A 226,261-nucleotide genomic window follows, 5' to 3' on the forward strand; every position below is an offset into this window, starting at 1 on the left:
CGCGGCAGGCGGCCGTAAACAACCCTTGATAGGAAAATTTCGCCGCGCCGCTAGAACAAATTAAGAACACTTTAGCAAGTGTTTGATATATCATTGTGATTCGGCGGCAACGCCGACACAATATCTATGGCCCATCCGAGTTTGCGAGGACTACATGTCCACCATCGCTTTCGATCAGTTCGCTCTCACCCGCATCGCCGATTTCGCGCGCTCCTTGTCGCGCCTGCACCAGGCCTCGCGCCGCCAGCTCGTCGACGACGACGCGATCGACCGCGAGTTCAACGCCGTCTGCATGTCGGTGTGGGGCTACACCACGGACGATTTCAGCGACGAACTGTTTTCGGTCGAGGATCACGCCTTTCTCGATTCGCTGGATGAGGCGCAGGCGCGGATTTTTGCCGCCGAGCAAGGCTACGACCTCGTCGACGATCAGGGCATGCTGACGGACTGGTGGGGCTATTGCTGGATGATTCTCGCCGAGAAGCGCGGCCTGCTGACGACGGAAAACCGCGCCGCGGCGCGCGCGGCGATCGAGGAAAAATATCTGTCGGCGCCGAACGTGATCGGCGTCATCGTCGGGCGGTGACCGACGTTGAAGCTGGATCAGTTCACGTCCGCCCGCTTCGCCGCTTTCGGCATAACCGTCTTCGGCACTGAGGCGGTCGGCAGTTCGACATCGCGGCTCGCCTCAGGAAGCAGTGCGCCGCCCGCGATCATTTCCGCGCTGACAGGTGCGACCTTCATTTCGCCGAGCCGGGCGCGGACGTCCGCCGTGAGGCCGGGATAGGAGGCGACGGGGGTGAACTCCGCCGTGTGGTCGGCGCCCAGGCGCACGCCGGTATAGGCCACCAGGCCGTCGGTGGTGGCAACGACGTCGCCCGAGCGCAGCGACGTATCGAGCGTGAGATCGACCGGCGCGAGCCCGGACGGGCTTCGGCCGTTGCAGGTGCAATCGGCACTCAGCGCCTTGCGGTAGGCGTAGGCGTTCTCGCTGTCGGTATAGCGCTCGCCGTTACTGGCGGTCGCATGATCGATGCTGCTGCCGTAAAACACCTTGGTGACGCTGGCCGGGCAGAACGCCTGGCAGGCCTGCACCGCCGAGGCGTTGCCGCGCGTGGTCAGCGGAAAATATTTGCCGTCGCAGCTTCGCACGCAAAATGCAGGTCCGGAGCCGGCCATGCGCGGGGCCGGGGCGGGCGCCGATGGCTGCTGATTGATGCCGAACGGATCGGCGAAGAAATTGGCTTGCGGTGGCGCTTGCCGCGCCTGCTGCTTCGGCGCGCCGCCGAACAGGAAATCGAACAAGCCTTCGGCGGAAACGCTGCCGGGCGTGAGCAGGAGAAAGCCCGAAAGGATCGCTGCGGCAACGAACGTCGCGCGGCGCCGCACGCGCGAAAAAGCCAACTCTGTACGCAACGCCAACTCCACCCAACGCAACAAACGCGCTGAAGCGCGACGGCTTCAGTTGGGAGTAACCTTAACGGCGGATGGTAAATGAGTGATGAGCGGGGGCGAAGGGAGGCTGGAAAGAAATGCGGACTCTTCCCCCTCTCCCGCTTGCGGGGGGAGGTAGGACAGCGTCTCACCCCTTCAAAAATTCACCCGCCTTGTACAGCGAACGAAACTCCAGCCCGGCCTCGGCAAAGGCTTCGGTCGCGCCTTCCTCGCGGTCGACCATCGTGAGCACCAGCACGATCTCGCCGCCGGCCTCGCGCACGGCTTCGACCGCCTTCAGTGCCGAACCGCCGGTGGTGGTGACGTCCTCGACGATGACGATGCGCTTGCCCTGCAGGGTCTCGCCCTTGGCCAGCCCCTCGACTGCGAGGCGGGCGCCATGTTCCTTCGGCTTCTTGCGCACGAAGAAGGCGGCGATCGGGTGGCCCTTGATCCAGGAGAGCTGCGCGATCGCGCCCGCCAGTGGGACCGCGCCCATCTCCAGACCGCCGACGAAATCAAGATTGTCGTCCTTCAGCGCCTCATAGGTCAGCTCGGCCAGAAGCGCGGCGCCTTCGGGGTCGAGCATGGTCGGCTTGAGGTTGAAATAGAAGTCGCTCTTGCGGCCCGAGGCCAACGTGATCTCGCCGCGGCCGAACGAACGCTTGCGGATGATCTCGGCGAGGCGGGCTCGGGCGGCTGATTTGGACAAGGCGGTTTCCTAAGGGGTTTCAAGCGGAGCGCAATCTATCGGCGCTTTCAGGCACATTCCAGCGCCGATCCGGCGCCGTCAACAGGGCACAATGTCCATCACGGCGAAGGCCGGCCAGCTCGTATTCCGTAGCCGCTGTTGTAACGCCCCGAAGTTCCGGGGTAGTGGATACGCGCTTTCGCGGGGATGACAAAAATGACGATCGAACTGCACACTTGGAACACGCCGAACGGCCGCAAAATCTCGGTTGCGCTGGAGGAAATGGGGCTGCCCTACAAGGTGTTCCCGGTGAACATCACCAAGGGCGAGCAGATGGCGCCCGCCTTTCTCAAGCTCAGCCCGAACAACAAGATCCCGGCGATCGTCGATCCCGACGGCCCCGGCGGCAAGCCGGTCAGCATCTTCGAGTCCGGCGCGATCCTGCTTTATCTCGGCGAGAAGACCGGCAAGTTCCTGCCCAAGCCGCTCTCCGAGCGCATTCCTGTCTATGAGTGGCTGATGTGGCAGATGGGCGGATTTGGGCCGATGCCGGGCCAGGTGCATCATTTCATCGCGCTGGAGAACGAAACCGACCGCGCCTATGGCCTGAAGCGCTTCATGGCCGAAACCCGCCGGCTCTACGGCGTCCTCGACCGTCGGCTGGAGGGCCGCGAGTTCGTCGCCGACGCCCTGTCCGTCGCAGACTTCGCCATCCTCGGCTGGGCCTGGCGCCACCCGCGCCACAAGGTGGAGCTGAAGGATTTTCCGAACGTCGAGCGCTGGTACAGCGCCCTGATGGCGCGCCCAGCGACCAAGCGCGGCATGGAAGCGAAGTTGGATTGATTTTCTTCTCCCTCTCCCGCTTGCGGGGGAGGGCCGGGGTGGGGGTGTTGCCGCATAAAGGACATCAGGATTCGGGGATAGATTTTCCCCCACCGCCGCGCTCTTCGAGCGCCTCGACCTTCCCCGCAAGCGGGGGAGGTAAGACAAATCACGCCCGTTTCGCCTCGAACGCCATCTTCACGGCAAGCCCTGCGAGCACGGTGCCCATCAGCCAGCGCTGCAGCAGCAGCCAGCTCGGCCGCGTGCCGAGAAATATCGCGATCGATCCGGCGGCGAGCACGATCATCGCATTCACGCTGACACTGATCACGATCTGGATCGCGCCGAGCGCCAGCGACTGCGTCAGCACGCTGCCAACCGTGGGATCGATGAACTGCGGCAACAGCGCCAGATACAGCATCGCGATCTTCGGATTGAGCAGATTGGTGACGAACCCCATCGCGAACAATTTGCGCGGGCCGTCCACTTGCAGCTTCTTCACCTGGAACGGCGAGCGCCCATTGGGCTTGATCGCCTGCCACGCCAGCCACAGCAAATAGGCCGCGCCGGCGAACCGCAGCGCGTCATAGGCGTAAGGCACCGCAAACAGCAGCGCCGTGATCCCAAATGCCGCGCACAGCAGGTAGAACACGAACCCGAGTGCGACGCCGCCCAGCGATACGATACCGGCCGTCGGCCCTTGCGTGATCGAGCGCGAGATCAAATAGATCATGTTCGGCCCCGGCGTCAGCACCATGCCGAGCGAGACCAGGGCAAAACCGAGCAAGGTTGCGATGTGAGGCATGGGAGACTCGCGGCGAATGTGCACGTTTCTAACGTGCGACACGCGGCTATGTCATTCCGCAAATTGCTCCGAGGACATTTCTGGCGGTGATGGAGGCCCAACTGCATACACGCCTGTCATCGCCCGGCTTGACCCGGCGACCCAGTACGCTGCGGCCCTTCCGATGAAGTGCGATGGCCAACACGGCGGCCCGAATTGCGCCCCGCAACGCGGCACTCTGGAATGCTGGATCGCCCGGTCAAGCCGGGCGATGACAGTGTTCTTGAATCAATGCGCCTCGTCCCAATTATTCGCCGCCCGCGCATCGACCTGCAGCGGCACCGACAGCGCCACCGCCGGGAACGGCGCGTCCTGCATCACGTGCTGCACCACCGGCAGCGTCGCCGCCACTTCGTCGTCGGGCACCTCGAAGATCAGCTCGTCATGCACCTGCAACAGCATCTGCGCCGACAGCTTCTTCTCCGCCAGCGCATCTTCCATCCGGATCATGGCGCGGCGGATGATGTCGGCGGCGGTGCCCTGCAGGCGCGCGTTGATCGCGGCGCGCTCGTTGAAGGAGCGGATCGAGGCGTTGGAGGCCTTGATGTCGGGGTAGTGACACTTCCGGCCGAACAGGGTCAGCACGTAGCCGTTGGTGCGGCAGAAATCCCGTGTCTCGTCCATGTAGGCGCGGATGCCCGGGAAGCGCTCGAAATATTTCTTGATGTAGGCGGAGGCTTCCTCGCGGGCGATGCCGAGCTGGTTGGCGAGCCCGAATGCGGAGATGCCGTAGATGATGCCGAAATTGATCGCCTTCGCACGCCGCCGCACTTCGCCCGGCATGTCCTTGATTGGCACGCCGAACATTTCGGATGCCGTCATCGCGTGAATGTCGAGCCCGTCCCGGAACGCCTGCTTCAGCACGGGAATGTCGGCGATCTCGGCGAGCAGCCGCAATTCGATCTGCGAGTAATCCGCCGACACCAGCTTGTGGCCGGGCGTCGCGATAAAGGCGCGGCGGATCTTGCGGCCGTCCTCGGTGCGAACCGGTATGTTCTGCAGGTTCGGCTCGTTCGACGACAAGCGCCCCGTGGTGGTCGCGGCCAGCGCGTAAGTCGTGTGCACGCGATGGGTCTGCGGATGCACGTAATTCGGCAGCGCGTCGGTATAGGTCGATTTCAGTTTCGAGACCTGCCGCCACTCCAGAATCTTCTTCGGAAATTCGTGGCCCTGTTCGGCGAGTTCGTCGAGAATCTGCGCCGAGGTCGACCACGCGCCGGTCTTGGTCTTGGTGCCGCCGGGTATGCCCATCTTGCCGAAGATGATGTCGCCGATCTGCTTGGGGCTGCCGACATTGATCGGCTCGCCGGCGATCTCCTGCAACTCGGCCTCGACGCGCGCCGCGGTCTGGGCGAAATCGCCGGATAGCCGCGACAGCACTTGCCGATCGATCGAGATGCCGCGCCGCTCCATCCGCGCCAGCACGGTGACCAGCGGCCGCTCCAGGGTCTCATAGACGGTCGTCATGTGCTCCGCGGCGAGGCGCGGCTTGAGCACGCGATGCAGCCGCAGGATCATATCGGCGCTTTCGGCTGAATAAGCAGATGCCTTGTCGATCGCGACCTGGTCGAAGGTCAGCTTGTTCTTGCCGTTGCCGATCAGCTCGCTTTCGCTCGTGACGGCATGGCCAAACCAACGTTCGGCGAGTGATCCCAGCGCATGTGAATTGCGCCCGGCGTCGAGCGCATACGACATCAATTGCGCGTCGTCGACGTTGCACAGCGTGATGCCGTGCTGCGCCAGAATCACGGCGTTGAACTTGATGTCGAAGCCGATCTTGAGAATGCCCTGTGATTCCAGCAGCGGCTGCAACCCCGCCAGCGCCTCGGCGGCCGTGATCTGGTCCGGCGCGAGGCCAGCGTCGAACAGGCCTGCGCCGCCGCCGGATTGCTTGTGCGTGAGTGGAATATAGCAGGCGTCGTTTGGCGCCAGCGCCAGCGCGATGCCGCAGATATCGGCCTGCATCGGATCGTCAGAACTCGCCTTGGCGTCGATCGCAAACGTGCCGGCGTCATAGGCCCGCGCAACCCAGGCGTTGAGCTCATCGAACGTGCGGATGGTCTGGTACTTGTTGCGGTCGACCGGCAACTTTCGCGCGGCTTCGGCGCGTGCGGTGGCGAGCGAGATCGGCGTGCCCTTGTGGCTCGCGGCCTTGTCCTGCTTGTCGCCGCCGGTCTTGCCCGGTGCAGCGCCAGCTTTGCCTGTGGGCGGGCTATCGAACAGCGTCGCGCCTTCGTAGCCTTCCGGCTTCTTGCCCGAGGGCGGCACCGCGAAAACGCTGGCGCCGCTCTTGTTGCCGGCGTCCGGCTCGATATCGGCCGGATCGATCTGTGAGTATTCGGCGACACGGCGGGTGAGGGTGGAAAACTCCATCGCCTTGAGGAAGGCGATCAGCTTGCGCGCATCCGGCTCGTGCACGGCGAGGTCGTCGAGCGGCACTTCGAGATCGACCTTGTCGTCGAGCAGCACCAGTTGCCGCGAGATCCGCGCCTTCTCGGCGTTCTCGATCAGGGCCTCGCGCCGCTTCGGCTGCTTGATCTCGCCGGCGCGCTGCAGCAGCGTTTCAAGATCGCCATATTCGACGATCAGTTGCGCCGCGGTCTTGACGCCGATACCGGGCACGCCCGGCACATTGTCGGTGGAATCGCCGGCCAAAGCCTGCACCTCGACCACCTTCTCCGGCGGCACGCCGAATTTCTCGATCACCTCGGCGACCCCGAGGCGCCGGTCCTTCATGGTGTCGTACATGGTGACGCAGTCGGTCACGAGCTGCATCAAGTCCTTGTCCGAGGACACGATGGTGGCGGTAGCACCGCGCTCGCAGGCGATCCGCACATAGGTCGCGATCAGATCGTCGGCTTCGTAGCCGACTTGCTCGAGGCAGGGCAGGTCGAACGCGCGCACCGCCTCGCGGATCAACGCGAACTGCGGGATCAGGTCGTCGGGTGCCGGCGGCCGATGCGCCTTGTAATCGGGATAAAGCTTGTTGCGGAACGTGATTTCCGACTTGTCGAACACGATCGCCAGATGCGTCGGCCGGTTATCCTCGGGCATTTCGCGGAGCAGCTTCCACAGCATGTTGCAGAAGCCGAGCACGGCGTTGACCTGCAGCCCGTCGGATTTGCGGTTCAACGGCGGCAGCGCGTGATAGGCGCGGAAAATGTAGGAGGAACCGTCGACCAGGAACACGTGGTCGCCCTTGGCGGGGGCTTTGGCGGGCGCCTTGGCAGGGGCCTTGGTGGCGGGAGCGGGTTTCGCGGCGGCTTTGGGGGCTGATTTCGGCATGGCCGAAATTTAGGGATTTTTGCGCGGAATGACAGCCTGGGGAGAGGGATTTTGAGCCCAATACACACCCGTCGTCACCCGCACCGCCGTCATCACCCGCGAAGGCGGGTGATCCAGTACGCCGCGGCGGTCGTGTTCAACTGAGCGAGCCCGGCGTACTGGGTCGCCCGGTCCTAGTGCGCAATTGCGCACAAGGCCGGGCGATGACAGGCAGGGTGTGTCAACCTACTCCGCCGGCTGCAGCGCCGGAGCGGCCTTTTTCGGCACGATCCAGAACGCGGCCGGCCGCTCGAACAGGAAGTTCGCCCGCAGCGCCAGCGCCAGGCGCCAGATCACCACCGCCCCCGCGACGCCCGCAACCGTCACGATCAGCGAGATCATCCCGATATCGGTGATCAGGCCGGTCTTCAAAAGCAGCGTTCGGGTCACCGCCATCGGCAGGAAGAAGGCGAGATAGATGACGATGGAATGCTCGCCGCAATAGCGCAGGAAGTTCAGCCACTGCATGCGCGCCAGCAGCGTGCCCGCCACGATGATGGCGCCGGCGCCCGCAAAGCCGAGTGCCAGTGAAACGAGCGGCCATTCGTCAAAGCCGGATACGACCAGCGCACCGTTGACGAGCGTCCACAACGCGACGCCCACGAGGGCGAGGGCCGGGCGCGCCCGCGCGCGGTCCGACAACGCGAACACGTAGTTGGCAAGCAGGTAGCCGGAATAGAAATAGACGAAACGCCCGCAGAATTCATCGATCACGGTCCAGCCGGTCGTGATATGCGCCATCTCGAGTGCCGCGGCAGCGAGCCAGATCGCGAGCGGCGGGACGCCACGCAACAGTTTTGTGACAACGAAGAACACCGGCAACAAGTAAATGAACCACAGCGTGCCGAACGGCTCGATGAAGGATTCCAGATACATGAATCCGACATGCCGCCAACCCGATTCGGCGGCGAAGCCAGGAGCCTTGAAGCCGAACTGAATCGTCACCCACAGCACATAAAAATAAGCGAAGTGCAGGACCTTGCGGTCGAGATAGGTACGCCAGTCACGGTCGATGACAACGGCAAGAAACAGGCCCGAAATCAGGAAGAAATCCGGCATCCGGAACGGTTTTGCGAACATCACGAACGCATGCATGAAGCCGGTCTGGCCGGCCGCCGCTTCGACCCCCAGCACCGAATGCATCATCACCACCATGACGATGCAGATGCCCTTGGCGTAGTCCACCCAGTCGATGCGGGTGGAGCGTTCCGTGACGGCGGATGTACCGTTTGAAGTCATCGGTGTCCCTTTTCGGCGCGAGGCGGCCGCATCTTCGGCCTGATCTGTTGCTTTCTCCTTTATTCATACAAATGACATGCCGGTTTCCGGGCGGTTTTTCCGGTTTCCCCTTTGCTGAAAAAAATGCTCTAAGACGCCCGCGAATTCGGGGTTGGCGTTAACCATCAAATACGGATTGTTTTCATGCGAATCGCCATGATTGGCACGGGCTATGTGGGGCTGGTCTCCGGCGCCTGCTTTGCCGATTTCGGCCACCAGGTCACCTGCGTGGACAAGGACGCCGGCAAGATCGAAGCCCTGCGCCGAGGCGAGATCCCGATTTTCGAGCCCGGGCTCGACGCGCTGGTGGCCTCCAACGTCAAGGCCAGGCGGCTGGATTTCACCACCGATCTGACGGCGCCGGTGGCGGAAGCCGACGCCGTGTTCATTGCGGTCGGAACGCCCTCGCGGCGTGGCGACGGCCATGCCGACCTCACTTACGTCTACAGCGCCGCGCGCGAGATCGCAGCCGCGCTGTCCGGCTTCACCGTGGTGGTGACCAAATCGACCGTGCCGGTCGGCACTGGCGATGAGGTCGAGCGGCTGATCCGCGAGGCCAATCCGTCGGCCGACGTCGTGGTCGCCTCCAATCCGGAATTCTTGCGCGAGGGCGCGGCGATCCGCGACTTCAAATTCCCCGACCGCATCGTGGTCGGCACCGATGATGAACGCGGGCGCAAGGTGCTCGGCGATGTTTACCGGCCGCTGTCGCTCAACCAGGCGCCGCTGATGTTCACCGCGCGGCGCACCGCTGAACTGATCAAATATGCGGCGAACGCGTTCCTCGCCACCAAGATCACCTTCATCAACGAGATCGCCGATCTCTCGGAAAAGGTCGGCGCCGACGTGCAGCAAGTCGCGCGCGGCATCGGACTCGACAACCGCATCGGCTCAAAGTTCCTGCATGCCGGTCCGGGCTTCGGCGGCTCCTGCTTTCCGAAGGATACGCGCGCGCTGGTCAAGATCGCCCAGGATCATGACGTGCAGCTTCGCATCGTCGAGGCCGTGCTCGGCGTCAACGACATCAGAAAGCGCGCGATGGCGCGCAAGGTGTCGAATGCCGCCGGCAACCTGCGCGGCAAGACCGTCGCGGTGCTCGGCCTCACCTTCAAGCCGGATACCGACGACATGCGCGAGGCGCCGTCGATTCCGCTGGTGACGGGCCTGCTCGACATGGGCGCGAAAGTGCGCGCGCACGATCCGGTTGGCATGGAGCAGGCGAAGAAGGAGCTGCCCGAGATCGAATATTGCACCGACCCCTACGAATGCGCGCGCGGCGCCGATGCGCTGGTGATCGTCACCGAGTGGGTCCAGTTCCGGGCGCTTGATCTGGCGCGCCTGAAGAATGAAATGGCGCAGCCCGTCGTGGTCGACCTGCGCAACATCTACCGCCCCGAGGACATGGCCGCGCAGGGCTTTATCTATGAGAGCGTGGGACGGGCACCTGAGCCGAAGGTGTAGCCGCAACCACAGTTGTCATACCCCGCGCAGGCGGGGTATCCAGTACGCACGGTCTTCGTAATCAGAAACGTCTGCGTTTACTGGATCACCCGCTTTCGCGGATGATGACGGATGAGAGATATTGCCTCTTCCCTTCGACACCCCTCTGCCGATCGACCCGGTGCTCGACGAGCTTGGGCGTACGCTTTCGGCCAACAACACCGCGGTGCTGGTCGCGCCTCCCGGCGCCGGCAAGACCACGCGGGTGCCGCTCGCGCTGCTCGATGCGCCCTGGCTGAGGGGCAGGAAGATCATCATGCTGGAGCCGCGGCGGATCGCAGCGCGCGCCAGCGCCGAACGGATGGCGCGGACGCTCGGCGAGCGGGCAGGGGAGACCGTCGGTTATCGCGTGCGCTTCGGCTCCAAGATATCGCGCGCGACCCGGATCGAGGTGGTCACCGAGGGGATTTTTTCGCGCCAGATTCTCGACGATCCCGAGTTGAACGGCGTCGCCGCCGTGCTGTTCGACGAATTTCATGAGCGTTCGCTCGATGCCGATCTGGGGCTCGCGCTCGCCCGCGATGCGCAGACTGGCCTGCGCGAGGATTTGCGCATCCTGGTGATGTCGGCGACACTCGACGGCGCAAGGGTCGGCAAACTGCTGGGTGACGCTCCGGTTGTTGCCAGCGAAGGCCGCGCTTTTCCGGTGGAGACGCGCTATCTCGGCCGCAAAGCCGATGCGCCGATCGAGCGGCAGATGGCCGATGCGATCGCCACCGCGCTGCGTGCCGATCCCGGCTCGGTGCTGGCCTTCCTGCCGGGCGCCGCCGAAATCCGCCGCACCCAGAATTTTCTCAGCGAACGGGTTCATGACGCGAGCGTCGAGATCGTGCCGCTGTTCGGCGCGCTGGAGGCCGCTGTGCAGGACCGCGCCATCGCACCGTCGCCGAAAGGCCAGCGCAAGGTCGTGCTGGCGACCTCGATCGCCGAGACGTCGCTCACCATCGAGGGCGTGCGCATCGTCGTCGATTCCGGCCAGGCGCGGGTGCCGCGCTACGAGCCCGATATCGGCCTGACGCGGCTGGAGACCGTGCGCGCCTCGCGCGCCGCGGTCGATCAGCGCCGCGGCCGCGCCGGCCGCACCGAGCCCGGCGTATGCTACCGGCTGTGGGACGAGCCCCAGACGGCATCGCTCGCCGCCTACACCCAGCCCGAAATTCTCTCCGCCGATCTTTCCTCGCTGGTGCTCGATCTCGCGCAATGGGGCGTCCGCGATCCCGCGACACTTGCGTTTCTCGATCCTCCGCCGGCGCCAGCATTGAAGGAAGCGGGCAGCCTGCTTCTCGAACTCGGCGCTCTCGATAGCGACGGCCGTATCACCGCAGAGGGCAAGAGCCTGCGGGCGCTGGCGCTGCCGCCGCGGCTGGCGCGGATGATCGTGGATTCGCACCGGCTGGGCGCGGGCGAGGAGGCCGCCGAAATCGCTGCCATCCTCACCGAGCGCGGCCTCGGCGGCGACAGCGTCGATCTCGACCACCGGCTCGATCAGTTCCGCCGTGATCGCTCCCCGCGCGCCAGTAGCGCGCGCAGTCTCGCGCAGCGATGGGCGCAGCAGGTGGCGGCGACAGAGGGGCCGCCCGCTGAAGATAGCTCACCCTCCACCGGAATCATGCTGGCGTTGGCTTTTCCCGACCGCATCGCCCGCAACCGTGGCAATGGCAGTTTCGTGCTCGCCAACGGCCGTGGCGCCGCCGTCGAGCAAACCTCGTCGTTGGCGCGCGCGCCCTATATTGCTGTTGCCGAGCTGACTGGCACCGCAGCCCAGGGACGCATTCTGCTGGCGGCGCCGATTGCACAAGCCGATATCGAATCGCATTTCGCCGATCAGATCGAAAGCACCGAGGAGATTTCGTTTGATCGCGGCGCGATGGCGCTGCGCGCACGCCGCAAGCGGACGCTGCATGCGATCACGCTGTCGGAAGCGCCGATGGCGCTGTCGCCCTCGGCAGAGACTGCGCGCATCTTCGCTGGCGGTCTGGTTGCCGGCGGGCTCGACAAGCTGCCGTGGTCGAAATCCCTGAAGCAATGGCGCGACCGCGTGATGTTTCTGCGCAAGGCGGAAGGTGAGAGCTGGCCCGATCTGTCGGATGCTGCGCTCGCCGCCGAAGCCGAGAACTGGCTGGTGCCTGCGCTCTACGACAAGACCTCGCTGAAGGACTTTTCTCCCGGCGACCTCTCGGATGCGCTGATGACGCTGTTGCCGTGGGAGTTGCGTGCACGGCTGGAGCGCGAGGCGCCGACGCATTTCGAGGCGCCAACCGGCACCATGCTCGCGATCGATTACGAGGCCGAGCAGGGGCCAACCATTGCCGTGCGTCTGCAGGAATTGTTCGGGCTCAACACTCACCCCTCGATCGCCAAGGGCAAGGTGCCGCTGGTGCTGGAATTGCTGTCCCCGGCGCAACGCCCGGTGCAGGTGACGCGCGACCTTCCAGGCTTTTGGCGCGGTAGCTATGCCGCCGTGCGTTCCGACCTGCGCGGCCGCTATCCCCGCCACCCCTGGCCGGAAGACCCGGCCACCGCGCTGCCGACCCGCCGCGTCAAGCCGCGCGGGACGTGAGATACGCGGGTCAAGCCCGCTCGCCCGTTAACACTTCACTCATCCTTTTCGTCAAAATGGCAAGCCCGGCCATCGCCGTTAGTCGCGGTTTCGCGGCTGGCATGGTGATATCGGCGGCCCGGCAATCGAGTGTAGCGTATGCGTAACCTGATGATCCTTGCCGCCGTCCTGGTCGGCCTCGGCACCTACATGGCGCAGATGGCAGACAAGATGTCGCCGGCCTCGGCCTCCGCCAGCGCATCACCGAAAAACGCTCCCGCCCGAACGGTCGCACAAGCTTCCAGCCGCAGCCTCGACATTCCCCGCGACGCGCGCGGCCATTTCCAGACCGATGGCCGCATCGACGGGCAGCGCATCAACTTCATGGTCGACACCGGCGCCTCGCTGGTGGCGCTGAACGAGAAGTCGGCGGCCCGCTTCGGCCTGCGCCCCTCACGCAGCGACTACAACGCCACCGTCTCCACCGCCAACGGCACCATCAAGGCCGCGCGCACGCGGCTTGCGATGATCGAACTCGGCGGTCTCGTGGTGCGCGATGTCGACGCCGTGGTGCTTCCGGACGAGGCCCTGTCGGAGAACCTGCTCGGGCTGTCGTTCCTCTCGAAGCTGAAGCGCTTCGAATATGCCAACGGCAAAATGGTGCTGGAACAGTAAGGTTACCCGGCTACCAAACCGCCGCAATTGACCGTCAAAACGCGTCGGCCCGCCTTTCGCCCGGCCTACGCTTTCGCTATGGCTGCGGTTCCCTCGCATTCACGACAAGGCCATCTCATGTTCCCGAAGCCCAAATCCGCGCTGGTTCCGAATACCTATGAGTTCGAATCCGGGCCGATGGTGAAGGCGACCGGTTTTCGCGAATACGACGCGCGTTGGCTGTTCGAGAAGGAAATCAATTTGATGGGCGTTCAGGCGCTGGGCATGGGGCTCGGCGCGCTGATCAAGGAGCTCGGAGTCAAACAGGAAATCGTCACCGGCCACGATTTCCGCGGTTATTCGGCCTCGATCAAATACGCGTTGATTTCCGGCTTGATGGCGGCGGGATGCAAGGTGCACGACATCGGGCTCGCGGTGACGCCGATGGCCTATTTCGCGCAGTTCGATCTCGATGTGCCCTGCGTCGCGATGGTGACGGCCTCGCATAACGACAATGGCTGGACCGGCGTCAAGATGGGCGCCAACCGCCCGCTCACCTTCGGCCCCGACGAGATGACGCGGCTGAAGGAAATCGTGCTCAACGCCGAGTTCGACAACAAGGCCGGCGGCTCCTATCAATTCCACGAGAATTTCCCGGCGCGCTATATCGCCGATCTCACCGAGCGCCCGAAGCTGAAGCGCAAGCTGAAGGTCGTTGCCGCCTGCGGCAACGGCACCGCGGGCGCGTTCGCGCCGCAGGTGCTGGAGGCGATCGGCTGCGAAGTGATCCCGCTCGACACCGAGCTTGACCACACCTTCCCGAAATACAATCCGAATCCCGAAGACATGGAGATGCTGCACGCGATCCGTGACGCCGTGCTCAAGCACAAGGCCGACGTCGGCCTGGGCTTCGACGGCGACGGCGACCGCTGCGGGGTGGTCGACAACACCGGCGAGGAAATCTTCGCCGACAAGGTCGGCGTGATGCTGGCGCGAGACATGTCGGCGATCCACAAGGAAGCGCAGTTCGTGGTCGACGTGAAATCGACCGGGCTGTTCGTGACCGATCCGGTGCTGCAAAAGCAGGGCGCGAAGACCGCCTACTGGAAGACCGGCCATTCCTACATGAAGCGCCGCACCAACGAGATGGGCGCGCTGGCGGGCTTCGAAAAATCCGGCCACTTCTTCTTCAACAAGCCGTTCGGCCGCGGCTATGACGACGGCCTGGTCTCCGCGATTGCGATCTGCGAGATGCTCGACCGCGCGCCCGGCAAGTCGATGGCGGACCTGAAAGACGCGATTCCGAAAACCTGGTCGTCGCCGACGATGTCGCCGCATTGCGCCGATGAGGTGAAGTACGGCGTTGCCGACGCCGTGGTGAAGCATTTCGAGACGTTGCAGAAAAAAGGCGAGATAGTCGCGGGCCAGAAGATCCGCGATCTCGTTACCGTCAACGGCGTGCGCGTCACGGTCGAGGACGGTAGCTGGGGCCTGGTGCGGGCGTCATCCAACAAGCCGGAGCTGGTGGTGGTGGTCGAGAGTCCGGTTTCCGAACAGCGCATGCGCGATATGTTCGAGGCGATGGATTCCGTGCTGCGAACGCATCCGGAAGTCGGCGCCTATAATCAGAAGATTTGAGGGGTCTCGTGTCCTGGGCACGGCGCAGTGCAAGTGAAGCGAGTAGTGCGCCGCAGAACCGGGACCTGTATCGCAGCGGTCGCCGTGGGTTCCGGCTCTGCGGTGCATCGCTGAAGCAGCGCTGCACCGCCTCCGGGATACGATAGAGGCTTACGCCGCCGGCACCGGCAGTGCGGTCACCGACTTGATCTTCTCCATCGCAAAGCGCGAGGTGACGTTCTTCAGCGGCACGGCGCTGATCAGCTTCTTGTAAAACACGTCATAGCTCGCCATGTCGGCGACCACGACGCGCAGCATGTAATCGACGTCGCCGGCCATCCGGTAAAACTCCATCACCTCAGGCATGGCGCTGACGGCGTCGGCGAATTTTCGCAGCCATGCCTCGGAATGGTCGGCGCTCTCGACCGAGACGAACACCGAGATGCCGAGCCCGATCTTGTTTTGATCGACCAGCGCCACCCGGCGCAGGATCACGCCGTCGGCCTCCAGCCGCTGGATGCGCTTCCAGCACGGCGTCGACGACAGCCCGACCCGGTCCCCGATCTCGGCAACCGATAGCGAGGCGTCCTCCTGCAGCACGGTCAGGATCTTGCGATCGATGGCATCCAGGCGGCGGCTGGCTTCCGGGAGTTGAACGGCTAGATCGGTCATGAGAAGAATGTTCCATATGAAAGGTCTGATCCTCTCATATATAGAAAATTCTTCTATAGCAAGCCCGCTAGTGGCCGGCCGAAGCCTGGTCTGCGGCTTGGCCGTGGCTCAAAAACTCTTCAACTTCAGCACGTTGGGGGGCTGCGAAGGCTCCCCCGAAGCGGGTGCATTTCAGCGCCGCCGCGGCGGAGGCGAATCGGAGCGCCTGCCGCAATTCCTGCTTTTCGGTGATCGCGAGCGCAAACGCGCCGTGGAACACATCCCCGGCGCCCAGGGTGTCTACCGTATGTACCGGGAAGGCCGGGGTTTCCTGGATGTCGCCGTGCTCGTCGAGCCAGATCGTGCCCCTCGGGCCCCGGGTGCCTGCCAGAAACGAAGGGGTCAGTTTTGCAATTTTCCTCAATGCCTGGGCATCGTCGGTAACGTCAGCAGTCTCCTGCAGCGGCTCGCTCGAAAACACCAGGTGCGTGGAGGCGTTCAACAGGCCCTCGCGCAGCGACATGGCGCGATCGACGTCGACGATCACGGGAATGCCGCGCCGGACGGCCTCGGCGCAAAGCTCGGTGCAGAATTCGGCGCAGCGGCTCTCGGTGAGAATGGCGGCACAGTCGTCCAGCAACGTGTCGAAGTCGGGCAATTTCACATGCCACAGTTTCGGATCGCGGAAGGTTACGATGGTGCGCTCGCCGGAAGGATCGATCATCACCGCCGAGATCGGCGTCACCAGCGCCGGCATGTGGATGAGATGTTTTGTCTCGATGCCCTCATGCGCCATCTGCTCGAAGATGAAGCGGCTCGATGCTTCCTTGGCATCGCCCATCGGCCCGCAGATCGAGGCGCGGCCACCGAGCCGAGCGATGCCGATCGCGCCATTGAGCGCGTTGCCGCCGCAGATTTCGTCGAATGCGGTGGCGTTCTCCTTGGAGCCGCGCCCGGGAACGCCAGGCGTATGAAAGGTGAGGTCGCGCACCGGCATGCCGATGCAGAGAATGCGCGGCGGGATTTTGGGGGCTTTGTCCTGAAAGTTCATTCGAGAATCCGTCATGCAGGTTCCGCCTTCTGCCGGAACCAAGGTCCGGAGTTAATCGACTGGTCCATGGACGGTTCCCGTTATGCGCGGGTTTCGTTTCCCCCATGCACCCACCGCCCGATCAGATGGTGCGCAATCGCGAACGGATGCGCCGCAAAAAGGCCGTCAGGATGTTCGCGCCGGTGCATCAGGACGACCTCAGCCCGGCTGAACCAGCGCGCGTCCTCAAGCTCTGCGCGGTCCACCACGATGTCCTCGTTGAGCGCGCGTGCGGAGCATCCGATCATCAGCGATGACGGATAGGGCCATGGCTGGGTCATGTAATAGCTCACCTCGGTACAACGGATACCGGATTCCTCGAAAATCTCCCGGCAGACTGCGTCCTCGATCGTCTCGGCGGCCTCAACGAAGCCGGCGAGGCACGACCACATCCCAGGCATGAATTGCTTCTGCCGGCCGAGCAGACATCGATCGCCGTGCGTAACCAGCATGATCACGACCGGATCGGTACGCGGGAAATGCTCGGCCTTGCAGCTCGGGCACTCGCGCTTCCAGCCGCCGTCCTTCATTGCCGTTCGCACGCCGCAATTGGCGCAATAGCCGTGGCGCTGATGCCAGGTCACCATCGATTTGGCCATGGCGATGGCGGAGAGCTGTTCCGGCGGCACGGTGCCCTGCATCGCCATGCCGCGCAGCTCGGTCACGGCGACGTCGTCGCGCGTCATCAGCTTCTCCACGGCCGCGGCCGAAATGCCCATGCCGAAAATTGGTGCGCCGTCGCGCAAGCCCAGAAAGATCGTGCCGGGATTGGCGCCGAGCTTCACCGCCTCCTCGACGCCGAGCAGCGCGCGCGGTCCATCCGCCTCCTGCTTCACCAGAAGCGAGTCGCGGTAGATCACATAGGCGCTAGCGTTGCGCTGGTTCTCCAGCGCGAACAGCTTTTCGTCATTGGTACGCAGATGCGCGGCGCGGTCGAGAATATGGGTAACGAAAGCCGGCTTCCCCAGCGGATACTTGTCGAATGCGGACATCTGTTCAACCCAACCAGATCTTGCGGCGAAGCGCGTTGATGAAACTCTGGACTTCCTCGGCGTCGTGCGCCAGCGGCGGCATCACGCCCCAGACCGGACGCGGCCAGGCCGCATCGCTCGTGCGTCGCGCGATGACATGGACATGCAACTGCGGCACCAGATTGCCGAGCGCTGCGACATTGAGCTTGTCGCATTTGGTGATCTCTTTGAGCGCCCGCGAAACCCGGGAGATTTCGGTCATCAACTGCGCCTGCTCGACATCGTCGAGGTCGATGATTTCCACCGCACCTGCCCTGCGCGGCACCAGGAGCAGCCACGGGTAATGCGCATCCTTGATGACCAGCACCTTGCACAGCGGCAGGTCGCCGATGTCGATGGTGTCCTTTTTGAGCTGGGAGTGCAGCGACCAGGTGGAGGCGTCAGAGGGCATTAGGGTTCTATGATCCTTGAGCTAGCCTTGCAGAGGATGGCCCCTGCAAAGAACACCCGTCATGCCCGGGCTTGTCCCGGGCATCCACACCTTTTTTGCGCTGAATTGGAAGAAGCAAGACGTGGATGGCCGGGTCAAGCCCGGCCATGACGAAACAGGCTGGTTCCTGCGCATGGCGCCTACCGCCCCGCTTGCTTTCCGGCCCTTTTAGCCCCAAATAGGGACCGGGAGATTGGCGGTGGACGAGCCACTCGCCAACCGGGTCAGGTCCGGAAGGAAGCAGCCCTAACGAGGTCCGGATCGGGTCGCTCGTCAGTCTCCTACCTGTTTTTCGAGCGAAAAGCGCATGGAAGCGGCCGGGTCCGCGCCGTGCGCCTGATCTTGCTCCTTTCCGCAAGCCGGCCCTGAGAGACAATCAATTGCGGATCGACCGATGAGTGATGCTGGCGCTCCCCCCGATCACCCCGAAGGCGCCGGACCGGCCGGCTTCGATCTCGGCGGCCAGCCCGACGCCGCCAAGCCCTACCGGGTACTGGCGCGCAAATACCGCCCCTCCAGTTTTAACGACCTGATCGGCCAGGAGGCCATGGTCCGCACCGTTTCGAATGCGTTCGAAACCGGGCGGATTCCGCAGGCCTGGATCCTGACCGGCGTGCGCGGGGTCGGCAAGACCACCACGGCGCGGATTCTCGCCCGCGCGCTGAATTACGAAAAGCCTGATGGTTCGGTGAAGGGGCCGACCATCCACATGCCGGATCTCGGCGTGCACTGCCAGGCGATCATGGAAAGCCGGCACATGGATGTGCTGGAGATGGACGCCGCCTCCCATACCGGCGTCGACGACGTCCGACAGATCAATGACAGCGTGCGTTATGCGCCGGCCAGCGCCCGCTACAAGGTCTACATCATCGACGAAGTCCACATGCTGTCGACGGCGGCCTTCAACGCCTTCCTCAAGACGCTGGAAGAGCCGCCCGAGCACGCCAAATTCGTCTTCGCCACCACCGAAATCCGCAAAGTGCCGGTCACCGTGCTGTCGCGCTGCCAGCGTTTTGACCTCCGCCGCGTCGAGGCCGACGTGCTGATGGGGCATCTGTCCAATATCGCCAAAAAGGAAGGCGTCGAGGTCGAACCCGAGGCGCTCGGCATCATTGCCCGCGCCGCGGAAGGCTCGGTGCGCGATTCGCTCTCTTTGTTTGACCAGGCGATTGCCCATGCCGCGGGCCTTGTCCGTGCTGACGCCGTGCGGCAGATGCTGGGTCTCGCCGATCGTACCCGCGTGATCGACCTGTTCGAGCATCTGGCGCGCGGCGATATCGCCAGCGCCTTTGGCGAATTCCGCTCGCAATATGACGTTGGCGCCGATCCGGTCGTGGTGCTGTCCGACCTCGCCGAATTCGTCAATTTCGTTACCCGCGTGAAGATCGTGCCTGCCACCGCCGACAATGTCGCGTTCGGCGAGACCGAGCGCGTCCGCGCACGTGAATTTGCCGCCAAACTGTCGATGCGGGTGCTGTCGCGGATGTGGCAGATGCTGCTCAAGGGCATCGCCGAGGTGCAGACCGCGACGCGGCCGGCGGCCGCCGCCGAAATGGTGCTGGTCCGCATCGCCTATGTCGCCGATTTGCCGACGCCGGATGAGGCGATCCGGATGCTCGACCAAAACGGCGGGGGCGCGCAGATCGCGTCAGGCGGCGGGGCCTCGTCACGCGCCGCTCCGGCTGCACCGTTATCTTCTATGTCTGCCGCTTCGCCGATGCGGACGCCTGTCTCGCCCCGCTCCGGCGCGGAAGCGTCCGCGCGCCCGCAAATGGCGGCGCCGTCAGTCCAAACGGAGTCAGCGCCCGTGCTGCGGATCACGACTTTTCCGCAGCTTGTCGCGCTCGCCGGCGAGAAGCGCGATCTCCTGACCAAGGCGGCGCTGGAAGCCGATATGCGCCTGGTTCGCTTCGAGGACGGGCGGCTGGAGGTAGCGCTGGAGCGCAACGCGGCGCGGGGGCTGGTCAACGACCTCTCCCGCAAGCTGGAACTGTGGACCGGGCGGCGCTGGACCGTGATCGTCTCCAACGAGGCCGGCCAGCCGACGCTGCGCTCGCAGAATGAGCAGGCGCGGAACGAGCATGCGCGCGCCGCGGAGGCCGATCCGCGCGTGCAGGAGGTGCTGGCGCGGTTTCCCGGCACCAAGGTGATCGAGGTGCGAAGGCTTGCCGCCGAGCCGCCGGAATCCAATATTATCGCTGATGACTTGAACGAGACTTCCGACGGCGACGACGACTGATCGGGCTCTCGAGAGGACGGATGAATGGCTGATTTTCTCGGCATGATGAAGCAGGCGGCGGAGCTGCAATCCAAGATGCAGGCGATGCAGGAAGAGCTCGGCAATCTCGAGGTCGAGGGCATTTCCGGCGGCGGGCTGGTGGCCGTGCGCATGACCGCCAAGATGGAAGTGAAGGGCGTGAAGATCGATCCGTCGCTGATGAAGGCCGAAGAGCGCGAAGTGCTCGAGGATCTGCTGGTGACCGCGCATAACGACGCGCGGCGCAAGGCGGAAACCGCGGCGATGGAAAAGATGCAGTCGCTGACCGGCGGCCTCGGCCTGCCCCCGGGACTTGGTCTGACCTGAGATGGCCGCCAGCGTTGCCGGCCCTGAAATCGAACGCCTGATCCAGCTCCTGGCGCGGCTGCCGGGGCTCGGCCCACGCTCGGCGCGGCGCGCGGCGCTGCACCTGATCAAGAAGCGCGAGGCGCTGATGACGCCGCTGGCCGGCGCGCTGCAGGTGGCAATCGACAGGATTCAGGTCTGCAAGACCTGCGGCAACATCGACACGCAAAATCCCTGCACGGTCTGCACCGACCCGCGGCGCGATCCCTCGACCATCGTCGTGGTCGCCGACGTCGCCGATCTCTGGGCGCTGGAGCGGGCGAATGCGACCAACGGCCGCTATCACGTGCTCGGCGCCACATTGTCGCCGCTCGACGGCGTCGGTCCGCAGGATCTCACCATCGACGCGCTGGTGGCCCGCGCGCACGAATCACAAGTGAGCGAAATCGTGCTCGCGCTGAACGCAACGGTTGATGGCCAGACCACCGCCCATTACATCACCGACCTTCTGCAGGACGCCAACGTCAAAATCACTCGGCTCGCCCATGGCGTGCCAGTCGGCGGCGAGCTTGATTATCTCGACGAAGGTACGCTATCGGCTGCCATGCGGCAGCGAACGCTGTTCTAACCATCACCAACGGAACTGATCGACATGACGAAACCACGATTCGGCAGACGCTACTGTTTTGTGGTCATCATGGCGGCGGCGCTGATCGCGCCTTCCGCATGGGCGCAGCAGGCCGAGCCGACGCCGAAGCCCGGCAAGCCGATCAAAGCCGGCGACGTGCTATCAGGCGAACTCAACGCCATGAAGGGTGGCAAGAAGCGCGCCGCGACCTACCAGATCACCAGCGAGCCGCGCCGGTTGCCACCGCCGAACGGATTGTGCAATCTCGAAACCGGCCCCGAGACGTTCCAGCTCGTCACCAGCAGCGATGCCCAGGCCGCGCAATTGAAGAATTTCATCGGCAAGGAAATTTCGGTGAAGGTCGACGAAGTCGCCTGCGCGCAGGACGCCGGGCAGATCAGCGAGGCGGTCATTACCAAGTGGAGCGTGGTGACGAAGCACTGAGTTGCGGCCGTTGTCACAGACATAGCTGTCATCGCCCGGCTTGACCGGGCGATCCAGTACGCTGCGCTCTCTCGATTCTATCGCAACTGCTCTGGAATACTGGATCACCCGCTTTCGCGGGTGATGACGATTTGCGTTTGCGGATGTCGGTGCGCAACTAAACCTTCACCGGGCCCAGCGCCTCAAAATGCCCACGTCGTTGCAGCCACGCCAGCAGGATCAGGCTGGGCACTGCGACGATAACTGAGATCACGAAGAACAGCGGCCAGCCCGTCGCCTCTGCCACATAGCCCGCGCCCGAGGACAGATAGGTGCGCCCGACGGCAGCCAGCGCGGTGAGCAGCGCGTATTGCGTCGCCGTGTGCAGCGGGTTCTGACACAGCGCCGAGAGATAGGCGACGAAGATCACGGTGCCGATCGCACCGGTGAAGTTTTCCGCCGAAATGGCGGCGGCCAGTGCCCATTGATTGGTGCCGACAAAGGCGAGCCACGCAAACACCAGGTTGGAAAGAGCCTGCAGCACGCCGCCGATCCACAAGCTCGCGGCCAGCGAATAGCGCCGCGCCACGTAGCCGCCGGCAAAGCCGCCGATCAGGGTCGCGGCGAGCCCGACGCCCTTGACGATGGCGGCGTAGTCGTTGCGGGTGAAACCGAGGTCGATCACGAACGGCGCGGTCATGGTGCCGGAAAACGCGTCGGTGAGTTTGAAGAGCACCACGAAGGCCAGCACCGTCAAGGCATGCTTGCGGACCAGAAATTCGGAGAACGCGCCGATGGCAGCATGCATGACGCGTGAGAATGCAGCCTCGTCGTGGGTCTTGGCCTCCGCGCGCACCGATTGTTCGGGCTCCGTGGCGGCCAGTGCCGTGACGGTGCCGATCAGCACCAGCGCGGCCATGGCAACATAGCCCCACATCCACGCCGAGCCGCGCCCGATGCCGGTGTCCTCGAATGCGCTTACCAGGAACAGCACGCCGGCGGTCGAGACCAGCATGCCGATCCGGTAGGCCGCCACATAGGAGGCCATGCCGGCGGCCTGTTCGCTCTCGGGCAGGCTCTCGACGCGGAATGCGTCGACCACGATGTCCTGCGTCGAGGACATGGTGGCGACCAGAAGTGCGCCGAGCGCCACGAACAGCGGCGAGCGCGCCGGGTCGGTCAGCGCCAGCAGCAGGATCGCGCCGATCAGGAGCAGTTGCGAGAACACCAGCCAGCCGCGCCTGCGGCCGAATGCGCGCGTGAAGATCGGCACATGCAGCGCATCGACCAGCGGCGCCCAGGCAAATTTCAGCGTGTAGGGTGTGCCGACCAGCGCGAACAGCCCGATGGTGCCGAGATCGACGCCGGCTTCGCGCATCCACACCAGGAGCGTCGATCCCGACAGCGCCAGTGGCAGCCCGGAGGAAAATCCGAGCAGCAGCACGATCAGCACGCGCGGCTGTAGGTACACGGCCCAAGCCTCGCGCCAGTTTGGTGCGGGGGCGGCCGATGTCGGGGAGGCGGCTTCAGGTGCGGTCATGGCAGGGTGTTAGCAGAGATTCTGGCGATCACATGAAAAACTGTCATCGCTAGCAACCAAACCAACGATTGTCATCGTCCGCGAAGGCGGACGATCCAGTACTCCGTGACATTTCGGTTCATCACTAGAGCTGCGGCGTACTGGATACCCGCCTTCGCGGGTATGACGGCGTGAAACTTTGGCAACTTCAAGCGCCAGCGATACCCGGATAGAGGTCGTCCCAATTCGGATTGAGTTCCTCGATCAGCCGGATTTTCCAAGCCCGATTCCACTTTTCAGCCGTTTCTCGCGACTGATTGCATTCTCAATGTCATCGAACTGCTCGAAATAGACCAACTTGTGGACACCATATCGCTTCGTGAATCCCTTCATCAGTTCGAGTCGATGCTCGCCTACACGCCGGATCAGGTCATTGGTCACGCCGATGTACAGTGTACCGCCGATGCGGCTGGCTAGAATGTAGACGTAGTAGCTGCGTGTTCCCAATCTACCGCCTCTGGGATACTGGGTCGCCCGGTCAAGCCGGGCGATGACAGGCTAATATGTGGCTTCGGCCGGGCAAGTCACTTACTCCCCCGCCTGCAGCTTGCGCGGCACCGGGAACAGTTCGGCCGTTCCGCCCTTGACGAAGCGCGGCGCTTCCACCGGCGCATCGGTCTTGCTGAAGTCGAGTTCCTCGATCCGCCCGGCGCGCTTTTCGATCTTGTCGGCCGAGATCAGGATCTGGCGGACGTCCTCGTTGACGTCGCCAAAATGCTTCTGCAGCTTCAGCACGCGGTCGCGCAGGCGGCCGAGGTCGTCGCCGAGATTGAGCACTTCGGTGCGGATCTGGTCGGCGGCGTCGCGCATCCGTGCGTCTTTCAAAATCTGCTGCATCACCTGGATGGCCAGCATCAACAGCGAGGGCGATACCAGCACGACGCGGGCGCGGTACGCCTTCTGGATCACATCGTCAAAGCCATCGTGGATTTCGGCATAGACCGATTCCGACGGCACGAACATCAGCGCCGTATCCTGGGTCTCGCCGGCGATCAGGTACTTCTCGGCGATATCGTTGACGTGTTTCATCACGTCGTTGCGCAGGCGCTGTGAGGCAAATTTGCGCTCATCGTCGCTGCGCGCGTCATGCAGCGCGGTCATCGCTTCCAGCGGAAATTTCGCGTCGATGCAGAGCGGGCGCTGATCGGGCAGGAACACCACGCAATCCGGCCGTTTGCCGGATGAGAGCGTGTACTGGAACTCGTACGAGCCCTGCGGCATGCCGTCCTGCACGATCGCTTCCATCCGTGCCTGGCCGAAGGCGCCGCGCGACTGCTTGTTGGCGAGCACGTCGCGCAAGGTCGTTACCTGCGAAGTCAGGTCGGTGAGATTCTTGTGCGCGTTGTCGATGATGCCGAGCCGCTCGTGCAGCACGCGCAGGCTGTCCATGGTGTGGCGCGTGGTGGCTTCCATCGACTGGCCGACGCGGTGCGTCACCGAATCCAGCCGCTCGTTCACCGCACGCGCCATCTCGGCCTGGCGCCCGGCCAGCGATTGGGCCATGGCATCGACCCGGCCGGTGGATTCGCTCTGTGCCCGCAGCATCTCGCTCAGACGCTCTTCCAGCTCGTCGGCGCGGATCGCCTGCGCCATCGCCAGTTCCGCGCCGCGGCGGCCGGAGCGGGCGATGATCATCGCAATCGCCAGCAGCAGGACCAATGCGAGCGCGCCAAAGCCCGCCAGCGCTTCGCCGACGTGAATCGGCAGGTCGCCGACGGTGAAGAGAATTTCGTTCATGTCAGCCTTGTAGCCCGATTCGCCGGCTTGTGCGAACGAAGAGGGAACGGTTATGGTAAATGCCGGGTTAATTTTCGTGGTTAACGCCGCCTTGAAAATCATGGTTAAGGGCGCCTTAACGGTCGCGGCGGCGGATTGACCCCGGCAGGTCAGCGGCTTAAATCCCGCGCCAGAGAAAAATCATGGCCATCAGAGAAATCATCATCCTGCCGGACAAGCAGTTGCGGCTCGTCTCCAAGCCTGTCGAAAAGGTGACGACGGAGATCCGTAAGCTCGCCGACGACATGTTCGAGACCATGTACGACGCGCCCGGCATCGGGCTCGCGGCGATCCAGGTCGCGCAGCCGCTGCGGCTGATCACCATGGACCTCGCCAAGAAGGACGAGAACGGCGAGACCAAGCCGAAACCGCGGGTGTTCATCAATCCGGAGATCATTTCCGCGTCCGAGGAACTGTCGGTCTACGAGGAAGGTTGTCTCTCGATCCCCGAATATTACGAGGAGGTCGAGCGCCCGGCGCGGGTGCGCATCCGCTTCACCGATCTCGACGGCAAGGTGCACGAGGAAGACGCCGACGGGCTGTTCGCCACCTGCATCCAGCACGAGATCGACCATCTTAACGGCGTGCTGTTCGTCGACTATCTGTCGAAGCTGAAGCGCGACCGCGTGATGAAGAAGTTCACGAAAGCCGCCAAGCGCGCGGCGGGTTAGACCCCACTCTATTCACCGTCATGCCCGGGCTTGTCCCGGGCATCCACGTTCTTTCTTTCCGCCGCAAACAAAAGACGTGGATGGCCGGGACAAGCCCGGCCATGACCGAATAAACTAACGCCGTCCCGGGATGTTCCGCCTCATGCCACTCCGCTTGATCTTCATGGGCACGCCCGACTTCGCGGTGCCGACGCTGCTCGAACTCGTGGCCCATGGCCACGAGGTCGTGGCCGTCTATACCCGCGCGCCAAAACCGGCCGGGCGCGGCATGAAGTTGCAGCCGACACCGGTCGAGCAGGATGCGCGCCGGCTCGGGATTCCCGTGCTGACGCCGACGACGCTGAGAACGCCGGAAGCGCTGGCCGAATTCCGCGCGCACAATGCCGACGCCGCCGTCGTCGTCGCCTACGGCATGATCCTGCCGCAACCCATTCTCGACGCGCCGCGCCACGGCTGCTTCAACCTGCACGCTTCGCTGTTGCCGCGCTGGCGCGGCGCCGCCCCGATCAACCGCGCCATCATGGAAGGCGATGCAGAGACCGGCGTGATGGTGATGAAGATGGATGTTGGCCTCGACACCGGCGACGTCGCGATGGCCGAGCGGCTCGCGATCACGGACGCCATGACGGCGGCCGACCTGCACGACGCGCTGGCGCCGCTCGGCGCGGATTTGATGGTGCGCGCGATGGGCGGGCTCGAGCGCGGCGGGCTGCAGCTCCAAAAGCAGAGCGAAGAAGGCGTGACCTACGCCGCCAAGATCGACAAGGCCGAGGCGCGAATCGACTGGAAGCGGCCGGCACGCGAGGTGCTGCGGCATGTTCACGGGCTGTCGCCCTTTCCCGGCGCCTGGTGTGAGATCGCGGGTGACGGCGAGCCGGCGCGGATCAAGATCCTGCGCTGCGAGCCGGCGAAGGGAGCCGGCGCGCCCGGCGAGGTGCTCGACGATGGTTTGACGATCGCCTGTGGCGACGGCGCGATCCGCATTCTGGAACTGCAACGCGAAGGCAAGGCACGGATGAAGGCCGCAGATTTCCTGCGCGGCACGCCGCTGAAGGCTGGTGCGGGGTTCTCTTAACGCTGTCATACCCCGCGAAGGCGGGGTATCCAGTACGCCGCGGCCTTCGAGATTGAACCGGGGAGCCGCAGCGTACTGGATCATCCGCCTACGCGGATGATGACAGCCTCACTGGATTGAGATGCCCCGCTACAAACTCATCATCGAATATGACGGCACGCCGTTCTCCGGCTGGCAGATCCAGGACAACGCGCCGACCGTCCAGGGCGCGCTAGAAGCCGCGGTGAAGGCGATCTGCGGCGAGGACGTGCGCGTGCACGGCTCGGGCCGCACCGATGCCGGGGTTCATGCGCTGGCGCAGGTCGCGCATTGCGATATCCAAAAGCCGTTTCCGCCGGGCCGGCTGCGCGACGGCTTGAACGCGCATCTGCGGCCGCATCCAATCGGCGTGTTGTCGGCCGACATCGTGGCCGACGATTTCGAAGCGCGCTTCTCCGCCAAGCGGCGGCACTACCGCTACCGCATCATCAACCACCGCGCCAATCTCGCACTCGATATCAAACGGAGCTGGCGGGTGCCGCGCCATCTCGATACGGATGCGATGGATGCCGCCGCCAAGAGGCTGCTCGGCAAGCACGATTTCACGACGTTTCGCGACACCGAATGCCAGGCGAAATCGCCGCAGAAGACGCTCGATCAGCTCGACGTGATTAGGGAAGGCGATCAGGTTTCGATCCTCACCTCCGCGCGCTCGTTCCTGCACAGCCAGGTGCGCTCGATGGTGGGCTCACTGGTCTGGGTCGGCGAAGGCCGCTGGAGCGCCGACGATCTCGCTGCCGCTTTAGCCGCCCGCAACCGCGCCGCCTGCGGCCCCGTCGCCCCGCCGGAGGGGCTGTATCTGGTGCGGGTGGAGTACTAGTGACCCCAATCCCGGGTTGTTTTCGATGTTTTTGCCTGGCCAGCAACTGGATCACACAAAATACCTGTCCAACAGGCCCCGATAGATCCGCGTTAACTTCTCCAGATCCGACACCGGCGTGCGTTCGTCGATCTGATGCATGGTCTGGCCGACCAGCCCGAACTCGATCACCGGGCAGTAGCTCGAAATGAAGCGCGCGTCCGAGGTGCCGCCGGAAGTCGAGAGCTCAGGCTTGCGTCCGGTGACTTGCTCGATCGCGCTCACCGCGAGATCGGTGAACGCGCCCGGCTTCGTCACGAAGACGTTGGAGTTGGAATATTCCCACACGATGCGGGCGCGGATGCGGTTGCCGCAGGCCTTTACCAGCCGCTCCTCGACCAGCGCGCGCAGCGTCTCCTGGGTGTGGTTGTCGTTATAGCGGATATTGAACTTTGCGCGCGCCTGGCCCGGAATCACGTTGCTGGCGGTATTGCCGACATCGACGGAAGTGAATTCGAGGTTCGACGCCTGGAATTGCGCGCTGCCATGGTCGAGCGGTTCGTCGGAGAGCGCCACGATGAGCCGTGAAATGTCCGGCACCGGGTTCGATGCACGGTGCGGATAGGCAACGTGGCCCTGCACGCCGTCGACATAGAGCGTGCCGGACTGCGAGCCGCGGCGGCCGATCTTGATGCAGTCGCCGAGCACTTCGACATTGCTGGGCTCGCCGAGTACGCAGTGATCGAATTTTTCGCCGCGCTCGGCGCACCACTTCAATAGTTTGACGGTGCCGTTGACGGAAATGTCTTCTTCGTCGCCGGTGATCAGAAACGAGATCGAACCCCGGCCGTCTTTTTGCGGCTTGCCGCCGTTATCAGCGAGATATTGCAATACGGCTGCGACGCAGCAGGCGATGCCGCCCTTCATGTCGACGGCACCGCGGCCATAGAGGAAACCGTCCTTGACCTCACCGGAGAACGCGCCGTGCGTCCACGCGGCCTCGTCGCCGGGAGGCACCACGTCGGTATGGCCGGCAAAGGTGATATGCGGCGCCTCGGTGCCGATCCGGGCATAGAGATTATCGATATCGGCGGTGCCTGGCTCGCCGAAGGTGACGCGATGCACCTCGAAGCCGGCGTCCTTCAGCAGGCGTTCGAGGACGCCGAGCGCACCGGCATCGGCAGGGGTGACGGAAGGGCAGCGGACGAGGTCGCGGGTTATAGAAACGGCGTCATTCATGCCCCGGCTTAACATGCCAAACCGGCGGCGGGCCAGCCTTGTAACTCCGGGCGGCAGCAAAGCCCGCGGCCCGGAGATTGGTCGCATCGGAGGGATTTTGGGTTAGAGCCCTAGTCCCGCAGCAGCTCGTTGATGCTGGTCTTGGCGCGGGTGCGCTCGTCGACGCGCTTGACGATCACGGCGCAGGCAGTCGATGGGCCGGGCTGGCCGTTCTTCAGGGGCTTGCCGGGCAGGGCGCCGGGAACCACGACCGAATATTCAGGAACCTCGCCGATGAACGTCTCGCCGGTCTCGCGGTCGACAATCTTGGTGGAAGCGCCGAGGAACACGCCCATCGCCAGCACCGCGCCCTTGCGCACGATCACGCCTTCGGCGACTTCCGAGCGCGCGCCGATGAAGCAATCGTCCTCGACGATCACAGGCTCGGCCTGCAACGGCTCCAGCACGCCGCCGATGCCGACGCCGCCTGAAATATGCACGCGCTTGCCGATCTGCGCGCAGGAACCGACCGTCGACCAGGTGTCGATCATGGTCGCCTCATCGACATAGGCGCCGAGATTGACGAAGGACGGCATCAGCACAACGTTGCGGGCGATGAAGGCCGAGCGGCGCACGATCGCACCGGGCACGGCGCGAAAACCCGCATCGCGAAAACGGTTCTCGCCCCAACCCTCGAACTTAGACGGCACCTTGTCCCACCACGACGCCTTGCCGGGGCCGCCGGGAATCGCGGCCATGTCGTTGAGACGGAACGACAGCAGCACCGCCTTCTTCAGCCACTGATTGACTTTCCATTTGCCCGAGGCCTCACGCTCGGCGACCCGCGCCTCGCCCTTGTCGAGCAGTTCGAGCGCGTGATCGACGGCCTCGCGAACCTCGCCCTTGGTCGCCGTCGAAATGCCGTCGCGGGCATCGAAGGCGGAGTTGACGGTGGATTCGAGCGCGGTCAGGGACATCGGGATTTCCTTAGGGATTCCGGGCGAAGTGGGGGGCTTTTTCGGGATTTGGGAGGGGAGAGTCAAGGCAGGATGTCGTCCCTGCGGTCGATCTCCATCCGTCGTCCCCGCGAAACGCGGGGATCAGCCGCTCAACCTCTCCAAGAACCCCGTCAAATCATCCGTCACATGATCGACGTAAGCCGCATCGCGGCCTTCCAGCTCCCAGTCCTCGCGCACAACTTCCTTGGCGCCATCAGGCACCACCAGCACCGTGGTCATGCCGAGCTGGTGCGGTACCACGAGATTGCGGGCGAGATCCTCGAACATCGCCGATCTCAGGGGCTCGACGCCATGGACGCGCAGGAACCTGTCATAGGTCTGCGGCGCCGGCTTCGGCTCCAGCTCGGCGGCGATGATGTCGAACACCGCCTCGAAATGCTCGCCGATGCCGAGCCGCGCCAGCACCGCGCCGGCGTGGTCGGTCGAGCCGTTGGTCAGGATCAGCTTGCGTCCGGGAAGTTTTGCGATCGCAGCTCCCATCGCAGGGTTCGGCTCCAGCGGCGAATGATCGATCTGGTGCACGTAGGCCAGATAATCGTCGGCGTGCACGCCGTGCTCGGTCATCATGCCGCGCATACTGGTGCCGTAGCGGCGGTAATAGTCCTTCTGGATGATGCGGGCTTCTTCCGCGGAGATCTTCAAGTAAGCGCTGATGAACTCGCCGATCCGCGCGTCGACCTGCTGCCATAGATTGACGTGGTGCGGGTACAGCGTGTTGTCGAGATCGAACACCCAGGTGTCGATGTGGCTGAAGGCGCGGGGTGGGTTCATTTCTGTCACTGCTCTATCTCCGCGCCGTCCCTGCGAAAGCAGGAACCCATACGCCGCGGAAGCTATTGGTGAGCACAGTGCCCATTGCTTGTGGTCGGCATCGTAGCCGAAACCCGGTCCTGTGGTTATGGGTCCCTGCGTTTGCAGGGACGACGATGGAGCGAGGCCTGCGTTTCATCACGGCATCGCAAATCGCAGCGTCTGGCCGCCGCTGCTCATATCGACCGGCGCAAAGCCGATTGCCGCAAGCCCGCGGGTGCCGCAATCGCCCTGTTCGGATATCTCGAACTTGCTCTCGCGCGTGCAGAGCTGTTTCGGGCCGCCCCAGTTCAGCGGCTTGTCCCGGTACTTGATGGCGCGGCTTTCGCCGTCGACGGCTTCGGCGAAACTGTACACCTGTTTGGGCTGGCCGATCACGTCGGGATGCAGGCACTTGCCGGGATCGATGCGGTACCAGCCGCGGCTGGTCACCGCCTTGCCGTCGTCGGTTGCGACCGCCGCCATGATCTTGTGCGGCGTGTCGTTGCACCAGGTCAGCCCGGTGGAGGAAGGCTTTTGCACGGCGTCGATCATGGTGGCGAAGAAATTTTGCGACTGCACGATGTCGGCTGCCAGCCCGCGGCTCTTCAGGAAGGCACTCAGGGCGGCCTGCGTCTTCGGCCCGTCGACGCCGTCGATCGGAGCGGCGTCGTAGCCTGCAATCACCAAAAGCCGCTGGATGCCGGCCAGCCGCGCCTGCTCGTCGTCATATTCGGAATCCTCGGCGAGATAGGCGACGAGGTTGCCGTCGTCGGTCCGCGTCGGCGTGATTTGCGTGAACGACGCCGGCGTCTGGTTGCCGCGGCACTGGCGGGCAGCAGCGATGACGAAATTGTCGGGCGCGATGCACAGCGTGTCGCTGCCGTTCTGCGGGATCGGCGAGGCGCCGTAGACGCCGAGCGCCCGCGCATTCAAAAGAATGCGGTCGGCAGTCAGCGCGCCCTGCAGCACCACGCGGCACGCGGCCGGATCGATCCGGAACCAGCCGCGCGTGGCGGTCGCCGATTTTTCGTCGATGCCGATCGCGGCCTCGACGACGTAACTCATGCGGTTGCAAAGCTTCAAGTCGGCGAACGCGGGCAGCGAGGAAGCGAACAGCGATATCGCGGCCGCCGGCAGCGACATCAGGAAGCGTGCAAACGCTGAGCGCGGCCGTCGCGATGCCCTCCGCTCGTCGGCCATGACGGCCCGTATGCGCGCCGCCGCTTTGCTCATCACTTGTGGATCAGCGTGCCCGTGCCCTGATTGGTGAACAATTCGAGCAGGACCGCGTGCCGCATCTTGCCGTCGATGATGACGACGCCCTGCACGCCCTGTTCCAGCGCGTAGATGCAGGTCTCCACCTTCGGGATCATGCCGCCGGAAATCGTGCCGTCGGCGATCAGCTTTCGCGCGTCCTTCACCGACAACTCCGGAATCAGCTTCTTCGACTTGTCGAGCACGCCGGGAACGTCGGTCAGCAGCAGCAGCCGCTTGGCCTTCAGCGCACCGGCCACCGCGCCGGCAAACGTGTCGGCGTTGATGTTGAGGGTGTGGCCGTCATGCGAGGTCGCCAGCGGCGCCAGCACCGGGATCAGCTCATGGCCGATCAACTGGTTCAACAGCGTCAGATCGACCTTGTCGGGATCGCCGACGAAGCCGAGGTCGATCGCCTTTTCGATGTTGGAATCCGGATCGACCATGGTCCGCGACGTCTTGGTCGCCTTCACCATGTTGCCGTCCTTGCCAGAGAGCCCGACTGCCTTGCCGCCGGCTTCGTTGATGTAGCCGACAAGCTGCTTGTTCACCGAGCCCGCCAGCACCATCTCGACGATTTCGATGGTGGCGGCGTCGGTGATGCGTAGTCCGGCCGCGAATTCCGACTGGATGCCGAGACGCTTCAGCATGGTCGCGATCTGCGGGCCGCCGCCATGCACCACCACCGGGTTGATCGCGGTCTGCTCCAGAAGCACGATGTCGCGCGCAAACGCCTTGGCGGTTTCTTCCGCGCCCATGGCATGGCCGCCATATTTGATGACGATGGTTTCCTCGTCATATTGCTGCATATGCGGCAGCGCTTCCGACAGGATGCGGGCCTGATCGAGGGGGCTGATATCTTGCGCTGAGGTCATGAAGCGGGTCTCGCCATTTCCGGATGTCGGGCCGGGTTCTATCCGATTGGCGGGCAGGGCGCAAAGTGGGGGAATTTGCAGAGGCTCGTGCCCCGGACGCAGCGCAGCGCGTTCGGGATCGCGCTCCGTGCGACTCGGACGGTGCGCTGCAGAGCCGGGCCTATGTCGCTGCCATGGGTCCCGGCTCTGCGGAGCAGCGTTGCCGGACGATGCTACGCATCGCCTAGGCTGCACCGCGTCCGGGACACGATATCCGGGCGTTATCTCTGCTTCGGCCAGGCCGCCGCCACGGCCAGTGCCAGCCAGCTCGCAATCAGCAGCGTGCCGCCGGTCGGTGCCGCCATCGGGAAGAGGCCATGCCCGGCATAGTGCCGCAGCGTCAAATCGCCGGCGAACAGGCTCGCTGCGAGAACAAAGCCGAAAGCGGCCGCGGTGCCGATTTTCGCGTGAACGATCCCGCGCTCGGCCAACGCGACGGCGCCTAATATTGCGCTGGCGTGAAACAGCAACATCGAGGATGCCGACGCCAGCCGCGACGCATCCGCGCCATGCGCGGAGGCGGCCGCCAGCATGACGCCGTCGGCGCCCATGATGGCAGCGAGCACGATCAGGATGCGGCCGATGCGGTTCATCAGCCGCGCTCCTGCAACAGGCGCACCATCGCGGCGCGCAATTCCGGCATGCCGGCACCGGTGCGCGAGGATGTCACCAATACATCCGGAAACGCCGCCGGATGTTTGGCGAGCGCTGCCGCGGTCTCGGTGATATTCTTCTGAAGCTCGGCGGCCTTCACCTGATCCGCTTTCGTCAGCACGACGTGATAGCTCACGGCTGATTTGTCCAGCGTCTTCAGCACGTCCTTGTCGACATCCTTGATACCGTGGCGCGCGTCGATCAGCACATAGACCCGCGCCAGCGTGGCGCGTCCCAGCAGGAATTGATGAATCAGCCTGGTCCAGGAGGCGACCTGGGTCTTCGGCGCCGAGGCATAGCCATAGCCGGGCATGTCGACCAGCCGCAGCCCGGCCTTGTCAGGCCCTTCGAAGAAGATCAGTTCCTGGGTGCGGCCCGGCGTATGCGAGGTGCGCGCCAGCGCGTTGCGCCCCGTGAGCGCGTTGATCAGACTCGATTTGCCGACATTGGAGCGGCCGGCAAACGCCACTTCCATGCCCGCCATCGGCGGCAGTGTTTCGATCGAGGGCGAGGCCCAGACGAACTTCCATTCGCCGGCGAAGAGTTTTCGGCCCTCCTCGATCAGCTCCGCATCGGTTTCGGCGGTCATGCGACGCTTTCCATTATTCGTCATGGCCGAGCTGCCTCGCGCAGACTTGTCTGCGCTCCCGGCCATCCACGTCTTTCTTTTTCATCGCCCTAAGACGTGGATGCCCGGGACAAGCCCGGGCATGACGTCTTGGATAGAGTTGCGACCACAATTGGAAGTCGTCACGTTTTCTCGGCTGCCTTCTTCGGCGTGAACGTCGCCTTGAGATTGTCGAGCAGCTCCACCTTCACGCCGTTCTTGCGCATGATGTAGCTCTGCTGGATCACCGAGAGCAGGTTGTTCCAGGCCCAGTAGATCACGAGACCCGCCGGGAAGCCGGCCAGCATGAAGGTGAAGATCAGCGGCATCCAGTCGAAGATCATCTTCTGGGTTGGATCCGGCGGCGTCGGATTCAGCTTCATCTGAATCCACATCGTGATGCCCATGATGATCGGCCAGACGCCGAGCGCGAGGTAATAACCGATCACCGGTATATGCGTCGGATCGAAAGGCAGCAGACCGAACAGGTTGAACAGATTGGTCGGGTCGGCCGCCGAGAGATCCTTGATCCAGCCATAGAACGGCGCGTGCCGCATCTCGATGGTGACGAACAGCACCTTGTAGAGCGAGAAGAACACCGGGATCTGCAGCGCGATCGGAAGACACCCGGCGATCGGGTTGATCTTCTCCTTGCGGTAGATCTCCATCATCTCCTGCTGCTGCTTTTGCCGGTCGTCGGGATACTTGTCCTTCAGCGCCTGCAGTTGCGGTTGCACCGACTTCATCTTCGCCATCGACTCGTAGGACTTGTTGGCGAGCGGGAAGAACAAAAGCTTGATCAGCAGGGTCACCAGCAGAATGGAGACGCCGAAATTGCCGAACAGATGGAAGAAGTAATCGAGCGCCAGGAACATCGGCTTGGTGATGAAGTAGAACCAGCCCCAGTCGATCAACAGGTCGAAATGGTTGAGCCCGAGCTGCTTGTTATAGCCGCCGTGGCCGGCGAGCGGGAAATTGATGCCGACGACGCCGGCTTCCTTGGCCCCCGCAAACAGCCGCGCATTGGCGCTGCCGGTGCCGCCGATCGCAATGGTCTGCGGATCCTGCAGGTAGTCGGCCTGATAACGGACCTTGGCGCCAGGTTCGGCGAGGAAGCGAGCCTTGAGGCGCGCCGACGTGTCGGGCAACAGCGCCGCGGCCCAATACTTGTCGGTGATGCCGAGCCAGCCATTCGTCACATTGAACTCGAAGCCGCGCCCGCCATTGCCCAGAACAGGCGCCTCGGCGACGGCCTTGTAGCCGTGTTCCTGCAGGCCCTTGTCGCCGAGATAGCCGATCAGGCCTTCGTGCAGGATGTAGTAGCCGGAGACTTCCGGCGTGCCGTGGCGCGAGATCAGTGCGAACGGATAGAGCGTGACCGGCGCGCTGCCGGCATTGGTGACGTCGTCCTTGATGGTGAAGAGATAGCGGTCGTCCATCGCAATGGTGCGGCGGAAGGTGAGGCCTTCGCCGTTGTCGTATTTGAGCGTCACCGGGTTGCTGGGCGTCAGGCCGCCGGAACCCTCCTGCTGCCACACCGTATCGCGATCGGGAAGCCGCGCCGTCGAGCCCGGGGCAGCGACCCAGCCGAACTCAGCGTAATAGGGGTGCGCGGTGTTCGACGGCGAAAACAGCACGATCGCGGGCGATTTCGGGTCGACGGTATCGCGGAATTTCTCCAGCGAGAGATCGTCGATGCGCGCGCCTTTCAGCGAGATGCTGCCGGAGACCCGCGGCGTCTCGATCTTGATGCGGGGCGAGGCGGAAATCGCCGCGTCGCGGCTGACGACGGGCGCGGCCGCGCCCGGCTGGCCGGCCGGTGTGGTGGCGGAGGGCGTTGAGCCCGGTTGCGGCGTAGTCGAGCCCGGCGCCGTCTGCGGCGACGACTTGCTGAGCTCGGCCTGGGTCTGGCTCTGCGCGCGCTGCCGCTCCATCTGCGGCATGTTGTAGAAATATTGCCAGGCGATCAGCACGAGGCCGGACAGAATGACGGCGAGGATAGTGTTGCGATTATCGGTCATCGTTTTGGGGTCTCGCCATTTAGGTCATTTTGCGGCTCGCGCCGCCTCGTGTCGCCGGCTGCCGGTCGAGGCGATGCAGCGCCGAGCGGAGATCGTCGAGCATGGTTGCGAAGTCGCGGGTGAGCGCGGCGCGACGGCCTACCAGCACATAATCATGGTGCGGTCGCATTGATATGACGTCCAGCCGCTTCACCAGTTCGCGAAGCCGGCGCCGGATGCGATTGCGCTCGGTAGCAGTACCGTTCTTTTTGGTAACGGTGAAGCCTACTCGGATCGGGCCGTCATCGTCGCGGGCCCGGCCCTGCACCACGAAGGCAGCGCTGTTGGCCCGCGTGCCATTGGCAACGGCGAGAAAGTCCGCCCGCTGCCTCAGCCGATCCATGAATGAAATCTCCGGAAAGGATCCGGCTCAGGCGCTCAGACGCTTGCGGCCGCGCGCACGGCGGGCGGCGAGAACTTTGCGGCCGCCGGCAGTGGCGAGACGGGCGCGGAAGCCGTGACGGCGCTTGCGCACCAGTTTGCTGGGTTGATAAGTCCGCTTCACGGGTAGTTCTCCGCTGACCGGGCAATTTGCCTGTTGGATTGAGATGCGTCCGATGATGCGGGCCGGCCCGAAAACGGGCCATTTACGGCCCAAAGCGAGCCGCCCCCGGTGAAACCGGGCCATCGCGGACAATTGGCGCGGCTTATACGGGAGCGACCTGTTTTCGTCAATGTCGGGGGTTGCCGCATCAGGCGTTCTTTGAAACGTCGCAATTGGGGCGAATATATCTGTTTTCGTGGGGTTTTCAGGGGCAAGACCGCGGCACGCCCGGGCCCTCGGAACCACAGGACATTAGCGATCGGTAATTTGACCGCTAGGTCGCCCAAACGCATCCTCGGAATCGCGATACCGACCGATTTGGGCCCGGGGGGCTTGGGTCCGGCTCCAAAAGCAGAGATATCAAGGCGGATATTCGTGTCAGCGACCGACGACCAGCCGACCCTTCAAGCACCGCGGCCCCCGGCCCAGCGGCGGCTCGGCCTGTCCGGCAAGCTGCTGCTGCTGACGATCCCGCTGGTGATGATCGCGCTCTTGATGATCTACGTGCCGTCGATCGCGAATTTCTGGACCAACCGGCTGAACGACCGCCTGGCGGCGGCCAACACTGCTGCTTTGGTGCTGGATGCGGCCCCATTGGGAATGGTCCCGGATTCGCTGGCGCGCCAGATCCTGACCAGCGTCGGCGCGCGCGCCGTTGCCATCAAGATGGGACAACAGCGCCGGCTGCTCGCCAGCGCCAACCTGCCGGCGGCGATCGATCGCGATATCGACATGCGCACCCTGACGGTGTGGTCCGCGATCGTGGAATCCTTTGAGACCATGGTGGATACCGGCAACCAGACCATCCGCGTGGTAGGACCCGCGCCCGGGGGCGCGCACTTCATCGAGGTCGTGGTCGACGAAAAGCCGTTGCGGCTGGCGATGTACCGGTTTTCCAGCAATCTGCTGCTGGTCTCGCTGGGGATCGCGATGCTCGCCGCGGGGCTGGTTTACCTCGCGCTGCATTATCTGTTCGTCCGCCCGATGCGCCGGCTAACCGCCAATCTCGTCGGCTTCCACGAGAACCCCGAAAGCGCGGCCCGCATCATCGTGCCGAGCCAGCGCGGCGACGAGATCGGCGTTGTCGAGCGCGAGCTGTCCGACATGCAGCGCGACCTCGTCTCGATGCTCTCCCAGAAGAGCCGGCTCGCCGCGCTCGGGCTTGCAGTGTCGAAGATCAACCATGATCTGCGCAATCTTCTGGCGTCCTCGCAATTGCTGTCGGACCAATTGGCCAGCGTGCCAGATCCACGGGTGCAGCGCTTTGCGCCGAAACTGATGCGCTCGCTGGAGCGCGCCATCGACTTCTGCCAGTCGACGCTGTCCTATGGCCGCGCCCAGGAAGCCGAGCCCGACCGCCGCATGATCCAGGTCGAACCCGTGGTGACCGAGGTGCGCGAATCCGCCGGGCTCGCCGCCGACGCCTCGATCACCTGGATCAACGCCATCGAGCGCGGGCTTTCGATCGACGCCGATCCCGACCAGCTCTTTCGCGTGCTGCTCAACCTGGTACGCAACGCGGTGCAGGCGCTCGACAACCGCCCCAAGGGCGACGCCGCAACTTTGCAGATCCGCATCACCGGCCGCCGCGAAGGCTCGGTCGCGATCATCGAGGTTTCCGACACCGGTCCGGGCGTGCCGGCAAAGGCGCGCGAGCACCTGTTCGAGGCGTTCCAGACCTCCGGCCGCCAGGGCGGCAGCGGGCTGGGCCTGGCGATTGCCGCCGAACTGGTCCGCGCCCATGGCGGCGACATTCATCTGGTCGAAGGCACCATCGGCGCCACCTTCCGCGTCTCGATCCCCGACCGTCCGGTGGAACTGCAGAGCGTCCGCAACGAGCGGGCACGGGCGTAAGTAATTGATATTACATGTCATTCCGGGATGATGAGAAACATCGAACCCGAACGTCCAGAAGTAATGGCATGAGATTCCCCAATGTGCAGGGCGCATCTGAGGTTCGGGCCATCGTCCGTCCCCGAATGATGGAATTCCGCCCGGAATTGGTCCCCCGATTGCACTTCTCCACCTTGCAAAGCGAAGCCGGAGCGGGTAGCTAAAGCGCTCTTTCGCGACCGTCCGAGGCCTTTGTCGGACGCATCCGGGCTCCTTAAAGCCCAAATGCCAAGCGAAAAACGCGCCCGTAGCTCAGCTGGATAGAGCACCAGACTACGAATCTGGGGGTCAGGAGTTCGAATCTCTTCGGGCGCGCCACTTCAAAACTGCGATATTGCCGCCGATCACCGCCGGTCTTGCTCCGCGGTACCTCATTCGTCGTGCTCCGCACCCAAGTGCCGGCTTTGGCTCCATCCGCTCGTGGAGCACCCTTACGATCTCCACGTGGCCCGGCCGAACGACGCGGTAGAATAGAACGTGCACAGGCTGGCTCACTCTCGTCTCGCCGTCGCCGACACGCGCATATCGAAGGTGAAGGCTCCGAACGCCACGAGACAACTCGGCGCGGTCGCGCGTCGCCGCACCGTCCGGTTGAGCCGCGGCTTTGCGCATGGCAGCCGTGAGGAGCGCCGCATAGCGGCGCCTGCCTTCGAGTCCCCATCGTTCAGCACTGACAGCGAGGATTTGCGCAAGGTCGGCTCGCGCCAACAATGAAAGGCGGAAGCGCGCCATCCGGATCAGCGCGGCGGTTTGTCCGAGGGAGCCGTCAATCCTTCGAGATAGTCGTCGAGCTCGGCGTCATCCACTTCGACAAAATCTCCCCGATCAAGCGCATCGACGCCGGCCTTGATCTGGACGCGCAGGGCCTTCAGTTTCAGCGCATCTTCGCGACGCCGCTGCTGCAGCACGCGGAGCGCGTCGCGTACCGCTTCGCTTGCATTCTGATACTCTCCTGCTTTCACAACTTTTTCAACGAAAGCGTCCTGCTCGTCGGTCAGGCTGATATTGCGAGTGGGCATTGCTGTTCTCCCGGACGTCGGGAGGCTGTAGCATCTATGGCAAAGTTTGCCAACTTCGATCAGTGTGTCGCGCGGGCGGGACTGCACAAAGTCGCAGTCCGTCGCTGCCTTTCGGTTTGGTCGCACAGCGGGCCGCAGCATCACAGCGCCACGGCGAAACAATAGTGCCCATCTTCATCGGCCGCGGCGCGCCTTCGCGCTCGGCGTCGCCCTGAACCGCGTCTTCCGCTTGTGCGGCGACCAGTGCCGGCGCGCCGCGGGATCGAATGACGTTCCGATGACGTCGACATCGACCTTGAGCAGATCGAGCTCTCGCGTCATCTCGCGCAGTTCCTGACCCTTGCGCGCGATTTCCTCGGAAACGCCGATAGCCATGTTGCGCTCGGTGACCCGGCCCGGGCTGCCGACGAACATTTTGGCTCTGAGCCACTCCAGCCGCGCCCGCTGCGTATCGCGCGCGAACTTCTTTTCGACGAACTGTCGCCGTGCATCTACATAGGCCGCCAGCAATTCGACCTCGGACATTTTGTACAGGGCGTCGGCTGAAACGCTCATGGCCGCCGGCTCAGACGACTGGGATTGGGTTCATGGCATGTAGCAGGTCAAACCTGTTCTACCTGGCACTGGGATCGTCGACTTGATGAAACCTTCCTTCAATCGGTTTCATCGAGCAAAGCATGTGCCGCCTTATTCCGCCGCACAAGCCAAGTCCGATCAAGGGCCTGCCATTTCCTGCGCCCCGCCGAGCAGCGTGACGTTGAGTCTGCCGCCAGTGAACAACATGTCGTCCAGCGCTTCGCTGATGTCGCCGGATTCGACCGTCGAACCGCCATCCCGAAAAATGCTCGCTTGCGCGATACGCCGCATCAGTTCCTTGATGAACGCGGCGCTGACGCCGTTAGTGCGGTTCACGGTCTCATCAATGATGGTCTGATCCATCGGCAGGTCCTTGCCATAGAGCTGAACAAGCTTGCTGCGGCCGATGCCGTCGGGCAGCGGCACTTCGATCGCCTGGTCGATGCGTCCGGGCCGGCCGGCCAGCGCGCCTTCAAGCTGCTCCGGCCGGTTGGTGGTGAGGACGAACAGGATGTCGGAATCTTCCTTCAGCCCGTCCATTTCGTTGAGCAGCTTGTTGAGCAGCGGCTCTTCACACGATCCCATCTCTTCGCGATCGCGGGCGATGAGGTCGACGTCTTCGATCACTACCATCGTCGGCTGCAACAGGCGCGCCAGCTTCATATAGGCGCCGAGCAACCCCACCTGCTCGGCCGTGATGATCAACGTCGTATGTCCGGGCAAATTGGTCGCGAGGTAACGGATCGTGTGCGTCTTGCCGGTGCCCGGCGGGCCGTAAAGCAGGATGCCCTTGCGGGTCGATTGGCCCAGCTTGCGAAGCGCCGCGCGATTGCCGACAAAGCCCATGACGTTGCGATCGAGCAGCTTCAGCGTCTGTTCGGGCAAGATGACTTCCTCACGCCCGACTGCCGGCAGCCGGTGCACCATGACCCCGCTCGACCGTCCGCGATAGTCGGATCCACCTTCGAGCGAAAGGATCTTGCCGCGATAGGAACGCGCGGCGTGCACCGCCTCTTCGAGCTCGGCGAACGAACGTTGCACCAATGCGTCGCCGGCGGCGCCGGCCGGCACGGCGATCTCGATGCGTATCGCAGCGTCATGCTGGTATTCGCGATGAAACGAAAGCAGCACGGCGTAGCGGAGCTCGCCGGCCCTGCACAGCCACAGGCCGTTATGCAGGCATTTCACCGGCTGCGCTTCACCGATCTCGACGTCGTGGTATTGCGGCGGCGCAAGCGCGGGTGCGTTCCGGCCATCCTTCATCAGGGCCGCAAATGCCAGCGTCTCATAGCGATATTCCTCGTGAATGCCGAAGAAGTGCAGAGGCGAGGCGAGCAACTTGTCGACCGCAACCTGGACGTCGGCGCGCATGTGGTCGGGAAACTGCCGCGCTCTCGTCACCAGTTGGTTCCGCGGGATTCCGGCAAAGTGCCAGTCAAGCGCGAGCCAGGCGTATTTGAACTCGTCTCCGGGCACGGCCTCCGACGCGCGCCTGACGTCAAGCAGGCAACTGTTGCAGAGGCACGCTGTCCTGCCGGCGAGCGGGATTTCACTGCCAGTCGCCGGTGCTCCGCAAAGATCGCATGCGCCGTTCGTGGTCGCGGTTTCGCTCGTGATCAGCAAACCATGACCGGCGGCGCTGATGCTTTGCCGTGCCGAATCCAGCAGCGCCTTGGCGACCGGGCTCGGGTAGGGGCCGCAGGCCACCTTCTCTTCGTTCTCGATCAGCGCGGTGAATGCGATCGCTTCCCGTTCCGACTTGCCGAAGACGCTGCGAAGGAGCTGCCGGACGAATTCGACGGGCGTATCGTCGTCATTATGAATGAAGAGCGTGATGGACCTGACGTCGGTGCAAATGTCATCCATGAAAGGAAAGATCTCCTACGCGCTGCCCAAGAACAAAAAGAGAACATAGGCGGCGAGCCGCGTCAAGCGGTAAGAGAACCGCCACGGTGCATCGGTCGTTCAAGAGTGGATCGCCGTCCTCTGGATTCAACGCAGAAGAAAACTTGCGTCGTGCCGGATTCGGGTGATGCTATCCGATATTTTCGGGCTGCAGCGTGTCCCAGGTGACCGCATCATAGCGCCACAGCGAAGCAAAAGTTCTAGCCGCTGGCCCGCAGTGTCAGACCAACGTTACAGCTTCCCAACGTTCTCAAAACTACGATCAGCATTCTCGACTCTTCACCGTACAGTCGAGCGTGAAGTTACTGCTAGGGACCATGGCGGGGTTTCGGCGTTCGCACCGGCCCTGAAAGGGCCTTGGGATAAGCTCGCAGGCGTTGTCTTAGGGAAGTTGCGCAGGTCTCTCTTGTGTTCGCCTGATGAACTCCATCATGAGGGAGAGTGCTGGTTCGGCGTGCGTCTCGAGCAGCTTATGGCCGGCGTCGAGAACATGGGCTTCCATCCTCGGCAGCGCCCGCATCCATGACAGGATCTCGGCGAGGTCGAAGAAGGGATCGTGGCGCGCCCAGATCATCAGAGAAGGCGGCTGCCATCGTTCGAGATATGCGGCGATTTCATCGAACCGGGCGACGTAGTTTCCGTAGTCCCTGACGAGCGCGCGCTGCGTGTCCATCCGGCCCGGCAACTGCATCACCCGCCAGTCCTCCTCCCAGCTTTCGGCCGGGACTCGCGCCAGGTCCGGCGGCATCCCGCCGAGATACCCGTTGCGAACGCCCTCGAATGTCAGATGCGCGGTCGCAGCCGCCTCGTTCTCCGGGCTTGGATGCGACCAGTAGTCCATCACCGGGGCCCATTGCGACCCGAGCCCGGTTCGATGAGCGTTGGCGTTCTGGACGATGTGGCCCAAGACTTGTTCCGGCGCCTGCATGGCGATGTGAAACCCCACCGGCGCGCCGAAATCATGAAGGTAGATGTAACGCGGCCCGACCGCGAGCCGATCCAGCAACTTCGAGATGGCCCCGCCAAAGGCGGGAAACGAGGGCGACGGCAGAACGTCCGACTTGCCGAAGCCAGGCAGATCCGGCGCGATCACGTACGCGGCCTGCGACAGCTCGGGCACGATTTCACGAAAATAGCCCGCCGAGCCCGGAAAGCCGTGCAGGAGCAGCACCGCCGGCCTGGACGCGTCACCTGCCGTGATGAAGGACAACTCCGTGCCTCCGGACAGGCGAAGTCGTTGACGGATCGGTGGGCGCATGTCCGGACTCCTCTCCTTGACCGATTGATCACTCGCAAGCGGCGCGACCGGAACGGAGCGCTACGGCTCCCGGTCGTCGCGATGATCGGCGAGCCCGCTCGTCACGCGTCGGGTGACTTCCTTCATGTCCATGTCGACGCCGCTGCCGGTCTGGCGCTCCAGCCCGTAGACCTCTTCGGGGAAGTTCATCTTGCTCAGGATGGCGTCGATCTCCTCGTGCTTGTCGGGCGGGAACATCTGAGCGGGATCACCGACTGCCACCCATTTGATCGGGACGAGCGAGTTCGGCGGCAGCACGCTGCGCACGTGGACCACGCCGTCGATGCGAACCTCGGTGCGCCGCCTGATGACCGCGCCTTGATAGATTTTGACGCCCGTCGCCAGAAAACACTCGTCCTCGACGATGCAGCCCTTGAGCGAAGACAGCGGCCCGATCAGGACATGGTCGCCGATCCTGACGGCGTTCCGGCTCGTGCTGCGGATATTGAGGTTCTCGCGCACGACGCACTGGGCGCCGATCCGAACCGGCGCGCCATGCGCCTCGATCACCGCCCCGAACGAGACGTGCGTGCGCGGACCGATCGTCACATCACCGCAGATCACCGCCGTCGGGGCCACATAGGCAGTCGGATCGATGTTCGGCCGCTTGTTCTGATGCTCGATAAGCATGGGGCGGACTCCTGTCTGGAAGAGACTAATAGGCCAGACCAGTGCGAGTTCCGCAGCGCGGAGGCCCACCTGCCGTTCGCAATCGCCGCATCGAGCCGCCGAAATTGCACGGGGAATTTGGAGCCAGATGAGCCAAGCTCCAGCGGGGAAGCCCGGCTATTCGCAAGGCCTCCGCATTTTCTCGCGAAAGGAGGGCGCGACACACTCCTCCGGTTCTGCGCTCCGTGCTACCGCGCCTGGGAAGAATGTTGTGAGCCACTACCGGCGCTTAGGCGCCCGCGTCCTTGATCGCGGCTTCGAAGGTCTTGGCGTCGAAGGCCGGCATGCTTTGGACCCGCCCCAGACCTTGCGTCGTGTACCAGACGGAGAACGCGAGCATCGCCCCCTCATTCGGGGCATCGACGATATCGACGAAATCGTAGTAGCCCTGCGTGTAGTGGATCGACTCGACCTTGATGCCCAGCTTGTCGAGTTTTGCCTTGGCCTTGCCGATCCGCTCCGATTGCTTGCTTGCCCACTCCGGGCTCAGATTACCAAGCAGCACATATTTCATGGCCACCTCCACGTGATGTCGATCAGTTGCGCGAAGGACCACGCGATTATACGCCTTCCGGCGGCCCATGCCCATGCCATTCTGCGTAGCCGGAACACTGGCTGTAGGGCTCCCCGGCCCCCTATCTGGCCGGCAAGCGCTACAGCCAGCGCCGTACCCGCGCGCAGTAGCGGCGATAGACGTCCCCGAATTTGCGTTCGAGATAGGCTTCTTCGCGGGCGATCACACCGTGGCGGATGACCAGCGCGAAAGGCGCCAGCGTCATCAACAGCCAGAAATTGTTGAAGGCAATGGCCAGGCCGATGAGCCCCAGCACCATGCCGAGATAGATGGGATTGCGCGTGAAGCGGTAGGGGCCAGTATCCACGATGGTCGTCGTTGGCAGGTTGGTGGGCACGTTCGAGCCGGCCCGGGTCATGGTAGAGATCGCCCACCCGAATAGCGCCAGCGCAAGCGCAAACACTATCGCGCCCAGCCAGCCTGCAGGCAGCGCGGCCGGCAAGAACGGCAAGGGCATGAGCCAGTTGAGCGCGAATCCGGCAAGCACCGCGAGCGCCCACGCGATCGGCGGCCGGACAATGACATTGGCGGTATCGGCCGTGTCAGCCATGGCGGGACCGGTAAACCTGCACTCCTCTTGATGGGGCCGCTGAAGACGATTTGCAAGTGTGGGCGCAAAATCAGACAGCGAGATTTGCCTGTTGGAGCGCGTGGCGAGCCACGGCAGCGCCACGGTCAAGCAATAGCGCCTCTTCGTCGGCCGTGGCGCGGCAGGTCGGTACAAGACTGGACAAGGCCGGAGGAGCCGGTCGCGCAGCGCGATGCGAGGCATCGTCCGGAGACGCACTTCGCACTCCTCACCATGAGGACGCAGTAGAATTAGCCGTTGCTGCCGTCGCTGTCTCAGAAATGATGCACCCCCAGCGCCGAGAATGCGCCGTCGTGCGGCTCGTGGCCGTCCATGGTCGGCTGGCCGAGAAAGCCGAGCTGCAGCGGGATCGGATGCAGCAGCGACGTTGGTATCGCGCCCGCGGTGTCGAGCAGCGGTATGTCGTGCTGCGCGGCGCTGGAAGAATCGGTTGTGCTCGACGTCAGGCCGGAAAGGTTCGTCGTCAGGGGCTCGAGCAGGCTGGTGGCCGGTGCGTCATGCATCAGGCCGGTCACCGTGCCGGTCAAGCCATTGAGGAGATGGCTCGCGGTGCCGGTCAGGGTCGTCGTCAGTTGCCCCACGGTGGCGCTCACGTTTGCGATCGTACCCGACACCGTTGCAAGCGCTGTGTCGACGATGCCGGTGAGGCTGTCTGCAAGATTGTGAATGGATGCGCCCAGATCGAGCGAGGGTGCCATGGGGCTGCCGGACGGCGCGTTGCTCGCGCCTGCTGATGGCGCGTGATCCAGCACTGCGCTGAAGCTGGATAGTACGGGCGTCGATGCAAAAGGCTGTGTGGCGAGCACTTCAGCCGAGGGAACGTCGGCGAGCCTCGCGCCCGCATCCGCTGGCTGGTTCGTCGCCGTGGCGTGGACCGCAGGCGTAATATCGGCCGCTGGAGATTCGATCGTGCCGGCATGCTGGTCCTCACGGCCGGGTGCGGGATCGGCCGGCACCAGCGCTGCCGGGACGGCCTCGGCTGGATGCAGAGGCGGGGCCGCCGGCTCTGCCGCGCGCGCCGGCTCGTGCTCCAGGCGGTGCAGCACGGTATCGGCGTCGTTGAGCAGGCCGAGCAGCATGGTGGCGAAAGCAACCGATTCGGTTGCCGCGAGATGACGGCTGCGCTCGGCTTCGTCGGAGCGGCGGGCGTTCTTGACAGCTTCGGCCATGGCCATCTCCTCCTCAGCGTTCGCGGAACGCGCGGGTGATCTCGTCGCGCAGCGGACCGAGCAGATATTCGAACAGCGTGCGCGGACGCGTCGGCACGATCACCTCGGCGGGCATGCCGGCCTGCAGGTCGATGCGCGCCTTCTTGACGTCGTTCGGATCGAGCGCGACCTCGACGGCGTAGTAGCCTTGTCCGGACTTGTCGTCGGTCAGGCGGTCGGCGGACACCGTGTGCACGGTGCCGTAGAGCCGGGGCCGCTCGATATAGTTGACGCCGGTGAGCTGCACCTCGGCGCGGTGGCCGACGGCGACGTCGTTGATGTCAGAGAGCTTCAGCTTGGCGGCGGCGATCAGCGGATTGTCGGTGGGCACGATGTCCATCAGCCGCGCGCCGGGCTGGATCACGCCGCCCTCGGTAAAGACGTCGAGGCCGACCACCGAGCCGGTTGCCGGTGCCGTAATCCGCGTGCGGACCAACACGTCCGTGGCAGCGTCGATCTTGGGCGCCAGTTCGGCGAGCTTGTTCTCGGTCGCGCGCAACTGGTCGGTGATCTCGCTCATGCGCGCACGTTCCACCCTGGCGATCTCGAGATCGTTCTGCGCGATCTGCTGCTGCATGCCGGCGATGCTGGCCTGCTGCGCGCCGATATCGGCCTGCAGCCGGGCGTCCTCGCGCTGCAAGGCGAGGATGCGGGTCTTCGGCGTATAGCCCTGTGCGAACAGATGCTGCGCGCCGTTCATCTCGTCGGTCAGCAGCTCCCGCTGCTTCTCGGTGCCGGCAAGCTGCGCCTGCGTGCCCGCGATCTGCGCTTCGAGTTCCTTGATCTTGCCGCGCAGCACCGCCGTCTCGGCGGCGAACTGGTGCTTTCGCGCCGCCATCATTGCGGTCTCGTTGGCCATGGCCTGGCGCACCGCGGATAGTTCCCTGCGCGCGCGGAGATGTTCGTCGAACTCCGGCGCATCATTTCGGTCGCGTTCGGCGACCAGCCGTGCGCGCGCGGCCAGCGCGGCGTCGCGATCGGCCGTGAGCACGTCGAGCTTGGCGCGCGGGTCGCTGTCGTCGAGCCGGATCAGGAGCTGACCTTTTTCGACGCGCGCGCCGTCGCGCACGGTGAGCTGGCGCACGACGCCGCCATAGGGGTGCTGCACGCTCTGCCGCCGTCCCTCGACCTGGAGGTTGCCGTTGGCGATGGCTGCGCCGGAGATCGGCGCCAGCGTTCCCCACATCGTCATAACGGCCACGAACGCTGCCACCACGCCGGCACCGAGTAGCGCCGGCCGCGAGGGGCGTGCGTAGCGCGCACGGTCGCGCATCGGGCTGAAGCCGTCGCCGATCGCCGTCATGACGCGCGCCCCGCGGCGGCCTGCTGCAGGGCGTGGTAGACCTCGCCCGGGGGACCAAGCATATCGAGCATGCCGCCCCGCAGCACCATCATGACGTCGACGATGTCGAGAATGGTGGTGCGGTGGGTGATCACGATGATGGTGGCACCCTCGCTCTTGGCCTGCAGCAGCGCCACCTTCAGCGCCTCTTCGCCGGGAGCATCGAGATTGGCATTGGGTTCGTCGAGCACGAGCAACGGCGGCCGGCCGAGCAGCGCTCGCGCCAGTGCCAGACGCTGGCGCTGTCCGCCGGACAGGCCGACGCCGCCGGGACCCAATCTCGTGTCGTATTGCTTCGGCAGGTCGAGCACCATCTCGTGAATGCCGGCGCGCTTGGCGGCGTCTATGATCTCGTCCGTCGAAGCGTCGCCGAAGCGGGCAATGTTCTCGCGCACGGTGCCGGCGAACAGGCCGACATCCTGCGGCAAATAGCCGACATGGCGGCCGAACTCGAGCGGATCCCAGTGGCTGTAGTCGAGCCCGCCGAAGCGCAACCGTCCATCGGCCGGCGCGATGGCGCCGACCAGAAGGCGAGCCAGCGTGCTCTTGCCGGAGCCGCTCGGGCCGACGATGCCGAGCGCCTGGCCGCCGCCAAGCTCGAACGTCAGGTCCTTGATGACGGGCTCCTTGCGCGCCGGCAGCAGGCAGCGCAGTTCGCGCACCTCAATGGTATTGCGCGCCCGCGGCACGATGGTGTGCGGCGGCGTCAGGTCGATCTCGCCGAGCAGTTCGCGCACTTCCGCATAGGCCTCGCGCGCGCCGATGAACTGCTTCCAGGTGCCGACCGCCTGTTCCACCGGGACCAGCGCCCGGCCCATCACGATGCTCGCGGCGAAGATGGTCGCCGGCGTGATCGCGTGGTCGATGGCGAGCCAGGCGCCGGTGCCGAGCATCAGCGATTGTAACAGCAGACGGAAGAAGCGGATCGAGGAGGTCATCACCGCGTTCTTGTCGCTGGCCTGCGCCTGCTGCACCAGCATCGACGAGCGCTGGCTCTGCCAGTTGCGCTCCACTGCCGGCTGCATGCCCATCGCCCGGATGACGTCGGCGTGGCGCAGGATGTTTTCGGTGAACACATAGGACTGGTTGCCGGCGGCCTCCGCTTCCTTCATCGGCTCGCGGGTCATCAACTCGTTGAGACCGGCGAGGCCAAGCAGCAGAACCGCGCCGATGGTCGCGACGATGCCGAGCAGCGGATGGATGAAGAACAGCAGCATCAGATAGATCGGGATCCACGGCAGGTCGAACGCGAAGTAGATGCCCGGGCCGGTCACGAAAGTGCGGAACTGATCGAGATTGCGCAATTGCTGCGCGCCGCGCGATGCGCCGCGCTGTGCCGAGCGCACCACCAGCGCCTCAAACACGCGCGCCGACAATTCCATGTCAAGGCGGATGCCGCAGCGAATCAGGATGTAGGAGCGCACCGCGTCCAGCGCCGCCATGGTGAGCAGCGCGATCGCCAGGATCAGGGTGAGGAGGACGAGCGTGGAGACGTTCTCGTTGAGCAGCACGCGGTTATAGACCTGCATCAAGTAGAGCGGCGAACTCAGATAGAGCAGGTTGATGGCGCTGGAGAACAGCCCGGCCCAGAGGAATTGCGGCCATAGCGCGACCAGCGCCTGGCGAACGTCATCGGTCCGTCGCGCCGGCGCGACGGAGTCGTCGAGGGCGGTCAGCATGCCCGTAGGCATTCGGCAATCACCTTAAGCGGGTTGATATGGCGCTGCGCGATCCACTCGTGCAGTGCAGGCATTGGAGACGTGGCGTGGGGATGCGCTCCCCACGCCGCGCGGTTTTTGAAATGTTCGAGCTCAACTGGAGTTAGGTGAGGCCGTGGAGCAGGCCGCCGACATCGAGATGGCCGACATCGGCGCTGGCGCCGATCAAGGTCGGTGCGGAAACCGAGGCGTCGACACCGTCGAGCCCTGCCGAGAGGTCGATGCTCGGGTTCGTCTCAATCACTGCGCCGAGATCGAGCACGTTCGACAGGTCCGCCGTGCCGCTGGCGCTGGCAGAAGCGCTACCGCTGGCGCTTGCGCCGCCAAGTACACCGGTGGCGGTTCCGAGCAGGCCATCGACGGTACCAAGCAGGTTTCCGAGTAGTGCAGCCATATAGTCAACTCCTATGAAGGTTGGCTGGAATGCGACGAACGTCGCGGTGCAAGAAGCCACGGGAGTCAGAAAGGTTGCGGACTCACATGCGGCGTTTTGGTGATGATTTGTTGGGAGGGGAACTTTCCCTTGTTGCCGGCCGGCACTGGGCCGACGATGATGCGAAATCTCATTTGCGAGATCTCCTTGGGAAAGTGTCTGGAGTCGATGTCGGAAAACAAAGCGGATGTCGTGGTGCTCGGCGCGGGCATCGTCGGCGTATCGGCGGCCTTTGCCGCGCGGCAGCGCGGGATGTCGGTCATGCTCGTCGACCGGCGCGAGCCGGGCAGCGAAACCTCATACGGCAATGCCGGGATCATCAGCAGCGGCTCGATCACGCCGCTCAACAATCCATCGCTGTGGAAGTCGCTGCCGAAATACCTGACCAACCGTCACGCCGCATTGCGTTGGAATCCACTTTGGGCGGTGAAGAATGCGGGCTGGGTCGCGCGCTTTCTGGCCGATTCGGCAGCCGCGCGGCTTGGTCCGCGCGCGACCGCGCTGCACGGGCTGATCGGTGCGTCGGCCAAATTGCATCGGGAATGGATCGTGCAAGCGGGAGCGGGACATCGCATTCGCGAGACCGGCTGGCTCAGGGCGTGGCGAAGCGATGCGGTTCTTGCGGCGAAGCAGGAGCAGGCCATGCTGGCCGAATACGGCATCGCCAGCGAATGGCTCGACCGCCAGGCGATCTCCGCGCTCGAGCCGGACATCGTGCCCGTCTACAAAGTTGGGCTGCTGCACACGCAGACCGCGTCGGTCGACTCGCCGCGCGAAGTGGTCAAGGCCTATGCGCGGATGTTCGCGAACGCCGGCGGCCATATCAGGCAGGCTGACGTCAAGGCGATCGAGCCCGGCGGCCATGGCTGGCGCGTGGTGCTGGCCGATGGCGAGATCTCGGCGCGACATGTGGTGGTCGCGCTTGGACCGTGGTCTGCGGATCTGTTGCGGCCGCTCGGCTATCGCGTGCCGCTGGCCTATGAGCGCGGCTATCATCGCGAATTCAAGCCGAACCCGGCGCGTTCGTTGCGGCGTCCGATCTATGACATCGACGGCGGTTTCATCATGACCCCGATGGAGCAGGGCATCCGCGTCACCTCGGGCGTCGAACTGACCGACCGCGATGCGCCGTCTTCCTTCGCCCAACTCGATCAGGTCGTTCCGCTCGCGCGCAGCGTGGCCGAATTCGGCGACGCCGTCGGCGAAGCATGGCGCGGCTCGCGGCCGACCCTGCCCGACAGCCTGCCGATGATCGGACCCGCGCCCCGGCATACCGGCCTCTGGCTCGCTTTCGGCAACCAGCACATCGGCTTCACGACGGGGCCTGCGACCGGCGCCGCCATCGCCGCCATGATCGGCGGTGCGCCCGCGCCTTACGATGCAACGCCGTTCGCACCGGGGCGCTATATTTGACGTAATCGAAGGCTGATCAGGCCGCGGCCATCGCCGCCTTTGCCTTCCGGCGGTACGCGATGAAGCCGACGGCAGCAAAGCCTGTGATCATCAAGGCCCAGGTTGCAGGTTCCGGCACGCCGCTGCTGATGGTGACGCTCGTCGGCGCGAAGTTCGCGTGTACGAACGCGCTGTACAGTCCGTTGACGGGATTGCGGTACTCTATTTCCACAATGGCAAAAATGTCGTCCCTGAAATCGACGGTGTGGCTGAAAGACCCGGTAAGGGACGCCGGATAAAGATTGTCGTTGAACCGAAATAGCCGATGGATCAGGTTCACGTATCCGCTGAGCGGTCCGTCCGAAGAGAGGTGCTTGGCCTCGTGCTGGATCAGACTGGCTGTATCGCTGATACCCCGAATGAACCCGTGTTGATTGGGTGTAAAGGTGAGGCTCACATTGTTGATCGTGAGGGTCGCGCTGAGCGCGGGTGACGGCGAGCCGAAGAAATTCCCTCCCAGCGGATAATTCGAGGTCGGCGAGTTGAAGGTTTCACCAAGGCTGGTATCGAACACATACACGGCTTGATAGGCGGCGCCGACGAAATTGTCGCCGGCGCGAAAGAAGTTGACGGGATCGCTCCCGCTCGCAACGGTGCCGCTATAGGTCACGGTGACTATTGCGGCTCCCGCAGAAGCCATGCCCGCGAGGCAAACAGTCAGCCCAGACAGAACGATCAGTGCAAATTTTCGCATGTCGATTTCCAATGACGATGTCGATCGCCGTCTGAGGTGTTCACGGGTCCGAAGGTGGCTTCGAACCGACGAAGCGTGATCAGGCAGCGACCGATGCCGGCTTTGACTTCCGGCGATAGGCGATGAAGCCGACCCCGGCGAAGCCGAGCAGCATCATGGCCCAGGTCGAGGGTTCGGGGACGGCTGCGGTCAACACGTCAGCCGTTCCCGAAATATTGTCCACGCGGAACGCCAGGTGTTCGTCGAAATCCCGTATTTGAAATGTGAGGGTGTTGGTCCCGCTTACGAACCCCGAATTGATCGCAAACGGGCTGAGGAAAAAACCGAAGGTGAAGTTCGTAATCCCCGTGTTGACGCCGTTCAGGAAGATGGTGCCGAAATTGTCGGCTCCCCACGACCCGGAAATCTGAGCCGTGGCAGCATTAAGCCCAGTCAGATCGAATGTGAGCGTGAAATCCACGGTACCAAATCCGGGTGAGCCGTTAAAGCTATTCGAAACCCAGCGCGAATTTCCATCATTGAGGGCATACGCAGGATGGGTATAGGTCACGGCAGGCGAATTGATCGGCGCGCCGATCGTGCTGTTGGTGATGAGATAATGGGGATCGGCTAGGCCGTCAGAGCCCAGCGCACTTCCGCTGGCATCAACACCGGTATTGAAAAGGCCCGTTATCGCAGCAGCCGAAACCTGAGTTGGGATCGCCGCCACGCTGCCAAGCGCGAGGATCGAAAGTGCAATTTTGTAATTTCTGAACCGATTCATGGAAACCTCCTACCTGTCGACGACAGCGCTATGGAAATTGCAGCATCAAAAATTTCGCCTGCGCCGGCTGAAGCACCGGTTCGAACTTCCGGTCGACGGCGCTTCATCGGGCGAGTCCAGCAGGCGGGCGTCAAAAGGATGTGAAAAATCGCTGGCCCCGGCTTAAGGGTAAATTTACGATCCCACCGGGAGCTGCGACCCGGCCCGCAGATCGCAGGTGGTCGGATCAAACCAAGAACGTTACGTCGCTGCAAATTCATTTCGGAAATCGCGTTTGCAATAGAATCGATTGGCAATGTCTCAGTCCGGACCCGGCAGCGGGACCAAACTCCAGATCGATCTTCTCGGTGGCTGTTCGCTCCAGTTGAATGGCCATGGTTTGCGCTCTCTGCCGACCAAAAAATCCCAGGCCCTCCTTGCCTATCTGGCCGTTCCGGCCGGGCGCTTTCATGCGCGCGAGAAGCTCACCGCAATGTTTTGGGGCGATACTTCGGAAACCCTGGCGCGGCAGAGTTTTCGCCAGGCGCTGGTCAGCATTCGCCGGCTACTCGACGGGGAGCGCCCCCTGTTGCTGACGCGGAACGGCGCGATTGCGCTCGATGCCGAGGCCGTGGTGGTCGACGTTGCCCTTCTCGAAACCGCGCTTGCCGACGGCACGACGACAGCGTTGGAGCAGGTTGCGGAATTGTGCAAAGGCGAGTTTCTGGCGGGGCTAAGCCTGAACGAGCCGGAATTTGACGAATGGCGCAGTTTTGAGCGCGGCCGCCTCAACGTCCTGGCGGTCGAGGCGCTGGCCAAGCTGGTTGACCGGCAGGCGTCCAAGACGCCCGAGGCCGCCATTCAAACGGCGCGCCGTCTGCTCGCGATCGATCCGTCGCAGGAGCGGATACAGCGGGCCCTGATGCGGCTGTTGCTGGGGCAGGGGCAACGTGCGGCGGCGCTGAAGCAATATCAACAATGCGTCGACTGGTTCGAACGCGAACTCGGTGTCGAGCCGGAGGAAGAGACCCAGCAGGTCTACCGCGATATTCTGCGCAGCGCCGGGCCTGGTTCCGACCGTCAGCGGCGATCTGCCTCGCCCGCGCCGCGAGCGGTCAATGCGCGAGCCGATGAAGTCCAGATGGTCGGCCGCGAATTCGAACTCCGCCATCTCAACGACGCCTTGACCAATATGTTCGACACTGGCGGGCGCGTGGTGCTCTTGCGCGGCGAAGCCGGTATCGGCAAGAGCCGGCTGCTGCGCGAATTCATTGGCAACGTTCCGTCAGGCGTCCGCGTCCTGATCGGGCGCTGCCACGAGACGGAACAGATCCTCCCGCTGCATGCCTGGATCGATGCCCTGCGCGAAAGCGGCACCGTGCTGGACGCCGCCGTCCGCGACCGCCTCGGCGCGGCGGCCAACGCGCAGCTCGTCCGCGTCTTTCCCGAGCTGCGCCAGCCCGAAAGCCAGCCGGTCACCGCGCCCGAACAATATTCCTTGCTGTTCGACGCGCTCGCCCAACTCCTCGTGGAGCTGGCTTCAGGGCAGCCGACCATATTCGTTCTTGAAGATCTGCACTGGTGCGACGGCCTGAGCGCGCGTTTCCTCGCATTCTTCGGCCGGCGCATCCATCACCTGCCGATCCTCGTCGTGGGCAGTATGCGGCCGGAAGAGCTCGCCGATGCGCCGGTGCTGGCACAATCGCTCAAGGAGCTTCGGGGCGACAACCGGCTCGACGAAATTCCGCTGGGCGCGCTTTCGGAAGGAGATGCTGCGACATTAATCCAGGCGCTGCTGCCGGCCGGACGCCGCGGACCGCAATCCGCAAATGCCGCCCGGGACATCTGGGCGGCGAGCGAAGGCAATCCGTTCATCATCGTCGAATCCGTGCGGTCGCTGGATTACGCGCGCCCGGCCATACGGCAAGGCGAGTCGAGCCTGATACGGGAATTCGTGACGGCCCGGCTGGAACGCCTGCCCGAACTGCCGAGGCGCCTGGTGCCGGTGGCGGCAGCCATCGGCCGGGACTTCACATTCTCGCTGTTGGCGCGCGCCGGAAAGATCGCTGAAGTGGACGCGGCGATCGCCGTCGAGCAACTGGTGCGGCGCCACATCCTGACCACCGAGGGCGAGCGGGTCGATTTCTGTCACGACTGGATCCGCCGCGTCGCCTATGAGCGGTTGATGCCCCAGCAGCGCCGGTTGCTTCACTCGGCCGTTGGCGAAGCCATCGAGGAGCTGCATCGCGGCGACAGCGAGGAGATCGCCGATCAGCTCGGCCACCACTACGTGCAGGCCGGCGATGCGCGTCGCGCCATCCCGAGCCTGATCCAGTTCGCCGATCTGGCGGGAAGGCGCTACGCCCTCGATGATGCTCTGCGGGCGTTTCAGCAGGCGGCTGATGTGGCCGAATTGCTGCCGGTATCGGAGCGTGACCACCAAAAACTCGATCTGGCCCTGCGCCAGACCTTCGTGCTCTCCATGCTCGGCCGCCAGCGCGAGATCTGGGAAATTCTACAAACCCATGCGGAGCATGTCGGGCGGGTGGTCGATCCGCTTCTGACGTCCGAATATCATTTCCGCGTCGGGCTGACCTGCTTCTATCTGGGCCGCTATGTGGAGGGAAAGGCCGCGGGCGAGCGGGCACTCAGCGAAGGCGAGCGCGCGGGAAACGCCGACGCGATCGGCAAGGCGCTGCACGCTTTGTCGCTCATCGCCTACGAAACCGGCCATCCGCAGCAGGGCATCGCCCATGCCAGAAGGGCGATTTCGCTGCTCGAAGCGACACGCGAACGGCAGTGGCTTGGGCTGGTCTATCATGACCTCGCACTCAACAGCGTGGTCGCGGGCGACCTAAAGGCCGCGCTCGACGCAGCCAGGCAGGAACAGGTCATCGGCCGCGCCATCGGCTGGCCGCGGATCGTGGCGCTGGCCGGCTCCGTCATCGCATGGGCGCTGGCCCTGCGCGGCGACCATGAGGCCGCCATCGAAGCAGCGCAACAGAGCCTCGAGCTTTCGCGCGATGCGATGGTCTCAAACCTCGTTTTGGGTTCTATGGGCCTTGCCTATGTCGATCAGGGCGACACGAAGACCGCGATTACAATCCTGAGTGAGGTTGTCGTGCAGCTCCGCAAGAGCCCGGTGCGCAGCGGTGAAATGCGTTGCCTTGCTTTCCTGAGCGAGGCCCAGCTTCTGGCCGGGGATCTCGCCCACGCCAGGGAGACGGCATCGCGGGCGCTGGAGCTCGACCAGTCCGACGGCTTCACCTTCAGTTCCGGTCTGGCGCTGCGAGCGCTCGGGCGCATCGACACCGCCCGGAACGATTTTGACGAAGCCGAGAGCCGGCTTTTGCGAGCGCTCTCGGCATTCGAACAATGCGGGGCGGCTTTCGAGGCTGCCAGAACCCGGGCTGATCTCGCTGCGCTGTTCGCGCATAAATCCGAGAGAAAGGCCGCGCGCGGCTATCTTGCCGCGGCGCTCATCGGCTTCCGAAGGGCAGGCGCGCCACGACGGATTGCCGAAGCGCGTCGCATCCATTCGATCCAATTCGAGCAGCGTTGATCCCGCTGGAATATTCGGCCCGGACGCCGGAAAATTGGGGACGACTGAAGGCCTTGCTTGAAGAGTCCCTATCTACCGGCCGGCGCAAGAAGACCTCGCTTGGCTGCTATACCCAAGTATGATGGAACGGACGTCGCTGTCGTTCATTGACCGTTCATGGAACGGATCTTCCTCGCTGTTATCGTCTCAGCCCTGATGGTGCTCATCGGCTCGGCGACGATGCTTGTCTACGGTGCGAGGGAATCGGCAGCTCTGCTGCGTCTTCCGGCACAGGAGCAAACACCGGCTAAGCCCTCACCGCTCGCGGTTTTGCCGCTCGGCGCCGCGGCGGCGCGCCATCGGTAGAGATTGCCGCGAAGTCCAGCGCTTGAGTTGCGTGGGCAGGAACTACCTCGATGTCGGTGACAAATGCCGGTCCGAAGCAGCTTCAGCCCACGACCTTTCCAAGACTTTTCCCTGGCCCCAAGGTGCGGTCGGGTGCTGCCGCACGGGATTTGGACTGGCGTGAATGCGCCAGAGCCTTATTATTCTCCACGTACGTCCTACATGGATAGCGGGACAGGAGCGAATCCCGGCCGGCAATCAGGACAGGTAAAATGGGTGACCCAGCACAGGGTTCCGCGTCTGCCTCGCAGCAGGTCAATGATCTGTTCGATGCGCTCGATATCACAGAAGCGATCAACTCCCACGAATTCAGGCTCTTCCTCGATCGCTTACCGATCGCGGTCGTGATCTCCAAAATAATCGGTGGAGACCAGCGCATCATTTTTGCGAACAAGTCCTACGAGGCGCTGACGGGACAAACCGCCTCGGAGATCCAAGGAAGAGGTTGGTCGGTCCTGGAGTCGTTCACGCTCGAAGGACAGCCTGATGTCACCTTCACCAGATCGCTACTCAACAGCGATGACTTCATCGGGACATTTCAACGCGAGCAGCCGAAGCACTTATTGGTGGATGCATTTGCTGGCGTGATCCAAAACGAGGACGGAACGGAGGACTATCGCATTGTCGCGCTGATTGACATTACCGAGCGCGCAAAATCCCAACGTGACGAGTTTGAGCGGCAATTGCGCGATAAGGATCTTCTGCTGAAGGAATTGCAGCATCGGGTAAAGAACAATCTGCAACTGATCGCCGCCCTCATTCGCCTTGATATTCGCAATCAAGACAGCGCTGACCGGGCGGCGTTGGACCGTCTGGCTGGACGCATCGAATCATTGGCCATTCTCTACCGAGAACTTTCCGGCGACGGTCTTGGTCAAACCATCGATCTCGGACAGTATCTTACGCAGATTGCGTCCGCGGTGACGCGTATTCACGGTCTTGACGGCGTTAGGCTGGACCTCAAGGCCGACCAAGCTCCGATTTCAATCAACGTGGCGATGCCCGTGGGGCTTCTCGTCAACGAACTGCTGACGAATGCATTCAAGTACGCCTTCGATGGCCGTGAATCCGGCACATTGACGGTCAGATGCCTGCAGGAGCATAACGACTACTATCGGGTGGTGGTGGCAGACGACGGGAACGGACTTGCCGATGGCGCCATGTGGCCTGTGCCCGGGAAGCTTTCAGCACTCATGCTCAGTACATTGACGGAGAACGCCAAGGCGGATTTCGATGTCGACAGCGCCCCCGGCAAGGGAATGCGCGTGAGCATCGGATTGTGCAAGGGCCCTGCACGTTAGCCACCTCCCATGCCGGCCTGGAGGCCGCTTCGCTACGCCGATTTCGTCCGGACAACTGACGCGGGAGGTGATCCGGTTGCTCAAGCAAGCGCAGCAGCAGATGAGCCATTGATAGCCCGGCGCCGATCTCCGTGTTTCTTTTGCTCCGGGAGGGTCGTCACGCCCCAAAGCCGTTGAATTCGTTTGATTTTTTGAGACGCGAGGGCGTTGCCGTGATCGGGCGTCAGAGCTCCTGCAATGGCACGCACATTGCATTCGCTTCCATGGCGTGTACGGGCGCAATGCACGTTCCTCAACGCCTCGATCGGAAAGCTGCAACAGCCGCGGCTCCGCGCGGCTCGAATCGATCTTAGGTGAGGCCAACATTGCAAGGCGTGCACACCCTGCACGAAATATCGCTGCCGCTCTTGCAAGGGACAACTGTTTGATGACACCGTTACGTTCGCTTTGTTGTATGGCGGCCGATCCGAGAATGCGCCTTCCGGCCCGGCCGTGGAGTCCTGATATATGTTGCGTCTGATTGCCCGGCGTCTTGCTCTCGGTGTGCTGGTCGCACTGACCGTCATGACGCTCGCGTTCCTGCTGACACGGCTGTCGGGCGATCTTGCGGTGTCGATCGCGGGTCCGCAGGCGACGCAGGCCGATGTCGAAATCATACGCAAGGCCTACGGCCTCGACCGCCCGCTCTATGTCCAGTTTTTCGCCTGGACCGGCCGCGCCATGGTCGGCGACTTCGGCCAGAGCTATTTCTTCAAGGACAGCGTGGCGAACCTGATCCAGAAGCGCCTGCCGATCACGCTGACGCTCGGCCTGGTCGGCCTGAGCCTCGCCTTGATTATCTCGCTTCCGCTCGGCATCCTGGCGGCGCTGCGCGAGAACACCTGGATCGACCGCGGCGTCACCCTGTTCACGATGGTCGGGCAGGCGGTGCCGAGCTTCTGGCTGGCGCTGATCCTGATGATCGTGCTCGGCCTGCAGCTCGGCATCCTGCCGATATCAGGCACCGGCACCTGGCAGCATTTCGTGATGCCCGGCATCGTACTTGCCTTCACCGCGATCCCGGCGCTGACGCGGCTGACGCGCTCCGGCATGATCGAGGCGATGGCCTCGGACTATATCCGCACCGCCCGCGCCAAGGGCCTGTCGCGGGCGCGCATCATCTTCAAGCACGCGCTGCGTAACGCCGCCATACCGGTCGTGTCGATCGCCGCGGTCCAGCTCGGCTTCATGCTGGGCGGTTCGATCGTGATCGAAACCGTGTTCGCCCTGCATGGCGTCGGCTATCTCGGTTGGGAGAGCATCGCCAAGAACGATTTCCCCGTGGTGCAGGCGGTGGTGCTGGTGCTGGCCGTGTTCTATATCGGCCTCACGCTCCTGGCCGATATCCTCAATGCGCTGCTCGATCCGAGGCTGAGGACCGGATGAGCGAACCGATTGCCATTCAGGCGCCCCAGCCTTCGGGCACGGGTAGCTCGCGCATCGGCACCGCCGGTTTCGCGATCGGAATTGCCATCGTCGCGATCGTCGTCGCGGCAGCGCTGGTCGGCAACGCGCTGGTGCCGCAGGATCCGTTCACCCAGGATCTCGGCAACCGTCTCAAGCCGCCGTTCTGGATGGAGGGCACCCAGCCGGGCCACCTGCTCGGCACCGACCAGCTCGGCCGGGATTATCTCGCGCGGCTGGTCTATGGCGCGCGCATTTCGCTCCTGATCGGCATCATGACGGTGATCACATCGGGATTGATCGGCATCACGCTCGGCGTGCTCGGCGGATTCTTCGGCGGCCGCGTCGACGATTTCGTGCTGTTCGCCATCACGACGCGATTGTCGATCCCCGTCGTGCTGGTCGCGCTTGCAGTGGTCGGGCTGATGGGATCGGGCCTCGGGCTCGTCGTTGCGACCCTCGGACTTCTGTTATGGGACCGCTTCGCAGTCGTCGCGCGCGCGACCACCATGCAGGTCCGCAACCACGACTACGTCAGCGCTGCCTGGTGCGCCGGCGCCTCGATGCAGCACATCCTGATCAAGGAGATTTTGCCGAACATCGCGAGCCATCTTGCCGTCGTGGCAACGCTGGAGATGGCGCTGGCCATCCTTCTCGAGGCCGCCCTGTCGTTCCTGGGGCTCGGTGTGCCGCCGCCGCTGCCGTCATGGGGGCTGATGATCGCCGAGGGCAAGGACTACATGTTCTTTTCGCCCTGGGTGATCATGATTCCCGGCGTCGCCTTGGCGGTTCTGGTGCTTGGCATCAACCTGGTCGGCGACGGGCTGCGCAATTTGCTCGGCGCGGAGCGGTTGCGATGAACGCGCTTTTGGACGTCGAGGAGCTTCAGGTGAGTTTCGGCGGCCGCACCGCGGCGGTGCGCGGCGCCTCGTTCCGGGTCGAGAAGGGCGAGACCCATTGCCTGGTCGGCGAATCCGGCTGCGGCAAGTCGGTTACCGCGCTGGCGGTGATGAGCCTGCTCGCGCGCGGCGGTCACCGCTCGGCGAAGCGGATGAGTTTTGCCGGCATTGACCTCACGTCGCTGTCGGACCGCGAGATGGCGCGGCTGCGCGGCAATCGCATGGCGATGATATTTCAGGAGCCGATGACCAGCCTCAATCCGGCGTTTACGATCGGTTCGCAGATGGCGGAGGTGATGACACGCCACAAGGGCGGCTCGCGCGCGGCGGCACTCGACCGCGCCGCCGAACTGATGGGCCGCGTCGGCATCACTGCGCCGGGCATGCGGCTCGGCCAGTTCCCGCACCAGCTCTCCGGCGGCCTGCGCCAGCGCGTCATGATCGCGATGGCGCTGATGTGCGATCCAGAGCTGTTGATCGCCGACGAGCCGACCACCGCGCTCGACGTCACCGTGCAGGCGCAGATCCTGCGGCTGCTCGCCGGCCTCAAGCGCGAGCTCGGCCTCTCGATCCTGCTGATCACCCATGACCTCGGCATCGTCGCGCGCGTCGCCGACCACGTGTCGGTGATGTATGCCGGCGAGGTGGTCGAGCGCGCGCCGACCGCCGAACTGTTCCGCGCGCCGCAGCATCCCTACACCCGCGGTCTTCTGTCCTGCGTGCCGGTGCCCGGCCGCGTGCAGCGCGACCGGCCGCTCGGCTCGATCCCCGGCGTCGTGCCGGCGATCGGGCCCGGCTTTGCCGGCTGCGCCTTTCGCTCGCGCTGCGCCCACGCCGACGAAACGTGCACGCGCGCGATACCGCGGCGTCAGGCAGGCGATGCGCACGATTATCTTTGCCGGCTGGAGCCGGACTGGGCGGAGCTGCAACCCGCATGACCGCCGCGATCGAAGTCGAGAACCTGCGGTGCGAATTCCGCGTCCACACCGGGCTGATGTCGGCGGAAAAGCGCGTGGTCGCGGTCGACGATGTCACTTTCAGCGTGCCGGCCGGCAGCGTGCTCGGCATCGTCGGCGAGTCCGGATGCGGCAAATCCACGCTCGCGCGCCTGATCCTCGGGCTGCTCAAGCCGACGGGGGGAAGCGTGCTGGTCGATGGCAAACGCCTGTTCGACCTCGATCGCAAGGCGCGCGCCCGGCTGATCCAGCCGGTGTTCCAGGATCCGTTCGCCTCGCTCAACCCGCGCCGCCGCATCAAGGATATCGTCGCGCTGCCGCTTACGGCCCAGGGCACATTCTCGCGCGCGGAGGTCGAGCGCCGGGTCGGCGGCATTCTCGAACGCGTCGGGCTGTCGGCCGCGATGGGCGAGCGCATGCCGGCGCAACTCTCCGGCGGGCAACGCCAGCGCGCGGCGATTGCCCGTGCATTGGTGCTCGAGCCGCGGATCGTGATCTGCGACGAGCCGACCAGCGCGCTCGACGTCTCGGTGCAGGCGCAAATCCTCAATCTGCTGGCCGAGCTGCGCCGCGATCTCGGGCTGACCTATCTCTTCATCAGCCACAATCTTGCCGTCGTCGAACATGTCGCCAGCGAGGTCGCGGTGATGTATCTCGGCCGGTTCGTCGAGCGCAACGAAACCGACGCGCTGTTTCGCAGTCCCCGCCACCCCTACACCAAGGCGCTGCTGGAAAGCGTGCTGACGCCGGAGCCGGGCAAGGGCGTGCCGGATATCGGTCTCGGTGACGCCATGCCGGATCCGTCCAATATTCCGCCGGGCTGCCGGTTCAACCCGCGCTGCCGCATTGCGGTCGAGCGCTGCCGCCATGAGCCGCCAAAGCCCATGGTCCGCGCACCCCAGGGAATGGTAGAGTGTCATCTGGCATAGGGCGTGCTTCACGCCGTCTGTAAACGCGAATGATGGAGGGCAATATGCGTATGCAAAACAAGCTCGGCGCGGCCATTCTGGCCGTGGTTCTATCGGGAGCCGGTGCGTTGCCCGCTTCCGCGCAGAAATCCGCCGACACGCTGCGGATCGTGATGCGCGACGCGCTGCCCAACATCGATCCCTTCTACAACAATTTGCGCACCGGCGTGGTGATGCATCACCAGGGCTGGGACGCGCTGGTCTACCGCAATCCGGACACCTTCAAGCTGGAGCCGCTGCTGGCCACCGAATGGAAGCTGCCGGATCCGACCACCATCGAGTTCACGCTGCGGCCCGGCGTCAAATTCCACGACGGCAGCGCGTTCACGGCCGATGACGTGGTCTACACCGTCAACCTCGTCGCCGATCCCGCGAGCCGCGTTTCGACGCCGTCGAACTACAACTGGATCGACAAGGCCGAGAAGACCGGCGATCTGTCGGTGCGCGTCAAGCTGAAGCGGCCGAATCCCGCGGCGCTGGAATATTTCGCGCTGGTGCTGCCGATCTATCCCAAGGCCTATCGCGAGAAGGTCGGCGCGGAGGGCTACGCCAAGGCCCCGGTCGGCGCGGGCCCCTACAAGATCACCAAAGTCGAGCCCGGCGTCTCCATCGACTTCGAGCGGTTCGAAGATTATTGGGCCGGCAGCCCGAAGGGCAAGCCGGCGATCAAGAAGATGAGCGTGCGCTTCGTTCCGGATGCCGGCACCGAGATGACCGAGTTGCTCGCCGGCCGCGCCGACTGGATCTGGAACATGAACCCCGACCAGCTCGAGCCCGTGAACCGGATGCCGCATCTGCAGGCGGTGCGGAAAGAGTCGATGCGGGTCGGCTTTCTCTCGATGGATGCCGCCGGCCGCACCGGCGCCGACAACCCCCTGACCAAGCATAAGGTGCGTCAGGCGATCTGGCACGCGATCGACCGCAAGGCGATCGCCGACAAGCTCGTCACCGGCGGCAGCCGCGTTCCGGCTGCGCCATGCTTCCCCTCGCAGTTCGGCTGCGATGCCGAAGCCGCGGTGGCTTATGACTACAATCCGGCAAAAGCCAAGCAGCTTCTCGCCGAGGCCGGCTATCCCGACGGGTTCGATGTGGAGCTCGCCAGCTATGTGCTGCCGCAGTGGGGATCATCCGTCCAGAACTACCTGCATGCGGTCGGCATCCGCGCCAAGCTCAATCAGCTCCAGGTGGCGGCCCTGATCCAGCGCGCCAAGGCCGGCGAGTTGCGGATGTATCTCGGAAGCTGGGGCAGCTATTCGATCAACGACGTCTCGGCCATTCTGCCGAACTATTTCGACGGCGGCGCCGACGACTACTCCCGTGATTCCGAGGTGCAGAAATGGCTGGTGAAGGGCGGCTCATCCATCAACCCGGAAGTGCGCAAGGAGGCCTATTCGGCGGCGATCAAGAAGATCACCGAGCAGGCCTACTGGGCGCCGCTGCATACCTATGTGACGACCTACGGCCACTCCAAGCAGCTCGACTTCACGCCGTACCCGGACGAACTGCCGCGCTTCTATCTGGCGAAGTGGAAATAAGGCGCCAAAGCTGAACTCCAATCCGGCCGCGTTCACCCGCGCGGCCGGGTTCACCCCTCCGGCAAACCGGCCGCTGCCATCAACTGCATGATCCGTTCGGCCGCCTCGATATAGACCGGGCTGGAATTCTTCCTGGGCGGCGGGACGTTGCGGTAGGTCGAGCCGGGCCGCAATTCCATTCCCTTTTGCATCGCAGCTTTGGCTTCCTCGGCCTTGCCCAACTGCTGGTAGGCGGCCGCCAGCAGCATATGCGTGCGTCCGCTGGCGGATGTGATCGCGATCGACTTCTGCAGCCACGGCACGGCGTCTTCGGCGCGGCCCATCAGGAGATTGGCCCAGCCCGCACCGATCATCCAGGTCCAGCGCGAGACCTGCGGGGTGTCGAAGCGATCCGCCTGCTTGAACGTCGCCAGCGCATCCTCGAAGCGTCCGGTTTGTATTTGTGCAAGGCCGATATGGTACAGTGCGATTCCGTTCCAGGGATCGAAGCTCAGCGCCCGCGCGCACGCGACCAGGTTTGAGCGGAACTGGTTGGTGGCGTTGAGGAAGCGGCAATACGCTTCATTCGCCGGGATATGATTGGGCTTTGCGCGCAGCGTATGCTGCAACATCGCCTCAACCTTGGTCTCCGCGGCCTCGCGCTCGGCTCCGCTCACCCACACCATCTGCACACCGCGCATCAGCAGTGCGGCGAGCGCGATCTGAACGTCTGTACTGTCGGGGTCCTCGGTGAGCGCATGTTCCAGCATCGCCTGCGCGGCCTTGAAACGCTCCGGCGAGGTCTGATTGATGTGGGCGGTGGCCTGTTCGATCACGACCCTGCTCTTCGCCGCCGATCGCGGGTCGGCGTTGAGGAGTTCGTTGAGGCGCAGCGCCAGTGCGTGACCTATGCCCGCTGCGAGCCGGGACTGCTGGAGCTGCACGTCGATATCTTCTGTAATGCCGACGGAATGCGAGGCGGTCCACTTGACCTCGCCGGTATCGGTAGCGGTCATGCGCGCCCGTATCGTCCAGGCGTGCTCGCTCCTCTGCAGTTCGCCCCTCACGACGAAGTCGGCTTTCGATGCGGCCGCGTCCGGAGCCAGCACGCGGATGTTTTCGATCTTCGCCAGCCCGTCTGTCAGACGGCCGCCGACGTTCGCCGCCATCTGGGCAACCAGCGGATCGTTGCTCGCATCCGCGATTTGCGTCACGGCGATCGTCGCGGGCCCGCGCGCAAAGATGAGACCCGGGCGCAACAGCCACACGGCGATCGCGGTGCACAGAATGGCAAGCCCAGCGATGGACGCGAAGGCCGCGCCGCGACGCCGGCTGAGGTCGAGAAAGCGGTTCGTCGTTTCGCCGTTCGCCTTGGTCGCCGCGTTCGCGTCTGGTGCGGTCGGCGTGGGCTCGCTGGCGGCGGCCGTCTCGGGGGTGGCCATCCCGGTCTCGTCGGCCCCGGTAACTTCGGCCTCGAACAGGTAGCCGCGGCCGGAGATCACCCGGACCATCTGGCGCTTCTCGTCGCCGAGCGCGGCTCGGACGTCGCGGATGCACTGAAACAGGCTGTCCTCGCCGACATGGACGTTCGGCCAGACCGCCTCCATCAATTGCTGCTTGCTCAGCACGCGCCCTGCATTGGTGGCGAACAGCCGCAGCATCTCCAGGGCTTTGGGCCGGAGCTTGATCGTGCCGCCATCGGGGCGGCGCAGCTCGGCGCGCTCGGAATCGAGCTCGAAACCAGAAAAGCGCAGCACTATCCCCTCCGACCCGCCACGGTCCCCATTTAATGCCGGATCGCCCCGGAAAATGTGGTTTGGAGCACCAAACGCCGAATATCAGAAAAATTTCAGAATGTCTCAACAGCAGTTTCAGGACGTTCACCGGCCGAAATGACAAGGATGGGCGAGGTTGATTTGGGGAGTCGTGCCGAATGGGGACCGCGATGCCCCGGGCAGGCGCGCGGACGTCGGTGGGCGAGCGGACAATGGTCGGTGCACGTTATTGTCATGTTGGATTGCGCGGCGTCGGCTGCAGGTTGAGCGGAAGCGCCGCGTTGGCGCATGACTTCAACCCCGGTTGCCGAATTGAATGGCGCAACGCTTTTGCGGTTGGCGCTGCCTTCGAAGGCCAGTTCTCCAATGTTACCCGCAGTTACGTCGGCAAAGGCGTCGTGCGCCATGTGTGGTGAGCTTCACAAACGGACCAGCATCTTCATGCTGAAATCAGTTGGCTCCGCCCACGACAAGGCCTTTGAAGAAGCCGATCAGCCCGCAGCGCAAGGATCGAACGGCATGGACGACGTCCTGAACCTCGCCCAGGTCAAGGCCGAACTGTCCCATCTGAATCGTCTGGAGGAAAGACGTGCGGCCAATGTGGCGAACCTGAAGCGCCTGAAGGAAGCCTGCGACGCTCTCCTGGGTAAGGGAAGCGAAGTCGCGGGGATCTCGACCTCACGAAGACTCTAGCTAGTGCAGCCGAAATGTCGCGCCAGCGGGCGACGCGCCTCCCGTCTCAACTGGGCGACGCCCAATTCCGCCCACATCCAGTCGAAGCTGTAGCCCGCCATCGCAGGATTGGATTCGCCGGCCTTGGCGGTGCGGTTTTCCATCATCTTGAGCCAGTCGACGACTTTGGCCCGTCCGCTTTTGGTCTTGACCGCCGCGCGCGGCGACTTGTTGCCGAGCGCCGGGACGGGCTCATCGAGCGTCTCGCGATAGTGCCGGTCCATGGTCTCGTGGATGATGGCGCGGTGCTCCTCCTCCGAGATACCGAGTTCTTGAAGTTCATCGTCATCTTCATCGTCATCCGATACGAGCATTTGGTCGATGGTTGCCGTCTCGACGGTAAGAGGTTTGGACGATCGCGCCCGGGCGGCCGACGACCTGGCGCGCTTTTTCCCGCCAATCCAATTCCATTGCGTCGCATTGATCGGCCGCAGGTCGGCACACGAATCCAGCACCCTGCGGACGTCGTCTTCCATCGTGCCCTCGGCGAGCGGATAGCGAACCGTGCACATCAGAAGTTCATCACCATCGAAATTCCGCAACTCGGGAAGGTTCCGCGCAGCCCGATCGATCGTGTCAAGGAGCCAGACGGTCGTGAAGGTCGGGCTGACCGCACGCAGCTTTTCGGTTTCGGAAAGGCTGGCGATCGCGGCGGCGTCGAATTCCTCTCCGATCGTCCTGGCAAGCGCCTGCTTATCCTTTTTGGTGAGCTTCGCCAGTCTGCGAAAGCCGTCGAGGAGGTCTTCCGACGCCTGATGCTCGTACGGCAGCACGGCTCCGCTGATCTGCGTCTGTTGCCGCACCTGCAAGACACGCCCGGCGAAGCGGTCCCATTGTTTGAGGAAACGGGTTGCCAACCGCTCGCTGATCAGGACCGGCTCACCGCCGCGCACGAGGTCGCGCGCACGGAACGATTTGTCGAGGACGACGTCGCTCACTTCATAGAGGCTCATCGCCGAACCTCGCAATGCGGTGATATAGGCGCGAACGGATGCGGTTTCCTTCCAGCCCCGGCGCTTCAGATAGTCTTCGACGATGTTGCTGCCGTCGTCGAACTCCCGCGTCAGCATGTCCTCAAACGCGCAGGCCCAGACTGTGTGCATGAAATAATCTTCGCCGAGGATCGAGACGATCTCGTCCGGCTCGAGGCCTCTTTTCCCATGCTGACGAACTCGACCGTATGTTGCAGCTCATTCCAGTCGATCAGCATCGATGCTCTCCTGCTTGCTCCGGCGAAACGCTTCCCCCTCGCGCGCTCAATCAGATCGCATCTAAAATTTTCATTGCTTGATTGATGCTGTCAATCCTTCGTCACATGAACTCCGGGCCTTTGCCCGGCGTTCCACTTGCCCTCGATCGCGCGCTCGATCTGCGCCGCCAGTTGCAACAATAAGCCGTCATTGGCCTGCTTGGCGATGGCCTGGATGCCGAGCGGCAGGCCGTGCTCATGGGTGGCTAGCGGCAGCGAGATCGCGGGGATGCCGCAGAGATTGGCGAGCGGGGTGAAGGCAAAATTGCGCCAGAGATTGCCGAACCAGTCGAGCACGTCTGGATTGTCGCTGGTCGTCAGATACTCCGTGGTGCCGACCTTCGGCGTCGGCAACACCGTGATCGGCGTGAGGATGATGTCCCAGTCTTCGAAGAACGCGCCAAAGCCGCGCGATGTGGTGTTGAACACCGCCTGCATTCGTGCCCGGTCGGCATAGCTCGTGTTGCGGCCATGCTCCCAGATCCGGATGTTGATCGGCTCGATCAGATCTTCCGGTGGTTTCTCCAGCCCGCGCGCTGCGAGCATGTTACCGATCACGACGGCAAAATTGCTGATGTAGCAGGTGGTCTGCGCCGCGAAGGCTTCGCCATAGTCCAGATCGGGCAGGGCGTAGTCGACGTGATGGCCGAGACCTTCGAGGAGGCGCCCGGCCTTCTGCAACTCGGCCGCGATATGCGGCGTCGCACGATAATCACCCCACTGGTACGATAGCGCGATTTTCAGCCGCGCAGGATCGCGCGCGATCATCCGCGTGTAAGGCTCCGGCGGGCTCCAGAACGGCATGAATTCGCCCGGCGCCGGACCGCGGCAGGCATCGACGAAGGCGGCGGTGTCGCGCACCGAGCGCGACTGGCAGCCTTGGATCGAGACCAGCCCGCTCAAATCAGAGAGGTGCGGCGACAGCGAGAACACGCCGCGCGAGACTTTCAGCCCGATATTGCCGTTGACGCCGGCGGGAATCCGGATCGATCCGCCGCCGTCGGTCGCATGCGCGATCGGCACCGCGCCGGCGGCGACCATCGCGGCGCTGCCGGCCGACGATCCGCAGGTGGTGTAGTCGGTATTCCAGGGATTGCGCGTGACGTAGACGGCGGGATTGTCGGCAGAGCTGCAAACGCCGAATTCCGGCGTGGTCGTACGTCCGATCAAATTGAGCCCGGCCCCGCGCATCTTCCTGGTAAGGAACGTGTCGGCGGTGGCGCGATTGCCGCGCATGAACAGCGAGCCCATCTCCTGCAGCCGGCCCTTGAGCGTCGGACCGAGGTCCTTCATCAGGAAGGGAAGTCCGGCAAACGGGCCGTCGAGATTGGTCCCATCGGTGGCGGGATCGGCGACCGCATCCTCGAACACTTCGACGACGGCCGAAAGCGGGGGGTCGACCTTGGCGATGGCGGCGGCGGCCTGCGTCGCGAGTTCGGCGGCCGTCAGCTCGCCCTTCGCGACACGCGCGGCCAGCGCGACGCCGTCGTGTGCGGCCCATTCGTCCCAGCTCATCGGCAATGTCATTCGACTATCCTCTTGGCACAGCTTTGACCCCGGCGCACGGGACGCTGTCGTTCATTCGTTGTCGCCCCGTCAAACCTTGATCAGACGCACTTTTGTCCCCCAAGGGTCGGCGGTCTCAACGCCGTTCGCGATCGCCGCCGCCGGTGCGCCCGCCTGCCGCAGGCGCTGCTCCTGAGCCTGCAGGATCTCCTCCGACGCGACCTCGAGCGAAAACCATGCAAGTCCCGTGGCCGCATCATCCCGCCGGCCGGCGCCGGCGCTCTGCCAGACATTGATGCCGAGGTGATGATGATAGCGCCCAGAGGACAGGAACGCGGCGCCGGTCCGCTTGCGGGTCGGATCGAAGCCGATGGCGCCGCCATAGAATCGGCCGGCCTGTTCGAGGTCGCCGACGCGCAGGTGCATGTGGCCGATGCGGAGGCCGTCGGGCGCCCCGGCAAAGTTGGAGATGCGCGGATTCGTCAGCGTCAGCAGGCCGTCGATATCGAGCGGGTCGGTCGCCATTGCGACCGTGCCGCCATCCCATTTCCAGCTTTCGGGTGCGCGGTCGGCGTAGACCTCGATACCGTTGCCTTCGGGATCGTCGAGATAGACGGATTCGCTGACGAGGTGATCGGCAAATCCGGAGAGCGGCACCTTGTTCGTCGCGGCGTGCACCAGCCAGCGCGCGAGATCCTTGCGGGTCGGCATCAGGAAGGCGGTGTGATAGAGGCCCGCGGCATTCCGCGTCTCGGTGGCAGCGCCCGCGCGCAGGCTGAGATCGAGCAGCGGCACGCCGCCCGCGCCGAGACGGGCGCCTGTAGCCGTGCGCTGCATGACGGTGAGCCCGATCGCATCGCGATAGTAGTCGGTGACGAGATCGAGGTTACGCACGCGCAACGTCACCATGCCGATCTGCATCGGCGTCCGGCTGGCGAAGGTCGGCTCGGCAGCGGCCGTTCCTTCCGCCAGCGCTGCCGCCGTGGCCGCCGCGCTCAACGATGAGGCGCCGGCGAGGTGAAGGAGAGTGCGGCGGGTCAGGTCGATGCTCATGACAGCTCCGTTTTCGATCGGCTCAGCGAAGCAAATCCCGCGCCGGTTCTATGCCAGGCAACGCTGTAACAGGGCCGGCCGGACCATCGTTGCAGCAGAACGTTTTGCTCCGAGCAAGCTATTTTTCAGCGTAGGGTCGGGCAAAGGAGCGGGCGGGAAGTTCAGGGCAAACCTCGGGCGCAATGCGTCGCGAGAATGCTTCGTTACATTCAGGTGTCATCGTCCGCCAACGGGTCGCGCGAATGCGCGCCCGATGACAGGCTCCAGCGGACGATCCAGTATCCCAGAGACAGCAGTGATAGAACCGAGAAGCCGCAGCGTACTGGATCCCCGCCTTCGCGGGGATGACAGCTTCGTAAGTGGCACGCTGTGTGAGACGACGCTCGGTCGGCTATGCCTCCGCCGGCCCTGATCGAGGAAGCCGGTGACGCTGCGGATGCGGCCGTCGCTGAGGACTGCGAAATCCGTGCCCTTGATCGGGCTGTCGCCGCCGTCGGGGCCGAGACCCCAGGAGAAGCGGATGTGGTTACCGAAACCATTGGGTTCGCCGATCAGCCTGAACCTGAAATCCGGAAAGCGCTGCTGCACGCCGGCGATCAGCGCGTCCACGCCGTCACGGCCGTCGCCCGACATCAGCGGGTCGATATATCGGGCGTCGCTGGTCCAGTTCTGGCTGAGAATTTCGCGACGGCGGCTCGGCGTCCGCTCGTTCCACAGATCGATGTAGCTGCGGGCGATCTTGTTGATGTCGGTCATCGTGCTCTCCTTCGTTTCGGCCGAATGGGCCGGCTGACCGACTACCGAAAAATTCCGCGCGCCAATCGATTACCTCGGAGGTCAAGGATTTCGATTTCTGCGGAACCATGCGCCCTTCGCCCGAACGCGGGCGGCATCGAGTGAACGGCGCAGCAGCACCGCGTCGTGTGGCCGCGGCAGCATCTCGATCGATTGGGCTGTGGCCGGCGCCGGATTTGGCGTAAAAGCATGATCTCGACCTCGTTGGGTCCTTGATCAGAGTCAAAGCTTGGCCCTTACCGTCCCATCATAGTGGGGCGATCGATGGTGAACGGGTGTGGCAGAGAAAGCCAGGACGCCAAAACAGGATGCGGGGGCCGACTGGGCGCAGCAGGTGTGGCTGTGGCCGCTGGAAGCTGCGCGATTGGCGCTCGACAACTACGCGCAATGGTTCGCCGATCAGAAACCTGCGCCTTCCCCCGCGCCGGAGCAGGCACCGCTCGCCTGGACCACGCCAAACGTGGTGGCGCTGCAACTTCCGTCGATGCGGCTGCGCGCGTTTTCGCGCGGGGATGCGGGGCAGCCGGTGCTCGTCTGCGCGCCCTATGCGCTGCACGGCGCGCTGGTTGCGGACTTCGCACCGGGCCACAGTCTGGTCGGGGCGTTGCAACGAGACGGCATGACCCGCATCTATCTCACGGACTGGCGCTCGGCGACGCCGGAAATGCGCCATCTGTCGATCGACAATTATCTGGCCGAGCTCAATGTGGCGATCGACGAAATCGGCGCGCCGGTCGATCTTGTCGGCCTGTGCCAGGGCGGATGGCTATCGCTGGCCTATGCCGCTCGCTTTCCGGGCAAGGTGCGGCGGCTGGTGCTTGCCGGCGCCCCAGTCGACGTTTCCACGCCGTCAGAACTCTCGAAGATGGTGGCTGCGCTGCCGCAGCCGGCGTTCGAGCAGATGGTGCAGCAGGGCGAGGGAATCGTGAACGGCGAGCACATGCTGCGGTTCTGGAACATTCCGTTCAGTCAGCATGACGTGGAAGCCGTGCTGCAAAGGAATCTTCGCGATGGATCGGACGAGGCCCGCATGCTGCTGGACCGTTTCAAGCGCTGGGATCGCGCGCCGCTCGATCTGCCGGGGGCCTATTATCTCGAGGTCACCGAACGGGTCTTTCGCGAGAACCAGATCGCTAGAGGGCGCTTCGTCGCACTCGGCCGCAGGATCGATCTCGCCGAGGTGCGCATGCCGGTCTTCCTGCTGGCGGGAGAGAACGACATCGTCGTCCCGCGCGATCAGGCGTTCGCCACGGCACGGCTATTGGGAACGCAGCCCGCGTGGCTGGAGCGGGCCTCTGAATCATGCGATCACCTCAGCCTTTTCATGGGGCGCAGGGTCTTGACCCATTCCTGGCGCCGGATCGCGCGATGGCTTCAGGCTGATATCGGCGATCTCACAGGCGGACGGATCAGCGCGTGAGATGCGGACGAAAATGCCCCGGATTGCGCCTGCAATCCGGGGCAGCAAGACTGTTCGCGGCTGGCTGGCGTTACTTCGCCGCGACCACCATGATCTCGACATTGTACTGCGGCGCGGCAAGCTTGGCCTCGACGGTGGCGCGCGCCGGCGTGTTGCCGGCCGATACCCAGCCGTCCCACACCGCGTTCATTTCGGGAAACGTCTTCATGTCGGTGATGTAGATCGTGGCCGACAAGAGCTTCGACTTGTCGGTGCCGGCCTTGGCGAGATGGCCGTCGATGATCGCAAGAATGTCCTGCGTCTGCTCGGTCACGCTCTTGCCAGCCGCTCTGCCGGCGACGACGCCGGCGAGATAGACGGTGTTGCCGTGGACGACGACCTGGCTCATGCGAGGTCCGGTTTCGAAGCGCTGGATGGTCATATCGTTCTCCTGATAGGGGGCGGCGGTTACTTAGCGCGCTCGTGCCTTGCGCGCCACTGCGTTATTTGCATTGAGATCAGAGTCGCTATGCCGGCAGATGCCGCCATGACGAGGAGAGATCAAGACGCCGCCTTCGCCGCCGCGCGCCCCGCATTCCTGCCCGAGAACAGGCAGCCGCCGAGGAAGGTGCCTTCCAGCGAGCGGTAGCCGTGCATGCCGCCGCCGCCGAAGCCGGCGGCTTCGCCGGCTGCGTAGAGTCCCCCGATGATCTCGCCATGGGTGCCGAACACGCGCGAGTCGAGATCGGTTTCAAAACCGCCCAGCGTCTTGCGCGTCAATATATTGAGCTTCACCGCGATCAGCGGCCCGTGTTCGGGGTCGAGAATTTTGTGCGGCTTGGCGGTGCGGATCAATTTGTCGCCGATATAGCGGCGCGCATTGTGCAGATTCATCACCTGCGCGTCCTTGACGTAGGGGTTCGCGATCTCGCGGTCGCGCGCCTCGATCTGCGCCTTGATGTGATCGTGCTCGAGCAGGTCGTTGCCGGCGAGCGCGTTCATCGCGCTGACGAGGTCGCCGAGATTGTCGCGCACGATGAAGTCGGCGCCGTTCTGCTTGAACGCTTCCACCGGCGCAGGCGCCCCCTTGTTGGTGGCGCGCTTGATCGTCATGCGCCAGCTCTTGCCCGTGAGGTCGGGATTCTGTTCGGAGCCGGAGAGCGCGAACTCCTTCTTGATGATGCTCTGGGTCAGGATGAACCAGGAGTAATCGTAGCCCGTCGACATGATGTATTGCAGTTGGCCGAGCGTGTCGGAGCCGGGGAAGAGCGGCACCGGCAACCGCTTGCCCGTGGCGTCGAACCACATCGAGGACGGGCCGGGCAGGATGCGGATGCCGTGGCGCGGCCAGATCGGGTTCCAGTTCCGGATGCCCTCGACGTAGTGCCACATGCGGTCGCGGTTGATCAGCCGAGCCCCGGCGGCCTCGGTGATGCCGATCATGCGGCCGTCGACATGTTCGGGCACGCCGGAGATCATGAATTTCGGCGGCTCGCCCAGGCGTTTCGGCCAGTTCTGCCTGACCATGTCATGATTGCCGCCAATACCGCCGGAAGCGACGATCACCGCCTGTGCCCGCAGCGTGAAATCGCCGATCACCTTGCGCGAGGAGCTCTTGCCGCGCTCGACGCTATCGGGTTCGAGCACCGAGCCACTGATGCCCTCGACCGCGCCGTTCGTCATCATGAGTGTGTCGACGCGGTGGCGAAACTTGAACGTCAACCGGCCATTTTTTTGCGCTTCGCGCGCCCGGAGCTCGAAAGGCGCGACGATGCCGGGGCCGGTGCCCCAGGTGACGTGAAAGCGCGGCACCGAATTGCCGTGGCCCATTGCGTCATAGCCGCCGCGCTCGGCCCAGCCGACCACCGGAAAAATACGGTGGCCCATTGCGCGCAGCCAGTCACGCTTCTCGCCGGCGGCGAACGCGACATAGGCTTCCGCCCATCGCTTGGGCCAATGGTCGTCGTCGCGGTCGAAGCCCGCGGTGCCCATCCAATCCTGCAGAGCGAGATCAAACGAATCCTTAATGCCGAGCCGCCGCTGTTCGGGAGAGTCCACCAGAAACAATCCGCCGAACGACCAAAAGGCTTGTCCGCCAAGGCTTTGTTCGCCTTCCTGGTCGACGACGATGACGCGTTTGCCGGCCTCGGCGATCTCCGTCGCTGCGACCAGGCCCGCCAGTCCGCCGCCGACCACGATTACGTCTGTGACCTCAGTCATCGTTTCCTCCCCCATGCCGTTGTTGATTCAAGCCTGCGTCCTCGCACGCGGTCAACGGCAAACGGGCTCTTGCTTGTGACCGCATTGGCGCCTCGCCATGAGTTGCATGTTCCAGTTCGGGACCTTTCACCCGGAAGGTGCAGCGGCGCAGCAACACTTAATTTGAATTTGATTTGCGCTACCTTCGCCGCCTAGACAAAATCACGATCTCAAACGACGCTACGTCCTGTCTTGCATCACGAAGACGATCAGATTCGGTTTCGACATTTTTCGACTGGGGCTGGGATATGAAGCTGGTGACGGGGTTGCTTGCCGCAGTGCTGCTGTTGGCGGGAGTAGGGGTGAGCCAGGCGGTGGTGCGGATAGCCGACGATCGCGGCGGCCGGATCGGCACCTATGTCGACAAGTATCAGGGCCTGCGGACTTCAGGCGAAACCGTAATCATCGACGGCCTGTGCGCCTCGGCCTGCACTATCGTGCTCGGCGCGGTTCCCCATGACCGGATCTGCGTTACCTCGCACGCCAATCTCGGCTTCCATGCCGCTTGGGATTTCGGCGCCAACGGCCGTGCCATCACCAACCCTGAAGCGACCCAGATGCTGTATTCGATGTATCCGCCGCCAGTACGGAGGTGGATCGCGGCGCGCGGCGGCCTGACCCACCGCATGCTCTTTCTGCGCGGCAAGCAGCTTCAGGCGATGTACAGGCCCTGCTATCTCGACGCCCAGGCCTCCTCAAACAAGCCGGCGTCGCGCTGATCCAGCGCTACCATTCCGCCGAAAAGTGACGCGATGGCCGGACCTGTTCCGGCCATTTGCTTTGTGCACCTGCCGGCTGGCTTGCCCCTCCGCATGACGTGATCTCCTGTGCAGCCATTCCGCTTGCCTGCCTGGGGAACTCGCCCTATCTCAACCGCATGGCTCGGCCGATTTCCACTGAACAGGACATGCTGGCGGCTGCCCGTCCGCAGGGCAGGGTGGCGTCCATGATCGTTTGGAGCGCTGCCGGCCTCGGCGCGCTGGCCGTGCTCGGCGCGGCTGCATTGTGGTTCCATTACGGCACCACGGTGTTTTTCGAGATGATCGCCGCCGGCATCTCGGCCTGCTTCTGACACGGCGAAAAGGAAATCGACGATGGACCGGACGATCCGCCCGCTGGTGATTATCGCTGCCTTCGCCGCGAGCCTCGCGATCGGGCTGACGATCATGCTGTGGGTAACGGGCGGCCTGCGAACGGTCACGGCGCCGGCTGCGATCGGCGGGCCGTTTCAACTGACCGATCAGGCCGGCCAGACCGTCACCGAGAAGAATTTGAAGGGCAGGCCGACACTGATCTTCTTCGGCTTCACCCATTGCCCCGACGTCTGCCCCACGGCGCTGTTCGAGATTTCCGAAGTGCTGAAAGCGATGGGCAGTGACGCCGACCGCGTCAACGCCTGGTTTGTCTCCGTCGATCCCGAGCGTGATACGGCGGCTGCGATGAAGGACTACCTCTCCAGCTTCGATCCGCATCTGAAGGGGCTGACCGGCACGCCGGACGCTGTGGCGAAAGTGCTTTCGGCCTACCGGGTCTATGCCCGGAAAGTCCCGCTCAAGGACGGTGATTACACCATGGATCACACCGCGCTGATCTATCTGATGGATCGCGACGGCAATTTCGTAGCGCCCTTCAATCTGAAACGGACGCCGGAGGAAGCCGCTAAGGATTTGAAGCGCTATCTCTGAGCGGCAAGCTGGCCCAGAAAGGGCGAAAACGGCCTCGCATCGCGGGCCGGATGGTCTATAAGGCCGTGAAATTCCGCAAAGCCATTGCCGAAGATGCCATATCTTAACGTCCCGCTAACCAGTGCAAGGCTGCATCGAACCATCAGCGCGTGGCTGGTCGGGGTGTCGATCGTATCAGCGTTGACGGCTGTCGGCGGCAATGCGGCGCAGGCTCAAACCCAACCCCGCCCGGCGGTGGAGGCAGCCCCACAGGCGGTGCCCGGCTTCTGGGACCCGCGGCGTCGTCCGGACCGGCCGGACATGTCGCGCCTGACGGTAATCCGGTTCCTGACCGAGACGGACTATCCGCCGTTCAACTTCACCGGTCCTGACGGCAATCCCGCCGGCTTCAATGTCGATCTGGCGCGCGCGCTGTGCGACGAGATCAAGATCTCCTGCACCGTCCAGATGCGCCGGTTCGAGACGCTGGTCGACGCCATCACCAGCAACCGCGGCGACGCCATCATCGCCTCCATGGCGGTGACGCCGGCCCTGCGCGCCCGGCTCGACTTCACCGATCCCTATTACCGCGCGCCGGCGCGCTTCGTGTCACGGCGCGAAGCCGTGATGCCGGAAGTCCGCCCCGAATACCTCGAAGGCAAAAAGGTCGGCGTCATCGCGGGCACATCGCACGAGGCCTATCTGAAGGCGATGTTTACTGACGCCGAGATCAAATCCTATCCGAACGACGACGCGCTGCGGCTGGCCCTCAGGCGCAGCGAGGTCGACTTCATCTTCGGCGATGCGATCTCGCTGGCGTTCTGGATCAACGGCACCGATTCCGCCGAATGCTGCGCGTTCTCGGGCGGGCCCTTTGTCGAGAGCCGCTATTTCGGCGAGGGCATCGGCATCGCCGTCCGCAAGGGCAACGATTTGCTGCGGACGTCGCTGAACTGGGCGCTGTTCCGGATCTGGGAAAAAGGCCGCTTCACCGATCTATGGCTGCGGTATTTTTCGATCAGTCCGTTTTGAGGCCGTCATTTTGCATTTTGCCGCGGAGGCGCTAGTTTCCGCGGCTTCCGGAGAGAGCCTTTAAAGATGTCCGTCATCGATCTTGCCGCCAGCCCGAGCGATTTGCGCGTGCTCGCCGAACAATCCAACGCCTGGCCGTTCGAGCAGGCCAAGGCCATTGTCGCGCGGCTGAAGAAGAACCCGAAGGACGAGGTGCTGTTCTCGACCGGGTACGGCCCGTCGGGACTGCCGCATATCGGTACCTTCGGCGAGGTCGCGCGCACCACCATGGTGCGCCATGCCTTCCGCGTGCTCACCGAGGACAAGATCAAGACGCGGCTGTTGGCGTTTTCCGACGACATGGACGGCCTGCGCAAGGTGCCTGACAACGTCCCGAACAGGGAGCTTCTGGAACAGCATCTCGGCCGGCCGCTGACAAAGGTGCCCGATCCGTTTGGCACCCATGACAGTTTCGGCGCGCACAACAATGCGCGGCTGCGCGCGTTCCTCGATACGTTCGGCTTCGACTACGAATTCGCCTCTTCGACCGACTACTACACGTCGGGCAGGTTCGATGCCGCGCTGTTGCGCATGCTGGAGCGGCTCGACGCCGTCATGAAGATCATGCTGCCCAGCTTGCGCGAGGAACGCGCCGCGACCTACTCGCCGTTCCTCCCGATCTGCCCGCGCACCGGCATGGTGCTGTATGTGCCGATCGTGGAGCATGATGTGAAGGCCGGCACGGTCTCCTATGACGATCCCGAGACCAGGGAGCGGGTCACCGTTCCCGTCACCGGCGGGCATTGCAAGCTGCAATGGAAGCCGGACTGGGCGATGCGCTGGTTTGCGCTTGGCGTCGACTACGAAATGGCCGGCAAGGACCTGATCGACTCCGTGAAGCTGTCGGGCAAGATCTGTGCAGCGCTCGGCGGCACGCCGCCCGAAGGATTCAATTACGAGCTCTTCCTCGACGAAAAGGGCCAGAAGATTTCCAAGTCGAAGGGCAACGGGCTCACCATCGACGAATGGCTGCGCTATGCCTCGCCGGAATCGTTGTCGCTGTTCATGTATCGCGAGCCGAAGGCGGCGAAGCGGCTGTACTTCGACGTCATCCCGCGCAATGTTGATGACTACCAGCAGTTCCTCGACGGCTTCACGCGGCAGGATGCCAAGCAGCAGCTCGCCAATCCGGTCTGGCACATCCATTCCGGCAAGCCGCCCAAGGCCGACATGCCCGTCACGTTCCAGTTGTTGCTGACGCTGGTGTCGTCGTCGAACGCGGAAAACGCCGAGACGCTCTGGGGCTTCATCGGCCGCTATCGCCCGGGCGTGACGCCGCAGGCGCATCCGAAGCTCGACGCGATGGTCGGCTACGCCATCAACTACTACCGCGACTTCGTGGCGCCGACGAAGCAATTCCGCGAGCCGACCGACAGCGAGCGCGCCGCGCTGCAGGATCTGCGCGACGCGCTGTCGCAATTGCCGGCGGGCTCGAGCGCTGAGGATATCCAGAGCGTGGTCTACGAGATCGGCCGCCGCGAGCCGTTCCTCGATTCTGTCAAGAAGGGCAAGGACGGCCGGCCCGGCGTCTCGCTCGACTGGTTCAACATGCTCTACCAGGTGCTGCTCGGCCAGGAGAAGGGCCCGCGCTTCGGCTCGTTCGTCGCGGTGTACGGCGTGACGAATGCCGTGAACATGATCGATGGCGCGCTCGCAAGGAGTGCGTAGCTCTCTCCGTCGTCCCTAGCGAACGCAGGGACCCATAAGCCACCGGCCTGTGTCATCGGCTTCGCTGTGGCTCCAGCTTGAAGCAAGCAACGAACACCTGTGGTTGGTCCCGGCTCAAGGCCGGGACGACACCGGAGGGTTTGGCTGCTGCCGCGGCCCCGCAAACCGGGATGGCAGGTCCGCCGCAATTTCAGCCGCGGCCTGCGCCGGATTGCGCTAGACTGCTGCGCATAACAGCCGTCAAAGCCTCCGCCGAGGGGCAGGCAACAAGCGGATCAGGGAGAAAGCTCATGCAGTTCAGGGTTTCGCCACAGACGCTCAGCGAGTATAGCGCCGAGGAATGGCAGGCGCGGGTCGATCTTGCCGCCGCGCACCGGCTGGCCTTCATCCAGGGCTTTTCCGAAGGCATCTTCAACCATCTGACCTTCGTGGTGCCGGGCAAGAGCGACCGCTACTACCAGATTCCGTTCGGGACGCACTGGTCCGAGGTCACCGCGTCCTGCTTCATGGAAGTCGGGATCGACGACGGCGAGGTCAAACGCGGCGAGGGCGAGGTGGAGCGCTCCTGCTATTGCATCCACGCGCCGATCCACAAGGCGCTGCTGCAGGCGAAGGCGGTGTTTCACACCCACATGCCGCATGCCAGCGCGCTCACGCGGCTCGAAGATCCCCGCATCAAGGAGATCGGTCAGACCGAGGTCGGGCTGTCGGGCGCCATCGCCTATGACGACGAGTACGCTGGACCCGCGCTCGATCCCGCCGAAGGCGCGCGCCTTGCCAAAGTGATCGGCGACAAGACCGTGCTGTTCATGGCCAATCACGGCATCTCCACCGTCGGCGCCACCGTCGCCGAAGCCTATGACAAGCTCTATTATGTCGAGCGCGCGGCGCAGGTGCAGATCTATGCGATGTGGACCGGCCAGAAGCTGAAGCAGTTGCCCGCGCCCGTGGTCGAAAAGACGCGGCGCGATTACATGGATGATCATCTCTACAAGGGTCCGACGCCGGCGCAGCGACATTTCGATGCCTTGAAGCGGATGTTGGACAGGAAAGAGCCTGATTACGCGACGTAAGTTCGCGTCGTAGTCTTCCCGTCGTCCCTGCGAAAGCAATGCGAAAGCAGGGACGACGATAATTGTTACGGCGCATCCACCGGCAGCACAGTAATCTCCGGCCACAGCGCCTTCCATCGCTTCGCTTTGGCCGCATAATTCGCCGCGGAAAAATTCGCGCCCGGATTCGGACGTACGATCATGCCGGCGACGTCGCCGTAGCCGTTCGGCGCATAGACCTCATACCCTTCGCGCGTGCGCCGGATTCCGATCTGCGTATTCCTGGTCAGGAATCGGTCGATGCCCTCGGTCGAGCAACCCAACGGCGGGTAGGGCAGGCCATGTTTCTCCGGGTACCAGAGATGCACGCGCGCCTGGTTGCGTGCCTCGACCGCGACGCCGGTTCTTGCAAACCGCTCCGCCAGCGCGCGGATGACGGCATCCTCGGCTTCCCACGATGTATCGGCATCGAAATAGAACACGTCGTAATCGTTGATGCCGTAATCGACGGCGCGCCTGGTCAGGACGTTCCACACGGTCTGCACCAGGCAGCCGGAGACCAGCCACGCGTCGGGGAGCGAGAGTCGAAACAGTTCCTCGGTGATGATTTGGTTGGCGGGGTTGCGCAAGGCGGCGGTGAGGAATTGGTCTCTATCCATAGCCACGCCGCCGTAACCCATCAATCCTCATGGTGAGGAGGCGCGAAAGCGCCGTCTCGAACCATGTGGCCCCGCTGGTGCCATTCATCGTCGAGACGCACGCTGACGCGCTCCTCGGGATGAGGTCTGACGATGGCCATGGTGGGCACGGCGCAAAGGCGCCTTTGCCTACCCTGCTTCCCGCTCAATGCACCGAGGTAAAAAACCGCGCCAGCCGGAAACCCGAGGGCCAGGTCCACACCGGCTGGCTGCGCATGCCGAGATCCCACGAGCCGACAACGGCATCGGCGCGGCCGATCAGATTGTCGATCGGCAGCAAGCCCACGCCACCGTCGCGCACGGCGACGCGGCTGTCGGCGGAATTGTCCCTGTTGTCGCCGAGCACGAACAGTTGGCCCGGCGGCACCGTCACCTCGGGCGTGTTGTCGAGCCTTCCATTGTCGCGCATTTTGAAAATGGCATGGCTGACGCCGTTTGGCAGCGTCTCGACGAAGCGATAGGCCCGTTCGGTGTTGCCGCGATCGTCTTCGGCCCGGCCTACGCCGTCCGGCTTCAGCGTCGCCGCATGGTCGTTGATGAAGAGCTGGCCCTGCCGCATCTGGATGCGGTCGCCCGGCAATCCCACCACGCGCTTGACCCAGGCCTGCGAGCGATCGCCCGGCCAGCGGAACACGACGACGTCGCCGCGCTTGGGCGTATCGCCGAACAGGCGGCCGGTTTCGGGCAGCGTGATCTGGATCGGCAACGACGCTGCGCCGTAGCCATAGGGAAATTTCGACGCGAGCAGCGCGTCGCCGATCAGAAGCGTCGGCTCCATCGAGCCGGACGGCACGTAAAACGGCTCAGCCAGCGCACCCTTGGCGACGAACACGACGGCAACGATCGCCGCCAGTTGCACCGCCTGGGCGCGCCAGCTCGCTACCTTGCCGAGAGCAGCGTTCTTTTGATCGCCTGCCAGTTTCTCGTCGCTCACTAGCCTGTTCCTCCGACCGTGATCTTTTCCATCCGCAGCGTCGGCTGACCGACGCCGACCGGCACGCCTTGGCCGTTCTTGCCGCAGGTGCCGATGCCGGTATCGAGCGCCAGATCGTTGCCGACCATGGTGATTCTATGCAGGTCGGTCGGCCCGTTGCCGATCAGCATCGCGCCCTTCAAGGGCGCGCCGAGCTTGCCGTTCTCGATTTTGTAGGCTTCGGTGCACTGGAACACATATTTGCCCGAGGTGATGTCGACTTGGCCGCCGCCGAAATTGGCGGCATAAACGCCGTTCTTAACGGAAGCGATGATTTCCGCCGGATCGCGCTCGCCGGCCAGCATATAGGTGTTGGTCATGCGCGGCATCGGTACATGGGCATAGCTCTGGCGGCGGCCGTTGCCGGTCGGCTTCATGTTCATCAGCCGCGCATTCTGCCGGTCCTGCATGTAGCCGACCAAAATGCCGTCCTCGATCAGCACGGTGCGGTTGGTCGGCGTGCCCTCGTCGTCAATTGAAAGCGAACCACGCCGCGAGGCGATGGTGCCATCGTCGACGACGGTGACTCCCTTGGCTGCGACCTGCTTGCCCATCAATCCTGCGAAAGCGGACGTCTGCTTGCGGTTGAAGTCGCCTTCGAGGCCGTGACCGACCGCTTCATGCAGCATCACGCCGGGCCAGCCGGCGCCCAGCACCACGTCCATCTCGCCGGCAGGAGCGGGCACCGATTCCAGATTGACCAGCGCCTCGCGGATCGCGCCGTCGGCAGCCTCGCGCCACGCCTTGGTCTCGATGAAGCGTGCATACCCCTCACGGCCGCCATAACCCTTGCTGCCGCTTTCCTGCCGGTCGCCTTGCCCGGCAACCACGGAAATATTCACGCGCACCAGCGGGCGGATGTCGCGATAGCTTTCGCCGTCGGGCCGCAAAATCTCCACCACCTGCCAGGTGGCGCCCAGGCTGATGGACGCCTGCCGCACCCGCGGGTCCTTGTCACGGACATAGGCATCGATCTCGGCCAGCAGTTTTACCTTCGCCTCGAAGCCCGGGGCGTCCAGCGGATTCTCGTCGCCATAGAGCCGCACATTGGTATGCAGCGGCGCCGCGGCAAAATTGCCGCTGTATCCGCCGCGCACGGCGGCCACGGCATCGGCCGCACGGATCAGCGCCGGCAGCGACACGTCGGAGGAATGCGCATAACCAACCGCATCGTCCTTCACCGCGCGCAGGCCAAAACCCTGCGAGGTGTCGTAGGTCGCCTGCTTCAGCCGGCCGTTGTCGAAGCCGAGCGCTTCAGTCTGGCCGTATTCCAGAAACAATTCGCCGTCGTCGGCGCCCGCCAGCCCCCGCGTGATCTCGCGTCTGACGGCATCGCGGTCGAGATTGGCGCGGTCGAGCAGGGAGGTTGTGGCGGGATTGGTCATTGGCGCTCCAGTACGATCAAATTTCTTCGTCGTCCCTGCGTTCGCGGGGACGACGATGGCTTGAAGATAGTCATGGCCGCAACGAAAGGGGAGGCCCCTCACGGCATCTTGTCGTATCCCTTCACACCGCCCGTTAAGGCCGGACGGGGCTTAAAGGGTGCACACTCCGCCGTTCCCTCTTGAAGTTCATGCTCTCTCGTTTGGAGGTCATGGCGCCGAGCGCGAGGGGTGGTCGGGCGCACCGGTGCGTCGGCCTTCGGCGCCGTCATCCGCAACAGACGGATTGGACTCCAGCCTGCCATGCGCATTGGCCCAGCGGGACAGCTCGTCGAACACGGGTTTCAGGTCCTTCGCCGCAGGCGTCATCTCGTATTCGACACGCGGCGGCACTTCGGGAAACACGGTGCGCTTCACCAGGCCTTCGTTTTCGAGATCGCGCAATTGGGTGGTCAGCATGTGCTGCGTCACGTCGGGAATGGCGCGCCGCAACTCGCCGAACCGTCGCTTGCCACCGACCAACTGCCAGAGGATTTCGCCCTTCCACTTGCCGGAGAGCACGCGAAGGGCACGCTGAAGCTGCGGTGCTGCGGGGCATTCGGACGGTGCCGGCTCATTAGTCTGCTTTTTCATACTACACCAGAAAAATCATCCTACTTGTCAATTTCATCTTAGTACCGAATTTTGGTTTTGAAAGCCTCGGTCGCCTTGAGCCTTTGACACACTAAGGCCTGGCGCCTTCGCGGCCGGGGGCCGTTTCTCAAACTTTCGGGAGTTTTCGATGTCGGACGTTGCTGTGCCCGCCGAGCGCCGTTGGACCCATGTTGGCGTATGGATTGTCAGGGGACTGCTGGCGCTGGCCTTTCTGGGGGCCGGAGGCATAAAGCTCTATGGCGCGCCGATGATGGTGGACGAGTTTCACCACATTGGGCTCGGCCAATGGTTTCGCTATTTGACCGGTAGCCTCGAGGTCATCGGGGCAATCCTGCTGCTGCTTCCACGAAAGGCCGGCTTCGGTGCGCTGCTGCTCATCTGCATCATGATCGGCGCGGTGATCACACACTTGTTCGTCATCGGGGGATCGCCGATACCGGCAATGGTCCTGCTCGCGCTCAACGCGCTCGTCGCCTATTCTGAGCGGGGGGAGATTGCGTCCCTCGCCAGGGCTTTGTGAAGCCACGGCGATGCGCCTGTCTCTCCGCCAGGTAGCCAATTGGGTCGGGCTGGCGCTGACCTTCATAGTGCCGCTGGTCGTGACCCTGATGCTGACCGATCCAGGTTCCGCCGTATCGAAACCGGTGGCGAAGCCTGCTCCGCCGGCGCTGCATCGGCTGGTGCTGCCGATCAATACCGACGATCCCGCCACGATGCGGGCTTTGATCTCGACTTCGCTCAACCTCCCCAAATATTATCAGGAGCGCAACGAACCGTTCATGATCGAGGTCGTCGCCTACAACGCCGGCGTTCACATGTTCCGTGCCGACACGTCGCCGGTGAAGGATATGCTGCAGGTGGTACGGGCGGTAAACCCGAACATTCGCTTCGTGGTCTGCGACGCGACGAAGCAGGGCATGCAGCGCAGCGAGGGCCGTCCGATCACCTTGATTGACAACGTCGATCTGGTGCCGAGCGGGCCCGGACGCATCATCGAATTGCAGGAAGCCGGTTGGTCCTACATCCGGTCATGACAAGCGGACACACACTATGACGCCACATCGCGGGCTAACACGCCGCACGGTCGTTGCAGGGCTGCTCGGGGCCGGCGCCGCGCTGTCGGCTGCATCCAATCGCGCCCGGGCCGAAGGTCCGCCGCCATTCGCCACCGTCCGGCATCAGTTCATCCAGCTCCGTGGCGCGAGGCCTGTCCCGTCCGTGCCGATTCCGCGTCTCTCCGGAGGCACGATCGATTTGACCTCCTTGAGAGGGAAGGTGGTGCTCGTCAATTTCTGGGCAACCTGGTGTCCGGCTTGCCGGATCGAACTGCCGATGCTGGACAGGCTGACGGCGAGCGGCGTCAGGGATCTCGTGGTGATTGCAGTCGCAACGGATCGCGACCGTTCGGTCGTTGCCCCTTTCGTGAAAGCGCTGAAGCTCCGGCGTCTCGCGATCGGGCTTGATCCGGAAGGACTTCTGGCAAAAGCTGGTGCAAGCAGCCAGGCCGACACGCCGTTCGCGCTCTATGGCATGCCCATTACCTTCTTGATCGGCATCTCCGGGCAAGTCGAAGGCTATATCAGCGGTGAGGCAGACTGGCTTTCCATCGAGGCGCGCCGGCTGCTCGATTACTACGCCAGTGCCGGTTAAGTTGATCGGCCGGATCTTGCGCAGCTATCGGCCCGCCATCACGGCAGCTTGTCATAACCCTCGCCGAGCCCGTTCAGGCTGAGCGGGAAGCCGATGCCTTCTTCGGGCGTCTCAAAAATAATAAACGTCGCCGTCTTGGCGCCCCGGAGCTGACCGAGCAGCTTCTCGTCCATCACCACCTCGGCGACACAGCCGTTCGGCAGGCATCGCACGAATCCGGCGCGGCCGACGTCCTGGTTGTCGAGCTTGAGCCCGAGGCCGGAGGGCAGCAGCACGCCGAGAGGGGCGACCACCCGCATCAGCTTGCTCTTCTGGTCGGCGGTTTTCAGCACGATCACGGTGAGGCCGGCGTTGGAGCGGTCTTCCGCCACCACGCTCTGGATCAGGGCGCATTGCTCGCCTTGGGCGCCCGGCGGGGTGTCGCAGCGGATCTGCCAGTCGCCATGGACCGATCGCACCGCGCCTTGCGCGCTCGCCGCTTGGGTCAGGCCGAGCAGGAAGGCCACGGCGAGCAGGCCGCCGAGCCAGCGGGCCGGTTCCAGGCGATATCCTGCCTGATGTCCTCCCGTCTGATGTTTCGAACGCCCCATCCGGGTCGATCCTCTCACGATTTCCGGCAGCGCCGGCAGCATAGATTGTAACTGGACTTACCCGGACTGATACGCAATGACGGCGCCTTGAAGGCGGTCAGAGAGCCAATCGCGCCATCGAGGACCTCCGGGCCCAAGCGAATCAGATCGCTCGGGAGCGCCGTGACTGTGCCTACATCCGGCAATCGGGCTGTCAAGCGGCGCGAGCCTGCCAAACGGCAGGTTTTGCCTGATTTGTCGGGAAAATCCGGCGTCCGCCGAATAGCAGGTGACGCATGGCTTTGCGCCCCACTACTGCATTGCGAGAGCCTTAGAATTATGGTTTGAGAGGCTGGATTTCGACGCGTTCTAACGATCTGGCCCGGGGTACGGCAGCAACATTGTTGCAGGTACTTTCGAAGGTGTACTTCCAAAAGTACCTCCGGTAGGCCGTTTGTGAGGGCGGATCGTGCGGCATTTCCGGCCATCCGGCGGAAGTGCTTTGGGGATTTTTTCTAAAGGAGCGCGAGCGGCATGAAGATGTCGAAGGGCCTGATGGGCCGGCGGTTGCTGGGGTTGGCGGTAGCGGGCATGGCGCTCGTCTCCGGCGGGACGGCTTTTGGGCAGCAGCCAAAGCCGTGGGAAATCACGCTGCAGGAGGCCGCCACCCCGGTGATGGAAAACATCATCAGCTTCCATAATTTGCTGCTGGTGATCATCACGCTGATCACCCTGTTCGTGCTGGCGCTGCTCGTTATCGTGGTGGTGAAGTTCAACGCCAGGGCCAATCCGGTCCCCTCGCGGACCACCCACCACACGCTGATCGAGGTGGCCTGGACGCTGATCCCGGTGCTGATCCTGGTCGGCATCGCGGTGCCGTCGTTCCGCCTCCTGTTCCAGCAGCTCGACGTTCCCAAGGCCGACCTGACCGTCAAGGTCACCGGCAAGCAGTGGTATTGGAGCTATGCCTATCCGGATAACGGCAAGTTCGAGTTCGACTCGCTGATGGCGCAGGACAAGCAGCCGCGCCTGCTCGGCGTCGACAACGAGATGGTGGTGCCGGTCAACAAGGTGATCCGGGTCCAGACCACCGGCGCCGACGTGATCCACGCGTTCGCGGTGCCGTCGTTCGGCATCAAGATCGACTCCATCCCCGGCCGTCTCAATGAGACCTGGTTCAAGGCGACCAAAACCGGCATGTATTACGGTCAGTGCTCGGAATTGTGCGGCAAGGACCACGCCTTCATGCCGATCGCGGTCAAGGTGGTGAGCGATCAGGAATTCGCGGAGTGGGTTGAGGCGGCGAAGAAGAAATATGCGACCAACCCGGCGAACACCTACGCCTCGGCTGGCGGCCAGGCCGCGCAGTAAGGCGCGGGCCAAGGGACAAGCAAGGGACAAGGGCGACGGGACCTGAAAAGGTCCGCAAAGGGACTGCAAGGCAGGATTACAAAATGGCAACGACCGCAGCGACACACCACGATCACGCCCATGATGACCATGCGCATGCCAATCCGACCGGATGGCGGCGCTGGCTCTATTCGACGAATCATAAGGACATCGGCACGATGTACCTTATCTTCGCGATCTTCGCGGGCATCATCGGGGCTGCGATGTCGATCGCGATCCGCATCGAGCTGATGTATCCCGGCGTCCAGTTCTTCCACGAGTCCCACACCTACAATGTGTTCGTGACCTCGCACGGCCTGATCATGATCTTCTTCATGGTGATGCCGGCGATGATCGGCGGCTTCGGCAACTGGTTCGTGCCGCTGATGATCGGCGCGCCCGATATGGCGTTCCCGCGCATGAACAACATCTCGTTCTGGCTGCTGCCGGCGTCCTTTGCGCTGCTGCTGATGTCCACCTTCGTCGAGGGTGAACCGGGCGCCAACGGCGTCGGTGCGGGCTGGACCATCTACGCGCCGCTGTCGACCTCGGGCCATCCGGGACCGGCGGTCGACTTCGCGATCCTGTCGCTGCACATTGCCGGCGCCTCGTCGATCCTCGGCGCCATCAACTTCATCACCACGATCTTCAACATGCGCGCGCCGGGCATGACCCTGCACAAGATGCCGCTGTTCGTCTGGTCGATCCTGGTGACGGTGTTCCTGCTCTTGCTGTCGCTGCCGGTGCTCGCCGGCGCCATCACCATGCTGCTCACCGACCGCAATTTCGGCACCACCTTCTTCTCCGCCGACGGTGGTGGCGATCCGGTACTGTTCCAGCATCTGTTCTGGTTCTTCGGCCACCCCGAAGTGTACATCCTGATCCTGCCCGGCTTCGGCATGATCAGCCAGATCGTCTCGACCTTCTCGCGCAAGCCCGTGTTCGGCTATCTCGGCATGGCCTACGCCATGGTCGCGATCGGCGGCATCGGCTTCGTGGTGTGGGCGCACCACATGTACACGGTCGGCATGTCGTCGGCGACGCAGGCCTATTTCGTCGCCGCCACCATGGTGATCGCGGTGCCGACCGGCGTGAAGATCTTCTCCTGGATCGCCACGATGTGGGGCGGCTCGATCGAATTCCGCACGCCGATGCTGTGGGCGATCGGCTTCATCTTCCTGTTCACGGTCGGCGGCGTCACCGGCGTCGTGCTGGCGAATGCCGGCGTCGACCGCGTGCTGCAGGATACCTATTACGTGGTCGCGCACTTCCACTACGTGCTGTCGCTGGGCGCGGTGTTCGCGATCTTCGCGGGCTGGTACTACTGGTTCCCGAAAATGTCCGGCTACATGTATTCGGAAACCATCGGCAAGCTGCACTTCTGGGTCACCTTCATCGGCGTCAACCTGGTGTTCTTCCCGCAGCACTTCCTCGGCCTGTCGGGCATGCCGCGCCGCTACATCGACTATCCGGACGCGTTCGCCGGCTGGAACCTGGTGTCCTCGGTCGGCTCGTACATTTCGGGCTTCGGTGTGCTGATCTTCATCTACGGCGTCGTCGACGCCTTCATGAAGAAGCAGGCGGCTGCCAACAATCCGTGGGGCGCCGGCGCCACCACGCTGGAATGGACGCTGACGTCGCCACCGCCCTTCCACCAGTTCGAAGTGCTGCCGCGCGTGCAGTGATTGTTATTCGCGGCGCGCGACCATTGCGCGCCGCGGCTTTCGTGAAGCGAGATGAATCTTGTCGGTAGTCGACCATAACGCCATCGATGTTCATCCTCGGATTTCCGAGGCTGATGTCGGTGACTACATCGCGCTGTTGAAGCCGCGGGTGATGTCGCTCGTGATCTTCACCGCGCTGGTCGGCTTCGTCATTGCGCCGGGCCATGTCCATCCGGTCATCGCCTTCACCTCGATCCTCTGCATTGCGGTCGGGGCCGGCGCCTCGGGCGCGATGAACATGGCCCTGGAAGGCGATATCGACGCTCTGATGACGCGCACCGCCAACCGGCCGATCCCGCGCGGACGCATCACGAGCGCGGAAGCGATGGCGTTCGGCCTGACGCTGGCCTTCTTCTCGGTGATCACGCTCGGCGTCCTCGTCAACTGGCTCGCCGGCGGGCTGCTGGCGTTCACGATCTTCTTTTATGTCGTGATCTACACCATGTGGCTGAAGCGCTCGACCGCGCAGAACATTGTGATCGGCGGCGCCGCCGGCGCGCTGCCGCCGGTGGTGGCGTGGGCCGCGGCCACCGGCTCGCTGTCGATGGAGCCGGTGCTCCTGTTCCTCATCATCTTCTTCTGGACCCCGCCGCATTTCTGGGCGCTGGCGCTGTTCCGCAGCGACGACTATGCCCGCGCCGGCATTCCGATGATGCCGGTGGTCGCCGGGCCCGATGCGACGCGGCTGCAAATCCTGCTCTACACGGTCGTGCTGGTCGCGATCGCGGCGGCGCCCTGGCCGCTCGGCTATTTCGACGCGGTCTACGGCATAACCTCGCTCGCGCTCGGCGCCGGCATGATGTGGCTTGCTATCGAGGTCTACCGCCACCGCGAGGGCAAGCGGGCGGGCCGCGCCACCCGCCGGCTGTTTGCCTTCTCGATCCTCTATCTGTTCGCGCTGTTTGCGACGCTCCTGCTCGAGGTCGTGATCCGCGCCATCGCACCTCTGGTCGGGTAGGGGGCGCATGGAACGCATATGGACGACAAGCGCAAGCCAGATGGAATCGTGCTCACCGAGGCGCAGAAGCGAAGCCGCCGTCATCGCTCGATCGCCATTGCGCTCGCGCTCGGCGTCCTGGTCGTGCTGTTCTTCGCGGTCACCATGGTCAAGGGGCCGGGCGTCCTCGTCCGTCCGTTGTGATTGAGATGCAGAACGAGCCGCAGATCAGCGAGGGCAGGGCGGAAGGCGAGAAGGTCGCTTCGCGCCGTACGCTGACGCGCGATGCGGCGGTGGCCTCGATCTGCGGCCTCGTCGTGGTGCTGATGGTCGGCGCGTCCTATGCCGCCGTGCCGTTCTACAACTGGTTCTGCCGCGCCACCGGTTTCAACGGCACCACCCAGGTTGCGACTTCGGCGCCGTCTGACGCGCCGCTGGAGCGCAAGATCTCGGTGCGGTTCGATGCCAATGTCGGTCCCGGACTGCCCTGGAAATTCGAGCCCGAGCAGAACGAGGTCGAGGTTCGCATCGGCGAGGTCGTTACCGTCTTCTATACCGTGACCAACCAGGCCGCGCGCGCCACGGCCGGCGTTGCCGCCTACAACGTCGCGCCGCTCACCGTCGGCGCCTATTTCCAGAAGATCAACTGCTTCTGCTTCACCGAACAGACCATGGGCCCCGGCGAGAAGCGCGAGATGCCCGTGGTGTTCTACGTGGATCCGGCGCTGGCGAAAGACAGCGAGAACGACGCACTGAAGACGATTACGCTGTCCTACACCTTCTATCCCGTGCGCGAACCGGCGCCGAAGCCGCTCGCAGCCGGCGAAGGCGACAAGCGCAAGGGAAACCTGTGACGATAAACCCATGACCGCCGGATCGCGTATCTGACGAGATTTCGGATTTGAAATTTGAGACGAATACGTGCCGACGGGAACGGCACACCTAACGGAGAGACCGCAATGGCTACGGCGCACGCGAAGCACCACGACTACCACCTCGTCGATCCGAGCCCGTGGCCGGTCGTCGGCTCGATCTCGGCCTTCATCATGGCGGTGGGTGCGATCGCCTGGATGCATCACATGTTCGCCGCCGCCCCGATCGTCTTCGGCGTCGGCACCATCGGCGTGCTCTACACCATGGCGAGCTGGTGGGGCGACGTGATCCGCGAAGCCCAGTACAAGGGCGACCACACCCGCGTGGTGCAGATCAGCCACCGCTACGGCATGATCCTGTTCATCGCCTCCGAAGTGATGTTCTTCGTCGCCTGGTTCTGGGCGTTCTTCAATTCCGCACTGTTCCCTGCCGATGCCGTCCACGCCACCCGCGACGCGGTGTTCGGCTGCGGTCCGGGCACGGCTGCCGGCGCCTGCAACGTGCCCGGCACCTGGCCGCCGAAGGGCATCGAGACCTTCGACCCCTGGCACCTGCCGCTCCTCAACACGCTGATTCTGCTGACCTCGGGCACGACAGTGACCTGGGCGCACCATGCGCTGCTCGAAAACGACCGCCAGGGCCTGAAGTACGGCCTGATCCTGACCGTGCTGCTCGGCGCCGCCTTCACGTGCGTGCAGGCCTATGAATACGCCCACGCCTCCTTCAGCTTCTCCGGCAACATCTACGGCGCGACCTTCTTCATGGCGACCGGCTTCCACGGCTTCCACGTGCTGGTCGGCACCGTGTTCCTGCTGGTTTGCCTGTTCCGCGCCTATGCCGGCCACTTCACGCCGAAGCAGCATCTCGGCTTCGAATTCGCCGCCTGGTACTGGCACTTCGTCGACGTGGTGTGGTTGTTCCTGTTCATCTGCATCTATGTCTGGTTCCGCGGCGCGGGGCCCGTGGCCGGCCACTGATGCAGGCTTGACGTGCTAAAAGGGGGCGGTCGGAAGGACCGCCCCCTTTTTCTTTCTTCCAGGCTCCGGATGCTGCGCAGCCCGCCGCGTTGCGGCGTGCCGCGCTGCCGATCCGGGGCCCATCGATGGAATAGATGATGGACCAGACGCAACCCACACTAACCCAGAGCGCGCTCCGCGGCCTCGCCTGCCGCTGCCCGCGTTGCGGCAAGGGCAAGCTCTACGCGGGCTTCCTCGACCTGCGCCCGAATTGCGAAGCGTGCGGGCTCGACTACGCCTTCATCGATTCTGGCGACGGCCCTGCGATCTTCATCATCATGCTGGCTGGCGCCATCGTGGTCACCGCTGCCCTGATCGTCGAAGTCAGATATCAGCCGCCGTTCTGGCTGCATGCGGCGCTCTGGCTGCCGCTGATCGCCGCGACCACGCTTCTGCCGCTGCGCTCGATGAAGGCGCTTCTGATCGCGCTGCAATTCCATCACAAGGCGGCGCCCGGCCGGTTGATCGACCGCGAGCCGAAATGACCGGCCTTTCGTCGCGGCGGCCGGCGGTCGCCGGCTTTGCCATCTTCACGCTGTTGATGGTGGCGGTCTTCGCGGGCCTCGGAATCTGGCAATTGCAGCGCCGGGTCGAGAAGCACGCGCTGATCGCGATGCTGAACGAGCGGCTCGCCGCCGCGCCCGAGGCGCTGCCGGCGCAGGCGCAATGGAATACGCTGACGCCGGCCAAAGACGAATTCCGCCGCGTCAGCTTCACCGCGACCTACGCGCCGTTGCCGGATGCTATGGTCTACAGCGCGGGCTCCGCGGTGCGCGAGGACGTCTCCGGTCCCGGCACCTGGGCCTTCCTGCCGGCCCGTCTCGCCGATGGCAACACCATTGTGGTCAACACCGGCTTTGTGCAGAACACGATGCAGGACCGCGCCCAGCAGGATCGCGCCGTGAGACGGCTCATCACCGGTGACCCGGTGCAGCTCACCGGCTACATGCGTTTTCCCGAAAGCGCGGGCACGCTGACGCCGCCTGAGAACATGGCAAAGCGGCTCTGGTTCAACCGCGATCATCTTGCGATGGCGCGCGCGCTCGGCTGGGACGAGGTCGGCAAGGCCGTCGCGCCGTTCTATGTCGACCTGGAAACGCCTGCACCCGAAAACGGCATTCCGAAGCCCGGGCCGCTTTCCGTGCATCTCAAGGACGATCACCTGCAATACGCCATCACCTGGTTCACGCTGGCCTTTGCAGTCGTCATCGCGTTCGGCGTGTGGTGGCGCGCGCAGCGCCATGCCTGAAGTTCCATCCCCGTAGTCGTCCGGACTAGTTGCCGGAACCTTTGTTCCGCAGAATCGTTTCGGTTCCACGGTGAGTTCCGGATCATAGGCCGTTCAGTGTCCATTCACGACGATCGCCATAATCCGTCAGCCCCGTCAGCACTCGGGACGAGGTGTGGCAACATGGATGCGATCACGGAATTGGCGGATGATTTCGATCAAGTCGCATTAGTGATCGATTGGTTGGACGCGTGCCGCAATCGCGACCTCGCGACATTGCTCGACCTCTATGCGGATGACGCGAAGGCCGAATGCCGGTGCGGCGAGGTCAAGCTCAGTGACGGCCGCGCCGGGCTCGAAGCCTATTGGCGGCCGCGTCTCGATGCGATCGCACCCACCGCATTCGGGCTCGAGGAAATCACGCCGACCGCCGAGGGCGTCGTGCTTGATTACCTGAGCCACGAAGGCGAGCCCGTCCGCATCGCATTCACTTTTTCGCGTGACGGCAAGATCCAGCGGACCATCTGTGCCCCTTCGGGCCGGGCCTTGTGCCGGGAAGCTGCCGACGTTGAGGGCGGCTGACGTTAGTCCCGTCCGGCGTGTTGCGGATGTAAGGCAGAATCGCCCGCCGGAAGCCGGCAGCGAACGCAGGTGCGCCCCGCCTCGCGCAACAACTCGAGCGTCCCGCTCAGCGCCCGAACGCGCTCGAGCATTCCGGTCAATCCCCGGCCAAACATCCGATCTGCCGGAAAGCCGATGCCATCGTCGGAGACTTCCACGATCACTTCGCCATTGTTGATCCCTGCCGTGACATGCATCGCGTTCGCCTTGGCATGGCGGAGCACGTTGGTCACCGCCTCCTGGATCACGCGATAGATGGTCTGCGACAGCAGGCCATCGACCTCGTTCAGATCAGCATCGATCCGTGATGTCACCTTGAGGCCACGCGACTGCGCCTTCGCATTCTGCAGCAGCGTCTGGATGCTCTTCTCCAGGCCGAGCTCCTGAATGTAGAGCGGCCGCAGGCGGTCCAGGATGCGGCGGTTGGCCTGCTGCAATGTTTCGACCGACTGCAGAATGCCCTCGGCCGCCTTCCTCAACTCGGCGTTGCCGGATGGGATGGATCCCAGCAGCGCCACCGTGTTGGCGCGAATCCCGAACAAAAGCGGCCCGAGCTCATCATGCAGCTCGCGCGCCATGTCCTGCCGCTCGTTGTCTTGCAGCGACACGATCCGGCGCAGCAGGCTGCGATTGTCCTGGCTGAGGCGCTTGAGGGTGCGGGCGAGTTCGTTGGCTTCCTGCGCGCTCCTGCGGATTTCGGGCGGACCGGCAGGGGAAATCAGCTGTTCGTAGTCGCCTGTTCGCATGCGGGTCAGGCCGTCGCCCAGGTTTTGCAGCGGCTGCAATGCGGAACGCGCGGTGAAGTGGGCAATGACCCCCGTCAGCAGCATCAGGGTAATTCCGGAGCAGGCGATCGCCAGAAATTCGACCCACTTTTCGTGGATATCGGCGGACATGTCCGGCGCAAATACGATGTCGCCGACCTGCTTCCCCTCGACCATCACGGGGAAGGCTGTCCCAAATTCGGGGATGGCGAGGAGGCGGACGAACCAGTCGGGTACCGTTCCCAAGGGGGTTTGCACCTCGGGAGGGGGAACGTCGAGATCGGTCCCGAGGCGCCGAAACCGGACTGCTTCGGACGTTCCCAGCGATTGCACGAACGCATCGAGGGTTGCGTGGGGATTGGTCGAGGTCCGGAGCGCGCCGTTGAGCGCCGCCGCGACCGCTCTGGCCGAGCGAGTCCCTGGCTCGGTTTCCTCCACAAGTTGCGCGGAGGCAAAGATCTGGAGCGAAGCGGCTCCGGCCAGCAGGGCGGCCACGAACATGAAGCCGAGCGGCAGCAACAACCGCGTTCGAAGAGAAAGCCCTTGCCACATTTTCACTATTCTAGTTCCCGCAACCCAAGATTTCTCTTTTCAAATGCTGGCAACCGCTTATTTATCCCCAAAGGGGATGGATGATGCAGAATTCCGCCAGATCGGCAACGAAGGTCTTGATCGTCGACGACCATCCGGTTGTGCTGTCGGGTTGCCGGTCGCTGTTCGCCACGGACAATTCCGTGAAGATCGAGGAGGCCTCCGACGCCAAGTCCGGCCACCGCGCCTACGTTACCAGGAAGCCCGACGTCACGGTCATCGACATCAAGCTTCCTGACGTTTCCGGTTTCGAGCTGATGCGGCGCATCCGCAAGGACGATCCGGACGCCAGGATCATCATGTTCAGCATGAATGACGATCCGGCTTTCGTCGTTCGCGCCATCGAGATGGGCGCGCAGGGCTACGTTTCGAAGGGTGACGATCCCCGGATGCTGGTGCGCGCCGTCCGCAAGGTGGCCGCGGGCGAGAATTTCATATCGCCGCAACTGGCCGAGGCGGTGACGTTTTCAGGCGCATCGATCAAGGCCAATCCGGCATCGCAGATGACGGCGCGCGAGCTGGAAATCCTGCGGTTGTTGGGCCGTGGCGACAAGATCGTCGAGGTCGCCGACGCGCTGGAGATTTCCTACAAGACGGTGGCCAACACCACCTCGCTGCTCAAGCAGAAGCTTGGCGCCAAGAACCATTCGGATTTGATCCGGATCGCGGTCGAGATGGGGCTCGGCTGAGCGCCATTGGCATGGTCCGCAGGCTCCCACGACCATGGTGGCCGTGACCGCGCTGGGCTGGATCACCGCGCCGTCACGCGCGTCTCTCCTGAAACCATCGGCCAAGGTAAATCGGTCATCCGCTCCCACGCAAAGTCGCGACGGTTGACGGGAAGAATCGGCAAAGTAACCTTGCAGAGCATTTGCAAGGAGAGCTGGATGGACAGCCCGGATATCGTAGAAGCCGCCCTTGCGCGGGCCTGGAGCGTCTACCTGTTGATCCACAGCGGTATCGACGAAAATGACGCCCGCCGTGCCAGACTCCAGCGCTTTATCCGGCAGCGCTGCATGGCCGGCGAGACCGACACGGAGCTACTGGCGGTCGAGGGGCTCAAATATCTCAAAAGCCTGGAAGGGCTCCCGGATGAATAGTTTTACCGCTACCCGTGTCCCACGGCTCGTCCCTATGTGTCGGGAAAAATAGGAACAATCGGTTTCCTCGCGCATTGCCGGTTGCATCATTTGGAAACCTGGAGGAGGACACCTTGAGGAAGTTTCTGATGATTGGAACACTGGCCATTGGCGCATCGGCGTTCGCCGGACCGGCGCTTGCCGCCGAATTCTATGTGGTTCGCGACACCTCCACCAAGAAGTGCACGGTGGTGGATACCAAGCCGACCACCACGACGACAACGATCGTCGACAACGGCGTGTTCAAGACCAAGACCGAGGCCGAAACCAGCATGAAAACCATGAAGGTCTGCACAAGCAACTAACGACAGACCCTTCCAGGAGAGAGGGCCGCAGGTTCGCTTGCGGCCCTTCTTATTTCCCGGGCAATGAACATCAGCGCCGGTAGCGCAGCGCCTCGACCAGCACGGCAAAGGCGGGCGTCACCTGGCGGCGGCTGGGGTAGTAGAGGTGGTAGCCTGAAAACGGCGGACACCAGTCCGCGAGCACGCGGATCAGGCGACCGTCGGCGAGACGAGATATGGCTGCACCTGGTCTTCCGGCAGATAGGCGAGGCCGAGCCCGGCCAGCACCGCGTTCATCCGCAGCACCACGTTGTTGAACACCAGTTGGCCGTCGACCCGGACCCTCAGTCCGCGCCCGCGCTTCTCGAATTCCCACGCATAGATCCCGCCATAGGTCGGCAACCGGATGTTGATGCAGCTATGGGCGGTCAGATCCTGAGGCTTGGCAGGCTTGGGGTGTCCAGCGAAATAGGAGGGCGCTCCGACCACTGCCATGCTGAAGTCCGGTCCGATGCGCACCGCGATCATGTCCTTTGCCACCTGCTCGCCGAGGCGAACGCCGGCGTCGTAGCGCTCGGCGACGATGTCGGTCAGGCCGTAGTCGATGACGAGCTCCACCTTGATGTCGGGATAGCGCGGCAGCAGCTTTGGCAGCGCCGGCCAGAGGATTGCGCTCGCCGAGTGTTCGGCCGCGGTAATCCGGATCGTGCCGGCAGGCTTGTCGCGCAGCTCCGTCAGGGCGGAAAGCTCGGCGTCGATCTCTTCCAGCCGCGGCCCGACCGTTCGCAGCAGCCGCTCACCGGCCTCCGTCGGCGCGACGCTGCGCGTGGTGCGTGTCAATAGCCGCAAGCCGAGCCGTTCCTCCAATCCGCGCAGCGTGTGACTGAGCGCAGACTGTGAAACACCGAGTTGAGCTGCCGCCCGGGTGAAGCTCCTTTCGCGCGCCACCGCGAGGAACGCGGTGAGATCGCTGATGTTTTGTCGCGCCATTCATGAATCCAGTTCATAGGAATAAGTCAATTCTGCCATCTAATGGGACGAGGTTGCAGCCGCTAGATGTCGGGCTCGGCGCCGTTCGCACCGGTCCTTCGCGCTCTTTCAAACGTGAACGCCGGCCAGGAACAGCCGAAACGTGGCGCAGTTACAGGAGCGCGACCGGATGTTTCACGCGGGCGTCGGTAAAGACCGTGCGAGCGCGATCCGGGCGAAAAGCACAAACGGGAACACGACATGAAAAGTCCGAGCGACTTCGAATTATCGCGGCGCAAGCTGTTGGCGGGAAGCGCCGCATCGGTGGTGCTGACGGCAGCGCCTTCCATCGTCAATGCCCAGTCCCCTGAAGTACCGGGTGAGGTTGCCGTCGCGGAAATCTCTGCCCTGTCGAAAGTCTCCTTCACCGTGAACGGAACGGCGCGTGGTATCACGCTCGACCCGCGGACCACGTTGCTCGACGCGCTGCGCGAGCACCTGCATCTCACCGGCACCAAGAAGGGCTGCGATCACGGCCAATGCGGCGCCTGCACGGTCATTGTAGCCGGGCGGCGGATCAATTCCTGTCTGACGCTCGCCGTGATGCACGAAGGCGACAGCATCACGACCATCGAGGGGCTCGGCACGCCCGAGAACATGCACCCGATGCAGGCCGCGTTCGTCAAGCATGACGGCTACCAATGCGGCTATTGCACGCCAGGACTAATTTGCTCGGCGGTGGCGGTGCTCGACGAGATCAAGGCCGGCATCCCGAGCCATGTCAGCGCCGACCTCAACGCACAGCCGCAACTCAGCAATGCCGAACTCCGCGAGCGCATGAGCGGCAACATCTGCCGCTGCGGCGCCTATTCCAACATCGCCGAGGCGATATCGGAAGTTGCCGGGAGGCCCGCATGAGATCCTTTACATATGAACGCGCACGCACCCCGGCCGAAGCCGCCGCGAGCGCCATCCGCAGGCCAGATGCCAAATTCATCGCCGGCGGCACCAACCTGCTCGACCTGATGAAACTCGAGATCGAGACACCTTCGCACCTGATCGATGTCAATCGCCTGGCGCTCGATAGAATCGAAGCGACCGCAGAAGGCGGCTTGCGGGTCGGCGCAATGGTCCGCAACACCGACCTTGCCGCCGATCCGCGCGTGCGGCGCGATTATGCCGTGCTCTCGCGTGCGCTCGTCGCCGGTGCGTCGGGCCAGTTGCGCAACAGGGCGACGACCGCGGGCAATCTCTTGCAGCGGACGCGCTGCCCATACTTCTATGACACCAACCAGCCCTGCAACAAGCGGAAGCCCGGCAGCGGCTGTGCCGCGATCGGCGGCTTCAGCCGCCAGCACGCGGTGGTTGGTGCCAGCGAAGCCTGTATCGCGACCCATCCGAGCGACATGGCGGTGGCGATGCGCGCGCTCGATGCGGGAATCGAAACCGTGCGGCCCGACGGCGCGACGCGAACGATCCCGATTGCCGAATTTTACCGTCTGCCGGGCGATACGCCGCATATCGAGACGACGTTGATGCCGGGCGAATTGATCACGGCGGTGACGCTGCCAAAACCCGTTGGCGGCAAGCAGATCTATCGCAAGGTGCGTGACCGCGCCTCCTACGCCTTCGCACTGGTGTCGGTGGCTGCGATCGTGCAGCGCGACGGAACGGGGCGCGTTGCGCTCGGCGGCGTCGCGCACAAGCCGTGGCGTGTCGAGGCGGCGGAGGCCCAGATGCCGCGCGGCGCCAAGGCGGTCGCCGCACTGTTGCTCGCCGACGCCAGGCCGACGCGCGAGAACGCATTCAAGCTGGCGCTGGCCGAGCGCACGTTGGGCGCCGTACTGGCAGAAGCGAAAGGCTGATCCGAAAGGTTGATCCATGAGATTCGAAACCCCCGCCACGACCAATCCGATCGACCAGCTCAAGGTGATCGGCAAGCCCGCCGATCGCATCGACGGTCCTCTCAAGACCGCGGGCACCGCCCGTTATGCCTACGAGCACCATGAGGGCGTCTCAAATCCGGCTTACGGCTACGTGATCGGCTCGGCCATCGCCAAGGGCCGGATCGCCGGGATCGATCTCACTGCCGCCAAGTCGGCACCCGGCGTGCGCGCCATCGTCACGGCCGATAATGCCGGCAAGCTCGGCAAGGGTGACCGCAACACCGCGAAGCTGCTCGGCGGTCCCGACATCGAGCACTATCACCAGGCGATCGCGCTCGTGGTTGCCGATACCTTCGAGCAGGCCCGCGCCGCCGCGGAACTCGTCCGCGTCGACTATGTCCGAACTGATGGCGCTTTCGATCTCGCGGCGGTCAAGGACATTGCCAAGCCCCGGCCCGTGTTCGGCGGTCCGGCCGATACCGCGGTCGGTAATTTTGCCGACGCATTCGCCGCAGCGCCGGTTCAACTCGACGCCACTTATACCACGCCCGATCAGGCGCATGCGATGATGGAGCCACATGCCTCGATCGCCGCCTGGAACGGCGACAAGCTCACGCTCTGGACCTCGAACCAGATGATCGCCTGGGGAGTGGGGGAGGTGGCGAAGACGCTGGACATTCCGAAGGAGAACGTCCGCCTGATCTCGCCCTTCATCGGCGGCGGCTTCGGCTCGAAGCTGTTCGTTCGTTCGGATGCATTGCTCGCGGCACTCGGCGCGCGCGCAACCGGGCGGCCCGTGAAGGTGGCGCTGCCGCGGCCCTTTGTCTTCAACAACACCACACATCGCCCCGCAACGATCCAGCGCATCCGCATCGGTGCGGCCCGAGATGGCAAAATCTCGGCCATCGGTCATGAAGAGTGGTCCGGCAATCTGCCCGGCGGCAGGTCCGAGGGCGCGGTCGCCCAGACACGGCTGCTTTATGCCGGCGCCAACCGCATGACCGCCACGCGGCTCGCCGAGCTAAACTTGCCCGAAGGCAACGCCATGCGCGCGCCGGGCGAGGCATCGGGCATGATGGCGCTTGAAATCGCGGTCGACGAAATAGCCGAGAGGCTCGGAATCGATCCGATCGAGTTCCGTATCATCAACGATACCCAGGTCGATCCGGAAAAGTCCGAGCGGCCGTTCTCGCAGCGCCGCCTCACCGAGTGCCTGCGGATAGGCGCGGAGCGCTTCGGCTGGAACAAACGCAATCCGCAGCCGGGTAGGGTTCGTGACGGACGCTGGATGGTCGGTATCGGCACCGCCGCTGCGTTCCGCAACAATTTGCTGACCAAGTCGGCCGCTCGCGTGCGGCTGGACAGCAACGGCACGGTGACAGTCGAGACCGACATGACCGACATCGGCACCGGCAGCTACACCATCATTGGGCAGACCGCGGCCGAGATGATGGGCGTGCCGCTGGAAAAGGTCGTGGTGCGTCTGGGCGACTCGACCTTTCCCGTGTCATCAGGCTCCGGCGGGCAATGGGGCGCCAACAATTCGACGGCCGGCGTTTATGCCGCCTGCGTCAAGCTGCGCGAAGCGGTTGCGCAGAAACTCGGCTTCAATTCGGCGGAGGCCGAGTTCGCCGATGGCGAGGTGCGTGCAGGCAATCGCGCTGTGCCGCTGGCGCAGGCTGCGGGCGAGGGCGGTCTCACGGCCGAAGACGGAATCGAGTATGGCGATCTCGACAAGAAGCAGCAGCAATCGACCTTCGGCGCGCATTTCGACGAAGTCGGCGTCGATGTCGCAACCGCCGAGATCCGCGTGCGCCGCATGCTGGCGGTGTGCGCCGCCGGCCGCATCCTCAATCCGAAGACGGCGCGGAGCCAGGTGATCGGCGCCATGACGATGGGCGTCGGCGCGGCGCTGATGGAGGAACTCGTGGTCGACAAGCGCGCCGGCTTCTTCGTCAACCATGACCTTGCAGGCTACGAGGTGCCGGTTCACGCCGACATTCCCCATCAGGACATGATCTTCCTCGACGAGACCGACCCGATGTCGTCCCCGATGAAGGCCAAGGGCGTCGCCGAGCTCGGCATCTGCGGCGTGGCGGCGGCGGTCGCCAACGCAATCTACAATGCCACAGGCGTACGCGTGCGCGATTATCCGATCACGCTGGACAAGCTTCTGGAGCGGCTGCCCGACGTGGGGTGAGCCGCAACTCCGTATCCCGAAGCTCAACGCAAGCATGAAGGGGAAGGCGTCATGATTACGCGACGTCGCCTGCTCGCCATCACCCGGGCGACGTCGTCTGGTTTCCACCGGGCGAAAAGCACTGGCATGGCGCGACGCCGACCACGGCGATGACGCACATCGCCATCCAGGAGCGACTCGACGGCAAGGCGGTCGCCTGGATGGAGAAGGTCAGCGACGAACAATACCGGGCGTGATGGCCTGCGTAGCTACGTGCCCGACGCGACCGGGCAAGAACGGCGGCCAACTGAGACGGGTCATGTCAAATCACTTCTGATTTTCAGAAATCTTGTCAAGGCCCTCTCGTGTTAAGCGGAATATTTTTGATTCCCGGGGGGACGACAGCTTATACGCGGCGTTCACCATGTCCCCGGTCTGAACAGCCGCAAGCGGGAGAGGGGGAACGCACCTGAATGACTGAATGACATTTCCCCTTCGCCGCAAAACCCATTATGGTGCCCCTTCGCTTCGCCCTTGGCGAAACTTAATTTATGATTGATATCAAAGGCTTGGCATAAGGCTTGCGCCTTTGGAGGGTGGTTTGACGCGCTATATTTCGACGCGGGGGGAGGCCCCCGTCCTGGGTTTCTGCGATGTGATGCTGACAGGGCTCGCCCGCGACGGCGGCCTCTACGTGCCTGAGGTCTGGCCGCAGCTATCGAGCGAGACCATCGCCTCCTTCTTCGGCCGGCCCTATTGGGAAGTCGCCGTTGACGTCATCAAGCCGTTTGCGGCGGGTGAAATTTCCGATTCCGATCTCGGCCGCATGGCGAACGAGGCCTACGCCACGTTCCGCCATCCCGCGGTGGTGCCGCTCAACCAGGTCAGTCCCCATCAATTCGTGCTGGAGCTGTTCCACGGCCCGACGCTGGCGTTCAAGGACGTCGCGATGCAGTTGATATCGCGGCTGATGGATCACGTGCTGGCCACGCGCAACCAGCGCACCACCATCGTGGTCGCAACCTCGGGCGATACCGGCGGCGCCGCGGTCGATGCCTTCGCCAATCTCGACAATGTCGATCTGGTGGTGCTGTTTCCGAACGGGCGTATCTCCGACGTGCAGCGGCGGATGATGACGACCACCGGCGCATCGAATGTGCATGCGCTGGCGATCGAAGGTACCTTCGACGATTGCCAGGCGATCCTGAAAGCGATGTTCAACCATCACGGTTTTCGCGATGCGGTCTCGCTGTCCGGCGTCAATTCGATCAACTGGGCGCGGATCGTCGCCCAGGTGGTGTATTACTTCACGTCTGCCGTGGCGCTCGGTGCGCCTGCGCGCACGGTGGATTTCACCGTGCCGACGGGGAATTTCGGCGACATCTTCGCGGGCTACGTTGCCAAGAAGATGGGCCTGCCGGTGCGTTGGCTGCGCATCGCCTCCAACGTCAATGACATCCTGCCGCGCACGCTCAAGACCGGCATCTATGAAGTCCGCGAAGTTCACGCCTCCGCTTCGCCCTCGATGGACATCCAGGTCTCCTCGAATTTCGAGCGCCTGTTGTTCGAGGCCAGCCGCCGCGACGCCGACACCGTACGCCGGCTGATGGCCTCGCTGAAACAGTCCGGACGTTTCGTGCTGCCGGATGCCATGCTGGCGGCGATCCGCGAGGAGTTCGATGCCGGCCGTGCCGACGAGACCGAGACGTCGGCCGCGATCCGCGCCGCCTGGCGCGAGATCGGCGACCTCGTCGATCCCCATACCGCGGTGGCGCTGGCGGTGGCGGATCGCGACACGTCGGATTCGAAGATTCCCAACATCGTGCTGTCGACCGCGCACCCGGCCAAGTTCCCCGATGCGGTGGAAGCCGCGTGCGGCGTGCGGCCGCAACTGCCGGCCTGGCTCGACGGTCTCATGACCAAATCCGAACACATCACGGTGATGAAAAACGATTCTGCCGAAGTGGAGCGATTCGTGCGCTCGGTCAGCCGCGCCGCGAAGCAGGGAGTTGCCGGATGAGCGTTGACGTCACCAAGCTGCCGTCCGGCCTGACCGTCGTCACCGACACCATGCCGCATCTGGAAACCGCCGCGCTCGGCGTCTGGGCCGGCGTCGGCGGCCGTGACGAGGAGCCGAACGAGCACGGCATCTCGCACCTCCTCGAACACATGGCGTTCAAGGGCACGACGCGACGTTCCTCGCGCGAGATCGTGGAAGAAATCGAGGCGGTCGGCGGCGACCTCAATGCCGGGACCTCGACCGAGACCACGGCCTACTACGCGCGGGTGATGAAGGCCGACGTGCCGCTAGCGCTCGACGTGCTCTCCGACATCCTCACCAATCCGTCCTTCGTGCCGGACGAACTCGAGCGCGAGAAGAGCGTCATCGTGCAGGAGATCGGCGCGGCACAGGATACGCCCGACGACGTCGTGTTCGAGCACCTCAACGAGCTCTGCTTTCCGGACCAGCCGATGGGCCGGTCGCTGCTCGGCACCGCGAAGACGCTGAAGAATTTCGATCGCGACATGCTGCGCGGCTATCTGGCGACGCATTATCGCGGACCCGACATGGTGGTGGCGGCCGCCGGCGCGGTCGACCACAAGCGCGTGGTGGAGGAAGCGGCGCAGAAATTTGCCGGCTTCGACGCCACGCCGGCGCCGAAGCCGCAAGCCGCGATGTTCGGCAAGGGCGGTTCGCGCGTGGTGCATCGCGACCTCGAGCAGGCACATTTGACGCTGGCGCTCGAAGGCGTGCCGCAGACCGACCTGTCGCTGTTCTCGCTGCAGGTCTTCACCAACACTCTGGGCGGGGGGATGTCGTCGCGGCTGTTCCAGGAAGTGCGCGAGAAGCGCGGCCTGTGCTACTCGATCTACACCTTCCATGCGCCTTATACCGACACCGGCTTTTTCGGCCTGTACACCGGCACCGATCCCGGCGACGCGCCGGAGATGATGGAAGTGATCGTGGACGTCATCAACGATGCCGTCGAAACCCTGACCGAAGCCGAGATCGCACGGGCGAAAGCGCAGATGAAGGCGGGGCTGTTGATGGCGTTGGAAAGCTGCTCGTCCCGGGCCGAACAGCTTGCGCGGCACGTGCTGGCCTATGGACGTCCGCTGACGGTGGAGGAACTGGTCACCAGAATCGATGCGGTCTCAGTCGAATCGACCCGCAACGCGGCGCATGCGCTGTTGTCCCGCAGCCGGCCGGCGGTTGTCGCGCTTGGCAGCGGAAGGGGTCTGGACACGGCGGTGTCTTTTGCGGAAGGATTGACGAAGCCGAAGGCGAAAACGCTCCTACATTGAGGTAGGGCGGGAGAGAGTGGGCATGGCCCTGTTTCGTTTGCCAACCAGCGGACCGGCTGCGCTCGTACCGCGCGGCCATGGCCTCCTGCTGCGCGCCCCCCAGATGGCGGACTTCCCGCAATGGGCGCAATTGCGCGAACAAAGCCGGACCTATCTGACGCCATGGGAACCGATCTGGCCATCGGACGATCTCACCCGCGCCGGGTTCCGTCGCCGGCTGCGCCGCTATGCCGAGGATATTGCCGCCGACCGCTCCTATCCCTTCATCATCTTCCGTGAGCGTGACGGCGCCATGATCGGGGGCATTACGCTGGCCAATGTCCGTCGCGGCATCGTGCAGGCCGGCACCATCGGATATTGGGTCGGCGAGCCTCACGCCCACCGCGGCTACATGACGGCGGCGCTGCGGGTGCTGCTGCCGACGCTGTTCGGGGAGCTCAATCTGCACCGCATCGAGGCGGCCTGCATTCCCTCCAATACGCCGTCGATCCGGGTGCTGGAGAAATGCGGCTTCACGCGCGAGGGTCTGGCGCGGCGCTATCTCTGCATCAACGGCATCTGGCAGGACCACCTGCTGTTCGGCCTGCTGCACGAGGATTTCCGCGGTTGAGCCGTTGATTTCTAAGCCTTTTGGGTGCCTTGGGTTCGCCGCCATTGGGCTGCTATAACGCCGCCGCGAACAAATTCACGTGGGACGATGGGATTTCGGGGACGTCGCATGGGTGACAATCGTTTGGCCAGGGTGATGGCCGTGGCGGCGGTCGCGGGCGGTCTGGCCTGCCTGATGGCGGCGCCGGCATCGGCGCAATCGCTGACCGACCGCTTCAAGAGCCTGTTCGGCGGCAAGTCGGACGAAGAGCCGGCCGCCGCTGCGCCGGCAGTTCCGCAGGATACCGGCGATCTGACCTGTCCGCCGGTCACGGTCCGGTCAGGCGCTTCCACCTACGCGGTCGGGGCGCCGGGCAAGCAGCCGGTCGGCAACGACCTGCGCTTCCAGGCAACGATCAGCAAGATGGCCCGCGAATGCAGCCTCAATGGCGGCGTGATCACCGCCCGGATCGGCATTCAGGGACGCGTCATCGCCGGCCCCGCCGGCGCGCCGCCCTCGGTCCAGGTTCCGATTCGCGTGGCGGTCGTGCAGGGCGGCGTGTCCGAGAAGACCATCGCCACCAAAGCCTATCAGACCACGGTCAACATGACCGAAACCGGCAGCGAACCGTTCACGCTGGTGGCCGAAGATCTCACCTATCCGGCGCCCCCCGGCGCCATCGGCGACAGCTACATCTTCTATATCGGGTTCGACCCGCAGGCCCTGAAGCCCGAGCGCCCGGCGCCGAAAAGGAAGAAGCAATAAAAAAAGCCGGCGCGATCGTCTCGCGCCGGCTTTGATTGATGGTGGAAAGCGCTCAGTTCAGCTTGGCGCGAACTTCGGCAATGCCCTTGGCGAGGAGGTCGTCGGCGACCGAGCCCTTGACCGACTGCGACAGGATGGTCGAGGCGGCCTCGACCGCAGCGTTGGCGGCGGCGGCGCGGACATCGGCGAGCGCCTGGGCCTCGGCAAGCGCAATCTTGCTCTCGGCGGTCTTGGTGCGGCGGGCGACAAAGTCTTCCATCTTGGCCTTGGCTTCGGTCGCGATGCGCTCGGCTTCGGCCTTGGCGTTGGCGATAATCTCCTCGGCCTCGCGCTCGGCGCTGGCGCGGCGGGTCTGGTATTCGCCGAGCAGCTTGGCGGCCTCATCTTTCAAACGGCGGGCGTCGTCAAGTTCGGCCTTGATGCGTTCGCCGCGATGATCGAGCGCCGTCAGCACCGTTTTGTGGATGCCGAGATAGGCAAACAGCACCAGCAGGATGACGAAGGCGATCGCGACCCAGGTTTCCGGTTCGGTGAACATTGGTCTATCCCTTCAACGAAGCATCGACGGCGCTAGACACCGTCTTGCTGTCGGGCAGCACGCCGGTGAGTCGCTGGACGATGGCGCCGGCCGCATCCGCTGCGATGCCGCGAACATTGCTCATCGCGGCCTCTCGCGTCGAAGCGATCTGCTTCTCGGCGGCGGCCAGCTTGGCGCTGAGCTGGTCTTCCAGCGTCTTGCGCTCGGCTTCCGCGGCCGCATTCAGCTTTTCGCGGGTCTCGTTGCCGATGGCCTGGGCGCGGGTGCGGGCAGACGCGAGTTCGGTCTCGTACGCTTTCAGCGCCGCGTCCGACTCGTCCTTGAATTTCTGCGCCGCTGCCAGATCGCCCTCGATCGCGTTCTGACGTGCGTCGATCACGCTTTCGACGCGTGGCAGCGCAAAGCGGGACACGATCACATAGAGCGCGACGAACGCGATGGCGAGCGACACCAGTTGCGAAGCAAACGTGCTCGACTCGAACGGAGGAAATCCTCCGCCGTGTCCGCCGTCGGCTTCGGTGTGGGCGCCGGTGCCCTTGGCCGGGGTACCAGGACTTTTTTCAGCCACGGGGGTCTCCTGTTGCTGTCAGCGCGCCGCCCGGAGGCGGCGCGAGTGGGTGCAGCTCAGAGCGGAACGAACAGCAAGAGCAGCGCGATCAGCAGCGAGAAAATGCCGAGCGCTTCGGTCACGGCGAAGCCGAAGATCAGGTTGCCGAACTGGCCCTGGGCTGCAGAAGGATTGCGCACGGCAGCGGCAAGGTAGTTGCCGAAGATGATGCCCACGCCGACGCCCGCGCCGCCCATGCCGATGCATGCGATGCCCGCGCCGATAAGTTTAGCTGCTGCCGGTTCCATTTCTATAGCTCCTTGAGGGGGTAAGACAGAGGTGTGGGTGGAAATTCCCCGGACCGCTTAGTGTCCCGGATGAATGGCGTCGTTGAGATAGATGCAGGTCAGGATCGCGAACACATAGGCCTGCAGGAACGCGACCAGGAGCTCGAGCGCGGTCAGCGCCACCGTGAGCGCCAGCGGCAGCATGCCACCGACCCAGCCGAGCGCGCCGAGCGACACGCCGAGCATCGCGACGAAGCCCGCGAACACCTTCAGCGCGATGTGGCCGGCCAGCATGTTGGCGAACAGACGTACGCTATGGGAGACCGGCCGCAGGAAGAACGACAGGATTTCGATGAACATGACCAGCGGCAGGATGTAGATCGGCACGCCGGAGGGCACGAAAATCTTGAAGAACTTTAAGCCGTTCTTGTAGAGCCCGTAGATCAGGACGGTGAAGAAAACCAGGAAGGCCAACGCCGCGGTAACGATGATGTGGCTCGAAACCGTGAAGGTGTAGGGGATGATGCCGATCAGGTTCGAGATGCAGATGAACATGAACAGCGAGAAGATCAGCGGGAAGAACTTCATGCCTTCCGCGCCGGCGGTAGAGCGGATCGTCGAGGCGACGAACTCGTAGGAGATTTCCGCGATCGACTGCAGCCGCCCGGGAACCAGTTGCCGTCCCGCCATGCCGCCGATCATCAATAGCGAGATCACCGCTACCGAGAGGAACATGTAGAGCGAGGAGTTGGTAAAGGCGATCGTTTGGTTGCCGATATGGCCGATCGTGAAGAGGGGTTCGATATTGAACTGGTGGATCGGGTCGATTTTCATCCGCGCGGCTCTTTATCCACCGGCCTGGCCGGCAATCGAATTTCAAATGTCGTGACTTCCCGTCGATACTCAGCGTCTGCGGGAAGCTACGCCTGCAGATCTCACCACGTTGACCACACCGGCGACGAAGCCGAGCAGCAGAAACACGATGAAACCGAACGGCGATGTCGACAACAAACGGTCGAACCCCCACCCCAACGCCGCCCCGACGACAACGCCCGCAACCAACTCCGAGGAAAGCCGGAAACCCAGCGCCATGGCAGATGCTCTGGCAGCCCTGTCTCCGCTTTCAGTTCCGGGTTGATCAGTCCTGAGTTTCCGGCTGTCGCGAATTTCGGACAACCGTTGATCGAGACTTCCGAGCCTTGCGGAAAGCGCAGCTTCGTCGGAGGACGGCTGATCGCGATTTCCACTTGCGTTGTCGTTCTTGTCTTCGGCCATGCCCAAGACTCTAAACGATGCCAACGGTTGATGGAAATTACGCCCGTCACCCTTGAAAGCCGCGCGGACCATACTTACCGCGTCTAATCAAGTCAAGATTAGGCCGTAACCAGTTAGTGCTTTGATTTTTCTGGATTTATTCGAATGTCGTCAGCGGCCCTGTGGACCCGTGATCGCAGTGCAGCAGTATTGCCACATGGATCGATCTTGCGCGGATTTGGGCGGTCTGTTGGGATGTCCCGAGCGAAGCGAAAATCCATGTCCCCGGAGGGCGCATGCCGCGTCAGGTCGATTACTATTTCTCGTTGCAATCGCCGTGGGCCTATATCGGCCATAGGTCCTTTCGAGATCTCGTAAGTACTTACGATCTCAAGGTAAATCACAAGCCGGTGGTGCTGGTCGATCTGTTCTCGGAGACCGGAGGCTTGCCCTTGATGAGGCGCCATCCGGTGCGGCAGCGTTACCGGATGGTCGAACTGCAGCGCTGGCGCGACAAGCGTGGACTGAAATTCCACCTGCAGCCGGCGAACTGGCCATTCAACGCGCGTCTGGCCGATGGCGTCGTGATCGCGGCGTTGGAGGCCGGCCTCGACCCCGACCGATATCTGCGACGAGCCTTTGCCGGCGTCTGGGAGGAACAACTCAACCTTGCCGATCCCGCAACGATTGCAAAACTCGCCGACGAATCGGGGCTGCCGGGCAAGCAATTGGTGGAGCGCTCGCTCTCGGAAGAAATCACGGCAGCCTATGAGCAGAACCGGCAGGATGCGCTGGCGGCCGACGTGTTCGGCTCGCCGGTTTACGTGCTGGATGGTGAAGTGTTCTGGGGCCAGGACCGTATCGAACTGCTGGAAGATGCGTTGAAGTCCGGCCGCGCGCCCTATACCTCAAGGGTGTAGGAGCGCGCCTTGAAAGCGCCCCGCCGGTCGAGGAAACCGGTACTGTCCTGAGGCGGGAGCAAGCCCATGCGCAGAGCGAAATCGTCCTCGAAATTCCCCGGCGTCGTTGTGCTGGCCGTTTGTCTCGCCGGCGCCGGTCAGGCGCTTGCGGGCCCGATGCCGGAGACCGAGAACGGCCGCTACGCGCTGTCGCCGGCAGGCGATGGCGTGCTCCGCCTCGACACTCGTACCGGCGCAGTCTCGACCTGCAACAATTCGGGTGCGGGTTGGGCCTGCTATGCCGTACCTGACGAGCGCGCGGCGATGGACGCGGAAATCGGCCGTCAGCAAGCCGACATCGTCCGGCTGCAGGCCGAAAATGAGCGGCTCAAGGCGGACCTCGCCTCGCGAGAGCCCACCGTGGGCGGCAAGATCGAGGAGCCGCTGCCGAAATCGGACTCGCTGAAGAAGAGCGAGCCGAAGGTTGCCGAGGGCGAACGCAAGATCGAAATCCCGCTGCCGAGCGACCGCGACATGGATCGCATGATGTCGTTCCTGGAGCGCGCCTGGCGGCGATTGATCGAGATGGCCAACCGGGTGCAGAGGGACGTCAGCGGCAAGATTTAACGGGTGGTCTCGGCCGTCGTCCCTGCGCACGCCGCGGCCTTTCGATTTAGGACGGTCGAAGTCGATATCGCTCGTAGCAATGAACACCTGTGGTTATGGGTCCATGCGTTCGCAGGGACGACGGGTTGAAAGATCGAGTCTATGACAGCACCCAAATCCCTATCCCACACTGCCCCGTCCACCGTCAGCGCCACCACCATCGTATCCTCGCTGCTGACCGTGGAAACGCGAGGCGTCGGCTTTACCGACCTCACCGCCGAAGTCGCGAAATTCGTCCGTGATGCGCATGCACGCGAAGGGGCGGTGACGCTGTTCATCCGTCACACCTCGGCGTCGCTGACCATCCAGGAGAATGCCGATCCAACCGTGCTGGTCGATCTGACCACCGCATTGAACCGGCTCGCGCCCGAAAATGCCGGATGGCGTCATGACACCGAGGGGCCGGATGACATGCCGGCACACATCAAGACCATGCTGACCGCGACCTCGCTGCACGTGCCGGTCCTGCAGGGCGCGCTCGCGCTGGGCACCTGGCAGGCGATCTATCTGGTCGAGCACCGCGCCCGGCCGCACCGGCGCGAGATCGTGCTGCAGTTCGCCGGCAGCGTGGATTGAGAACGGAAACAGCCACCGCAGAGAGCGCAGGCGACGATCGGCGGGGTCCCGCGCCGGTGGCGGCGTAGCCTGAAAGCTAAAGTCCAACAATTGAAAACAGTAGCGCTGCGGTCCACATCAAAATGGAGATGAGGGCGGTCCATCGCGCGCACAACAGGTACGTCTCGCGCATCATCGTTGAAACCAGCTTCTGCGCGATCGCCGGGGGCGGGCGACTTTCCTTGGGCACGTAGAGCCACATCTCGGTCCGGCGGTGATCCTTTGTCCGGGCTTCACGGGCTTTCAAGACGAGGACAAGCGTCATCGCCATGGTCAAGAGACCACCGGCCTGAAAAGCCGACCGCGGGATGAAGGACATGGCGATCATGACGCAGAAGATCGCAAGCGACGCGAAGCCGCATGCGCGCAGCACCGTTTGATAGGCAAGACGGCGCATCTCTTCCATGCCCCGTATTACTCCGTCGTTCCGCGATAATCTCAGCGTAGCGGCAAGGCCTTCCGCTCTCAACCCTCGGAAGCGGCCCGCTAAAGGCCGATCTGGAGAAAATTTCCAACGGCGGGCAGTGCCAGGAGCGCGGTTCCGGCAAGCCAGATCCATAGCGACACGTTGTTCGATTCCGAAGCGCCGGTAGCCCGCTCATAGATGGCCGCTGGAATTCCGCCGACGATGACGGTGGCGGTCGAAACCATCAGCGATGCGAACATCAAGGTCAGCGACACGCTTCCGAACAGCAGCGGGCCGGCCAGCGGCTTGACGTACAGCAGCGCGAAGATCAACCAAAGCTGGTTGAAAATGCCGTTGATCATTCCGAAGAATGCGATGCCGATGAAATAGAAATTTCGGTTCATGACGCCGCTCCGCCGACCCGCGGGGCAAGATTGAACAGCAGCAATGTGTAGTGAAACCCGACGCGCAGCCAGAACAACCAGACGAAGCCGAACAGCCATAGCAAGACCGGGGCAGTGATCTTCGGCGTGACCAGCGCGACGACGGCAACTACGGGATCGGTGACCCTGCAGAAAAACCGCCAGATGTAATTCGGCGAATCCGCATCGACCATCAGGCCGAGCAGGACACGGCCCAGCATGGTGTACATCAGCGCTGCCAGGACGAAATTCGGCAGGTGGAAGTACCAGTAGGCGGCCAGCGAACTTGAAGTACCCAAAGTCGGACTCTCCTGGTCTGCTTGCGCCATCGACGAACGGACATGTGATCGCGACGGCGGTCAACAATGGCAAGCGACGGCTCCGCCTGCAAGCCGGGTTACTCACGCTCCTCTACCAAAACAAAACGGGGCCTCGTGAGGCCCCGTTTGCCGAAACGTGTAGCAGGTCTGCTAGGTCGTCTTTTCCTCGAGCACCGTCCTGCCTCGCGGCTTCCGGATGTCGTCGACATAGGCTTGCATTTCCGCCGAAGGCTCCCTGCCGAGCTTGCTGACGATGTAGATCACAGCGAAGCCGAGCGGAGCGCCCAACAAGCCGCAGGCGATGTTGGTCAGGTTGAACCAGCCGACCTTGTTGGCCAGCGGGTGCGCGAGCGTCGGGAAGCTTTCCATGGCGTTGGGCAACGCCATGGCCTTGGCGATGTCGACCAGCGGCGCTCCCGTTGCCGCGTTCAATAGCGACGTCATGCCGAAGTACTTCACGCCCGCGCCCGGGAAGTACCGGGTCGTGACGAGATAGAACAGGCACAGTCCGAAGCCGGCAATGATGCCGCAGATCGCTCCCGTCGCCGTCGCACGCTTCCACCAGACCCCCATCACGAGTGCCGGGAAGTTGCCGGCCATCGCCAGAGAGAATGCCCAGCCGACCATGGCCAGGATATCCCCGGGCTTGGTCGCGGCTGTTGCTGCTGCAACCACCGCGACGATCAGCAGCAGGACGCGGGCGACGATCAGCCGGCGCGCGGTCGGCGCGTTCGGGTCGACCATCTTGTAGTAGACGTCGTGCGACAGTGCGTTGGCGATGGCGAGCAGCAGCCCGTCAGCGGTCGACAGTGCGGCGGCGAGACCGCCCGCGGCCACCAGGCCCGAGATCACATAGGGAAGTCCCGCGATTTCCGGCGTGGAAAGCACGATCACGTCGGTATTGATGACGAAGTCCTGCAGCCTGACCACGCCGGGATGATCCGCAATGGCCTTGCACGCAGCGATAACCGCGTCGATGCTAGCTGCGTTCTTGCCGCAGATCTGGATCAGCCCGAGTTCGCCCCAGCTGAACAACCACGGGCGAATCGCCGACAGATCCCGTCCGATGATGTTGGTGTAGACCTCCAGCTTCGAGAACGCCGCGTAGGCCGGCGCCGAGAAGTACAGCAGGAAGATGAACAGCAGCGACCAGGCGACCGACTGGCGCGCTTCACGCACCGACGGGGTGGTGAAGTAGCGCATCAGGATGTGCGGCAAGGAAGCCGTGCCGACCATCATGCACATGATGATCGCGAAGAAGTTGAGTGGGGTGTAGTTGAAGAAGGGCTGAATGTGCGGCTTCAGCGTGGCGGCCGTCGTCAGACCGGTCGCCAGCATCTCCTGCTCGCGCGCCGTGATGTCGGCGATCGCCTGTCCGTAGGTCAGTTCCGGAATCGGAAAGCCGTAGTTCTTGGTGGACAGGATCACGATCGGCGTCAGGTAGGCGATGATCAGCACGATGTACTGGGCCACCTGGGTCCAGGTCACCGCCCGCATGCCTCCCAGCATCGAGCACACCAGGATGCCGACGAGCCCGGCGAACACCGCAAGTTCGAACTGCATGCCGAGGAAGCGCGAGGCAATCAGGCCGGTGCCGTAGATCTGCGCCGTCACGTAGGTGAAGGAGCAGGCAACCAGCACGATCACGCCGAGACCGCGGGCGAAGTTGCCGCCATAGCGGAACGCCAGGAAGTCAGGCACCGTATAGGCGCCGAACTTGCGCAGGTACGGTCCGATCAGGATCGACACCAGCACGAAGCCGCCGGTCCATCCCAGCACCCACGCCAGGCCATCATAGCCGAGCAGGAACAATGTGCCGGCCATACCAACGAATGAAGCCGCGGACATCCAGTCGGCGCCGGTCGCCATGCCGTTATAGAATGCGGGCACGCTGCGGCCGGCGACGTAGTACTCGGACACTTGCGCTGTGCGCGATAGAATGCCGATGATGGCGTAAACCGCGAGTGTAAAGAACACGAAGAGATAGCCGAGGATCTTGTTGGGAACTCCAACCTGCTCGAGCACTGCAAGCAGAATCACGAAGGCGAGAAAGCCTCCCGTGTAGAAGCCGTAGATCTTTCCGAGATTGCTGAGGAAGTCGGTGCCGCCTGAAGTTCTTGTAGCCATATCCGCTTCCCCCTCAATCTTCCTCGGCAAAGCCGAATTCGCGGTCAATCTTGTCCTGCTGCTTCGCGAACACGAACAGCATGACCACAAAGATGATCAGCGAGCCCTGTGCGGCCATGTAGAAGCCGAGCGGGAAGCCCAGAACAGGAATGATGATGTTGTTGAGCGGCTTCACGAACATGTGGATGACGAAGCCGAAGAAGAACCAGACGCCGAGATGCGTGAACATCAGACGCGATGTCTTCGCCCAGTGCGCCTCTTCTCTCTGTTTCAGGTTTGCAGAATCAGCCATCGGTTGCGTATCCTCCTCAAGGCACCGGTCACACCGGGATTGAATGATCGAGGGGATTGCAATCCCGTAGTACGGCGTCCCCCCTTGCCGCTGTCCCAACCGATCTTTTGGCGGTTTGGGAATGGGAACTTCTAACATCCCGAATGGCCAGCCTTAATAATACTTTCGGGGGGTAGAGCCTGCTAATAACAATGCTGCATTGGAATCATTGGACTTTGCAGGTACCGGATTTGCGTACAAGCTGAGCTCAAGCTGGCTGCGGGACTGGAATGCAATGAAGCTGTTCGAAAAACTGTTTCGTCCCCGTCCGCCGATTCGCGACCGCAAGGCGCTTGCGGACTTCGTCGATGCGCAGTCGGCGTTCATAGTGCAGAAGGGCATCTACGAATATTCCCGCGCCCGCGCAGGCCATTACGCCAAGGTGCTGTTTGCCGAGGAGGGATTTGCCAAATCGGTCGAACACGCACGCTGGCAGGCCTTTCCGCTCGGGCTGGCGATGGTCGGCGAGACGGTAGATGTCGTGTTGCGCCCGCACGCCGGCGAAGAGCGCCGGGCGGTGCTCGACCAGATCATCGCGGTCGTCCTTTCGGTCTTCGACCGCTATCCGGTGCCGCCCTCGATCGGCGAGGCCGCCTGGCAGGAGGCGCGGCGCGAAATGGCGCATCGGCTCGATCTCGTCGGGGGTCATGCTCCCAAGCGGGTGATGGACATTCCCGAACCGCTGGCCGAGAGCTACTTTGCCATGATGCCGATCCACGAAAAGCTGCGCGGGCGGGATTTCGCCACCACGCGCAATTACCTGCGCGTCTGCCTGTGCAACATCCATGACGAATTGGTCGACCGCATCGACGCGCCTGCCGTGACCCGCGCGCTGCTTGAATAGGCGCTCAGCGCGCGCTAATGCCAAGCTCGTCGGGCGGCACCGGCGGTGCGTCGGTGAGGGAGGAGGGCGATGGACAGGACGGCTGGCGGTGCCCCGCTTTTGTCGCTCGACGCCGTTGTCATCGATGTCGAAACCACCGGGCTCGATCCACGCAAGGCGCGGGTGATCGAGCTTGCCGGTGTACGGCTCACCGCCGGAAAGCCGGATGCTGACGGTTCGTTTCGTCAGCTGCTCCGGCCGGTCGGCGAATCGATCCCTGTCGAGACGACGCGTATCCACGGTATCGACGATGCCATGGTTGCCGGCTCGCCCCGCTTCGCGGAGGTCTGGCCGCGATTCGACGCGTTTCTCGGTCGGGCCGTTGTCGTCGGGCACATGATCGGATTCGATCTCGCGATGCTGAAGCGCGAATGCGAACTGGCCGGGTTGCCATGGTCGCGCCCCCGGACGCTCGATACCAGGCTACTTGCGGAGATCGCCGCGCCGGACCTGGCCGGCTACGAGCTGGAGAAGCTCGCGGCCTGGCTGGGCATCGACATGGTTGACCGGCATTCTGCGCTGGGCGATGCGCTCACGACCGCGCGGATATTCCCGGCGCTGGTGCCGAAGCTGCGCGAACACGGCATCCGCACCGTTGCCGAAGCCGAACGCGCCTGCCGCGCGTTCACCGCCGTGCTCGACGATCAGGTGCGGAGCGGGTGGATCGAGGCGGTCGACGGCACGGCCCGTATCGATGCCGAGCGAACGCTGAAGCGCTTCGACAGCTATGTGTTTCGCCACCGCGTCGGCGACATCATGCGGGCGCCGGCGATCTTCGTCCCGTCGGCCGCCACGGTCGGTGAAGCGCTGGCGCGAATGACGGACGAGAAGATATCGGCTGTCTACGTGCACGGGCTGCAGCCGGGCATGGACGTCAGGGCTGTCGATGCGGGCATTGTCACGGAGCGCGACGTGCTGCGCGCCGTCGCCCGGTTCGGTGCCCCGGCGCTGCAGCGGCCCGTTGCCGAGATCATGAGCACGCCACTGGCGGCGGTCCCGGCGGATGCGTTTGTCTATCGCGCGATCGCCCGGATGAACCGTCTCAAGACCCGCCATCTCGGTGTCGTCGATGAGGCCGGCCACGTGGCCGGTGCACTGTCAACGCGTGATCTGCTGCGCCTGCGCGCAGGCGACGCCATCTCGCTCGGCGAGGCGATAGATGATGCAGGCGATGCGCATGCGCTATCGGCGGCGTGGGCGCAGTTGCCGCGGGTCGCGCAAATGCTTTTGGCGGAAGGATTGTCCGGCCGCGATATCGCCGAGATCATTTCCCGGGAATTGGGAGCTCTCTCCCTGCAGGCCGCCGTGATCGCCGAGCGGATCATGCGGGTGAGTGGCCGCGGCGAGCCGCCGTGCCCCTATGCCTTGCTGGTTCTCGGATCGGCCGGACGCGGCGAAAGCCTGCTGGCGATGGATCAGGACAACGCCTTGATCTTTACGCAGGGCGATCCTGATGGCGAGGAGGATCGCTGGTTTGCGGAATTCGGGACGCATGTCGCCGATATCCTGCACGAGGCCGGGGTGCCGTATTGCAAGGGCGGCGTGATGGCGAAGAACGCGCTCTGGCGGGGCTCGGTAGCAACATGGCGGGAGCGGATCGACCAATGGATCATGCGTTCCAAGCCAGCCGATCTATTGTCGGTCGATATCTTCTTCGACCTGCGGGCGGTTCACGGCGACGGCAGCCTTGCTGTCTCGGTGCGTCAGGCGGCCTTCGCGGCGGCCGAAGGCCAGGTCGCGTTTATCAAACTGCTGGTCGAGAACGTCAGCGTTCCGGCAAGCCTGAAATTTTTCGGCGGGATCCGCACGGTCGCCGGCCGTATCGACCTCAAGGCGGCCGGACTGTTTGGGCTCGTTGCATGGGTGCGCGCGGTGGCAATCCGCTATCACGTTATGGAACGGTCGACGTCGGCGCGACTCGCCGGCGTGAAGGCGAGGGTTCAGGCCAGCGAGAGCGATCTCGATGCGCTTGGCGAAGCCCAGGGCACCTTTCTCGATCTCATCCTGTCGCAGCAGGTTGAGGACATCGCCTCCGGCATCCCGCCTTCCAACGCGGTTGCCGTAAAGCGATTGTCGAGCCGTGACCTCGATCGGCTGCGTACGGCACTTGCTGCGGTTTCCACCATCGATGAGCTCGGCCGCGACCTCCTGTTCAGGGATTGACGCGGCGTCCTTTCGAAAGCGAAGCATTTTTCTCTGAGTTCCCTGTGGGCTCGGCCGGCGCGGCCCAAATCCCAGTTATTCATTCTTTTGCGCTGCACCATCGACGGAAATTGGTGCCGATTAACTGCTTTTGCGCAACGCGGGAAAGGTTGCCTTGCAAGTCGCCTGCTGACGGTGGACAATCAAATTGCTGACGATCAGCAACGACTTGCATGCTTTCCCGACCTCTTGTCGGCGCCTGGAACAGATGATTGCTGCTGCCAATACCCATCTCGTCATCGCCGATGACCATCCGCTCTTCCGCGACGCTCTGCGCCAGGCGGTGGCCAGTGTCGTGGCTTCGGCCGCCGTCAGCGAGGCCGGCACGTTCGACGAACTCACCGCGCTGCTCGAGCGCGATTCCGACGTCGACCTGATCCTGCTCGATCTCACGATGCCGGGGATTTCGGGCTTCTCGGGGCTGATCTATCTGCGCGCGCAATACCCGGCGATCCCGGTGGTGGTCGTGTCGGCTAGCGACGATGCGGCCACGATCCGGCGGTCGCTCGATTTCGGTGCCTCCGGCTTCATTCCCAAACGCTTCGGCGTCGAGACGCTGCGCGACGCCATCATGAAAGTGATGGAGGGCGACGTCTGGGTGCCGCCGGACACCGATCTCTCCTCGGCCAGCGACCCCGACATGACGAGGCTGCGCGACCGCCTGGTGACGCTCACCCCGCAGCAGGTGCGGGTGCTGATGATGCTGTCGGAGGGGCTGCTCAACAAGCAGATCGCCTACGAGCTCGGCGTGTCGGAAGCGACCATCAAGGCCCACGTCTCGGCGATCCTGCAGAAGCTCGGCGTCGAAAGCCGCACGCAGGCGGTGATTGCGGCGGCAAAGATCTCCGGCGGCCAGTGGCGCCAGGGCACGCCGACGACTTAGACCGTAGGATGGGTGGAGCGCAGCGATACCCATCACCTCGCCATCCGCGAACACGCCCATGACCGGTTACCGCCGTAACTTTATTGCTGGAGGCAGCTTCTTTTTCACGGTCAATCTGGCGGATCGCCGGCTGCGGCTGTTGACCGAGAACATCGACGCATTGCGGACAGCCTTCCGCGAGACACAACGGCATCATCCATTCGCGATCGATGCGATCGTCGTCTTGCCCGATCATCTCCACACGGTCTGGACGCTACCGGAAGGAGATGCAGATTTCTCCACGCGATGGCGGCTTATCAAGACTTCGTTTTCTCGAAAGCTTGTTGTTGGCGAGCCGATTTCGAGTAGTCGGGCTAAGAGAGGAGAACGCGGCATCTGGCAGCGGCGGTATTGGGAGCACACGATCCGCGACGAAACCGACTTTGCGCGCCACATCGACTATGTTCACATCAACCCGGTCAAACATGGGCTGGTGACACAGGTCAGAGATTGGCCCTATTCGTCATTCCGCCGTTTGGTTAGAGACGGTGTCTACCCTGAGGATTGGGCAGGTGATGTTTCCAAGCTCGATGGGGAGTTTGGTGAGCGGCGTTGAATGTGCGCCGAAATGATGGGTATCGCTTCGCTCCACCCATCCTACGGTCTACGCCCTATCTCTTCTACTCCGCCGCCACCATTTGTTGCGCGCGCCACTGGCCGAGCAGGGCGCGGAGCGAGGCCGGCTTGACCGGCTTGTTGAGGATGGCGATGTTTTCCTCGCGCGCGGCGGCGCGTACGTTCGGGCTGCGATCGGCCGTGATCAGGATGGCGGGAATGTTTTCGCCGAAGCGGCGGCGGATCTCGCGGATCGCGGCGACGCCGTTGCCGCGGTCGAGATGATAGTCGACAAGAAGGCCGGTCACGCTGTGGCCGGACGATTCGATAGCAGCGATCGCAGCTTCCGGATCCGCCACCGCGATCACCTCGGCGTTCCAGGCTGTCAGCAGCGTCTTCATGCCGTCGAGGATCGCCGGATCGTTCTCGATACAGACGATCAAGGCGCCACTCATAGGCATCTTGGAAAGCGGCGTGGCGCTGGTGACGGCGTGGGTGTAGTTGACCGCCTTGGCGACCGGCACGGTCACCGAGAACACCGAACCGCCGCTGGCGTTGGCGTCGATCGCGATGCCGTGGTTGAGCACGCGCGCCAGCCGCTCGACGATCGATAGGCCGAGACCGAGGCCGCGGGCGATCCGCGCGCCCTGCTCGAGGCGGTGGAATTCCTTGAAAATCTCGCCGCGCTTCATCACGGGAATGCCGACGCCGGTATCGTAGACGGCGATCTGCAGGGATTGCCCGTGGCGGCGGCAGCCGACCAGCACGCGCCCGCGCGGGGTGTACTTGATCGCGTTGGAAATGAAGTTCTGCAGCAGCCGGCGCAGCAGCGAGCGGTCCGATTGCACCGGCAGCGAGCAGGGCACGAAGGTCAGCTCCAGCCCCTTGGCGCGGGCGATCGGCGCAAACTCGATCTCCAGCGAACGCATCAAGTCGGCCATCTTGAAGCTCGAGATCGAGGTCGTCATTGCCCCCGCATCGAGCCGCGAGATGTCCAGCAGCGCGCCGAGGATCTCCTCGATCGCCTCCAGCGAGTCGTCGATGTTCTCGACCAGGCGGGAATCCTCACCGCCGTTCTGACGCTCGACCAGGCTCGTCACATACAGCCGCGCCGCATTGAGCGGCTGCAGGATGTCGTGGCTGGCGGCTGCGAGGAACCGGGTCTTCGAGATGTTGGCGTCCTCGGCGGTGCTCTTGGCCTGCGCCAGCTCGGAGTTCAGCCGCGTCAGTTCCTCGGTGCGGTCGCGCACGCGCTTTTCCAGCGTCGCGTTGGCGCGCTCCAGCGCCTCGGCGGCCTCGAAACTCGGGGTGACGTCGGAGAAGGTGATGACGAGGCCGCCGCCCGGCATCCGGTTGGAACGGACCTCGATCACCATGTGGCGGTCGGGCAGTCGTTCCAGATAGGGCTCGCCTTCGGTGGTGTAGGCCTCCAGCCGCCGCTGCAGCAGCGTATCGGGATCGTCGGCGCCGGACGCGCTGACCGCGCCCATGAATTCGAGGATTTCCTGCAAGGGGATGCCGAGCTGCACGAGGTGCGGCGGCAGCGCGAGGACTTCGCCGAATTGAGCGTTCGAGCAGATCAGTTGCAGATCGGCGTCGAACACCGCGATGCCCTGGCGCACATGGTTGAGCGCGGTCTGCAGGATCTCGCGGTTGAAATGCAGTGCGGCGTGGGAATCGTCGAGCAGCTTCAACGCGGCTTTCGCGGAGACGGTGCGCTTGCGCAACAGGAGCGACATCACGAGACGCGAGGACGCCGCGCCGATCGAGGAGGCGATCAGGCGCTCGGCATATTGCAGCAACTCGAAATCGGCAGGTGCCGCCGGATCGAGGTTGCCGGAATGACCGGCAGCAAAGGTCTCGAAGGCCTGGGCTGCGCGCTCCGGGCCGAGATATTGCGCCACCGTGCTCTGGATGTCCTGCACGGTGACTGTCGTGCGCCAGCGCCGGAAGTTCGGGGCGATCGGCGCCAGCGTGTTCGGCACGAACAGGTCCGCCTGCAGCCGTTCGATCGAGGACGGCTGGCGCGCGAGCGACATCAGCACATAGGTCAGGATGTTGAGCGCGAGCGACCAGAACACGCCATGCATCAGCGGCGGCAGGTCGGTGCCGAGCAGCGCTTGCGGACGTAGTGCTGTGATGCCGAACGGGCCTTGCTGCAACAGTAGAAGACCGGTGGGATTGCCTTCCAGGAAGCTCGGCAGGAATAGTGTGTAGAGCCACACGGCGACGCCGACCAGCATGCCGCCCATCGCTCCGCGTGCGGTTCCCTGGCGCCACAACAGGCCGCCGAAAAAGGCCGGCGCCAGTTGCGCCAGCGCCGCGAACGACAGCAGCCCGATCGCTGCCAACTGGGTGTTGCCGAGTGCGCGGTAGTAGAAATACGCCATCACCATGATGGCGAAGATCGCGAAGCGCCTTATCTTGAGCAGGAAGTCGCCGAAATCCTTGCTGCCGTCGCGCGCCCCGGGACTTCCCTGCAGCACCATCGGCAGCACGATGTCGTTGGAGACCATGATGGAGAGCGCGACGCATTCCACGATCACCATCGCGGTCGCGGCCGACAGGCCGCCGACGAACACAGCGATGCTGAGCAGCGCCGAATTTGCCTCGATCGGCAGCGCCAGCACATACATATCGCTGTCGACGGCGCCGAACGGGAAGGTGACGAGACCGGCGAGCGCGATCGGAATCACGAACAGGTTGATGGCGACCAGATAGAGCGGAAACAGCCAGCGGGCACGATTGACCTCCTCGAGGCTGGAATTCTCGACCACGCTGACGTGGAACTGCCGCGGCAGCAGCATGATCGCGCAAAACGACAACAGCGTCATGGTCAGGAAATTGCCGATCGACGGCACGTAGTTGATCGCGCGCACCGCCTCCGGGGTCTTCATGGCGCGTTCGATCAGTTCGACCGGCGTGAACATCCAGAAGGTGACGAAGGCGCCGGCGGCGATAAAGGCGACCAGCTTGACGATGGACTCGGTGGCGATCGCCAGCATCAGGCCATGCTGGTGCTCGGTGGCGTCGGTCTGGCGGGTGCCGAACAGCACCGCGAATGCCGCCATCGCCAAGGTGACGACCAGTGCGATGTCGCCGATGATCGGGATCGAGGAGAAGAACACCTTGTCCTCGCTCAGGATCGTCTCCAGCGAGGAGGCCACCGCCTTGAGCTGCAGCGCGATGTAGGGCACAGAGCCGACGATCGCGATGACAGCCACGGTCGCGGCGACCGCCTGGCTCTTGCCGTAGCGCGCCGCGATGAAGTCGGCGATCGAGGTGATGTTCTGCGACTTGGCGAGCTGGATCACGCGCCGCAACAGCGGCGTGCAAAGCCCGATCATCAGGATCGGCCCGACATAGATGGCGAGGAAGTCGACGCTGGTGCGGGTGGCGAAGCCGACCGAACCGAAGAAGGTCCAGGAGGTGCAATAGATCGCCAGCGACAGCGGATAGATCAGCATGCTGGCGCGGCCGCGCTGGCTCGGCGACAGGCGGTCGCCGTAGCTAGCGACGACGAACAGCAGTCCGATATACGCGAACGCGGTGGCGATTACGCCCCAGTCGTGCAGCATCGCTGCTTCTCTCCCTATCCGTCCTGGCTCGCTCGGAAACGCGATCGGGCCGGAACCTCAGTATAAACGCATTGGGCCGGCAGCGCACCGCGCCACCGGCCCAATTCGCAAGGATAAGGAAGGGTAGGGTTACTCGGCCGCCAGCGGTTTCTGTCTTACGGGCAGCCCGAGGCGTTCCCAGACCTGCAGCAGCGCTTCGGCGAGCCGGTCGATCAGGCCGTCATCGTGATAGGGCGAGGGCGTGATCCGCAGCCGCTCGGTGCCCTTGGCGACGGTGGGATAGTTGATCGGCTGGATGTAGATGCCGTGCTCTTCCAGGAGGATGTCGGAGGCCTGCTTGCACTTCTCGGGATCGCCGACGAACAGCGGCACGATGTGGGTGTCGCTCGACATCACCGGCAGGCCGGCGGCGTTGAGGATCGCCTTGACGCGGGCGGCGCGGTCCTGGTGGCGCTCGCGCTCCCAGTTCGAGGTCTTCAAATGCCGGATCGCAGCCGTTGCGGCCGAGCAGATTGCCGGCGGCAACGCGGTGGTGAAGATGAAGCCCGGCGCATAGGAGCGGACGGCATCGATGATCTCCGCATTGCCTGCGATGTAGCCGCCGAGGCAGCCAAAGGCCTTGGCGAGCGTGCCTTCCAGCACGTCGATGCGATGCATCACGCCGTCGCGCTCGGCGATGCCGCCGCCGCGCGGGCCGTACATGCCGACCGCATGGACCTCGTCGACATAGGTCATGGCACCGTATCTTTCGGCCAGATCGCAGATCTTGGCGAGCGGGGCGACGTCGCCATCCATCGAATAGAGGCTCTCGCAGGCGATCAGCTTGGGCCGCTCCGGACCCGCTGCGATCAGCAGTTCCTCGAGATGTGCGAGATCGTTATGGCGGAAGATCTGCCGCTCGCAGCCGGCCTGGCGGACGCCTTCGATCATCGAATTGTGGTTCAGCGCGTCGGACAGAATGAGGCAGTTCGGAATGAGTTTGGCGATCGTCGAGATGCCGGTCTGGTTCGAGACGTAGCCCGAGGTGAACAACAGCGAGGCCTGCTTGCCATGCAGGTCGGCCAGCTCCTGTTCGAGCTGCACCAGCGGATGATGGGTGCCAGCGATGTTGCGGGTGCCGCCGGCGCCGGTTCCGACGCGGGTCGCGGTTTCGACCATGGCGCCGACCACTTTCGGGTGCTGGCCCATGCCGAGATAGTCGTTGGAGCACCAGATCACGACATCGCGCTTGCCCTTCGGCGAGTGCCAGACCGCATGCGGGAACCGGCCCGCGATCCGCTCGAGGTCGGCGAAAACGCGGTAGCGCCGCTCGTCATGCAAGCGGTTGAGGGCGGCGTGGAAGAATTTGCTGTAATCCATCACAAGACCTGGAAAGGAACCGGCCGTATCGGCGTCGGGCCTTTTTAGAGCCTTTCCAGCTTTGATGTCTACGCGGATTCCCACATTTCGGCGCGCCTCCGGGATGCTACTTAGGCAGCGCAAATGTTGATCGGGATCAAGGCGCTAGCCGCGATTTGAAATCCCGGCATCTTGGCAAACGGCCGTTGCGGCCTCAGGTGGTCCTAAACCGCAGCACGCCGTCGCTCACCTCGGAGGTCAGCCGTCCCTCCACCAGCATGTAATTGACGTGCGCGACCAGTTCGCCGGCGGCAAAGCCCATCTGGTGCTCGTCCAGCACGTGCTTGTGGAACACGACCGGCACCAGTTCCTTCGAGGTCTGCGGCACTTCCCGGCAGGCTTCCGCGATCAGCCGGCAGCGGTCCTCATGATGGTCGGCGAGCTGCTTGATGCGGGTCTTCAGCCCGTAAAACGGCACGCCGTGGCCGGGCAGCACCATGACGTCGTAAGGTAGCGTCGTGGTGAGGCTCGCCAGCGAAGCCAGATATTCGCCGAGGGAGTTCTGGTCGGGCTCGACCGCCCAGACGCTGACATTGGGCGAAATCTTGCTCAGCACCTGGTCGGCCGACAGGAACAGCTTGTCGGCGGCGCAGTACAGCATCACCTGGTCGAGCGCGTGGCCGCCGCCGGTGATCACCTTGAAGCGCCGGGTGCCGATTACAACCTCGTCGCCATGCGAGATGCGGCGATAGGACGGCGGCAGCACCGAGACCCGTTTCAAATAGTCCTGGCCGCGGCCGAGCAATCTGTCGGTCAGGCTCTCGTCCATGCCGTGGCGGCGGAAGAACAGCCGCTGCGCGTTGCGCCGCTCCTCGGTGCCGCGATTCTGGTGATAGACCGATTGCAGGTACTCGACCTGCGACATCTGCAGCGGGCAGTCGAAGCGCTCGACGATCCACCCGGCGAGGCCGACGTGGTCGGGATGCGAATGGGTAACGATCAGCCGCGTGATCTTCACATGCCGCAGCGGGCCCTCGAACAGGGTGGTCCAGGCCGCGATGGATTCCTCATTGCCGAAGCCGGAATCGACCATCGCCCAGCCATCGCCATCGGCCAGCAGGTAGATATTCACGTGATTGAGTCGGAACGGCAGCTTGAGCCGGACCCAGAGCACGCCGGGCACCACCTCGACGACCTGATCGTGGCCCGGGTGGCTTTCGAAGGGGTACCGCAGTGCCTCGGCCGAGGACTGCACCGTGTCGGTTTTCGAATGCATGCTACCGGCTTAGCGGTAGAGGCGGCGCCGCGCTAGCCGAAAAAAGCGGGGCAATGCTGTCATTCCGGGGCGTCCGAAGGACGAGCCCGGAATCTCGAGATTTCGGGTTCGCATCTTCGATGCGCCCCGGAATGACGGTCCATGTGGCTTGACGACTACGCTGCCCTGATATTCGACAGGAACGCGTCGATCTCCTCGCGCAGCACGTCGGCCTCGCGGCGCAGCGCGTCGGAGGCGGTCAGCACCTGGCCGGCGGCGGTTCCGGCCTGCGCCGAGGCGCTGGAGACGCCGACGATATTGCTGGAAACCTCGCTGGTGCCGCCGGCGGCATGCTGGATGTTGCGCGCAATCTCGCGCGTCGCCGCACCCTGTTCCTCGACCGCGGCCGCAATCGCGGTGGTCACCTCGTTGATCTCGCTGATCGTGGTGCTGATGTTGCGGATCGCGGAGACCGCGGTCTCCGTCACCGTCTGCATGCTGACGATCTGCTGGCGGATCTCGTCGGTGGCCTTCGCGGTCTGGTTGGCGAGGCTCTTCACTTCGGAGGCGACCACGGCGAAGCCGCGCCCGGCATCGCCGGCGCGTGCCGCTTCGATGGTGGCGTTCAGCGCCAACAGGTTGGTCTGCGAGGCGATGGTCTGGATCAGGTCGACCACCACGCTGATCCGCGCCGCGTTATCTGCAAGCCCCTGCATGGTGGCGTCGGTTGCGCCGGCATCGTCGACCGCCTTGCGGGCGATCTCCGCCGAGGTGATGACCTGACGGCCGATCTCCTCGATCGAGGAGGACAATTCCTCGGTGCCCGACGACACCGTCTGTACGTTGGCCGAAGTCTGCTCGGCGGCGGTCGCAACCGCGGTCACCAGTGCGCTGGACTGATCGGCGGTCGCCGACATGCTTTGCGCGGTCGATTGCATCGAGCCCGCTGCGGTCTGCAGGCTGTCGAGCGCGGTGCGAACGGTGCTTTCGAACTCGACGATGCGGGCTTCCATGCGCGAGGCGCGCTCGGTCTTGGCGATGCGGTCCTTGTCCTGCTCGGCGGAGAGTGCGCGGCTCTGGATCATGCTCTCGCGGAACACGTGCAGCGAGTCCGCCATGGCGCCGATCTCGTCCTGCTGGTGGCTCTGATAGACCTCCGTTTCGAGATCGCCGCTGGACAGCAACTGCATCGAGCGCTGCAGATTGCCGATCCGCAGCAGGATGTTGCGGCCGACATAGAGCCAGACGAACAGGATCGAACCGACCAGCGTCGCCACGCCGAGGGCGAGCATGACCATGGTCCCGAACGAAATCTCCTGACGCGCCTGCCAGGCCGCAGCGTCGGTTTCCTTCTGCACGCCGTCGACCAATTGCTGCACGCTGATGCCGAGGCCGACGTTGAGCTTGCGGGTTTCCTCCAGAATGGTCTGGCCGAAATCGTCGGCGTCAAGCTCCTGCTGGCGGACCTTGAAGACGCCGGTCTTGCCGTCGGCAAGTGCCAGCAAGTCCAGGGTCGCTTTGCGGACGACATTCATCGCCGTGGTCTTGGGCAGCTTCTCGACATTCGACTTCACGCGCGCCTGCGCGGTGCGGAATTCCTTCCCGATGGCCTCCAGCGTATCGCCGCTGGTGGCCGACAACGCGGCGATCATGTCGAAGGCCATGAGATTGCCACTGGCGGCGATGTCGGCGAGCTGGTCGGCCGTCCTGTGGGCCTTGATGGCGTCGGCCTGCGAGAAGTTAGGGGCGGCGTAGATGCTGTAGAGTTCGGTCTGGGCGTCGATCGCGGCGGGGCCGGCGGCTGAAATGAAGCGCCGTTGAGCCTTGCGCACCGCTTCGTATAATTTTTCGTGCTGGGCGGCCAGTTCGAGCCGCTCGCGCGCGGCCGCGCCGAGGCTCTTGATCACGTCATCGATGTTCTTCATGTTCTCGGTGAGCGCGGCAACCACCGCCTTGTCGGCGCCGAGTTCGACGATCACGCCGAGCTTCTGCAGCGCGACCGTCTGGGTCTCCTTCATTTTCATGGTACGATCGTTCAGCGCCTCTTCGCTGCGCGCAGCCAGCAGCGCCGGCCCCTGGCTGGCGAGACTCGCGCTCTGCGCCGAGAGTTGCAGGCTGGCGGCGAGGCGGGGAATATCCCGTCCGCTCAAGTCGACCATGGTCGCGCCAAGCCGCCCGAGCATCAGGCCGGCACCGGCAGAGATGACGATCGCCATGCCGGCGATGACGGCGAAAGCGGCAAACAGACTGCCCCTGACGCCGAAGCGAAAACCCTTGAGCCGTGATTTGAATAACGCCATCTGCCGCTGCCCCGTCTACGCTACCTAGAGATGTTTCCTCGCGCGGCAGTATCGCGATACCCGGTTAACAAGTTTGGAAAAACCGAACTGTTTTAGCCATAATTTTAGCGGCAGGCGCTTGCCGGATTGGATTTTTCCGCGATCCGGAAAACGCAAGCGTGAACAAAAACAAAGAAGACCGGCTTGAGAGCCGGCCTTCTGCAATTCTCAGTTGAAGGCGTTTAGTAGCGTTTTCCAGCGAAGTGGTGGACAACGGTTTGCGTCAAGAAAACGCGTCAAAACGAGAATCTAGAGCCCGGTTCTGATTCAATCAGAATCGAAAGGCTCTAGTAGCGTGCCACCACCGGGCTTGCGAAGTTGAAGCGATAGTTGACGCCGAGCTTCAGCGTGTGGTCGTCATTGTGGAAGCTGCCGAACGGCACCAGCGCGGCAGGGCTGATGAAGCGGGTGCTGCCGAAGTCGTAATACATGTACTCGCCTTTGACGGCCCAGTTCGGGGCGAACATGTACTCGACACCGGCGCCGACGGTGTAGCCGTGGGTGTGGCTGCCATCGAGCAGGAAGGGAATCGGCGCGCCGGCGAGCGTCAGCCGCTCGCTGTTGTCGGAATAAGCGTAACCGCCTTTGACGTAGAGCAGGCCCGGACCCCAGGTGTAGCCGATGCGGGCGGTGACCGAGCCGAGGCCGCGCTGATCGTTGGTGTAGACGTAGCCTCCGGGGAAGGTCGCGGTGAGGTTATTCTTGCCGAGCCAGGAATACTGGCCCTCGGTACCGAGCACCCAGTTCGTCGCGAATTGCCAATCGAGGCCGGCCTGAACGCCGCCGAGCAGTCGGGCGCTGGAGTCGCTCAGCACCGCGCCGTTGAAATCGTGGCTGCCGGTGAAGGCGCCGCCGAGATGGCCGCCGATATAGAATCCGGTCCAGTTATAGACGATGGCCGGCGCATAGACGGGCGGCTGTTTGTAGTAGGGGCGCGCGCCGAGATCGGCGCCAAGGGCGGGCGCGGCGGCGGTGAGAGCGGCGAAGGCCACGAGGGCGGCGAGGATCTTTTTCATGGTGCTGGTCTCCGAAAACCGTTCGGCGACACCCTCGTGCGGGGCGCCATCCATCGCCACGCACATAGACAGCTTTTATCTAAAATGCTGTCACTCCGGGGTGACAGCGGGTGGTAACCCAACCCATTGGCAGGCAAACGTTTTTTGTACTTAACGAAGGCCTAATCAAAGGTAAAGAAAGGCCTAATATTCGGTAGCCCCGAAGCTCCCGGTAAGCCTTGCTTAACCAATGCGGCGGCGCACGTCGCTGCGCATCTGCTCGCGGAAGGCTTGCCGGCGCGCCGGGCGATGTTTCACCGGCACGTCGTGGCGGTCGAACACGTTGAACATTTCGAGGATCGGGTAGTGATCGCTGGCCATTGCCAGGATGCGCAACAGCTCCGCCACCGGCCCGGTCGGACCGGTGACCTCCCATTTACGGATGGTGTCGGCGCCGTCTGCGGCCGGCAACCCGCAGAGCTTGGCCATGTCGGCCACCGACAGCGGCTGGCCGATGGCCTCACCGAGATGCTCGCGAAGTTTCTTCAGTTCGGCTCCGGTCACGGGTTCCCCATTACAAATCGACATCTGTGAAGTGCGTCACACACCGTATCGGACGCGGGGGCTATACGCAGCCCATTAGGTTTCCTGATGAGGAGGTAACCAATGCGCCGATTGCTTGAAAGCCTAACCCCCCAGGCCCGCCAGATTTATTGGAAATGGGTCGGCGGCATGTTCGCCCTTTATGTCGTGTTGATGCTCACGGCTGCAGGCGTCTTCGTCAGTCACGAATCATCGCGAAAACTGGCGCACGAACCCGCCACGACTGTGGCAATCGACGACAAGCCGCGCTCCGTCACCGAGACCCCGGCCTCGCTGCGCCAAGCCGCGCGGTATTGAAGGCTTCAGACGCCGATCGCGTTCCGCGCCACCACGTCGCGATAGAAGGCGACGCTCAGCTTCGGCGTCCGGCGCTGCGTCTCGAAATCGACGTGGTAGAGCCCGAAGCGCTTCTCGTAGCCGTAGATCCATTCGAAATTATCCATCAGGCTCCAGAGGAAATAGCCGCGGATAGGTACGCCCTCCGACGTCGCGCGCTGCAATTGCCGCAAGTAATTGCGCAGATACATGATGCGATCGAGGTCGTAGACCTGGCCGTCGGCGCGAAGCTTGTCTTCCGACGAGGTGCCGTTCTCGCTGATATAGATCGTCTCGATGTTCCAGACTTTTGCCGCCAACCGCGGCGCCCAGTAGATCGTCTCCGGCCCCACGCGCAGCCATTCCGAGTTCATGTGCGGGAAGGAAGCGGGAAACGGCAGCACGCTCCAGCCCGGCGGCTTGTCGGAAGCGGCGATGTAGAACTGCGGCGCGTAGATGTTGAGGCCGACGAAATCGTTCGGCTGCGAAATGATCTTCAATTCCTCATCGGTGAACTTCGGTGCGTTCTTGCCGGCGAACTGCAGAAAGCCGTCAGTGTATTTGCCTTCCAGGATGACGCCGAGAAAGCCCGAGTTCAATTCGCGCGTCGCTACTTCGGCGGCACGAACGTTTTCCGGTGTGTCGAACGCCGGCACGCAGGCTGCGATGTTTTCGGCCGGCCCCACTCTGGTGCCCGCACGTCCGCGCGCGCGGATCGCCTGCACGGCGAGGCCGTGCGCCAACGCCACATGGTGGCGGACCTGGTTGACGTCTGCGTCCGGCAGTTTGAGCCCGGGGGCGTCGATGCCCCAGCCATAGCCGAAATTCACGAACCTTCCGGCTTCGTTGATCGTGAAGATCGACCGGACACGATCCGTGATCCGCGCCGCCACATGGCCGGCATAGTCGCCGAAGGCCTTTGACGTTTCGCTGGATCGCCAGCCGCCGACCTTGTCCTCGAGCGCCTGCGGCAGGTCCCAGTGATAGAGCGTCCCGTATGGTTCGATGCCGTTCTTGAGCAGTTCGTCGACGAGCCGGTCGTAGAAGTCGAGGCCCTTCGGGTTCGGCTTGCCCGTTCCTTCCGGAAACACCCGCGGCCAGGCGATCGAAAACCGGTAGGCTCTCGCGCCCAATTCCCTGATAAGGCCGATGTCCTCCTTGTAGCGGTGATAGTGTTCGTTGGCGCGGTCGCCGCTGGTGCCGTCCTCGATCTTGCCGGGCGTGTGCGAGAAGGTGTCCCAGATCGAGCGACCGCGGCCGTCTTCGTTTACGGCGCCCTCGATCTGATAGGCCGACGTCGCGGTGCCCCACACAAAATCTTTCGGAAAGCTCGCCGGTGAGGGACGCTCGGCCGCCGGTTGCGCGGCGGCATCGGCAGGACGCGCCGCCATGCCGAGCGCGGACAAGCCTGCAAGCTTGGCAAAATGCCGGCGCGAGAATTTTCCGAACATCATTGTCTCCGGTCAGCGTTCGTCGATTTGGTAGGCGGATATCCTGTCGATCTCGAATGCGACAATATTGGGAGATTCGCCATCGACGAATCCCACGCCCTCGAGAGTCTTCGAGCCCATCGCAAGGTTCACGATCATGTACATGGGTTCGTGGAAGCCGACCGGGACCTTGATCTCGGAGACCGGCTGTCGGTCGATGAAATAGGTTATGCGATCCGGCTGCCACAGCACGCCGTAGTCGTGGAACGCGGTCGGGGCGTCCGGCACAATGAAGTCAAACCCACAGCGCTCCACGCGCTGCGTCTCCGGTATCCGCCAATGTGTCGTCATCACGATGTCGCCCGGCCGTTGCCCGCGGCCCTCCATGATGTCGACTTCCGGCGGCCAGCCGCCGTCATCGGCCAGCATCCAGAATGCCGGCCACACGCCGGTGCCGACCGGCACCTTGGCGCGGATTTCGAAATATCCGTATTTCTGGGCAAACCGGCTCTGGGTCGTCAGGATGCCCGAAATATATTCATTATTGAACAGCACGGTCTTCAGCGCTGGCGGGGTCCGGCTGGCGACGATCGAGAGAACGCCGTCTTTGACCTTGAACGGATCGAGGCCGAGCGGCGTTGTTTCGCGCCCGCCATAACGCGGATCGACATAGATCTGCTGTTCGCCATTGTAGCTGGTCTTGCGCCTGAAGTCGGAGCCCTCGCCACCCCAGTAACGCGCTTCCGGCCAGGCAGCGCCGCCGGCGTAATGCGGCGCCCATCTACCATCCAGCAGCGGATGCGCGTCGAAATCATCGTGAAAGGTCCGGTGCAGCGATACCGATGCGAACGATGCGGGGTTCGGCGCCTCGACGCGGCGGCAGCGCTCGCCAAGCATGGCGGTCGCAACCTGCAGCGTGAGTTTGGCTGTCGCGGCGGCGAGATCGGCCTGCGCCAGCGCCGGGCCGGCGAACAGGCCGCCGATCGCGACCAAAGCGCACGGCGTCAGTCTCTTGCTTGCCGGTTCGCGTCGCGACGACAGCGGATCACTCACGGACGATGCCCTCGATCTGATGGTCCTTCGGCGGCGACCGGCGTGCATACCTCATTCGAGGTACGTAGTTATACGAGGTGGACGCTTAACGGCAAGGTAGTCCTGATGTCCAAGAATGAGGTGCGTCAGAGCGCTTGATGCCGATGGCGCCGAGTGCGGGTTCGGCCTTTCAAACCATCGATCGTTCAATTTGTTTTCAGTTCTTCAACGTTGAGAGACGGTTTCTTCAATATTGGTGCGTACGGACTCTTCCTGAGATGCTCGTCTATTTTGTCACAGACGAACCGACGAAGTTGCCTGCGGTGCGTGCGATGTTCGAGCCGCAGCACGCCGTAGTACCCTGGCTGCTGGGCGGCGACGGCACCCGGATCAGGTCGCATGGCGTGCTGATGGTCGACGTCGACCTGCGGCAGATGCCGCGCGTCGATCAACTCAGGTTCATATTGCGGGACCTTGCCGGCATTTCCGAGAAACTGTTCGTCGTTCACAATCTCTCCCGTTCGATGGTTGCGCAGGCCTATGCGCTCGGCGCGACCGCGGTCGTTTCACGCGCCAAGGAAGCAATTGCCAAGGTTGCGCAGATCGAAGCGACGGAAGCGGCCGCCGGGGACAAAGCCGCAATTTCGGGGTCGGAGATGGACGAAGGCGTGGCCGCCTTCGCCTCGATGTTTTCGAATGTGCGCCTGGGCAAGCCGGTGAAAGTTGCCGATGCGAAGCGTGCGACGTCGAAGATCATTAACCGCGTCGGGCAGGATGGCCTTTCGGCATGGCTCGACGAGGTGCGCCGCTACCACGAGGGCACGTTTCAGCATTGCCTGCTCGTCACCGGCGTTGCAGTCGGCTTCGCGCTCGATATCGGGTTCTCCGGCGCGGATGTATCGCGGCTCGGACTGGCGGCGACGCTTCACGACATCGGCAAGGCGCGCATCCCGCTGTCGATTTTGGACAAGCCGGGACGCCTCGACCCCGACGAGGAGGAGATCATCAAGCGCCACCCCGTGATCGGATATGATCTCTTGAAGGGCGTAACCGGCATCAGTCAGGAGATTCTGGACGGCGTGAGGCACCATCATGAATATCTTGATGGCTCCGGTTATCCGGATGGACTGAAGGCCTCGCAGATTTCCGATCTGGTCCGATTGCTGACGATCTCGGACATCTTCGCCGCGCTCATCGAGTCGAGAACCTACCGGCCGCCGATGCCGCGGCCCGCCGCCTACCAGATCCTGTGCGGCATGGAGGGCAAGCTGGAAGGATCCCTCGTCAGGGCGTTCCGCAGCGTCGCGCTCGGGTCGTGAGCGGGCCTGCCGATAATCCACGCGGAATGATCCCGCTCCCGGGCTGATTTCCCGATCGAGGTCGGTCGTCTGGGAGAGATGGTGCTGCCAGACAGGAATGAACTGTCGCAAGAAACACCCCGCCAACTGGATTTGTTGAGCTTTTTGGCCGCGCGAGCGGTCCCGAGGGCTGGTGTCGAAGCGGTTCCGCCCGATTACCGAAGGGGCGCCGTACCTTTACCGGCGCGGCGCCGTAGGGTACTCAGCAAGTATCGTATCGGCCATGATACACGATGGAAGTGGAGCTAGTGTCGGCGCAGCGCAGAAGACATTCCTGCCAAAGACATTCCAGGAGGGCTGCGTGTTCTTCTGAGGGAAGAAGTCTCTCGTGATGGGCCGTCCGGCTAGCGCCGGTAATCGTCTTCTCGCCGCGTTGCCGCCGGCAGACCTCGCGCTGCTCGCGCCCCATCTCCAACAGGTGTTGCTCGAACAGGACACCGTGGTGATACGAGCGGGAGATCGACGCCACCATGTTTACTTTCCTCATAGCGGGGCCATCACCTTCATGGTTGGCCTTCCGAACGGAGAAACGATCGCAACCGCGGTAATCGGGCGCGAGGGAGCGATCGGGGCATTATCGGTGCTGGGACCCTCTTTCTTGTCGTCCGTGACCGCGGTCGTGCGGGTGGGCGGCACCGCCTCGCAAATCTCCGTGTCGCGGTTTCATGCAGCCTACATGGAGAGCGCCGCCATCAGACATGTGGTCGAGGCGCACACGAGGTCGATACTCATGCAGTTCCAGCACGTCTCAGCGTGCAACGGACTGCACTCGGTCGAGGCCCGCATGGCCCGGTGGCTGCTTCACCTGCACGATCGAACTGAGGACAACAACATCCTGTCACTAACGCAGGAGGCGCTTTCGCAGTTGCTCGGGGTGCGACGAACGACCGTGACGCAGGTGATTGCCAAACTTCGCGCCTTAGGTGCCATCAGATCCGCTCGGCGGGGCTTGGTCGAAATCGACAGGCCGCGGCTCGAGGAAGCTGCCTGTGAATGCTACGACATCATACGTAGTGCAACGGATCGGATCGTCCCGCATGAAGCCGTGGGGTCGCACCAGCATTTTGCGTCGGCCGACAAACTCCACGGTGTATGATCGTTTCAAGCTTGCATAACCGCCTACAGACGGCCACGACGACGCGCAAGAAATCGCAATGTTTTCGAGGAAGCGAATGACCGCGCACACCCGACGCGCGCCTTGTGGCTGATGTTTCAGGGAAGACTGGTGCTGCCAGACAGGATTGAACTGTCGACCTCTCCATTACCAATGGAGTGCTCTACCACTGAGCTACGGCAGCATGCCCGGTATCAGGGAATCGGCCCTAAAGGCCCCTACAGGCGGCCGGTTCTTGCCACAAGGGCCCTTCTGGTGCAAGCGCGCGGGCAGGCTTGGAAAGCACCAAAATGGGGTAAAATCGACGCCGACCATCGGGACTTGAGGCGATCGGGCAACTTCCGGGCCTTGCACCGGTTCCCGACCTTGTCCTGAGCCGCCGAATCCCAGCTTCCGCTGCTTGCAGTCAGGTGCGGGGCGGCGCCTGACGGCCCGGGTGCGGCATGGCTGACCGAAACCGATTATCTTCGAGCCACGGTGTCGCTGACGCCGTTTCGACCAAAGGCATAAGCAAGGCATATTGGCGGACTGACGATGACGGGTGATCAAGGCAAGGGCGCGGGGAAGACGGCTGCGGATGTGAAGGATTCACGACGCGACCGGCTGAAGCTCGCGCTGCGCGAAAATCTGAAGCGGCGGAAGTCGCAGGCGCGCGGGCGCAGTGATTCCGGCGCATCTTCCGAAAGCCCCAATGCCTCCCTAGATGACGCCAGCGGAGAAAAGCCGGGCCAGTAGCATCGAGGAGAATCCCCGATCGCTCGCCGGGCGGCCTGACAGCTCTTTGCGCAGTTGTTGTTTCCTTGGGTGGCGATCATGAGTGCAGACATCACGGCCGGTCCGGCGACCGGCGCGGCTTCCATCGCGTTTCCTCGGTACGAACAGACATTCCCGGCGCTCACCGACCACGAAATCATGCGCATGCGCCGGTTCGGGGAGCTTCGGACCTACAAGGATGGCGAAACCCTGTTCGAGACCGGCAAGGTCGGTCCCGGCATGTTCGTGGTGCTGTCGGGAACGGTCGCGATCACCCAGCGCGACGGCCTCGGCCATGTCACGCCCGTCATCGATCAGGGACCGGGACAATTCCTGGCCGAGATCGGACAACTCTCCGGCCGCGTCGCGCTCGTCGACGGCCATGCCGAGGGCGATGTCGAAACGCTGTTGATCCCGCCGGACCAGTTGCGCGCGCTGCTGGTTGCGGAAGCCGAACTCGGCGAGCGCATCATGCGCGCGCTGATCCTGCGCCGGGTCAGCCTGATCCAGGGCGGCGTGGGCGGGCCGGTGCTGATCGGCTCGCCGTCGCTCGGCGACACGGCGCGGTTGCAGAATTTTCTGGCGCGCAACGGCCAGCCGCACCACGTGCTCGATCCCGCGACCGATAAGGACGCGGCCGATCTCGTCGCGCGCTATTCGGCCTCGCGGGCCGATCTGCCGCTGGTGGTGTGCCCTGACGGTAGCGTGCTGCGCAACCCGTCGGAGACGTCGCTGGCTTTGGCGGTTGGCATGATCACCAACCATGCGCATGAGAGGCTCTACGATGTGGCGGTGGTCGGCGGCGGTCCCGCTGGTCTCGCCACAGCGGTCTATGCCGCCTCGGAAGGGTTGTCGGTGGCGGTATTCGATGCGCGGGCGTTCGGCGGCCAGGCCGGCGCCAGCGCGCGCATCGAAAACTATCTGGGCTTTCCTACCGGCATCTCGGGGCAGGCGCTCGCGGGCCGTGCCTACAACCAGGCGCAGAAGTTCGGCGCCGAAATGCTGATTCCGGTTTCGGTGAGGTCGCTGGATTGCTCGCAGCGCGACGGCGTGTTCGCGCTGGCCACCGAATGCGGGCAGTCGCTGCGCGCCAAGTCCATCGTGGTGGCGAGCGGGGCGCGTTACCGGCGGCCGGAGATCGAAAATCTCGACGCGTTCGAAGGCCGCGGCGTCTGGTACTGGGCCTCGCCGATCGAGGCCAAGCTGTGCGTCGGCCAGGATGTCGTGCTGGTCGGCGGCGGCAATTCCGCAGGCCAGGCCGCGGTGTTTCTGTCCGGCCATGCGCGCAAGGTCTACATGATCATCCGCGGCGGAGGGCTCGGCGCCAGCATGTCGCGCTATCTGATCGAACGGATCGAGGCGGCACCCAACATCGAACTGGTCTTCAACGCCGAGGTGATTGCGGTCGAGGGCGGCGGGGATGGATCGCTCGAACGCGTGCGCTGGAGGAGCCGGCTGGCGCCCGAACAGCACGGTTTTGACGTCCGTAACCTTTTTCTGTTCGTCGGCGCCGACCCGGCGACCCATTGGCTGGACGGCTGCGGCGTCACGCTCGACCGCGCGGGCTTTGTGGTGACGGGTGCGCAGTCCGAGCAGAATCAGGGACGTCCGGTGCCGCCCCTGGAAACTTCGGTGCCCGGCGTGTTCGCGGTCGGCGACGTGCGCTCCGGCTCGGTCAAGCGCGTCGGCGGCGCGATCGGGGAGGGCGCGCAGGTGGTGGCCGCGCTGCATGGCTATCTCGCCGATGCCGCGAAGCCGTCGCCATAGCGTCGCCGCTGCTGTCATTTGTGACAGCAGTGCAAATATTTCGTGCATCATACAATTTTCGTTGATGTGTCTGCATCCGCGCACATGCCTGCCTTGCCGCCGCCGCACGCGATGCGTGTGGAAATTCTTCGCGCCACGTCGTAACGTTTAGAAGATTTCCAACGAAGGGGGCGCATCATGATTTTGGGTATGAGTTTGGCGACATTTGTTCTCGTGCATGTCATCATCAGCCTGATTGCCATCGTTGCGGGCCTGGTCGTGATGTTCGGAATGCTCGGTTCGAAACGGATGCCGGGTCTGACCGCGATCTTCCTGTCATTCACGATCCTGACCAGCGCGTCGGGATTTGTGATTCCGCCTCTTTTGTCCGAGAAGCTGTTGCCGTCGCATATTTTCGGCATTCTCTCGCTGGTGCTGCTGGCGATCGCCTGCTTTGCGCTCTACGGCATGAAGCTCGCCGGCGCCTGGCGCTGGATCTACGCGCTGACCGCGCTGGTCTCGCTCTATCTCAACGTGTTCGTGCTGGTGATCCAGTCCTTCCTCAAAGTGCCGGTGCTGCATGCGCTGGCGCCGAGCGTGCCGCCGGCCGAGCCGCCGTTCGCCATCGCGCAAGGTATCGTGCTGATCTTCTTCGTCGTCGTGATCATCGGCGTGCTCAGGCGATACAGGCCGGCGTGAAGCTTTATCGTCGCCAGCGCAAACTATGGGGCGCTCTTGCGCGCCAGAGAATCTCGTTCCACCACATCCAGATTCCGGGTCCAGGCGAAGACGCGTGTCACGGAATGACGACCTGACAAGAGGAGAATTCGTAATGCCCACCATCACCACCAAAGACGGCGTCGAGATCTTCTACAAGGATTGGGGCAAGGGTCAGCCCATCGTGTTCAGCCACGGCTGGCCGCTGTCGGCGGACGACTGGGATGCGCAGATGCTGTTCTTCCTCAACAACGGCTTTCGGGTCATCGCCCACGACCGCCGCGGCCATGGCCGCTCCAGCCAGGTGGCCGACGGCCACGACATGGATCATTACGCCGACGACCTCGCGGCGCTGACGGCGCATCTCGATCTCAAGGACGCCGTTCACGTCGGCCATTCCACCGGCGGCGGTGAGGTGGTGCATTACATCGCCCGCCACGGCGAGAGCCGGGTGGCGAAGGCCGCGATCCTCAGCGCCGTGCCGCCGCTGATGGTGCAGACTCCGGCCAACCCCGGCGGCTTGCCCAAAGACGTGTTTGACGGCTTTCAGGCCCAGCTCGCGGCCGGCCGCTCGCAATTCTATCGCGAAATCGCGGCCGGTCCGTTCTACGGCTACAACCGGCCGGGCGCCAAGCCGTCCGAAGCGGTGATCGAGAACTGGTGGCGCCAGGGCATGATGGGCGGTGCCAAAGCGCATTACGACGGCATCGTCGCCTTCTCGCAGACCGACTTCACCGAGGACCTCAAGAAGATCACCGTGCCCGTATTGGTGATGCACGGCGATGACGATCAGATCGTGCCTTACGAGGACTCCGCGCCGTTGTCGGCGAAGCTTCTGAAGAACGGTACGCTGAAGACCTACAAGGGCTTTCCGCACGGCATGCCGACCACGGAAGCCGCCACCATCAACGCCGATTTGCTCGCGTTCATCCGGTCGTAAGCGTCAGAGCATGAACGTCATTCCGGGGCGCCCCTTAGTTCGATGCTAGCGTATCGCCCCGGAATGACGGCTGCTGGTTAGGCGTCCCCATCAAATCGCCGCAAATATCGCCGCTCCTGCTACGGACACGCGCGCTCATAATGCGTGATGCGTGCATAGCAAGAGGGGATGGCATGGATCGCATTCGTATCGTCGGCGGCAGCAAGCTCAACGGCACCATCGCCATTTCGGGCGCGAAGAATGCCGCGCTGCCGCTGATGATCGCGGCGCTCCTGACCGAGGAAACCCTCATCCTCGACAACGTGCCGCGGCTGGCCGACGTCGCGCAGTTGCAGCGCATCCTCGGCAACCACGGCGTCGACATCATGTCCGCGGGCAAGCGGCCGGGCGACGGCCAGTATCAGGGCCAGACCCTGCATATCTCGGCGGCCAACATCATCGACACCACGGCGCCGTATGAACTCGTATCGAAGATGCGCGCCAGCTTCTGGGTGATCGCGCCGCTGCTGGCGCGCATGCACGAGGCAAAGGTCTCGCTGCCGGGCGGCTGCGCGATCGGCACGCGGCCTGTCGATCTCCTGATCATGGCGCTGGAAAAGCTCGGCGCCGAGCTTGCCATCGACGGCGGCTATGTGGTGGCGAAGGCGCCTGGCGGCCTGCGCGGGGCTGCGATCGATTTCCCCAAGGTGACGGTGAGCGGCACTCATGTCGCGTTGATGGCGGCGACGCTCGCGAAAGGCACGACATCCATCACCAACGCCGCCTGCGAGCCGGAGATAACAGACGTCGCCGATTGCCTGAACAAGATGGGCGCGCGCATCACCGGCGCCGGCACGCCGCGCATCATCATCGAGGGCGTCGAGAAGCTGCACGGCGCACGCCACACCGTGCTGCCCGACCGGATCGAGGCCGGCACCTATGCGATGGCGGTCGCCATGACCGGCGGCGATGTGCAGCTTTCCGGCGCCCGTCCAGAACTCTTGCAGTCGGCGCTCGACGTGCTGGCGCAAGCCGGCGCCGTCATCTCCGTCAACAAAGACGGCATTCGCATCGCCAGAAACGGCGCCCGGATAAAACCGGTGACGGTATCGACCGCGCCGTTCCCGGGCTTTCCGACCGACCTGCAGGCGCAGTTGATGGCGCTGATGGCCTGCGCCGGCGGTTCCTCGCAGATCACCGAGACCATCTTCGAGAACCGCTTCATGCACGTGCAGGAACTGGCGCGGTTTGGCGCGCGTATATCGCTGGACGGCGAGACCGCGACCATCGACGGCACCGCCAAACTGCGCGGCGCGCCGGTCATGGCGACCGATTTGCGGGCTTCGGTTTCGCTGGTCATCGCCGGCCTTGCCGCCGAGGGCGAAACCATGGTCAACCGCGTTTATCATTTGGATCGCGGATTCGAGCGGCTGGAGGAAAAACTTTCGGGCTGCGGTGCGTTGATCCAGCGCATCAGCGATTAGGAGGCTATTGAGGACCTCATGCCGGCGGATCCGCTCAAATTGATTGCGCTCGACGCCGACGATCTCGCCGTCATATCGGCTCATGTGCAGGACGCCCGCGTGCTGGCCTCCGATATCGTCTGGCGGCAGGGCGAAAAGCGGCTGGTGGTCGGCATGAGCCGGCTGGATTGGGAGCAGACGCTGTCGGGCGGAACCGAACCGCGCCGCCTGATCGCCGCGCTGCGTTTCGACCGGGTGCTGGCCTGCAAATCGCGCAACATCGACCTGCAGCGGCGTGAAGCGATGCTGGAACTGGTCGGGATCGAATTCCACCCGGGCGAGGCCCCCGGCGGCAGCGCGCTTCTCCTCTTCAGCCATGGCGAGGCGCTGCGGCTGGACCTCGAGTGCCTGGAATGCGAGCTGACCGACCTCGGCACCAGCGACCTGGCGGTAGCGCCCCTGGGGCCGGAGGGGTAGGGGGTATCCCCGTCCGTCGTCCCCGCGAACCGCGGGGACCCAACTACAAATGCGTGTTGTGGAAGAGGTTTGTCGCCTCAGCGTGCCCAAGCCGGACATTGGTGGTTATGGGTCCCTGCGCCCGTGCGCAATTGCGCACTAGGCAGGGACGACGTGGAGGGTTGACGGCCCTTGACCGCCGCGCCATTGAGCAGGGGCCTTCGATCTCTCCCAGAAAGCCGCCATGCCCGTCCGCCTGGATACCAGCAGCGCCGATTTCGGTTCACGATTCAAGCAATTCCTCGCCGCCAAGCGCGAGGTTTCGGCCGATGTCGAGCGTGCCACCCGCGCAATCGTCGATGACGTGGCCGCGCGCGGCGACGCCGCCCTGATCGAGGCGACCAGGAAATTCGACCGGCTCGAACTCGACCCGGCGGGCCTCCGTGTAACCGCGGCCGAGATCGACGCGGCCGTGGAGGCCTGCGATGCCGCCACCATCGACGCGCTGAAATTCGCCCGCGACCGGATCGAGACGTTCCACCAGAGGCAGTTGCCGAAGGACGAGCGTTTTACCGATGCGCTCGGCGTCGAGCTCGGCTGGCGCTGGAGCGCGGTCGATGCGGTCGGGCTCTATGTGCCCGGCGGCACGGCGGCCTATCCCTCTTCGGTCCTGATGAACGCGGTGCCGGCCAAGGTCGCGGGCGTGCCGCGGGTCGTCATGGTGGTGCCGTCGCCGGATGGCAAGCTCACCCCGCTGGTGCTGGCGGCCGCCCATCTCGGCGGCGTCTCCGAGATCTATCGCGTCGGCGGCGCGCAGGCGGTGGCGGCGCTGGCCTATGGCACAGCGACGATCGCGCCGGTCGCCAAAATCGTCGGCCCCGGCAATGCCTATGTCGCCGCCGCCAAGCGGCAGGTGTTCGGCAAGGTCGGCATCGACATGATCGCAGGTCCCTCGGAAGTGCTCGTCATCGCCGACGCGACCTCCAATGCCGGCTGGATCGCCGCCGATCTGCTGGCGCAGGCCGAGCATGATGCGAGCGCGCAGTCGATCCTGATCACCGACAGCGCAGACCTGGCCACTGAGGTCGAGCGCGCGGTGGAGTCACAGCTTGCGACGCTGCCCCGCGCCGAGATCGCGCGGGCCTCGTGGAACGATTTCGGCGCCATCATCATGGTGAAAAAGCTCGACGAGGCGGTGGAGCTTGCGAACGCGATCGCCGCCGAACATCTGGAGATCATGACCGCGGATGCGGAAGCGTTGTCGGCAAAGGTCCGCAACGCCGGCGCGATCTTCCTTGGCTCCCATACGCCGGAAGCGATCGGCGACTATGTCGGCGGCTCCAACCACGTGCTGCCGACCGCGCGCTCGGCGCGGTTTTCGTCGGGGCTCGGCGTGCTAGACTTCATGAAGCGCACTTCGATTCTCAAATGCGGGCCGGACCAGTTGCGCGCGCTGGGGCCTGCCGCGATGACCTTGGGCAAGGCCGAGGGTTTGGATGCCCATTCACGCTCCGTCGGATTGCGCCTCAATTTGCCATGAACAAGCCGCCACCAGACGATGACCAGCACAACCGCATCGTCGCGGTGACGCTCGACGAGGAGTCGATCGGCCGCTCCGGTCCCGATATCGAGCACGAGCGGGCGATTGCGATCTACGACCTGATCGAGCAGAACCTGTTCGCGCCGGAAGGGGCCGTGCAGGGGCCGTTCACGCTGCACATCGCGATCACCGGCAACCGGCTGATGTTCGACATCCGCCACGAGGACGGCACGCCCGTGGTGGCGCATCTGCTGTCGCTGACGCCGTTCCGGCGGATCGTGAAGGACTATTTCATGATCTGCGACAGCTACTACCAGGCGATCCGCACCGCGACGCCCGACAAGATCGAGGCGATCGACATGGGCCGCCGCGGCATCCACGACGAAGGCTCGCGCACGCTGCAGGATCGGCTGAAGGGCAAGGTCCGCGTCGATTTCGAGACCGCGCGCCGCCTGTTTACGCTGATCTGCGTGCTGCACTGGAAGGGGCAGGACGCATGACGCCGAAAAGTGCGAAGCGGTTTTCGGACAAGGTCATGCGTAAAAGAGAAAGCATGACGCCGAGCTCCGCGCGCAGCGAAGTCGCGCTCCGGAAGAGAGAAGCCTGACCGCATGGAGGCGCCGCCCCGCGCGCGCAATCCGCAGGCCGTGCTGTTCGCATGCGGGCTGAACAGCGTGCGCTCGCCGATGGCGGCGAGCCTGTTGCAGCAGATGTTTCCGCAAGGGCTCTACGTGAAATCCGCCGGCGTCAAGAAGGGCGAGCTCGATCCGTTCGCGGTCGCCGTGATGGCCGAACTCGGCCAGGATATTTCCAGCCACAAGCCGATCACGTTCGAGGAGCTCGAGGATTGGGAAGGGCTCAATTTCGACCTCATCATCACGCTGTCGCCGGAAGCCCACCACAAGGCGCTGGAGCTGACGCGCACGCATGCCGCCGATGTCGAATACTGGCCGACGCCGGACCCGACCGACGCGGAAGGCAACCGAGAGCAAAAGCTCGCCGCCTACCGCGACGTCTGCGACGGCCTCCTGATGCGCATCCGCCGCCGCTTCGCCAAGGCGGGCGCCGCGAGCGGGTAGACAAAGCCTCGATGTCGTCCCTGCGAAACGCTGGGACCCATACACCGCGGCCCAGCGATTTGAGGAAGTGCCAATCGCTCGCCGTCATTCCCGTGACAACCGCCTGTGGTTATGGGTCCCTGCGTTTCGCAGGGACGACGGAAGAATCAAAGTCCTTACAATCACTTGTTCCCTGGTTGTGGAATGGAGTGCCTTCCGATAGGTTCCGCGCGCGCCTCCATCCGAATCCCAAATCCCCGACATATCCAGCATGCTTGGCCGTCCCAAACTCGTTCTTGCTTCCGGTTCGCCGCGGCGGCTCAGCCTGCTCAACCAGGCCGGCATCGAGCCCGACGCGCTGCGGCCGGCCGATGTCGACGAAACCCCGAAGCGGGGCGAGCTGCCGCGCGCCTGCGCCAACCGCCTGGCGCGGGCCAAGGCCGACGCGGCGCTGAAATCCGTCCACCTCGACGACGAGCTGCGCGGCGCCTTCATCCTCGCCGCCGACACCGTTGTCGCGGTCGGCCGTCGCATTCTGCCCAAGGCCAATCTGGTGGATGAGGCCGCGCAGTGCCTGCGGCTGCTCTCGGGGCGCAATCACCGCGTCTACACCGCGATCTGCCTGGTGACGCCGAAGGAGGCGTTCCGCCAGCGCCTGATCGAGACCCGCGTCCGCTTCAAGCGCCTCAGCGAGGACGACATCCAGGCCTATATCGGCTCCGGCGAATGGCGCGGCAAAGCCGGCGGCTACGCCGTGCAGGGCATCGCCGGCTCCTTCGTGGTCAAGATGGTCGGCTCCTACAGCAACGTCGTCGGCCTGCCGCTCTACGAATCGGTCACGCTATTGGGCGGGGAGGGCTTCCCGATCCGATTCGGCTGGCTCAATGCCAGTTGAGCCGCCCAAGGACGGCGGGAAGGATGCCGGCGGGACCAAGCCGCCGCAAAAACCCTGCCCGGTCTGCGGCAAGCCGGCCGACCCGGCCACGCTTCCCTTCTGTTCCAAACGCTGCCGCGACGTCGATCTGAACCGCTGGCTCTCCGGCCGCTACGTCATCCCCGGCCGCCCCACCGACCCCGAAGACGCCGAATAGTCAAGTTTTGCCAATTAGTTGGGGACGAGTCCGGCGGCGGGCCGAGCCCAGCGAAGCCAACGGCGAAGCTGGGTGGACACAGCCGCCCGACCTCTCTATAAACCGCCCGCTCGGTGCGGCCTTTGGGCCTTCGAGTATGCCCAGGTAGCTCAGTTGGTAGAGCATGCGACTGAAAATCGCAGTGTCGGTGGTTCGATCCCGCCCCTGGGCACCATCAGGCCATTCCACGGTGCAACATTGTTCGCCATGGTGACCTAAAAATCCAGCAATCGCAGCCGTTTAACCCACCATGGTGCATCGCTGTCACCTGTGACAGCCCACAAAATTCTGGGTAGGATGCTGGGTAGCAACTCTTCGACGCCGAGGAGCCTACCCATGCTTACGCAAGTTGCGGTCCAGGCGGCAAAACCGAAGGACAAGCCCTACAAGCTTTCGGACGGAAATGGTCTTCACCTCTTGATCGAAACGAGCGGAAGCAAATTGTGGCGCTTCCGCTATCAGTTCGATCGAAAGGAAAAGATGCTCTCGCTTGGGTCATACCCAGACATCAGCATCGCGCAGGCTCGGACAAAGCGCGACGAAGCGCGGGCCGTGCTTGCGACCGGCGTGGACCCTGCCCGGAAACGCGAGCAGGACAAGGTTACTGCCTCAATCGCGGCGGCAAACACCTTCGGGGTTGTCGCGGCCGAGTACATCGCCCGCCTCGGAACCGAGGGCGCATCCGAATCAACGATCTCAAAAAACAAATGGCTACTGCAAGACCTTGCTGCTTCGCTGACAAGGCGACCGATCGCTGAGGTAACGTCAGCGGAGATATTGTTGCTCTTGCAGCGGATCGAGCAAAGCGGACGCCGAGACACTGCACATCGCCTACGGGGCACCCTTGGTAGTGTTTTCCGTTACGCCGTCCGAACGCTCCGGGCGCCGCTCGACCCCACGACCGCGCTTAAAGGCGCTCTCCTGAAGGTTGAGGTAACGCATCGCCCCGCGATCACTGATGAGCGCCAGCTTGGCGCACTCATGCTCTCAATCGACGAGTACGACGGATGGCCGACGCTCCGAGCCGCGCTTCTCTTCCTCGCACTCACCATGGTCAGGCCGGGCGAAGTGCGTCAAATGTGCAAATCAGAAATCATCTTTCCAAAGGCGCTATGGAGAATACCGGCCGAACGCATGAAAATGCGCAAGCCATTCGACGTACCACTCTCGCGTCAAGCGCTGGCTGTTATTCGGGAAATGTGGGACCTGACGCCGGGAAATGGCCTCTTGTTTCCATCCATTCGATCAAGCGTGAAACCGCTTTCCGAAAACGCAATGAACTCCGCCTTGCGTCGAATGGGCTACGACAAAGAAGAAGTCACAGCCCACGGCTTTCGGACCTCCGCCTCCACAATACTCAACGAGCGACGGGTTGCTGATCCTGATGTTATAGAAGTGGCACTCGCACACCAGGATGAGGATGACGTGCGACGCGCCTATAATCGCGCTCAGTACCTCGATGAGCGAACCATACTCATGCAGCAATGGGCCGATCTGCTCGACCGCTTCAGAGATGCTGCCCGATGCCGAGCCGCATGACAGACCTCTTGCGAACGGTATTTCCTTAGATCAAGTCCAAAAATTTCTATTCCCACTCAAAAACTTCTGTCCCCGGTATGCTAGATGAAGTGTCGCGCCGGAAAGGAGGCGCGTCACATGAGAGCCGTCATCAACTTCAAAGGAATCAAGGAACTTGGAATACCGTATAGTCGCACTCAGATTTGGCGCATGATGAAGAGCGGGAGATTTCCCCGCTGCTTCAAATTAGATGAATACAGAAACAGTCCACCTGTGTGGTGGCGAGATGAAATCATTGAGTGGCTTGAGAACAGAGCCAAACGCGCTTCGATCAAAAGCGCTGCTTAATAGGAATGCGCTACGTCTCAGACAGGTGTTTGGTTTGCGGCAGTCCCGACAAAACTAATACCACCTGCGCAATTTCTGATTTTTGGTTCTGCTCCTCAGAGCATTATTCGCAAGCAGTCGAAACTTACGTACCTAAAGAATATAAGAAAGGTACGAGCCAATTTGATGATCCTCGGATACGAGAACTTTGGGATGAAGCCGGACAAAACGCCGACGACAATTATGAAGAATACATTCGGTTGTACAACCTCGATTGGACACTTGAACAATATGTCTATCACTGCCTAGACCATACCCCATACAATCAGCTCGTCACCCAGCGGAAAAACTCACGAGATGCAGCATGGGAAGCCGCTCGCCAAAAACTCACATCGCGCCTTGAATCTGAGGCTCGTGTCCAAAGGGACGAAAAGAGAGAAAAGGAGCGCATGGTTCGCGAAAAAGAGGAGGAGAAGGAACGTATAGTGCGGGAGAAAGAGGAGGACCGCCAGCGCAAGCTTCAGCAAGAGGAAGATGAAAGAGAAGCCGAGGAAGAGCGGTGGCGGCCGAAGCCATTTGAGTTATGAGTATTGATTTAGACACACGCTGCAGCGGTCAGTGGGTTGTTGCCCAACAGGGGTCCGGTAAAACGAACCTGCTGACCCATATGGTCGGCCAGGACCTCCAACGAGATTGCTCGGTCGTTATCCTGGATTCAAAAGGTGAATTGACCGGCGCTATCCGCAATCTCGCACTCGGTGATCGCCTCATTGTTGTTGATCCAGCAGAGCCCGTAGCAATCAACCCCTTCGATGTTCCGAAAGGCGATCATGTCATTTCCCAGCTCGCGTACATGCTCAGTGGATTACTGGAAACCAACATCACTCCAAAGCAACGGGTTTTCTTTGAAACACTCGCCGGTGCAATCCTCGAATTTCCCAACCCAAGCCTAAACTTGCTATGGGAGATCGTCAGCAAAGGCCCACGTCCGTATCTGAGTGTCATCGAAAAGCTTCCTGACGACGTGTCCAGTTTCTTTCTACACGAATGGGATAATTACAGGGACACTGCTTCGGAGCTTCAATGGAGACTTCGGGGAATTATCAAAAAGCCACTCATCGGCGCAATGCTTAGCGCTCCAAAGACGCGTTTCCACATCGGAAAGGAAATGGATGCTGGCAAGGTCATCGTTATAGATAACTCGCAGGCCAAGTGCGGGGCTGAAGGGTGCGGGTTTCTCGGCAGGCTCTTCGTCGCTCAGATATGGGCTGCTGGGACGGCCCGAGCCCTTATTCCAGAACACAGGAAAAAGCCGACCTTCGTCTACATCGACGAAGCCCACTTGGTTATTAAGAAGGATCAAAAAATCGGTATCCCTCCGCCAAAGGCCGTCTTGTTTGAGGGACGCGAGGGCTGCAGGTCCTAGGGGTAATCCTAGGAGAAGCGCTATGACGATTTCGCGGGCAGAGGTTATCACATCGGTCGAGCGGCGGCGCCGGTGGTCGCAGGATGAGAAGGAACGGCTTGTTGGAGCATCGCTCGAGCCCGGAGCCAGTGTTTCCGAGGTGGCTCGCATGGCCGGCCTTCATGTGAGCCAGCTGTTCAGGTGGCGCAAAGAGCTTTGCAAGCATGGTGAAGCGAGTACAGCGCCGTTCGTGCCGGTCGAGATTGGGCCGTCTGCGCCGCCGCGGGAGGTGGCCGAAGTGCCATTGACGACGACGGCGGCGCGTCGACGGAAGAGCCAGGGCATCATCGAGATTGATCTTGGTAGCGGGCACCGCATCCGGGTCGATGGCGACGTTGATGGCGACGCGCTACGTCGCGTTCTCGATGCTTTGGTACGCCGATGATCCCGGTTCCGACGGGCGCGCGAGTGTGGCTGGCGACAGGCTACACGGACATGCGCCGAGGCTTTCCGTCGTTGGCACTCCAGGTGCAGGAGGTGCTGCGCAAGGACCCGCTCAGCGGTCATCTGTTCGTGTTCCGCGGTCGCCGAAGCGATCTTGTGAAGGTGATCTGGCACGATGGCCAGGGGGCATGCCTGTTCACCAAAAGACTCGAGAGAGGAAGGTTCATCTGGCCATCGGTTGCGGGCGAAGCAGTGACGATCTCACCGGCGCAGATGAGCTATCTGTTGTCCGGAATCGATTGGCGCAACCCTCAAGAAGCGCTGCGACCAACGCGGGTCGGATAGCCGTTTTACTGTTTGAATCTGCAACGTGATCTGATTCAATGGCTTCATGATATCGAAGCCGGACGACCTTCCATCGGACCTCGTGAGTGCCCTGGCTGCGCTGCAGGCCGAGCGTGAGGCGCGGCTGCAAGCCGAGGCGGTAGCTGCCAGTGCGCGGGCGGAGCTGTCGGCCAACGAGGCGCTGATCGCGCACCTCGAGCTGCGGATCGAGAAGCTCAAGCGCGAACTGTACGGGCAGCGCTCCGAGCGCACGGCGCGGCTGATCGAGCAATTGGAATTGGAGCTCGAAGAACTCGTCACCACGGCGAGCGAGGATGAGCTTGCCGCACGTACCGCCGCGGCGAAAACCCAGGCGGTGCGCGCCTTCACACGCAAGCGGCCGGTGCGCAAGCCGTGGCCGGACGACATCGAACGCGAGCGCGTCGTCATCGAGGCCCCGACGAGCTGTGCATGCTGCGGCGGATCGCGCCTGGCGAAGCTGGGCGAGGATGTGACCGAGACGCTGGAGGAGATCCCGCGCCGGTTCAAGCTGATCGAGACGGTGCGGGAAAAGTTCACCTGCCGCGATTGCGAGAAGATCAGCCAGCCGCCGGCACCGTTCCATGCCACGCCGCGCGGCTTCATCGGTCCGCAATTGCTGGCGACGATCCTGTTCGACAAGTTCGGCATGCATATCCCGCTCAACCGCCAGAGCGTGCGCTTTAAGGCTGAGATGATCGATTTGCCGCTATCGACGCTGGCCGACCAGGTCGGCCACGGGACCTTCGCCGTCATGCCGCTGTTCCAACTGATCGAGCGGCATGTGCTGTCGGCCGAGCGCCTTCATGGCGACGACACCACCATCCGCATCCTGGCCAAGGGCAAGTGCACGACCGGGCGAATCTGGACCTATGTGCGGGATGACCGGCCCTACGGTGGGCCTGCGCCGGCGGCGGCGGTCTATTACGCCTCGAGCGACCGACGAGGTGAGCATCCGCAGAAGCATCTGGCCGCCTTCACCGGCATCCTGCAAGCCGACTGCTACAATGGCTTCGAGCCGCTGTTCGACCCGCAGAAGAAGGTGTTGCCGATCACGCCGGCATTCTGCTTCGCCCATGCGCGGCGGGGCTTCTTCGAGCTGGCCGATATCGAGAAAACCGCCCGGGACGGACAGAAAGGCAAACCGGTCTCCCCGATCGCGCTGGAGGCGGTCAGGCGTCTGGACGCCCTGTTCGAGATCGAGCGCGCCATCAATGGCCGCAGTGCCGACGAGCGGCGTGCCGTGCGCCAGGAGAGAAGCAAGCCGCTGCTCGACGACATGCACGCCTGGCTGCTCCGCGAGCGAGAAACCCTATCGCGCTCCTCCGAGGTCCTGAAGCCTATGAATTACATGCTCAGGCGCTGGGACGACTTCGCCCGCTTCCTCGACGATGGCAGGATCTGCCTCAGCAACAACGCCGCCGAAAGAGCGTTGCGCGGCATCGCCTTGGGAAGGCGCAACTGGACCTTCGCCGGCAGTCTGCGTGGCGCTGACCGCGCCGCCATCATGCTGACGATGATCACGACCTGTCGCCTGAACGACGTCGATCCCAAAGCCTGGCTCGCCGACATCCTCGCCCGTATCGCCGATCTTCCCGCATCGCGTCTGCACGAGCTGCTGCCCTGGGAATGGAAGCTCCTGCGCCAAGCCGACAACCCCACCGATCAGCAAGCCGCCTGACCTTCACGCATCGCCATCATAGAACTCGCCGTGCCCGCGCGCATGCGTCAATCAGGCGGTCTTCTTCGTATGCGTACAAAAATCGCGGCCATCATCGACGAGCTGCGCAGTCAAAAGATCGGCCTCGTTCTCGCTCACCAAAAACTCCGAGGGCAGATAGAAGACACCAACGTCATTAGCTCGCTTGAGAACTGTGCGATTAAAATGGTCAACGTAGGAATGGGAGAGGTGGATTACTTCAGCAAGCTTCTCGACATTCCGGTGGATCGGATGAAAAACCTACCACGAGGGCACTTCGCCACCGACATTCGGTGGGAAGGCACCTCTATAATGTCAGTACCCAAAGCAAAGCTTCCATTTCGGATGATGACTGCCGATGAGGAGCGTGCTCTGCAGTTACGAATGAAGAAACTTTACGGAGTTGAAACGCGGAAAGCCGATCAGAAGGAGGAGGTGCCATCCCCGCGCTTGCTCCCCGATAAGACGGACAAAGCTCCCGAAGAGGGTTTACGCCGCGTTTCTCTTTATACGCTTCCTGTAAACACTGATCGGCCCGTTATCTCACAGCCTGAAGAACCCGAAACCGACCCGAGTAAGCCCAGCAAGTGGAAGCGATAAATTTTTTTTTCAACGCCGCCGCTGCTCCACCGTGCCACATAGCGTCACATAGCTGCTCTAGCTCCGTTATAGCTGCCGCCTAGCATTGTCGCTAGGTGCCTCTAGCTATCGCGGATGAACTCTCGATGGACCAATCATCCAATTAAACGTGACGGCCAGGTCGTATCCATACGGCCGCATGTCGCTGGCGATCTCGAAATCCTCAAGTGTCTAGGACGCTATCCCGTTCTCACGCCCCAGGACATCTCTGCGCTCACCCAGCGCTCATATGGCGCGGTAATCGCCCGCACTAATCTCCTCAAGCGCAAACCTAACGAACTGATCCAGGTCCATCGGTCGCAGCTTGAGCGCCCGCGCATGTATCAGTGTTCTCCGCAAGCGCTTCACCTCACAAATAGAGGCATAGCCAAACTAAAAGAGATCGGCTTCGAGATTGCCCGCCGCGAGCCGTCGATCCACTTTCTTCACCAATTGACCGAAAGCCAGACTGCTGCCTCATTTGAGATTGGCGCGCGCGAGCGACTGATCCCCTTCAGTGAGATCGTGAACAGCCCGAGCGCTCCCAAGACCTTTTCGGAGAGCGAGGATCACTCTATCCCGGTAGCGTTCTCTTACAAGGGCAAGGATTACAACTTCAAACTCTCGCCCGATGGGCGGCCGTTCGGCGTTGCGTATCCAGATGACACCTATCGATTCTGTGTCTTTGAAACGGACTGTGCTTCAGAACCACTGGTATCGAGCAATCGGGACCGCCAAGCCATTGAAACGAAGCTGGCAGCTTACCTGGCAGTTCTGGAGAACAGGCTATATGAGGCGCACCTTGGTCTGCCGAACCTGACCATTTTATTCACATCAACGACCAAGACGCGCGTCGAGAACATGATCGCGCTCTTGGCATCGATGTCCACGCGTTACCTCAATTCCTTCGCGTTTCAAACCTTTCCAACAATCGTAGGCGACGCCCCGCAGCCTACTGATCGCGGCTGGGCCATCACCAAGCCGTGGCTTCAAAGCGGTGGCAAAACCTTGCACCTAGGAGAAGTGAATGGAAAGGCTTGAGCAGCTAAGGCAACTCCTCAAACAGAAGGAGGATGTCGACCGGCAATTGGCGGCCATCCGGCAGCAGATCAGAGAGGAAAGCGGCCTGCTTAAGAAGCCTCGCAAATCGAGGAAACCCGGCAATGGCTGAATACTGGTGTTCAAACTGCAAACAATCATCGGTCCACTACACATTCTTCTTCACTCCAAAATGCGAGAACTGCGCAGAGGAACTAGAGGAAGAACGATCCCCCGAACCGTATATCGTCGATTTCAAAGAGATCGACATTGGTCCAGTCGAGGGCGAGTGCGATGAGGAAGACAACCATGAGGAGGGGCAAAGTGAGGACGCTGAAGGAGAAGGAGGAGAGGAATGAACAACCTGAGCCGGGAGCGATCCCGGCTCTACTTTTTGCAGCGGACATTTCGCGCCCTGAAAGTCTCCACGACGCTAGACGAGAAGAGCAAAGGACGCAGGAAAACTCCGGCTCTTGCTTTTTGCCCTGCCGGAGTGAGGAGCATTGAGGAAGTCCGCGGGAAGTCGAGGTTTTCAACATCGTCAGCGCCGCGCTTGACAAGAGGATTTATACACACCACTCGCACAATAAGGTCTCTTGGACCTGCTACCATAAGGCTCATGCTGCAGAACACGGACGACCGAAATCGAACCAGCTGGCGACGCATCTTGGCACTCTGTTGGATAATCCTTTCGATTCCGTCTGTATTGATCAGTATTCTTGGCGTCGGCATGATCCAATCATTTTCAATCGATACGATCATCTTTTTGGCTCTTCCTCTATTCTTCGTAATTGGAGCGGTAGCCGGACTTAAGAGGCCGTTCTCGTCCTGGCTCGTACTGCTGCCTGTTCTCGGCGTGCTCCTCCTGCCTTTGTTTTCGCATTTTTGAAAGCAATTGAGTTGGGACTTATTTCTGCTTAGATGCCAAAGATAGAGCCCCCCGAGTTACTATCAAAGTGCAAGCGTTCCACACCATACAATATGGCGAAAGGATCATCGCTTCCGCGAAGATAAAGAGCAGTCTCCTCGCCGTTAACTATCCAGCTCCAGGCTCCTTGTGACCCAGACGAGTCAAGCGCATGGGTGCCCGAGCGCCCACGTAAGTGAAGCGTGTCAGTACCTAGGCCCCCATCAATTATGAAAGCTTCAGCACCAGTGCCAGTGTGGCCGATGCTTGCGAATTGGAAATTGTCATCGCCCGGCCCCGCGAAGACAAATTGATCGGTCCGAACAAGTCGTACAAAGTCGTTGGACTCTGTGCCCGGAGCAACCTGAAAATCTGTTATCTGATCGCTCCCAAAATCGCCGGTTTGGATCGCGTTTCCTTCGGGCGTGCCGCCAAAGACATCGCTATCGACTGCACGGTGCACCAAGTCGATCGTATGATCCACATAGCGCGACATCGAGTGGGCAGAAAGATCCGTCCGTGGAGAATGAGTGAAGATGTCGTTTGGAGAATGAACGAAAATATCAGTGCCGCTTCGCGGACCGATGAAGCCGTGGCCGTCGTTCTCATTTGCAAAGGGATCGCCAATATCCACGAAATTGACCTGTCGCGCGTCAGTTGGCTGAGAGAGATTGGAACCAATACTGCCCCACGTATAGCCCCTCAGCATATCCGTGGTTATGCCCGCCATGGGAAAACCCAGTGCGATTTGCACCATCGATCCCCCAAGACTATGTCCGCTGAACAGTATTTGCTCTATCCCATTCTCGTTCGCGTAGTCGGCAATGGCCGATAAAAGGGGATTGAAGGAGCCAAAGTAGGCATCTTCCGCGTGCCCAATGTCGTGCAGGAGATCTGCAACAGTGTCAGTACCCCTAAAAGCAATAACGAGCGTGCTCGTTCCGTTTATATTTCCCGAGAGAACCAAGGCACTTGCGTCCCCTGCGAGCAACGACAGCCCGAGAAGCGATGCGGTGTAAACACCGTCGTTCAGCGAATACTCGGCAGTGTTCGTAAGATCCAGTTCTTCAGCTGTAAGACCATGCCAATTTCGATCTTCAAAATGCGCCGCGCTCGGATCATAAACATCAAGCGCCAGTTGTGCCATCTCAGCGACGAGATTCTCAGCCGTCAGGTTTACAACCGGCAGCTGGTTCTCAATGACAGCGAACACCTGCGCCTTGACGGCAGCGCCATTCGTATCCCCCGTGGCGCCGCCGAGGCCGTGGCTGAAATCCATCCATGTCACCACGAAGCCGCCGTTCGACAGGGTCGTGATCTGCGGACCTCCCTGATCATTGGCCGTCGCCGTGTTGACCAGGATCTCAGTCCCGAGCGGGTTGCCGTCAGCCGTGAATACCTGCGCTCTGATGGCCGCGCCGCTGGCATCGCCTGTGGCACCGCCCAGGCCCGTAAAATCCTCCCAGGTCACCACGAAGCCGCCGTTCGAGAGACTCGTGATCCGCTGATGGATCTGATCGGGCGAGATCGCCGTGTTGACCAGGATCTCGCTGCCGACGGGGGCCCCGGTGGCCGTGAACACCTGCACCTTGACGGCAGTGCTGCTCGGATTGCCCGTGGAGCCGCCGACCCACGTCACCACGAAGCCGCCGTTCGACAGGCTCGTGACCACATTAGAGGAGCTTCCAGTCGCTACCAGGATCTCACTCCCTATCGGGGTGCCGTCAGCCGTGAACACCTGCGCTTTGCCGGCAACGCCGCTCGCATCCCCCGTGTCTGTCCACGTCACCACGAAGCCGCCGCTCGACAGACTCGTGATCTCCGAATCGGACTGAAGACCGGCCGTGGCCGTGTTAACCAGGATCTCGCTGCCGACGGGGCCCCCGGTGGCCGTGAACACCTGCGCCTTGACCGCAGTTTCGCTCCCATCGAAGCCGCCCCAGGTCACCACGAAGCCGCCGTTCGACAACGGCGTGATCCGCGGTTGGTCCTGGTGACCTAACGTCTCACTGTTCACCAGGATTTCAGTGCCGAGCGGGTTGCCGTCGGCCGTGAATATCTGCGCCTTGATGGCACCACCACTCGCATCGCCTGTGGCACCGCCCTGGCCCATGCTAAAATCCCCCCACGTCACCACGAAGCCGCCGTTCGACAGACTCGTGATCTGCTGATGGTTCTGTTCGTGGAGGGTGGCCGTGTTGACCAGTATCTCGCTGCCGACGGGGACCCCAGTGGCCGTGAACACCTGCGCCTTGACGGCTATGCTGCTCGTATCACCCGTGGCGCCGCCGATGCCCTGACTAAAGTCCTCCCACGTCACCACGAAGCCGCCGTTCGAGAGCGCCGTGATGCGCGGATTTTGCTGATCGTTCACCGTCGCACTGTTCACTAGGATTTCAGTGCCGAGCGGGCTACCGTCAGCCGCGAACACCTGCGCCTTGATGGCACCACCGCTTGCATCACCTGTGGCACCGCCCACGCCCCAGCTGAAATCCATCCATGTCACCACGAAGCCGCCGTTCGACAGGGTCGTGATCTGCGGACCTCCCTGATCATTGGCCGTCGCCGTGTTGACCAGGATCTCAGTGCCGACGAATTGGATCGACATGACAATCTCCTATGAGCCCAAAGTCTGGATAAGGAGGACACGTGAACATACGGGGTCGTCCAGTATGCGGCCGACTACTATCCCGTGGGACCATTCTGAATCACTTGAAGATCAGTGACGTTGCTAATAATGATTGGAGTCGTGGTCATACGTTCGCCCTAACGTGATGTGTCGTGCCCCGGGCTCCTTGCCAAGGTTCATACATCGAGGTGTGCTCGCTTCTTCGGCTTGGCCGCTCTCAAATCAATCGCAACGCGCAACGACAATCATTGTGACGCGTACGATCTCACCGCCCTTAGGAGCAGCTAGGCTAACGAATATCCAACTTTGAATTTGAGCCGCCGAGCTCGCGCCTAAAGGCGCCGTCTCTGCGGTGCCTGCCGATGGCATCGACGCTGCCAGTTGTAGAAGCGGCGAGTTCGGTATGTCGCCGCTTTGTGAGCAGCTGTCAGGCGCCCAACTGGCACCCTGTCCCATTCTGACGTTCTTTCCTTCCCGGATGCAAGAAAGAGCGCCATCCGTAATTCTACGGGCGAGCGTCGATTGACCGAAAGAACATCCAGGCTAAAGCAGCTGCATCAAAAATGCCCATGCGCGCATCCTCGCTCATCCAGGGCTTCCGCGCAGGCGGCAGGTAAAGGCTCAAAGCCGGAATGTGCTTTGCAATCGTTTCGGCGATGGCGTGTTTGGTCATGGTGTGAACTCCTCGAAGCACTCAATGATCTGTGCACGCGAATAGGTGCGGACGAGCATGCCACGCTGACTAGCGAGCTCAGCTGCGTCACGGTTAAGCTCTCGGATGCGAGTTGCGCGATGAGTGCCGGTCGCCGACATGTCTTGGAGAACCAGCACGTCAGGCGTGTGCAACGCCAAAAGCGATTCAATGCGATCCAAGCAACGAGCATTTTTGTCTGCACCGCGCGCATCGTAAACTCCCCAATCGACCGGAGAGAGCCAGCTCTCAAAGAGCACGAATGCGAAACCGCGCGATTGGAAATGAATAGCGAAGACGCGGTCGCGCCGTTTTCGGTAGATCATGAGCGATTCGTGTGCTTCCTTTGTTCTGCGCGCGCAATTGCGGCCTCGAACAGTTCGATTTTCTTCCTGGTCTTCCTCGATGGATCGCCTTGTATCTTTTCGTACATCTCCCAGAGGCGCGTCATCACATCGGCCTCAATGCTGGCCGAAATATCAGGGAACAGCTCCGCTGCGGGAGCGCCAAATAAAACGAAGCAGGCGATCACCAACCTGAGTGTCGGTGGACGTTGCTTTTGTTCGATCCGTGAGACGACTTCGGCACGCTTCCATCCGAGCAGGTGCGCGAGCTCCCCTTGTGAGAGACCCCACCGCAGGCGGTATGAACGTAAATAGTTTAAGGGTTTTCTTGTCTTCATGGTCTGTGTTTGCCAACCGCCAAATGTTGGAAAACACGCGCCATGATGCGCGAGGTGCGTCGAGGTCGGGAGGGGTGGAGATTTGCCAAATTGGCAAAGAGGTGGATTGCCCCAGACCAGCCAGCCGCGGGAGCGTGCGAAGCTGTGCCGGGCTCAAAGATGGGGATGAGGGGACGTGGGGAGGTCCCCCCTCGGGTCAGGGCTGCCTGCAGTAAGAGGTAGTGGTTTGCTTGTGATGTGTATGGGTGTGGGCAAGGGCTGTTCGGCGACAGTCCCCACATCCCCACGTCCCCATTATACCTCCGGCGGCGCGCTCGCTATTGCGTTCACTCCGTAGCGTGTGCACAGCAGCTCGATCTTCGATCGATCGCCGATGGGTACGACATACACCCCATGGCTCTTATATGTTCTAACATTGAGGCGCTTTCGCAAAATGCTGCCAATCCAGCGGTTGGTGATGGGCCTTTCATACTCGAAGCCGTATCGTTCGATAAATATCGCCACGATGTCGGACACCGGAACGACTGGCCTGTCTGCACCAGTGATGAGTTCAGCGAGGATCTCCAGCACCTGGGCCTCCACCAGCAAGCCCCGGTCAGCAACCAGACTGAGCTGTGCCTCCAGCGCCATGGATCGTAACTCGGTGCGTAGATGTTGATCGGAAACGACGCTGAGGAGCGGTAACAAGATCTGGTTGAGCCTCGGTTCGAGCTGTGGATCGACCAGGGTTTCATCGAGCTTCACTTCCATCCTTCGGTGAAATCGATACAGCAGTAGCTTATTGCGAAGCTCGCGGGCTTCGTCTTTGAATCTTTCCGGGAGATTTATGGGGATGTCGGGGCGCAGCTGTCGTGAGCCCATCTCTTCGGTTATGAACCGGCTTTCCAACCCTTTATCGTCGTAGCTGCCGCGTGTAGCTACTATCTTGGGGCCAAATACGTGAAAGGCCTGCGGATTGAACTCGCGCTGGTTATTCATCAGTGTGCGTAGCACTGGTAGGCCTCGGACGTTGCCGTTGTTCAAAATTTTCACAATTTCGGCTTTCTCGTCGCTGAAGCGGAAATCTGCTTCATCGAAGACAAGCGTGCCACCAAAGGCGTTCAGTGTGTGGAAGATCGGTGATACCGTTGAAGCTCCACTCGCGAAAAAGCCCCTGTAGCAGAGCGAGCCGATTGTCAGAAGCGCGCGGGTCTTGCCGCTTCCATAATCGCCCCGCAAGCGCAGATACGGCAATTCATTGAAGGCATCATAGAGCCACGTCAGTAGGACATAGTACGTGGCCACTTTCTCGAACGATGGAGTGAAGTCGACGTAGCGGTGAATGAACTGCTGAATATCAGCGACGAGTTTTTCCTCGCTTCCATAAATTGATGGTTCGGATGGAAGCATTACAACTTCATTCTTGATGAGGTTGTTATTTGGAGAGAATGGCACGAGTCGCGCATCGGAGCCGAGGTCGATGCCATCCTGCAGCGTCCAGCGTCCAGCGCTATAAATCGCGAAGACAGTTCGCCGATCCTTAGGACGAAATGCCATCTCCACAATCGTGCCGTCTTCAAGGACTGCGGATGCGGTTGGTATAATCTGCCTCTTTTTCTGCTCGGTGTCGGTTTCCACGAGACAAATCTATCTGGCCTCAGGACATTCTGCAGAAGGGCGATAGCGCCTATACCGGCATGCACCCGCCAGAGCCGCAAGCAGCGCGATGGCCGGAGCATAGCCGAAGTGCTAAAAGGACAGTCGCTAAAGCACGCAGGAGAACCAATCATGGGATCGATCACGGCGATTGCCAACGCTTTCTTTGCCGCTTGCGAGACTGGAAAGGGCTGGGAAGGCTGTAAGACTTACTGTGCTCCAAATGCCACTTTTGCCGCTCAGGCCGAACCGCTTGCCGATATCAAGGCTCTCTCGGAATACGCGGATTGGATGAAGGGGCTAATGACTATTATGCCGGACGGCCGCTACGAGGTGAAATCCTTCGCCACCGATACTGAACGAAACAATGTCGCGGCCTATGCTGTTTTTTCGGGTACTCATACTGGTCCCGGCGGTCCGTGTGAGCCGACCGGTAAGAAGACGACTTCGGACTACGTCTACGTGATGCAATTCACTGGCGACAAGATCAGTCACATGACCAAGATATGGAATTCTGGTGTGGCACTAAAGCAGCTGGGATGGATTTGAGCGGCAACGAGCGTTCCTGTGGCCGCTTGCTGCGAGTATCAGTAGTAGATTACTTAGCGCCTCGGCCCAATTGCGACGCCGGGCCGATCACAGTTGATCCGACGGCCCAGACGCGAGGACTCGGGCGGTTGATGCAAGCTGTGCTCGACCGGCGCAGTTCACGGCAAATTTTACGCCACAGGAGGGCGACGGTGCCGAGGACGATCACTTTCATGCTCTCTGGGCTCGTTGCTGCGTTGGCGGCGTCGGATGCGGGAGCCGAATGGTACGGACCGGATTACCGGCAATGCGCGGAGATGCCGACCGCTCAGCTTGTCGCCTGCGTAAAAAAGCGTGCCGGCCACTGGGATCGGGAGCTGAACCGGGGTCTATCAGCAACTGATGGCTGGCCTGGCCCCGCAGCAGCGGGAACGTCTTCGGGCCGCCCAGCGGCTGTGGATTCAGTATCGCGATGCGAACTGCGGATTCTCCGCTGCAGGCGAAGGCTCCATCGCGGGCGTCGAGGCCGCCGAATGCCTCAGGGTCATGACGCAGCTCCGCTATAACGAGCTGGACAGTACGGCGAATCCGGAAAAGCCGCGGAACTGAGAGGGCGTGCTTTGCGCGCGAGAAGTGCCCTGCCGCATCGTTGCTTGTGCCCGCGGGTGCGGCCAAGGTGGACAATGACTGCAGCCTCGCCGGTATTCTGAACCGGCGGCAAGGAGGCACGCCTCCCGACTATTTCCCTTTGCGCAATGAAGACGGGCCGCTGCTGATGGCCGGCCGCACGTGCTGATCCTCAGCGGAAGCGATGCAGCATCTAAGTCCCCAACCCGCGCACCACAATTTATGGTCGGCAATCGTGTTTCAGGTGACCTCCCGGGCAGGAGCCACTTCTGAAGGCTAGACCTCACCACGTTACCTCCAGCACGAGCACCAGGAACGGTGACGTGCTCAGCAAAGCTGCTGTATCATTGTGTCGTGCAGCTGCTGACGCGCACCTGGAGAGGGAGTGCCGCGCGATGCCACGACTGCGCTGTGTGGTGCTGCTGACGCTATTCTGGCTTCTGGGTGCAGCATCGACCGCTGCCGCGCAGAACACGCGCGTTGATGCGCCGAAGACCCGCGCTGACTTCGAGAAACTTGTGCTCGAACGGGCGCATCCGGATAGCCTCGCCACCGACTTCGCCGGCGCTTTCGGTAACATCTACCAGTATCTGGTACCGGCTCGGTTCCTCGACGGCCGCCTCTACGAGCAGGCCCTGCAGCAAATGGCTGTGACCGACGGCCTTGGTTGCGGCCCACCAATGGCGCCGCGGGCGCGGCTGGCCTGCATGGCCAATCACGCCGCTACAGCCCTGACGTCGTTGACGCTCTTTTCCGAAGCTATACTGCTTCGCACGGACGCCGTGAACTTCGCCGAGGGTATGGCTGATGCCGACCCGGCGCCGTTGACCGATTCCCTTCTTGCGCTCGCGGGCGACGAATGGACTCACGGCTCGATGATGAAGGCGGAGGCCGTTGTGCGCCGGGCTTCTGCGCTGATGGCTGGCCGGCCAGATGCTGTGACGGCCAGACAGCGCATGCTGCTGGCTGTGCTCCAAGCGCAGCTTGCCGACGCCCGTCTCGATGACGGCGCGGCCGTCGCAGCCCTGTCCGAGGCCGTGAATGCACAACTGGCCAAGGGGACACATCGGGAACCTGCCGATGGTTACCTGTCCGATCTAGTCATGCAGCACCTGCGCGGGCGTTTCTGTCCGAAGTGCGGTCATCCCGTCGCTGAACCCGTACAGCGCTGGCTGACGGCGATGCTTCAAGCAGATCTTGGCTCCGATTTCCGTGCCTACGACGAGAAAACGCCCGATCGCATGGGGCTGCTGCTCAAGATGCTCATTGCGCCGCAAGGCACCGTTCCGACTGCCACACTGCAGAGTTACGCGCGGCGGTATCTGGCCGCACAGCCACCAAGACAAGTTACCGGCATTCGCAAGTTCTTACCGCCGGGTACCGGCGACGTCGCGACCGCCCAGATGCTGACGCTATCCTATTTTCTCGAAGGAGGATCGCCGATCGTTACCGATCAGCCGCGGCTCAGGATCCTGCGCGAAGCGGTGCCGCGGCGGCAGGCGATCTTGATGAAAGAGTTTCTCGAGTACGTCGTAGGCGATCATTTCTCGCAATTTGGTGCCGACATCCTCGTCCCCGCCGCATTAGAGGAGGCATCCTGGCACTATGAGCGAGCCGGCCTTCGCAACGCGGCGCGCCTGACGCTGGAATTCCTGATGGATTGGCAGCGCAAGCGCGACATGTCGGGCACGGGCGAGCAGACCCTCGTCAAGGAAACCACGATCCGGCAGGCACGCGTGTTCGTACTGGCGCTGGCCCGTCTCGCTGCGTTGCAGCTTGCCGCGGGCGATCGCGCGGCTGCGACGAAGAGCCTCGGTGATGCCAGCGCCATCGCACAGGCAAAGCTTCGCGCGGAATGGCGACACGGGGGCGAGCGCACCATACTGACGATGCGCGATCTATCAGAAGCGCTGCGGCTGATCGCGCAGACGCGTCATGAGCTGCTGGCGCCCACGCGGTTTGCAGAGAACCCTCCTGGCGCGGATGCGCTGTTCCGCGCGATGCAGGCGGCGATCACGGGCGAGACCGGACTGACCCTCGAAGTTGCGCGACAGCGGCGCATCCTGAGCACGCCGCGACTTGCCGAGCTACGCCGTGAACACCTGCATGCCACGGCAGAAGCCGCGCGCATCGCCGAGATTGAGCAAAGATATGAGCCATTCAACTATGAAGGGGCCATGACACGCGCACGGCGCGAAGCCGAAACCCGCCGCGACGAGCTTGCGGCCGAACTGGACAGGCTGGCGGCGCCGCAACCGGCGGCCGGGGACATCGAGCCCGTGACGCTTGAGGAGGCGAAGGCTAGCCTCAGGTCTGGGGAGGCGCTCGTCCTGCTGCGCGTCGGCAGCCACAGTCTCGATGGCTTCCTGCTCGATCACGACGGCAGCACGTCGATCTGGCGCACATCCATTCACAAGGACGAGCTGGAAGCTCTGGTCAAATCACTTCGGGCGGGCGTCGATATGGCAACGTCCAGGGTGCCGGAGTTCAAAGTTGAGGAAGCGGCGCGACTTCACGATGTGATCTTCGGTTCTGCCAAAGTGCGTCTATCGAACTATCGCAAGCTCATCGTGCTTGGGGACGGTTCGTTGCAGTCGCTGCCTTATGGGATCCTGCTCACACGCAAGCCTGCTCAGGCTCCGAAAACGGCCGACGGGTTCCGTGCGGCCGCGCTACCCTGGCTGGTCCGCACCCACGCGATCGCCCTTGTGCCGTCGGTGCGCAGTCTCGTCGCGCAGCGCTCCAGCGCAGCTGTAAGTACCGCGCCGCGGCCGTTCCTTGGCGTCGGCAATCCGCAACTGGCTTCGAGCGGCGCCGGTCAGCGCAGCATCGATGTGACCTCCGTATTCGGGAGCGCCGGGAGCGGTCTTGCTGATGTGGGGGTGCTGCGCACGTTGGCGAGCCTGCCGGAGACCGAGGACGAGTTGCGGCAGATCGCCGATGTCCTGCGGGCCGGGCCGGAAGACATTGTTGTCGGCGCCAAAGCAAATGAGGCGGCCCTGAAAGCGATGCCGCTGGAGCAATACCGCACGATCGCGTTCGCAACCCACGGCGCGCTTGCCGGCGAATTGGCAGGCACGAGCGAGCCCGGTCTGGTGCTCACGCCACCTATCCAGGCGACGGTTGAAGATGACGGCTACCTGAGCCTTTCAGAAATTCTCGGCCTCAGGCTCGACGCCGATCTCGTGATCCTTTCGGCCTGCAACACCGGCACCTCCGACGGCAGACCGCGTGCGGAGAGCCTCTCAGGGCTGGCACGCGGCTTCTTCAACGCAGGCGCCCGCAGCCTGCTCGTGACGCACTGGACGATTCCGTCGGAGTCGGCGGTCAAGACGACGACCGGCCTCGTGGCAGCGCGGGGGCGGGATCAAGCGATGGATTGGGCCGATGCGCTTCGTGAGGCAACGCTCGCCATCATCGACAAGGAAGGGCCGGCAGAGTGGGCGCATCCCACCTTCTGGGGCGGCTATGTGGCGATCGGCGTGCTGCCGACGCAATGACCGCCTCACGTCCCTACCGAAACGCACCTCCGTTCCACCGCATCGCGCGCGGTGATCCGCCGTGCCCACGCCAGCGAACGGTCGGGATTCGGCCGGCGTCGACCGTAACCATCATGCCGAGCAGATCGCCTACTGCGAGCTTAAGGAGCGGGCCCTCGCGCACATAGATCATCACCGAGCAGACCTGCATTCCGCACGCGCTGCTCCGCCCGCCGCCTGTGCACGTTATTCCCTCATGGCTGATGATCAGATCGGCTTTTCCGTCGCCGGTCAGGTCCCGTTCGATCACCGCCGCCGGATCGATCCTGCCGCCTCTCCTCTCGCACGCATCGCTAATCTGCTCCCTGATGAGATAGTCCGCCGCCTTGGAACGGGCGGCGGGCTGGGACGCGCCGGCCTCGGTGCCGTCTCCTTGCCTTAAGTCGACGAACCGCAAGCCGGCAGCGGAGATGAGGAGCCTGAACGTCGCCTTGGCTGTCGGGCAGCAACGCGGCTCACCCGGACCGAGCACGGTGCCCGTATAGCTGATGGCGCCGCTCTCGAATCGCACATCGCGCGGTTCGGTCCCGATAGTTTCGGTCTGTCCGAACGGTGCGAAAGCGCCTTCGGGTCCGGCCTTAAGCACGATGGCAATCTGATACACGGCATTGCCGCCGACCGCCGACTCATGGGTCACGAAAGCGACCGCGTAATCTGCCGGATCGTCTGGCATTTTTCCGTAGAAGAGTGTCGCTCCGCCGACGAAGTCGGTTAGGGGACATGTCTTCGCACCCTTGCCAGACATGTCGCAGTCGATGCGGCTGGTCTCGATGTACCGCTCGACCGCGGGCGCTGCCGGCCCCTTGATATTTGACTTGTAATTCTGCGCGGCAGCGCTCGCCGCGTTACCGCCAACGGTTTTCGATTGCGGCGCCAGAGGAGCAGTCTCTCCCTTTCCGTCGATCGACACCCGTCGGGGCTCGCGCGTTGGCATATAGATTGCGAGGCAATCCTCGTTTTCATTTGTCAGAACCCAAGGATGGGTGAGATAGGTCTGCTGATGGTAACTTTGATGCGGCCGCACTGCCGCATAGAAGTGCCGTCTGCCCTCGTAGTTGATCCAGTAAATTCTTAAAGTGATCGGCATCAAGTTCGTGAAAGTAATGGACGTGGAAACCGCTCCCTCGGTGGACCGCAGTCCGGTTTCTTCCGGGCAATGAGCACCTGCGGCGAGAGCGAGGCTTGGGCAGACTGCTAGTATCAAAGTAAACATCAACCGCGTGCGGTTCATGGCTTGCTCCGAAGTTGACGCAGTCGCATGTGTTCGCCTTAAAACAAGCGGCCGATACAGCGGTCTGGTCTGCTTCACCAGCAGGTTATGGCACGCAAGCTTACAACGGATCTGTACGCACTAAAAGCTCCAGCCGACATGCGCTTGGGCTCGATGTGGTTGGCGACGCGGCCCATTACCGGCGTCGGGCCAAACACAGTTGATCCGACGTCACAGAACATCGAGCAGAGCTCGATGCCAATTGAGCGAAGTGTTTCCACTTTGCCGGATTGGATTGTATCCGCACCAATTAGCTTCTTAGACCAAGAGCATACGCTGCAGACGGCCAAGGCCCGAAATCTCGCCCTACCTGGCAAATTATCGCGTCTGGAATCGAGAGGTGCGAAGGCCTTATCATACAAGCCCATGGTCACAATCAACGTCAATTGGGAGTACTTTCTTGCCGTGATCGGCACACTGGTCGTGCTCGCTTACTACGCCAATGGGCGGTTTACCAAGCTGGAGACATCCGTCGAGTGGATGAAAAGCGCGATTGAGAGCCTCACTCAGCACAACGAAGCCGCCGCTATACGCACACACCAGGTCCATCAGCGTACGCTTCGAGACTAAACGAATGCGCGCGCACGCTCTCGCCATCCCGCTACGCCGCACGGCGATAATGGGAAGATCGGCGAAGGAAAGCGAGGCCGTCGATTTTCTGCATGCTCGACTTCACCCGCGGATAGGTTGCCTCAATAGTTCGGAAAAGAGGTAAACCGGGGAGCCCGACATCCTGTTTGTTGCCATATGGACCCATAACGGGAACAGCAACGACCGGTTCGCTAGGCAATATGCGGCTCAACAGCGCCCCAAATCCATCTCGTGCTTCGTAAGCTGTAACTTGGCGGTTTACGAATTGCAGTTCGGAAAAGATCATTGTCGCTATTTCCCGCCTCTCATTGTCGAGTGCATGTCGGAAGTACATCCCGGCATTCTTCACCAACTCCGAGAAGGTAAGGATGCATTTCAACATTTCCGGAACGCTTTCTGCGTAAATCGCAATTTCTGCACTTATCCCAGCCAGCTTCGCCTCCAATCGATCCTTCTCAGTTTCGATGGCGTTGGCATTCATCGCACCGGTCCGCAGCAGTGTAATTTTGTTTTGGGCAATATAGTCAAGGTCCGCAATGACGGAGCGCTGCTTGCCTTGGAGATCGCTGAGTGTCCGGTTCCTTTCGTCGGAAAGTTTTTTCAACTCCGTCTTTGAGCCGCTCTCGATTTCCGCGAGCTCCTGATCAGAGAGATATATTTTGTCCATGATTATTTGTATCGCGGCCGAAATTTCAGGTTCGCTCAGGTTTGGGTCGCGATTGGCACATCCTTCTTTACAGCGGCTTCTATAGTAGATGATGCCCTTTTGAATATATGGCGAATACAGCCGCCCGCATCCGCACCGCACAAGTCCTCTATACGTATAGAATGGTTCGTGCACATAATGCACGGACACACGCTTCTTCCTTAGCATCGCCTGCACTTGGTGGAACGTTGCCGTGTCGATGAGGGCTTGATGGGCGGCACTGTCGACATAGGCATCACCAACCTTCACCTTCCCGATGTAAAAGGGATTCGGAAGCATATACTCAATTGTCTTATGGTCGACGGGACGAGCAATCTTCGGTAGCGATCCAATATCGATGTTGTCTGCTATCTCCGCACCAGTTCGTTTTCGGCGAGTCGGCTTTTTTCTAAGACCCTGCTCTTGCGCCCACTTCGCGAGCTGGCGAATGCTCCAATCGCCTGTAGCATACAGCTCAAAAATTCTTCTCACGGTCGGAGCGCGCTCGGGATCAATCGGCTTACTATCCGACCCTCTATCCAAATAGCCGATAGGGGCAGCGTACATGCAGCGCCGCTCGGCGCGCAACTTTCTCTGCGCGTTCCGAACCTTCTCGCTTATACTCCGAGAGAAGTGTGTCGCAAACACACCATCGATATCTCTGTGCAATTCGCCGGAGCTTGTGCTGTCGTAGGTTGCCTCGGCAAAGCGGATGTCAGAGCCAATGCGCGTCAGCTTCTTAAGTATCAGATCGTCGTGCGGATTTCGGCTGGCTCTGTCCCAACATAGGAATATGACACCCTTCACCTTTCCGGCCTTTAGAACTTCGGCCAGCTTCAAGAATTTCGGGCGTAGCACCCGATATTGAACGGAGCCGTCGGGGAGAATGTCGAACTCGTTGTCCTCCTTAAATCCGGAATGGCTCTCATCGATTACCCCGCCACTGCAAAATCCAGGAATGGTGAGGTCCTTTGCAACCGGTAGATTCTGCCGCTCGGCGAATTCAAGGTTCCGCTGCCGTTGATACACGAGCGAGTTGCGCTGGTTCTCCGCATCGTCAGTGCTCTTGCGGTTATAGATGAGGTAAAGGTGTTTGAAGGTATCATTGATCTCCATAGGCAGTTGGATCAATTCTAGCATGTGTCGGAGCTTCGGCGTGCCCATCGTCGATGACGTAGCCTTCCGCAAGCAAGCGCGCGTGCACCCGCCGAAAGAGCTCAAGCAGCGCAACAAGTCTCTCGGTTTCGCTGCCAGATAGACAACGCCTAGATGAATCAGTCATGCCACAAGCTATCGCGAGCAGCGGATGTAAGGCAGAGGTGATACTTGGCCGTTATGGCAATAGGGCCGTAATTCGCCGCGCGGGGCATTTGTCGTAGGCCCAAACGCATGCTACGCAACGCAAGCCTGCGGTCTAAGTAGCGCATTCAATGCGTCGCCGACTCCAAGGTTGCTTGGGCCGTCCAAACTAAATTCGGCTTTGATATGCGGCGCGCATCAACTCCAAAAGCAAGCCTCGATTTTTTAATAGATCATCGGCAACGACGGACAATCGGTAGGATTTGTACGTCTCGTCATAGTCGAGCACCTCAATTCCCGACTGCTCTATCTTTGCATCTACTTCTTCAGTACGCGGCAGTCGAATTTCGACCCTGATGACTCTCTTCTTTGGCCTGAAAATCACAAAATTGAAGGGTTGGCCTGCTTTCGACAGCCCAATGTAGAACTTGTTGTATTTCAATTCGATCGACGGATCGATTTCTTGAACGATCGCCAACAACTGGTCAGCAAGTTGCACCGTCGCCTTTGTCCCCTGCTTTTCCCAATAAGCTCTATCGGTCGGAGTCGCTTCCGCATCCTCGTCCTCGTCCACAAAGCCTCTGGACATCTCGTCCATCACTTTCGTGAAGACCAGGGTCGTGTGCTCACCAACCTTTAGCGCCTGCATCTGCAGCGCGATCAGCGGAATGACCCCGTTGAAGAGCGACACAACATTTAAGAACCGGCTGGTAATATCCTCCGCAACGAGCACCGCGCAGTGCTCATACTGAGGGTAGCGCTTTCGCTCTATGTCCCAATACTCAATAGAACGGACGATGTGTGCTTCGTCCGTCGAACCCAGTTGGACTTCGACCTCATAACGGCGCTTCGTCTCTGGGTGCTGAAGAAGTAAATCCAGCCTACCGGCTCGGGGCTGTATCCGTTCCTTGTCGCGCAATACGAGAGCCCCCAGCCCGAGAATTTTTGGGTCGGACGCGATCAGGCCCTGCACCCACCTTTCGTTAAGCTCGGGATGGAGTTTGAGAGAAACGCGCTCAGCTTTCATAAAGCTCATATCGTTGCGCCCCACGGCAAATCAGCCCGCTATGTGAGCGTCCGGTGGTTAAACAAGGCTGAACGAAGGCCAGGGTAAGACGTATCGTCTCCCTTTTGCCTAACGAGAAGAAAATCCCGGTTCGATTCGTGCTGTTTGCCGTAAGCGGCAGCAAGGACGTTTGCCGTTTTTCCGCATGCATAAGCCCGATTGAGGATATCCTCAGGGGCTCGTCATCGCGAACCACTAGTTTTACCTGATGTGCAATTCCCGTTATGGAAGTCCTTTCCTGGCACGAAGCCGTGCCTGCCTTTTCAACCGCCAAGGCGCGATCCATGAGTCGCGAACTTGCACCGGTTCGTCCAGTAACCCAGAGAGGAGTGTCGGGAGCTCCTGTTACCGAGCCACATCGGCGTATAGGTATCTCTGAAAACCGATGAACGTATCCCGGATCTTTGGTATGCCGCCAAGTTCGCGAGCGGCGTCACTAACAGCCCGGTACTTCAACTCAAGAAGCGGCGTCAGCTTGGATTGATCCAATTCTCCTACACCCTCCTTTATGTACTCGGCTAAGACGAAATCAAGGAACTCACGCAGCTTATGATCGCCATACTGTGCAAAGATAGTGCCTTTTCGAGTCTGCACGCGCTCCTCACGAGTGATCGGAGCAAGCGCGAACGCTATGTAGGCGAGTACGTCATATAGGTCGCTCTTCTCGGCGTCGATTAAGCGTCGAATCTCCGCAAGCTGCGCGTCTCCGAAGCCCTTCTCTGCTAACCCATCTAGCAGTGCTTTCCTCGTGCCAGGCTCGCTCCAGAGGGCTCTCAACTCATCCTCGTTTTTGAAGAGCGCGGGAAGCTCACCGAATAGACGCTCGATAAATTGCGCCGCAGACATGGGTTTGCCGTCAGCGCTCCAGAAACTGGTAGCCATCATGTGCTGGATCGTGCGTTCCTTGCCGTCAGCGAGTTTGATCTTCAGCTTCTGCTGACGGTTCGGCTCCTCGTCGCCGCCATCGTCGTCACGTGGCGCGGGCTCTTCTTCATCGCCTCTCGGTGGACGCGGTCGGGTTTCCTGCGGTTCTACCGGTTCTCCATCCCACTCCGGATCGTTGAAATGCTGGTAAGCCTTCACGAAGTCGTAAATCGTGAAATAGTCCTTCCCTTCATACAGACGCGTCCCGCGGCCGATGATCTGCTTGAACTCGATCATCGAATTGACTGGTCGCATCAGAACGATATTGCGTATGTTGCGGGCATCGACGCCGGTTGAAAGCTTTTGAGACGTCGTCAGAATGGTCGGGATCGTCTTGTCGTTGTCTTGGAAATCCCGTAGGTGCTGATCGCCAAGCGCCCCATCTTCGGCAGTGACCCGCACGCAATAATTCGGGTCCTTGCTCTTCTTCATCTGGTTGATGAGATCACGCACCATCAGGGCATGCGCCTGTGTCGCGCAAAAGACGAGCGTCTTTTGACTTTGATCAATCTGATCCAGGAATAGCTTCACGCGATACTTTTCGCGCTCGGGTATGACGATCACTTTGTTGAAGTCGCTCTCAACATACCGCTTGCCCAGGACCACCTCACCCTCGACGATTGCATCGTCCGGGGTGTATGTATAGTCGTCCATCGTTGTGGCGATCTGCTTGACTTTAAACGGGGTCAAGAATCCGTCATTGATCCCTTCACGCAGCGAATAGGTATAGATCGGTTCTCCGAAGTACTTGTACGTATCGGCATTCGCTTTGCGCTTAGGCGTCGCGGTCAGCCCGAGCTGCACAGCAGGCTTGAAATACGTAAGAATTTCTCTCCACGTGCTTTCGTCGTTCGCACCGCCACGATGGCACTCATCGATGATGATGAAGTCGAAGAAGTCCGGCGGATAGTCGCCAAAGTTAGGGGCCGGATTCCCATCAGAATCCGTGCCTGACATGAACGTTTGAAAAATCGTGAAGAAAACACTGCCGTTCTTTGGAACTCGCCCGTGCTTCCGAATAATCTCCGGATCGATACGGACTAGCGCCTTGTCTTCGAACGCAGCGAACGAGTTGAAATCGTTGAAGGCCTGATTGGCCAGCCCATTTCGATCAGCCAGGAACAGAATACGCGGGCGCCGTGTCGGTTCGCCCGTTAGATTCCAACGGGCTTCAAACAATTTCCACGCGATCTGGAATGCAATCGACGTCTTCCCCGTCCCGGTAGCCAGCGTCAAGAGCATCCGCTGCGATCCGGTGGCGATTCGCTCCAAGACCCGCTCTACAGCGATTTGCTGGTAATACCGGATTTCCCAGCTTCCGCCCTTGTCCGGGTACGGCACCCCGGCGAACCGGTCTCGCCAACCGTTTTGCTGCTCGTACGTCCGATTCCACAGCTCATCCGGACTTGGGAACGCAGGCACCTCGCCTTCGCCTCCCTCCCGCATATCAATTGCATAGATAGCCTTGCCGTTTGACGAGTACGCAAACCGGATCGACAGCTTGCCTGCATAATCCTTTGCTTGGCCGACTCCCTCGGTCAACTCCTCGTCCCACGCCTTTGCTTCTACGACGGCGAGCCTATGACTGCGGTACTCCAAGACATAATCGGCCTTCAGCGCCTTGCCACGCTTGCCATGCCCCTCTATTCGGCCCGGCGTGATGAAGAACTCTCGCCGGATGCGGCTTCCTGCAATCACGCCCCAACCCGCAGTCTTCAACGCTGGATCAATATGTTCAGCTCTAGTTTCGGCTTCGTTCATAAGATTGTTCTACAGGTTTCCAGCGAACGCTTGGTGCAGCAATGACTTCTTCAGCGCCTCCAGAGCGGCCAGCTTTTGCTCGTAAATGTCTTCGAGATGTTGGGTCTCTTCGCTGAGTGCGTCCAATTTCGCAACGATTAGCTTCTGCTCACTCACTGAAGGGAATGGAAATCGCTCGTGCTCAAACGTACCCATATTGATGTTGGCCTGGGCACTTCCCTTCCCCAAGGCCTGGAGACGCGCTTTGAATGCCTGCAAAACGTATTCCACATAACCGACTTCCGCCTCTCTCGGATTTGGTACGACACCGATTACACTGTCAGGGAAACACGCATCGAAACTGAGTATCGCTGTCTCAGCGATGTTAGCAGCAATCGTTATGCAAATTGTTCCCTTTGGCCATAGCTTGCTTTGCGCAAGGCCAGCCTCGCTGTAGGTTTGGGTATACTCGGTGATGTAATGTTCGGCATTTCGAATATCGCCGGTTTGAATAAATGGGTATTTGCCGCCATAAAGATGTGGTGCATTTCGCGGGCGGTGCTTTGATTTACCGCGGCCGAAGGTTGTCGCGACCTCCTCCAACGTCTTCTCTTTCCATCCGTCGCCACGCTGAGTGAAAATGGATTGAAGCTGGCTATTGAAGATAGCCCGGGCATTTTGAAGGTTCTTCTCAGCGTTAGCTGCGGCAGTAGCAAGCCCTGCAAATGCCTCATCTAGTGAGCCGATTATCCGCTTCTGCTCATCCAGCGGCGGCATGACGAGTTCGAAGTTCGCAAGGGTCGAACCGGACACATTCGGAAACGTTGCGCCTGTACCCTTGCCATGAATTTCGTCTCGCCTCGAACTGACGAAGTAGTTCACCCACGGCTGATATTCGTGCGCCCGGATCGCGGCAACACCTCGCCCGACGCAAGCATCAAATCCCGCAATGTTCATTCTCCCCGTGGTCGATCCCCGAACACACAAGATCAGGTCGCCCTTCTTACAAAGCTTCGTTGGTTGCGTGGTGAACTTCGACCGAATCGTCTCACCGAAAGATTCATCGCTGAACTCGACCGGACCATTTATAAGCGGCACTCCTGCCCCTGTTGTGTTGTAACTATCACCATCGGGGCTCTGACCCATGATGATCTCACAGACGTCCCCAAGGCGTTTAATTGGCCATCCTTTCGTCATAGCAGCGCCTTGACGCTCTCAAGCACCTCCGCGCTCTCGGCGTCCAGCGCGGCGATTTCTTCCAGTATTTCCGTCGGGCTCCGGTGCGTCATTTCCTCGCCGCCATTCGGGTTCTTCACTGAGAGATCAAAGGTAGTCTGGTCAATTATCCTAGCGTCGACGCTCCAGCTCTTGGGTGAGTCGGTAAAGGCTGTTTGCAGCTCAACAAATTCGGCGAGATCCGCGTCGTTGAGCGGGTTGGTCTTTCCGAGATTTCGGCCGGGGTCGAGCCGGTAAAACCAGACCTTGCGGGTGGGCGCGCCTTTCTCAAAGAAGAGCACCACAGTCTTCACGCCAGCGCCCTGGAACGTGCCGCCGGGGCAGTCGAGCACGGTGTGCAGGTTGCAGCTTTCCAGAAGGAGCTTGCGCAGGCTGACGGAGGCGTTGTCGGTATTGCTGAGGAAGGTGTTCTTGATAACGATGCCGCCCCGTCCCCCGGCTTTTAACATCTTGATGAAGTGCTGGAGAAAGAGGAACGCGGTTTCACCGGTACGGATAGGAAAGTTCTGCTGGACTTCCTTGCGCTCTTTCCCGCCGAACGGGGGATTGGCTAGGACGACGTCGTAACGATCTTTATCTTGAACGTCGGCAAGGTTTTCCGAAAGCGTATTCGTGTGAATGATATTCGGTGCCTCGATCCCGTGCAGGATCATGTTCATGATGGCGATAACGTAGGCGAGCGACTTCTTTTCTTTGCCGTAAAAGGTTTTCGTTTGCAGGGTGTTCAGTTGGCTGGTGCTCAGCTTCCCCTTAATCAGATAGTCGTGTGCTTCACACAAAAAGCCTGCCGAACCAACCGCACCGTCATAGATACGCTCTCCGATCCTTGGCTTTACGACTTGGATAATGGCGCGAATGAGGGGCCGGGGAGTGTAATACTCGCCGCCGTTGCGGCCAGCATTCCCCATCCTTTTGATCTTCTCTTCGTAAAGATGGGATAGCTCGTGTTTTTCTTGCTGTGATTGAAAGTGAAGTTCATCAACCAGTTCGAGCGCGTCTCGTAAGCTGTAACCGCTCTGGAACTTATTTTTTATCTCTCCAAAGATTTCCCCGATCTTATATTCGATCGTATCCGGGCCTTCAGCGCGCTGTTTGAAGCCGTGGAGGTACGGGAAAAGCTTGCCGTTGACGTATTCTATTAGATCGTCGCCCGTTAGCGCCTTGTCATGATCAAGAGATGCATCAGCCTTCTTGGGCGCAGCCCAAACGGACCACTGATGCTCCTTATCAATGATGAACTTGTACGGCTTTCCTTCAAGCTCGGCCTTGAGCGCACGTTCCTGCTCAAGATCATCGAGATACTTGAGAAACAGCATCCATGAGGACTGTTCTGTGTAGTCCAGCTCGGTTGTGCAACCCGCCTCCTTCCAGAGCACATCATCGAGATTCTTGAATGTCTGCTCGAAGCGAGAACCGCCCCACGAGCGCGTGATTTCCAGCATCCGCTTCTCCCCCCGACCAACCTGAGTCATAATGATTCAGATTAGCATACGATAGTTATTTGTTCGTCCAGTGTGCAACTTTTGCCGGACTCCGTTACCATCCCAGCTTCTGCGATACCTTTGCCTTCTTGCGCGTCGCTCGCGCGTCCGTAGCCGTCCTGCGCGCTATCCTTAGGGCCGCTTCGAGTACGTCGAACTCCTTTCGAAGAGCCTTAAGATCGTCGAGATCTGGCGGGTCCTCTCGCCTTTGATCGCTGCGATTGTGAGCGAGGATAACCTCAGACAGTCGGCCATGTAGTTCAACAATTTGCAACGCAAGTGACTGATCAAAAATCACCTCCTCAAGGTTCATGACCTTGATGTGGTCGTCATACCTTTGAATCGTTCCCGCGAAAAGAATTTCCTCAATCATGGCTTCAGTCGCACTCCGCAGATAGTCGAAGGCTGCTCCGAGCGCCCGTTCTTGCTCCTTAGCGCCGAGTGAGGAGAAATCTCTCACGGCTTCCTGAGCGTCGTTCTTTAGTTTCGTTAATGAGGCGAGGCGCGGGCTCGTATCGTCTTCGACTTTCCCAGGGACGCCATCGATCTTGCGCATCCAGTGTGCGATAGCCGGAATGGAATTGCGCTCCGCGTGCTTCACGAGCTGGCTCATAAAAACGATGTCGTGCGTGAACACAACGACTTGACGTTCACCTGCTTCTACAGCTAACCGCCTTGCTATTTTATCCTTCCGTTCATGGTCGAGCGAAGTGACGGGATCGTCGAAGATGATTCCGCAGTTGTTCTTATCGAGTTGGATCTCGGTCAGAAAGTCAGCCAACGAGCAGGCATTCTGCTCACCCTCGCTGAGGATTTCACTGGGGTTGTATTCTTCCGCAAAATCGAGCCGAAATTCCTTTACGGTGTTGCCTTGCTCTCCGCTTGTGCGCATGACGAGATTGAAGTTGCAATCTAGCCGACCAAGCTCTTGATTGAAAATGCCCTTATAGTTCCGAGCCACTCCAACCAAGAAGGACTCGGTGCGCTTCTTGGTAGTGGCCATCTTGATTCCTGCGAAACCAGCCTTGTTTGCTTTGGCCGACCACTGCAAGTAGGATAGGTATTCAAGAGCAGCCCCTTTTACCGACGCCACCTTCTTCTTGTCTTTAAGCCCATTAAGTTGGGCCGTCAGCCGTTCAATCTCTGCCGTAGGATCGACTAAGTGTTCTCCTTCGGCCGCCTTGCACTCAATGCGAAGCTCGATCTTCGACAAGTCGACCTTGGGAACGCCCTTCATGTCGACCTTCCGTAGTGTGTCGATCTTTGCTTCCCAATCGATGGTAACGGCTGCAAGCGCTTGGAACTGAACCTTCAGCCGCGCAAGGTAGGCCGCATCCTCTTCGATGAGGACCTTTACGCCCGCGTCCGTATCAAGGAACTTTGGATGCAGCGCCTTCGATGATCGAAGATCCTGCAGTAGGACCGTTTGGCGACGCTCCAGAAGGGCTAGTTCACTCTCTGCTTTGCTCTCCAGGAACTGCCAGTACTTCACAAAAAGGGCTTGCGCTTCAAGCGTCAGTTTCTGATGGCACAAAGGACAATGTGCGAGGTCCTTGCCATTGTCGGCCGCTACTTCAGCGGCACGAAGCTCCTTTGCAGCGACGATCAGAGCCCTCCATTCCGGGCTGCCAATTGTCTGGAGGAGCCCGTCGTCGAAACTGCTTACACTTAGGCTTTCTACAAGTCTTCTCTTCTCAGTGATATCAGTTAGGAGCTGATTGACTTCTCGCTCCTTGGCGATGGTGAAACGGTCGACCACAGCCTGCAGTGTCGCCTTGAGCGCTGAAAGATTCTGGCGGTCGTTCAAAAGTTGTTTCTTCTTTTTGGGGACGTCGAGTTTTCGCTTTTCGTCAATTTGCTTCTGCAAATCTGCCATCGTGCGCACGTCGAGCTCGGGATCGAAGCTCGCATGCGCAAGTAAATCGGCTTCGTTTGTCGCGGCCGACATACCTTTGCAAAAGATCGCCGTCGTTGACGTGTCGTTGTCGAAGAACGTCCAACTGAAAGGATTGTCCTTCCTTTTCTCATGACGCTCGTTCGTAAGCCGCTCCTCCAGCTTCGCAATGGTATCCGCGACCTTGTCAAAGATTTTTATTTGCGCCGGAGTAAAGTTGACATGATTAGATTGATCTAAGTGGATAAGCACGCTCTCGGCATCGAAAACGGCGAAGCGCTTGAGTTCGTCAATATCGTCGCCGAGCGAGTACTTGATTTCCGCCGGTGACGCGTCTTCGGCCTGAATTACAAAAGTCGCCCCAGCTTGCCCGGCCTCATCCAGGCGCACGTTCGGGAGAACGTCGCGCTCACCGCGAGAGAAGCATGCGTTGCAGAGCAGGCGGCCAATGCCGCTCTTTCCGCTTCCATTAGCGCCGTAGATTAGGGTGAGGTTTGGGCCGACCTTGATGGAGCATTCTTGCGAAATTGCGTTTACATCCACGAAATCTCTTATCTCGATCAACTTGATTTTATCGGCACCAATAGAGGGCTCACCGATTGAGCCGATTTCATTCTTGAAAGAAATCGATGGCCGTTGGTCAGAATCCGAAAGGGGGGCAATAATCCCGAGATGTTCTGAAAGGTAGGCGTAGCACTGGTCAACATCTTCCTTGCTCAAAACCTCCTTCTCGAGATTGAGCTTCCAAACGTACTGTTCCCAAAAGGGCTTTGCGTTCAGCCATGCTTCCAAACTCTCAATAGATGCGTTGCTCTCAATCATTAAACTTTCGCCCCGAATCCCCATACAACCGAAAGTATAGACGTTTCGACACGGTGCCGCTACTCAAGGTTTTCGCGGGGGAGCGTCAAGGGTAGCCCCGCAAAGAAGGTGTGCACGTCTGATTCCCTTTTCTTTGGTCGGCCAAATGAATTTCCAGAGTGCTCCTCTCAAGAAAAACCCTCGCTTTGAAGCGAGGGTGTGGACAAAAAGAACGTCCGAGGTACATCCGCTCTGTTCGGGCGCATGACAGCGTCACGCTGTCCGTCAGGCCTTCCGAAGCTCCCCACAACAGTGCTTCTCCTGCTGAAGCATCGATCTGTCGCGCCTAGGCGGGAGGCGGTCTCTTCTTAGTATTCTTCGGCAAGCATGATCGTGAGGACACGCGTAGTCTTTTCGGGATCGGCTGGGTCTTCAGACCCGAACTCACAGAGCACGTCGTAGTAGTCGATCTTCCAAAAGAACTTCGCACCCGCGACTTCAAAGCTACCAAAGTCGTGCTCATCATGCGGATCATTGTCCGCATTGAAATCCGCAAAGCTCTGAACCTGGATCATCGCGCGAGCTTTCACGTCTAATGGCAGACTTGCCACGCCTGAGGTTATGACAACTTTGCCGCCCAGAAAGGTCGCGCGAAAGAAGTCGTTGAGTACTCGAATGCGACGCAACGTGACGGCGGTGGCGATATTATTCATCGTCGCCCTCCGAGGCATCCTCGCTCTTGTATGGCGACATGTGACGCGCACCGCAGTGCGGACAATCGTCGTCGCACTGTGCGGACCAAACGTCCGTCCACTCGCGACCGCATTCTGCGCAATGGTAGAAGTTTCGGACTTGCATGGCCGGTCTCTTAGATCAGACCGGCCAGCACAAATACGGATACAACGGTGTTGCCCCCACACGCCTCGCAGACCCCCTGGTCTTGGTCTGGCTCTACCTTGGCGGTGTGGTTACATCCCTCAGTCACGCAGATGGCGGGACACACAGTGTCCGCGATCGCTATCAGCAGCAGATCGTCAAGACTCTCGACGCCCTGAAGGTCGCAAAGCTTCATTAGCTTTGCCGCCTTGTGGGAAAGAGCAATGGTGGACATGTTCTTCTCCTTATCACCGTCAGCCCGAACCATTCGGGTGCCGGATAGCAAGGCGGAGCTGCTTGCGGACTTACCAGCGCAGCTGCTCCGCCTCGCTACCGACCCCGAACGGGAGCCGCCGAAAGAACATGTCCGAGCGGAATACTGCCTGTAAGCGGTCAGTGAGGGCAGACGTGAGGTTAAGCCAAGTTGGCAAATACTATTGGGTGCGCGGAGGCAAGCTAGCAGGGTCAAGTATGACGGCGCTGAATGGCTTTGACGGCGTCCCGTCAATCATAAGCTTGAGATAGATGCGATAATTCGGCAGCTGCAAAAGATCAATCTCCTCGAACCTCTCGTGGAATTCGCGGACAAGATATGGGGCATCTTCGACGCCGACTTGAAATGAGAAGATCGAACCGGCATTGCCCAGGACCGCATGGCGATGATTGGCGCTCTTGAAATAACGCGCGTGCTGGGCGGCTTGGATGTGGCCGCTTAGGCGGCCAAACCGAGTGTTTCATCGAATCGCGCAAAAGTCCTTTCCGCCAAGCGTTTCGAGGTATCCTGCCCACGCATTCTGTGGAAGTCCCATCTGACACGTTAAAAGCAAGTCGGATCGTGATTTATAATTGCTAGTGCTCTGGCCTTCGGGTGCCACGCTTCCCCCTTGTCTTGAGGTCCAATGACGAACGCAGCATTGCAGGTTTTGCTCAAAGGTGACCCGCGTTTCAGGACGGCGAGGTGAGGAAGGTCGTGGAACCGGTAGAGTAAGTGTCGATGTTGCTTTGTTCTTATCGGCCTCGACGTTCTCGTCCGTCGTATTACACGTGGCCCAGTACACGCGTTCGCCTAGCCGATCGCCCCACTTCATTTCGCAGCCATCACCAAGCGCGACACTCGATACAGCAGGGATACGGTCGGCTGTCGCTGCGCAGTACTTCAGTACAAGATACTCAGCATTTCGCTTCAGAAGCTCTTCAGAGATAAGGCCAGATTTCTGTTTCTCGACGAGTTCTTTGATTGTGAGAGGAATGGGATGAATGCAGATGAGATCGGCCTTGCTGGCGCCAGAGCACAATGCGCCACCAAGATAGATTCCGGCGCTTACTATCATCTGAACACTTCGCATAGCCATTTCTCCGCGAACGGCGTTCGATGAAAGTCAGCCTGTGGTCGGAATGCCAATCATTCATTTGCATTCAACGGAAATAATACTCTAGCATGAGATTGATCACGACGGCCTTCGAAATACTCTATGGCTCTCACCTCTTTGCCTCGTCCGCTGTCAAAAACGCCGATTTCGACAGCGTCCTTCATCCACGAACAAAGGATGGCTGACGATTCGCCTGGCAGGAGATCGTTTGACGTTTCGCCTATCGTTCGACATGTGCCGACAAACTCACCGACGTAATAACCTGTCGTCGGGGTTTGGAGAGCGACGGACGTGAGAGGCGCCTGGTCGGCTGCTCTAGCGCCTACGGACTGGATGTCCCACTGAATTGTTGACAACATTGTGGGCTGTCCCCGATGCGCTACCAACAAAACGATAGCAATAATTCCCACAGCAAGTACAAGTAGCCAACGCAACAGCATTAGCTACATTATATCACGTCTCATTTGGCAACCGGCGCGATCCAAAGATTAGGCCGCTATTGCGGTTTTGGTGTCCAGATCTCACAATACTCAAAATCACCCCTTCTCAGCGTGCGATGCCCAGCGCCACACGGGTTCGTGGGAACTACGGTTGGCTGCTCATTCTGCTTGGCGGAAGACGCAGGCTGCGTTGTTGGTTGTTGCGCCCCGGTCTGCACGGCGGGCGGCGCAGGCTTAGCCGTTGGCTGTTGCTGCCCACTCTGCTCGGCGGGTGCCGCAGGCTTAACTGTTGACTGCCACGGAGATTGTTTAGCCATAGGATGGGTGCCGAACACGTCAACCGAAGGCTTCGGTAGCTCTGACGCTGGCACCGGTTTGCCAACATAAGGATCGTTGAATAATTTCTCTATGCCATATGATGTTGGCAGCGTTTGAACGTTTCGTTGCTGAACCGCTGAACTTAGGGATTGATCGCCAGTTATTTTTGGAGCGTACGAGGAAAGATAGCCTCCCCCTCCAACAAAAAACTTCATAAGCAAGCTGCTGTTCGACGACGGTTGTTCTGGGACGCATTGATTTTTGACGCAGCTCAAGCCTGCAGTGCAGTAACCTGATCCGCAGGGAGCTGCCCCTATGGGTAGGCAACCATTTCGGGTGCACTTATTTCCAGAAGGGCAAGCGAATCTTCCGCAGTCGACGGCATCACTCATTATGCACGTGCCGTTTCGGGCGCACTTTGTCCCCGCCTGACAATATCCAGCACCACATCGTGTGCTACCAGGTGGAATTTGTGTTTGTTGTCGGTTTTGTTGCTGGCACCCAGAATTTAGGCCAGCAAATGAGCCATCCGGGCACTGGCACATCGTACCCCCGCCGCCGGCCACCGGGGTGCTGCCAGCAGGACACTGAAACTGAGCCAAGCTCCAATCTATCCCTGCAAATACAAGGAGAGCAGCGATCGGCAAGACACGCAGAAAGAAACGACGCGTCAGTCGCATCACTAGCCTCGTACCCTTGGCCGCGACGGTAGCATTTGTAGCACGTGATAAGCTAACCCGAAAGGGTCAGCGCGCTCCTTGATACTGTGTCCATGGGCTTGACCTAAGGGTGCCGAACGGATTCCTCAACCATGAGCGCAGACGTGAGGTTACGCCAAATTGGCAAATACTATTGGGTGCGCGGAGGCGAGCTAGCAGGGTCAAGTGTGACGGCGCTGAATGGCTTTGACGGCGTTCCATCGATCATAAGCTTCAGGTAGACGCGGTAATTCGGCAGCTGCAGAAGATCCACCTCCTCGAACTTCCCGTGAAATTCACGAGCGAGGTACGGAGCGTCCTCGACGCCAAGTCGGAATGAGATGATGGACCCCGCGTTGCCCAAAACTGCATGGCGCACGTCAGGTTCAAGCTGGTTTAGATATTGGTGGGCTACCGTGAAGCCAACGCGGTACTTGCGGAGCTCTGAGAGCATGTTCGCCAAAGCCAGAGTGGTAAAGCTCTGGAACTCGTCGATGTAGACGAAGAAGTCCCGACGCTCAGCTGCGGGGCTGTCTGCTCGACTGAACGCGGCAAGCCCGATTGTCGTGACGAGCAGTCCACCGAGCAAAGAGGAGCTATCTTCGCCGATGTGTCCCTTGGCCAGGTTCACGAGGAGAACTTGGCCTTGGTCCATGATCCGGCGGATGTGCAAGTCTCTTGCTGGTGCCGTTAGTATCCGGTCGAGCAGTGGGTCCGCCAGAAAGGCTCCGACCTTGTTTTGGATCGGTGCGGTGCCGTCGGCACGATAGCCGAACGAGAACCGCTCAAATTCCTTGAGTAGGAACGTCCGGACAGTCTCGTTGCGGAGCGAATGCGCTATTCTCTTGCGATACCCGTTGTCGGAGAAGACACGCAATACGTCGTGGAGCGTCGCGTCGGGCTGCTCCAAGAGGGCCATAAGGACGTTGCGCAGAATATGCTCCATGCGCACGCCCCATGCGTCCGGCCACATTTTCTTAAATACATCCATCATGCCGGAAGCGGCGAGGGCGATCCGATCTTCGCTGACGTGACGCAGAGGGTTGTACCCATACGGCTGGGTTGGGTCAGTCGCGTCCAGATAGATCAACCTATCCCTATGCGACGCCGGGACGTGTGCAGCAACCCGACTGACAAGATCTCCGTGCGGATCAATAAGCGCAAAGCCATTCCCGCGTTCCAAATCCTGAAGCGCCATAGTTTCAATCAGGGTGGATTTGCCAGTGCCGGTCTTCCCAATGACGTAGATATGCAAAAAGCGATCTTCGTCCTTGATGCCAAAGACGCGATCATCGCTGCGGAAGTCGACACTGGCAAAACGTAAGACGTGACCTGAGTCCATATCAGGTGAGCACTATCTCTTTGATCGGTCACACACACGAGGATTGGAGTTTTGCCGTAAGGACGGCATCCGCACCCGATTATGCCGGATGGCCCCCGCTTCTATTGTGTGTTGGATGAAGTCGTCGCTGTGCCTGTAGAAGTAGTTGTCGGCGAATTGGTCTCGGCGGGATCGGACGTTGTTGTGATTGTCGAAGAGTTGTCGGGCGGAGTGCCTGACGCAGAAGTGGACTCGCCGGACACTGCAGGCGTTGAGGTCGAACTGACGAATGGAGGTCGTTTCTCAATATACGAACCATTCGGTTGCATCGCATATTGGCCTTCTTCAAGATCGCCGCTGGAAGTATCATACAAATAACTGCCGGTCGAATGCACCCACGTGAGACCCTCATGCGTCGGAATTGGCGCATTCGGTTCGGCTATATGAGCGTGGATCTCGGGATCTCCGGGATACGATGTAACGGTCGCACCGTCCGTAAAGTAATCTGTGTACTTCGTGCCGATGATGTGGACTTCCGTCAGGCCTTCAGGCGGAGGCTCCACGAGCGTTTCCGAAGCCGCCTCTGGAGATGATGCTGGCGTTGCAATTATGTCTGCATCGTCAGACGGAAGTTCTTCGGTGGCATCGGGCGCGGTGCCAGCGACCGTTTCTGCAGGAGCTTCCTCCGCAGTTGCTGGCTCAGAGGTGATCGCGACAGTTTCAGTGGATGTTGCGTCAACCTGCGCCAAGGCAGGTTTGACGACTATAAGTCCGACTGTAAGCACGCTGACAATGAGAATGCTGAATCCTGCAAATGCGATTACGCTCAGTTTCATGCATTCAGTGTACTACCCAATTTCCAATTCGTTGATGGACATGGGGATAGCGTGAGCGTTCGCCCACCGACGTGCGTCCCTCCTTTTGGTTCAGCGGTATAGAATCATCAACTGCACCGGATCCAAGACCGCCCGGTGCCGTCGCCATTGCGACATATCACTCGCGGATTAGGGCAGCGCATCTGTCTTGAAATGTGCAACCATCGGGCTAGGCTCGAAACGTTGCCGGAAAATTGGTCACAACCCATCATTATTTAGCGCCCTATCAGCATAGGGGAAAATTGCCATGCGCAAGCCATTGCTTCTCTCTATCGCGGCGTTTGCCTGGGCCAGCCACTCGATCGCCCAAGAGAACTGTGTCGAACTGGCCAAGACCATAGGCATCAATTACTCCAAATCTCTCGACGTCGATCAACAGCGAACGGTCGCGAAGGCTGATCTTTGCTCTGAGAGCTATTCCAAAGCTTCAAGCTCCAAACAGGCACAGCTTCAGGCGTCTTACAAATTATTTTCTGGAAGCGGTTCAGCGGCAGCCGCTGAAGTCCAGGAAGCACAAAGTAGACACTGCGAGAATCGTTATGGTGAATATTGGCGGAACCAAATAAGCAGCGGCGAGGCACGCACCGTCTCCAACGAAGGAGCCGCGGTCATAAGTACCTGCCTGTCAATGGCGGCAGATTCGCTCCATCCCACGCTCGACATTGCTAACGAGGGGCGCGAAGTCACGATGGCGATACAGTACAAGCCAACGATACAATCGGAGATCCAAATAACGTTGTTCGGACCCATGGACCTGGAAGAGAATAAGTGCTCCGTCACAAAGCAGAAGGGCGTAATCAAGCTATCTCAACCGGCCGATGTTTCTCAGGTGCTCAAACCAACAGAAAGTATCACTATTTCATGCACTAGACCGTCTCACCCCTCCCAACAAAATGGTGTGTCTTACAATTGCACAAAAGAGACGATCTTTAACATCGCAACGTCTGGGCCGGTTAAAGCCATCAAAGTCCCGCGTGTATGTTCAGAAACAATACAAGAAAGCCGAGCCGACAAAATCGAGAATAGAGTACAGGTGTTGGGCGCTCAGATGGCAACGTTGCAGGCGAGCCTGAAGGCACTTGCAGGAGTGACGGCGATCCAAAATGAGTGCGGTCGAAACGCTGACAATCAAATAAATTGCAATGCCAAATGCTCGGACAACGAGAGAGTGGTATCTGGCATGTGCACCGTCTTGCAGGGCGGCGGGAACATTCAGAATTTTGGTCTGAGTCCGTCAACCAACGAATGGCACTGTTTGTGGAGCGGTAATACTACTCGCGGGCGGACAGTCGCATTTTGTGCCCCGCGATGAATTTGTTGTGTCTCCGCAGAAATGACGCCGGTTGCTGCAGAAGCTCGTCGCGCCCTCTGACGTACGCAGCGAACGCCGATGCACAGTGACGCGCGAAATGTTTTTGAGAAATTGTTGCCGTTGGCCTCGATCCAAAAGTTGCGAAAGATGAAGGCTCGAAGCGGACATCCAAGCCGAGAGTTCTTGCTCAGATAGCGCGAATGAGTTCGGTACGCTGCTCGCGCGTCACGGCTTGCCCCTGACACGCTCAAGCATGCCGCCGTGCTCGCGGCCGTCAAGGACGCTGCGCGCCGCTCTCGCGGTGGCTGCCACAGGCGGCTCATCCTTGACGGCCGCTGTGCGCGACAGCAAGCACCGCGTGCAGGTCGGGACGGAAGGATGGTTCCAGTCGAACAAAAGGATATCACACGAAAGGAAACAGGTGCTCGACAGCAAGAGGTGGGCTGATTTTTTGCCCGCTGGGGAGCGTTCAATGCGCGCCTCGATGCTTTTTGTGCCGTTCGTACAGCGCTCGTCCGATAACTTTGTTCACTGGTTTCGGTCTATCCACGTCAGGAACGTAACCGATGCAGCGGCAGACTTGATGTAAGCTGCGCCCGCGCAATCGCGTTATCTTCCACTCATGATGTGAGCCGGAGTGCGCGCAGTTTTTGCACAGGGGCATATTCATGCGCTAAACGTTTTACGCTTCTAATTCTTCCGCTGAAACTTCGTCTTGCGGCTCGTCATCAATCTCATGCTCGTTGCCGCAACCTGCGCAAATGCATTTTTCCATGATTGAGTTGATTAGTTGATAATTCGTGATGAGTACGGGAGAGGCGGCGGTGCGGAATCCGCAACTGGCGACGCGTCTTCGACCATGCTTTCCAAAATTAAGCTACGCCTCTCACGTGCTTACCACGTTCCATCTGTATTCATTGTCTCACAAACATGCTTGCTTGCAAGTAAGCTATTAGGCGCGACGATATTCAGCGTGTTCCGTCAAGTCTACGCCTTCCGAGTTCGGCTTCTGCCGCCCTTTCGTCCTGCGAGCGATGCAATTTGTTTGCGGCGTTCGGGAGACAGTTTGGCAGCACGCGCTTTTCCTGCTGCCGATGCGATCTGCTTGCGGCGTTCTGCGGACAGGCTGAGAGAGCGCGTATTTCCGCCCATTCTTGCAAATTCTGTAATCGTAAGTCGCTTCTTCACGCCGCAATCATATCATGACCGGCGTTTTCCCCTTTCTTCTTATAGGAATAGCCGTAGGAAACACGCACCAAGGAACACAATGAGCTAGCTCGCTAGTAACGCGGTGCGTCCCTTACACTGGAGACAGCGAATAAGCGTAAGTAACAACGGAAGCTGAGGTAAGAAGTAACGAGTGTGTGGAACAACCGGGAACGCGGAAGGCCGTTTTTCGCGCGATCGACTCGCAGCAAGTCCAAGGTGGCCGAAACAGTACGTAAATGAGCCACCTTTCATAGCGGGCCGCGTCAGCGCGAGAAGGTTTGAGTGTTGTCCCGTATACTCGGCCAGGCGCTCTGAGATTCGCGTACGGCAGAACTCGGAAGGCGGAACGCATAACGCGACGCCCGAGAGTGGGCTATCGGACGCGAGCGAAGCGAGTGTACGACTAGCACACCTCAGGGTGTTCGTTATGCGGGTGGACAGACGCACGTGGGACTATCGGACAGCTGTGCTGTACGATAGGACCGCGGGCGACCGCTGAATGGCAGAACATGATCAACGAACTCGGCACCGCGCGTCAGCGTACGGCAGAAGAAACAAGCAAACTACGGAACACGAATCCAACTACCAAGAACAACCCGTTCCTCGGGTCCGCCACCTCGGGGGTCCGACGATCGCAGATTGAAGACAAAAAGAAAAACAAACAACAAACCACAACGTCGTGCTGGAAATGGTGGTGAGAGCGGAGCGGGCAAGTCGCTGATGCGTGTGGCTATTCCGCTTCTCCACCCCTAGAGTGTCGGCCTAGACACAGTATGAAGGGGTGTGCCTAGGGATGTCTCTAGGGGGAGCTGCGGCGTTACAGATGCCGCCTAATCATTGGCACCAGGATCATTCCACTCCGGTACTCGTCGCGCCGTGCCGGGTTGGATCAGCGCTTAGGAATTTGGCCGCGCTTGCAAGCGTCATTCAAATAGTCGGGCTTCTTGGCAAATGATGACTCCTGTTGTCCCAACGGCACTTTCGCGATTACAGCCACAGTTAAGTAACCACATACGTGTATGCTTGCCTCTTGTGCTCCTAGACTTTGTTGGCCATTCAGGCATGCCTTCTGCGGAGTATACATGCCTGGAGAGAAGACTTGCTTGCCGCCCCAGACATTGTGCTGGATGTCCTCCCAAATCATCGATCCAGGGACAATCACCGCATCATCCCTATTATCCAATTCAACGCACACCGGCTTCGGATCGTAACAGTTCAGGCAGTTGCCTGATTTGGAGTACGTGACCTCTCTGGAGAATCGCAGCTCTTGTCTAAATTTCACTGGCGACCTTGCTGGTATATTGATCTCTGCAGCGCCTTTCGCGCCGACATGTGCGATGAAGGTGAAAGGATCATCTAAGCTTCGCTTTATCGGAAAGATCTTTGCTCCTCCAGGCTCCATGTCAAACTTTGAAGGCGGTGATGCGAATGTGGCACCCTGAATCTCGACCGATGCTGGTATTTTCTCTGAGGTAACAAACGACCTTAGCTCCAAACGCATTGTCACGTTTTCCGAAGTCATAATGTTATCGGATGGAATCAAGAAAACGTGCTGGTCCGAACTCCGTAAGCAATCGGAATAGGCTTGAACGGCATTCTTAGAGAGAACTCCGGAAGCGAACCATCTCTTATCGCTTGCTTTCAGATCAAGATTGAATTTCTCGATAAGAGCGCTGTTGAAGGCCGCCTTTTGCGTTTCGGACACATTAAATACATCTGGCACGATAAAGCTGCCGGACGAACTTCGAGACGAAGCCGCTCGACTCTCTTTCGATTGAGATTGCTGAACTGCGAGCGATTGGTTCACGGCTGCTAATGCAGTGTCTTGAACTAGGATCTTGGCCGGGTCGCATTCGACCGCGGCGGCGGATGTAACTGAGAAGAGTGTCGCGCAGACAATTGATGCATGCGGAAGAAATAGCTGCCCCATTTCGAATCTGCCTTTTGAGTACTGAATAATGCCAGCAGGATGCATTCTAGTTCCTGCTTATGCAAGCGGTTCGTCACCTGCTGCTCAACAGAGTGCGTGGTCAACACTTTCGTCTCCCTCCGGTGACGGCCGCCTTGTCGAGTTAAGTCGAGTGCTGTGTAACAGTCCTTATGGACAGCAATAAGTGCAGTGCTCAGATTGAACGGTTCGAGATTGTTGAGACTGGTCGGCGTCGTCGCTGGACCGATGATGAGAAGCTCAAGATCGTTTTGGAGAGTTTGCAGACACCGCGCGCCGTCTCATCGACAGCTCGGCGATATGGAATCTCGCGCTCGCTGCTGTTGACTTGGCGGCGATCGTTTGGGACCCGGGCGAGCGGTAATGAACAGCCTCAGCCCGGCTTTGTGCCGGCGATGGTGATGCCGGACCCACCTCCAGCGCGGTCGACCGTTTTGGCGACGCCGGCGAGCGGACGCATGGAGATTGTCGTCGGCAAGGCTTGTCGAGTGATCGTGGACGCGGCGTTGATATGACCGCGTTGTCTCGAGTGTTGGACCTTCTGGAGCAGCGATGATCCCGATCGCAGCAGGCGCGAGAATCTGGATCGCGACTGGTCACACTGACATGCGCAAAGGCATGCAGGGCCTGGCGTTGCTGGTGCAGGAGGGCCTTGGGCGAGATCCTTTTGCCGGCGACATCTTTGTGTTCCGTGGTCGCGCCGGCACGCTGATCAAGGCGCTTTGGCACGACGGGGTTGGACTGTCGCTCTACGCCAAGCGGCTGGACCGTGGCCGCTTCATCTGGCCGGCGACGGTGGACGGCGTGGTGTCGCTGACCGCAGCTCAGATGGGCTATTTGCTGGAGGCGATCGACTGGCGCAACCCTCAACACAGCTGGCGGCCGCAGAGCGCGGGATAGGTTGCGCAAAAATCCCGTGAGATTGCAAAAAACCCGCGCCAAATCGCAGCTTTTGTGATTCCATCAGGGCATGGGTGACAGTCCCGAGAAGCTGCCGGAAGATATTGAGGCGCTGCATGCGGCGCTGCTTGCGACGCGCGCCGAACTCGCCAGCGTTCGCGCCCAACAATCCGACGACCAGGCGCTGATCGCTCACCTGAAGCTGCAGATCGAAAAGCTGAACCGTGATCGTTATGGCCCGCGCTCGGAGCGTACCGCAAGGCTGCTGGACCAACTTGAACTGACGCTGGAGGAGCTCGAGGCCTCAGCGACCGAAGATGAACTGGCCGCCGAAATGGCCGCGGCCAGGATCACGAACACCACCACCGTAGCGTCGTTCACCCGCCAGCGGCCATCTCGCAAACCATTCCCGGATCATCTGCCCCGCGAGCGCGTGATCGTATCAGGGCCGACGTCGTGCGCCTGCTGCGGTGGCTTGCGGTTGTCCAAGCTCGGCGAGGACATCACCGAGACGTTGGAGGTGATCCCGAAATCCTGGAAGGTGATCCAGCACGTCCGGGAGAAGTTCAGCTGCCGGGACTGCGAGAAGATCAGCCAGGCGCCGGCGCCGTTCCACGTCATCGCTCGCGGTTGGGCCGGTCCCAGCCTTTTGGCGATGGTGCTGTTCGAGAAGTTCGGCCAGCATCAGCCCCTGAACCGGCAGGCCGAACGCTATGCCAAGGAAGGCGTGCCGATCAGCCTGTCGACCCTGGCCGACCAGGTCGGCAGCTGTACGGTCGCGCTGACGCCGTTGTTCCAGCGCCTCGAGGCCCATGTGCTGAGCGCCGAGCGGCTGCACGGCGACGACACCACGGTGCCGGTTCTGGCCAAGGGCAAGACCAGCACCGGCCGGATCTGGGTCTATGTCCGCGACGACAAGCCGTTCGGCGGGCCAGAACCGCCGGGGGCGGTGTTTTACTACTCACGCGATCGTGCCGGCGAACATCCTCAGACGCATCTGGCCAGCTACAGCGGAATCTTCCAGGCCGATGCCTATGGCGGCTATGGCAGGCTTTACGAACCGGGCCGCAACGCAGGTCCGATCCTGGAAGCCGCGTGCTGGGTCCACGCCCGACGGCCGTTCTTCGTGATGGCTGATCTGGCGGAGAATGCGCGCCGCAAGGTGCAGGGCAAAAAGCCCGCGGTGATCTCGCCCCTGGCGCTGGAAGCAGTCCGCCGGATCGACGCCTTGTTCGAGATTGAGCGAGGCATCAACGGCCAGAGTGCCGAACGGCGCCGGGCCGTCCGCCAGGAGCTGAGCGCGCCGCTGGTCGCCGATTTGGAAACCTGGATGCGTGAGCAACGCGCCAAGCTCTCACGTCGCAACGACGTCGCCAAGGCGATGGACTATATGCTCAAGCGCTGGAGCGCGTTCACCCGCTTCCTCGACGACGGCCGCATCTGCCTGTCGAACAACGCCGCCGAACGCGCCGTGCGCGGCATCGCTCTGGGCCGGAAGTCGTGGCTGTTCTGTGGCTCCGATCGCGGCGGCGACCGTGCCGCGGTGATGTACAGCCTTATCGTCACCGCCAAAATGAATGACGTGGATCCGCAAGCCTGGCTCGCCGACGTCCTGGCGCGCATCGCTGCGCATCCAGTCCAAAGGCTCGACGAACTGCTTCCGTGGAATTGGCGCGACCAAAACAAGCGAGTCGAAAAGGCAGCCTGAGTGGACCGCTACGCGGTCTTCACCGGATGCTTACACACTTTCTCAATCGGGCACGTAAAGTGATGATGCGGCAGAGCTGAAAGTCGGCCCAACAAAGGCTGTGAATGCAAATACGAGGAGGACAATCCCGAGAGTGATCACAAATCCCGTGTATAAGAATTTGTAGAAAGGTGTGCTTGGATTACCCCACCCCAGAACGTGAATCGATGTTGTGCTGATCCCCGTTCGCTATCTGCGTCACTGCGTGCGGGTTAGAAGTGTTGATCCCTGCATATGGGTACCGCCTCATCTCTGCATACATGGACGACCACATTAAGGGAATTGTACCCGAGCGAGATCGTACTTCACGCTGAACTGTGGGGATTTGAACAAACTGAACAAACGGTAGCGAGGCTCCCCGTACCACACTAATGGTTACACACTCACGCCCTGGTATAAAAATGGAAAAGTCGATTCTGGATTGCCCCATCTAACATTCTTCGAACATTGAATTCCTTTACTTCGTTGTCAAAGCTGTCCGTGTATAGAAGTTTTTGTGGCACGGCGAGGGTGCCCTCAAACTGGAATGGGATTTGATCGTTAACGAAAACGGCTTTTGCAATCGGAATACGAAATCCCTCGTCTAGTTTTGGTGCGCCAACTTCGACGACTACGACTTTATACTTTCTATCCTCTTCATTCGCGTCGTTTGGACGAGCGGCTCGCTTTTCCCAATCATCGAAATAAGGACCTGCGCTGTTTTCGAAAACATGAAACACCACCTTCACGTTCCGAACATCGCGCCCACGTGTTCTGGAGAAGTACAAAAACCAGGCCGCAGCGGCTTTGTCGCTTGCTTGCAGCTGCGCCACATCCACGAAATGGAACTTACCATCCTTATTAAGGACTGTTTGCGCGGTCAAAAGCGGATTGTTTGTATTGGGCGCTTCAAAGAAAGGATTTGACGTACTTATTAAGTAATACTGCACAAAGAAGGTTGGCTCTGTCTTTTGTATTTCCAGCCTGAGCGCCGTCACGTCTAAGCTGCTCTTTTGAAAACCAAAATACAAGAGCGCCAGGTTTGCAAAAGAGAGCAGAATTCCTAACCCGAGAGAGATTAAGCCAAGTCTGGCGGAAACTCGTGAGACATTCATGGCAATGGCTCCGATGATCGTCGCGTTCGGGCAATCTGGCGAATGTCAATCTCGTTGCAGCACTTTCCGATGCTAAAAGGAGAATATACAACCACAAAGGGGCGGGGCGCAACGTCACGGAGTGCCGCCATGCCGCAGCTGGCGATTGCTGTGGCTAGGCCTCCGCCTCCCTCAGGTGCCATGCGGATGTGGATTTACATTCGGCGTGCGTTGCGCACTGCGCGTCCCTCAAACATCGGTGCGCATCGATCAGGCTCGATGCGCGCCTATCTCCTGCCTGCCGCCGATCGCGAGCCATCACTTCACGGAAGTCGCCGCCCGTTGCAAATTGCTGTGGGCATGCCTCTTCCGCAATACATCCTAGAGCGGTCGGCGAACTCGACACCGTCACCGCCAGCGTTCCGCAACTTCACTCGCCGCTGATCTTGTCGAAGCCCCACCGTTCGTCGTATCGGTCGATCTCTGGCAGCTGAGCACTCAATTGGTAATGAAATTGGGGGATCAACCAGCGACAGATGTCCTCCTTGTCGGCCCTTTGAGGGCGGGAACCCATTGCAAGCGATTTCGGAACATTAAAGTAGTGCCCCACGTTTGGGATATACTTCCCACCTACTACCCGCAGCCTCGCATTCACGATCTCTTTGGAGGATGAGCCGTTGAGAAGACGCTTCAGGTGCGCTTCACGGTCAGGGCATTGATAAGGTTTCCAGGCATCAGGAACTTCAATCGAAGCCTCGCGAAGGCCAAGCCAACTGGATAAACGAGCTAACTCAAAGTGAACTTCGAAATTGGCGAGGATAAGATAGTTTCTAATGGCCAATCTGCGGTAATGATCTTCAAAATGGACAACTCGTGCAACGAGACTTGGGAGAAGCGTCTCCGCCCACTCTCTTCGCTTTGGTAATCTCTCTAGAGCCATTCCGGCATTAGTCTTGAAATGGTCGGCACCGAGCACCGAAACGTCAGCATGGTCGAATAGCATTTGGCCCTTCTTGATGGCTGCTTGCAACTCCGAGCAAGACGGAGGCCACTCGATAACTGTCTTAGGCCACTTGTACCCGTAGCGCTCGACCATCGCGGAGACACTCTCCTCTTCGACAATCTCAGGACTGATCAGACGAACGACCGGTGGTGTGAGTGGAGGTTTCGGCGGGCGCTCGCCGTCAGTTGGATTGGAGAACATGGGGACCATCAGCAACGCTGCAATCACTGAAACGGCCGCGCCACCGACAACCACAAACCAATTAGTGGGACGCAATTGAGCGCTAGCATCGATGATGATCCACGGGAAATCCTGTTGCAACGAGACCGGTGCACCGAAACCTGAAGCCATAAGCACGAGCCCACTGCCAAGCATGGCCAGAGCGCCCCACTTTGGAATTTCAAAGTGTGCCTTAAGCCATTCGGCGGCCGAAACACGCACCGGGGTTCGATGCTGGGTCATTCTGCGGTCATTCAGCCATAACCATCCTGAACCATTGTCCGAGGAGGAAGCAGCGAGCGACGGCGTGAGCCTATCAAGGAGGCTGGTACGGTGGTCCTATCCTATGATGTGAGAACCACCACCGTCTTCCCTCCACACCTCGCTCGGGTCTATTTTTCCCAAGGTAGGTCTGATATTCTACGCCTTTGTGAGATCAAAAAACACTGGCGCGGCACAGTTGGCGCGCCTGCGTGACTGCGCGCACGGCCGAGCGGGCCGATTTGTGGCCCCCAGCCGTCCTAAAGCGCGGTAATGGCGTCCCCGGTGGCATGGCATCGGCTGGCGGGGGGCCTGTTGCAACACCACTCGCCAATTGCTGATCGACAGTTGCGACCAGGCTGTCACCATTCCAGACATATTCCGTGGTCGTTGAATATTGCGCATTTGCGCCGGTGGCCTACCGGCTCAAGGTGAGCAACGCCGCCCATCTATTTCAACATCGATCGGGACATTTCCGGCGCGGCTTCCTCTCCAGGCGAACACTATCCTCAGTAATCTCAACGCCGCCGTTGACCCCCAGGGCCTGAATGACCTTGTCCACCGTCTCGCCTGCGGCGCCCACGGGATGACTGCCCCGGGCTATCATCTCTTTGATGATCGACGGGTCGACCTGTGAAAAGCTCGCAAGTTGCTCGACTGTTATTCCTGCGATCGTCAGTCCGCCGAGCAATTCGTTTCCCGTCATCGTCGCGGACGCTTTGCAGTAATCATGGGGTTCCGATCCCTTCGAATACACTGTCTTATCTTTGCACACGCTAGCGCAATCCCCGGTGAGGTCTCCCCCACCACTCGCACATCCCTTGCAAGTACAAGTCACGCCCGGAAAGCTCTGCCCCTGGGCCGCCAGAGCAGCGGGCGCGAAAAACCCTGCGAGGCCGGCGGTTAATGCGGCGCGGGCGAAAAAGCTGGCGAAGGCTTTCATGTCGCTCCTCCTCCTTGACCAACATCCCCGATGAAACGGCGCGAGAATGCCGTACTTTTTAGCGGCCATAGGTGAGCTAATTCACACTCCGCAAAACAAAGCCACGAATTGCAAATCCAACAAGTGCGGCGATCACATCAGTTGCGTTCATCGCTTTCAGCTTCGTCCCGATGCAAGATGACGGCCGAGACATTCCTTCCTTCCCATCGGTGATGGAAACGATGGGCAACCCAATATCCTTCTTGACCTCGTGAATGACATCTCGCGGTAGTCCTACGCTGTCGATTGGTAAGGAGTAGTCCCACGGCGTCGATGATCAGGGCTTTCATGTCCCCTTCGCCTATTTTGCCCGCCGCGTGCACGTCTTCCAACTTCTTGGTACTGCGAAAGCAATCGTGCGCCATCCTCTTGGCTAGTCGCTTTCGGAGGATCGCATCGGTCTTGAGTTCAGCGAGTTGTTCGGGGTCATACAAAGCGGCGAGACATTACGACAGCACGCGTCTTGCGTGGGTAATTGCCTCCTTGCCGTACATGGCTTCACCAATGCTATAGGCTTTGCTGCGTCCTCTGATCAAAGCGCGGAAGCTGATACCCTTTCCAGCACCAAGCCCACCGTGGAAGAGATTTCTATAAACAATCACCTGAATATCCGACCGGTAGATCTTCGGCATGGTACTGAAACCAAAAAGGTAGGTGGCGACATGATTGTCGCCGACCTCCAGGCGCGCACCGAATGGCACCACTACTATCGCAACCGTGATGACCAGGAATATCCCGAGCCCTATTAACCGATTTTCCAGAGGAACTTCCGCGTTCAGAACGGGAATTACCAAGAGTGCGGGAATAAGCAGAGCCGGCAGCCCGACAAGTTTATTTGCCTTGTAGATCGTAACGCCGTTCCGCTTTCGGAGGGTCGCATTGTCCTTGAGTTCGGCCAGTTGGTCGGGGGTCATAACTCGGAGCCAGTTTCTTAGGATGTACCGGCGGTAGCCGAGGACTAGCCACGCCAAAAAAGCGACCGTAATCAGAACTCGCCGCGACCAAATTAGGAAGGTCACGTTTTCCGGCGTTATGGTGATGACATGCTTCGTTACAAAGAAATATATGACGGTCAGTATTGTTAGGACGCCTGCATAAATCCAATATCTGTCCTCAGGATCGTGGTACTTCTTCCACCGTGGGTAATGTTGGACTATCACACCAATGGCCCCGAGGAGCATCAGCGCGCTAGTGATGAATTCGATCATAACGATGTCTGATTACTAATAATGCTCATAACTTGAGTTATTACATGCACAGCTTGCCGCATGCGGTGTGAGTGCTACCCCAACCTCCGTTATTAGAGGAGGTCTGAGTAGGCGATCCACCGCCGCCGCCGGATGAACTGTTCTTTGTACCTCCCTGAGGCTGAATAGGCTGCGGCGTAGTGCTGAGTAGTCCGCTCGAATTTCTGTAATATGTTGTTCCGCTTTGGATAACCATTGGAGGTAGCGAGACAACGGGGCCCGCCCCTGTAAAGAATGGTGGATTGCTGCCGTTAGGCCAGTGCAGTGGCTGGAGCCCGTTGTTTGGTTGGAGGAGGGGTCCGACATACTCATTGAACGCTCCTATCCCGGTTGCTGTGATCGCACTTGTCCACGCAAGGAAGCCCCACGGCCCTCCTGGAGGTTTTGGGGGGAGTTTCGGATCAGTGTTGTAACCTTGACCGTTCACTAACTGCATAGTTTGCCAGTTTGGTTCGCCGAGACTGTGAAGCAGATAAGCGGCATAAAGTGCCGTCGTAAGTCCGAGCGCTGCCCATCCTACTGGCCCAGACAGCAACTCAATTCCCACCATGGGGGCGAGCGCTGGGGCGAATTGCAGTCCTTTGGGGTCTTTGTTTGTGATCGGATTATTTCTCGCGTAGCTGTACGAGTGCGCTGCCTGCGGATCGGCAAGGAACGTTTGTTGGTCGAGACCAGTCAGTTCGTTAAGTTTTTTCGCGTCACCGATGGCGAGAAAGACCGGATCCTGCGAAATGAACTGCGCTACATTAGCGTTGTAGTAGCGGGCATTTGCATAAATTAGGTCAGAGCTGTCTTTGAAAAGGCCAATATATTTTCTCGCACTCGCATCAATGCCGGTGCTTACTCGTGTCAAACCGTAAGGGAAATAGTCCAACGTTTCGATCACGGCTCCGCCTTCATCTGTAACGATATTCGTAGAACCGAGGTGGTCAGGGTGGATGTAGCGAGTAGCGGGGCTGGTGGTTGCTACACCGCTGCCAGCTGCGACCTCTCCGCTATCACCCACTTGCGTGGACGTGCCATAGTTGAGCACCAGGAGGCCACATTCGGGGTCAGGTGGGGATTCTGCCGGATTTTCAGCGTCGGTAGAGGTTGCGATCTGCGTCGTGCAGATAGCGGCAACATTTAGATAAATCGGCAGCACGCCCCAAATCTGGCCGCCTTCGGAGACAAAAAAGTATATCAACGCCGTCGGGGTGGTTTCAGGTGAGCTGCTCGCCACTTCGGCGCTAGTCGTGCCCTCACTTGCTTCTTGCGCGAAAGCCAACGGAGAAAAACACAATACTGAAATGAGGCCGCTAGAAAGTATGATCGTCGCCGCTGTTAAGGTCGTGCCTGTTTGGCGTCTCACTAGCCAAGTATACGATTCCACGACTCGCCAATGTCTGGCGTTTCTTCGCGCTGGGGATAGCCAGATCAAGCCTCTGTCGAGCCACCCATCTTTGCGTTTTTGAGACGTTTCTTTTTACGCGGCGGGCTCGTCCGAGGGCTCCTCGGCGTGGGTGCCCGGCACCCATGAAGTTGACCGTTCGTCCCTCCAAAGCCTTCGCAACGACTTTGATCGGATTGTAGCTCTGTCGATCTCCCCCTCGATCCGAAAATGAAGTTCCGTCTCCTTCGTCGCCACGCTCCCTAGTGGCACAGACCCGACAAGCGCGATCTTGCCGTGATTGAACATTATCCTGTCGATGTGATCGCGTAGGAACCGTCTTTTCGCGTCGAAGTCAGCGCACTCCTCGAACCGCACCCGCGCCGTTGCGCAGAAATGGCGAATACTTGCGCCCAGAACGTCTCGCGCAGCCGCTTCGCGTAAAGTGCTGGCAGCGTCGGCCTTCTCGCGTTTGAGGCGATCCAGTACTTCATCAAGCGCGATATTGACGTTGAGATACTCTGTCGCCGTCCTCTGTTCCGTCGCATACAACTCGATGTTCTGACGGCGCTCCTCGTCCAAGCGCTTCGTCTCTCCGGCGATCCGCGCAAGCTCCCGTGCGGCGCTCCCATCATCAGCGCGGTCGGTGCCCTCGATGCAGCACCCGAGCTTCCCCGCGTCGAACATCACGTCTCGGATTATGTCCACAACCGTGTTTTCCAGGATGTGGGTTGCGATCACTGAATTGCGACAGGGCTTAACCCGCGCCGGATCATGTGTATTGTCGTTTAAGTGCCGATTACAGCGGTACACAGCTCGATGATAAACCGAGACCTTTCCTGAGGGGTGCTCTCGCGGTACGTAAAAGCGGCTCGATGAATACATTCGCCCGCACTCGACGCATCGAACAAGGCCGCCCAAAAGATGCGGCACGGCGGGCTGGCGGTAACGCTCGCGGACAATCCGCAGCCGCTCTTGCACTTTGTCAAAAAGCTCTTGCGAGACTATGGCCGGAACTTTGACCGCAATCCAATCTTCGCGATCTCGCAAAACGCGCTTGTTACCCTTTGGTCGCTTGCCGTCTCCCGATACGTCGTTCACGCTGGCTAATCTGTTGAAGTACCGCGTGCCGACGTACGTTGGATTTTGCAGCATGAACCTGACGTTCTGTGCGTACCACAGCCCTTTCCCTTTGTAGGTCGGAGCGCCGCTCTTTTCCAGAAAGCGCGTGATGGCGTTGAGCCCGTATCGACCACTTGCGAACATCTCGAAAATAGATCGGACGACCGCCGCTTGATCTTCATTGATGACGAGCGCGCACGGCTGGGTCGGCGTTTTTCTCACGTACGTGTATCCATAGGTTTTTTGGCCGTGGCTGGTTAGCTGCCCTGACCGCAGTCGGTGCAACGCGCCGCGTCGCGTGCGTTCAAGTATCTTCGCCCTCTCGAATTTTGCGACAGCCCCGAGCACATCCAGCGTAAACCTATTCTCGGGATTTTCTTCGTAATCTTTCCCACTGATGATTATCCGCTTCTTGTGCTTCAGCAGTTCGCCGACAATTATGTTCTGATGGATCGGTTCACGTGCGATGCGATCCACCGCGTGGAAATAGACGACATCGAAGGTGTCCGCTTTGAGGGCGGTGCGGAGTTCGTCTAGCGCGGGTCGGTCGAGATATTTGCCGCTGTACCCATCGTCGGTGTACTCCTTGACGAGCATGTGACCGGCCGCGACGATCTGCTTCTTGAGTTCAAACAGTTGGCTCTCGATCGTTCTCTCTTTTTGTTGCGTCTCCGTACTCACGCGCGCATAGAGCGCGGCTCTTTTCATACTCTTCGACGTTACAATTGACTCGCGGTTCGCTGCAAGAACTCGGGAATGATCCGCGTTGGACTCGCTACCAGTGTCAAGCGCCATATATCTTGAATCGATTCCAGAAAGTGCCCCGACTGTCGAATCGGAAGTGGGGACAACTAAACTTGGTTCAGTGTCGTCGGGCAATTTCAATTGCGTCCTCCGGTTTTGGGGACACACCACCTAGACCACAACCTCTGCGTTGAATACGGTCACCATGTGCAGGCTAGGAGAGACAGTGAGCGGGGCGGAGCACAGCGCGCACCTAAAGATATTTTCGTGATTGTGGACGGACAGATGCCGGAACTCGAAAACAAAAAATGGCCGCGCGAAGTCCAAAAACAAGAATTGCTAAAATTCTGCGCCGGTCTCAACTCGTCTGCGGTGCGACAAGTAGAGCGATGTGCAGCGCGCTCGTTGCGTCACTGTTTTCGGGAGCAGCAACGTTTCGCTCCGTTTGCCCAAGCCAGTAACGATCAACTCTCGCATCGTTGCCGTCCTTCCCCCTCCCACAGCTCGGGGAAACCTATTAGCGGCCAAAGCGTCGTTACATATTAGTGAAAAACGCGGGGGAAGGGTGTAGGGCCTTCCAGTGTGGGGATTTGCACCCACCCCTGCCTGGCGGCCGGCTCTGCCGGACGACGGGCAGGGGGTTCCCTGGGTTCGCCAGAACCAATCCAACTACTAAGAACAACCCGTTCATCGGGTCCGGCCCACTGGGTCACCGATCGTAGATCGAAGAAAAAAGAAACAACAAGCAAAACCAAACAACGTCGTGGTGGAAATGATGTTGAGCGCGAAGCAGTCAATCGCTTGAGATGGTTGGCTATTCCGTTCGCCATCCCCTACAGCATTGATATGGACACGGTGTGAAGGGGTGTCTCTAGGGATTGTCTAGGGGTGTATACAGGGGTAAGCCGCGGCGCGCGGTGGCTAAATGCGCAGCCGAGGCGTCAACAGGACGAGGAGCCGCCAGTCGTTCCTGAGGCTGCCTGACGAAGCGAGGGCAACTCTCTGAGGATCACTGGCTCGGGCTCGTTCCATGCGGGCAGCTCGTCGCAGTGCTTGATTTTTTCAATGATCTCTCGTCCGTCCGGACTGCACAGTTCCATGAGGAAGTCGTAACAGTGATCTACGACATCCATCATTAGGGCCTTCATCTCTGCGTCGCTGAGCCGGGAAAGCCTGTTCCACTGGATTTCTCCGTACGGCGTGACCACCTTCACGTCAGAATAATCGCCTGTTTGCGAACTGGGCACTTTCCCAGCGTGAAAATCTTCCAACATCGTGTTGCGAAAGCAGTCCCGCGCCATCAGTTTGGCCAGTCTCGCTCGGAGGATCGCATCGGTCTTGAGTTCAGCTAGTTGTTCGGGGGTCATACGTGCTTCGATGGCTTACTCGATTAGCTGTGCCTTCAACACAAAGTCGCTATTTGGCAGTAGCGTAAAGGAGTACGTGCCGCCCGTTTGCAGAATTTGATCCGGGTACCAGTAGGACAAATCTTGGTTGTCGTCGGTGTGTATCCCCATTCGAATGTAGAACGCACCTGGCATTGCAGCTGAATTGACATGGGCTATCTTGTGAATTTCGACCTTTGCAGATGAAGGATCAAATGCGTATGAAATTACTGATGGTATTATCTCGACCAGAACGACAAAAACGACAATCGCAATAATGAACGGAACTCCTCTGAAGATTGCTTCAGCGATTTTTCTACTCTGATCCGTCTTGAGAGTTTTTGCGATTGGCAAGTTGGCGACAATTGGGCCCCTCCTCAATCCCAAATACAAGCAGAGGACAAACACTGCTGCTATAAGAACAAGATACGCAACAACTCGAATGGCTCCTCCCGGTTGTGTGCGAACTAGAATTGGCGGGACGATCAATAGACCGATTGCCGCGACCCACCAAAGATAATTTCTAACTGTTTCATTCATACCTACTTTTTATTCGACGAGGCTGATAAAGACCGCGCAAACGACTGCAAAGCAGAGACAAGATTTGAAAGACCCGTGATTAGCGATTGTGTATTAGCAGGAACAGACATGTATGCCTGAGCGGCATTCTGCGGAGCATTTTGGACTTGATTGCCAACAAAGACTTTCCCTGCGGTAGACATACTTATGGAATTGATAGACCCATTGTCGTATCGCGTGAAAACATTCTTTCCAATTGCTTCAAAGTTATTCCGACCCGCAGTAATTCCAGGAACCCTGAGACCAGGTATTAGACCGAACGGCGCTTGAGATAGTCCGGAACCAACAACCTCACCGAACGAAAAGTTATTTCTTGACCCGTTTGTAATACTTCCAGTCTGCGATACCGCCGACTGAACACCACCGCCTACTAATCCGCCCACTGGTCCATACCAGTAACCGCCAGACGCTATTACAGCGCCATTCGCAGCGCCGCCTAACCCGGCAGCAATATATTCAGTAACGCTGCTTGAGCGTCCCGTCGATACGTCGTTATAAAGTTGCGATGCTACGCCGACGAAATCACCGATAATTGCGCCAGCAACAATGTTGATGAACTTGCCTTCAGGATCTTTATTCCTGATCGGATTGCCTCTCGCATAGCTCGTTGAGTTCGCGAGCTGCGGATCGGAAAGGAATGTTTGTTGGTCTAGGCCAGTCAGCTGCTTCAGCTTGTTCGCGTCACCGATGGCCAGAAAGACGGGGTCGTGTGAAATGAATTGCCCTATGTTCGCGTCATAGTAGCGAGCATTGAAATAATTCAAATTTGTGTTCTGATCATAAAATTGACCGATGTATTTGCGGGCGCTCGCACCGATCCCTGTGCTTACTCGCGTCGAACCGTAAGGGAAATAATCCAACGTTTCGATCACGGCTCCGTCTTCGTCTGTCACCACATTCGTGGAACCGAGGTGGTCAGGGTGGATGTAGCGGGTAGCGGGGGTTCCGGTCGCTACGCCGCCCGCAAGTTGCTGATCGGTTGTCGAGACAAGTGTATCGCCAGAGAACACGTACTCGGTCGTCGTGGCGTATGCTGCGCCGCTGCCAGTAGATGAAGCGACCGAATAAAACTTGCTCGGATAAATCCAAACTGTCGAGGTGCCTGTCTGGAGAACACGTTCACCGAAGGCCGAATACGCGTACGTTGTGGTTCCTTGGCCGGCCACACCGAGAGCCGTCAGCCGATTTGCGTAATCGTAAATATATGATGTGGTTATTCCGTCGCTCGTTTTCTGCGTCAAATTGCCGTTATTGTCGTATGCGAAAGTTGAACTGCTGACCCCGTTTGCTATCTGCGTCACAGCGTGTGGGTTGGAATCGCCAGCATAGGTGAACACATTGCTGGTCGTCGTCCCGGTGCCCGCAGCTGCCGGCGTCACGGCAACGAGTTGCATATCCAGATTCTGATTCAAAGAGCCGGTGTAGCTCTCCGTCATTCCCTGGAGCGTGTTGGTCGTGGACGAGCCGACGACATAGCTTCCATAGACTATGTACGAAGGTCCGGAGGAGTTGTTGATAAATTCCGTCTGCCCCGCTCCATGCGACGATGGCCCGCCGCCGCCAGTGCTCATGTTGGACCAGCTGAGAAGGAGGGTGTTGGAGCTTGTCGCGGTGACTGATGCGGAAATCGTGTGATTGGTGGAGAGTATACCCCGACAGGTAGCTGCGTCGATGATGGGATATGCCTGAGCTGCTGAATCTACGGTAAATACTGCGTATGCAGCAGAGCCAGCTACACTCCAGTTGATGGAGAATGTCCCCGACGTAGGAGCTGCGAGCCAGGCGAAGTACTCTCCTGCCGAGTGTGTGCCGTCGCAATTCGAACCGTTGAAATTACTTGCAATCTGGTTTGCGGGTATGGACACGCCGTTTTGTGACATCGAAGGTTTGTCTCCGCCTTTGGAGACGAAGACGAGTAGGACTTTATTGGAACCGGAGGGGACGGTGTATGAGAAGGAATCGGATGTCGCGCCCGTCACTTGATGAAGCGTGATCGGGAGGGTGTCGAGAATAGAGGGAGCACTGCCAGGAGCGGAAGACAATGCCGTACTGAGAGAGAGCATGTTGCCAAGCGCATCGTATGAGTAATATTGCGAATACGGAGACGAGGTCGCAGAGAGCATGACTGCGGAAACAAGACGATTCAGGGCGTCATATGAATAGGTGCTCGTCGCGGCAGCTATCGAACTTGTCGCTGTGTTGGCGATTTGAGTAATGTTGCCGGCGGCATCGTATATGTATGCAAACTGTTGGAGATCTGTGCCGTTACTCTTCGTTTGCAGACCAGTGAGGCGATAGATCGCGCTCGGGTCATAGGAATATGTCGTCGACGCATTATTGCCGAAGAATACATTCTGGACTTGCCCATGCGGAGCGTAGTCGTAATTACTGATGATGTCGCTAAATGATCCACCTGATGGCTTGCGTTCAATGCGATTCGTGAGACCGGCCGTGTTGTACGCGTATTGAGTCCGGCTACCATTGGGATATGTCGCCGTCGTCATATTTCCCTGCCGATCGTAGGCATATGACATCGCATAGCTGACATTCTGGATCGTCGTCGTAGCGACAGAGATGCGGCCAAGAATGTCGTATGAATTTGTCGTGCGGGCAGAGGTCGAAGAAGCGACGCACAGATAGCCGATTCCGTTGGTACAGCTATCGTATGTGAGCGTGACTTCGGTACCGGTGCCGCCAGTGTAGTCTTCCGTGAGCATGCGATTGAGTGCATCGTACGTACGGTTGACCACCTGACTCTTCGGGTCGATCTGCGATATAAGATTTCCTTGATGATCGTATGAGTACGACCAGATACCAAAAGTGCTGTCGCTCGTTGCGTGCAAATCCTGCGCGCTTACGCGCCTGCCGAGACCGTCGTAGACGAAACCACGCACGTTACCCGAAGCGTCGGTAGTCGTCGCGAGATTGTTGAGCGAGTCATACGCATACGTTGTTGAAGCGGCGCTTGAGTTGTACTCGACGACGGTTACGAGATTACCGAAGGCGTCGACGATCAGGTCTTTGAGATGACTATTGGGATCGACAGTTGATGTCTTCCACTGGTAGTACGTATTCGTCGTGTCGCCGACCGCATTTGATATTCGCGTGACACGCTGAAGCGGATCATACGTATAGTTCGTATAAAGAGCAGAGTTTGTCGACGGGCTCGTCGAGGCGCTTCCTGAGGAGAAATATGGAAGCGATGTGGATGCCAATCGTCCCATCACGTCGTACACGCGGTCAGTGACCGAATAGATGCCAGCAGTCGGGGAAGATTTACGAGTCTGGATGAGACGGCCGAGACCGTCGTAATATTCATGAGCCTCCGTGGTCGTAGCAGAATTCAAATAGTCAGTGCGATGTACCGCGAGGCCATTCGTGTAGGTAAATGCGCTGGTTGTCGCATACGAAGTCGGGCTCGACGTATCGGATTGTGCGACTTCCGTGACACGGCCAAGACCGTCGTAAAGACTCTGTGAAAGGCGGTTGTTGGGATCGATCGATCGCTTCACTTTTCCGTTGGAATAATTGAAATACGCGTGCGTTTTCTGCAGCAACGCATTGGTCGTCGTTGCGGTGAAAAGATTGTACGCGTCGTACACGTACGAAGTGGCATTGCCATTGCGGTCGGTCGAAGTGGCAACAAGGCCGTACGAATTGTACGTCTTCGTCGAGCTCGCGTACGTGGTACCACTGATCCAATCTTCTTGTTTCGTCAGATTGCCGAGACTTACCTCTCCGAACGCAAGCGAGTCGTAATAGAACCTCTGATCGGAACTCGTGGCCGAATTGTTGTTAAGGACTGTCTTCTGTATCGGCAAACTCATATTGACCGAACTGCTCGCGACGTATGAGATATTGGTCGTTCGCGTATCGCCTGTGATATCGGTAAATGCCGTATCAGTGCCGCTCGTTACCTCGCCATACTCAATCGTTTTAAGCAGATCGTTGGTGGTCGAGGAGTACTGATAGTCGGTCGCTTTATCTCTGTGAGACCCGTCACTCCCGAAATCCTGTACCACTTGCCGCCCAAGACCTACGAATGTGCTGTCCCCGTGCGCTACCGTGTCCCAGCGATACAACGTGCGCTGCTTGAGATTGCCTGAGAGATCGGATACCTCTTTGCGAAATGGGCGCCCCATTTTCGCTATAGCATCCTGTACAAAATGCGTTGTGGTGATTGAGTCAGGATTTGTAACTGTCACCGGTGAAAAACCGGCGAACCGTCGATCGCGAGTGCTTGTCGAATACCATACGCCGCCTGTATACGCGTACGAGGTCGTGGCGTAGTTGCCCCTGCCGTCATCGGTACCGATCTTGCTTGCCACGAGCACGCTTACCGCCGCGCCCGGATTGTCGGTAACTGATGCGGATGGTTTATACACCACCGATGTCACGCCGCCCCTAGGATTTCTTACCGTCGATAGTATATCCTGCTGCAACTGTCCGTTGCCGTTGAAATTCGCGTATTCATTGAACACCATTGCGCCCGCACTGCAGCTCGCAATGTATGCAGGCAGCGTATACGCGGTGCTCGTCGCCCACCCGCTTCCCGTATTGAGATAGACGGCTTTTACGTCGGCGGCTTCGCCCGAGCAGCCCGTCGTGTTTTTGTACGCGCGCACCAGATCCGGCAATCCATCGCCATTCAAATCCATGAAGCGGATACCGCGATCGTAGTAGGTCGTGGGAGACGTAGTGCCGAGATACAAAGTCGACGTTGCGAAGGTCCAGCGGGGATCAGGAGTTGTTGTCCAACCGGTTCCGTTATTGAGAAGCACGTACATGTTGGTGCTGCTCGAGTAGACCCAGTCGTCGAGCCCGTCGCCGTTGATGTCGACGAGCTGCGATGCCGTCTCGGTAGGTACTGTCGTCGGGAAACTTTTTGCCGCAGCAAATACGGTCGTCGTGGCGTCAAACGCGCTTCCATTGCCGAGGTAAGTCGTGGTCGCAAACGTACCGGGGAGAGAGGTTACGTAATCCGGCAGTCCGTCGCCGTTGACATCACCGAAGAGACCGCCCGTGAGAATGAGTCCTGCGCTCGTCCGTTTTGCGAACGTAGGAATTGAGCCGGTGTAATTCGTTGATGTGGCTGTCCAGCTATAGGAATTGGTCGACGTCGCGTACTGGTTGGTATAGATTGCGAAATCAGAATTGCCAGCCTGGTCGTCGACCCACCCGCGAATCGCGTCCGCTTTTCCGTCGCCATTGATATCGATATAGCGGACGCCGCGCTCAAGAGGAGAGTATACGGTTACTATGTCTGCCCAATATTCAGGAGGAGGTAGGCTCGCGCTCGGAACGCTTATGGCATTGATACCGCCGCCAAGAAAGAGGTTGCCGTTACCTGCTCCTCCCGAAAAGACATTTATGTCATTGATTGCATCGCCGTTCGTGTCGGCAACCGCATACGCAGAGCTTTCGATCGTTCTAACGCCCGGTGCGTAGTATTGCGTCGTCGAACTCACGTAGCCGAACGTCGTTGCCGGTAATGTCGTGAGATTATTATTTTCATCGTAGCCTTTTTGCTGAACCGCGCTCAGAAGCGAGCGATATCCGTTGTGTCCGGTGCTGTACGTCAGATCGTACTGACGGACCGTCGCACCGTTCACGGCTGCAGTAATCTGAGAAATGACTTTTGTCGTGGTCGCTGCAAATCCGGAAGCATAGCTGACGCGCATGTCCGCGCGCGTACTTGTCGCGAACGTGACTGTAGATGTACCGTCGGTCGAACCGTTGCCGGTATACGTAATTTTGAACGGATAGAGGACGTTGTTGTCTCTGTTGTATGTGTACGTAATGTAATTGCCGTTGGTGTCGCGGACTTCCTGAAGCATCCAGCGGTACGTCGGCGTGGATGTGCCGGTGCTCGTGTCGTACATGCGGCCAGAATCGCTGGAGCCGTACGTATATTTTGTTCCCTTCTTGTCGTACACCGTCCATGTATTCGTTGTGGAAGCAAACGAATAGGAATTGAAGGACCCATCATCGACCTTCGCAAGATATTGCGACGTATGTGACGTAGCTTGTGCAGATTTGACCGCGAGTAAGGCCCAATCAAACCAGCCGCTTCCACTCGCGTTACCTGTCGTCGATTCCGACCCTGACGAAGAAGCGGCCGTTTTCCATGAGCCGCCAATATAGTCGCCGAAATTCGTGACGCCATAATTGGTAATCTGTGTCTCGTTCGTCCCATACGATGTGAACGCACCACCTACGTGCGCTCCCATTGATATAAGGAGATCATTCCCCTGCGTAGTCGTTGTCGATGTGGTTTTGGTGGACACTCCGGAGGTCGTCGTGACAGCAGACGTATCGATCGGCGATGTCTGTGCCGCATCTTGTAGTGTCATAACGACAAGATCGTATACGCGCGTACCCGTGAAGGTGATCTGGAACGTGCCTGATGTTGGCGTCGCAAGATAGGAGTAAAACCATCCACCCTGGCCCGACGTGCCATTAAATTGCGTGAATGTAGCGAGACTCACGCCATTTTGCGTAGCAGTCGGGAGGTCGTAGTCGTTCTGTCGCACGATAACGAGGAGAAGCTTATTGGAGCCACCGGAAGGCACTGTGTATGTGAACGAATCGGACGATGCCGTGCCTGAATGCTGCGTGAGATTCAAGGAATCCATGACGGTTGGCGAAATAACGGGCGATGTTGTCGCAGACGCAAGCTCCCCGTCAGTTGATGACATAAAATAAGGGCTATTGCCGTAGAGATTCTGACTACCAGTTTTATTCAAACGCTGAATGTAAGGTACTGAAAGTGACCAGCCGTAGCCTACAATCCCATCCTCAGTGCGTTGACTGCTGTAATCGAGCGATACATCGGGCTGCAGACCATTGCGACCCGGTGGAATGTCGAGCGATATTCGTTGCGTAAACGCACCTGTCGATCCGTCGATTTTCGGGATCTCGGTCTGATCGGAATACACATTGGAATTCGGGACTGTTGGCGAACCACTGCCAAACGCAGCGAACGCTTGATGCGTCGGCGCGAGAAGCAGCGACGCAAAAACAAAAAGCGAAATTGCTTTCGATTGAACTGACCCGATGTTCCAGCGAAAATTCTTCACAAAGAGAGAGTTATTCAACAACTCCTGCACAATAGCATGTGTGCAACTTGCCTGGTTGCTTGCTCGGGAGCTTACTGTGGATAGTCAGCGACCGTGGCGTGGCAACCTAGACCAGATGATCTAGTTCCAACTCGGAGCCTCACCAGGCAACCACGTAATGTATGACTGCCAATCATCGGGCAAAGATCCGGCAAAGCTGCTTTGCTTTGGATATGGTCCATACACAGCCTGCAGTTCGTTACAGCTGCAGAATTTATCGACTATCGCCTCCTTCTCGTCGTGCGGCGTCTTTCTCTCGCCAACCTTATCGTGAATGAGAAGCTCAATCGTCTCGTGCACAATCGTCTGATTGAAGGTCCAGTGTGACCTGGCGATCTTCGGGTCTTTAATTGATATGAACCGTCCCGGATGTCCGGGAAGGCCGGTGGGATGATACGAGCCGCCCGGACCATACTTTGTGACGTGTACTTTGAGAAAGTACGTGGGATGGCGTTTCATGCGAGCGAAGAAAGCCTCGAACAGCTCTTGCGCCTGCGAAGCCCACTCGCTGCGTAGTTCGTCCATCGAGCTGCCCGGCTCGGCGTCGCTTACAACTGCATTTCTTAGTTCATCCTCAGTGAAGAACCTCCCTGTCTCCACCTGGTCCACCAACGAAGGCGGGATGCGACAATTGTAGATCCCGCGCAACTCGCTAAATCGACGTATCTGATAACGCAAATACGCGATCTCATCCTCGACAGTCCGGTCGATTCTGTAAGAAGTCGGCCTGGTATGCACTACTCTCTCCAATCGGTCCGCCATTGCTCGTTGCGTGGGCAGCCATGAGGCGTCGTCACACAATCTGCACAGGCTCTGCTACTTCCGCACCTTTATTCCGGACATTCCCAACCTTCTATCAACTGGCCACACTCTTCGGTGCTGGCCAGAAAGCCGAGCTTCTCAAAACATCCCGGTGGCTTATTTTGCTTTAGTCGAAAGATTCCGAGTCCTTTATGTTGGCTCGTCCTCATCTTCTGTCTTTCTGCGGCGCCGCCTGCGTTCGACCGGAATCCCCTCCCGCGTTCTTTGTGTCGCCGTCTCCGGACCCTGAATGGAGATGGGTGCATCCGATTGTGGTAATACGAGCAACCCGGTCTTTTGTAAGTCCGCAAGTTTTCGCGCTTCGTTGGCTGCCGCGACCAGAAATTTTAAGGCCGAGATCGGGTTGCCTACGACGTTTATGAGCTTCACACACGAAGCGTTATCGAAGCCAAGCATCTTGCCGACCTCAAACACGAGTTCCCTGGCGTCGTCGGAGTGATCGGCAAGCTCGTCACTCATCTCAAACTTTTTCTTAGGCCTTTGAAGCTGCTTACGCTTCTTGAAGAAGTCATCGACCTTCTTCCAAAGGTCGATTCCGGCACTCCCCGTGGCGATCCAAGATCGAGCTACGCGCGACAACAGCAGCAGGAGCATGAGCACGCCGCTTAGTTCCATCAACCCGGGGGAGGCATAGCGGAAGGATTTGAGTTTCAAGGAATCTTCTTCTGGTATGGCCTTGTAGAGACGCCGTCCGAAGTGACGGCTTTCGATGTCGCCTGACCAAAAGTGTTTACGGACGAGATCCTGCAGACGTTCGCGGGTATCCTCGTCGGCTGCCACGAGTGGGTAAAAAAGCCCGTAGGTTTCGGAGAGACTCTCGGACAGGTCGCGCAGGTCCTCAATATCCCATGCTCCGTCCACAGGGATTTTGATTACGCCAAGTGGTGAGTTCGCCATGATTCCCCTCTGCGAGCCTAGCGGCAGAGAAACTCGCACGCCACAATTGACTCCTGAATAGCATGTTCGCTATTTGTTCTCATGGCCCGTCGCTTCCCGCCGCCTTGGACCGTGGACCGGCCTCACCCCGATTGCTTCGTGGTGAAGGACGCCAATGGACTTGTGGTGGCGACCGTCCATTGCCGGGACGACCTCCAGAAATGGACGTTTGGGCACGGCAAGCTGACCTCCGACGAGGCAAGAAGGATAGCCAAAGCCATCTCGCGTATTCCCGAGTTCATGATGCAGCGGCGCGGCTTCTACGCGCGAGGACCGGGCAACTATCGTTGGAGTATGGCACGGCCGTTTCACGTCGCTTTCGAGGACAGCTACGTCCGATCCAACTGGGACGAGATCAACGCGCTCTGCCGGTTCAACGGCATCCCTTTCGACGCAACCGGCGAGAAAATCCGCAGGGATGGCCTGTGGTGCGTCTACCAGTTCGGGCAGCAGCTTGATGCCATGATGGCGTGGGATCGATTCCAAGGGCGCTGGTTGCTCGGCGAGGAGTTCTCATATCCCGAGCGACCGGCGAACATGCCGACGATGAAAAAGATCAGCCGGCCGCAAGCGTGGAACGAGAAGCCGCCAGATCTCAGACGATAGGAGCCGGGGCCCTGTCCATGGTTCGCCATGGCCAACGTCGATTGGGTAGAAGTCTGGGTAGGCGGTTGTCGACTGATTCGAAAAGGCACGTTATTTCAAGTGGTTACGAAATCTGTTATGGTCCGCCCCTGGGCACCATTACTACTCTCGAAGCGATCAATAAAAGAACCGCTCCTCGACGATCTTGCCGTCCTTGACCGTGTAGAGGCCGATTTCGTCCATCTGCGTGCGCTGGCCGGTCGCCTTCGGCGTCACGTTGATTTTGAAGTGGAGGGCGAAACAATCGCCGTTCAGATAGGGCCCCTCGGCTTCGAAGCTGTGCACGTCATGATTGGCGGTCCACCATTCGCCCTTGCTGTGCACCGCCGTGCGGCCGCGGACCTCGCGCATGGGCCCGTCCTGGGCCTCGTAGCTCACGACGTCGTCCGACCAGTAGCGCTCCGCCTCGTCGAACTTGCCAGCTTTGAGTGCGGCGGTGAACTGCTTGGCGACCTCGGCGGTGCTCATGACAACCCTCCACTCGTGCTCTCGCTACATATCTTGAGATCTTGTCAATGATGTGTACTGCACGACCCTGCGAGGCACCAGCGTGGCCTCGATGAGCCAAGCGACATTTGAGCTGTGGTTGGCGCCGATTCCCGCATATCGCTTCGCTCATGCGGGGTTACTTGCTGAATCACTGGATTAAGTGCACCGTCACCGAGGCGCGTTTTCACTTCTGCTCCTGCGCCTTCATCTCTTCCGCGAACGGCCGCAGGGCTTGGTTCATGTCGTCGAGTCGCTTTTGCCATTCTGCGCCTGGCATGAACGCGAGAACCGGGGCGTCGCCGGGCGAGCTCTTGATGTATTCGGGATCGCGCAGGCCCTCCGCAATGGCGGCTTCGAGCTTTTTGGCGATCTCGTCCGAAACGGCCTTTGGTACGGCGAAGCCGCGTTCCGCGGTCATCGTGATCGGGATGCCTGCTTCCTCTGCCGTCGGAACGTCGGGGAGTGACGGCGAGCGCTGCTTCGACAGAATTGCAATCGCGCGGAGTGGTCCCTTGTTGGTGCCGTGAAGCTCGGGGAGTTCGCTGAGGCTGACCATTCCAACCTGCAAATGGCCGCCCAGAAGATCGGTCCTTTGCGCGGCCGTTCCGCGATAGGAAATCTCGTTGGGCTCGACCTTGGCAGCATTCGCCAGCATGCGGATCGCCAGATGTCCGTTCGTGCCCGCACCATTATGGCCGATTGTTACCGAACCCGGCTTGCTGCGCAGCGCAGCCAGAACCTCCGCAAGGCTTGTAAGCTTACTCTCCGCAGGCACCACGATCACGCTGGGATCGTCGACCACGCGCGCGACCAGCCGGATTTCATCCGTGCTGTACTGGGTCTTTCGCGTCATCGGGATGAAATTATAGCCGGGCACATTGACCACGCCGATCGAGTAAGCATCCGGCGCGCCACGGGCAATCGCGGCAAACGCGATCTCTCCACCGGCGCCAGGCTTGTTCAGCACAACGAATTTGGCCTTTCCGCCCAATCTCTGCTCGACGAACGGCAGGAGCTTGCGCGCCATGACGTCGGTCCCGCCACCGGGAGCAAAACCAATGACCACTTCGATCGGCTTGTCGTCTGGCCATCCCGCCCAAGCTGGTCCGCAAGCCACGATTCCGACTGCTGCTGCAACCAGTGCGACGACCTTACCACGCATGACATTCCACCCTTTTTCTTATTGTTGGGCGGTCGCCCGCCACCTCGGCAGCGCGACCGACGATTTACGCGCATCGCTTGTATCTGTTCGGCTTGGCGAAGAACAGCGAACAGCAAGCATAGCCGCATGAGCCAAACGGAGTGCGCGTTCGCGCGACCCGTTGGCTGATGCGGCTACTTGCTGAGCTCTATCGTCGCCGACGCGGTCTATGTTTCGGAGGGTCTGTTCCGGTAATTGCCCGATACCACGCGGCGTCTGATTGCGCGAGCGCTCTGGCCGCGGCAAGGTTCGATTGCGCACGATAGAACTGACTTAGGCCGAGGTAGCAATCTGTGCGTGCCGGTCCATGAGGTATCGCCGCGCAGTTCACCTGCCCGCTCGCAACGGCAGGAAAGGTCACCAGCAAGACTGCGACGAGGCTTGCGGTCCAAGGTGTCATACCGCCTCCAAGCAAGCGTCGTCCGGACGAGCGAAGCGACGCCCGGCTTTTGGCGTGCCGATCCCGAATATAGTCTTATTCATGCAGGCTACTTGCTGAGCTATCGATTACAAGTTACCCGCGCCTGCGCGATTTGGATCGCACGCTTCGCTTTTGAAAGCGACATTGTGATTGCGGGACAAAGATGCAGGCTTGGAACTGATGGTTCCAAGGATATGCGCGCTTGCGGTGTTGCACCGAATTTTGGAACCAAACACAGCGTCGGCAACCGAACATTGCAATCACAATGTGTCGATCGGAATAAACTATCACAATAGCGCCCGGTCGATGGCCTACAGCGGCGAACCTTAGTTGGCGCGATCCAGCGATCCCTTGTTCTCGGCCGAAATACCGCGAGAAGGACAACGCGCCGATTCCGCGATAGCGGAGCGACGCGGCGCCTAGTCCATGCCGGCGCGAGCCGGGTGTAACATCTGTCACATGTGCAGGCCGGCGTCGCTGGCCGCCGACCTGCTGCGCAATGAGCACAGGAGGCTCTCATGTCCACAGCGTTCCGCGTGGTTCTCGAAGGCACTCAGGAAGTCCCTCCGAACGACTCGACTGCAAGCGGTCTCGGCACTGTCGTCTTTGACAGCACGGAAATTGCCGCGAGCTATACGTTTCGGATCGAAGGCGTCGATTACGGCCCGATTACGGGCGGTTCGGCCCAGACGCCGTCGACCCTGGACGACGTCATCTCCACGCATTTTCACAACCAAGTGCGAGGAATGAACGGGCCCGTTGTCTTCGGGCAGATCAATCCGGCACAGGACGAGGATGATCTCAACATCGCGCTGAATGCGGATGGCTCCTGGATGGTAAGCGGTCGATGGGAGACGACGGACCCCGCCAGCGTTCCAATCACCGACTTCGCCGACGAACTCGGCTCAGCTCCGGTGGGATCGGAGATCCCGATCTATTTCAACGTCCATACAGAGCAATTTCAAGGGGGTGAGATACGGGGTCAGTTGATCGCAATCGCCGATGACAACGACAACGTTGTCGTCGGAACGCCGGGCGACGATTTTCTTCCCGGGCTCGGCGGCAATGACATCATCCGTGGCCTGGCCGGGAACGACAGACTTGAAGGCGGCGACGGCGACGACATTATCGACGGCGGCGAGGGCGACGACGACATCAACACAGGTGCCGGCAATGACCTGGTTTTCGGCGGTCAAGGCAACGATACCGTCGGCGGCATGGCCGGAAGCGATACAGTCTTCGGCGGCGCCGGCGATGACTTCATTGCCTGGAATGATCCTACGGGCGATGTCGTATTTGGGGATGCCGGGAATGACACGCTGCGAGGCGGCGACGTTGCCGCCGACACGATCTTTGGCGGTGAGGGTGACGACCTGATCCGGGCGGTCGCCAACCAGCAGTTGGCGGATCACGCGCCCGACCGGCTGTTCGGAGATGACGGCAATGACACCATCATCGGCGGCAATGCGGATGATACGATCGAAGGCGGCGCCGGCGACGACAACCTCGCCGGATTCGGCGGGGCCGATCAGTTCGTCTTTCGCGAGTCTGAACCGGGCAATGATCTCATCGTCGACTTCGATGTAACGCAGGACGTTGTGGTGTTGGAGGGCTTTGGAGCCGACTTCGATCCGCTGGACAATCTGAGCGCTGCACCTTCGGGCGCCACCCTTGACCTTGGCGAGGGCAGTCAGGTGGTGTTCCTGGGTCTACTTGCGACCGAATTTGGAGCCTCGAATTTCCTCGTGACCGCCTGAGGTCGCTCTGGCGGGCCCGGATCTATGGCCCGCTTCGATACGCCTGTTGGCACCGTCTGTCGTCGCGCTCGATCACCGCGGATGGTCTCTCGCCGCGAGAATGTTGCGCACCCGAATTGGCGGGGACACCGAGAAATCCGCAGAACCCGCATGTCGCGTCGCTCATGCGGGCTGCTGCTCCTTGCTGAAAAGCAAAAGGCCCCCGGTGCGAAACACCGTGGGCCTTCACCTCAATGAGGGATACATCCTCCCTCATCGATACCACTGGGAAGCGCAGCGATGCGCTATGAATTCGTTGCTTCGCGAGCGAGGCGTTCGGCTTTCAGGCGCTCGAAGTTGGCGCGGAAAGCGTCGTCAGCCGCTTTGCGTTCGCGGATCGCCTGCTCGGCATCCAAGCGGCGCTGCTCCGCCTTCGCTGCACGCTCCTCGGCTGAGGTAGGAGGCTTCTCTCGATGTTCGAACGGATACATGCACATCAACGCACCAGGTGAACCGAAGTTCCCTGATGCGCTGCCGCTGATTTGCCTGAAAGCGCAAGCACGGATTGCCGCGAGAACGTGGACGCACACCCTCACGCTGTTTGACAGTTGAATCCGAAACCAAGAGCAGCGGGTCTAAATCTCGAACACGCTGAAGATCGCGCCGAAAATCGCCGCGATGACGGCCAGCACGCCGAAGATAACGGCGGCCACCGCATCGAGCAACATTTCGACCAGATCCGACGCGGAGCTTGCTGCAACGATCACGACGCAGCAACCGGCTCCGATCAGCATCGATGTGACCATGCTGAACACCATGATCCACAGCACGGTAAAGACCAGCCCGCCGAGAATCACCGCGGCAACGATGCGGCGGAAAGGGCTGCCGTTCGATGCAGGCCGTGCGGCTGGCTCTGGCGAATTCATGACCCGACAATCCTCTATGATCCGGATTGTCGTCGCTGGGCCGGAGAAGGTTCAACCGAACCTGAATTTCGCGTGCTCAGCGAAGGCTGTCAGCGGCGTCACATCCACGGACGCTGCTCCTCGCGCCGGCGCGTCGTGCGCCAGCAGCGCCTTGGTCACGCCGCCAGAGCATCCGGGTTGACCTCACCCTTGGCGATGTCGGTAAGCAGCGCATCGATCTCTTTCTCTTCCATCAGGCTCTCGTGCAGCGTCGCCTGGTCGTTGCGCAATTCCAACTGCCCGGCCAGCGCGGCGGCCGAGCCGTAGGCGGCGATTTCATAGTGCTCGAGCTTCTGGGCGGATGCGATCAGGCCGGCATCGCGCAGATCGTCGCCCTCCAGCATGCCGAGCATCTTCCGGGTCTCACGGATGAGCGCCTCCATGGCCTGGTCGACATGCGCTGACGGGTCGGCGCCATGCTGGCGAAGGATGGCCACGAGGCGCTCCTTCTGCGTGACCGTCTCGGCGTGATGGTCCACCAGCGCGTCCTTGAGCGCCGGGTGGGATGCGGCCGCCGCCATACGCAGCAAGGCTTCCGCAAGTTGCTCCTCGACGCTCACCAGTTCCTGCAGTTCGGCAAGGTACATGTCCTTGAAATTCCTGATCTCCATGGCGAAATCCCTCTCTCAGGATGCGTATGAGGCTTCCGGCAGCAGCGCCGCATCGTCGGCGGAAGTAGCCGGCACGGACCAAGCGGCCTGTTTCGCGTTCGAGGCCTGCGATATCGTTCCAACGAGGCCACGACGCATCTGGTTCCGGTCCGAGACCTGATCTCCAAGACCTGATCGAAGACCCAGGGGGTATTGCGATGACGGAATGGTACTTTGTCTGGGTGGAAGGCCTGCGCGGACCTGCACCGCAGAAATGGTCGTCGGATGGGCTTTGGGGGCAGGTCGGCCGTCAGGATGTCATCGTCCGTTTCGCGCTGAGCGACGAAGAAGCGCATCTGCCGCTCGACGAACTGGCAAGGCGGCATCCGATTCCCGACGGGAAATAGCTGATTGTGGCCTCGCCATGTCGCCGATCAGCGGAACAATGCGTTTAAAGATGCCCTTCTGCGGAACATTGCGAATTTAATTTTGTTGCCGGCTTGAAGCGGCGCCAAGAGGCACCACTGTCCCGACTTCAATTCGGCTTGTTTTGCGGAATTGAAGCGAAGCTGCGAGCCGGCGCGCGGCGCTGGTGGGGATGAGCGATCAGGATCCGACACGCTTGACGTCATTTCCTCCGCAGAAGAGCCGCGCGCGGTCAAGGCCGTCACGCGGTGCTCACCAACCAGAAGCCAAGTAAGGAGATCGTGCATGAAATTGAACTCGGCACAGGTGGAACGCGCTCTGACGCAATTCGAAGCCCAGGCGCTTCCCGAAGATCATCCGGTGGTTCCGCAGCTAGCCAGCATGTTTGGGGATCATACGTTCTTCCTCGACAGCGGCGGGCTCAACGTCCTGGAGCCGACAGAGGCTTCCGAGCGGGAAACCACAATCGGCATGATCGTGAACCTTGCTTATTGGAGCGATGAGACGCTGACCAAATTGTCGCCACACGAGCCCGAGCCGACAGGCGTGATCGTCAGTCTCGAATCCAGGCACTGACTCTTCGAGTCCGGGAACTCGGCGTGTGTTTCAGGCGGTTTGTCGTGCGCGGTCGCGTGCCGCGCGCGATGGCGGTTGCGCCGGTCAGGTTTCGAAATGAACCCCGATCCGCGTCCCCTTTCGCCAGACGACGCGGCACGGCACTTGGATGTGGTCGGCTTCGATCACCAGCGTGAAGCGTTCGGGAATGCCGACCGGGGAGATCACCTCGAGCGCGGCGCCGGTTTCGGAAAGATTGCGCACCGTGCAATCGATGGCAGCGCCGCCACCGAACGAAATCTTGCCTGCCTTCAACAGCCGGCGCCGTGGTGCTATTCTGTTCTCGTCCACCACTTGGATCTCCGCATGAACGGGGAGTTTTCGACGATTTGGGTTACTATACTGTTACCGTATACGTCGCCGTTCGTGCAACGCAAGGTAGTGGGCCTCAAGGGCGGTTCCAGCCGCTTATTGGGCAGTGCCGTCCGTCCTCGCCCGCCGCCCCTCGATCGGATAGGCCGGGTCGTTGAACCCCGGCGTCGAGGGATGGCCGCTCGTCACCAGCCGGTCGATCAGCGCCTCGTCCTCTGCCGTGAAGCGATAGTCGAGCGCCTTGATGTAATCGTCCCACTGCTCTTCGGTGCGGGGGCCCGCGATCACCCCGCTTACGAATGACGAATTCAGCACCCAGGAAACCGCGAATTGCCCGGCGGTGATGCCGCGCGCTTCGGCATGCTGCTTGATCTCCTGGGCGAGCTGTAGCGATTCCGGACGCCATTCGGTCTGCATCATGCGCTTGTCGGCGCGCCCCGCACGCGTGTCCTGGTCGGGCGCCGCATCCGGCTTGTACTTGCCGGTCAGCACCCCGCGCGCCAAGGGGCTATAGGGCACGATGCCGAGGCCGTAATAGCCGCACGCCGGGAAGTGCTCGACTTCGGGCATCCGGTTCATGGCGTTGTAATAGGGCTGGCTGACGATCGGGCGGTCGATGCCGTTGTTGTCGCAGATGTTGCAGATCTTGGCGACGCGCCAGGCACGGTAGTTGGAGACGCCGAAATAGCGGATCTTGCCCTGGCGCATCAAATCGCCGATCGCGCGCACCGTCTCCTCCAGCGGCGTCGCATGATCCTCCTTGTGCAGGTAGTAGATGTCGATGAAATCGGTGCCGAGCCGCTGCAGGCTTTCGTCCGCCGCCTGCATCACCCAGCGCCGCGACAGCCCGCCGCGGTTGGGATCGTCGCCGATCTGGTTGGCGAGTTTTGTCGCCAGAATCCAGTTCGCGCGATTGTTCGAAATGGCGCGGCCGACCACCTGCTCGGACTGGCCGCCATTATAGGCATCTGCGGTGTCGATGAAGTTGATGCCCGCCTCGCGCGCTTTCGCAATGATGCGCGACGACGTCGCCTCGTCGGTAGGGCCGCCGAACATCATGGTGCCGAGACAAATCGGTGAAATCTTCAGGCCGCTGCGGCCGAGTTGGCGGTACTGCATGGGGTAGGTCCTTGAGTAGGTCCAGGCAGGATAGCGGTTGTCAACCGTCATTGCGAGCGTCAGCGAAGCAATCCATAGCGCCGCAAGCTAAGGTATGGATTGCTTCGTCGCTTCGCTCCTCGCAATGACGCGGAGAGGGCAGTACCTCAACCCTCGCTCTTCAATATCTTGAACACACCGCTCGCCATCGCGATACAGCGTTTGTCGACCGTCACTTCCGTCGTGATGAAAATGAGACTGCGGGTCGAGCGCACCACGTGCGGCTTTGACACCAGGATCTCTCCGATCTTGCCGGCTTCGACAAAGTGCGTATCGAGCTGCACGGTCGCCAGCGTCGGCTTGCCGGAGACGAAGCGGGCGGTCATGCCGCAGGTACGGTCGGCGAAGGTCATGATCACGCCGCCCTGCACCAGGCCGCGGCGGTTATGGTGCTTGTCTTCGGTGGCAAGCGCGTATTCGTGCACGCCGTCGACGACGCGTTGCCACAGCGGGCCGATCAGGTGCAGGAAGCCGGAGGTTTCGACGATCTTCCAGCCGTCGGATTTGAGCTTGTCCGCGGCCTTGGCCGTCATGTCGTGCTTTCCGCTTCCTGCATACTGTCATGCTGTCATGCTGTCATGCTGTCCGGGTCATTTCATCTGATGCGCCGGTGTTGTAGTCAAGCGGGATGGTCAGGCCATTTGACGATACCACACGGCGGAATATTGCAGAGCTTTGCGGGGCATTCACGCGGGCGCCCTCGGAGGGCATGGGGCCTGAGCTGAAGCGCGCCGCGGTCGCCATCGCGCTGACGGAAGCCGAGGGCGGCGCGGGCACCACATTTCTGTTGACCCGCCGCGCCGCAAGCCTGCGCGCCCACGCCGCGCAATGGGCGCTGCCGGGCGGACGCTGCGATCACGGCGAGACGCCGGCGCAGTCCGCGCTGCGCGAGCTTCACGAAGAACTCGGTGTCGGTCTCGGCGAGGGCGATGTGCTGGGCCTGCTCGACGATTACCCGACGCGCTCAGGCTATCTGATCACGCCGGTCGTGGTCTGGGTCGGCACCAGCGCCAATATCGTACCCAATCCGGCGGAGGTCGCCTCGGTGCATCGCGTCGCGCTCGGCGATATCGAGCGCGAAGACGTCTTCAGCTTCACCACCATTCCCGAAAGCACGCGGCGCGTGATCCGCTTCCGCCATGCCGGCCAGCACATCCACGCACCGACGGCGGCGCTGATCTATCAGTTTGCCGAAGTGCTGGCGGGACGGGACACGCGGGTAGCGGATCTGGAGCAACCGGTGTTCGCCTGGCGGTAAGGGCGGCAACGCGCCGAACTCGCTGGTGGTGCATCCGTCGTTTTCGCCCAGGAGTGTTGCCAGCCACTTGTACCCGATCCGCCGGCTCATCGGTTTGAACCTATGTCGCCGGTTGCTCAGAAAGAGCGCCACTTAATGTCGCTCCCTTTCGGGGCTGACATCGTGGGCGCGCTTGCTACAACGATACGATGCGCCTGCCATTGATTCGCATGGGTTCCGGATTAGCTGCGCTCGCGCTGCTCGCGAGTGCGCCGCCTGCCGTGGCGACGGAGCCGCTCCCTCCCTCGACCGCCGATGCCATGGCGCAAGCCGCCTCGCCGCAGGCGATGGCCGAATACCGTCGCAAGCTGAGAGAATATCAGGAAGCGCGGGCCGCGTTCGAAGAGGAGGCGGGCGCCTATTGGGCCTCGATCTCCGAGAAGCGCAAGGGCCGTAACGCCAAGCGCCGGGAGCGCCAGGCCATCACGCTCAATGACTACATGCTGACGCAGCCGCCGGTCTACACCGGCCCGAAGCGCCCGATCAGCCCGGAGCCGGAAGAAGAAAGGCCGCCGCGCGAGCGGAAGCGGCTGCCGGTGGTCGCCGACTTTCTAAAGGCCGCCGCGGAGCATTTCCAGTTCACGCCACAACGGCCGACAGCCGAGGTAGAGTTCAAGCGCGCCTATGCCCGCTACGCTCTGGCGGCGGGACTGACGCGCGAGCAGACGGTGCGGGTGTACTCGTTCGAGACCGGTGGCAACGGCAATTACGACATGCAGTCGGGGCTGAATCCCTCCAAGCCGGGCTCGCGCGCGATCTCGACCGCGATCGGCTACAATCAGTTGCTCACTACCAACAGTGTCGAGCTGTTGGCCGAACAGGGCCACGAAATCATCAAGGAACTGACGGCGAGGGCCGCGACGCTGTCGGGCGCACCGCGCAAGGCGATGGACCACAAGCTTGCCGTCCTGAAAAGGATGGTGGCGTTTGCGCGCACCGTGCCGGATACCTGGTCCGAGCATGAGAAGCTCGCCAATACCCCGCAGGGCTGGGCCGTGCACGCCATGGTGCTCGATGTCGACGTCGGACCGATGCTGCAGACCCACAAGCTCCTCACCTCGGTGCACTTCGCGCGGGCCAAGGGCTACAATCGCCCGCTGACGGCCGCAGAACTCGAAATGATGAACCTGACCGGCGACGGCACCGGCCTCGACATGGTCACGATGCCGCAGGCGATGCGCGAGCAGGTGCCGACCTCGAATTTCTTCCAGCGCGGCGGCTACGAGCGCAACCCGGTCGCGATCCGCCACAACACGGTGGCGAAACTGTTGGCGGTCACCGACGAGCGGATGGATTTCAACTCTGGCAAGCCCGGCGCGAAGGAGCTGGCGACGGCGTTTTAGGTTAAGCGCGGCTCAATCCGATCCGAACATGAACTTGCCGTCGCCTTCCAGATAGGGGCCTGAACGCATATAGAGCTGCCCGTTCTGGCCGATAAAGAACAATGTGCCCTTCGGCACCTTCTTGGCCCCCTTGAGCAGCAGGCCCGCATTGTTCGTGCCCATCTTGTATGCGAGCGTCTTGCCGTCCCTGCCATAGGCATAGCCCATGTCCTGCCTCAGCTCCCAAGGCGTCGGCGCGGCGCCTTGCGCCAATGCGCACGTCGAAAACCCCACCAGGACCGCCACCGTCAAAACCGTCTTCGTTGAAATGCACGTCATCATCCATCCTCCCCGGCCATTCGGCTTCCTTGTCCCATGCTTGAACAAATCACGAACGGTGTTGCGCCGTCAATTGCCACCTTCGACGCATCACACCGCCCTTGAGACTTTGTGATTTCCCGCGTTCGACTTCGCGACTATGTTCGCGTTTCCGGCTACAGCATGCATTGCGAAAAACGTCATAGGGATGGTCAGGATGAACCACGTCATGAAGATCGGTCTTGGTTTTGCGCTATCGTTCATGACGCCCGCTCAGGCGGCAGAGGCTGACAATTTCAAGCTGTCCAACAACCAGCGGATCGCCTGCAGTCGGGGATTGAGCGCGGGCAAGCTCAACACCTCGACCTGCAAATCCTATACCTACGTGTTCAACACCAAGACGTCAGAGTATTTCCGTTGTCAGGTCTCGATGGCGCTGACGCGGGACAACAAGGAGGTCATCAACGTGCAGGCCGATGGCGGCTGCACCAAGAAGCCCCGCATCTTCGATGCCGATTCAAACTATTCGTTCGACGCCACCGAAACCGAAGGGCCGAATACCAATTCGTTCTTCGGTCCCGGCGGCTATGCGGTGTGGGCCAGCGACAGCAATAATCTGAAGGTGCGCGGCTGCATCATCATCTCGTCCGGTCTCGGCTCCGACATCTCGAAATGCATCGACATGAAGTTCGAGTGAGGCTCGCTCAAAGAGCCTTCTCGGAGCCGGCTGCAAGCTGAGCGCGCGACCGCGCGAATTTGCGCACCGCCACCGGCTTGCCGAACAGATGGCCCTGGACCAGGTCGAACCCCATCTCGTGGGCGGCGAGATAATCGGCGCGGGTTTCGATGCCCTGGGCGACGGCGCGAGCGCCGTTGTCCCGGGCCAGTTCGACGATGCGTCGGCATACCGTCTGCTTCAGCCGGTCGTCCGCGCAACCCTTGACGTATTGCTGGTCGACCTTCAGTTCGATGAACGGGAAGCTCCGAAGCTCGAGGAGCGACGGCCATTCGGCGCCGACATTGTCGATGGCGATCGCGATATTGTGCAGGCGCAGCCGTCTTGCGGCATCCACTGCGACATCCGGATGGTCGACCACATCACTGCTGTTGATTTCAATCAGAAGTCCAGCGAATGCGGGATGGGCGGGCATGGCGCGGCAGAGATCGCGCACCGCCGCCGCGTTGCCGAAGAACGATATCGGCAGGTTGATCGAGAGGTCGACCGGACCCTGGCTCTCCAGCAGATAGCGCCAGTCCTCGATCGCGCGGCCGACGACGAATTCGGAGAGCTTGCGAAAATGCGGGTCCTTCTCATCGGGAATGAAGTAGGCCGGCGGGACCACGCCCCAGGCCGGATGCCGCATCCGAACCAGCGCCTCCGCGCCGCTCGGGACCAGCGTGCGGGTGTCGATCTTCTGCTGATACCATAATTCCAGCCAGCCGGCCTTCAACGCCTCGGCGACGTCGACGGCGGGGCTTGGCGCCGGCTCGGCAGGCAGCAGCGTCGCGAGGCTGGCGCGCAGGCTCGCCGCGCCGAACGGCGTCGGCAGCGAGGGCAGCATGGCAATGCCGTATTCTTCGCCAATTTGCCTGACGGCCTTAACCATGATCGCTTCGGGTTGACCGATCACCAGAACCTTGCCGCCGAAATTTTTCCGGACGATTGCCTCGAGAATTTCGCCGACATTGATCCCGTCGGCGCACACGCTGAGCACGATCAGGTCGGGCTGCTCCGCCTGCAGTACGCCCGCCAGATCGCCGGCCTGACCGCATTCGCAGGTCACGAAACCGAGATCCTCGAGAGCGTCGGAAAGGAATAATCGAAGGTGCCTTTTGCTGTCGACGACGCACGCTCTGGGCGTCAGCTTCCGATGTCCAAAGTGCGCTGCGCGAGAATACTCGCTGAAGTTGATTTGCTCCATGCCGCCCTCCCGACAGATACCCCACTGTCAGTGGTACATCGGCGTTGAGGTCGCAATAATGGAAATTTGCGGAAGGTCACATGATTACTTCAGTAGGGTTAAAGCCGCCGACAAGAATAAAACTTTAGGGAAATTGCCGACCGCAGTGCAGCCAACCGGTGCCAAAGCTGGTCTATCCGCTGATTTCATGGGCTTCAGTGCGCTGATGCCCGGTTTGGGCAAATATCCGATCAGCCTTGCACGTTAACGCCTGTGGTCGCGCGCCGGCGCGGCGATGTTCGTGGCTTGCGAACATCGCCGCGGAGCAGCAATGCCGCGATGCAACGTCTCTTTATCCGGCAAAAAATGACCGCGGCCCTGGCAGACCGCGGTCACTACATCTTTCTTCCAGCTTCCGCTCTGCGGGCGGCGGACATCGAAGCTTAGCCGCCGATGCCTTTCTCCTTGAAGTACTTCAACGCGCCGGGGTGGAACGGGATCGGCGAGCGCTCCTGCACCTGGTTGTCGAGCGTAAAACTCTCGGCTTCCTTGTGCACGGCGACGATGTCGGCCTTCTTCTCCACCAGCGTCTTGACGATGGTGTAGGCGTCCTCGTTGCTCATCTTGTCGCCGGTGACGATCAGATTCCAGACTTCGGCAATGGAGTTGTCCTTGTCGTAGCCAGGATAGGAGCCCGCCTTGATCTTTCCGGGAGAATAGAGCTTGCCGTATTTGGCATTCATCTTCTCCGCCAGATCGCCATGGTCGATCAGCTTCATCTTCAGGCCGGGCGTGGCCGCGAGATCGGTGACCGCAGCGGTCGGAATGCCGCCGACCCAGAAGAAGGCGTCGATCTTGCGGTCCTTGACCGCGTTGACGGATTCGGCAACGCCGAGCCGCTCGCGCTTCATATCCTTGTCCTTGTCGAGGCCGGCCGCCTCGATGACGCGGAATGCCATCACTTCGGTGGCGCTGCCGGGCGATCCCGTCGAAACGCGCTTGCCCTTGAGGTCTGCCATGGTCTGGATGCCGGTGCCTTCTACCGTCACCACATGCATGCGGTTCGGATAGACCACGAGCAGCGCCTGCAGCGGCACCTTGCCGCTCTTGAACTTGTCCTGCCCTTGCAAAGCATCGAGCGCGGCATCGGCCATGGTGAAGGCAAGCTCGCTCTTGCCGGCGCCGATCAGCTTCAGATTGTCGACCGAGCCGCCGGTGACTTCGGCTGTGGCCTGCACGTTGGGCAGGTTCTTCGAGAGCACGTTGGCGACGGCGCCGCCGAGCGGATAGTAGACGCCGCCGGTGCCGCCGGTGCCGATCGACATGGTCTTCTGTTGCGCATGGGCTGCGCCGGCAAAGGCTAGCCCCAAAGCCATCGCCAGTATCGCTGTGGTTTTTCTCATTTTTGTCTCCTCAATCGCTTCTTCTCTATGTTGTGAGCGCGGGTCGCTCTGGCGACCGCGTTCTGGCCTGCCACAGCAATACGCCGAGGCCGATGATCAGGCCGGGCACATAAGTGTAGCTGATATCGCGGCCAGTGATCCATTCGACGATTGCCTCAATCAGGCTTGGGAACACCAGCAGCAACCCGGATAGCAGAAGCAGGCCGCGCTCGACCGCTGTATTTTGTCGCAGCGCCCAGTTCTGGGCAAATGCAGCCAGCGCCAGCAGCCCCAGGCTTGTCTTGATCGTGATTTCGAGAATATCGACCCACGATCCGCCTTTGGGAATGGACATCAGCAGGCCGCCGCCCTGCGGATCGAGCACGAAGACGAACGGCACCAGGAACGCCGGCAGCGTATATTTCCAGGATTGCAGCGTGGTCTTGTAGGGATCGCCGCCGGTGATGGCGGCCGCCGCGAACGGAGAGAGTGCCGTCGGCGGCGAGACCTCCGACAGGACGGCATAGTAGAAGATGAACATGTGCGCGGCGTAATCGGGCACGCCGAGCTTGACCAGCGCGGGCGCCGCGATGACCGCGCAGATGATGTAGGACGCCGTCACCGGCACGGCGAGGCCGATAACCCAGACGATCAGCGCGGTGTAGATCGCGGTCAGCAAGAGACTGCCGCCGGCATAGGCGATGACGATCGACGAGAATTTGAGACCGAGACCGGTCAGCGTCACGATGCCCACCACGATGCCGGCGCAGGCGCAGGTGGTTGCGGCATTGAGCGCGCCGATCGAGCCGTCGGCCAGTGCCTTCACCAGTTTGCTCGGCACCAGCGCGGTCTCCCGGCGCAGGAAGCTCAGCGCAAAGGTAACGACAATGGCGTAGAACACCGATAGCGACGGCGAGTAGCCGATGACCATGAAAAACACGACGGCGAGCAGCGAGATGAAGTGGAAGCCGTACCGCATGGTCATTTGGCCGAGCGACATCTCGGGCGTGAAGGTCACGTTCTTGGCATGGAATTTCTTGGCGTCCAACTCGACCATGAACAAGAGCGACATGTAGTAGAGACAGGTCGGGATGGTCGCCATCCAGATCACGTCGAGGTAGCTGATCTTGAGAAACTCGGCGATCAGGAACGCGGCGGCGCCGAGCACAGGCGGTGACAGGATCGCGCCCAGTCCGCCGGCAGCCAGCAATCCGCCCGCGGCGTTCCTCTCGAAGCCCGCCTTGGCCATCATCGGATAGGCCACGGTGCCGATCATCACGGTCGTGGCGACGCCCGACCCGGAGGGGCCGCCGAGCAGGAACGACGACAGCACCACGGTGCGGCCGGCGCTGTTCGGCTTGCCGCCCATCAAGGCCAGCGAGAAATCGATGAAGAACTTGCCGGCGCCGGAATGCTGCAGGAATGCGCCATAGATCGTGAACAGGATGATCAGCGTCGCCGACACATCGACTGCGACGCCGAAGATGCCTTCCAGCGTAATGAAGAGGTGACCGACCAGGCGGTCCAGGTCGTAGCCGCGATGGGTCCAGGGCGCCGGCAGATACGGACCGAGCATTGCATAGGCAATGAACAGTAGCGACACCACCGGCATGATCGGGCCCGTGGTCCGCCGCGTCGCTTCCAGCAGCATCACGATGAAGACGATGCCCACGATCACGTCCCAGCGGTCGGGCGTGGTAGCGCGATCGGTAAAATCCTCACCGCCCCACAGCGCGTAGACGACGGTTGCCACCGCGACGATCCCGGGAACGATGTCCCACCAGCGCACGCGGTTGCGAAACCGCGTCGCCAGCGGAAACAGCAGGAAACTCAAGATCAAGGTGAAGGCGACGTGGGTGTAGCGAAGCTCCTGGGTCGGAACGATGGCATAGGCCGCATAGAGGTGAAACAGGCTCATGACCACGGCAATCGTGGTCGAAATTCTTCCCGCCCATCCCATCAGCCGGTTGGCTGCGCCTTCCTCCGCCTCGATGTAGGCCTCCGCCTTGTGCAAGGCTTCGTCCGAAACGGCGACGACCTCGTCATTGGGCGGCGTTGTCTTGTCTGCTGCCATGCTTTCCCCGGGACCCGTTAAACTCCAAGACCCGGCTTCGGCGGGCCTTTCGCGGGCGCATTCAGTCCGGTTTGGATGGCGGTGGCAAGTGGCTTTTCGGTTTATGTCGAGGTGATTGCTCCTGCTTTTTGGACAGGTTGACCGACGGTCGCAGTCCGTTCTATTCCCGGCCCTGTATATCTCCTGATGCGCGCATGCATGCGCGCCGCAACAAAACGAGAAACCATCCGGGGAGAAGAAGTCGATGGAACGGCTCAAGGGCAAGGTGGCGATGGTGGTGGGCGCGGGGTCGATCGGTCCCGGCTGGGGTAATGGCAAGGCGACCGCCGTGACGTTTGCGCGCGAGGGCGCGCAGGTGTTCTGCGTCGACCGCAACGCAGCGGCGGCGCAGGAAACCGTCGACATCATCACGGGCGAGGGCGGCAAGGCTGCAGCTTTCACCGCCGACGTTTCGCGCGAGGCCGAGGTCGAGGCGATGGTGGCGGCCTGCCTGAAGGCCTACGGCCGCATCGACGTGCTCGACAACAATGTCGGCATCGCCGAAATGGGCAGCGTCGTCGAGGTGAACGAAGCGAGTTGGGATCACGTTTTCGCGGTCAATCTCAAGAGCGCCTACTTTGCCATGAAGCACGTCATTCCCGTGATGCAGAAGCAGGGCGGCGGTTCGGTCATCAATATCTCGTCGATCGCATCGATCCGCCATCTCGGCATATCCTACGTCACCTATGGCGCCTCGAAGGCGGCGATGAACCAGATGACGCGCACGACTGCCGTGCAATTCGCGAAAGATCATGTTCGCGTGAACTGCATCTTGCCGGGCCTGATGAAGACGCCGATGGTCGAGCACTCAGCCGGCCTTGCTGCAAGCTATTCGGCCGGCGACATCGAAGCGATGTGGCGGGCGCGCGACGCGCAGGTGCCGATGGGGCACATGGGCGATGCCTGGGACGTTGCCAATGCGGCGCTGTTTCTCGCCTCCGACGAATCCCGCTACGTCACCGGAATCGAACTCGTGGTCGACGGCGGGATAACGGTGAAGTCGAGTTAGTTTCGGGCGCAAACGCGAACTCCGATGTGCATCCGCACATCGGAGAATCTCGATGAGAGAAACCTCTGGATTCCGGGTTCGTGCTTCTCGCGCCCCGGAATGACGACCCGTCCAGCTACTGCGCCATCGCCAGGATGCCGCCTGCGAAGGAATGCCAGAGCGGGGTGACACTGATCGGCCAATTCAGGAGTTTTACCGCGATCAGCGCAATGCCGCCGTAGACATAGACCGGATGCGGCCGGCCGCGCGTGCGCCAGTCGAAAACGACGGCGGCCAGCAGCAGGAGATAGGCGACCAAGGCCGGTGGGATGGTCACGGGGACCGGCGGCGGGCCGAGCGGGCCGGGAGGCGCCAGGAAGGTGAGAAACCAGCGGGCGACCGCGGCGTCCAATAGCGAGATTCCGGCCAGCAGCATCAGGCGCTTGTGCGTTTCCGGGCTGCGGATGGCGGCAATCGCCAGCGCGAATACCACGGCAAAGAACAGGATTCCGCTGAGCGGAACGATCGCGAAGGCGATTCCTTCATCGGTCAATCCCGCCGCAGCGGAGCGCTTCATTGCGTTGACCGCGACGAGGAAGCCGAAGATCGTCATTGCGGTTGCCAGCGAGACGCCGATCATGCCGATGGTACGGTGCCGGGCGACTTTGCCCGACGCGGCGAGCCAGCTCTG

210 protein-coding genes, 3 tRNA genes, 1 other RNA gene and 4 pseudogenes (1 of these 218 running past the window's edge) are annotated in these 226,261 nt (G+C 61.3%); 105 read left to right on the forward strand and 113 right to left on the reverse strand.

The features are described from left to right. Positions 1-154: 154 nt before the first annotated feature. Complete coding sequence (locus LMTR13_RS02425) at positions 155-586, forward strand: hypothetical protein (protein WP_065726519.1); 432 nt, start codon at positions 155-157, stop codon at positions 584-586. 17 nt (positions 587-603) lie between these two features. Here LMTR13_RS02425 and LMTR13_RS02430 read toward each other — a convergent pair whose 3' ends face one another. Both LMTR13_RS02430 and pyrE read right to left on the reverse strand, forming a co-directional pair. Continuing rightward, positions 604-1,416 (reverse strand): DUF2865 domain-containing protein, encoded by an 813-nt coding sequence (locus LMTR13_RS02430; RefSeq protein WP_065732362.1) that lies wholly within the window; start codon positions 1,414-1,416, stop codon positions 604-606. Between the two features lie 166 nt (positions 1,417-1,582). Continuing rightward, positions 1,583-2,146, reverse strand: coding sequence for an orotate phosphoribosyltransferase (gene pyrE, locus LMTR13_RS02435; protein WP_065726520.1), 564 nt, complete (start codon positions 2,144-2,146; stop codon positions 1,583-1,585). A 195-nt stretch (positions 2,147-2,341) separates the two neighbouring features. On the opposite strand from pyrE, the gene LMTR13_RS02440 reads away from it, so the two are divergent. Further along, positions 2,342-2,968 (forward strand): glutathione S-transferase family protein, encoded by a 627-nt coding sequence (locus LMTR13_RS02440; protein ID WP_065726521.1) that lies wholly within the window; start codon positions 2,342-2,344, stop codon positions 2,966-2,968. Positions 2,969-3,116: 148 nt separating this feature from the next. Here LMTR13_RS02440 and LMTR13_RS02445 read toward each other — a convergent pair whose 3' ends face one another. The 3 genes from LMTR13_RS02445 to LMTR13_RS02455 all read right to left on the reverse strand — a co-directional run bounded on the left by LMTR13_RS02445 (position 3,117) and on the right by LMTR13_RS02455 (position 8,354). Next, entirely contained in the window at positions 3,117-3,752 is a 636-nt protein-coding gene (locus LMTR13_RS02445) for a LysE family translocator (RefSeq protein ID WP_065726522.1), read from the reverse strand. Positions 3,753-4,019: 267 nt separating this feature from the next. Continuing rightward, positions 4,020-7,076, reverse strand: a complete 3,057-nt coding sequence (gene polA / locus LMTR13_RS02450) for a DNA polymerase I (RefSeq protein WP_065726523.1) — start codon at positions 7,074-7,076, stop codon at positions 4,020-4,022. Positions 7,077-7,301: 225 nt separating this feature from the next. Then, positions 7,302-8,354: an acyltransferase family protein gene (locus LMTR13_RS02455; RefSeq protein WP_065726524.1), complete on the reverse strand. Its 1,053-nt coding sequence runs from the start codon at positions 8,352-8,354 to the stop codon at positions 7,302-7,304. Positions 8,355-8,537: 183 nt separating this feature from the next. Here LMTR13_RS02455 and LMTR13_RS02460 point away from each other — a divergent pair, with 183 nt between their 5' ends. The 4 genes from LMTR13_RS02460 (at position 8,538) to LMTR13_RS02475 (ending at position 14,724) form a co-directional block, all read left to right on the forward strand. Further along, the gene (locus LMTR13_RS02460) at positions 8,538-9,854 is read left to right on the forward strand and encodes a UDP-glucose dehydrogenase family protein (protein WP_065726525.1); all 1,317 of its coding nucleotides are present in this window, start codon (positions 8,538-8,540) and stop codon (positions 9,852-9,854) included. Between the two features lie 121 nt (positions 9,855-9,975). Continuing rightward, positions 9,976-12,453, forward strand: coding sequence for an ATP-dependent helicase HrpB (hrpB, locus tag LMTR13_RS02465; protein ID WP_065726526.1), 2,478 nt, complete (start codon positions 9,976-9,978; stop codon positions 12,451-12,453). A 150-nt stretch (positions 12,454-12,603) separates the two neighbouring features. Then, on the forward strand, positions 12,604-13,107 hold the full coding sequence (locus LMTR13_RS02470) for a TIGR02281 family clan AA aspartic protease (RefSeq protein WP_065732363.1): 504 nt from the start codon (positions 12,604-12,606) through the stop codon (positions 13,105-13,107). Positions 13,108-13,224: 117 nt separating this feature from the next. Continuing rightward, entirely contained in the window at positions 13,225-14,724 is a 1,500-nt protein-coding gene (locus LMTR13_RS02475; protein WP_065726527.1) for a phosphomannomutase/phosphoglucomutase, read from the forward strand. Between the two features lie 150 nt (positions 14,725-14,874). Here LMTR13_RS02475 and LMTR13_RS02480 read toward each other — a convergent pair whose 3' ends face one another. The 4 genes from LMTR13_RS02480 to LMTR13_RS02495 all read right to left on the reverse strand — a co-directional run bounded on the left by LMTR13_RS02480 (position 14,875) and on the right by LMTR13_RS02495 (position 17,866). Then, a complete protein-coding gene (locus LMTR13_RS02480; RefSeq protein ID WP_028351627.1) occupies positions 14,875-15,375 on the reverse strand; it encodes an Lrp/AsnC family transcriptional regulator in 501 nt (166 codons plus the stop codon). 67 nt (positions 15,376-15,442) lie between these two features. Further along, the gene (locus LMTR13_RS02485) at positions 15,443-16,405 is read right to left on the reverse strand and encodes a sugar kinase (protein WP_065726528.1); all 963 of its coding nucleotides are present in this window, start codon (positions 16,403-16,405) and stop codon (positions 15,443-15,445) included. 80 nt (positions 16,406-16,485) lie between these two features. After that, complete coding sequence (nudC, locus tag LMTR13_RS02490; RefSeq protein ID WP_065726529.1) at positions 16,486-17,436, reverse strand: NAD(+) diphosphatase; 951 nt, start codon at positions 17,434-17,436, stop codon at positions 16,486-16,488. 4 nt (positions 17,437-17,440) lie between these two features. After that, positions 17,441-17,866: an HIT domain-containing protein gene (locus LMTR13_RS02495; protein WP_065726530.1), complete on the reverse strand. Its 426-nt coding sequence runs from the start codon at positions 17,864-17,866 to the stop codon at positions 17,441-17,443. A 227-nt stretch (positions 17,867-18,093) separates the two neighbouring features. Between LMTR13_RS02495 and ffs the strand changes: the two genes are divergently transcribed. From ffs to LMTR13_RS02520, 5 genes are all read left to right on the forward strand, one after another. Next, positions 18,094-18,190: signal recognition particle sRNA small type (ffs, locus tag LMTR13_RS02500), an RNA gene on the forward strand. A 109-nt stretch (positions 18,191-18,299) separates the two neighbouring features. Then, positions 18,300-20,144: a DNA polymerase III subunit gamma/tau gene (locus tag LMTR13_RS02505; protein WP_065726531.1), complete on the forward strand. Its 1,845-nt coding sequence runs from the start codon at positions 18,300-18,302 to the stop codon at positions 20,142-20,144. Positions 20,145-20,168: 24 nt separating this feature from the next. Further along, the gene (locus tag LMTR13_RS02510) at positions 20,169-20,489 is read left to right on the forward strand and encodes a YbaB/EbfC family nucleoid-associated protein (protein WP_065726532.1); all 321 of its coding nucleotides are present in this window, start codon (positions 20,169-20,171) and stop codon (positions 20,487-20,489) included. 1 nt (position 20,490) lies between these two features. Beyond that, entirely contained in the window at positions 20,491-21,096 is a 606-nt protein-coding gene (recR, locus tag LMTR13_RS02515; protein ID WP_065726533.1) for a recombination mediator RecR, read from the forward strand. A 24-nt stretch (positions 21,097-21,120) separates the two neighbouring features. Next, on the forward strand, positions 21,121-21,540 hold the full coding sequence (locus LMTR13_RS02520; RefSeq protein ID WP_065726534.1) for a hypothetical protein: 420 nt from the start codon (positions 21,121-21,123) through the stop codon (positions 21,538-21,540). 157 nt (positions 21,541-21,697) lie between these two features. Here LMTR13_RS02520 and LMTR13_RS02525 read toward each other — a convergent pair whose 3' ends face one another. The 3 genes and pseudogenes from LMTR13_RS02525 to LMTR13_RS02535 all read right to left on the reverse strand — a co-directional run bounded on the left by LMTR13_RS02525 (position 21,698) and on the right by LMTR13_RS02535 (position 24,835). After that, positions 21,698-23,059, reverse strand: coding sequence for an AmpG family muropeptide MFS transporter (locus tag LMTR13_RS02525; RefSeq protein WP_065726535.1), 1,362 nt, complete (start codon positions 23,057-23,059; stop codon positions 21,698-21,700). A gap of 187 nt (positions 23,060-23,246) precedes the next feature. Beyond that, positions 23,247-23,545 (reverse strand): annotated as a pseudogene (locus tag LMTR13_RS02530) (GIY-YIG nuclease family protein). Between the two features lie 81 nt (positions 23,546-23,626). Then, positions 23,627-24,835, reverse strand: a complete 1,209-nt coding sequence (locus LMTR13_RS02535) for a DNA recombination protein RmuC (protein WP_065732364.1) — start codon at positions 24,833-24,835, stop codon at positions 23,627-23,629. A gap of 182 nt (positions 24,836-25,017) precedes the next feature. Here LMTR13_RS02535 and def point away from each other — a divergent pair, with 182 nt between their 5' ends. The 3 genes from def to truA all read left to right on the forward strand — a co-directional run bounded on the left by def (position 25,018) and on the right by truA (position 27,479). Beyond that, positions 25,018-25,545 (forward strand): peptide deformylase, encoded by a 528-nt coding sequence (gene def / locus LMTR13_RS02540; protein ID WP_065726536.1) that lies wholly within the window; start codon positions 25,018-25,020, stop codon positions 25,543-25,545. A 142-nt stretch (positions 25,546-25,687) separates the two neighbouring features. Then, positions 25,688-26,620, forward strand: coding sequence for a methionyl-tRNA formyltransferase (gene fmt, locus LMTR13_RS02545; protein WP_065732365.1), 933 nt, complete (start codon positions 25,688-25,690; stop codon positions 26,618-26,620). Positions 26,621-26,741: 121 nt separating this feature from the next. After that, positions 26,742-27,479: a tRNA pseudouridine(38-40) synthase TruA gene (gene truA, locus LMTR13_RS02550; protein ID WP_065726537.1), complete on the forward strand. Its 738-nt coding sequence runs from the start codon at positions 26,742-26,744 to the stop codon at positions 27,477-27,479. A 51-nt stretch (positions 27,480-27,530) separates the two neighbouring features. On the opposite strand, the gene dapE is transcribed toward truA, so the two are convergent. The 10 genes from dapE to rpmH all read right to left on the reverse strand — a co-directional run bounded on the left by dapE (position 27,531) and on the right by rpmH (position 36,481). Continuing rightward, complete coding sequence (dapE, locus tag LMTR13_RS02555) at positions 27,531-28,697, reverse strand: succinyl-diaminopimelate desuccinylase (RefSeq protein ID WP_065726538.1); 1,167 nt, start codon at positions 28,695-28,697, stop codon at positions 27,531-27,533. A 110-nt stretch (positions 28,698-28,807) separates the two neighbouring features. Continuing rightward, entirely contained in the window at positions 28,808-29,653 is an 846-nt protein-coding gene (dapD, locus tag LMTR13_RS02560; RefSeq protein ID WP_065726539.1) for a 2,3,4,5-tetrahydropyridine-2,6-dicarboxylate N-succinyltransferase, read from the reverse strand. 123 nt (positions 29,654-29,776) lie between these two features. Continuing rightward, positions 29,777-30,466: a pyrimidine 5'-nucleotidase gene (locus LMTR13_RS02565; protein ID WP_065726540.1), complete on the reverse strand. Its 690-nt coding sequence runs from the start codon at positions 30,464-30,466 to the stop codon at positions 29,777-29,779. A 177-nt stretch (positions 30,467-30,643) separates the two neighbouring features. Then, positions 30,644-31,630, reverse strand: coding sequence for a DUF1036 domain-containing protein (locus LMTR13_RS02570; protein ID WP_065732366.1), 987 nt, complete (start codon positions 31,628-31,630; stop codon positions 30,644-30,646). An 89-nt stretch (positions 31,631-31,719) separates the two neighbouring features. Further along, positions 31,720-32,616, reverse strand: coding sequence for an acetylglutamate kinase (argB, locus tag LMTR13_RS02575; RefSeq protein WP_065726541.1), 897 nt, complete (start codon positions 32,614-32,616; stop codon positions 31,720-31,722). Between the two features lie 260 nt (positions 32,617-32,876). Then, positions 32,877-33,248, reverse strand: a complete 372-nt coding sequence (locus LMTR13_RS02580) for a DUF423 domain-containing protein (protein ID WP_065726542.1) — start codon at positions 33,246-33,248, stop codon at positions 32,877-32,879. Further along, a complete protein-coding gene (gene yihA, locus LMTR13_RS02585; RefSeq protein WP_065732367.1) occupies positions 33,248-33,898 on the reverse strand; it encodes a ribosome biogenesis GTP-binding protein YihA/YsxC in 651 nt (216 codons plus the stop codon). The genes LMTR13_RS02580 and yihA overlap by 1 nt, the downstream gene beginning before the upstream one ends. 161 nt (positions 33,899-34,059) lie before the next feature. After that, entirely contained in the window at positions 34,060-35,937 is a 1,878-nt protein-coding gene (gene yidC, locus LMTR13_RS02590) for a membrane protein insertase YidC (protein ID WP_065726543.1), read from the reverse strand. Between the two features lie 19 nt (positions 35,938-35,956). Beyond that, the gene (gene rnpA, locus LMTR13_RS02595; RefSeq protein ID WP_065726544.1) at positions 35,957-36,319 is read right to left on the reverse strand and encodes a ribonuclease P protein component; all 363 of its coding nucleotides are present in this window, start codon (positions 36,317-36,319) and stop codon (positions 35,957-35,959) included. 27 nt (positions 36,320-36,346) lie between these two features. Next, positions 36,347-36,481 carry a 50S ribosomal protein L34 gene (gene rpmH, locus LMTR13_RS02600; protein WP_008542748.1) on the reverse strand — a complete coding sequence of 45 codons (135 nt, stop codon included), beginning with the start codon at positions 36,479-36,481 and terminating at the stop codon, positions 36,347-36,349. A gap of 414 nt (positions 36,482-36,895) precedes the next feature. Between rpmH and LMTR13_RS02605 the strand changes: the two genes are divergently transcribed. Together LMTR13_RS02605 and LMTR13_RS02610 are read left to right on the forward strand one after the other, a co-directional pair. Beyond that, positions 36,896-38,374: an ATP-binding protein gene (locus LMTR13_RS02605; protein WP_065726545.1), complete on the forward strand. Its 1,479-nt coding sequence runs from the start codon at positions 36,896-36,898 to the stop codon at positions 38,372-38,374. A 280-nt stretch (positions 38,375-38,654) separates the two neighbouring features. Continuing rightward, positions 38,655-38,731 (forward strand) — tRNA-Arg (locus LMTR13_RS02610). Here LMTR13_RS02610 and LMTR13_RS43490 read toward each other — a convergent pair. The 12 genes from LMTR13_RS43490 to LMTR13_RS02665 form a co-directional block, all read right to left on the reverse strand. Continuing rightward, positions 38,702-39,145: a type II toxin-antitoxin system RelE/ParE family toxin gene (locus LMTR13_RS43490; RefSeq protein WP_083218627.1), complete on the reverse strand. Its 444-nt coding sequence runs from the start codon at positions 39,143-39,145 to the stop codon at positions 38,702-38,704. The two genes, LMTR13_RS02610 and LMTR13_RS43490, sit on opposite strands and share 30 nt — an antisense overlap. Positions 39,146-39,150: 5 nt before the next feature. After that, positions 39,151-39,432: a type II toxin-antitoxin system ParD family antitoxin gene (locus LMTR13_RS02615; protein ID WP_065726546.1), complete on the reverse strand. Its 282-nt coding sequence runs from the start codon at positions 39,430-39,432 to the stop codon at positions 39,151-39,153. Positions 39,433-39,606: 174 nt separating this feature from the next. Then, entirely contained in the window at positions 39,607-39,987 is a 381-nt protein-coding gene (locus LMTR13_RS02620) for a hypothetical protein (protein WP_065726547.1), read from the reverse strand. Positions 39,988-40,146: 159 nt separating this feature from the next. After that, positions 40,147-41,874 carry an ATP-dependent Clp protease adaptor ClpS gene (locus LMTR13_RS02625; RefSeq protein ID WP_065726548.1) on the reverse strand — a complete coding sequence of 576 codons (1,728 nt, stop codon included), beginning with the start codon at positions 41,872-41,874 and terminating at the stop codon, positions 40,147-40,149. Between the two features lie 421 nt (positions 41,875-42,295). Next, complete coding sequence (locus tag LMTR13_RS02630) at positions 42,296-43,171, reverse strand: alpha/beta fold hydrolase (RefSeq protein WP_065726549.1); 876 nt, start codon at positions 43,169-43,171, stop codon at positions 42,296-42,298. Between the two features lie 60 nt (positions 43,172-43,231). Next, positions 43,232-43,840, reverse strand: a complete 609-nt coding sequence (locus tag LMTR13_RS02635; protein WP_065726550.1) for a gamma carbonic anhydrase family protein — start codon at positions 43,838-43,840, stop codon at positions 43,232-43,234. Positions 43,841-44,108: 268 nt separating this feature from the next. Next, complete coding sequence (locus LMTR13_RS02640; protein ID WP_065732368.1) at positions 44,109-44,393, reverse strand: GYD domain-containing protein; 285 nt, start codon at positions 44,391-44,393, stop codon at positions 44,109-44,111. Positions 44,394-44,532: 139 nt separating this feature from the next. Further along, a complete protein-coding gene (locus tag LMTR13_RS02645; protein ID WP_335622095.1) occupies positions 44,533-45,126 on the reverse strand; it encodes a methyltransferase family protein in 594 nt (197 codons plus the stop codon). 170 nt (positions 45,127-45,296) lie between these two features. Beyond that, positions 45,297-46,211: a hypothetical protein gene (locus LMTR13_RS02650; protein ID WP_156795396.1), complete on the reverse strand. Its 915-nt coding sequence runs from the start codon at positions 46,209-46,211 to the stop codon at positions 45,297-45,299. 13 nt (positions 46,212-46,224) lie between these two features. Next, positions 46,225-47,553, reverse strand: coding sequence for an HlyD family type I secretion periplasmic adaptor subunit (locus LMTR13_RS02655; protein ID WP_065726553.1), 1,329 nt, complete (start codon positions 47,551-47,553; stop codon positions 46,225-46,227). Next, positions 47,550-49,283 carry a type I secretion system permease/ATPase gene (locus LMTR13_RS02660; protein ID WP_236843264.1) on the reverse strand — a complete coding sequence of 578 codons (1,734 nt, stop codon included), beginning with the start codon at positions 49,281-49,283 and terminating at the stop codon, positions 47,550-47,552. Before LMTR13_RS02660 ends, LMTR13_RS02655 begins: the two co-directional genes overlap by 4 nt. Before the next feature lie 130 nt (positions 49,284-49,413). After that, on the reverse strand, positions 49,414-49,704 hold the full coding sequence (locus tag LMTR13_RS02665) for a hypothetical protein (RefSeq protein ID WP_065726555.1): 291 nt from the start codon (positions 49,702-49,704) through the stop codon (positions 49,414-49,416). Between the two features lie 207 nt (positions 49,705-49,911). Between LMTR13_RS02665 and LMTR13_RS02670 the strand changes: the two genes are divergently transcribed. Further along, on the forward strand, positions 49,912-51,156 hold the full coding sequence (locus LMTR13_RS02670; RefSeq protein WP_236843265.1) for an NAD(P)/FAD-dependent oxidoreductase: 1,245 nt from the start codon (positions 49,912-49,914) through the stop codon (positions 51,154-51,156). A 16-nt stretch (positions 51,157-51,172) separates the two neighbouring features. Here the strand turns inward: LMTR13_RS02670 and LMTR13_RS02675 are convergent, their stop codons facing one another. Beyond that, positions 51,173-51,889, reverse strand: a complete 717-nt coding sequence (locus tag LMTR13_RS02675; RefSeq protein WP_156795397.1) for a PEPxxWA-CTERM sorting domain-containing protein — start codon at positions 51,887-51,889, stop codon at positions 51,173-51,175. 79 nt (positions 51,890-51,968) lie between these two features. After that, positions 51,969-52,652: a PEPxxWA-CTERM sorting domain-containing protein gene (locus tag LMTR13_RS02680; protein WP_065726557.1), complete on the reverse strand. Its 684-nt coding sequence runs from the start codon at positions 52,650-52,652 to the stop codon at positions 51,969-51,971. Positions 52,653-52,947: 295 nt separating this feature from the next. Here LMTR13_RS02680 and LMTR13_RS02685 point away from each other — a divergent pair, with 295 nt between their 5' ends. The 8 genes from LMTR13_RS02685 to LMTR13_RS02720 all read left to right on the forward strand — a co-directional run bounded on the left by LMTR13_RS02685 (position 52,948) and on the right by LMTR13_RS02720 (position 63,679). After that, positions 52,948-56,193 (forward strand): ATP-binding protein, encoded by a 3,246-nt coding sequence (locus LMTR13_RS02685; RefSeq protein ID WP_065726558.1) that lies wholly within the window; start codon positions 52,948-52,950, stop codon positions 56,191-56,193. 156 nt (positions 56,194-56,349) lie between these two features. Next, entirely contained in the window at positions 56,350-56,538 is a 189-nt protein-coding gene (locus tag LMTR13_RS02690; protein ID WP_065726559.1) for a hypothetical protein, read from the forward strand. Between the two features lie 251 nt (positions 56,539-56,789). Beyond that, entirely contained in the window at positions 56,790-57,878 is a 1,089-nt protein-coding gene (locus tag LMTR13_RS02695; RefSeq protein ID WP_065726560.1) for a sensor histidine kinase, read from the forward strand. A gap of 507 nt (positions 57,879-58,385) precedes the next feature. After that, positions 58,386-59,303 (forward strand): ABC transporter permease, encoded by a 918-nt coding sequence (locus LMTR13_RS02700; protein ID WP_065726561.1) that lies wholly within the window; start codon positions 58,386-58,388, stop codon positions 59,301-59,303. Next, on the forward strand, positions 59,300-60,181 hold the full coding sequence (locus LMTR13_RS02705) for an ABC transporter permease (RefSeq protein ID WP_065726562.1): 882 nt from the start codon (positions 59,300-59,302) through the stop codon (positions 60,179-60,181). The genes LMTR13_RS02700 and LMTR13_RS02705 overlap by 4 nt, the downstream gene beginning before the upstream one ends. Beyond that, the gene (locus LMTR13_RS02710; RefSeq protein ID WP_065726563.1) at positions 60,178-61,158 is read left to right on the forward strand and encodes an ABC transporter ATP-binding protein; all 981 of its coding nucleotides are present in this window, start codon (positions 60,178-60,180) and stop codon (positions 61,156-61,158) included. The genes LMTR13_RS02705 and LMTR13_RS02710 overlap by 4 nt, the downstream gene beginning before the upstream one ends. Next, a complete protein-coding gene (locus LMTR13_RS02715; protein ID WP_065726564.1) occupies positions 61,155-62,105 on the forward strand; it encodes an ABC transporter ATP-binding protein in 951 nt (316 codons plus the stop codon). The genes LMTR13_RS02710 and LMTR13_RS02715 overlap by 4 nt, the downstream gene beginning before the upstream one ends. A 44-nt stretch (positions 62,106-62,149) precedes the next feature. Then, the gene (locus tag LMTR13_RS02720; protein ID WP_197520985.1) at positions 62,150-63,679 is read left to right on the forward strand and encodes an ABC transporter substrate-binding protein; all 1,530 of its coding nucleotides are present in this window, start codon (positions 62,150-62,152) and stop codon (positions 63,677-63,679) included. 50 nt (positions 63,680-63,729) lie between these two features. Here LMTR13_RS02720 and LMTR13_RS02725 read toward each other — a convergent pair whose 3' ends face one another. Continuing rightward, positions 63,730-65,415: a winged helix-turn-helix domain-containing protein gene (locus LMTR13_RS02725; protein ID WP_083218643.1), complete on the reverse strand. Its 1,686-nt coding sequence runs from the start codon at positions 65,413-65,415 to the stop codon at positions 63,730-63,732. 306 nt (positions 65,416-65,721) lie between these two features. Here LMTR13_RS02725 and LMTR13_RS40210 point away from each other — a divergent pair, with 306 nt between their 5' ends. Then, a complete protein-coding gene (locus LMTR13_RS40210) occupies positions 65,722-66,126 on the forward strand; it encodes a hypothetical protein (RefSeq protein WP_156795399.1) in 405 nt (134 codons plus the stop codon). Here the strand turns inward: LMTR13_RS40210 and LMTR13_RS02740 are convergent. The 4 genes and pseudogenes from LMTR13_RS02740 to LMTR13_RS02755 all read right to left on the reverse strand — a co-directional run. Further along, positions 66,123-67,268, reverse strand: a complete 1,146-nt coding sequence (locus LMTR13_RS02740) for a DUF7986 domain-containing protein (RefSeq protein WP_065726568.1) — start codon at positions 67,266-67,268, stop codon at positions 66,123-66,125. The two genes, LMTR13_RS40210 and LMTR13_RS02740, sit on opposite strands and share 4 nt — an antisense overlap. Before the next feature lie 197 nt (positions 67,269-67,465). Next, positions 67,466-68,941 (reverse strand): amidase, encoded by a 1,476-nt coding sequence (locus LMTR13_RS02745; protein ID WP_065726569.1) that lies wholly within the window; start codon positions 68,939-68,941, stop codon positions 67,466-67,468. Between the two features lie 69 nt (positions 68,942-69,010). Further along, positions 69,011-69,973: a VOC family protein gene (locus tag LMTR13_RS02750; RefSeq protein WP_065726570.1), complete on the reverse strand. Its 963-nt coding sequence runs from the start codon at positions 69,971-69,973 to the stop codon at positions 69,011-69,013. Between the two features lie 408 nt (positions 69,974-70,381). Next, positions 70,382-70,729 (reverse strand): annotated as a pseudogene (locus tag LMTR13_RS02755) (nuclear transport factor 2 family protein); the annotation flags it as partial. A gap of 316 nt (positions 70,730-71,045) precedes the next feature. On the opposite strand from LMTR13_RS02755, the gene LMTR13_RS02760 reads away from it, so the two are divergent. Beyond that, the gene (locus LMTR13_RS02760; RefSeq protein WP_236843266.1) at positions 71,046-72,188 is read left to right on the forward strand and encodes an alpha/beta fold hydrolase; all 1,143 of its coding nucleotides are present in this window, start codon (positions 71,046-71,048) and stop codon (positions 72,186-72,188) included. A 70-nt stretch (positions 72,189-72,258) separates the two neighbouring features. On the opposite strand, the gene LMTR13_RS02765 is transcribed toward LMTR13_RS02760, so the two are convergent. Together LMTR13_RS02765 and LMTR13_RS02770 are read right to left on the reverse strand one after the other, a co-directional pair. Beyond that, positions 72,259-72,609, reverse strand: a complete 351-nt coding sequence (locus LMTR13_RS02765; protein WP_065726571.1) for a RidA family protein — start codon at positions 72,607-72,609, stop codon at positions 72,259-72,261. 119 nt (positions 72,610-72,728) lie between these two features. Then, the gene (locus tag LMTR13_RS02770) at positions 72,729-74,387 is read right to left on the reverse strand and encodes an FAD-binding dehydrogenase (protein ID WP_065732372.1); all 1,659 of its coding nucleotides are present in this window, start codon (positions 74,385-74,387) and stop codon (positions 72,729-72,731) included. 287 nt (positions 74,388-74,674) lie between these two features. Here LMTR13_RS02770 and LMTR13_RS02775 point away from each other — a divergent pair, with 287 nt between their 5' ends. From LMTR13_RS02775 to LMTR13_RS02800, 6 genes are all read left to right on the forward strand, one after another. Continuing rightward, entirely contained in the window at positions 74,675-75,145 is a 471-nt protein-coding gene (locus LMTR13_RS02775) for a hypothetical protein (protein WP_065726572.1), read from the forward strand. Between the two features lie 227 nt (positions 75,146-75,372). Continuing rightward, on the forward strand, positions 75,373-75,498 hold the full coding sequence (locus LMTR13_RS43115) for a hypothetical protein (protein ID WP_257784724.1): 126 nt from the start codon (positions 75,373-75,375) through the stop codon (positions 75,496-75,498). A 22-nt stretch (positions 75,499-75,520) separates the two neighbouring features. Next, on the forward strand, positions 75,521-76,111 hold the full coding sequence (locus tag LMTR13_RS02785; RefSeq protein ID WP_065726573.1) for an SCO family protein: 591 nt from the start codon (positions 75,521-75,523) through the stop codon (positions 76,109-76,111). A gap of 93 nt (positions 76,112-76,204) precedes the next feature. Next, positions 76,205-77,122, forward strand: coding sequence for a transporter substrate-binding domain-containing protein (locus LMTR13_RS02790; RefSeq protein ID WP_065726574.1), 918 nt, complete (start codon positions 76,205-76,207; stop codon positions 77,120-77,122). 66 nt (positions 77,123-77,188) lie between these two features. Next, positions 77,189-78,829, forward strand: coding sequence for a lysine--tRNA ligase (locus LMTR13_RS02795; RefSeq protein ID WP_065726575.1), 1,641 nt, complete (start codon positions 77,189-77,191; stop codon positions 78,827-78,829). 290 nt (positions 78,830-79,119) lie between these two features. Continuing rightward, on the forward strand, positions 79,120-79,902 hold the full coding sequence (locus LMTR13_RS02800; RefSeq protein WP_065726576.1) for a class II aldolase/adducin family protein: 783 nt from the start codon (positions 79,120-79,122) through the stop codon (positions 79,900-79,902). A 65-nt stretch (positions 79,903-79,967) separates the two neighbouring features. Here the strand turns inward: LMTR13_RS02800 and LMTR13_RS02805 are convergent, their stop codons facing one another. The 4 genes from LMTR13_RS02805 to LMTR13_RS02820 all read right to left on the reverse strand — a co-directional run bounded on the left by LMTR13_RS02805 (position 79,968) and on the right by LMTR13_RS02820 (position 83,567). Then, positions 79,968-80,540, reverse strand: coding sequence for a nucleotidyltransferase family protein (locus LMTR13_RS02805; protein ID WP_065726577.1), 573 nt, complete (start codon positions 80,538-80,540; stop codon positions 79,968-79,970). Between the two features lie 184 nt (positions 80,541-80,724). After that, entirely contained in the window at positions 80,725-81,513 is a 789-nt protein-coding gene (gene lepB, locus LMTR13_RS02810) for a signal peptidase I (protein WP_418219751.1), read from the reverse strand. After that, positions 81,513-82,937, reverse strand: a complete 1,425-nt coding sequence (gene tldD / locus LMTR13_RS02815; protein WP_065726578.1) for a metalloprotease TldD — start codon at positions 82,935-82,937, stop codon at positions 81,513-81,515. The genes lepB and tldD overlap by 1 nt, the downstream gene beginning before the upstream one ends. Positions 82,938-83,144: 207 nt before the next feature. Beyond that, positions 83,145-83,567 carry a winged helix-turn-helix transcriptional regulator gene (locus LMTR13_RS02820; RefSeq protein ID WP_065726579.1) on the reverse strand — a complete coding sequence of 141 codons (423 nt, stop codon included), beginning with the start codon at positions 83,565-83,567 and terminating at the stop codon, positions 83,145-83,147. Positions 83,568-83,715: 148 nt separating this feature from the next. Between LMTR13_RS02820 and LMTR13_RS02825 the strand changes: the two genes are divergently transcribed. Genes LMTR13_RS02825 through LMTR13_RS02835 form a run of 3 tightly spaced genes read left to right on the forward strand, consistent with a single transcriptional unit; the run spans position 83,716 to position 85,238 of the window. Then, positions 83,716-84,108: a DoxX family protein gene (locus LMTR13_RS02825; RefSeq protein WP_065726580.1), complete on the forward strand. Its 393-nt coding sequence runs from the start codon at positions 83,716-83,718 to the stop codon at positions 84,106-84,108. Between the two features lie 10 nt (positions 84,109-84,118). Further along, positions 84,119-84,622: a DsrE family protein gene (locus LMTR13_RS02830; protein ID WP_065726581.1), complete on the forward strand. Its 504-nt coding sequence runs from the start codon at positions 84,119-84,121 to the stop codon at positions 84,620-84,622. 16 nt (positions 84,623-84,638) lie between these two features. Beyond that, positions 84,639-85,238 carry a TlpA family protein disulfide reductase gene (locus LMTR13_RS02835; protein WP_065726582.1) on the forward strand — a complete coding sequence of 200 codons (600 nt, stop codon included), beginning with the start codon at positions 84,639-84,641 and terminating at the stop codon, positions 85,236-85,238. Positions 85,239-85,276: 38 nt separating this feature from the next. Here the strand turns inward: LMTR13_RS02835 and LMTR13_RS02840 are convergent, their stop codons facing one another. Next, the gene (locus LMTR13_RS02840) at positions 85,277-85,828 is read right to left on the reverse strand and encodes an invasion associated locus B family protein (RefSeq protein ID WP_418219783.1); all 552 of its coding nucleotides are present in this window, start codon (positions 85,826-85,828) and stop codon (positions 85,277-85,279) included. Positions 85,829-86,341: 513 nt separating this feature from the next. Between LMTR13_RS02840 and coxB the strand changes: the two genes are divergently transcribed. The 9 genes from coxB to LMTR13_RS02885 all read left to right on the forward strand — a co-directional run bounded on the left by coxB (position 86,342) and on the right by LMTR13_RS02885 (position 93,556). Next, positions 86,342-87,178, forward strand: a complete 837-nt coding sequence (gene coxB, locus LMTR13_RS02845; protein WP_065726583.1) for a cytochrome c oxidase subunit II — start codon at positions 86,342-86,344, stop codon at positions 87,176-87,178. An 83-nt stretch (positions 87,179-87,261) separates the two neighbouring features. Continuing rightward, on the forward strand, positions 87,262-88,881 hold the full coding sequence (gene ctaD / locus LMTR13_RS02850) for a cytochrome c oxidase subunit I (protein WP_065726584.1): 1,620 nt from the start codon (positions 87,262-87,264) through the stop codon (positions 88,879-88,881). 58 nt (positions 88,882-88,939) lie between these two features. After that, the gene (locus LMTR13_RS02855; RefSeq protein ID WP_065726585.1) at positions 88,940-89,878 is read left to right on the forward strand and encodes a heme o synthase; all 939 of its coding nucleotides are present in this window, start codon (positions 88,940-88,942) and stop codon (positions 89,876-89,878) included. Positions 89,879-89,896: 18 nt separating this feature from the next. Continuing rightward, a complete protein-coding gene (locus tag LMTR13_RS02860; RefSeq protein WP_065726586.1) occupies positions 89,897-90,061 on the forward strand; it encodes a CoxF protein in 165 nt (54 codons plus the stop codon). A gap of 5 nt (positions 90,062-90,066) precedes the next feature. Then, complete coding sequence (locus LMTR13_RS02865) at positions 90,067-90,711, forward strand: cytochrome c oxidase assembly protein (RefSeq protein WP_065726587.1); 645 nt, start codon at positions 90,067-90,069, stop codon at positions 90,709-90,711. 105 nt (positions 90,712-90,816) lie between these two features. After that, entirely contained in the window at positions 90,817-91,707 is an 891-nt protein-coding gene (locus LMTR13_RS02870; protein WP_065726588.1) for a cytochrome c oxidase subunit 3, read from the forward strand. A 137-nt stretch (positions 91,708-91,844) separates the two neighbouring features. Next, the gene (locus LMTR13_RS02875) at positions 91,845-92,231 is read left to right on the forward strand and encodes a DUF983 domain-containing protein (RefSeq protein ID WP_236843268.1); all 387 of its coding nucleotides are present in this window, start codon (positions 91,845-91,847) and stop codon (positions 92,229-92,231) included. Continuing rightward, positions 92,228-92,995, forward strand: a complete 768-nt coding sequence (locus LMTR13_RS02880; RefSeq protein WP_065726590.1) for an SURF1 family protein — start codon at positions 92,228-92,230, stop codon at positions 92,993-92,995. Before LMTR13_RS02875 ends, LMTR13_RS02880 begins: the two co-directional genes overlap by 4 nt. Before the next feature lie 162 nt (positions 92,996-93,157). Next, positions 93,158-93,556 carry a nuclear transport factor 2 family protein gene (locus LMTR13_RS02885; protein WP_065726591.1) on the forward strand — a complete coding sequence of 133 codons (399 nt, stop codon included), beginning with the start codon at positions 93,158-93,160 and terminating at the stop codon, positions 93,554-93,556. Positions 93,557-93,558: 2 nt separating this feature from the next. Here the strand turns inward: LMTR13_RS02885 and LMTR13_RS02890 are convergent, their stop codons facing one another. Further along, the gene (locus LMTR13_RS02890; RefSeq protein ID WP_065726592.1) at positions 93,559-94,911 is read right to left on the reverse strand and encodes a histidine kinase; all 1,353 of its coding nucleotides are present in this window, start codon (positions 94,909-94,911) and stop codon (positions 93,559-93,561) included. An 83-nt stretch (positions 94,912-94,994) separates the two neighbouring features. On the opposite strand from LMTR13_RS02890, the gene LMTR13_RS02895 reads away from it, so the two are divergent. From LMTR13_RS02895 to LMTR13_RS02905, 3 genes are all read left to right on the forward strand, one after another. Continuing rightward, on the forward strand, positions 94,995-95,639 hold the full coding sequence (locus tag LMTR13_RS02895) for a response regulator transcription factor (protein WP_065732376.1): 645 nt from the start codon (positions 94,995-94,997) through the stop codon (positions 95,637-95,639). A gap of 198 nt (positions 95,640-95,837) precedes the next feature. Beyond that, the gene (locus LMTR13_RS02900; RefSeq protein WP_065726593.1) at positions 95,838-96,050 is read left to right on the forward strand and encodes a hypothetical protein; all 213 of its coding nucleotides are present in this window, start codon (positions 95,838-95,840) and stop codon (positions 96,048-96,050) included. Between the two features lie 128 nt (positions 96,051-96,178). After that, positions 96,179-96,394 (forward strand): hypothetical protein, encoded by a 216-nt coding sequence (locus LMTR13_RS02905; RefSeq protein WP_236843269.1) that lies wholly within the window; start codon positions 96,179-96,181, stop codon positions 96,392-96,394. Between the two features lie 70 nt (positions 96,395-96,464). Here the strand turns inward: LMTR13_RS02905 and LMTR13_RS02910 are convergent. Then, positions 96,465-97,363, reverse strand: a pseudogene (locus tag LMTR13_RS02910) (LysR family transcriptional regulator). Positions 97,364-97,603: 240 nt separating this feature from the next. Between LMTR13_RS02910 and paoA the strand changes: the two are divergent. The 8 genes and pseudogenes from paoA to LMTR13_RS02950 all read left to right on the forward strand — a co-directional run bounded on the left by paoA (position 97,604) and on the right by LMTR13_RS02950 (position 106,067). Further along, a complete protein-coding gene (gene paoA / locus LMTR13_RS02915) occupies positions 97,604-98,260 on the forward strand; it encodes an aldehyde dehydrogenase iron-sulfur subunit PaoA (protein WP_065726594.1) in 657 nt (218 codons plus the stop codon). Further along, positions 98,257-99,207 carry an FAD binding domain-containing protein gene (locus LMTR13_RS02920; RefSeq protein ID WP_065726595.1) on the forward strand — a complete coding sequence of 317 codons (951 nt, stop codon included), beginning with the start codon at positions 98,257-98,259 and terminating at the stop codon, positions 99,205-99,207. The genes paoA and LMTR13_RS02920 overlap by 4 nt, the downstream gene beginning before the upstream one ends. Positions 99,208-99,223: 16 nt before the next feature. Continuing rightward, the gene (gene paoC / locus LMTR13_RS02925) at positions 99,224-101,428 is read left to right on the forward strand and encodes an aldehyde oxidoreductase molybdenum-binding subunit PaoC (RefSeq protein ID WP_065726596.1); all 2,205 of its coding nucleotides are present in this window, start codon (positions 99,224-99,226) and stop codon (positions 101,426-101,428) included. An 83-nt stretch (positions 101,429-101,511) separates the two neighbouring features. Beyond that, positions 101,512-101,664, forward strand: a pseudogene (locus LMTR13_RS42110) (cupin domain-containing protein); the annotation flags it as partial. Between the two features lie 344 nt (positions 101,665-102,008). After that, positions 102,009-103,427, forward strand: a complete 1,419-nt coding sequence (gene thrC, locus LMTR13_RS02935; RefSeq protein ID WP_065732378.1) for a threonine synthase — start codon at positions 102,009-102,011, stop codon at positions 103,425-103,427. Beyond that, entirely contained in the window at positions 103,424-104,713 is a 1,290-nt protein-coding gene (locus tag LMTR13_RS02940) for a M16 family metallopeptidase (protein ID WP_065726597.1), read from the forward strand. Before thrC ends, LMTR13_RS02940 begins: the two co-directional genes overlap by 4 nt. 22 nt (positions 104,714-104,735) lie before the next feature. Next, the gene (locus LMTR13_RS02945; protein WP_065726598.1) at positions 104,736-105,323 is read left to right on the forward strand and encodes a GNAT family N-acetyltransferase; all 588 of its coding nucleotides are present in this window, start codon (positions 104,736-104,738) and stop codon (positions 105,321-105,323) included. Positions 105,324-105,458: 135 nt separating this feature from the next. Beyond that, on the forward strand, positions 105,459-106,067 hold the full coding sequence (locus LMTR13_RS02950) for a hypothetical protein (RefSeq protein WP_065732379.1): 609 nt from the start codon (positions 105,459-105,461) through the stop codon (positions 106,065-106,067). Positions 106,068-106,119: 52 nt separating this feature from the next. Here LMTR13_RS02950 and LMTR13_RS02955 read toward each other — a convergent pair whose 3' ends face one another. The 5 genes from LMTR13_RS02955 to LMTR13_RS02975 form a co-directional block, all read right to left on the reverse strand. Then, a complete protein-coding gene (locus LMTR13_RS02955) occupies positions 106,120-106,605 on the reverse strand; it encodes a F0F1 ATP synthase subunit B family protein (RefSeq protein ID WP_065726599.1) in 486 nt (161 codons plus the stop codon). Positions 106,606-106,609: 4 nt separating this feature from the next. Beyond that, a complete protein-coding gene (locus tag LMTR13_RS02960; protein WP_065726600.1) occupies positions 106,610-107,173 on the reverse strand; it encodes a F0F1 ATP synthase subunit B family protein in 564 nt (187 codons plus the stop codon). 56 nt (positions 107,174-107,229) lie between these two features. Continuing rightward, the gene (locus tag LMTR13_RS02965; RefSeq protein ID WP_016847054.1) at positions 107,230-107,460 is read right to left on the reverse strand and encodes a F0F1 ATP synthase subunit C; all 231 of its coding nucleotides are present in this window, start codon (positions 107,458-107,460) and stop codon (positions 107,230-107,232) included. A 57-nt stretch (positions 107,461-107,517) separates the two neighbouring features. Then, complete coding sequence (locus tag LMTR13_RS02970; RefSeq protein WP_065726601.1) at positions 107,518-108,273, reverse strand: F0F1 ATP synthase subunit A; 756 nt, start codon at positions 108,271-108,273, stop codon at positions 107,518-107,520. 69 nt (positions 108,274-108,342) lie between these two features. After that, on the reverse strand, positions 108,343-108,714 hold the full coding sequence (locus LMTR13_RS02975) for an AtpZ/AtpI family protein (protein WP_065732380.1): 372 nt from the start codon (positions 108,712-108,714) through the stop codon (positions 108,343-108,345). Between the two features lie 275 nt (positions 108,715-108,989). Between LMTR13_RS02975 and LMTR13_RS02980 the strand changes: the two genes are divergently transcribed. From LMTR13_RS02980 to LMTR13_RS02990, 3 genes are all read left to right on the forward strand, one after another. Further along, complete coding sequence (locus LMTR13_RS02980) at positions 108,990-109,613, forward strand: 2-hydroxychromene-2-carboxylate isomerase (protein WP_065726602.1); 624 nt, start codon at positions 108,990-108,992, stop codon at positions 109,611-109,613. Between the two features lie 66 nt (positions 109,614-109,679). Beyond that, complete coding sequence (locus LMTR13_RS02985; protein ID WP_065726603.1) at positions 109,680-110,219, forward strand: hypothetical protein; 540 nt, start codon at positions 109,680-109,682, stop codon at positions 110,217-110,219. A gap of 141 nt (positions 110,220-110,360) precedes the next feature. Continuing rightward, positions 110,361-110,834: a secondary thiamine-phosphate synthase enzyme YjbQ gene (locus LMTR13_RS02990; RefSeq protein ID WP_065726604.1), complete on the forward strand. Its 474-nt coding sequence runs from the start codon at positions 110,361-110,363 to the stop codon at positions 110,832-110,834. A gap of 76 nt (positions 110,835-110,910) precedes the next feature. Here LMTR13_RS02990 and LMTR13_RS02995 read toward each other — a convergent pair whose 3' ends face one another. From LMTR13_RS02995 to LMTR13_RS03015, 5 genes are all read right to left on the reverse strand, one after another. Then, a complete protein-coding gene (locus LMTR13_RS02995; RefSeq protein WP_065726605.1) occupies positions 110,911-111,279 on the reverse strand; it encodes a hypothetical protein in 369 nt (122 codons plus the stop codon). Positions 111,280-111,359: 80 nt separating this feature from the next. Further along, entirely contained in the window at positions 111,360-111,683 is a 324-nt protein-coding gene (locus LMTR13_RS03000; RefSeq protein ID WP_065726606.1) for a hypothetical protein, read from the reverse strand. Next, positions 111,680-112,000 carry a hypothetical protein gene (locus LMTR13_RS03005; RefSeq protein WP_197520986.1) on the reverse strand — a complete coding sequence of 107 codons (321 nt, stop codon included), beginning with the start codon at positions 111,998-112,000 and terminating at the stop codon, positions 111,680-111,682. Before LMTR13_RS03005 ends, LMTR13_RS03000 begins: the two co-directional genes overlap by 4 nt. Positions 112,001-112,171: 171 nt before the next feature. Further along, the gene (locus LMTR13_RS03010) at positions 112,172-114,148 is read right to left on the reverse strand and encodes a sodium:solute symporter family protein (RefSeq protein ID WP_065726608.1); all 1,977 of its coding nucleotides are present in this window, start codon (positions 114,146-114,148) and stop codon (positions 112,172-112,174) included. A gap of 13 nt (positions 114,149-114,161) precedes the next feature. Continuing rightward, complete coding sequence (locus tag LMTR13_RS03015) at positions 114,162-114,440, reverse strand: DUF4212 domain-containing protein (RefSeq protein ID WP_065726609.1); 279 nt, start codon at positions 114,438-114,440, stop codon at positions 114,162-114,164. Positions 114,441-114,714: 274 nt separating this feature from the next. Between LMTR13_RS03015 and LMTR13_RS03020 the strand changes: the two genes are divergently transcribed. Together LMTR13_RS03020 and LMTR13_RS03025 are read left to right on the forward strand one after the other, a co-directional pair. Next, a complete protein-coding gene (locus tag LMTR13_RS03020; RefSeq protein WP_065726610.1) occupies positions 114,715-115,323 on the forward strand; it encodes a hypothetical protein in 609 nt (202 codons plus the stop codon). A gap of 69 nt (positions 115,324-115,392) precedes the next feature. Beyond that, positions 115,393-117,525, forward strand: coding sequence for a DUF294 nucleotidyltransferase-like domain-containing protein (locus LMTR13_RS03025; protein WP_065726611.1), 2,133 nt, complete (start codon positions 115,393-115,395; stop codon positions 117,523-117,525). A 79-nt stretch (positions 117,526-117,604) separates the two neighbouring features. Here LMTR13_RS03025 and LMTR13_RS41495 read toward each other — a convergent pair whose 3' ends face one another. After that, positions 117,605-117,817: a hypothetical protein gene (locus LMTR13_RS41495; protein WP_197521201.1), complete on the reverse strand. Its 213-nt coding sequence runs from the start codon at positions 117,815-117,817 to the stop codon at positions 117,605-117,607. Between LMTR13_RS41495 and LMTR13_RS03030 the strand changes: the two genes are divergently transcribed. Together LMTR13_RS03030 and LMTR13_RS03035 are read left to right on the forward strand one after the other, a co-directional pair. After that, the gene (locus LMTR13_RS03030) at positions 117,776-118,447 is read left to right on the forward strand and encodes a response regulator (protein WP_065732381.1); all 672 of its coding nucleotides are present in this window, start codon (positions 117,776-117,778) and stop codon (positions 118,445-118,447) included. The two genes, LMTR13_RS41495 and LMTR13_RS03030, sit on opposite strands and share 42 nt — an antisense overlap. Positions 118,448-118,505: 58 nt before the next feature. Beyond that, positions 118,506-119,042, forward strand: coding sequence for an REP-associated tyrosine transposase (locus LMTR13_RS03035; RefSeq protein ID WP_065726612.1), 537 nt, complete (start codon positions 118,506-118,508; stop codon positions 119,040-119,042). A gap of 64 nt (positions 119,043-119,106) precedes the next feature. Here LMTR13_RS03035 and LMTR13_RS03040 read toward each other — a convergent pair whose 3' ends face one another. From LMTR13_RS03040 to LMTR13_RS03065, 6 genes are all read right to left on the reverse strand, one after another. Continuing rightward, entirely contained in the window at positions 119,107-122,619 is a 3,513-nt protein-coding gene (locus LMTR13_RS03040) for a hybrid sensor histidine kinase/response regulator (protein WP_065726613.1), read from the reverse strand. 129 nt (positions 122,620-122,748) lie between these two features. After that, positions 122,749-123,978, reverse strand: a complete 1,230-nt coding sequence (gene hemA / locus LMTR13_RS03045; protein WP_065726614.1) for a 5-aminolevulinate synthase — start codon at positions 123,976-123,978, stop codon at positions 122,749-122,751. Positions 123,979-124,171: 193 nt separating this feature from the next. Continuing rightward, complete coding sequence (locus LMTR13_RS03050) at positions 124,172-125,233, reverse strand: MBL fold metallo-hydrolase (RefSeq protein ID WP_065726615.1); 1,062 nt, start codon at positions 125,231-125,233, stop codon at positions 124,172-124,174. 155 nt (positions 125,234-125,388) lie between these two features. Continuing rightward, the gene (locus LMTR13_RS03055; protein ID WP_065726616.1) at positions 125,389-127,512 is read right to left on the reverse strand and encodes a methyl-accepting chemotaxis protein; all 2,124 of its coding nucleotides are present in this window, start codon (positions 127,510-127,512) and stop codon (positions 125,389-125,391) included. A 326-nt stretch (positions 127,513-127,838) separates the two neighbouring features. Continuing rightward, positions 127,839-128,567, reverse strand: coding sequence for an outer membrane protein (locus tag LMTR13_RS03060; protein ID WP_065732382.1), 729 nt, complete (start codon positions 128,565-128,567; stop codon positions 127,839-127,841). A 222-nt stretch (positions 128,568-128,789) separates the two neighbouring features. Further along, positions 128,790-129,110: a helix-turn-helix domain-containing protein gene (locus LMTR13_RS03065; RefSeq protein WP_065726617.1), complete on the reverse strand. Its 321-nt coding sequence runs from the start codon at positions 129,108-129,110 to the stop codon at positions 128,790-128,792. A gap of 102 nt (positions 129,111-129,212) precedes the next feature. Here LMTR13_RS03065 and LMTR13_RS40215 point away from each other — a divergent pair, with 102 nt between their 5' ends. Beyond that, positions 129,213-129,446: a hypothetical protein gene (locus tag LMTR13_RS40215; RefSeq protein WP_156795401.1), complete on the forward strand. Its 234-nt coding sequence runs from the start codon at positions 129,213-129,215 to the stop codon at positions 129,444-129,446. Positions 129,447-129,451: 5 nt separating this feature from the next. Here LMTR13_RS40215 and LMTR13_RS03070 read toward each other — a convergent pair whose 3' ends face one another. After that, positions 129,452-130,915, reverse strand: coding sequence for a GH1 family beta-glucosidase (locus LMTR13_RS03070; protein WP_065732383.1), 1,464 nt, complete (start codon positions 130,913-130,915; stop codon positions 129,452-129,454). A 12-nt stretch (positions 130,916-130,927) separates the two neighbouring features. Then, positions 130,928-131,947, reverse strand: coding sequence for a glycoside hydrolase family 16 protein (locus LMTR13_RS03075; RefSeq protein WP_236843270.1), 1,020 nt, complete (start codon positions 131,945-131,947; stop codon positions 130,928-130,930). 257 nt (positions 131,948-132,204) lie between these two features. On the opposite strand from LMTR13_RS03075, the gene LMTR13_RS03080 reads away from it, so the two are divergent. Together LMTR13_RS03080 and LMTR13_RS03085 are read left to right on the forward strand one after the other, a co-directional pair. After that, positions 132,205-133,245, forward strand: coding sequence for an HD-GYP domain-containing protein (locus tag LMTR13_RS03080; RefSeq protein WP_065726618.1), 1,041 nt, complete (start codon positions 132,205-132,207; stop codon positions 133,243-133,245). Between the two features lie 370 nt (positions 133,246-133,615). After that, positions 133,616-134,380 (forward strand): Crp/Fnr family transcriptional regulator, encoded by a 765-nt coding sequence (locus LMTR13_RS03085; RefSeq protein ID WP_065726619.1) that lies wholly within the window; start codon positions 133,616-133,618, stop codon positions 134,378-134,380. Between the two features lie 127 nt (positions 134,381-134,507). On the opposite strand, the gene LMTR13_RS03090 is transcribed toward LMTR13_RS03085, so the two are convergent. Then, positions 134,508-134,582: transfer RNA gene (locus LMTR13_RS03090), tRNA-Thr, on the reverse strand. Between the two features lie 350 nt (positions 134,583-134,932). Between LMTR13_RS03090 and LMTR13_RS03095 the strand changes: the two genes are divergently transcribed. The 22 genes from LMTR13_RS03095 (at position 134,933) to LMTR13_RS40235 (ending at position 151,951) form a co-directional block, all read left to right on the forward strand. After that, positions 134,933-135,133, forward strand: a complete 201-nt coding sequence (locus tag LMTR13_RS03095; protein ID WP_065726620.1) for a hypothetical protein — start codon at positions 134,933-134,935, stop codon at positions 135,131-135,133. Between the two features lie 78 nt (positions 135,134-135,211). Beyond that, positions 135,212-136,918: an FAD-dependent oxidoreductase gene (locus LMTR13_RS03100; protein ID WP_065732385.1), complete on the forward strand. Its 1,707-nt coding sequence runs from the start codon at positions 135,212-135,214 to the stop codon at positions 136,916-136,918. Positions 136,919-137,095: 177 nt separating this feature from the next. Further along, complete coding sequence (locus tag LMTR13_RS03105; protein WP_065726621.1) at positions 137,096-137,596, forward strand: hypothetical protein; 501 nt, start codon at positions 137,096-137,098, stop codon at positions 137,594-137,596. Positions 137,597-137,729: 133 nt separating this feature from the next. Then, positions 137,730-138,554: an alpha/beta fold hydrolase gene (locus LMTR13_RS03110; protein ID WP_065726622.1), complete on the forward strand. Its 825-nt coding sequence runs from the start codon at positions 137,730-137,732 to the stop codon at positions 138,552-138,554. A gap of 173 nt (positions 138,555-138,727) precedes the next feature. Further along, a complete protein-coding gene (gene murA, locus LMTR13_RS03115; protein WP_065726623.1) occupies positions 138,728-140,017 on the forward strand; it encodes a UDP-N-acetylglucosamine 1-carboxyvinyltransferase in 1,290 nt (429 codons plus the stop codon). Positions 140,018-140,035: 18 nt separating this feature from the next. Beyond that, a complete protein-coding gene (locus LMTR13_RS03120; RefSeq protein ID WP_065726624.1) occupies positions 140,036-140,473 on the forward strand; it encodes a DUF2948 family protein in 438 nt (145 codons plus the stop codon). Positions 140,474-140,696: 223 nt separating this feature from the next. Beyond that, a complete protein-coding gene (gene hisD / locus LMTR13_RS03125) occupies positions 140,697-141,992 on the forward strand; it encodes a histidinol dehydrogenase (protein WP_065726625.1) in 1,296 nt (431 codons plus the stop codon). Beyond that, positions 141,989-142,492: a UPF0262 family protein gene (locus tag LMTR13_RS03130; RefSeq protein WP_065726626.1), complete on the forward strand. Its 504-nt coding sequence runs from the start codon at positions 141,989-141,991 to the stop codon at positions 142,490-142,492. The genes hisD and LMTR13_RS03130 overlap by 4 nt, the downstream gene beginning before the upstream one ends. Before the next feature lie 111 nt (positions 142,493-142,603). Further along, positions 142,604-143,071, forward strand: a complete 468-nt coding sequence (locus tag LMTR13_RS03135; RefSeq protein ID WP_065726627.1) for an arsenate-mycothiol transferase ArsC — start codon at positions 142,604-142,606, stop codon at positions 143,069-143,071. Positions 143,072-143,321: 250 nt separating this feature from the next. Beyond that, complete coding sequence (locus LMTR13_RS03140; protein WP_057845441.1) at positions 143,322-143,945, forward strand: Maf-like protein; 624 nt, start codon at positions 143,322-143,324, stop codon at positions 143,943-143,945. After that, entirely contained in the window at positions 143,935-144,141 is a 207-nt protein-coding gene (gene yacG / locus LMTR13_RS03145) for a DNA gyrase inhibitor YacG (RefSeq protein ID WP_065726628.1), read from the forward strand. The genes LMTR13_RS03140 and yacG overlap by 11 nt, the downstream gene beginning before the upstream one ends. Before the next feature lie 138 nt (positions 144,142-144,279). Continuing rightward, positions 144,280-144,355, forward strand: a tRNA-Phe gene (locus LMTR13_RS03150). Between the two features lie 161 nt (positions 144,356-144,516). Further along, complete coding sequence (locus LMTR13_RS03155; protein ID WP_065726629.1) at positions 144,517-145,719, forward strand: tyrosine-type recombinase/integrase; 1,203 nt, start codon at positions 144,517-144,519, stop codon at positions 145,717-145,719. A 332-nt stretch (positions 145,720-146,051) separates the two neighbouring features. Further along, on the forward strand, positions 146,052-146,612 hold the full coding sequence (locus tag LMTR13_RS40225) for a hypothetical protein (RefSeq protein WP_156795403.1): 561 nt from the start codon (positions 146,052-146,054) through the stop codon (positions 146,610-146,612). Beyond that, positions 146,609-147,451: a type IV secretory system conjugative DNA transfer family protein gene (locus LMTR13_RS03165; RefSeq protein ID WP_065726631.1), complete on the forward strand. Its 843-nt coding sequence runs from the start codon at positions 146,609-146,611 to the stop codon at positions 147,449-147,451. Before LMTR13_RS40225 ends, LMTR13_RS03165 begins: the two co-directional genes overlap by 4 nt. Positions 147,452-147,473: 22 nt before the next feature. After that, a complete protein-coding gene (gene tnpA / locus LMTR13_RS03170; RefSeq protein ID WP_065726632.1) occupies positions 147,474-147,875 on the forward strand; it encodes an IS66-like element accessory protein TnpA in 402 nt (133 codons plus the stop codon). After that, a complete protein-coding gene (gene tnpB / locus LMTR13_RS03175; protein WP_065726633.1) occupies positions 147,872-148,219 on the forward strand; it encodes an IS66 family insertion sequence element accessory protein TnpB in 348 nt (115 codons plus the stop codon). The genes tnpA (LMTR13_RS03170) and tnpB (LMTR13_RS03175) overlap by 4 nt, the downstream gene beginning before the upstream one ends. 46 nt (positions 148,220-148,265) lie before the next feature. Further along, on the forward strand, positions 148,266-149,918 hold the full coding sequence (gene tnpC / locus LMTR13_RS03180) for an IS66 family transposase (protein WP_065726634.1): 1,653 nt from the start codon (positions 148,266-148,268) through the stop codon (positions 149,916-149,918). A 69-nt stretch (positions 149,919-149,987) separates the two neighbouring features. Then, complete coding sequence (locus LMTR13_RS03185) at positions 149,988-150,536, forward strand: hypothetical protein (RefSeq protein WP_065726635.1); 549 nt, start codon at positions 149,988-149,990, stop codon at positions 150,534-150,536. A gap of 114 nt (positions 150,537-150,650) precedes the next feature. Next, a complete protein-coding gene (locus LMTR13_RS03190; RefSeq protein WP_065726636.1) occupies positions 150,651-151,595 on the forward strand; it encodes a hypothetical protein in 945 nt (314 codons plus the stop codon). Beyond that, positions 151,582-151,725, forward strand: a complete 144-nt coding sequence (locus LMTR13_RS40230; RefSeq protein ID WP_156795404.1) for a hypothetical protein — start codon at positions 151,582-151,584, stop codon at positions 151,723-151,725. The genes LMTR13_RS03190 and LMTR13_RS40230 overlap by 14 nt, the downstream gene beginning before the upstream one ends. Beyond that, positions 151,718-151,951 (forward strand): hypothetical protein, encoded by a 234-nt coding sequence (locus LMTR13_RS40235; RefSeq protein WP_156795405.1) that lies wholly within the window; start codon positions 151,718-151,720, stop codon positions 151,949-151,951. The genes LMTR13_RS40230 and LMTR13_RS40235 overlap by 8 nt, the downstream gene beginning before the upstream one ends. Before the next feature lie 558 nt (positions 151,952-152,509). Here LMTR13_RS40235 and LMTR13_RS03200 read toward each other — a convergent pair. From LMTR13_RS03200 to LMTR13_RS03215, 5 genes are all read right to left on the reverse strand, one after another. After that, complete coding sequence (locus tag LMTR13_RS03200; protein WP_065726638.1) at positions 152,510-155,107, reverse strand: alpha/beta hydrolase family protein; 2,598 nt, start codon at positions 155,105-155,107, stop codon at positions 152,510-152,512. Positions 155,108-155,633: 526 nt separating this feature from the next. Beyond that, on the reverse strand, positions 155,634-155,801 hold the full coding sequence (locus tag LMTR13_RS40240) for a hypothetical protein (protein ID WP_156795406.1): 168 nt from the start codon (positions 155,799-155,801) through the stop codon (positions 155,634-155,636). Next, the gene (locus LMTR13_RS03205; protein WP_065726639.1) at positions 155,798-156,145 is read right to left on the reverse strand and encodes a hypothetical protein; all 348 of its coding nucleotides are present in this window, start codon (positions 156,143-156,145) and stop codon (positions 155,798-155,800) included. Before LMTR13_RS03205 ends, LMTR13_RS40240 begins: the two co-directional genes overlap by 4 nt. Further along, positions 156,142-156,501 (reverse strand): helix-turn-helix transcriptional regulator, encoded by a 360-nt coding sequence (locus LMTR13_RS03210; protein WP_065726640.1) that lies wholly within the window; start codon positions 156,499-156,501, stop codon positions 156,142-156,144. Before LMTR13_RS03210 ends, LMTR13_RS03205 begins: the two co-directional genes overlap by 4 nt. Before the next feature lie 294 nt (positions 156,502-156,795). Then, positions 156,796-158,118 (reverse strand): hypothetical protein, encoded by a 1,323-nt coding sequence (locus tag LMTR13_RS03215; protein ID WP_065726641.1) that lies wholly within the window; start codon positions 158,116-158,118, stop codon positions 156,796-156,798. A gap of 150 nt (positions 158,119-158,268) precedes the next feature. Here LMTR13_RS03215 and LMTR13_RS03220 point away from each other — a divergent pair, with 150 nt between their 5' ends. The 3 genes from LMTR13_RS03220 (at position 158,269) to LMTR13_RS03230 (ending at position 162,791) form a co-directional block, all read left to right on the forward strand. After that, positions 158,269-158,685, forward strand: coding sequence for an ester cyclase (locus tag LMTR13_RS03220; RefSeq protein ID WP_065726642.1), 417 nt, complete (start codon positions 158,269-158,271; stop codon positions 158,683-158,685). A 381-nt stretch (positions 158,686-159,066) separates the two neighbouring features. Then, entirely contained in the window at positions 159,067-159,273 is a 207-nt protein-coding gene (locus LMTR13_RS03225) for a lysozyme inhibitor LprI family protein (protein ID WP_065726643.1), read from the forward strand. A gap of 413 nt (positions 159,274-159,686) precedes the next feature. Beyond that, complete coding sequence (locus LMTR13_RS03230) at positions 159,687-162,791, forward strand: CHAT domain-containing protein (protein WP_083218647.1); 3,105 nt, start codon at positions 159,687-159,689, stop codon at positions 162,789-162,791. 13 nt (positions 162,792-162,804) lie between these two features. Here the strand turns inward: LMTR13_RS03230 and LMTR13_RS03235 are convergent, their stop codons facing one another. Next, complete coding sequence (locus LMTR13_RS03235) at positions 162,805-164,061, reverse strand: VHL beta domain-containing protein (RefSeq protein ID WP_083218649.1); 1,257 nt, start codon at positions 164,059-164,061, stop codon at positions 162,805-162,807. 87 nt (positions 164,062-164,148) lie between these two features. On the opposite strand from LMTR13_RS03235, the gene LMTR13_RS03240 reads away from it, so the two are divergent. After that, entirely contained in the window at positions 164,149-164,670 is a 522-nt protein-coding gene (locus LMTR13_RS03240) for a hypothetical protein (RefSeq protein WP_156795407.1), read from the forward strand. Between the two features lie 31 nt (positions 164,671-164,701). On the opposite strand, the gene LMTR13_RS03245 is transcribed toward LMTR13_RS03240, so the two are convergent. From LMTR13_RS03245 to LMTR13_RS40250, 11 genes are all read right to left on the reverse strand, one after another. After that, entirely contained in the window at positions 164,702-166,516 is a 1,815-nt protein-coding gene (locus LMTR13_RS03245; RefSeq protein ID WP_065726647.1) for a recombinase family protein, read from the reverse strand. Between the two features lie 328 nt (positions 166,517-166,844). After that, on the reverse strand, positions 166,845-167,711 hold the full coding sequence (locus tag LMTR13_RS03250; protein ID WP_065726648.1) for a DUF5655 domain-containing protein: 867 nt from the start codon (positions 167,709-167,711) through the stop codon (positions 166,845-166,847). A 375-nt stretch (positions 167,712-168,086) separates the two neighbouring features. Next, on the reverse strand, positions 168,087-170,426 hold the full coding sequence (hsdR, locus tag LMTR13_RS03255) for an EcoAI/FtnUII family type I restriction enzme subunit R (RefSeq protein WP_065726649.1): 2,340 nt from the start codon (positions 170,424-170,426) through the stop codon (positions 168,087-168,089). 9 nt (positions 170,427-170,435) lie between these two features. Next, positions 170,436-171,551 carry a restriction endonuclease subunit S gene (locus tag LMTR13_RS03260; protein ID WP_236843271.1) on the reverse strand — a complete coding sequence of 372 codons (1,116 nt, stop codon included), beginning with the start codon at positions 171,549-171,551 and terminating at the stop codon, positions 170,436-170,438. A gap of 47 nt (positions 171,552-171,598) precedes the next feature. Then, complete coding sequence (locus LMTR13_RS03265) at positions 171,599-173,083, reverse strand: class I SAM-dependent DNA methyltransferase (protein ID WP_065732386.1); 1,485 nt, start codon at positions 173,081-173,083, stop codon at positions 171,599-171,601. Positions 173,084-173,177: 94 nt separating this feature from the next. Next, on the reverse strand, positions 173,178-175,838 hold the full coding sequence (locus LMTR13_RS03270) for an AAA family ATPase (RefSeq protein ID WP_065726651.1): 2,661 nt from the start codon (positions 175,836-175,838) through the stop codon (positions 173,178-173,180). Between the two features lie 347 nt (positions 175,839-176,185). After that, a complete protein-coding gene (locus LMTR13_RS03275; protein WP_156795408.1) occupies positions 176,186-176,530 on the reverse strand; it encodes a DUF3768 domain-containing protein in 345 nt (114 codons plus the stop codon). A 155-nt stretch (positions 176,531-176,685) separates the two neighbouring features. Continuing rightward, positions 176,686-176,928, reverse strand: coding sequence for a hypothetical protein (locus LMTR13_RS03280; protein WP_156795409.1), 243 nt, complete (start codon positions 176,926-176,928; stop codon positions 176,686-176,688). Positions 176,929-177,427: 499 nt separating this feature from the next. Beyond that, complete coding sequence (locus LMTR13_RS40245; protein ID WP_156795410.1) at positions 177,428-178,039, reverse strand: hypothetical protein; 612 nt, start codon at positions 178,037-178,039, stop codon at positions 177,428-177,430. Between the two features lie 1,631 nt (positions 178,040-179,670). Continuing rightward, positions 179,671-180,861, reverse strand: coding sequence for a type IV secretory system conjugative DNA transfer family protein (locus LMTR13_RS03285; RefSeq protein WP_065726654.1), 1,191 nt, complete (start codon positions 180,859-180,861; stop codon positions 179,671-179,673). 101 nt (positions 180,862-180,962) lie between these two features. Then, positions 180,963-181,676: a hypothetical protein gene (locus tag LMTR13_RS40250; RefSeq protein WP_156795411.1), complete on the reverse strand. Its 714-nt coding sequence runs from the start codon at positions 181,674-181,676 to the stop codon at positions 180,963-180,965. A gap of 286 nt (positions 181,677-181,962) precedes the next feature. Here LMTR13_RS40250 and LMTR13_RS03290 point away from each other — a divergent pair, with 286 nt between their 5' ends. Further along, on the forward strand, positions 181,963-183,027 hold the full coding sequence (locus tag LMTR13_RS03290; RefSeq protein WP_065726655.1) for a hypothetical protein: 1,065 nt from the start codon (positions 181,963-181,965) through the stop codon (positions 183,025-183,027). Between the two features lie 1,718 nt (positions 183,028-184,745). Then, the gene (locus LMTR13_RS41500; RefSeq protein WP_197520988.1) at positions 184,746-184,934 is read left to right on the forward strand and encodes a hypothetical protein; all 189 of its coding nucleotides are present in this window, start codon (positions 184,746-184,748) and stop codon (positions 184,932-184,934) included. A 191-nt stretch (positions 184,935-185,125) separates the two neighbouring features. Here LMTR13_RS41500 and LMTR13_RS03300 read toward each other — a convergent pair whose 3' ends face one another. Beyond that, positions 185,126-186,211 carry a hypothetical protein gene (locus LMTR13_RS03300; protein WP_156795412.1) on the reverse strand — a complete coding sequence of 362 codons (1,086 nt, stop codon included), beginning with the start codon at positions 186,209-186,211 and terminating at the stop codon, positions 185,126-185,128. A 125-nt stretch (positions 186,212-186,336) separates the two neighbouring features. On the opposite strand from LMTR13_RS03300, the gene tnpA (LMTR13_RS38620) reads away from it, so the two are divergent. The 3 genes from tnpA (LMTR13_RS38620) (at position 186,337) to tnpC (LMTR13_RS03310) (ending at position 188,792) form a co-directional block, all read left to right on the forward strand. After that, on the forward strand, positions 186,337-186,699 hold the full coding sequence (gene tnpA / locus LMTR13_RS38620; RefSeq protein ID WP_236843272.1) for an IS66-like element accessory protein TnpA: 363 nt from the start codon (positions 186,337-186,339) through the stop codon (positions 186,697-186,699). 37 nt (positions 186,700-186,736) lie between these two features. After that, positions 186,737-187,084, forward strand: coding sequence for an IS66 family insertion sequence element accessory protein TnpB (tnpB, locus tag LMTR13_RS03305; protein ID WP_065726658.1), 348 nt, complete (start codon positions 186,737-186,739; stop codon positions 187,082-187,084). A 70-nt stretch (positions 187,085-187,154) separates the two neighbouring features. Further along, positions 187,155-188,792 (forward strand): IS66 family transposase, encoded by a 1,638-nt coding sequence (gene tnpC / locus LMTR13_RS03310; protein ID WP_065726659.1) that lies wholly within the window; start codon positions 187,155-187,157, stop codon positions 188,790-188,792. 422 nt (positions 188,793-189,214) lie between these two features. Here the strand turns inward: tnpC (LMTR13_RS03310) and LMTR13_RS03315 are convergent, their stop codons facing one another. From LMTR13_RS03315 to LMTR13_RS03360, 11 genes are all read right to left on the reverse strand, one after another. Continuing rightward, positions 189,215-189,925 carry a hypothetical protein gene (locus LMTR13_RS03315; RefSeq protein WP_065726660.1) on the reverse strand — a complete coding sequence of 237 codons (711 nt, stop codon included), beginning with the start codon at positions 189,923-189,925 and terminating at the stop codon, positions 189,215-189,217. A 409-nt stretch (positions 189,926-190,334) separates the two neighbouring features. After that, positions 190,335-191,369 carry a hypothetical protein gene (locus LMTR13_RS03320; RefSeq protein WP_065726661.1) on the reverse strand — a complete coding sequence of 345 codons (1,035 nt, stop codon included), beginning with the start codon at positions 191,367-191,369 and terminating at the stop codon, positions 190,335-190,337. Positions 191,370-191,841: 472 nt separating this feature from the next. Continuing rightward, positions 191,842-192,330 carry a hypothetical protein gene (locus LMTR13_RS03325; protein WP_156795413.1) on the reverse strand — a complete coding sequence of 163 codons (489 nt, stop codon included), beginning with the start codon at positions 192,328-192,330 and terminating at the stop codon, positions 191,842-191,844. A gap of 485 nt (positions 192,331-192,815) precedes the next feature. Further along, positions 192,816-193,577: a hypothetical protein gene (locus LMTR13_RS03330; RefSeq protein WP_065726663.1), complete on the reverse strand. Its 762-nt coding sequence runs from the start codon at positions 193,575-193,577 to the stop codon at positions 192,816-192,818. 40 nt (positions 193,578-193,617) lie between these two features. Further along, positions 193,618-194,967: an RHS repeat-associated core domain-containing protein gene (locus LMTR13_RS38625; protein ID WP_197520989.1), complete on the reverse strand. Its 1,350-nt coding sequence runs from the start codon at positions 194,965-194,967 to the stop codon at positions 193,618-193,620. Positions 194,968-195,081: 114 nt separating this feature from the next. Continuing rightward, complete coding sequence (locus tag LMTR13_RS03335; RefSeq protein ID WP_156795414.1) at positions 195,082-196,992, reverse strand: recombinase family protein; 1,911 nt, start codon at positions 196,990-196,992, stop codon at positions 195,082-195,084. Positions 196,993-197,792: 800 nt separating this feature from the next. After that, positions 197,793-198,218 carry a hypothetical protein gene (locus LMTR13_RS03340; RefSeq protein WP_065726665.1) on the reverse strand — a complete coding sequence of 142 codons (426 nt, stop codon included), beginning with the start codon at positions 198,216-198,218 and terminating at the stop codon, positions 197,793-197,795. A gap of 15 nt (positions 198,219-198,233) precedes the next feature. Next, a complete protein-coding gene (locus LMTR13_RS03345; RefSeq protein WP_156795415.1) occupies positions 198,234-198,776 on the reverse strand; it encodes a hypothetical protein in 543 nt (180 codons plus the stop codon). A gap of 2 nt (positions 198,777-198,778) precedes the next feature. Then, on the reverse strand, positions 198,779-205,912 hold the full coding sequence (locus tag LMTR13_RS03350) for a SpvB/TcaC N-terminal domain-containing protein (protein WP_156795416.1): 7,134 nt from the start codon (positions 205,910-205,912) through the stop codon (positions 198,779-198,781). Positions 205,913-206,014: 102 nt separating this feature from the next. Continuing rightward, positions 206,015-206,671: a hypothetical protein gene (locus LMTR13_RS03355; RefSeq protein ID WP_156795417.1), complete on the reverse strand. Its 657-nt coding sequence runs from the start codon at positions 206,669-206,671 to the stop codon at positions 206,015-206,017. A 213-nt stretch (positions 206,672-206,884) separates the two neighbouring features. Further along, complete coding sequence (locus LMTR13_RS03360) at positions 206,885-207,652, reverse strand: hypothetical protein (RefSeq protein ID WP_065726669.1); 768 nt, start codon at positions 207,650-207,652, stop codon at positions 206,885-206,887. Between the two features lie 81 nt (positions 207,653-207,733). On the opposite strand from LMTR13_RS03360, the gene LMTR13_RS03365 reads away from it, so the two are divergent. Next, entirely contained in the window at positions 207,734-208,297 is a 564-nt protein-coding gene (locus LMTR13_RS03365; protein WP_065726670.1) for a hypothetical protein, read from the forward strand. A gap of 156 nt (positions 208,298-208,453) precedes the next feature. Here LMTR13_RS03365 and LMTR13_RS03370 read toward each other — a convergent pair whose 3' ends face one another. Both LMTR13_RS03370 and LMTR13_RS03375 read right to left on the reverse strand, forming a co-directional pair. Beyond that, the gene (locus LMTR13_RS03370; protein ID WP_065726671.1) at positions 208,454-208,804 is read right to left on the reverse strand and encodes a nuclear transport factor 2 family protein; all 351 of its coding nucleotides are present in this window, start codon (positions 208,802-208,804) and stop codon (positions 208,454-208,456) included. A 205-nt stretch (positions 208,805-209,009) separates the two neighbouring features. After that, positions 209,010-209,987, reverse strand: coding sequence for a tripartite tricarboxylate transporter substrate binding protein (locus LMTR13_RS03375; RefSeq protein WP_065726672.1), 978 nt, complete (start codon positions 209,985-209,987; stop codon positions 209,010-209,012). A 978-nt stretch (positions 209,988-210,965) separates the two neighbouring features. Here LMTR13_RS03375 and LMTR13_RS03380 point away from each other — a divergent pair. Next, on the forward strand, positions 210,966-212,204 hold the full coding sequence (locus LMTR13_RS03380) for a CHRD domain-containing protein (RefSeq protein ID WP_065726673.1): 1,239 nt from the start codon (positions 210,966-210,968) through the stop codon (positions 212,202-212,204). Positions 212,205-212,488: 284 nt separating this feature from the next. Here the strand turns inward: LMTR13_RS03380 and LMTR13_RS03385 are convergent, their stop codons facing one another. From LMTR13_RS03385 to LMTR13_RS03395, 3 genes are all read right to left on the reverse strand, one after another. Continuing rightward, a complete protein-coding gene (locus tag LMTR13_RS03385) occupies positions 212,489-212,674 on the reverse strand; it encodes a hypothetical protein (protein WP_065726674.1) in 186 nt (61 codons plus the stop codon). 144 nt (positions 212,675-212,818) lie between these two features. Further along, positions 212,819-213,109 carry a hypothetical protein gene (locus tag LMTR13_RS03390; protein ID WP_065726675.1) on the reverse strand — a complete coding sequence of 97 codons (291 nt, stop codon included), beginning with the start codon at positions 213,107-213,109 and terminating at the stop codon, positions 212,819-212,821. 155 nt (positions 213,110-213,264) lie between these two features. Further along, positions 213,265-213,759 (reverse strand): YciE/YciF ferroxidase family protein, encoded by a 495-nt coding sequence (locus LMTR13_RS03395; protein WP_065726676.1) that lies wholly within the window; start codon positions 213,757-213,759, stop codon positions 213,265-213,267. Between the two features lie 197 nt (positions 213,760-213,956). Between LMTR13_RS03395 and LMTR13_RS03400 the strand changes: the two genes are divergently transcribed. Then, positions 213,957-214,145: a hypothetical protein gene (locus LMTR13_RS03400; RefSeq protein WP_028348083.1), complete on the forward strand. Its 189-nt coding sequence runs from the start codon at positions 213,957-213,959 to the stop codon at positions 214,143-214,145. Positions 214,146-214,172: 27 nt separating this feature from the next. Here the strand turns inward: LMTR13_RS03400 and LMTR13_RS40255 are convergent, their stop codons facing one another. Then, positions 214,173-214,451 carry a hypothetical protein gene (locus tag LMTR13_RS40255; RefSeq protein WP_156795418.1) on the reverse strand — a complete coding sequence of 93 codons (279 nt, stop codon included), beginning with the start codon at positions 214,449-214,451 and terminating at the stop codon, positions 214,173-214,175. On the opposite strand from LMTR13_RS40255, the gene LMTR13_RS03405 reads away from it, so the two are divergent. Next, the gene (locus LMTR13_RS03405; RefSeq protein WP_065726677.1) at positions 214,450-214,740 is read left to right on the forward strand and encodes a hypothetical protein; all 291 of its coding nucleotides are present in this window, start codon (positions 214,450-214,452) and stop codon (positions 214,738-214,740) included. The genes LMTR13_RS40255 and LMTR13_RS03405 overlap by 2 nt on opposite strands. 84 nt (positions 214,741-214,824) lie before the next feature. On the opposite strand, the gene LMTR13_RS03410 is transcribed toward LMTR13_RS03405, so the two are convergent. The 3 genes from LMTR13_RS03410 to LMTR13_RS03420 form a co-directional block, all read right to left on the reverse strand. Next, positions 214,825-215,070 carry a PilZ domain-containing protein gene (locus LMTR13_RS03410; RefSeq protein WP_065732387.1) on the reverse strand — a complete coding sequence of 82 codons (246 nt, stop codon included), beginning with the start codon at positions 215,068-215,070 and terminating at the stop codon, positions 214,825-214,827. Between the two features lie 117 nt (positions 215,071-215,187). Next, positions 215,188-216,210: an aldo/keto reductase gene (locus LMTR13_RS03415; protein WP_065732388.1), complete on the reverse strand. Its 1,023-nt coding sequence runs from the start codon at positions 216,208-216,210 to the stop codon at positions 215,188-215,190. A gap of 146 nt (positions 216,211-216,356) precedes the next feature. Further along, positions 216,357-216,782, reverse strand: a complete 426-nt coding sequence (locus LMTR13_RS03420) for a PaaI family thioesterase (RefSeq protein ID WP_065726678.1) — start codon at positions 216,780-216,782, stop codon at positions 216,357-216,359. A 95-nt stretch (positions 216,783-216,877) separates the two neighbouring features. On the opposite strand from LMTR13_RS03420, the gene LMTR13_RS03425 reads away from it, so the two are divergent. Together LMTR13_RS03425 and LMTR13_RS03430 are read left to right on the forward strand one after the other, a co-directional pair. After that, positions 216,878-217,507, forward strand: a complete 630-nt coding sequence (locus LMTR13_RS03425) for an NUDIX hydrolase (RefSeq protein ID WP_065726679.1) — start codon at positions 216,878-216,880, stop codon at positions 217,505-217,507. Positions 217,508-217,695: 188 nt separating this feature from the next. Next, positions 217,696-218,889 carry a hypothetical protein gene (locus LMTR13_RS03430; RefSeq protein ID WP_065726680.1) on the forward strand — a complete coding sequence of 398 codons (1,194 nt, stop codon included), beginning with the start codon at positions 217,696-217,698 and terminating at the stop codon, positions 218,887-218,889. Between the two features lie 12 nt (positions 218,890-218,901). On the opposite strand, the gene LMTR13_RS03435 is transcribed toward LMTR13_RS03430, so the two are convergent. After that, positions 218,902-219,207 carry a hypothetical protein gene (locus LMTR13_RS03435; RefSeq protein WP_065732389.1) on the reverse strand — a complete coding sequence of 102 codons (306 nt, stop codon included), beginning with the start codon at positions 219,205-219,207 and terminating at the stop codon, positions 218,902-218,904. Positions 219,208-219,403: 196 nt separating this feature from the next. Here LMTR13_RS03435 and LMTR13_RS03440 point away from each other — a divergent pair, with 196 nt between their 5' ends. After that, entirely contained in the window at positions 219,404-219,883 is a 480-nt protein-coding gene (locus LMTR13_RS03440; RefSeq protein ID WP_065732390.1) for a hypothetical protein, read from the forward strand. Positions 219,884-219,890: 7 nt separating this feature from the next. Here the strand turns inward: LMTR13_RS03440 and LMTR13_RS03445 are convergent, their stop codons facing one another. The 3 genes from LMTR13_RS03445 to LMTR13_RS03460 all read right to left on the reverse strand — a co-directional run bounded on the left by LMTR13_RS03445 (position 219,891) and on the right by LMTR13_RS03460 (position 224,543). Continuing rightward, positions 219,891-221,108, reverse strand: coding sequence for an EAL domain-containing response regulator (locus LMTR13_RS03445; protein WP_065726681.1), 1,218 nt, complete (start codon positions 221,106-221,108; stop codon positions 219,891-219,893). 422 nt (positions 221,109-221,530) lie between these two features. After that, positions 221,531-222,490 (reverse strand): TAXI family TRAP transporter solute-binding subunit, encoded by a 960-nt coding sequence (locus LMTR13_RS03455; protein ID WP_065726683.1) that lies wholly within the window; start codon positions 222,488-222,490, stop codon positions 221,531-221,533. Between the two features lie 25 nt (positions 222,491-222,515). Then, complete coding sequence (locus tag LMTR13_RS03460; RefSeq protein WP_065726684.1) at positions 222,516-224,543, reverse strand: TRAP transporter permease; 2,028 nt, start codon at positions 224,541-224,543, stop codon at positions 222,516-222,518. A gap of 244 nt (positions 224,544-224,787) precedes the next feature. Here LMTR13_RS03460 and LMTR13_RS03465 point away from each other — a divergent pair, with 244 nt between their 5' ends. Next, the gene (locus tag LMTR13_RS03465) at positions 224,788-225,591 is read left to right on the forward strand and encodes an SDR family NAD(P)-dependent oxidoreductase (protein ID WP_065726685.1); all 804 of its coding nucleotides are present in this window, start codon (positions 224,788-224,790) and stop codon (positions 225,589-225,591) included. A 115-nt stretch (positions 225,592-225,706) separates the two neighbouring features. Here LMTR13_RS03465 and LMTR13_RS03470 read toward each other — a convergent pair whose 3' ends face one another. Next, positions 225,707-226,261, reverse strand: partial view of a hypothetical protein gene (locus LMTR13_RS03470; RefSeq protein ID WP_065726686.1) — the 3' portion only. It continues 216 nt past the right edge of the window; 555 of the gene's 771 nt are visible here — the last part of the coding sequence; its start codon lies off the right edge, out of view; the stop codon is at positions 225,707-225,709.

It is taken from the genome of Bradyrhizobium icense, assembly GCF_001693385.1.
GTDB classification, from domain to species: domain Bacteria; phylum Pseudomonadota; class Alphaproteobacteria; order Rhizobiales; family Xanthobacteraceae; genus Bradyrhizobium; species Bradyrhizobium icense.

Bases quoted from the DNA above. Each gene is read 5' to 3' on its own strand.
- LMTR13_RS02425 (WP_065726519.1), top strand. From the start codon at position 155: ATGTCCACCATCGCTTTCGATCAGTTCGCTCTCACCCGCATCGCCGAT.
- LMTR13_RS02440 (WP_065726521.1), top strand. From the start codon at position 2,342: ATGACGATCGAACTGCACACTTGGAACACGCCGAACGGCCGCAAAATC.
- LMTR13_RS02445 (WP_065726522.1), bottom strand. From the start codon at position 3,752: ATGCCTCACATCGCAACCTTGCTCGGTTTTGCCCTGGTCTCGCTCGGC.
- polA (WP_065726523.1), bottom strand. From the start codon at position 7,076: ATGCCGAAATCAGCCCCCAAAGCCGCCGCGAAACCCGCTCCCGCCACC.
- LMTR13_RS02455 (WP_065726524.1), bottom strand. From the start codon at position 8,354: ATGACTTCAAACGGTACATCCGCCGTCACGGAACGCTCCACCCGCATC.
- LMTR13_RS02460 (WP_065726525.1), top strand. From the start codon at position 8,538: ATGCGAATCGCCATGATTGGCACGGGCTATGTGGGGCTGGTCTCCGGC.
- LMTR13_RS02470 (WP_065732363.1), top strand. From the start codon at position 12,604: ATGATCCTTGCCGCCGTCCTGGTCGGCCTCGGCACCTACATGGCGCAG.
- LMTR13_RS02475 (WP_065726527.1), top strand. From the start codon at position 13,225: ATGTTCCCGAAGCCCAAATCCGCGCTGGTTCCGAATACCTATGAGTTC.
- LMTR13_RS02480 (WP_028351627.1), bottom strand. From the start codon at position 15,375: ATGACCGATCTAGCCGTTCAACTCCCGGAAGCCAGCCGCCGCCTGGAT.
- LMTR13_RS02485 (WP_065726528.1), bottom strand. From the start codon at position 16,405: ATGAACTTTCAGGACAAAGCCCCCAAAATCCCGCCGCGCATTCTCTGC.
- nudC (WP_065726529.1), bottom strand. From the start codon at position 17,436: ATGTCCGCATTCGACAAGTATCCGCTGGGGAAGCCGGCTTTCGTTACC.
- LMTR13_RS02495 (WP_065726530.1), bottom strand. From the start codon at position 17,866: ATGCCCTCTGACGCCTCCACCTGGTCGCTGCACTCCCAGCTCAAAAAG.
- LMTR13_RS02505 (WP_065726531.1), top strand. From the start codon at position 18,300: ATGAGTGATGCTGGCGCTCCCCCCGATCACCCCGAAGGCGCCGGACCG.
- LMTR13_RS02510 (WP_065726532.1), top strand. From the start codon at position 20,169: ATGGCTGATTTTCTCGGCATGATGAAGCAGGCGGCGGAGCTGCAATCC.
- recR (WP_065726533.1), top strand. From the start codon at position 20,491: ATGGCCGCCAGCGTTGCCGGCCCTGAAATCGAACGCCTGATCCAGCTC.
- LMTR13_RS02520 (WP_065726534.1), top strand. From the start codon at position 21,121: ATGACGAAACCACGATTCGGCAGACGCTACTGTTTTGTGGTCATCATG.
- LMTR13_RS02525 (WP_065726535.1), bottom strand. From the start codon at position 23,059: ATGACCGCACCTGAAGCCGCCTCCCCGACATCGGCCGCCCCCGCACCA.
- LMTR13_RS02535 (WP_065732364.1), bottom strand. From the start codon at position 24,835: ATGAACGAAATTCTCTTCACCGTCGGCGACCTGCCGATTCACGTCGGC.
- def (WP_065726536.1), top strand. From the start codon at position 25,018: ATGGCCATCAGAGAAATCATCATCCTGCCGGACAAGCAGTTGCGGCTC.
- fmt (WP_065732365.1), top strand. From the start codon at position 25,688: ATGCCACTCCGCTTGATCTTCATGGGCACGCCCGACTTCGCGGTGCCG.
- truA (WP_065726537.1), top strand. From the start codon at position 26,742: ATGCCCCGCTACAAACTCATCATCGAATATGACGGCACGCCGTTCTCC.
- dapE (WP_065726538.1), bottom strand. From the start codon at position 28,697: ATGAATGACGCCGTTTCTATAACCCGCGACCTCGTCCGCTGCCCTTCC.
- dapD (WP_065726539.1), bottom strand. From the start codon at position 29,653: ATGTCCCTGACCGCGCTCGAATCCACCGTCAACTCCGCCTTCGATGCC.
- LMTR13_RS02565 (WP_065726540.1), bottom strand. From the start codon at position 30,466: ATGAACCCACCCCGCGCCTTCAGCCACATCGACACCTGGGTGTTCGAT.
- LMTR13_RS02570 (WP_065732366.1), bottom strand. From the start codon at position 31,630: ATGTCGCTGCCGGCGGCCGCGATATCGCTGTTCGCTTCCTCGCTGCCC.
- argB (WP_065726541.1), bottom strand. From the start codon at position 32,616: ATGACCTCAGCGCAAGATATCAGCCCCCTCGATCAGGCCCGCATCCTG.
- LMTR13_RS02580 (WP_065726542.1), bottom strand. From the start codon at position 33,248: ATGAACCGCATCGGCCGCATCCTGATCGTGCTCGCTGCCATCATGGGC.
- yihA (WP_065732367.1), bottom strand. From the start codon at position 33,898: ATGACCGCCGAAACCGATGCGGAGCTGATCGAGGAGGGCCGAAAACTC.
- yidC (WP_065726543.1), bottom strand. From the start codon at position 35,937: ATGACCGATAATCGCAACACTATCCTCGCCGTCATTCTGTCCGGCCTC.
- rnpA (WP_065726544.1), bottom strand. From the start codon at position 36,319: ATGGATCGGCTGAGGCAGCGGGCGGACTTTCTCGCCGTTGCCAATGGC.
- LMTR13_RS43490 (WP_083218627.1), bottom strand. From the start codon at position 39,145: ATGGCGCGCTTCCGCCTTTCATTGTTGGCGCGAGCCGACCTTGCGCAA.
- LMTR13_RS02615 (WP_065726546.1), bottom strand. From the start codon at position 39,432: ATGCCCACTCGCAATATCAGCCTGACCGACGAGCAGGACGCTTTCGTT.
- LMTR13_RS02620 (WP_065726547.1), bottom strand. From the start codon at position 39,987: ATGAGCGTTTCAGCCGACGCCCTGTACAAAATGTCCGAGGTCGAATTG.
- LMTR13_RS02625 (WP_065726548.1), bottom strand. From the start codon at position 41,874: ATGGATGACATTTGCACCGACGTCAGGTCCATCACGCTCTTCATTCAT.
- LMTR13_RS02630 (WP_065726549.1), bottom strand. From the start codon at position 43,171: ATGCGCCCACCGATCCGTCAACGACTTCGCCTGTCCGGAGGCACGGAG.
- LMTR13_RS02635 (WP_065726550.1), bottom strand. From the start codon at position 43,840: ATGCTTATCGAGCATCAGAACAAGCGGCCGAACATCGATCCGACTGCC.
- LMTR13_RS02640 (WP_065732368.1), bottom strand. From the start codon at position 44,393: ATGAAATATGTGCTGCTTGGTAATCTGAGCCCGGAGTGGGCAAGCAAG.
- LMTR13_RS02650 (WP_156795396.1), bottom strand. From the start codon at position 46,211: ATGGCCGAAGCTGTCAAGAACGCCCGCCGCTCCGACGAAGCCGAGCGC.
- LMTR13_RS02655 (WP_065726553.1), bottom strand. From the start codon at position 47,553: ATGACGGCGATCGGCGACGGCTTCAGCCCGATGCGCGACCGTGCGCGC.
- LMTR13_RS02660 (WP_236843264.1), bottom strand. From the start codon at position 49,283: ATGCCTACGGGCATGCTGACCGCCCTCGACGACTCCGTCGCGCCGGCG.
- LMTR13_RS02665 (WP_065726555.1), bottom strand. From the start codon at position 49,704: ATGGCTGCACTACTCGGAAACCTGCTTGGTACCGTCGATGGCCTGCTC.
- LMTR13_RS02670 (WP_236843265.1), top strand. From the start codon at position 49,912: ATGTCGGAAAACAAAGCGGATGTCGTGGTGCTCGGCGCGGGCATCGTC.
- LMTR13_RS02675 (WP_156795397.1), bottom strand. From the start codon at position 51,889: ATGCGAAAATTTGCACTGATCGTTCTGTCTGGGCTGACTGTTTGCCTC.
- LMTR13_RS02680 (WP_065726557.1), bottom strand. From the start codon at position 52,652: ATGAATCGGTTCAGAAATTACAAAATTGCACTTTCGATCCTCGCGCTT.
- LMTR13_RS02685 (WP_065726558.1), top strand. From the start codon at position 52,948: ATGTCTCAGTCCGGACCCGGCAGCGGGACCAAACTCCAGATCGATCTT.
- LMTR13_RS02690 (WP_065726559.1), top strand. From the start codon at position 56,350: ATGGAACGGATCTTCCTCGCTGTTATCGTCTCAGCCCTGATGGTGCTC.
- LMTR13_RS02695 (WP_065726560.1), top strand. From the start codon at position 56,790: ATGGGTGACCCAGCACAGGGTTCCGCGTCTGCCTCGCAGCAGGTCAAT.
- LMTR13_RS02700 (WP_065726561.1), top strand. From the start codon at position 58,386: ATGTTGCGTCTGATTGCCCGGCGTCTTGCTCTCGGTGTGCTGGTCGCA.
- LMTR13_RS02705 (WP_065726562.1), top strand. From the start codon at position 59,300: ATGAGCGAACCGATTGCCATTCAGGCGCCCCAGCCTTCGGGCACGGGT.
- LMTR13_RS02710 (WP_065726563.1), top strand. From the start codon at position 60,178: ATGAACGCGCTTTTGGACGTCGAGGAGCTTCAGGTGAGTTTCGGCGGC.
- LMTR13_RS02715 (WP_065726564.1), top strand. From the start codon at position 61,155: ATGACCGCCGCGATCGAAGTCGAGAACCTGCGGTGCGAATTCCGCGTC.
- LMTR13_RS02720 (WP_197520985.1), top strand. From the start codon at position 62,150: ATGCGTATGCAAAACAAGCTCGGCGCGGCCATTCTGGCCGTGGTTCTA.
- LMTR13_RS40210 (WP_156795399.1), top strand. From the start codon at position 65,722: ATGACTTCAACCCCGGTTGCCGAATTGAATGGCGCAACGCTTTTGCGG.
- LMTR13_RS02740 (WP_065726568.1), bottom strand. From the start codon at position 67,268: ATGCACACAGTCTGGGCCTGCGCGTTTGAGGACATGCTGACGCGGGAG.
- LMTR13_RS02745 (WP_065726569.1), bottom strand. From the start codon at position 68,941: ATGACATTGCCGATGAGCTGGGACGAATGGGCCGCACACGACGGCGTC.
- LMTR13_RS02750 (WP_065726570.1), bottom strand. From the start codon at position 69,973: ATGAGCATCGACCTGACCCGCCGCACTCTCCTTCACCTCGCCGGCGCC.
- LMTR13_RS02765 (WP_065726571.1), bottom strand. From the start codon at position 72,609: ATGACCATCCAGCGCTTCGAAACCGGACCTCGCATGAGCCAGGTCGTC.
- LMTR13_RS02770 (WP_065732372.1), bottom strand. From the start codon at position 74,387: ATGACTGAGGTCACAGACGTAATCGTGGTCGGCGGCGGACTGGCGGGC.
- LMTR13_RS02775 (WP_065726572.1), top strand. From the start codon at position 74,675: ATGAAGCTGGTGACGGGGTTGCTTGCCGCAGTGCTGCTGTTGGCGGGA.
- LMTR13_RS43115 (WP_257784724.1), top strand. From the start codon at position 75,373: ATGATCGTTTGGAGCGCTGCCGGCCTCGGCGCGCTGGCCGTGCTCGGC.
- LMTR13_RS02785 (WP_065726573.1), top strand. From the start codon at position 75,521: ATGGACCGGACGATCCGCCCGCTGGTGATTATCGCTGCCTTCGCCGCG.
- LMTR13_RS02790 (WP_065726574.1), top strand. From the start codon at position 76,205: ATGCCATATCTTAACGTCCCGCTAACCAGTGCAAGGCTGCATCGAACC.
- LMTR13_RS02795 (WP_065726575.1), top strand. From the start codon at position 77,189: ATGTCCGTCATCGATCTTGCCGCCAGCCCGAGCGATTTGCGCGTGCTC.
- LMTR13_RS02800 (WP_065726576.1), top strand. From the start codon at position 79,120: ATGCAGTTCAGGGTTTCGCCACAGACGCTCAGCGAGTATAGCGCCGAG.
- LMTR13_RS02805 (WP_065726577.1), bottom strand. From the start codon at position 80,540: ATGGATAGAGACCAATTCCTCACCGCCGCCTTGCGCAACCCCGCCAAC.
- tldD (WP_065726578.1), bottom strand. From the start codon at position 82,937: ATGACCAATCCCGCCACAACCTCCCTGCTCGACCGCGCCAATCTCGAC.
- LMTR13_RS02820 (WP_065726579.1), bottom strand. From the start codon at position 83,567: ATGAAAAAGCAGACTAATGAGCCGGCACCGTCCGAATGCCCCGCAGCA.
- LMTR13_RS02825 (WP_065726580.1), top strand. From the start codon at position 83,716: ATGTCGGACGTTGCTGTGCCCGCCGAGCGCCGTTGGACCCATGTTGGC.
- LMTR13_RS02830 (WP_065726581.1), top strand. From the start codon at position 84,119: ATGCGCCTGTCTCTCCGCCAGGTAGCCAATTGGGTCGGGCTGGCGCTG.
- LMTR13_RS02835 (WP_065726582.1), top strand. From the start codon at position 84,639: ATGACGCCACATCGCGGGCTAACACGCCGCACGGTCGTTGCAGGGCTG.
- LMTR13_RS02840 (WP_418219783.1), bottom strand. From the start codon at position 85,828: ATGGGGCGTTCGAAACATCAGACGGGAGGACATCAGGCAGGATATCGC.
- coxB (WP_065726583.1), top strand. From the start codon at position 86,342: ATGAAGATGTCGAAGGGCCTGATGGGCCGGCGGTTGCTGGGGTTGGCG.
- ctaD (WP_065726584.1), top strand. From the start codon at position 87,262: ATGGCAACGACCGCAGCGACACACCACGATCACGCCCATGATGACCAT.
- LMTR13_RS02860 (WP_065726586.1), top strand. From the start codon at position 89,897: ATGGACGACAAGCGCAAGCCAGATGGAATCGTGCTCACCGAGGCGCAG.
- LMTR13_RS02865 (WP_065726587.1), top strand. From the start codon at position 90,067: ATGCAGAACGAGCCGCAGATCAGCGAGGGCAGGGCGGAAGGCGAGAAG.
- LMTR13_RS02870 (WP_065726588.1), top strand. From the start codon at position 90,817: ATGGCTACGGCGCACGCGAAGCACCACGACTACCACCTCGTCGATCCG.
- LMTR13_RS02875 (WP_236843268.1), top strand. From the start codon at position 91,845: ATGGACCAGACGCAACCCACACTAACCCAGAGCGCGCTCCGCGGCCTC.
- LMTR13_RS02880 (WP_065726590.1), top strand. From the start codon at position 92,228: ATGACCGGCCTTTCGTCGCGGCGGCCGGCGGTCGCCGGCTTTGCCATC.
- LMTR13_RS02885 (WP_065726591.1), top strand. From the start codon at position 93,158: ATGGATGCGATCACGGAATTGGCGGATGATTTCGATCAAGTCGCATTA.
- LMTR13_RS02890 (WP_065726592.1), bottom strand. From the start codon at position 94,911: ATGTGGCAAGGGCTTTCTCTTCGAACGCGGTTGTTGCTGCCGCTCGGC.
- LMTR13_RS02895 (WP_065732376.1), top strand. From the start codon at position 94,995: ATGCAGAATTCCGCCAGATCGGCAACGAAGGTCTTGATCGTCGACGAC.
- LMTR13_RS02900 (WP_065726593.1), top strand. From the start codon at position 95,838: ATGGACAGCCCGGATATCGTAGAAGCCGCCCTTGCGCGGGCCTGGAGC.
- LMTR13_RS02905 (WP_236843269.1), top strand. From the start codon at position 96,179: ATGATTGGAACACTGGCCATTGGCGCATCGGCGTTCGCCGGACCGGCG.
- paoA (WP_065726594.1), top strand. From the start codon at position 97,604: ATGAAAAGTCCGAGCGACTTCGAATTATCGCGGCGCAAGCTGTTGGCG.
- LMTR13_RS02920 (WP_065726595.1), top strand. From the start codon at position 98,257: ATGAGATCCTTTACATATGAACGCGCACGCACCCCGGCCGAAGCCGCC.
- paoC (WP_065726596.1), top strand. From the start codon at position 99,224: ATGAGATTCGAAACCCCCGCCACGACCAATCCGATCGACCAGCTCAAG.
- LMTR13_RS02940 (WP_065726597.1), top strand. From the start codon at position 103,424: ATGAGCGTTGACGTCACCAAGCTGCCGTCCGGCCTGACCGTCGTCACC.
- LMTR13_RS02945 (WP_065726598.1), top strand. From the start codon at position 104,736: ATGGCCCTGTTTCGTTTGCCAACCAGCGGACCGGCTGCGCTCGTACCG.
- LMTR13_RS02950 (WP_065732379.1), top strand. From the start codon at position 105,459: ATGGCCGTGGCGGCGGTCGCGGGCGGTCTGGCCTGCCTGATGGCGGCG.
- LMTR13_RS02955 (WP_065726599.1), bottom strand. From the start codon at position 106,605: ATGTTCACCGAACCGGAAACCTGGGTCGCGATCGCCTTCGTCATCCTG.
- LMTR13_RS02965 (WP_016847054.1), bottom strand. From the start codon at position 107,460: ATGGAACCGGCAGCAGCTAAACTTATCGGCGCGGGCATCGCATGCATC.
- LMTR13_RS02970 (WP_065726601.1), bottom strand. From the start codon at position 108,273: ATGAAAATCGACCCGATCCACCAGTTCAATATCGAACCCCTCTTCACG.
- LMTR13_RS02975 (WP_065732380.1), bottom strand. From the start codon at position 108,714: ATGGCCGAAGACAAGAACGACAACGCAAGTGGAAATCGCGATCAGCCG.
- LMTR13_RS02980 (WP_065726602.1), top strand. From the start codon at position 108,990: ATGCCGCGTCAGGTCGATTACTATTTCTCGTTGCAATCGCCGTGGGCC.
- LMTR13_RS02985 (WP_065726603.1), top strand. From the start codon at position 109,680: ATGCGCAGAGCGAAATCGTCCTCGAAATTCCCCGGCGTCGTTGTGCTG.
- LMTR13_RS02990 (WP_065726604.1), top strand. From the start codon at position 110,361: ATGACAGCACCCAAATCCCTATCCCACACTGCCCCGTCCACCGTCAGC.
- LMTR13_RS02995 (WP_065726605.1), bottom strand. From the start codon at position 111,279: ATGGAAGAGATGCGCCGTCTTGCCTATCAAACGGTGCTGCGCGCATGC.
- LMTR13_RS03000 (WP_065726606.1), bottom strand. From the start codon at position 111,683: ATGAACCGAAATTTCTATTTCATCGGCATCGCATTCTTCGGAATGATC.
- LMTR13_RS03010 (WP_065726608.1), bottom strand. From the start codon at position 114,148: ATGGCTACAAGAACTTCAGGCGGCACCGACTTCCTCAGCAATCTCGGA.
- LMTR13_RS03015 (WP_065726609.1), bottom strand. From the start codon at position 114,440: ATGGCTGATTCTGCAAACCTGAAACAGAGAGAAGAGGCGCACTGGGCG.
- LMTR13_RS03020 (WP_065726610.1), top strand. From the start codon at position 114,715: ATGAAGCTGTTCGAAAAACTGTTTCGTCCCCGTCCGCCGATTCGCGAC.
- LMTR13_RS03025 (WP_065726611.1), top strand. From the start codon at position 115,393: ATGGACAGGACGGCTGGCGGTGCCCCGCTTTTGTCGCTCGACGCCGTT.
- LMTR13_RS41495 (WP_197521201.1), bottom strand. From the start codon at position 117,817: ATGGTCATCGGCGATGACGAGATGGGTATTGGCAGCAGCAATCATCTG.
- LMTR13_RS03035 (WP_065726612.1), top strand. From the start codon at position 118,506: ATGACCGGTTACCGCCGTAACTTTATTGCTGGAGGCAGCTTCTTTTTC.
- LMTR13_RS03040 (WP_065726613.1), bottom strand. From the start codon at position 122,619: ATGCTGCACGACTGGGGCGTAATCGCCACCGCGTTCGCGTATATCGGA.
- hemA (WP_065726614.1), bottom strand. From the start codon at position 123,978: ATGGATTACAGCAAATTCTTCCACGCCGCCCTCAACCGCTTGCATGAC.
- LMTR13_RS03050 (WP_065726615.1), bottom strand. From the start codon at position 125,233: ATGCATTCGAAAACCGACACGGTGCAGTCCTCGGCCGAGGCACTGCGG.
- LMTR13_RS03055 (WP_065726616.1), bottom strand. From the start codon at position 127,512: ATGGCGTTATTCAAATCACGGCTCAAGGGTTTTCGCTTCGGCGTCAGG.
- LMTR13_RS03060 (WP_065732382.1), bottom strand. From the start codon at position 128,567: ATGAAAAAGATCCTCGCCGCCCTCGTGGCCTTCGCCGCTCTCACCGCC.
- LMTR13_RS40215 (WP_156795401.1), top strand. From the start codon at position 129,213: ATGCGCCGATTGCTTGAAAGCCTAACCCCCCAGGCCCGCCAGATTTAT.
- LMTR13_RS03070 (WP_065732383.1), bottom strand. From the start codon at position 130,915: ATGTTCGGAAAATTCTCGCGCCGGCATTTTGCCAAGCTTGCAGGCTTG.
- LMTR13_RS03080 (WP_065726618.1), top strand. From the start codon at position 132,205: ATGCTCGTCTATTTTGTCACAGACGAACCGACGAAGTTGCCTGCGGTG.
- LMTR13_RS03085 (WP_065726619.1), top strand. From the start codon at position 133,616: ATGGGCCGTCCGGCTAGCGCCGGTAATCGTCTTCTCGCCGCGTTGCCG.
- LMTR13_RS03095 (WP_065726620.1), top strand. From the start codon at position 134,933: ATGACGGGTGATCAAGGCAAGGGCGCGGGGAAGACGGCTGCGGATGTG.
- LMTR13_RS03100 (WP_065732385.1), top strand. From the start codon at position 135,212: ATGAGTGCAGACATCACGGCCGGTCCGGCGACCGGCGCGGCTTCCATC.
- LMTR13_RS03105 (WP_065726621.1), top strand. From the start codon at position 137,096: ATGATTTTGGGTATGAGTTTGGCGACATTTGTTCTCGTGCATGTCATC.
- LMTR13_RS03110 (WP_065726622.1), top strand. From the start codon at position 137,730: ATGCCCACCATCACCACCAAAGACGGCGTCGAGATCTTCTACAAGGAT.
- murA (WP_065726623.1), top strand. From the start codon at position 138,728: ATGGATCGCATTCGTATCGTCGGCGGCAGCAAGCTCAACGGCACCATC.
- LMTR13_RS03120 (WP_065726624.1), top strand. From the start codon at position 140,036: ATGCCGGCGGATCCGCTCAAATTGATTGCGCTCGACGCCGACGATCTC.
- hisD (WP_065726625.1), top strand. From the start codon at position 140,697: ATGCCCGTCCGCCTGGATACCAGCAGCGCCGATTTCGGTTCACGATTC.
- LMTR13_RS03130 (WP_065726626.1), top strand. From the start codon at position 141,989: ATGAACAAGCCGCCACCAGACGATGACCAGCACAACCGCATCGTCGCG.
- LMTR13_RS03135 (WP_065726627.1), top strand. From the start codon at position 142,604: ATGGAGGCGCCGCCCCGCGCGCGCAATCCGCAGGCCGTGCTGTTCGCA.
- LMTR13_RS03140 (WP_057845441.1), top strand. From the start codon at position 143,322: ATGCTTGGCCGTCCCAAACTCGTTCTTGCTTCCGGTTCGCCGCGGCGG.
- yacG (WP_065726628.1), top strand. From the start codon at position 143,935: ATGCCAGTTGAGCCGCCCAAGGACGGCGGGAAGGATGCCGGCGGGACC.
- LMTR13_RS03155 (WP_065726629.1), top strand. From the start codon at position 144,517: ATGCTTACGCAAGTTGCGGTCCAGGCGGCAAAACCGAAGGACAAGCCC.
- LMTR13_RS40225 (WP_156795403.1), top strand. From the start codon at position 146,052: ATGCGCTACGTCTCAGACAGGTGTTTGGTTTGCGGCAGTCCCGACAAA.
- LMTR13_RS03165 (WP_065726631.1), top strand. From the start codon at position 146,609: ATGAGTATTGATTTAGACACACGCTGCAGCGGTCAGTGGGTTGTTGCC.
- tnpA (WP_065726632.1), top strand. From the start codon at position 147,474: ATGACGATTTCGCGGGCAGAGGTTATCACATCGGTCGAGCGGCGGCGC.
- tnpB (WP_065726633.1), top strand. From the start codon at position 147,872: ATGATCCCGGTTCCGACGGGCGCGCGAGTGTGGCTGGCGACAGGCTAC.
- tnpC (WP_065726634.1), top strand. From the start codon at position 148,266: ATGATATCGAAGCCGGACGACCTTCCATCGGACCTCGTGAGTGCCCTG.
- LMTR13_RS03185 (WP_065726635.1), top strand. From the start codon at position 149,988: ATGCGTACAAAAATCGCGGCCATCATCGACGAGCTGCGCAGTCAAAAG.
- LMTR13_RS03190 (WP_065726636.1), top strand. From the start codon at position 150,651: ATGAACTCTCGATGGACCAATCATCCAATTAAACGTGACGGCCAGGTC.
- LMTR13_RS40230 (WP_156795404.1), top strand. From the start codon at position 151,582: ATGGAAAGGCTTGAGCAGCTAAGGCAACTCCTCAAACAGAAGGAGGAT.
- LMTR13_RS40235 (WP_156795405.1), top strand. From the start codon at position 151,718: ATGGCTGAATACTGGTGTTCAAACTGCAAACAATCATCGGTCCACTAC.
- LMTR13_RS03200 (WP_065726638.1), bottom strand. From the start codon at position 155,107: ATGTCGATCCAATTCGTCGGCACTGAGATCCTGGTCAACACGGCGACG.
- LMTR13_RS40240 (WP_156795406.1), bottom strand. From the start codon at position 155,801: ATGACCAAACACGCCATCGCCGAAACGATTGCAAAGCACATTCCGGCT.
- LMTR13_RS03205 (WP_065726639.1), bottom strand. From the start codon at position 156,145: ATGATCTACCGAAAACGGCGCGACCGCGTCTTCGCTATTCATTTCCAA.
- LMTR13_RS03210 (WP_065726640.1), bottom strand. From the start codon at position 156,501: ATGAAGACAAGAAAACCCTTAAACTATTTACGTTCATACCGCCTGCGG.
- LMTR13_RS03220 (WP_065726642.1), top strand. From the start codon at position 158,269: ATGGGATCGATCACGGCGATTGCCAACGCTTTCTTTGCCGCTTGCGAG.
- LMTR13_RS03225 (WP_065726643.1), top strand. From the start codon at position 159,067: ATGGCTGGCCTGGCCCCGCAGCAGCGGGAACGTCTTCGGGCCGCCCAG.
- LMTR13_RS03230 (WP_083218647.1), top strand. From the start codon at position 159,687: ATGCCACGACTGCGCTGTGTGGTGCTGCTGACGCTATTCTGGCTTCTG.
- LMTR13_RS03235 (WP_083218649.1), bottom strand. From the start codon at position 164,061: ATGAACCGCACGCGGTTGATGTTTACTTTGATACTAGCAGTCTGCCCA.
- LMTR13_RS03240 (WP_156795407.1), top strand. From the start codon at position 164,149: ATGGCACGCAAGCTTACAACGGATCTGTACGCACTAAAAGCTCCAGCC.
- LMTR13_RS03245 (WP_065726647.1), bottom strand. From the start codon at position 166,516: ATGCTAGAATTGATCCAACTGCCTATGGAGATCAATGATACCTTCAAA.
- LMTR13_RS03250 (WP_065726648.1), bottom strand. From the start codon at position 167,711: ATGAGCTTTATGAAAGCTGAGCGCGTTTCTCTCAAACTCCATCCCGAG.
- hsdR (WP_065726649.1), bottom strand. From the start codon at position 170,426: ATGAACGAAGCCGAAACTAGAGCTGAACATATTGATCCAGCGTTGAAG.
- LMTR13_RS03260 (WP_236843271.1), bottom strand. From the start codon at position 171,551: ATGGGTCAGAGCCCCGATGGTGATAGTTACAACACAACAGGGGCAGGA.
- LMTR13_RS03265 (WP_065732386.1), bottom strand. From the start codon at position 173,083: ATGCTGGAAATCACGCGCTCGTGGGGCGGTTCTCGCTTCGAGCAGACA.
- LMTR13_RS03270 (WP_065726651.1), bottom strand. From the start codon at position 175,838: ATGATTGAGAGCAACGCATCTATTGAGAGTTTGGAAGCATGGCTGAAC.
- LMTR13_RS03275 (WP_156795408.1), bottom strand. From the start codon at position 176,530: ATGAATAATATCGCCACCGCCGTCACGTTGCGTCGCATTCGAGTACTC.
- LMTR13_RS03280 (WP_156795409.1), bottom strand. From the start codon at position 176,928: ATGTCCACCATTGCTCTTTCCCACAAGGCGGCAAAGCTAATGAAGCTT.
- LMTR13_RS40245 (WP_156795410.1), bottom strand. From the start codon at position 178,039: ATGCGAAGTGTTCAGATGATAGTAAGCGCCGGAATCTATCTTGGTGGC.
- LMTR13_RS03285 (WP_065726654.1), bottom strand. From the start codon at position 180,861: ATGGACTCAGGTCACGTCTTACGTTTTGCCAGTGTCGACTTCCGCAGC.
- LMTR13_RS40250 (WP_156795411.1), bottom strand. From the start codon at position 181,676: ATGAAACTGAGCGTAATCGCATTTGCAGGATTCAGCATTCTCATTGTC.
- LMTR13_RS03290 (WP_065726655.1), top strand. From the start codon at position 181,963: ATGCGCAAGCCATTGCTTCTCTCTATCGCGGCGTTTGCCTGGGCCAGC.
- LMTR13_RS41500 (WP_197520988.1), top strand. From the start codon at position 184,746: ATGATCAACGAACTCGGCACCGCGCGTCAGCGTACGGCAGAAGAAACA.
- LMTR13_RS03300 (WP_156795412.1), bottom strand. From the start codon at position 186,211: ATGCATCCTGCTGGCATTATTCAGTACTCAAAAGGCAGATTCGAAATG.
- tnpA (WP_236843272.1), top strand. From the start codon at position 186,337: ATGGACAGCAATAAGTGCAGTGCTCAGATTGAACGGTTCGAGATTGTT.
- tnpB (WP_065726658.1), top strand. From the start codon at position 186,737: ATGATCCCGATCGCAGCAGGCGCGAGAATCTGGATCGCGACTGGTCAC.
- tnpC (WP_065726659.1), top strand. From the start codon at position 187,155: ATGGGTGACAGTCCCGAGAAGCTGCCGGAAGATATTGAGGCGCTGCAT.
- LMTR13_RS03315 (WP_065726660.1), bottom strand. From the start codon at position 189,925: ATGAATGTCTCACGAGTTTCCGCCAGACTTGGCTTAATCTCTCTCGGG.
- LMTR13_RS03320 (WP_065726661.1), bottom strand. From the start codon at position 191,369: ATGACCCAGCATCGAACCCCGGTGCGTGTTTCGGCCGCCGAATGGCTT.
- LMTR13_RS03325 (WP_156795413.1), bottom strand. From the start codon at position 192,330: ATGAAAGCCTTCGCCAGCTTTTTCGCCCGCGCCGCATTAACCGCCGGC.
- LMTR13_RS03330 (WP_065726663.1), bottom strand. From the start codon at position 193,577: ATGATCGAATTCATCACTAGCGCGCTGATGCTCCTCGGGGCCATTGGT.
- LMTR13_RS03340 (WP_065726665.1), bottom strand. From the start codon at position 198,218: ATGACCCCCGAACAACTAGCTGAACTCAAGACCGATGCGATCCTCCGA.
- LMTR13_RS03345 (WP_156795415.1), bottom strand. From the start codon at position 198,776: ATGAATGAAACAGTTAGAAATTATCTTTGGTGGGTCGCGGCAATCGGT.
- LMTR13_RS03360 (WP_065726669.1), bottom strand. From the start codon at position 207,652: ATGGCGAACTCACCACTTGGCGTAATCAAAATCCCTGTGGACGGAGCA.
- LMTR13_RS03365 (WP_065726670.1), top strand. From the start codon at position 207,734: ATGGCCCGTCGCTTCCCGCCGCCTTGGACCGTGGACCGGCCTCACCCC.
- LMTR13_RS03370 (WP_065726671.1), bottom strand. From the start codon at position 208,804: ATGAGCACCGCCGAGGTCGCCAAGCAGTTCACCGCCGCACTCAAAGCT.
- LMTR13_RS03375 (WP_065726672.1), bottom strand. From the start codon at position 209,987: ATGCGTGGTAAGGTCGTCGCACTGGTTGCAGCAGCAGTCGGAATCGTG.
- LMTR13_RS03380 (WP_065726673.1), top strand. From the start codon at position 210,966: ATGTCCACAGCGTTCCGCGTGGTTCTCGAAGGCACTCAGGAAGTCCCT.
- LMTR13_RS03385 (WP_065726674.1), bottom strand. From the start codon at position 212,674: ATGTATCCGTTCGAACATCGAGAGAAGCCTCCTACCTCAGCCGAGGAG.
- LMTR13_RS03390 (WP_065726675.1), bottom strand. From the start codon at position 213,109: ATGAATTCGCCAGAGCCAGCCGCACGGCCTGCATCGAACGGCAGCCCT.
- LMTR13_RS03395 (WP_065726676.1), bottom strand. From the start codon at position 213,759: ATGGAGATCAGGAATTTCAAGGACATGTACCTTGCCGAACTGCAGGAA.
- LMTR13_RS03400 (WP_028348083.1), top strand. From the start codon at position 213,957: ATGACGGAATGGTACTTTGTCTGGGTGGAAGGCCTGCGCGGACCTGCA.
- LMTR13_RS03405 (WP_065726677.1), top strand. From the start codon at position 214,450: ATGAAATTGAACTCGGCACAGGTGGAACGCGCTCTGACGCAATTCGAA.
- LMTR13_RS40255 (WP_156795418.1), bottom strand. From the start codon at position 214,451: ATGCACGATCTCCTTACTTGGCTTCTGGTTGGTGAGCACCGCGTGACG.
- LMTR13_RS03415 (WP_065732388.1), bottom strand. From the start codon at position 216,210: ATGCAGTACCGCCAACTCGGCCGCAGCGGCCTGAAGATTTCACCGATT.
- LMTR13_RS03420 (WP_065726678.1), bottom strand. From the start codon at position 216,782: ATGACGGCCAAGGCCGCGGACAAGCTCAAATCCGACGGCTGGAAGATC.
- LMTR13_RS03425 (WP_065726679.1), top strand. From the start codon at position 216,878: ATGGTCAGGCCATTTGACGATACCACACGGCGGAATATTGCAGAGCTT.
- LMTR13_RS03430 (WP_065726680.1), top strand. From the start codon at position 217,696: ATGCGCCTGCCATTGATTCGCATGGGTTCCGGATTAGCTGCGCTCGCG.
- LMTR13_RS03435 (WP_065732389.1), bottom strand. From the start codon at position 219,207: ATGACGTGCATTTCAACGAAGACGGTTTTGACGGTGGCGGTCCTGGTG.
- LMTR13_RS03440 (WP_065732390.1), top strand. From the start codon at position 219,404: ATGAACCACGTCATGAAGATCGGTCTTGGTTTTGCGCTATCGTTCATG.
- LMTR13_RS03445 (WP_065726681.1), bottom strand. From the start codon at position 221,108: ATGGAGCAAATCAACTTCAGCGAGTATTCTCGCGCAGCGCACTTTGGA.
- LMTR13_RS03455 (WP_065726683.1), bottom strand. From the start codon at position 222,490: ATGAGAAAAACCACAGCGATACTGGCGATGGCTTTGGGGCTAGCCTTT.
- LMTR13_RS03460 (WP_065726684.1), bottom strand. From the start codon at position 224,543: ATGGCAGCAGACAAGACAACGCCGCCCAATGACGAGGTCGTCGCCGTT.
- LMTR13_RS03465 (WP_065726685.1), top strand. From the start codon at position 224,788: ATGGAACGGCTCAAGGGCAAGGTGGCGATGGTGGTGGGCGCGGGGTCG.